Annotated in this window: 188 protein-coding genes, 1 tRNA gene and 3 pseudogenes (2 of these 192 running past the window's edge); 96 read left to right on the top strand and 96 right to left on the bottom strand. The window is 41.8% G+C overall.

Annotated features, from left to right (window positions below; genetic code table 11):
• Together CDC37_RS18810 and CDC37_RS18805 are read right to left on the bottom strand one after the other, a co-directional pair.
• Positions 1–499, bottom strand: partial view of an nSTAND1 domain-containing NTPase gene (locus tag CDC37_RS18810; protein WP_096624055.1) — the start only. 2,159 nt of this gene lie to the left of the window's left edge; the window shows 499 of its 2,658 coding nt (coding positions 1–499); the start codon lies at positions 497–499; the stop codon falls past the left edge of the window.
• The gene (locus CDC37_RS18805) at positions 496–1,851 is read right to left on the bottom strand and encodes an AAA family ATPase (RefSeq protein WP_096624053.1); all 1,356 of its coding nucleotides are present in this window, start codon (positions 1,849–1,851) and stop codon (positions 496–498) included. Before CDC37_RS18805 ends, CDC37_RS18810 begins: the two co-directional genes overlap by 4 nt.
• Positions 1,852–2,654: 803 nt before the next feature.
• Here CDC37_RS18805 and CDC37_RS18795 point away from each other — a divergent pair.
• From CDC37_RS18795 to CDC37_RS18780, 4 genes are all read left to right on the top strand, one after another.
• Positions 2,655–3,194: a CAP domain-containing protein gene (locus tag CDC37_RS18795; protein WP_096624049.1), complete on the top strand. Its 540-nt coding sequence runs from the start codon at positions 2,655–2,657 to the stop codon at positions 3,192–3,194.
• A 320-nt stretch (positions 3,195–3,514) separates the two neighbouring features.
• Positions 3,515–4,144, top strand: a complete 630-nt coding sequence (locus CDC37_RS18790; RefSeq protein WP_096624047.1) for a ribonuclease H-like domain-containing protein — start codon at positions 3,515–3,517, stop codon at positions 4,142–4,144.
• A gap of 396 nt (positions 4,145–4,540) precedes the next feature.
• Complete coding sequence (locus CDC37_RS18785; protein WP_096624045.1) at positions 4,541–4,795, top strand: UPF0175 family protein; 255 nt, start codon at positions 4,541–4,543, stop codon at positions 4,793–4,795.
• 202 nt (positions 4,796–4,997) lie between these two features.
• A complete protein-coding gene (locus tag CDC37_RS18780; RefSeq protein WP_096624043.1) occupies positions 4,998–5,489 on the top strand; it encodes a hypothetical protein in 492 nt (163 codons plus the stop codon).
• A gap of 18 nt (positions 5,490–5,507) precedes the next feature.
• Here CDC37_RS18780 and CDC37_RS18775 read toward each other — a convergent pair whose 3' ends face one another.
• From CDC37_RS18775 to CDC37_RS18765, 3 genes are all read right to left on the bottom strand, one after another.
• Entirely contained in the window at positions 5,508–6,218 is a 711-nt protein-coding gene (locus CDC37_RS18775) for a phosphoribosyltransferase (RefSeq protein ID WP_096624041.1), read from the bottom strand.
• Between the two features lie 587 nt (positions 6,219–6,805).
• Positions 6,806–7,423: an NUDIX hydrolase gene (locus CDC37_RS18770; RefSeq protein WP_096624039.1), complete on the bottom strand. Its 618-nt coding sequence runs from the start codon at positions 7,421–7,423 to the stop codon at positions 6,806–6,808.
• Between the two features lie 108 nt (positions 7,424–7,531).
• A complete protein-coding gene (locus tag CDC37_RS18765) occupies positions 7,532–8,737 on the bottom strand; it encodes a phosphoglycerate kinase (RefSeq protein ID WP_096624037.1) in 1,206 nt (401 codons plus the stop codon).
• 86 nt (positions 8,738–8,823) lie between these two features.
• On the opposite strand from CDC37_RS18765, the gene CDC37_RS18760 reads away from it, so the two are divergent.
• A complete protein-coding gene (locus CDC37_RS18760; RefSeq protein WP_096624035.1) occupies positions 8,824–9,237 on the top strand; it encodes a universal stress protein in 414 nt (137 codons plus the stop codon).
• 188 nt (positions 9,238–9,425) lie between these two features.
• Positions 9,426–9,974: a YcxB family protein gene (locus CDC37_RS18755; protein ID WP_231943111.1), complete on the top strand. Its 549-nt coding sequence runs from the start codon at positions 9,426–9,428 to the stop codon at positions 9,972–9,974.
• Between the two features lie 596 nt (positions 9,975–10,570).
• Here the strand turns inward: CDC37_RS18755 and ruvB are convergent.
• From ruvB to CDC37_RS18735, 3 genes are all read right to left on the bottom strand, one after another.
• Positions 10,571–11,719, bottom strand: coding sequence for a Holliday junction branch migration DNA helicase RuvB (gene ruvB / locus CDC37_RS18745; protein ID WP_096624031.1), 1,149 nt, complete (start codon positions 11,717–11,719; stop codon positions 10,571–10,573).
• A gap of 327 nt (positions 11,720–12,046) precedes the next feature.
• Positions 12,047–13,405 carry an IS4 family transposase gene (locus CDC37_RS18740; protein WP_096620005.1) on the bottom strand — a complete coding sequence of 453 codons (1,359 nt, stop codon included), beginning with the start codon at positions 13,403–13,405 and terminating at the stop codon, positions 12,047–12,049.
• Between the two features lie 327 nt (positions 13,406–13,732).
• The gene (locus CDC37_RS18735; protein WP_172892800.1) at positions 13,733–15,379 is read right to left on the bottom strand and encodes a SpoIID/LytB domain-containing protein; all 1,647 of its coding nucleotides are present in this window, start codon (positions 15,377–15,379) and stop codon (positions 13,733–13,735) included.
• A gap of 1,028 nt (positions 15,380–16,407) precedes the next feature.
• Here CDC37_RS18735 and recN point away from each other — a divergent pair.
• Positions 16,408–18,168, top strand: coding sequence for a DNA repair protein RecN (recN, locus tag CDC37_RS18730; RefSeq protein ID WP_096624029.1), 1,761 nt, complete (start codon positions 16,408–16,410; stop codon positions 18,166–18,168).
• Between the two features lie 336 nt (positions 18,169–18,504).
• Here recN and CDC37_RS18725 read toward each other — a convergent pair whose 3' ends face one another.
• Positions 18,505–19,290 carry an SPOR domain-containing protein gene (locus CDC37_RS18725; protein WP_096624027.1) on the bottom strand — a complete coding sequence of 262 codons (786 nt, stop codon included), beginning with the start codon at positions 19,288–19,290 and terminating at the stop codon, positions 18,505–18,507.
• 107 nt (positions 19,291–19,397) lie between these two features.
• Here CDC37_RS18725 and mnmA point away from each other — a divergent pair, with 107 nt between their 5' ends.
• Positions 19,398–20,447, top strand: a complete 1,050-nt coding sequence (gene mnmA / locus CDC37_RS18720; RefSeq protein ID WP_096624025.1) for a tRNA 2-thiouridine(34) synthase MnmA — start codon at positions 19,398–19,400, stop codon at positions 20,445–20,447.
• A 260-nt stretch (positions 20,448–20,707) separates the two neighbouring features.
• Complete coding sequence (locus CDC37_RS18715; RefSeq protein ID WP_096626398.1) at positions 20,708–21,313, top strand: exopolysaccharide biosynthesis protein; 606 nt, start codon at positions 20,708–20,710, stop codon at positions 21,311–21,313.
• A gap of 248 nt (positions 21,314–21,561) precedes the next feature.
• Here the strand turns inward: CDC37_RS18715 and CDC37_RS18710 are convergent, their stop codons facing one another.
• Positions 21,562–22,980, bottom strand: coding sequence for a sensor histidine kinase (locus CDC37_RS18710; protein WP_096624023.1), 1,419 nt, complete (start codon positions 22,978–22,980; stop codon positions 21,562–21,564).
• Between the two features lie 1,096 nt (positions 22,981–24,076).
• Between CDC37_RS18710 and CDC37_RS18700 the strand changes: the two genes are divergently transcribed.
• From CDC37_RS18700 to ppk1, 5 genes are all read left to right on the top strand, one after another.
• Positions 24,077–24,685, top strand: coding sequence for a hypothetical protein (locus CDC37_RS18700; protein ID WP_096624019.1), 609 nt, complete (start codon positions 24,077–24,079; stop codon positions 24,683–24,685).
• 565 nt (positions 24,686–25,250) lie between these two features.
• The gene (locus CDC37_RS18695) at positions 25,251–25,817 is read left to right on the top strand and encodes a hypothetical protein (RefSeq protein WP_096624017.1); all 567 of its coding nucleotides are present in this window, start codon (positions 25,251–25,253) and stop codon (positions 25,815–25,817) included.
• Between the two features lie 213 nt (positions 25,818–26,030).
• Positions 26,031–26,930: a fimbrial biogenesis chaperone gene (locus CDC37_RS18690; RefSeq protein WP_096624015.1), complete on the top strand. Its 900-nt coding sequence runs from the start codon at positions 26,031–26,033 to the stop codon at positions 26,928–26,930.
• 46 nt (positions 26,931–26,976) lie between these two features.
• The gene (locus tag CDC37_RS18685; protein WP_096624013.1) at positions 26,977–30,573 is read left to right on the top strand and encodes a carboxypeptidase regulatory-like domain-containing protein; all 3,597 of its coding nucleotides are present in this window, start codon (positions 26,977–26,979) and stop codon (positions 30,571–30,573) included.
• A 432-nt stretch (positions 30,574–31,005) separates the two neighbouring features.
• Positions 31,006–33,210: a polyphosphate kinase 1 gene (ppk1, locus tag CDC37_RS18680; protein WP_096624011.1), complete on the top strand. Its 2,205-nt coding sequence runs from the start codon at positions 31,006–31,008 to the stop codon at positions 33,208–33,210.
• A gap of 404 nt (positions 33,211–33,614) precedes the next feature.
• On the opposite strand, the gene CDC37_RS18675 is transcribed toward ppk1, so the two are convergent.
• Positions 33,615–34,292: a response regulator transcription factor gene (locus CDC37_RS18675; protein WP_096624009.1), complete on the bottom strand. Its 678-nt coding sequence runs from the start codon at positions 34,290–34,292 to the stop codon at positions 33,615–33,617.
• Between the two features lie 392 nt (positions 34,293–34,684).
• The gene (locus tag CDC37_RS18670) at positions 34,685–35,110 is read right to left on the bottom strand and encodes a hypothetical protein (protein ID WP_096624007.1); all 426 of its coding nucleotides are present in this window, start codon (positions 35,108–35,110) and stop codon (positions 34,685–34,687) included.
• Between the two features lie 279 nt (positions 35,111–35,389).
• Between CDC37_RS18670 and groES the strand changes: the two genes are divergently transcribed.
• The 3 genes and pseudogenes from groES (at position 35,390) to CDC37_RS18655 (ending at position 38,519) form a co-directional block, all read left to right on the top strand.
• The gene (groES, locus tag CDC37_RS18665; RefSeq protein ID WP_096624005.1) at positions 35,390–35,701 is read left to right on the top strand and encodes a co-chaperone GroES; all 312 of its coding nucleotides are present in this window, start codon (positions 35,390–35,392) and stop codon (positions 35,699–35,701) included.
• Between the two features lie 162 nt (positions 35,702–35,863).
• Complete coding sequence (groL, locus tag CDC37_RS18660; RefSeq protein WP_096624003.1) at positions 35,864–37,501, top strand: chaperonin GroEL; 1,638 nt, start codon at positions 35,864–35,866, stop codon at positions 37,499–37,501.
• Positions 37,502–37,694: 193 nt separating this feature from the next.
• Positions 37,695–38,519, top strand: a pseudogene (locus tag CDC37_RS18655) (Rpn family recombination-promoting nuclease/putative transposase).
• A 183-nt stretch (positions 38,520–38,702) separates the two neighbouring features.
• Here the strand turns inward: CDC37_RS18655 and CDC37_RS18650 are convergent.
• Positions 38,703–39,881 (bottom strand): RuBisCO large subunit C-terminal-like domain-containing protein, encoded by a 1,179-nt coding sequence (locus CDC37_RS18650; RefSeq protein ID WP_096624001.1) that lies wholly within the window; start codon positions 39,879–39,881, stop codon positions 38,703–38,705.
• 173 nt (positions 39,882–40,054) lie between these two features.
• On the opposite strand from CDC37_RS18650, the gene CDC37_RS24495 reads away from it, so the two are divergent.
• Complete coding sequence (locus CDC37_RS24495; RefSeq protein WP_157780783.1) at positions 40,055–40,198, top strand: hypothetical protein; 144 nt, start codon at positions 40,055–40,057, stop codon at positions 40,196–40,198.
• Position 40,199: 1 nt separating this feature from the next.
• Here CDC37_RS24495 and CDC37_RS18645 read toward each other — a convergent pair whose 3' ends face one another.
• The 6 genes from CDC37_RS18645 to CDC37_RS18615 all read right to left on the bottom strand — a co-directional run bounded on the left by CDC37_RS18645 (position 40,200) and on the right by CDC37_RS18615 (position 47,316).
• On the bottom strand, positions 40,200–42,305 hold the full coding sequence (locus tag CDC37_RS18645) for a M3 family metallopeptidase (protein ID WP_096623999.1): 2,106 nt from the start codon (positions 42,303–42,305) through the stop codon (positions 40,200–40,202).
• 199 nt (positions 42,306–42,504) lie between these two features.
• Positions 42,505–43,098, bottom strand: a complete 594-nt coding sequence (locus tag CDC37_RS18640; RefSeq protein WP_096623997.1) for a Maf family protein — start codon at positions 43,096–43,098, stop codon at positions 42,505–42,507.
• 350 nt (positions 43,099–43,448) lie between these two features.
• Complete coding sequence (gene psbP, locus CDC37_RS18630) at positions 43,449–43,994, bottom strand: photosystem II reaction center PsbP (RefSeq protein ID WP_096623993.1); 546 nt, start codon at positions 43,992–43,994, stop codon at positions 43,449–43,451.
• Between the two features lie 134 nt (positions 43,995–44,128).
• Positions 44,129–44,575 (bottom strand): YlqD family protein, encoded by a 447-nt coding sequence (locus CDC37_RS18625; protein WP_096623991.1) that lies wholly within the window; start codon positions 44,573–44,575, stop codon positions 44,129–44,131.
• A gap of 199 nt (positions 44,576–44,774) precedes the next feature.
• Complete coding sequence (locus CDC37_RS18620; protein ID WP_442861046.1) at positions 44,775–46,754, bottom strand: AMP-dependent synthetase/ligase; 1,980 nt, start codon at positions 46,752–46,754, stop codon at positions 44,775–44,777.
• 313 nt (positions 46,755–47,067) lie between these two features.
• Positions 47,068–47,316: a hypothetical protein gene (locus CDC37_RS18615; RefSeq protein ID WP_096623987.1), complete on the bottom strand. Its 249-nt coding sequence runs from the start codon at positions 47,314–47,316 to the stop codon at positions 47,068–47,070.
• 544 nt (positions 47,317–47,860) lie between these two features.
• Between CDC37_RS18615 and CDC37_RS18610 the strand changes: the two genes are divergently transcribed.
• The 3 genes from CDC37_RS18610 to CDC37_RS18600 all read left to right on the top strand — a co-directional run bounded on the left by CDC37_RS18610 (position 47,861) and on the right by CDC37_RS18600 (position 50,900).
• Positions 47,861–48,121 (top strand): hypothetical protein, encoded by a 261-nt coding sequence (locus CDC37_RS18610; protein ID WP_096623985.1) that lies wholly within the window; start codon positions 47,861–47,863, stop codon positions 48,119–48,121.
• Between the two features lie 135 nt (positions 48,122–48,256).
• The gene (locus CDC37_RS18605) at positions 48,257–49,390 is read left to right on the top strand and encodes a glycosyltransferase family 4 protein (protein WP_096623983.1); all 1,134 of its coding nucleotides are present in this window, start codon (positions 48,257–48,259) and stop codon (positions 49,388–49,390) included.
• Between the two features lie 631 nt (positions 49,391–50,021).
• Positions 50,022–50,900: a class I SAM-dependent methyltransferase gene (locus CDC37_RS18600; RefSeq protein WP_096623981.1), complete on the top strand. Its 879-nt coding sequence runs from the start codon at positions 50,022–50,024 to the stop codon at positions 50,898–50,900.
• A gap of 402 nt (positions 50,901–51,302) precedes the next feature.
• Here CDC37_RS18600 and CDC37_RS18595 read toward each other — a convergent pair whose 3' ends face one another.
• Positions 51,303–51,860 (bottom strand): glutathione S-transferase family protein, encoded by a 558-nt coding sequence (locus CDC37_RS18595; protein WP_096623979.1) that lies wholly within the window; start codon positions 51,858–51,860, stop codon positions 51,303–51,305.
• Between the two features lie 179 nt (positions 51,861–52,039).
• Between CDC37_RS18595 and CDC37_RS18590 the strand changes: the two genes are divergently transcribed.
• Positions 52,040–52,960, top strand: coding sequence for a carbohydrate ABC transporter permease (locus tag CDC37_RS18590; RefSeq protein WP_096623977.1), 921 nt, complete (start codon positions 52,040–52,042; stop codon positions 52,958–52,960).
• Between the two features lie 418 nt (positions 52,961–53,378).
• Here the strand turns inward: CDC37_RS18590 and CDC37_RS18585 are convergent, their stop codons facing one another.
• Together CDC37_RS18585 and uvrB are read right to left on the bottom strand one after the other, a co-directional pair.
• A complete protein-coding gene (locus tag CDC37_RS18585; RefSeq protein WP_096623975.1) occupies positions 53,379–53,726 on the bottom strand; it encodes a DUF1815 family protein in 348 nt (115 codons plus the stop codon).
• Between the two features lie 1,088 nt (positions 53,727–54,814).
• Entirely contained in the window at positions 54,815–56,815 is a 2,001-nt protein-coding gene (gene uvrB, locus CDC37_RS18580) for an excinuclease ABC subunit UvrB (RefSeq protein ID WP_096623973.1), read from the bottom strand.
• Between the two features lie 412 nt (positions 56,816–57,227).
• Here uvrB and CDC37_RS18575 point away from each other — a divergent pair, with 412 nt between their 5' ends.
• The 5 genes from CDC37_RS18575 (at position 57,228) to hpsJ-A (ending at position 62,898) form a co-directional block, all read left to right on the top strand.
• A complete protein-coding gene (locus CDC37_RS18575; protein WP_096623972.1) occupies positions 57,228–57,893 on the top strand; it encodes a hypothetical protein in 666 nt (221 codons plus the stop codon).
• Between the two features lie 1,150 nt (positions 57,894–59,043).
• On the top strand, positions 59,044–59,784 hold the full coding sequence (locus CDC37_RS25005) for a PEP-CTERM sorting domain-containing protein (RefSeq protein WP_096623970.1): 741 nt from the start codon (positions 59,044–59,046) through the stop codon (positions 59,782–59,784).
• 90 nt (positions 59,785–59,874) lie between these two features.
• Positions 59,875–60,669, top strand: coding sequence for a cyanoexosortase A (crtA, locus tag CDC37_RS18565; RefSeq protein ID WP_231943110.1), 795 nt, complete (start codon positions 59,875–59,877; stop codon positions 60,667–60,669).
• Between the two features lie 336 nt (positions 60,670–61,005).
• Entirely contained in the window at positions 61,006–61,683 is a 678-nt protein-coding gene (locus CDC37_RS18560) for a cyanoexosortase A system-associated protein (RefSeq protein ID WP_096623968.1), read from the top strand.
• 501 nt (positions 61,684–62,184) lie between these two features.
• A complete protein-coding gene (gene hpsJ-A / locus CDC37_RS18555; RefSeq protein WP_096623966.1) occupies positions 62,185–62,898 on the top strand; it encodes an HpsJ-like protein, cyanoexosortase A-associated in 714 nt (237 codons plus the stop codon).
• Between the two features lie 19 nt (positions 62,899–62,917).
• Here hpsJ-A and CDC37_RS18550 read toward each other — a convergent pair whose 3' ends face one another.
• From CDC37_RS18550 to CDC37_RS18520, 8 genes and pseudogenes are all read right to left on the bottom strand, one after another.
• On the bottom strand, positions 62,918–63,970 hold the full coding sequence (locus CDC37_RS18550; RefSeq protein ID WP_096623964.1) for an anthranilate phosphoribosyltransferase family protein: 1,053 nt from the start codon (positions 63,968–63,970) through the stop codon (positions 62,918–62,920).
• Between the two features lie 80 nt (positions 63,971–64,050).
• Positions 64,051–65,028, bottom strand: coding sequence for a LysR family transcriptional regulator (locus tag CDC37_RS18545; RefSeq protein WP_096623962.1), 978 nt, complete (start codon positions 65,026–65,028; stop codon positions 64,051–64,053).
• A 355-nt stretch (positions 65,029–65,383) separates the two neighbouring features.
• On the bottom strand, positions 65,384–68,590 hold the full coding sequence (locus tag CDC37_RS18540) for a glycoside hydrolase family 15 protein (protein WP_096623960.1): 3,207 nt from the start codon (positions 68,588–68,590) through the stop codon (positions 65,384–65,386).
• 344 nt (positions 68,591–68,934) lie between these two features.
• On the bottom strand, positions 68,935–70,044 hold the full coding sequence (locus CDC37_RS18535) for a HigA family addiction module antitoxin (RefSeq protein ID WP_096623958.1): 1,110 nt from the start codon (positions 70,042–70,044) through the stop codon (positions 68,935–68,937).
• On the bottom strand, positions 70,037–70,264 hold the full coding sequence (locus tag CDC37_RS18530; RefSeq protein ID WP_096623956.1) for a killer suppression protein: 228 nt from the start codon (positions 70,262–70,264) through the stop codon (positions 70,037–70,039). Before CDC37_RS18530 ends, CDC37_RS18535 begins: the two co-directional genes overlap by 8 nt.
• A gap of 244 nt (positions 70,265–70,508) precedes the next feature.
• Positions 70,509–70,613 (bottom strand): annotated as a pseudogene (locus tag CDC37_RS25310) (Uma2 family endonuclease); the annotation flags it as partial.
• A 519-nt stretch (positions 70,614–71,132) separates the two neighbouring features.
• Positions 71,133–72,485 carry a UDP-N-acetylmuramoyl-tripeptide--D-alanyl-D-alanine ligase gene (locus tag CDC37_RS18525; protein WP_096623954.1) on the bottom strand — a complete coding sequence of 451 codons (1,353 nt, stop codon included), beginning with the start codon at positions 72,483–72,485 and terminating at the stop codon, positions 71,133–71,135.
• 271 nt (positions 72,486–72,756) lie between these two features.
• Positions 72,757–73,323 (bottom strand): arsinothricin resistance N-acetyltransferase ArsN1 family B, encoded by a 567-nt coding sequence (locus CDC37_RS18520; RefSeq protein ID WP_096623952.1) that lies wholly within the window; start codon positions 73,321–73,323, stop codon positions 72,757–72,759.
• A 294-nt stretch (positions 73,324–73,617) separates the two neighbouring features.
• Between CDC37_RS18520 and CDC37_RS18515 the strand changes: the two genes are divergently transcribed.
• Positions 73,618–74,883, top strand: coding sequence for an FAD-dependent hydroxylase (locus CDC37_RS18515; protein WP_096623950.1), 1,266 nt, complete (start codon positions 73,618–73,620; stop codon positions 74,881–74,883).
• An 820-nt stretch (positions 74,884–75,703) separates the two neighbouring features.
• On the opposite strand, the gene CDC37_RS18505 is transcribed toward CDC37_RS18515, so the two are convergent.
• Entirely contained in the window at positions 75,704–77,062 is a 1,359-nt protein-coding gene (locus tag CDC37_RS18505) for an IS4 family transposase (protein WP_096620005.1), read from the bottom strand.
• Positions 77,063–77,452: 390 nt separating this feature from the next.
• Here CDC37_RS18505 and CDC37_RS18500 point away from each other — a divergent pair, with 390 nt between their 5' ends.
• From CDC37_RS18500 to CDC37_RS18485, 4 genes are all read left to right on the top strand, one after another.
• Positions 77,453–77,887 (top strand): hypothetical protein, encoded by a 435-nt coding sequence (locus CDC37_RS18500; RefSeq protein ID WP_231943109.1) that lies wholly within the window; start codon positions 77,453–77,455, stop codon positions 77,885–77,887.
• Between the two features lie 47 nt (positions 77,888–77,934).
• Positions 77,935–78,372, top strand: coding sequence for an NUDIX hydrolase (locus CDC37_RS18495; protein ID WP_096623946.1), 438 nt, complete (start codon positions 77,935–77,937; stop codon positions 78,370–78,372).
• A gap of 196 nt (positions 78,373–78,568) precedes the next feature.
• The gene (locus tag CDC37_RS18490) at positions 78,569–79,732 is read left to right on the top strand and encodes an AI-2E family transporter (protein WP_096623944.1); all 1,164 of its coding nucleotides are present in this window, start codon (positions 78,569–78,571) and stop codon (positions 79,730–79,732) included.
• A 131-nt stretch (positions 79,733–79,863) separates the two neighbouring features.
• Positions 79,864–81,120 carry an AAA family ATPase gene (locus tag CDC37_RS18485; protein WP_096623942.1) on the top strand — a complete coding sequence of 419 codons (1,257 nt, stop codon included), beginning with the start codon at positions 79,864–79,866 and terminating at the stop codon, positions 81,118–81,120.
• 141 nt (positions 81,121–81,261) lie between these two features.
• On the opposite strand, the gene dnaB is transcribed toward CDC37_RS18485, so the two are convergent.
• Entirely contained in the window at positions 81,262–82,620 is a 1,359-nt protein-coding gene (gene dnaB, locus CDC37_RS18480) for a replicative DNA helicase (RefSeq protein ID WP_096623940.1), read from the bottom strand.
• A gap of 934 nt (positions 82,621–83,554) precedes the next feature.
• Between dnaB and CDC37_RS18475 the strand changes: the two genes are divergently transcribed.
• From CDC37_RS18475 to CDC37_RS18460, 5 genes are all read left to right on the top strand, one after another.
• Positions 83,555–84,202: a response regulator gene (locus CDC37_RS18475; protein ID WP_096623938.1), complete on the top strand. Its 648-nt coding sequence runs from the start codon at positions 83,555–83,557 to the stop codon at positions 84,200–84,202.
• Between the two features lie 564 nt (positions 84,203–84,766).
• A complete protein-coding gene (locus CDC37_RS18470; protein ID WP_096623936.1) occupies positions 84,767–87,094 on the top strand; it encodes a S8 family serine peptidase in 2,328 nt (775 codons plus the stop codon).
• Between the two features lie 63 nt (positions 87,095–87,157).
• Positions 87,158–87,436 carry a hypothetical protein gene (locus tag CDC37_RS18465; protein ID WP_096623934.1) on the top strand — a complete coding sequence of 93 codons (279 nt, stop codon included), beginning with the start codon at positions 87,158–87,160 and terminating at the stop codon, positions 87,434–87,436.
• A 38-nt stretch (positions 87,437–87,474) separates the two neighbouring features.
• The gene (locus tag CDC37_RS24485) at positions 87,475–87,639 is read left to right on the top strand and encodes a hypothetical protein (protein ID WP_157780782.1); all 165 of its coding nucleotides are present in this window, start codon (positions 87,475–87,477) and stop codon (positions 87,637–87,639) included.
• Positions 87,640–87,902: 263 nt separating this feature from the next.
• On the top strand, positions 87,903–89,138 hold the full coding sequence (locus CDC37_RS18460; RefSeq protein ID WP_096623932.1) for an LL-diaminopimelate aminotransferase: 1,236 nt from the start codon (positions 87,903–87,905) through the stop codon (positions 89,136–89,138).
• A 552-nt stretch (positions 89,139–89,690) separates the two neighbouring features.
• Here CDC37_RS18460 and CDC37_RS18455 read toward each other — a convergent pair.
• Positions 89,691–90,449 carry a lipoate--protein ligase family protein gene (locus CDC37_RS18455; protein ID WP_096623930.1) on the bottom strand — a complete coding sequence of 253 codons (759 nt, stop codon included), beginning with the start codon at positions 90,447–90,449 and terminating at the stop codon, positions 89,691–89,693.
• An 81-nt stretch (positions 90,450–90,530) separates the two neighbouring features.
• A complete protein-coding gene (locus CDC37_RS18450; protein ID WP_096623928.1) occupies positions 90,531–91,400 on the bottom strand; it encodes a prephenate/arogenate dehydrogenase in 870 nt (289 codons plus the stop codon).
• Between the two features lie 246 nt (positions 91,401–91,646).
• Here CDC37_RS18450 and CDC37_RS18445 point away from each other — a divergent pair, with 246 nt between their 5' ends.
• From CDC37_RS18445 to CDC37_RS18435, 3 genes are all read left to right on the top strand, one after another.
• Positions 91,647–93,209, top strand: coding sequence for a pentapeptide repeat-containing protein (locus CDC37_RS18445; protein ID WP_096623926.1), 1,563 nt, complete (start codon positions 91,647–91,649; stop codon positions 93,207–93,209).
• 267 nt (positions 93,210–93,476) lie between these two features.
• Positions 93,477–94,433, top strand: a complete 957-nt coding sequence (gene era, locus CDC37_RS18440; protein ID WP_096623924.1) for a GTPase Era — start codon at positions 93,477–93,479, stop codon at positions 94,431–94,433.
• A 374-nt stretch (positions 94,434–94,807) separates the two neighbouring features.
• Positions 94,808–96,367: a CAP domain-containing protein gene (locus CDC37_RS18435; RefSeq protein WP_096623922.1), complete on the top strand. Its 1,560-nt coding sequence runs from the start codon at positions 94,808–94,810 to the stop codon at positions 96,365–96,367.
• Positions 96,368–96,994: 627 nt separating this feature from the next.
• On the opposite strand, the gene CDC37_RS25305 is transcribed toward CDC37_RS18435, so the two are convergent.
• The 3 genes from CDC37_RS25305 to sufR all read right to left on the bottom strand — a co-directional run bounded on the left by CDC37_RS25305 (position 96,995) and on the right by sufR (position 98,965).
• Positions 96,995–97,267 (bottom strand): PIN domain-containing protein, encoded by a 273-nt coding sequence (locus tag CDC37_RS25305; RefSeq protein WP_231943108.1) that lies wholly within the window; start codon positions 97,265–97,267, stop codon positions 96,995–96,997.
• A gap of 92 nt (positions 97,268–97,359) precedes the next feature.
• On the bottom strand, positions 97,360–98,085 hold the full coding sequence (locus CDC37_RS18420) for a Uma2 family endonuclease (protein ID WP_096623920.1): 726 nt from the start codon (positions 98,083–98,085) through the stop codon (positions 97,360–97,362).
• A 223-nt stretch (positions 98,086–98,308) separates the two neighbouring features.
• Positions 98,309–98,965: an iron-sulfur cluster biosynthesis transcriptional regulator SufR gene (sufR, locus tag CDC37_RS18415; RefSeq protein ID WP_096623918.1), complete on the bottom strand. Its 657-nt coding sequence runs from the start codon at positions 98,963–98,965 to the stop codon at positions 98,309–98,311.
• Positions 98,966–99,185: 220 nt separating this feature from the next.
• Here sufR and sufB point away from each other — a divergent pair, with 220 nt between their 5' ends.
• The 4 genes from sufB to CDC37_RS18395 all read left to right on the top strand — a co-directional run bounded on the left by sufB (position 99,186) and on the right by CDC37_RS18395 (position 104,904).
• Positions 99,186–100,625: a Fe-S cluster assembly protein SufB gene (gene sufB, locus CDC37_RS18410; RefSeq protein WP_096623916.1), complete on the top strand. Its 1,440-nt coding sequence runs from the start codon at positions 99,186–99,188 to the stop codon at positions 100,623–100,625.
• 616 nt (positions 100,626–101,241) lie between these two features.
• Positions 101,242–102,030, top strand: coding sequence for a Fe-S cluster assembly ATPase SufC (sufC, locus tag CDC37_RS18405; RefSeq protein ID WP_096623914.1), 789 nt, complete (start codon positions 101,242–101,244; stop codon positions 102,028–102,030).
• A gap of 1 nt (position 102,031) precedes the next feature.
• Entirely contained in the window at positions 102,032–103,387 is a 1,356-nt protein-coding gene (gene sufD / locus CDC37_RS18400; protein WP_096623912.1) for a Fe-S cluster assembly protein SufD, read from the top strand.
• Positions 103,388–103,662: 275 nt separating this feature from the next.
• The gene (locus CDC37_RS18395) at positions 103,663–104,904 is read left to right on the top strand and encodes a cysteine desulfurase (RefSeq protein WP_096623910.1); all 1,242 of its coding nucleotides are present in this window, start codon (positions 103,663–103,665) and stop codon (positions 104,902–104,904) included.
• 15 nt (positions 104,905–104,919) lie between these two features.
• On the opposite strand, the gene CDC37_RS18390 is transcribed toward CDC37_RS18395, so the two are convergent.
• The gene (locus tag CDC37_RS18390; RefSeq protein ID WP_096623908.1) at positions 104,920–105,948 is read right to left on the bottom strand and encodes an endonuclease/exonuclease/phosphatase family protein; all 1,029 of its coding nucleotides are present in this window, start codon (positions 105,946–105,948) and stop codon (positions 104,920–104,922) included.
• Positions 105,949–106,062: 114 nt separating this feature from the next.
• Here CDC37_RS18390 and CDC37_RS18385 point away from each other — a divergent pair, with 114 nt between their 5' ends.
• The 3 genes from CDC37_RS18385 to CDC37_RS18375 all read left to right on the top strand — a co-directional run bounded on the left by CDC37_RS18385 (position 106,063) and on the right by CDC37_RS18375 (position 109,198).
• Positions 106,063–106,668: a class I SAM-dependent methyltransferase gene (locus CDC37_RS18385; RefSeq protein ID WP_096623906.1), complete on the top strand. Its 606-nt coding sequence runs from the start codon at positions 106,063–106,065 to the stop codon at positions 106,666–106,668.
• A 621-nt stretch (positions 106,669–107,289) separates the two neighbouring features.
• Positions 107,290–107,904 carry a CBS domain-containing protein gene (locus tag CDC37_RS18380; RefSeq protein WP_096623904.1) on the top strand — a complete coding sequence of 205 codons (615 nt, stop codon included), beginning with the start codon at positions 107,290–107,292 and terminating at the stop codon, positions 107,902–107,904.
• Positions 107,905–108,832: 928 nt separating this feature from the next.
• Positions 108,833–109,198, top strand: coding sequence for a hypothetical protein (locus CDC37_RS18375; protein ID WP_096623903.1), 366 nt, complete (start codon positions 108,833–108,835; stop codon positions 109,196–109,198).
• A gap of 43 nt (positions 109,199–109,241) precedes the next feature.
• On the opposite strand, the gene CDC37_RS18370 is transcribed toward CDC37_RS18375, so the two are convergent.
• The 6 genes from CDC37_RS18370 to CDC37_RS18345 all read right to left on the bottom strand — a co-directional run bounded on the left by CDC37_RS18370 (position 109,242) and on the right by CDC37_RS18345 (position 114,954).
• Positions 109,242–109,715 carry a hydrogenase maturation protease gene (locus CDC37_RS18370; RefSeq protein WP_096623901.1) on the bottom strand — a complete coding sequence of 158 codons (474 nt, stop codon included), beginning with the start codon at positions 109,713–109,715 and terminating at the stop codon, positions 109,242–109,244.
• Between the two features lie 444 nt (positions 109,716–110,159).
• On the bottom strand, positions 110,160–110,822 hold the full coding sequence (locus CDC37_RS18365) for a histidine phosphatase family protein (protein ID WP_096623899.1): 663 nt from the start codon (positions 110,820–110,822) through the stop codon (positions 110,160–110,162).
• A gap of 180 nt (positions 110,823–111,002) precedes the next feature.
• Complete coding sequence (locus CDC37_RS18360; protein WP_096623897.1) at positions 111,003–111,437, bottom strand: hypothetical protein; 435 nt, start codon at positions 111,435–111,437, stop codon at positions 111,003–111,005.
• Between the two features lie 232 nt (positions 111,438–111,669).
• Entirely contained in the window at positions 111,670–111,996 is a 327-nt protein-coding gene (locus CDC37_RS18355) for a hypothetical protein (RefSeq protein ID WP_096623895.1), read from the bottom strand.
• A gap of 243 nt (positions 111,997–112,239) precedes the next feature.
• The gene (locus CDC37_RS18350) at positions 112,240–113,835 is read right to left on the bottom strand and encodes a nickel-dependent hydrogenase large subunit (RefSeq protein ID WP_096623892.1); all 1,596 of its coding nucleotides are present in this window, start codon (positions 113,833–113,835) and stop codon (positions 112,240–112,242) included.
• Between the two features lie 156 nt (positions 113,836–113,991).
• Entirely contained in the window at positions 113,992–114,954 is a 963-nt protein-coding gene (locus CDC37_RS18345) for a hydrogenase small subunit (RefSeq protein WP_096623890.1), read from the bottom strand.
• An 843-nt stretch (positions 114,955–115,797) separates the two neighbouring features.
• On the opposite strand from CDC37_RS18345, the gene CDC37_RS18340 reads away from it, so the two are divergent.
• From CDC37_RS18340 to CDC37_RS18330, 3 genes are all read left to right on the top strand, one after another.
• Positions 115,798–116,382, top strand: coding sequence for a thioredoxin family protein (locus tag CDC37_RS18340; protein ID WP_096623888.1), 585 nt, complete (start codon positions 115,798–115,800; stop codon positions 116,380–116,382).
• 839 nt (positions 116,383–117,221) lie between these two features.
• Positions 117,222–118,205, top strand: coding sequence for a J domain-containing protein (locus CDC37_RS18335; RefSeq protein WP_096623886.1), 984 nt, complete (start codon positions 117,222–117,224; stop codon positions 118,203–118,205).
• Entirely contained in the window at positions 118,205–119,416 is a 1,212-nt protein-coding gene (locus CDC37_RS18330) for an ATP phosphoribosyltransferase regulatory subunit (protein WP_096623884.1), read from the top strand. The genes CDC37_RS18335 and CDC37_RS18330 overlap by 1 nt, the downstream gene beginning before the upstream one ends.
• Positions 119,417–119,785: 369 nt before the next feature.
• Here the strand turns inward: CDC37_RS18330 and CDC37_RS18325 are convergent, their stop codons facing one another.
• Positions 119,786–120,406 (bottom strand): hypothetical protein, encoded by a 621-nt coding sequence (locus CDC37_RS18325; RefSeq protein WP_096623882.1) that lies wholly within the window; start codon positions 120,404–120,406, stop codon positions 119,786–119,788.
• Between the two features lie 259 nt (positions 120,407–120,665).
• On the opposite strand from CDC37_RS18325, the gene CDC37_RS18320 reads away from it, so the two are divergent.
• From CDC37_RS18320 to CDC37_RS24480, 5 genes are all read left to right on the top strand, one after another.
• Positions 120,666–121,622 (top strand): ABC transporter ATP-binding protein, encoded by a 957-nt coding sequence (locus CDC37_RS18320; protein ID WP_096623880.1) that lies wholly within the window; start codon positions 120,666–120,668, stop codon positions 121,620–121,622.
• Between the two features lie 294 nt (positions 121,623–121,916).
• Positions 121,917–123,812 carry an ABC transporter permease gene (locus CDC37_RS18315; protein WP_096623878.1) on the top strand — a complete coding sequence of 632 codons (1,896 nt, stop codon included), beginning with the start codon at positions 121,917–121,919 and terminating at the stop codon, positions 123,810–123,812.
• 720 nt (positions 123,813–124,532) lie between these two features.
• Positions 124,533–125,447: a response regulator gene (locus tag CDC37_RS18310; RefSeq protein WP_096623876.1), complete on the top strand. Its 915-nt coding sequence runs from the start codon at positions 124,533–124,535 to the stop codon at positions 125,445–125,447.
• 364 nt (positions 125,448–125,811) lie between these two features.
• On the top strand, positions 125,812–126,297 hold the full coding sequence (locus CDC37_RS18305; RefSeq protein ID WP_096626391.1) for an allophycocyanin subunit alpha-B: 486 nt from the start codon (positions 125,812–125,814) through the stop codon (positions 126,295–126,297).
• A 467-nt stretch (positions 126,298–126,764) separates the two neighbouring features.
• Positions 126,765–126,968 (top strand): hypothetical protein, encoded by a 204-nt coding sequence (locus CDC37_RS24480; RefSeq protein WP_157780781.1) that lies wholly within the window; start codon positions 126,765–126,767, stop codon positions 126,966–126,968.
• Here CDC37_RS24480 and gltX read toward each other — a convergent pair.
• The 4 genes from gltX to rpsD all read right to left on the bottom strand — a co-directional run bounded on the left by gltX (position 126,938) and on the right by rpsD (position 131,127).
• Positions 126,938–128,374, bottom strand: a complete 1,437-nt coding sequence (gene gltX, locus CDC37_RS18300; RefSeq protein ID WP_096623874.1) for a glutamate--tRNA ligase — start codon at positions 128,372–128,374, stop codon at positions 126,938–126,940. The genes CDC37_RS24480 and gltX overlap by 31 nt on opposite strands.
• Positions 128,375–128,582: 208 nt before the next feature.
• Positions 128,583–128,656, bottom strand: a tRNA-Asp gene (locus tag CDC37_RS18295).
• Between the two features lie 311 nt (positions 128,657–128,967).
• Entirely contained in the window at positions 128,968–130,110 is a 1,143-nt protein-coding gene (locus tag CDC37_RS18290; RefSeq protein WP_096626389.1) for a pyridoxal phosphate-dependent aminotransferase, read from the bottom strand.
• A 408-nt stretch (positions 130,111–130,518) separates the two neighbouring features.
• On the bottom strand, positions 130,519–131,127 hold the full coding sequence (rpsD, locus tag CDC37_RS18285; RefSeq protein WP_096623872.1) for a 30S ribosomal protein S4: 609 nt from the start codon (positions 131,125–131,127) through the stop codon (positions 130,519–130,521).
• Between the two features lie 126 nt (positions 131,128–131,253).
• Between rpsD and CDC37_RS24755 the strand changes: the two genes are divergently transcribed.
• Positions 131,254–131,406, top strand: a complete 153-nt coding sequence (locus CDC37_RS24755; RefSeq protein WP_172892799.1) for a hypothetical protein — start codon at positions 131,254–131,256, stop codon at positions 131,404–131,406.
• 49 nt (positions 131,407–131,455) lie between these two features.
• Entirely contained in the window at positions 131,456–132,067 is a 612-nt protein-coding gene (locus tag CDC37_RS18280; RefSeq protein ID WP_231943107.1) for a hypothetical protein, read from the top strand.
• A gap of 139 nt (positions 132,068–132,206) precedes the next feature.
• On the opposite strand, the gene hetR is transcribed toward CDC37_RS18280, so the two are convergent.
• The 7 genes from hetR to CDC37_RS18250 all read right to left on the bottom strand — a co-directional run bounded on the left by hetR (position 132,207) and on the right by CDC37_RS18250 (position 139,483).
• On the bottom strand, positions 132,207–133,106 hold the full coding sequence (gene hetR / locus CDC37_RS18275; RefSeq protein WP_096623870.1) for a heterocyst differentiation master regulator HetR: 900 nt from the start codon (positions 133,104–133,106) through the stop codon (positions 132,207–132,209).
• A gap of 158 nt (positions 133,107–133,264) precedes the next feature.
• The gene (locus tag CDC37_RS24475; protein ID WP_157780780.1) at positions 133,265–133,489 is read right to left on the bottom strand and encodes a hypothetical protein; all 225 of its coding nucleotides are present in this window, start codon (positions 133,487–133,489) and stop codon (positions 133,265–133,267) included.
• 442 nt (positions 133,490–133,931) lie between these two features.
• The gene (locus CDC37_RS18270) at positions 133,932–135,857 is read right to left on the bottom strand and encodes an EamA family transporter (RefSeq protein WP_096623868.1); all 1,926 of its coding nucleotides are present in this window, start codon (positions 135,855–135,857) and stop codon (positions 133,932–133,934) included.
• 192 nt (positions 135,858–136,049) lie between these two features.
• Complete coding sequence (locus tag CDC37_RS18265) at positions 136,050–136,943, bottom strand: phosphate ABC transporter substrate-binding protein (protein ID WP_096623866.1); 894 nt, start codon at positions 136,941–136,943, stop codon at positions 136,050–136,052.
• A 36-nt stretch (positions 136,944–136,979) separates the two neighbouring features.
• Entirely contained in the window at positions 136,980–137,693 is a 714-nt protein-coding gene (locus CDC37_RS18260; protein ID WP_096623864.1) for a PspA/IM30 family protein, read from the bottom strand.
• 745 nt (positions 137,694–138,438) lie between these two features.
• Positions 138,439–138,843 (bottom strand): ExbD/TolR family protein, encoded by a 405-nt coding sequence (locus tag CDC37_RS18255; protein WP_096623862.1) that lies wholly within the window; start codon positions 138,841–138,843, stop codon positions 138,439–138,441.
• On the bottom strand, positions 138,827–139,483 hold the full coding sequence (locus CDC37_RS18250) for a MotA/TolQ/ExbB proton channel family protein (protein WP_096623860.1): 657 nt from the start codon (positions 139,481–139,483) through the stop codon (positions 138,827–138,829). The genes CDC37_RS18255 and CDC37_RS18250 overlap by 17 nt, the downstream gene beginning before the upstream one ends.
• A 471-nt stretch (positions 139,484–139,954) precedes the next feature.
• Between CDC37_RS18250 and CDC37_RS18245 the strand changes: the two genes are divergently transcribed.
• The 3 genes from CDC37_RS18245 to CDC37_RS18235 all read left to right on the top strand — a co-directional run bounded on the left by CDC37_RS18245 (position 139,955) and on the right by CDC37_RS18235 (position 143,453).
• The gene (locus CDC37_RS18245) at positions 139,955–141,736 is read left to right on the top strand and encodes an energy transducer TonB (protein ID WP_096623858.1); all 1,782 of its coding nucleotides are present in this window, start codon (positions 139,955–139,957) and stop codon (positions 141,734–141,736) included.
• A gap of 105 nt (positions 141,737–141,841) precedes the next feature.
• Positions 141,842–142,960, top strand: coding sequence for a magnesium chelatase ATPase subunit I (bchI, locus tag CDC37_RS18240; RefSeq protein ID WP_096623856.1), 1,119 nt, complete (start codon positions 141,842–141,844; stop codon positions 142,958–142,960).
• Positions 142,961–143,153: 193 nt separating this feature from the next.
• The gene (locus CDC37_RS18235) at positions 143,154–143,453 is read left to right on the top strand and encodes a hypothetical protein (protein ID WP_096626385.1); all 300 of its coding nucleotides are present in this window, start codon (positions 143,154–143,156) and stop codon (positions 143,451–143,453) included.
• 72 nt (positions 143,454–143,525) lie between these two features.
• Here the strand turns inward: CDC37_RS18235 and CDC37_RS18230 are convergent, their stop codons facing one another.
• Positions 143,526–144,614, bottom strand: a complete 1,089-nt coding sequence (locus CDC37_RS18230; protein WP_096623854.1) for a nucleotidyltransferase domain-containing protein — start codon at positions 144,612–144,614, stop codon at positions 143,526–143,528.
• Positions 144,615–145,159: 545 nt separating this feature from the next.
• Between CDC37_RS18230 and CDC37_RS18225 the strand changes: the two genes are divergently transcribed.
• Positions 145,160–145,951, top strand: coding sequence for a class I SAM-dependent methyltransferase (locus tag CDC37_RS18225; RefSeq protein ID WP_096623852.1), 792 nt, complete (start codon positions 145,160–145,162; stop codon positions 145,949–145,951).
• Positions 145,948–146,943 carry a thiamine-phosphate kinase gene (gene thiL / locus CDC37_RS18220; RefSeq protein ID WP_096623850.1) on the top strand — a complete coding sequence of 332 codons (996 nt, stop codon included), beginning with the start codon at positions 145,948–145,950 and terminating at the stop codon, positions 146,941–146,943. Before CDC37_RS18225 ends, thiL begins: the two co-directional genes overlap by 4 nt.
• 84 nt (positions 146,944–147,027) lie before the next feature.
• Here the strand turns inward: thiL and CDC37_RS18215 are convergent, their stop codons facing one another.
• Complete coding sequence (locus CDC37_RS18215) at positions 147,028–148,041, bottom strand: type I glyceraldehyde-3-phosphate dehydrogenase (RefSeq protein ID WP_096623848.1); 1,014 nt, start codon at positions 148,039–148,041, stop codon at positions 147,028–147,030.
• 630 nt (positions 148,042–148,671) lie between these two features.
• Here CDC37_RS18215 and CDC37_RS18210 point away from each other — a divergent pair.
• The 3 genes from CDC37_RS18210 (at position 148,672) to murB (ending at position 151,820) form a co-directional block, all read left to right on the top strand.
• Positions 148,672–148,914, top strand: coding sequence for a hypothetical protein (locus CDC37_RS18210; RefSeq protein ID WP_157780779.1), 243 nt, complete (start codon positions 148,672–148,674; stop codon positions 148,912–148,914).
• A gap of 331 nt (positions 148,915–149,245) precedes the next feature.
• Positions 149,246–150,691, top strand: a complete 1,446-nt coding sequence (murC, locus tag CDC37_RS18205; RefSeq protein WP_096623844.1) for a UDP-N-acetylmuramate--L-alanine ligase — start codon at positions 149,246–149,248, stop codon at positions 150,689–150,691.
• A gap of 130 nt (positions 150,692–150,821) precedes the next feature.
• Positions 150,822–151,820 (top strand): UDP-N-acetylmuramate dehydrogenase, encoded by a 999-nt coding sequence (gene murB, locus CDC37_RS18200; protein ID WP_096623842.1) that lies wholly within the window; start codon positions 150,822–150,824, stop codon positions 151,818–151,820.
• Positions 151,821–152,242: 422 nt separating this feature from the next.
• Here murB and CDC37_RS25590 read toward each other — a convergent pair whose 3' ends face one another.
• The 9 genes from CDC37_RS25590 to CDC37_RS18155 form a co-directional block, all read right to left on the bottom strand.
• A complete protein-coding gene (locus CDC37_RS25590) occupies positions 152,243–152,428 on the bottom strand; it encodes a helix-turn-helix domain-containing protein (RefSeq protein WP_096623840.1) in 186 nt (61 codons plus the stop codon).
• A gap of 359 nt (positions 152,429–152,787) precedes the next feature.
• The gene (locus tag CDC37_RS18190; RefSeq protein WP_231943106.1) at positions 152,788–153,084 is read right to left on the bottom strand and encodes a hypothetical protein; all 297 of its coding nucleotides are present in this window, start codon (positions 153,082–153,084) and stop codon (positions 152,788–152,790) included.
• Between the two features lie 140 nt (positions 153,085–153,224).
• Complete coding sequence (gene folP / locus CDC37_RS18185) at positions 153,225–154,079, bottom strand: dihydropteroate synthase (RefSeq protein ID WP_096623838.1); 855 nt, start codon at positions 154,077–154,079, stop codon at positions 153,225–153,227.
• Positions 154,080–154,225: 146 nt separating this feature from the next.
• A complete protein-coding gene (locus CDC37_RS18180) occupies positions 154,226–154,954 on the bottom strand; it encodes a TerC family protein (RefSeq protein WP_096623836.1) in 729 nt (242 codons plus the stop codon).
• A gap of 295 nt (positions 154,955–155,249) precedes the next feature.
• Positions 155,250–156,269 carry a glycosyltransferase gene (locus CDC37_RS18175; protein ID WP_096623834.1) on the bottom strand — a complete coding sequence of 340 codons (1,020 nt, stop codon included), beginning with the start codon at positions 156,267–156,269 and terminating at the stop codon, positions 155,250–155,252.
• A 27-nt stretch (positions 156,270–156,296) separates the two neighbouring features.
• Positions 156,297–157,604 (bottom strand): ABC transporter ATP-binding protein, encoded by a 1,308-nt coding sequence (locus CDC37_RS18170; protein WP_096623832.1) that lies wholly within the window; start codon positions 157,602–157,604, stop codon positions 156,297–156,299.
• Entirely contained in the window at positions 157,604–158,473 is an 870-nt protein-coding gene (locus CDC37_RS18165) for an ABC transporter permease (protein WP_442861045.1), read from the bottom strand. Before CDC37_RS18165 ends, CDC37_RS18170 begins: the two co-directional genes overlap by 1 nt.
• Before the next feature lie 273 nt (positions 158,474–158,746).
• Positions 158,747–159,793, bottom strand: a complete 1,047-nt coding sequence (locus tag CDC37_RS18160; protein ID WP_096623830.1) for a glycosyltransferase family 2 protein — start codon at positions 159,791–159,793, stop codon at positions 158,747–158,749.
• 179 nt (positions 159,794–159,972) lie between these two features.
• A complete protein-coding gene (locus CDC37_RS18155) occupies positions 159,973–161,274 on the bottom strand; it encodes a glycosyltransferase (protein ID WP_096623828.1) in 1,302 nt (433 codons plus the stop codon).
• An 896-nt stretch (positions 161,275–162,170) separates the two neighbouring features.
• Here CDC37_RS18155 and CDC37_RS18150 point away from each other — a divergent pair.
• The 3 genes from CDC37_RS18150 to CDC37_RS18140 all read left to right on the top strand — a co-directional run bounded on the left by CDC37_RS18150 (position 162,171) and on the right by CDC37_RS18140 (position 165,224).
• Positions 162,171–162,455: an HU family DNA-binding protein gene (locus tag CDC37_RS18150; RefSeq protein ID WP_096626379.1), complete on the top strand. Its 285-nt coding sequence runs from the start codon at positions 162,171–162,173 to the stop codon at positions 162,453–162,455.
• A 25-nt stretch (positions 162,456–162,480) separates the two neighbouring features.
• On the top strand, positions 162,481–163,635 hold the full coding sequence (gene cobD, locus CDC37_RS18145; RefSeq protein WP_096623826.1) for a threonine-phosphate decarboxylase CobD: 1,155 nt from the start codon (positions 162,481–162,483) through the stop codon (positions 163,633–163,635).
• Positions 163,636–163,769: 134 nt separating this feature from the next.
• Positions 163,770–165,224, top strand: coding sequence for a dihydrolipoyl dehydrogenase family protein (locus tag CDC37_RS18140; RefSeq protein WP_096623824.1), 1,455 nt, complete (start codon positions 163,770–163,772; stop codon positions 165,222–165,224).
• Between the two features lie 119 nt (positions 165,225–165,343).
• On the opposite strand, the gene CDC37_RS18135 is transcribed toward CDC37_RS18140, so the two are convergent.
• The 3 genes from CDC37_RS18135 to CDC37_RS18125 all read right to left on the bottom strand — a co-directional run bounded on the left by CDC37_RS18135 (position 165,344) and on the right by CDC37_RS18125 (position 167,800).
• The gene (locus CDC37_RS18135; RefSeq protein ID WP_172892798.1) at positions 165,344–165,850 is read right to left on the bottom strand and encodes a gluconokinase; all 507 of its coding nucleotides are present in this window, start codon (positions 165,848–165,850) and stop codon (positions 165,344–165,346) included.
• Between the two features lie 93 nt (positions 165,851–165,943).
• Positions 165,944–167,347: an asparagine--tRNA ligase gene (asnS, locus tag CDC37_RS18130; protein ID WP_096623822.1), complete on the bottom strand. Its 1,404-nt coding sequence runs from the start codon at positions 167,345–167,347 to the stop codon at positions 165,944–165,946.
• A 90-nt stretch (positions 167,348–167,437) separates the two neighbouring features.
• Positions 167,438–167,800 (bottom strand): hypothetical protein, encoded by a 363-nt coding sequence (locus CDC37_RS18125; RefSeq protein ID WP_096623820.1) that lies wholly within the window; start codon positions 167,798–167,800, stop codon positions 167,438–167,440.
• 110 nt (positions 167,801–167,910) lie between these two features.
• Between CDC37_RS18125 and CDC37_RS18120 the strand changes: the two genes are divergently transcribed.
• The 3 genes from CDC37_RS18120 to CDC37_RS18110 all read left to right on the top strand — a co-directional run bounded on the left by CDC37_RS18120 (position 167,911) and on the right by CDC37_RS18110 (position 170,470).
• Positions 167,911–168,204 (top strand): DUF6439 family protein, encoded by a 294-nt coding sequence (locus CDC37_RS18120; protein WP_096623818.1) that lies wholly within the window; start codon positions 167,911–167,913, stop codon positions 168,202–168,204.
• Between the two features lie 106 nt (positions 168,205–168,310).
• Positions 168,311–168,949, top strand: coding sequence for a peroxiredoxin (locus CDC37_RS18115; protein ID WP_096623816.1), 639 nt, complete (start codon positions 168,311–168,313; stop codon positions 168,947–168,949).
• A gap of 561 nt (positions 168,950–169,510) precedes the next feature.
• Entirely contained in the window at positions 169,511–170,470 is a 960-nt protein-coding gene (locus CDC37_RS18110) for a hypothetical protein (RefSeq protein WP_096623814.1), read from the top strand.
• Between the two features lie 37 nt (positions 170,471–170,507).
• Here CDC37_RS18110 and mazE read toward each other — a convergent pair whose 3' ends face one another.
• Together mazE and lepA are read right to left on the bottom strand one after the other, a co-directional pair.
• A complete protein-coding gene (gene mazE / locus CDC37_RS18105; RefSeq protein WP_096623812.1) occupies positions 170,508–170,735 on the bottom strand; it encodes a type II toxin-antitoxin system MazE family antitoxin in 228 nt (75 codons plus the stop codon).
• A gap of 395 nt (positions 170,736–171,130) precedes the next feature.
• The gene (gene lepA / locus CDC37_RS18100; RefSeq protein WP_096623810.1) at positions 171,131–172,939 is read right to left on the bottom strand and encodes a translation elongation factor 4; all 1,809 of its coding nucleotides are present in this window, start codon (positions 172,937–172,939) and stop codon (positions 171,131–171,133) included.
• 957 nt (positions 172,940–173,896) lie between these two features.
• Between lepA and CDC37_RS18095 the strand changes: the two genes are divergently transcribed.
• Positions 173,897–175,051 (top strand): Re/Si-specific NAD(P)(+) transhydrogenase subunit alpha, encoded by a 1,155-nt coding sequence (locus tag CDC37_RS18095; RefSeq protein WP_096623808.1) that lies wholly within the window; start codon positions 173,897–173,899, stop codon positions 175,049–175,051.
• 370 nt (positions 175,052–175,421) lie between these two features.
• The gene (locus CDC37_RS18090) at positions 175,422–175,709 is read left to right on the top strand and encodes an NAD(P) transhydrogenase subunit alpha (RefSeq protein ID WP_096623806.1); all 288 of its coding nucleotides are present in this window, start codon (positions 175,422–175,424) and stop codon (positions 175,707–175,709) included.
• 83 nt (positions 175,710–175,792) lie between these two features.
• Here CDC37_RS18090 and CDC37_RS25585 read toward each other — a convergent pair whose 3' ends face one another.
• Complete coding sequence (locus CDC37_RS25585; protein ID WP_255408834.1) at positions 175,793–175,924, bottom strand: hypothetical protein; 132 nt, start codon at positions 175,922–175,924, stop codon at positions 175,793–175,795.
• A 94-nt stretch (positions 175,925–176,018) separates the two neighbouring features.
• Here CDC37_RS25585 and CDC37_RS18085 point away from each other — a divergent pair, with 94 nt between their 5' ends.
• Positions 176,019–177,425, top strand: a complete 1,407-nt coding sequence (locus CDC37_RS18085; RefSeq protein WP_096623804.1) for an NAD(P)(+) transhydrogenase (Re/Si-specific) subunit beta — start codon at positions 176,019–176,021, stop codon at positions 177,423–177,425.
• Between the two features lie 73 nt (positions 177,426–177,498).
• Here CDC37_RS18085 and CDC37_RS18080 read toward each other — a convergent pair whose 3' ends face one another.
• Positions 177,499–177,903 (bottom strand): NIL domain-containing protein, encoded by a 405-nt coding sequence (locus CDC37_RS18080; protein WP_096623802.1) that lies wholly within the window; start codon positions 177,901–177,903, stop codon positions 177,499–177,501.
• Positions 177,904–178,127: 224 nt separating this feature from the next.
• On the opposite strand from CDC37_RS18080, the gene holA reads away from it, so the two are divergent.
• Together holA and CDC37_RS18070 are read left to right on the top strand one after the other, a co-directional pair.
• Positions 178,128–179,120 (top strand): DNA polymerase III subunit delta, encoded by a 993-nt coding sequence (holA, locus tag CDC37_RS18075; protein ID WP_096623800.1) that lies wholly within the window; start codon positions 178,128–178,130, stop codon positions 179,118–179,120.
• Between the two features lie 162 nt (positions 179,121–179,282).
• A complete protein-coding gene (locus tag CDC37_RS18070; RefSeq protein WP_096623798.1) occupies positions 179,283–179,723 on the top strand; it encodes a DUF4168 domain-containing protein in 441 nt (146 codons plus the stop codon).
• 134 nt (positions 179,724–179,857) lie between these two features.
• Here CDC37_RS18070 and CDC37_RS18065 read toward each other — a convergent pair whose 3' ends face one another.
• The 4 genes from CDC37_RS18065 to CDC37_RS18050 all read right to left on the bottom strand — a co-directional run bounded on the left by CDC37_RS18065 (position 179,858) and on the right by CDC37_RS18050 (position 182,759).
• The gene (locus CDC37_RS18065; RefSeq protein ID WP_096623796.1) at positions 179,858–180,112 is read right to left on the bottom strand and encodes a TIGR03643 family protein; all 255 of its coding nucleotides are present in this window, start codon (positions 180,110–180,112) and stop codon (positions 179,858–179,860) included.
• Positions 180,113–180,163: 51 nt separating this feature from the next.
• The gene (locus CDC37_RS18060) at positions 180,164–180,814 is read right to left on the bottom strand and encodes a helix-turn-helix transcriptional regulator (protein ID WP_096623794.1); all 651 of its coding nucleotides are present in this window, start codon (positions 180,812–180,814) and stop codon (positions 180,164–180,166) included.
• A gap of 421 nt (positions 180,815–181,235) precedes the next feature.
• On the bottom strand, positions 181,236–181,844 hold the full coding sequence (locus CDC37_RS18055; protein WP_096623792.1) for a hypothetical protein: 609 nt from the start codon (positions 181,842–181,844) through the stop codon (positions 181,236–181,238).
• Positions 181,845–182,159: 315 nt separating this feature from the next.
• The gene (locus tag CDC37_RS18050) at positions 182,160–182,759 is read right to left on the bottom strand and encodes a thylakoid membrane photosystem I accumulation factor (protein WP_172892797.1); all 600 of its coding nucleotides are present in this window, start codon (positions 182,757–182,759) and stop codon (positions 182,160–182,162) included.
• 518 nt (positions 182,760–183,277) lie between these two features.
• On the opposite strand from CDC37_RS18050, the gene petB reads away from it, so the two are divergent.
• From petB to CDC37_RS18025, 5 genes are all read left to right on the top strand, one after another.
• A complete protein-coding gene (gene petB / locus CDC37_RS18045; protein ID WP_096623790.1) occupies positions 183,278–183,925 on the top strand; it encodes a cytochrome b6 in 648 nt (215 codons plus the stop codon).
• 302 nt (positions 183,926–184,227) lie between these two features.
• A complete protein-coding gene (gene petD, locus CDC37_RS18040) occupies positions 184,228–184,710 on the top strand; it encodes a cytochrome b6-f complex subunit IV (protein WP_096623788.1) in 483 nt (160 codons plus the stop codon).
• Positions 184,711–185,303: 593 nt separating this feature from the next.
• Positions 185,304–185,783, top strand: coding sequence for an ATP-binding protein (locus tag CDC37_RS18035; RefSeq protein WP_096623786.1), 480 nt, complete (start codon positions 185,304–185,306; stop codon positions 185,781–185,783).
• A gap of 802 nt (positions 185,784–186,585) precedes the next feature.
• Positions 186,586–187,584, top strand: coding sequence for a GDP-mannose 4,6-dehydratase (locus CDC37_RS18030; RefSeq protein ID WP_096623784.1), 999 nt, complete (start codon positions 186,586–186,588; stop codon positions 187,582–187,584).
• 242 nt (positions 187,585–187,826) lie between these two features.
• Positions 187,827–188,990, top strand: a complete 1,164-nt coding sequence (locus CDC37_RS18025; RefSeq protein ID WP_096623782.1) for a glycosyltransferase — start codon at positions 187,827–187,829, stop codon at positions 188,988–188,990.
• Between the two features lie 656 nt (positions 188,991–189,646).
• On the opposite strand, the gene CDC37_RS18020 is transcribed toward CDC37_RS18025, so the two are convergent.
• Entirely contained in the window at positions 189,647–190,600 is a 954-nt protein-coding gene (locus CDC37_RS18020; protein WP_096623780.1) for a glycosyltransferase family 9 protein, read from the bottom strand.
• Positions 190,601–191,067: 467 nt separating this feature from the next.
• Here CDC37_RS18020 and ispD point away from each other — a divergent pair, with 467 nt between their 5' ends.
• The 3 genes from ispD (at position 191,068) to CDC37_RS18005 (ending at position 193,221) form a co-directional block, all read left to right on the top strand.
• Positions 191,068–191,775, top strand: coding sequence for a 2-C-methyl-D-erythritol 4-phosphate cytidylyltransferase (gene ispD, locus CDC37_RS18015; protein ID WP_096623778.1), 708 nt, complete (start codon positions 191,068–191,070; stop codon positions 191,773–191,775).
• Positions 191,776–192,186: 411 nt separating this feature from the next.
• Positions 192,187–192,729, top strand: a complete 543-nt coding sequence (gene scpB / locus CDC37_RS18010) for an SMC-Scp complex subunit ScpB (protein ID WP_096623776.1) — start codon at positions 192,187–192,189, stop codon at positions 192,727–192,729.
• A gap of 144 nt (positions 192,730–192,873) precedes the next feature.
• Positions 192,874–193,221, top strand: a complete 348-nt coding sequence (locus CDC37_RS18005) for a DUF760 domain-containing protein (RefSeq protein ID WP_096623774.1) — start codon at positions 192,874–192,876, stop codon at positions 193,219–193,221.
• An 86-nt stretch (positions 193,222–193,307) separates the two neighbouring features.
• On the opposite strand, the gene CDC37_RS18000 is transcribed toward CDC37_RS18005, so the two are convergent.
• On the bottom strand, positions 193,308–194,525 hold the full coding sequence (locus CDC37_RS18000) for an HhoA/HhoB/HtrA family serine endopeptidase (protein ID WP_096626373.1): 1,218 nt from the start codon (positions 194,523–194,525) through the stop codon (positions 193,308–193,310).
• 1,049 nt (positions 194,526–195,574) lie between these two features.
• Here CDC37_RS18000 and CDC37_RS17995 point away from each other — a divergent pair.
• The gene (locus tag CDC37_RS17995; RefSeq protein ID WP_096623772.1) at positions 195,575–196,453 is read left to right on the top strand and encodes a M23 family metallopeptidase; all 879 of its coding nucleotides are present in this window, start codon (positions 195,575–195,577) and stop codon (positions 196,451–196,453) included.
• 117 nt (positions 196,454–196,570) lie between these two features.
• A complete protein-coding gene (bioF, locus tag CDC37_RS17990) occupies positions 196,571–197,734 on the top strand; it encodes an 8-amino-7-oxononanoate synthase (RefSeq protein WP_096623770.1) in 1,164 nt (387 codons plus the stop codon).
• Between the two features lie 343 nt (positions 197,735–198,077).
• Here the strand turns inward: bioF and CDC37_RS17985 are convergent, their stop codons facing one another.
• The 8 genes from CDC37_RS17985 to CDC37_RS17945 form a co-directional block, all read right to left on the bottom strand.
• A complete protein-coding gene (locus CDC37_RS17985; RefSeq protein WP_096623768.1) occupies positions 198,078–198,608 on the bottom strand; it encodes a DUF937 domain-containing protein in 531 nt (176 codons plus the stop codon).
• Positions 198,609–198,781: 173 nt separating this feature from the next.
• Positions 198,782–201,637, bottom strand: a complete 2,856-nt coding sequence (locus CDC37_RS17980; RefSeq protein WP_096623766.1) for a DUF4912 domain-containing protein — start codon at positions 201,635–201,637, stop codon at positions 198,782–198,784.
• A gap of 690 nt (positions 201,638–202,327) precedes the next feature.
• On the bottom strand, positions 202,328–202,489 hold the full coding sequence (locus CDC37_RS25295; protein WP_096626371.1) for a type II toxin-antitoxin system PemK/MazF family toxin: 162 nt from the start codon (positions 202,487–202,489) through the stop codon (positions 202,328–202,330).
• 185 nt (positions 202,490–202,674) lie between these two features.
• On the bottom strand, positions 202,675–203,166 hold the full coding sequence (locus CDC37_RS17970) for a plastocyanin/azurin family copper-binding protein (RefSeq protein ID WP_096623764.1): 492 nt from the start codon (positions 203,164–203,166) through the stop codon (positions 202,675–202,677).
• A 347-nt stretch (positions 203,167–203,513) separates the two neighbouring features.
• Positions 203,514–204,179 (bottom strand): hypothetical protein, encoded by a 666-nt coding sequence (locus tag CDC37_RS17965; protein ID WP_096623762.1) that lies wholly within the window; start codon positions 204,177–204,179, stop codon positions 203,514–203,516.
• A gap of 169 nt (positions 204,180–204,348) precedes the next feature.
• A complete protein-coding gene (locus CDC37_RS17960; RefSeq protein WP_096623760.1) occupies positions 204,349–204,678 on the bottom strand; it encodes an MgPME-cyclase complex family protein in 330 nt (109 codons plus the stop codon).
• Positions 204,679–205,183: 505 nt separating this feature from the next.
• The gene (locus tag CDC37_RS17950; protein WP_096623758.1) at positions 205,184–207,274 is read right to left on the bottom strand and encodes an NAD(P)H-quinone oxidoreductase subunit 5; all 2,091 of its coding nucleotides are present in this window, start codon (positions 207,272–207,274) and stop codon (positions 205,184–205,186) included.
• Positions 207,275–207,622: 348 nt separating this feature from the next.
• Positions 207,623–208,012, bottom strand: a complete 390-nt coding sequence (locus CDC37_RS17945) for a thioredoxin family protein (RefSeq protein WP_096623756.1) — start codon at positions 208,010–208,012, stop codon at positions 207,623–207,625.
• Between the two features lie 1,546 nt (positions 208,013–209,558).
• Between CDC37_RS17945 and CDC37_RS17940 the strand changes: the two genes are divergently transcribed.
• Together CDC37_RS17940 and CDC37_RS17935 are read left to right on the top strand one after the other, a co-directional pair.
• Positions 209,559–210,596: a LysR family transcriptional regulator gene (locus CDC37_RS17940; RefSeq protein ID WP_096623754.1), complete on the top strand. Its 1,038-nt coding sequence runs from the start codon at positions 209,559–209,561 to the stop codon at positions 210,594–210,596.
• Positions 210,597–211,129: 533 nt separating this feature from the next.
• The gene (locus tag CDC37_RS17935) at positions 211,130–212,563 is read left to right on the top strand and encodes a serine/threonine-protein kinase (RefSeq protein ID WP_096623752.1); all 1,434 of its coding nucleotides are present in this window, start codon (positions 211,130–211,132) and stop codon (positions 212,561–212,563) included.
• Between the two features lie 49 nt (positions 212,564–212,612).
• On the opposite strand, the pseudogene CDC37_RS17930 reads toward CDC37_RS17935, so the two are convergent.
• A pseudogene (locus CDC37_RS17930) lies at positions 212,613–212,750 on the bottom strand (DNA cytosine methyltransferase); the annotation flags it as partial.
• Between the two features lie 103 nt (positions 212,751–212,853).
• Here CDC37_RS17930 and CDC37_RS17925 point away from each other — a divergent pair.
• From CDC37_RS17925 to CDC37_RS17910, 4 genes are all read left to right on the top strand, one after another.
• Positions 212,854–213,570 (top strand): Uma2 family endonuclease, encoded by a 717-nt coding sequence (locus CDC37_RS17925; RefSeq protein ID WP_442861098.1) that lies wholly within the window; start codon positions 212,854–212,856, stop codon positions 213,568–213,570.
• Positions 213,571–214,231: 661 nt separating this feature from the next.
• Positions 214,232–214,963: a RadC family protein gene (gene radC / locus CDC37_RS17920; protein WP_096623750.1), complete on the top strand. Its 732-nt coding sequence runs from the start codon at positions 214,232–214,234 to the stop codon at positions 214,961–214,963.
• A gap of 354 nt (positions 214,964–215,317) precedes the next feature.
• Positions 215,318–216,256: a phosphoribulokinase gene (locus CDC37_RS17915; protein WP_096623748.1), complete on the top strand. Its 939-nt coding sequence runs from the start codon at positions 215,318–215,320 to the stop codon at positions 216,254–216,256.
• Between the two features lie 491 nt (positions 216,257–216,747).
• Positions 216,748–217,548 (top strand): ABC transporter permease, encoded by an 801-nt coding sequence (locus tag CDC37_RS17910; protein WP_442861044.1) that lies wholly within the window; start codon positions 216,748–216,750, stop codon positions 217,546–217,548.
• A gap of 556 nt (positions 217,549–218,104) precedes the next feature.
• Here the strand turns inward: CDC37_RS17910 and argH are convergent.
• From argH to CDC37_RS17880, 6 genes are all read right to left on the bottom strand, one after another.
• Positions 218,105–219,496 (bottom strand): argininosuccinate lyase, encoded by a 1,392-nt coding sequence (gene argH, locus CDC37_RS17905; protein ID WP_096623744.1) that lies wholly within the window; start codon positions 219,494–219,496, stop codon positions 218,105–218,107.
• Between the two features lie 167 nt (positions 219,497–219,663).
• Positions 219,664–219,870: a hypothetical protein gene (locus CDC37_RS17900; protein WP_096623742.1), complete on the bottom strand. Its 207-nt coding sequence runs from the start codon at positions 219,868–219,870 to the stop codon at positions 219,664–219,666.
• A 539-nt stretch (positions 219,871–220,409) separates the two neighbouring features.
• Entirely contained in the window at positions 220,410–220,634 is a 225-nt protein-coding gene (locus CDC37_RS17895) for a hypothetical protein (RefSeq protein ID WP_096623740.1), read from the bottom strand.
• Between the two features lie 168 nt (positions 220,635–220,802).
• A complete protein-coding gene (locus CDC37_RS17890; RefSeq protein ID WP_096623738.1) occupies positions 220,803–221,066 on the bottom strand; it encodes a hypothetical protein in 264 nt (87 codons plus the stop codon).
• 41 nt (positions 221,067–221,107) lie between these two features.
• Entirely contained in the window at positions 221,108–222,061 is a 954-nt protein-coding gene (locus CDC37_RS17885; protein WP_096623736.1) for a hypothetical protein, read from the bottom strand.
• 393 nt (positions 222,062–222,454) lie between these two features.
• A complete protein-coding gene (locus CDC37_RS17880; protein ID WP_096623734.1) occupies positions 222,455–223,891 on the bottom strand; it encodes an FAD-binding domain-containing protein in 1,437 nt (478 codons plus the stop codon).
• Between the two features lie 783 nt (positions 223,892–224,674).
• Here CDC37_RS17880 and CDC37_RS17875 point away from each other — a divergent pair.
• A complete protein-coding gene (locus tag CDC37_RS17875) occupies positions 224,675–225,181 on the top strand; it encodes a GNAT family N-acetyltransferase (protein ID WP_096623732.1) in 507 nt (168 codons plus the stop codon).
• An 89-nt stretch (positions 225,182–225,270) separates the two neighbouring features.
• On the opposite strand, the gene CDC37_RS17870 is transcribed toward CDC37_RS17875, so the two are convergent.
• Complete coding sequence (locus tag CDC37_RS17870) at positions 225,271–227,943, bottom strand: tetratricopeptide repeat protein (protein ID WP_172892796.1); 2,673 nt, start codon at positions 227,941–227,943, stop codon at positions 225,271–225,273.
• A 695-nt stretch (positions 227,944–228,638) separates the two neighbouring features.
• Between CDC37_RS17870 and CDC37_RS17865 the strand changes: the two genes are divergently transcribed.
• From CDC37_RS17865 to plsY, 3 genes are all read left to right on the top strand, one after another.
• Complete coding sequence (locus tag CDC37_RS17865; RefSeq protein ID WP_231943105.1) at positions 228,639–229,028, top strand: DUF3119 family protein; 390 nt, start codon at positions 228,639–228,641, stop codon at positions 229,026–229,028.
• Positions 229,029–229,183: 155 nt separating this feature from the next.
• Positions 229,184–230,326: a DUF3086 domain-containing protein gene (locus CDC37_RS17860; protein WP_096623727.1), complete on the top strand. Its 1,143-nt coding sequence runs from the start codon at positions 229,184–229,186 to the stop codon at positions 230,324–230,326.
• A gap of 119 nt (positions 230,327–230,445) precedes the next feature.
• Positions 230,446–230,686, top strand: partial view of a glycerol-3-phosphate 1-O-acyltransferase PlsY gene (gene plsY, locus CDC37_RS17855; RefSeq protein WP_096623725.1) — the beginning only. It continues 443 nt past the right edge of the window; the window shows 241 of its 684 coding nt (coding positions 1–241); the start codon lies at positions 230,446–230,448; its stop codon lies beyond the right edge, outside the window.

Genomic DNA, 230,686 nt, shown 5'->3' with positions numbered 1-230,686 from the left:
AAAATAATGCATCGGTATTACGTTGCAAGAGGGAAATTAATTCAGAAACCGGAGGAGCAAATTCCAAGGTTGTCCCCCAGCTTTCCAAATCGCTAGCAACCCGCAATAATTGCTGCAACACCCCATCTGTCACCCACAGTACCACCGGGAAGGAAAATTGTTTGCGAAACTCCTCCCTAACTTGATTTGCAGCACTTAACATCATCTGCAAATCCCGTACCGACTCCAAATGCAACACCATCACCGCATCCGGTTGCTGTTGATCAACCTGTTCTCGAATCCGTTCATACAAAGTTCGATCCTGGGGTTGGAGTTGAACAACCTGGATATGCAAATTCGTCGTTTTTTGTAATCGTTTGAGAATACGCGATCGCAACCGTAGATAGTTACAACGTACCAACAGTAAGCGAAATTCTCCCTGACCTGCATTCAGTGTCCAGACTAATTCAGCTAAAGCTTCACTATAAACGGATAAATCGAATCGACGGGAACGACTCAAGTTGTTAACTCCTTTGCATCATTCAAGATGGGGTTCAAATCAAACCAAGATTCACCAAATTGATTGCGGTATTCAAATACCAAACGACTATGGATCAATGCTTGATATTCCCAATCACCCCGAACTGTTTTGCGTTGTTTCACCTGACGTAACAATTCCCATTCATCATCGGATATCTGCAAGGTCATCTCATTCCGACGAATCCTAATCAATGCTTCCAGGGTTTCTCCCCGTAACGGTAACTTTCTGTCCCGTTGAATCCAATTGTTCAACAACCGTAACAAATCCCGTACATGACCACCACTAATACAACACAAACGATCTAAGCTGTCTGTAGTATCAAATAATTCAGTGATTCTCCGTAATCTTTGCCAAGGAGATAAATCGGGAAAAGCTCGCGCTAGCACCATCTGACGCAATAGTTCAATCCCCGGTTCAAAACGCTGACCATCCCGCGTCATCACCGGAACCATCGGTAAAACCTTCGGGTCTTCCGGGAACCTTTGGGTCAAATTATTATAATCATTCGAGAACTTCAAAGCCAAGGGCATTGTGTAAACTAAATGACAATTTAACTGAGTTAAATACTCACTCTGGTCAATGTACAAATATTCTTGTTGCGGACGACCCCAGGGTTTCGGACGACTGTCAACCCGGTCTAAATTATCCACAATCACTACTAAACCTCGCTTCCCAGAATGTTTTAACTGGGCGATCGCGGGTTCAATTAATTCCTGATTAATGGCTGCGAGTAATTTGGTTTTTTGCGGACCCAGGTATTGATTTAAACGTTCCCGCAAAGTCGCATCACTCTTGGTTTTGGCGGTAATTTCCCCAATACCAAAAGAAAGGGAAAATCCTTCATCATCCGTACTTACCCCCAGCTCTGGCATCCCTGGCAACTTAAATTTAACATCACTTATCTCCGTATTTAAGACCGCGATCGCACCTCTTAACAAAGCCTTCAAGGTCTTCGGTTCCGCTAAGACCACCGTATCCAGACTTTGACTTACCCGTCGCGCGATCGCTAACAGGAAATCCCCCACATCCACATCGGCCATTTCTAAGTCCTGACTGGATTCAAAATAGACAACATGGAAACCAGCTTGAATTAAATCGGATTTTAAGTGTAATAATTCCGTCGATTTTCCACAACCAATATGACCGGTAAATAAACTACAGGTAGGAATATCAGGAGAGAAAAAAACAATATTTTCTTTGATTTCCTCAATAATTTTTCCTCCACGAACGGAAGAAAAATCTATATAGTATTTTTGGTCTTGTTCATTCTCAATCGACAGAGTTCGACTCGGATTAGTCGCTTGAAAGAAATCGCGAATATCGATAGTCATTCGATTTTGGATTTTAGATTTTGGATGACCGTAGAGACGACCCGTCGGGTCATCTCTACTATGGATTTTGGATTTTCGATTCAACCTACGGACAAATCCGAAAACTGTGAATATTCCGGATTATCTCAACAAACACAACTTCCGATAATTGGAATTACCTACCGAATGCAAGGAATTATCAATCCCGTAATTTACACCATCAAAAAAATATTAGTCAGTGCAAATACTCGTTTTTACCTAATGTTTACCTTCTCGATATCATCCTATATTTTTGATCCTCTAACTGTGTAGCAACAATAAATACATCTATCTAAAAATAAAAAATCCCCCTTCATTCTGCTTGAATAAAGAAGGATTTTATATAGCAATAGGACTTACGCACTCGTTATGCAAAATGTAATTTAAAATACTGTTTACTAAACTACGCTCTAGCCTGCTAAATGATTAGAAATTTTCTTCTAAATAGCTCATAGCTACTACTGTCACATACACCCCTATGACCCATAGGGGATCGAGGGAATCCGGTGTACACAGTACATATAGACGTACAGACGCGACACATCGCGTCTCTCCCTCTGCATCAAACAGTGTAAATACGGAACTTTATTTTTCCTTTGTGAAAATTTAATCATATATTATGGAATTCTTTACTGTCATCGGATTGTATTTCCTGAATGTTGACGGGAAAATCGTGATCTGAAAAGATTTTTTCATTCCGGAATACTGATACGCCTACGCGTATTTGCAATACAGATAGCCTGGGTTGTTTCGCGATAAATATAAACCTGACTAAACATAATCCTATGATTCGACAAACTGCTTATGGCATAGCCTTTGCTTCACTTGTACTTGCAAGCGGATTAGCATCTGCTCCGATTGCGGGTTACGAGAGTGCACACGACTCAACTCCGGTGGAACCTGTATTAATTGCAAAAGCGCAGCAAATGACAGCATCATTAAATCCCAATGAGTTAGAAAAATCCGTATTTAACAGAATTAACCAGTATCGAGAGAGTAAGGGATTAAGCAAACTCAGATTAGATAGCAGAATTTCCCAGCAAGCGAGAATTCATAGTCAGAATATGGCAAACCGTCGAGTTCCCTTTAGCCATAATGGATTTGAAGGTCGGGTTAAAGCCTTACCCATCAAATTTCGGAGTGCTGCGGAAAATGTGGCATTTAATCAAGGGTATGATGACCCCGTAGGAGAAGCTGTTCGGGGATGGATAAATAGCCATGAACACCACGTGAACATTAAGGGAAAATATAACTTAACTGGGGTTGGGGTAGCAATTAACCGCGATGGAGAGGTATATTTGACGCAGATATTTATTTATCAATAATTAGGTAGGATACACGTTGGACGTTGATATATTTCCCTGTTGTTTGACAGTTGACAGGTGACGGTTGACTTTTAAGTATTAACCATCTAAGAGGATGTTGGTCAAGTGTCAATAAATACTTTATCAAGCACTTCCAACGGTATATTTGTCGTTATCAACTACTCCCGATTCCCTTCTACCTACTCCCAAACAACGAGCTGATTAAGTATTAAAATCGACTTTATAAAACATATTTTAAAACATCCTCTAAAGGACAAGCTCAGTTGGTGAAGGTGGGAAGTATAATAGGGCTGAATATTCGGATACAGAAAAGAGGATAAATGACATCAGGGACTTTTCAGGTATGCGATCGCGATTTGAGTGATGAAATCTTATCCACCTACCTGAGTAAAGATGCGATCGCAGTGGATACGGAGACGATGGGGTTAGTACATGGACGGGATCGACTGTGTTTAGTGCAATTATGCGATCGCGACGGGAATGTGACCGTGGTGAGAATTATCCGTGGTCAAAATCAAGCAGCAAATTTACAAAAGCTATTGGAAGCGAGGGATATTACTAAAGTCTTCCACTATGCTAGATTTGATTTAGCGGCATTAAGAGCAAATTTACAAATTCAAGTACAGCCAGTATTTTGTACCAAGATAGCAAGTAAATTAGCACGTACCTACACCTCCAGTCACGGACTTAAAGCCCTCATCCAGGAATTAGAGCAGGTGGAGTTAGATAAAAGCGCTCAAAGTTCCGATTGGGGAAATGTCATGAACCTCACCCCAGAACAGTTAAATTATGCTGCTAACGATGTTAGATATCTATTAAGTGCCCGTGATAAATTAATTGAGATGTTAAAACGGGAAGAAAGATGGGAAATTGCTATTGAATGTTTTCGTTGTTTACCAACAATTGTGTCCCTGGATTTAATGCAGTTTTCTGGTATCTTTGAACATTAGTGAGTTCAATTCCTCTTTTTTGTCTGTAAATACCACAGTCCTAAATAATTTGTGAAATCTTATACGTAGGTATGTAGGGTTGTTAACGGTTAACAGTCACCAGTCATCAGCCAACAGCACGCTATTGTTCACTACTTAAATCGGATTGCTAGAGGTAAATAATCCGATTCATCCCGGATTAATCACGAATCCCGAAATAATTGCAATTTTCAAAATAGCAGCATGTGATGAAATTATACTCGCGATCGCAAAATATCAACACCACCTACTCCCACGGACTATTCCCTGGGAGTGTTTTTGTGAGAAATTCGGTAAAAATAGTTCCCAGATAAAATAGCTAATAGCCAACTGCTCGCAGTATATTCAATTTAAAGTGTTCTCAACTGGAGAAAAACGATGTCCTTACAACTAACGATAAACTACCCCGAAACATTACCTGATGCTGTTGGCAAAACCAGAGAACAATTTGAACAAGAATCAAAATGGGCAATGGCTGTTAAACTCTATGAAATGAAGCGTCTTTCCTCTGGGATGGCTGCTGCATTATTAGAAGTAGATCGAGTCACCTTTATTCTCAAACTAGGTGAGTATGGGGTTCCTTTGATTGACCTGAGTGAAGAGGAATTATTATCAGACATAGAAAATGCCTAATACCAGTCAAATTATTATTAACACTTCTTCCTGAATTACGTATATAAAACTTCAAAACCTTACATTTGTAATTTTTTGGGTCTTGTGAAAAGTGGAAAGGGAAAGCTTAAAACTATTCCCTACTGCCTACTCCCTATTCCCTATCCTTACTAAAAAGACTTTTTCCGCAGACCCGAATTAGTCAAAAATGGAGCTTTGATATATGAAATTAGCAGAATTACCAAAGCAAGTGATTGATGACCTTTCTCAAAAAGATAAGTGGCGTTTAGATATTGACCCTGGCTTTGATGCCAAACATGAATTTTGGATGAATTGGGGGCATTTTATTACTTTACCAGAAGAATCCTTTGCATATTATGAAAAAACCGAAGATGATTTGGCTGAGTTTATTAATTTTCATGGCTTAGACATACTGTTACCAGTCAGTCGTTCCCATCATCCCGATATTGAATTAATTCGTCTAATCCCTAGTGCTGACGGAAACACAGTTACGCTATATTTACATGATTCTTTCTATAAAGATTGGTTTACAACTGAGCAGGATGCACGGTATGGTTTTCTGGCTGTTGCTGACCGCTACAAGAAGTTTGGCTGTAATTTTTATTTAGCTAGTTACTATCATTTTTGCTATTTGATTAATGAAGATTATGAAGTTGCCAAACAAATCATGCGACGGAAATTAGCAAATCAGTAAAATTACCATTTTACCTATTTACCAATTCCCCACTCCCTGACTTTGTAAACAAGCTAAAGCTTCATCCGTTTCCACCTGGGGAAACTGCACATAAAAATTACTCACACTCATAAACCGATCCGGAGTTGCTAAAACAACCACACGATATTCAATTCCCCTTTTTGTCGCTTCCGGACAAGCAGAATTTAACCACGACATTAATTGTAAAGGTGCAACCGGTGCGCAAATCCAGATTTGAGCAGGTGCAAACCTTGCTAAAGCATTAGCTGCGGTGACAATCGTCATCCCCGTCGCAATTCCATCATCAACCAATAAAATGGTTGCACCTTGAGGGTTGACCTGGGGACAAAATGGACGAAAACGAGCTTCGATTTGTTGTGCTTTTACTAATGCTTGGTTAACAGCAATTTCTTGCCATTGGGAACGAGACATCGATGGCCAAAAACCATTTCGCATCCACTGCACATAACCTGATGCAGTTACAGCACCCACAGCCAATTCTGGATTGTCAGGATGGCTAATTTTCTTAGCTGCAATAATACTTAACGGACAATTTAACTTTTTGGCAACGGGTACAGCAACGGGTAAACCCCCCCGTGGTAAAGCGTAGACGATAGGTTTAGCTAAAACCCCGGTTTGTTGAGATTGCTGGTTTAATTGCTGATAAATCGCTTCAGCTAATTTTTCCCCAGCTTGGGTACGATTGATAAATAATGGGGTATTTAACATAATCTCCCCCTCTAGGACTATAGCCCTGAATATAGGGTGAATAGATTAATTATTTCAACGATAATCGATTAAGCTTTATTTTTATAGTGACTGAATTTTCCTGCAAATGGACTGGTTGGACACAATTTGCAATCATTTTCCACTACGAGTTTGCTCAAAAATACCCCACCCGTAATTTTGGGGTTCGTAGTAGTGGCTTTAGCGGTGAAAAAGTGTTAATATAATAGTGCTAAACTCGGATTTCTCACAAACTCCTAAAGCTTTCAGTGAGTAGGGAGTAGTAGGAAAATTAACCCATTACTCAAGGCTTATCACTCCCTTGTGAGAAATGTAGGTAAAGTGCTACTACGTGCCTTTTTCACTCATCAAAATTAATCTGGTCGAATATTACAGCAATCCTAATTTAAGTCGTGAAAAATAGCGTGCTGTTAACTGGTGACTGTTAACCGTTAACAACCCTAAATTTAAGATTTCACAAATCCCGCTCGGACTGCTGTCTTATTTCAAAATCCAAAATCCATAGACCCACGTAGTGCGGCTTCTCGCAGAGTAATCCAAAATCCAAAATCGAAAACGTTTCTTCCTTCCTAATCAAAATCAGTTGGTAAGTCGGGATGACGATAGTGGGTAAATAATCGTTTAATTTGCTGAGGTAAAACTCGATCGAAGGATAGCTCGGGGATTTCGTCTTCGGCAAAAAACTCTACTGCGTCTGTTTCTAGACTTGTTGTAGGAGTGCCTCCAGTAATTTCACAGAGGAAAAATAGTTTGTAAAGATGGTAGGGGAAGGGTGGATGTCCTTGCTTGATGCGGTCGTAGACAGCGAGGAGTTTTACCGCACGGGTTTTATAACCGGATTCTTCAAATACTTCTTTGGTGACAGCTTCACTTGGTGATTCGCCAATATCAGCCCAACCTCCAGGTAATGTCCACAGTCCATCGAATTTTTCTTGGACTAGGAGAATTTTATTATCACGGAAGACAGCTCCGCGGACATCGATTTTGGGGGTCGCATAGCCAACATCACCAGCAAATAAATCGCTGATAAAGCTTGGTTCCGTATCGGTATGGGTGGCGATAATTTCGGCGGCGATTTGGCTGATTTTTTCAAATCGTTCGACATCAAAGGGATTTTCGGTAAAAGCGAGACCATTTTGCGCGATCGCTTGCAGTTTTTGTGCCCAGTCTAGCCATTTTGGTTGCACGGTGTTTTCTTGGAAATAGATAAATAGGGACAGGTGTAGAAACGTAGCGATGCTACGTTTCTACATTATGGGAATTTGGAATTAGGTATCAGGCAATTCAATATGTGATTATGCGTCGTTTAAGGCCGCAATTCCAGGTAAAATTTTACCTTCTAGTAATTCTAGGCTAGCACCGCCACCTGTGGAAATATGACTCATTTGGTCGGCTAAACCAACTTTTTCAACGGCTGCAACGGAGTCTCCACCACCAATAATGGTAATTGCACCTTTTTTGCTGATATCAGCCAAAGTCCGAGCGATCGCTTCTGTCCCGACGGCGAATTTGTCGAATTCAAATACACCCATTGGTCCATTCCAAATTACCGTTTTACAATCGGCTAATGCTTCTTGGAAAACTTTGACTGAATCAGGACCAATATCCAATCCCATCCAACCATCGGGAATATTTTCGATGCTCACGGTTTGGGAATTAGCATCGGGTGCAAAGTTATCAGCCACAACCACATCCGTCGGAAGCAGGAATTCCACACCTTTTTCTTTAGCTTTTGCTTCTAGGGAGCGAGCTAAGTCCAACTTATCCTCTTCCACCAGGGATTTACCCACATTTAAACCCCTCGCTTTGTAGAAGGTGAAAATCATCCCACCACCGATAATCAGTTTGTCGCATTTTTCCAGTAAAGTTTCGATGACACCGATTTTACTAGAAACTTTAGAACCACCAACAATCGCTGCTAAAGGACGCTGGGGATTTGCGATCGCATTTTCCAAATACTGCAATTCCTTTTCAATCAAGTATCCAGCAACGGCAGGACTTAAATACTTGGTGACACCTTCGGTAGAAGCATGAGCGCGGTGGGCAGTACCAAAAGCATCATTGACATACAAATCAGCGTTTGCAGCCAATTTTTGGGCAAATTCCGGGTCATTTTTTTCCTCTTCAGCATAGAAGCGGACGTTTTCTAACATCGCCACTTGACCGTTAGCCAAACTATTGATTTTGGCAGCAACACTCTCACCAATACAATCGTCACACATCACGACTTCCTGACCCAATAATTCCGAAAGCCGTTTTGCCGCAGGAGTTAAGCGCATTTTTTCATTCACTTGACCCTTGGGACGACCAAAGTGACTAGCTAAAATAACTTTTGCACCCTTTTGCATTAAATCTTGAATCGTCGGTAGTGCCGCACGGATGCGAGTATCATCCGTAATATTTCCTGCATCATCCAAGGGTACATTAAAATCCACCCGAACAAAAGCCCGCTTTCCAGATAGCTCAGATGCAGATAAATTTGCTAAAGTTTTCTTTGACACGGCACGATCCTCCTGATTGCCTTTTTGCTATGTTTCTAAAGTAGATCCATCCAGATTGTACCGAGTCAGGGGGACGGAGGTGAATAATGTTTAAAACTGTTTTATTTCCCATCGACCAAAGTCGCGCTACTCTTGAAGCAGCCGAATTGGTCATCAATCTCGTTAAAACCCATCAAAGTCAACTCACTTTACTCTCGGTGGTCGAATCTGCCACTGACCAAGCAAATACATCTGCTTCTGACCCTATGCAGTCAGAGGTTGCAGTCGCTCAACTACTAGAAAAAGTCAAATCCCTATTCGCAGTTCAGGGTATCGCCACCCAAACTATCGAACGTGACGGTAAACCTGCTTTTATTATTTGTGATGTTGCCGATGAAATCAATGCTGATCTCATCGTCATGGGATGTCGTGGTCTCGGATTAACCGAAGAAGGAGCAAACGATAGCGTCACCAACCGCGTTATTAATTTGTCTCCCTGTCCAGTTTTAGTTGTTCCGTAGTTGGAAAGGGAGCAGCAGGTGCAAGGGAGTGATGGTGATTTATGTCTCTCTCATCTCTCCTTTTTCCCTCTGTTCCTGTTGCCATTGTTTTGTAGGTTTTGTATTGCGATCGCTTGGGATGTTAGGATGTATACTCTAAATATTTTTCACCAGGACAGAAATTACGCAACTTACACAAACGGTGAGCAGTGCGTAAACCTGTTACCAGACAATTTAAATCAAACCAAGTTCACATGAGATTTATATATCGTCTGAATGTCAACGACTTAAAAGAGGCAAACCAAGCCCATTCTCAGCAAACATGGTTAATATACTACATATTTATCGTTGTAATTATTGTACTTACATCTGTAATTCCATTGTTGGTACAGGGCGATGTCAGTGTGAATGAGCTTTTGTTATCGGCGATAGTCCCGACCTTATTGTTCTTGGCTTTGCTGTATTCAGTTTTTTATATTGTTCAAAATTTGGCTATTAAGCGTGCTTGGAAGAGTCAGCCGGGAGTACAATCCGAAATCAGTGTGGAAACTACCGCAGAAGGCTTGCAGATTAATACAGAATTCGCCGAGTCAAAACATAAATGGCCACTTTATACACACTGGAAAGAAACTGCAAATTTATTTATAGTTTACCAATCTAATCAAGTTTTTAATTTATTTCCGAAACGGGCTTTTAATTGTGAAGCTGAGGTGGATGAATTTCGAGAATTATTACGTGTCAATTTACCAAAGAAGTAGATTAATTGCGTTGATTAGTTCTTGTTCTGCCAACTGGATAATTTTTCTTGGATTACCGTCCCAATAATAAACCAGAGATCCAGTTAATATCAATTAGAATTTTCATTATTTGCTAATCTATTTCTTACTTCCTTAACCATTGCTGTAATCTCCTCAATTGGAGGTTTTTCGGAGTCCGCACCCAATTCATCCAATTTTTCCCATAAATTCAGATAAACCCTTGGATTTTTGGATTTTTTTCAACACAATCATGTCATCTTCTTCCCACAAGCAGTATTTATCACCTGGTTGCAGTTTCAATCATAATTCTGGCGGAATTTCTAACTGGCCATCTGCTGTGACTTGCACTACCAAAGTCCTCGCCATTTTTCTATCCTCCGTCATCTGGATTTATCATAAAGCTAAAGTATTTCTCAGAGGTTGTTTAAAAAAAAGTAGTTTTTAATACTTGAATTATCGTTTTTTGGGAGTAGTCTAGAACGACAAATATACTTACTGTTTGAGCTTTTTGAATCCCTATTTGAGGCTGGAGCCTCACGATTCCCGTCCCCACGCAGAGCATAGGGACGAGCTTAATTGGTCGCAGGTAATTACCCCTAAAGTAAGGATAGTTGCTCATTGGGTGGCTTAAATCCCAGATGCTTATAGGCTGCGGGGGTTGCGGTTCGTCCCCTGGGGGTACGACTCAAATAACCAATCTGCATTAAATAGGGTTCGTAAACCTCTTCGATGGTTTGGGTATCTTCTCCCGTTGCTGCGGCAATTGTTTCTAAACCGACTGGTCCACCGTTAAAATTCTCGATAATTGTGCTTAACATGCGTCGGTCTGTCCAATCTAAACCACAGGGGTCAACTTGAAATAGTTGTAAAGCTTCGGCAGCAATGGGTTGGGTAATTTCTGCAACTTTTTTCACCTCCGCATAATCCCGGACACGTTTGAGGAGGCGATTGGCTATCCGTGGTGTTCCCCGTGACCTCCGAGCTACCTCGACAGCTCCATCGGCAGTAATCTTGGTATTTAATAACTGGGCGCTACGCAGGACTATTTGACTAAGTTCGTCCACCTCATAAAAGCGGAGTTTTTGCACTAAACCAAAGCGATCGCGCAGGGGGGAACTTAAGGCACCAACCCTAGTGGTTGCCCCCACCAGTGTAAATTTTGCGAGTGGTATACTTCTAGTGCGAGCGCTAGTTCCTTTGCCCACAGTTAGGTCAAGACGAAAATCCTCCATTGCCGGGTATAAAATTTCCTCCGCCATCCGGGAAAGACGATGGATTTCATCGATAAACAACACATCTCCCGGTTTCAAATTCACTAACAACCCAGCAATATCACGGGGACGTTCCAGGGCTGGGGCACTAGTAATTTTATAACCGACTCCCATTTCCGCCGCTAAAATCATCGCCATTGTGGTTTTTCCCAAACCCGGTGGTCCATACAATAGCAAATGATCAACGACCTCACCGCGTGATTTAGCCGCTTTTATGGCAATATCTAATACATCTTTTAAATCTTTTTGACCAATATAATCGGCAAACCGATGGGGACGGATAGTTTCTTCCTGTTTTCCCTGTTCGTCAATTTGGGCTTGGGGTTGGAGAATTTGCTCCTCTGGATGGGTTTGAAGGTGAGATGTTTTTGGCAATTGTCCAGACTCATGGGCAGCCTTTTTTGAGGCTTTCAAGTGGCGTTGTGGTTCGCCATGCGGCTCTGGGGGCTGTTTTTTGGAGGAAATAATCGCCATAATCCGGTTTTATTGGTGACTTGGGATGGGAAATTGTCTCGATGGAGTTGCACCTTGATGCGCCTCCTCTATCCCCAATCACTATTTTCCCCTAATCTCGGTATATTCCCACTAGGAGTAATAAATTTCTTTAAATTAATTTTTTGCCAAATCAGGGAACAGAGAACAAAAGTTAGGGGAGAGAATGGTTTTCCCTCTTTCCTCCCTCCCTGGATGCAGCTATCCATTAGTCACATCTTTCTTAACAAAGTCTGAAAAGCGATTATAGAAATGATTTCAGTAGAGGGATTAAGCATTAAGATTAGACAAAACTCAGAAAGTATGCATTTAGATTTGATGGGCTAGCTTCCAAGTTACGGCGATATCGTGCAATCGTCGTAACCCTCTCCAAATCGTCTTGACTCCAGGTTCCCCATCACCTTTACGACCCAGAAAACCACCTAGTCGAGCAATCATTCGTACAGCTTCTCTTAATGTTGGTGGCTGATCTGGTGGAATTGGGTTTTTGTTCACACTTACACATAAAGATTGCCATTCAACTGTAGTTAAAACCGTTTCACAACTTTGTTCTGGATTATCCCTTGCTTGGTAAGTTAACCATAATAATCGCCATGCCACAATCGAATATGTCGCTAATGCCATTGATAGGCGTTTTCCTGTCTCCAGTTGTAATTCCTCGATTCGACAACCGCTTTTCAATGTATAGTGATAACGCTCGATTAACCAACGATATGTATACCATTCAACACATTTTACCGCATCTTCAAGGCTATTAATTTCCAATGTCGTTAACAATAACCAACTGATTGGTTTTATCTCCGATGGTGGACTCTTTTCTTCTGCTAATATCACCTGTAGTTTTACTGGTTTACAAAGCGAACGCCCGAGCTTATTTTTTGGTACTTCTATTTCAACTGTTTCGTATCTAATTGTTAGTTTTGCTATCCTTTCTGGTCTTTCTGGATTTCTTCTTACCTTGACTTCTACTTCTCCCTGAGTTGGACTTGACCTGATCGCCTCATGTAGATAATTCGCTGTATGGCTAACTTTTCTATTATGAGTTCCTCTGATTAGTAAGTGGCTATTTTCTGGTCTTTCCTGATTAAATAAATCAAATATATCTGCTTCTGAGTCTGCTACTGTTATGATTTTTATCTTTTCTGGTAGTAATTTATTTGTTCTCTCTAGCCCTTCCAACCATCTTTGGCTTTCTTTTTCTTCTGTTTGTCTTTTTCTACGTGTTTTTGCTATTCCTAAATCTTCGATATTTCTTGACCATACTTGTTGGTCTATTACTCCCAGTGGAACTCCTTTTATGCTTGATAATAACGTTGAATGTACTTTTAATCCTAAACTTTTTCTCTGGTCTAGATATCCAATTCCTTCTGTTGCTGGATGACTTGTTACATCCATATTTGTTGTGTCTTGTATTGCTAATACTATCTCGTGTTCTTTTGCCCTTTCGATTGTACTTTTGATATGTCCATTGCTTATATCTGATGGTTTTATATACGGCGAACTCCACAAATCATATGCTGCTGTTGTCGCTGCTACGCTCCCACATGCTTGAGGTACACTCGATGTTGGTTGTGCTGCTAAATCTTCTACCATCTTTATCAAACGCTTGTTTCGCCGTTTATCTCCCAAATCCAAGTGCTTCAATTCCCTTGCTGCCCATTTTTCCATTTTTTACACCCTATCTTTCCTCTCTCAAAACTATACCTATCAAGCCTTTCGTCTTCTTTTAAGTATTTTTACTTTTTGTTAAGAAAGATCCGGGTAATGGATAGCCGTAATCGGGGAGGGGACTAGATTTCTCCCTCTCCGTAGGTGAAGGAGTGGGTTCAAATTACGTACAACTTTACATTAAATTGGTATAAGTTGTAAGCCCTGAGTAAAGAATTGATTTTGCTTCTACGGACTATCCCTACTCCCTGTACAGAAGACCCGTCGGGTCGTCTCTACTCCCTACTCCCTGTACAGACGACCCGTCGGGTCGTCTGTACTCCCTTTTTATTCAAACTTAATGGAATTATTTAAAAGCTGTACCTGGGTTCCCGGATAATAAAACTGAAGAATGCGCTCACTACTCCAACCTTGTTTGGCCAGATTTTGCGCACCGATTTGACTTAAACCGACACCGTGTCCCATTCCTCCCCCCACAAATGCATATCCCCATAAACCAGGTGTGCCCTTATTCAGGGGTTGCAGGTAATAAAAAGCACTAATGGGAGCTAAAAATGCGCTACGTACTTCATCTTTTTTGAGGGAAAATTTACCAATGTCGGTATCAATATCCATTTTCAGGATACGTCCACTGGGTGCGCGTTCTACCACTTCCATTGATTTGACGGTTTTAAATTTGGCATAGGGGCTATTTTTGACCCGGAGGAACCTTTGTAAACCTTTGGTGATATCTTCAATATTGGTTTCCCGTCGCCAACGAAATAGACTTGAGGATGATTCGTTAAATCCGGTTTTTTGGGTGATAAATTTTTGGAAATTTTCCTCCAGGGTCAGGGGTTGACTTGTGAGGTTCCAAACATTACTGGGAGCATCGAGAACTGGACGTAAATAGGGACGGTCTTCCCCATTCCAAACATCAGAAAAAGCCGCAGTTACACCACCAGTACTAGCTGAATAGAGAGCATCCACGAGTTCATTTTGATAGGTTAATACCATTCCCCGGGTGCGGGCGATCGCGGCATCAGTACTTTTGGCAACACCCTGTAAACCAAAGTACACCTGACAGTGGGTATCAGCACAAAGTTGATAATCATCAATGGCGAAGCGACGGAGATTACGCAGGGCATAGGTACGGGCTATAATTGCTTGAGCTTCTAAGGCTGCATCGGGGGAGGATGTACCAATTTCGTAGGGTACAACACCCCGGAGGTATGTTTCTAAAGGTACATGATTGACGAGGGTATAACTACCGTAGGCGTTGGGCTGGATTTGTAATTTGCCGGGGAATAGTTTGGCTTTTTCTGGTTTGAGAAGGTTAGGAATTTCTGTATTTTCTAGGGGGGTATCATCTTTTTTGACACCTTGATTCACGCGAATCAGGTTTTTACCACTTTCAATAGTCAGGTTCTTAAAGCCATAACGTTGATTATTGTAAACCCAGCTAGCAACGGGTGTCGCTTTTACCATTGCGGTTTTGATGTAGGCAGTTTTATTCCCGTTGGCTTTGGCGCTATCTAATAAAAATCTTCGTAATAGGGGAGTATGATAAATATCACGTTTTGCCCAGACTTCCCAGCGTTCCGGTTGGGCTATTTCCACCTCAATACCCTTTTTTTGCCAAGCTTTGGCGCTATGTTCGGCGGTTTCAAAGGTACGATAGGTTCCCAATACCACCCTTTCTTCTAGTCGTGGTTCCGGAATCGGTTGCATGGCAATTTCTAACCGTACCGGGTTCGCTGTTTCTAGGGTTTTATTACCATTTGCAACCGGGAAAGTCAAACGCAAACGGTCATCTTTAGTGGGTGCAAGTTCGAGTATTTCCTTGGTATCATCGCCAAAACGTTGGACAATACCAATTTTTAGCTCCATATCCTGGTTTGCATCTGCCCTTTTGATAATGGGTTCAGATGCAGCAGTTAACATTAGTGTAGAAATTCCCGTCAGGATTACCTGACCATTACGTATAAGTTTCATCTGGTGGATTTTAGATTTTAGATTTTGGATTTTGGATTACTCTTCGGTCGATCCGCGCTACGCGCGTCTATGGATTTTGGAAGTAGCCATCATGAATTGCGTACACCAGAACGGATGAAAGTGGTTTTTCCCCTACTCCCTACTCGTTTTCAAGTCAGGCTACATGTATTGTTTTTCCTGCTTACTACTCAATACGGTTCGGTTAATGATTTTTTGTGGTGATTTCGGGAGACGCGATATAGCCTCTTTCAGAGGAGCTGAACGCTAACGCGTCTCTACAATAATTATTTTGGGTTTACGACTTTTCTGTTCCTAGCCGTATTGCCTTACTACTCCCTACTCCCTACTTACTTGTCAGATATATCCGTAATTTCGTTATATTTTACTTCCACATAGAGGTATGCACGTAAATTTTCAGTTCATGTCGGTCTGGGAAAAAAAGTCCCAGTCTCAAAGCACAAGTCCATTAAAATTGACCCAAGGCGGGTTGTCAAAAAATATTCAAAATCCGTAGGGGTATCAAAAATCCCAACTTGTTTGCTTCCCGGTCGTCCGAGGTCGCGTCTGTACTCTCGAAGGAAAAATTAGCTTTATAACCCCATGTCCAGAGTCAGGACACTAGTCAAAATAGTGATAATTAATACTTCACAAACAACCTCTTACCTATTGTCTTCTTGCTGCATTTTGAGCAAGGGAGTAATCAGCCTTAGGTAATGGGTTGATTTTCCAACTACTCCCTAATCCCTACTCTCCACTCCCTAATAACTGAAAGTGTTCGGAAGTTTGTGAGGAATCCGAGTTCTTGTGTACCCTGTTTTCTTCAAGCAACTTTTTTGTCACAATTAGTTTCATAGGCATTCAAACTGGACAAGTTTTGCTAAACTGCGAGTTGTATGTTGGTTTTTGATCTTAGTTTTTCACAAGAGATAACACAATTAGCACGCAAATTCAGATTTGAAACTCTACCTTGAGTTGATCTTGCTGTTTTGTTTTTGACTGCCATATCCCCTGACGGAGAATCGAATTCAATGTTGCGATCGCTGCGAATCGAAAATTTTGCTTTGGTTGATGAGTTGGAATTGGAGTTTGGTGTTGGCTTAAATGTGTTGACGGGTGAAACTGGTGCGGGTAAGTCGATTATTCTCGATGCGATTGATGCGGTGTTAGGGGGTAAGGTGTCGAGTCGGGTGATTCGCACAGGAACTAGTCGGACGGTGGTGGAGGGTACTTTTTGTGTGAATCCGAGTTTAGCTGCTTGGTTAGGGGAGCAGGAAATTGATTTGATTGATGAGAATTTATTGATTATCAGTCGCGAAATTAGTACCAGTGGGAATAATGTTCGCAGTCGTTCTCGGATCAATGGGGTGTTGGTAAATCGTCAGGTGATGCATGATTTACGGGGGAGGGTGGTGGAAATCACTGCTCAAGGGCAAAATGTGCTGGTGGGACAATCTGCTCAGGTACGGGATTGGTTGGATAGTTATGGTGGGGAGAAAATTTTAGCTGCTCGTAATCAGGTAGCGAGTGCGTTTGCAGCTTATCAACAGGTTCATACGGCTTTGGAAGCACGACGAACTTCGGAACGGGAGCGGTTGCAGCAATTGGACTTGTTGACCTATCAAGTTAAGGAATTAGGAGATGCAAATTTAGGGGACGCAGACGAGTTAGAACAACTGCAACAGGAACGCGATCGCCTCACCCATGTGGTAGATTTACAACAGATGAGTTACCAGGTCTACCAAGCTTTGTATCAAAGTGATGGGGATACACCCACTGTGACGGATTTATTGGGTGATAGTGAAAATACCCTCACGGATATGGTGGAATATGATAGCCATCTGACACCCCTATTGGATTTAATTCGGGATGCTCAAACGGCTGTTGTGGAAGTTGCTCGCCAAATTAATGCCTACGGGGAAGCTCTGGAAGCTGACCCCCAACGCTTAGAAGAGGTGGAAGAGAGAATTCGGGAACTCAAATTAATTATCCGCAAATACGGTCCCACCCTAGCAGATGCGATCGCCCATTATCATCGCATTTCGGCGGAATTAGCAGCCCTGACTGATAGCGAACAATCGGTGGAAGCTCTGGAAAAGCAGGAAAAACAAGCTTTCGACACCCTAAATGATGCTTGTTTGGAGTTAACTAAATTGCGACAAGCTGCTGCAAGGGATTTTGAATCGAGTTTAGTACGGGAATTGAAACCCCTGGCAATGGATAAGGTTCAATTCCAAGTTGCCATTGAACCTGTTGCACCTACCCCCACGGGAGCCGACAAAATTACTTTTATGTTTAGTCCGAATCCGGGGGAACCCCTACAACCCCTATCGGAAACCGCATCGGGAGGAGAAATGAGTCGGTTTTTACTTGCTCTCAAAGCCTGTTTTTCCCAAGTTGATACCCCCGCAACAATGGTATTCGATGAAATCGATGTCGGTGTTTCCGGACGGGTCGCTCAAGCGATCGCCGATAAACTTTATCAGTTAGGACAAACTCGCCAAGTATTATGTGTGACACACCAACCCCTAGTGGCAGCAATGGCTGACAAGCATTTTAATGTGATGAAACAGGTAGTTAACCCCAGCCAAAGTCAAAAAAATCACAATCATGGTGATGAGCGCACAGTCGTCCGGGTGACAGCCTTAGAGCAACTAGAACAACGTCGTCAGGAACTAGCTCAACTTGCAGGAGGAAAATCAGCCCAAGATGCGATCGCCTTTGCAGATTCCCTGCTCAATCAAGCTCAAAGTCAGCGTAACGGTAAAAAGCCACAAAAAAGCCGTAAGTAATACGATTTTGGATTGAGAACCCTTTTTGATAAGTAGTTATGTCGTTTTACTTTGTTGATTAATTTCCGATTTATTGTTGTTGAAGGGTTTATAGCCTTTCCCAAGCAACTGAGGTACATCTAAAATTCTTTAGCTTTGCTCAAAATACAAGCAGAATTAAACTCGTACCTCACCAGACCGGGAACCGATATACTTGTGTTTCATATCAATCCCCATGTCGTTTACATTTAACTGCAATCAGCTGTAAAATATCTGATGATTATATAATGGGGGCTTTCCTTGGCTTTGATGGTGCATAGACGTAATTTAAGTCTAAATGCACCAAAGTTCCAGCAATTACCGACCGTAATAAACCCTAGCATTACCGAAACCCAGATTTTTGAGATTGCGATGCCATTGTTCAGCTTCATAGCGATCGCGAAATGGTCCCACTGCTACATGCCATCCCCGTGGTTGATGGCGACGCATAATGTTTAAATTTTGACCTATATTCTGGCGAATTTTATTTTCAATCCCCGGTAATTCCTCCCTCCCCCCAGGAATGACGACAAAATAGGCTTGACTAGGTTGGGGTTGGGGTCTAGGTGGGTTGGGATTGCCAGGATTATAGCTAATAATTTGCCCTGTTTGACTATTAATTACCTGTACTGCGGGAATTCCCATGAATACTAGTTGTCGCGCTCTGGTATCGGCATTTACGGAGGTACTAAACACACCTGCTTGGATGATGGTTCGACCCTGGATAGAACGAAAATAGGCTGTGGGTTCAATTTGTTTGGTCGCCATCAGTAACTGGGGTTCGGAACTATTGACAATCACCCAATATTGGGGTTGTCTTGATACCCCCGTTGGGGTTTGGTTAATCGTTTGGTTATAATTTGTTTGGGGGGTGACAAACTCAACCGCATTCTGTGGTAGTTCTGGTAATCGCTCTCCGCTTGCTGGTAACATCGGTACTGGGGAGGAAAAATTATCCATTACACCCGGTGATTGGGCCTTACTTGGCAACACAACCAAAAAAGTTGCGATCGCTAACAACCAAAAAAATGCGACTCGCATCCTTGTTGATGAACGCAAGCGGGTAAATCTAATCAATTGATGGAAAAATGCACTCCAGTTCATAAGCTGTTAATTCCAATTTTGACAATTAAGGTCATTTCCAGGTTAACTATTGTAATAACTACATAGTGTTAGCTTATAAATCCACAGCCTAGCAACATTTATACATCATGAACAAAGTCGTTGTTGGACTTTCAGGCGGTGTTGACAGTTCTACCGCCGCAGCTATCCTCCACCACCAAGGCTACGATGTCGTCGGACTCACCCTTTGGCTCATGAAGGGCAAAGGACAATGCTGTTCCGAGGGCATGGTGGATGCTGCGTATATTTGCGAGCAGCTAGGAATTCCTCACTACATTGAGGATATGCGTGATGTGTTCGCCACCAACATCGTCGATTATCTAGTTTCTGGTTACAGCCAAGGGATTACCCCCTTACCCTGTTCCCAATGCAATAAAACTGTCAAGTTTGGTCCAATGGTGAAATATGCTCAGGAAAAGCTCAACAGCGACAAAATCGCCACTGGACACTACGCACGGATTAATTACAATTCTCAAACAGGACGTTACGAATTATTACGGGCCCGCGATCGCCATAAAGACCAATCCTATTTTTTATACGATTTATCCCAGGATTTATTAGCGGCGACATTGTTTCCGTTGGGAGAGTTAGAAAAAAGCCAAACCCGGCAAATTGCTCGGAAATACGGCTTAAAAACCGCCGATAAACCGGAAAGCCAAGATTTATGTTTAGTCGAAAGTAATGGTTCCATGCGGGCTTTTCTGGATAAATATTTGGCTCCGAAACCCGGTGATATCGTTGATCTGGCAGGAAATGTTTTAGGACAACATGACGGCATTCAATACTACACCATTGGTCAGCGCAAAGGTTTGGGAATCGCTGCGGCTGAACCATTGTATGTAATTGCCATTGATGCAGCCAATAATCGTGTGGTTGTCGGCGATCGCACTAAAGCCACCCAACCAGAATGTCACGTCGGTCGGGTCAACTGGGTCTCGATTGCTGCACCCCAAACCCCAATTTCCGCCGCAGTTCAAGTGCGTTACCGTTCTACACCAGTTCCAGTGACGGTCATTCCCCTGGAAAATCACCGAGTACGGATTGTGTTTGCGGAACCTCAGTTTAGTATTACCCCCGGACAAGCCGCAGTTTGGTACGACGGGGAAAAGGTGTTAGGTGGGGGAATTATTGAAGGGTAGACCATTGTGTCCACAGAAATCCGACAGATGAATTGTGTTGGTTCTGTAGAGACGCGATATATCGCGTCTCTACATGTGTCACCAAAATTTTGGGAATCAGCATAAGAAATACAAACAATCGTGTTAAAATTCAGTTAATAATTTAAAATTTTGTTTGAACCTAAAATACAACTAACTGTACATATAAATATATAATCATTTAGCAAAAGCCAAATAGCGATCGCGTGTGCAAACCCAAAAAATCTTCCTCACCGAACTCCATTCATCTGCGATTTTCTCAGGATATCAAGTTATTATTACAACAACTTTCCCAGCAACCCTTAACCATTGGAAACGTTTTAAATATTACTTCTGAACGGGGATTTAGTTTGGTGATGGTGTTACTGGTGTTACCATTTCTCTTTCCCATGCCTCCGGGATTAACAGGGCCATTCGGTGGAGCCTGTTTTTTATTATCAGTACAGATGGCTTTAGGAAGGAAAACACCGTGGTTACCGCGTCAAATTGCCAACTATAAATTCCCCCGTAATTTTGCCCAAGTCTTATTAAAAAACCTGCACCGTGTCACCCGTATTGTCGAAAAAATTACCCGTCCCCGTTGGCAAAAATTAGCCCAAAATTCCTTTACCTGGCGACTGAATGGTTTATGTATTGCCTGGTTATGTATACTGTTAATTTCACCCGTACCTCTGACCAATCCATTTCCCACAATTGCGATTTTGATACTTGCTATTTCTACCTTAGAATCCGATGGTTTATTAATGGGGATTGGTTATTTTTTGACGATTTTAGTCACCTTATTATTTGTATTTATTGGCTATGGATTGTGGGTTGCTCCCAGTATATTACCAAATATTTTTAAGTAGCCTAGAGACGAGATATATCGCGTCTGTACGGTAGGTAAAGCTTTGAGGCGAATGATCGGTTACAACATTGTGGTTTTATGTTTAATTGTAACCTAACTACATATCGATTCTCTTTTACTTTGAAATAAATGAAACTAGAGTAATCAACGGTTATAGCTCCTGATATGTAGCAACCATTAGCGTAAACGATATTACAGGATATAGAGACGCGATATATCGCGTCTTTACTATTCCCAACTCCCTATTTTTCAATTTACAGGTAGCAAAACAGTAAAAGTTGTTCCTTGGTCAAGTTTGCTGTCAACACCGATTTGTCCCCCATGATTTTCCACAATGGCAGAAGCGATCGCTAATCCTAATCCCGTACCCTTGACATTCTGATTCTTTCCTTGGTGGGTACGAGCGGGGTCAACACGGTAAAATCTGTCAAAAATGCGTGGTATGGCTTCCGGGGGAATACCGATACCAGTATCACTGATTTGAATTTTGAGATAGGCGGAAGAGCGCAAAGCAGAACGCCTTTGGTGGTTTTCGATGCGGGAGAGAGTGACGGTGACACTTCCTAAAGGTTGGGTATAACGTAATGCATTACCAATTAAATTAGTGAATAATCGTCCTAGCTGTTCCCAATTTCCCTGGACTGAAAACCAATCATCAGCCTGTTCCGAGGATGGATTTTCCGTCTCCGCTAACTTTAAACTTAAACTAATTTGCCGTTCCTGGGCGATCAGTTGCTGTTCCTCCACCACTTCCATTAACAGTGCATCTAAGGGACAGGGTGTAAAATCATCGTTCTCAATCCCGCTATCTTTGCGAGCAAGAAATAACAAATCATTAACGAGTTTTCCCAATCTTTGGGTTAATCTTTCAATCACCTGGAGTTGGTGACGGTAATGGGTGATAGTATAACCGTTAGGTTGATAAATGGGATCTAAACTATCCAATTCCGCGATCGCTACTTGCACATTGGTTTGAATCAAAGCAATAGGACTGCGCAATTCGTGGGATGCATCGGCGGTAAATTGCTTGAGACGTTGGTAGGATTCCCCCACCGGTTCCATCGCTTTCCCCGACAAAAACCATCCACTAGCAGCGACGGAAACAATCATCAAAACAATTCCTAAACCCAAATCCACAATCAACTGACGACTGGGTTTTGTCACCTCAAACCAGGGATGGCTGACCCGCAAATAACCCAATACTTGCCGTCCATACTCCACCCGTTGAGTAACTTGTCGCAGAACCAAAGTGAAATCATCCGGGTTTTCACTGTCATGCCATGCATCTAAATTATCCGGTTGACGTTGGATACGCACAGTCTCACCGATGTGATTACCACGTATGGGAATATCCAAAGGTTGGGAAAAAGTAGACCAGAGCAACTCCCCCGTTGGACTAAACCACTCAATATCAATGTGGTCATCCTCCACACTATCAGCATTATCCCGGAAACTGGCCTCGATATTAATATGGTAAGTATCCAAACTGGTTCGTTCAATCGCCAGCGATCGCTCCACTACCTCCACCACATGATTGAGGGTATCATCAATCCGTTCCACCAGAGTTTCCCGGACATATAGGTAAACCCCACAGGCAAACACCAATAGTAAAACTGCTGTAATTGCTGTGTACCAAATTGCCAAACGGCGACGTGTAGCCTGAAACATTTTTAGCTAAAACTCACATAAATCACATAACTACTTGATTTGCTATTGACGGCTAACAGTTGACATTTATCAAGTTAACAGTCATCCATCAAAAGTAGTTAATATGCAACTTAAATGCGCAACAGCTTACCCACCAATCATCTGCTGTATTATAACTAATTTTGCCTCAACAGGATCTGCAAAACTTAATCTGGTCATTACAAATCCTGCCGCAGAATCATTTGATTTTGTCCAGGGTTGAGATTTAGCTAGTATCAGCACTTAAGTGATAACACTGATAAAAAAAATTTTTGCCAGCATTATATTTCCATGTTATTACTGAAGTTAGATTTTGGGCAAAAAGGTTACATTCTTGATGTGAACAAATCAGGAAAGTATTAATAGAAATATGTTTTTCTTAATTAATTGGAGCTTTTAATAATTTCGCGATCGCCAAAAAATGAGCAAAGTATATTTCCTGGGAAACAATTATTAATCGCCCACTATCAGGACTTACTGGACTAACATATTATTTGAAATTTGAAGTTCGTAGTGAGGACTTTAGTCCTTATTGCCTCAGCACAAAAGCTCTAATTACAAACAAAAGTGCAGAATTTGTGGGAAACATGGGTAAGTCCTAATTATACCAAAACCTATAATTACTAGTTATACCATTTCCCTCACAGCCAAAAAACACATCCAAGTTATAAAATCCTTGTCGAACCTGGATTAATTAACTGTGAATTGTGAATTGGCATTATTTGGTAATTACGTGAAATGAAAATTATCCCGTCCAGCGTAATGTAAATGATTCAAATCGCTTCATCACCAAATCATGAAAATACATACGCATGAACCAAAACAGATTTTTGAGTTATATACACAGGGGGTGATACCTAAGTCGAAAAATTGTAATCCTACATAGTGATAAAAATGGTTTTCCCAAAGGCAGATTTCTCATTTAGAGAAAAACTAGGGCTAACTGGGGAGTATCTGCAACTATCAATAGTAAAACCCATTTATCTGCACCTGCGAAAGCCAAAAATTGCACAAATTGAACGAATTCAAACTATTTACAAAATTAGCGAATTACGAAGACTGAGGAGACAGTTTTTAAATGAATAAGAAAGTATTAGGATTAATTGCAGCAAGTATCACCCTATTTGGTACAACTATCAGTGCTACACCTGCTCGTGCGAATGCTCAAAGAGATGTTGATGTTGAAGTTAACGTTGCACCTGCATTATTTCTGCGGACATTTGACCGAGTAGTTATTAACGTTACCGCAAACGGTACAGAAGCAAGCACTGATACAGTTCCTGGTGGTGATGTTGATACCTTGACAGCACAACAGTTAACTCAAAGTGGTCCAGGTTCTTTAAGTTCAGTACAACAAATCACCAAGGAAATTCCCAATTTATTTGCAGTTTGGGGTAACGAAGGTACGGTGGAAGTGACCGTTAATCCTACTCCTGGCAGCAATATTTTAGCATTACAGGGTACAGCACCGACTGGACTTGCAAACCGTGCTCGTATTAATAATGCTTCAGCAACTTTTGCGAGTACAAATAAAAACCTCGATCCAGAAGAAGCTGTTGTCGGTGGTGCAACAGTAAATATTGAATTCCTCCGTGCTACTGCTGGAGGTGTTTTAAATCCAGCAAACGCTTCTGCGGGTAAATATATTGGTGGTAAGTTAACAGTACGCGCTGTACAAGCACCATAGTCTATGTAGACATTAATCTGGTGCAGGAATTTCACCTGCATCCAGGTTTTTTATCAGCAGTAGCACAGATGATTGATTTGCAAAAATTCATCATACTCCTACGTGGGAGTAAGCTACATAATAACCTACAGCAAGGCTGTAACGACGTAATTCAAAAGGGTTTAATTAACCTACCTCTAAATTCTAAGTATTTACATTCGAGGTGAAGTTCAACTAATTCACAATTACGAATTATGAATTATGAATTACAAATTACGAATTACAAATAAGGGTTTAATTACCCCTAAGTTCTAAGTATTTACATTCGAGGTGAAGTTCAACTAATTCATAGTTACGTACGCAAAGCATTGCCACAGGCTATTACGAATGACAAATTATGAATTAACTTAAATCGAGTCTATGTTGAAATCTGAAGTTGCAGTCAAAACTCCTCTTTTCAAGATAGACAAGGTTTAATTAATTGAATCCAATTGACTTCTTTAAGAGAAGCTGCACCACACACGTTTACATCATGCATTCATGAACCAATGAGTCAGAAAAGTCAAATCAAGTTCAAGGGTGAAAGATGAAAAATCGAAATCAATTCTGGTTTTGGCTCCAGCTAAGTTATCTATTAACTACCTTATTTACACTATTTTTCCCCCTCACCCATGTAGGAGCAGAAGAATCAATTCCCATCGAAGTATTAGATGTCACCGGAAATAATTTTCCCCAAACACAAACCCTTGACCCCATTAAACCAGAGGAGATTTTACCAGTGAATCAGGGAGTTGCAACTTCCCTACCCGAACTTCTTGCACCCGCACCATTTCAAAATAGTATAATTCGGAATTTTGTATGGACAAGACGAGTTCCCCTAGACCAATTATCCCAACCGATTAGAGTCACCTATTCCCTCAAAGGTTATAACAACCAGGAAAATTTATTTAGTAGTCAATCCAATCCTCGTTCTACGGTGAATGTGGTACTTAAAGATGAAAAATCGGAATTACTATTTCGGGATAATGAGCGCAATATTGCAGTGATTCAAGGTAGTGTACAATTTGTCCTCGACCCGTCACGAGCAAGAGCGGGAAAACACGGTGGAAAGTTATCGGTGTGTATATTGAGTCGAAGTGGAGGATGTTTATAATTGTTTGAGAATAGGGGAGACGGAATACAGGAGAATAATTTTTTCAGTAGGTTATATGCGAAATTTTAATATAATTTTCTGGTGTGAGAAATACTAATTCTCAACACTGGGGTGTTCAGATATTTTTGTAGTTGACGAATTTCAATAATTTAAACATTATTCAAAATTAAGTATTTTTCAGTGATTTAGGTGGGTGAGATGGTGAGAATTGAGATGTTAAAAAAATCAATTGGTATTGCCTTAAGTATGCTGAGTATGGTGGGATTGAGTGTACCATCCGTTGAAGCGATGGAAATTAGCGTTAGTCCACCTCGATTTGAATTAGATATTAACAATAAAACGCGATCACAATCGATTAGAATCACGAATTTAGCTAACGAACCGGTGGAAATGGAAGCTTTTGTCCGGACATGGACAACTGACCCCAAAACCAATGAGGTACAAGATATTCCCTCCACAGAAAATTCCTTTGACCGTTGGATTGTGTTTACACCTTCACGCTTTACCATTCCCCCAAGACAAACCCAAACGGTTCGATTTGTAGTGCGTCCAAAAACCCAATTAGCAGCAGGGGAACATCGAGCTGTAATTTATTTTCAGGAAATCAAAAATTCACCTACCAATCGGGAAGCGGTTCAAGCGATTGGTTTAGTGGGAGTCATTGTCTACGGATATGCAGGGGAAATTAAGCGGATCGGAACTGTGAATTCAGTGAATATTACCACTAATCCCCGTGGTACAAGTGCAGTGTTTGATATTTCCAGTAATGGTAATGCTCATGTCCGAATGAGAGGACAGTATGCAATTTACCCAGCTAGTCAATATCCCGGTGCAGAGAAAACTCAAAAAATCAATGATGTTGGTACAAGGGGAGCAAAACTACCAGCAAATGTTGTTCATGCTGGTGTAATTCAACTTTCTGGAGTCATACCCGGAACTCGTCGTCAACTCAGATTACCCTTTAATAAGCAATTACCTCCGGGAAATTATGTGCTTGATATTAAAGCTGATTTAAGTGGAATTCCCATTAATAAAGGTGTTCCTTTTACAATTCCCGCGACAAATCCCAATACCCAACCGGAAAAACAACCAGCTACAAATTCCCAGCAATAGACCAAAATCGACAATCCAACATCGAAAGTTCAAAATAGATGAAGATATGCTCTACCCAGCTTTACCACCAGCACCACCCCCAGTCATAATTACTCTTACACCTCAAACAATTGCAAGTACATCTCCAATGGGGAGAATTGCTTTAACTCAAGGGGTGGTTTCTTCTCGTCTTACTTCCAAAACAACCGATGCTGTATCTGGGGTAGGGAAGACGGGAACTGAAGATATTCTCCATAGTCCTGAATCGGGGGTATCAACAACTTGTGATACCCATCCTTCCCATTCCACCAAAACCAATTTGGTGAATCATCTTTTAACAAAATTTTTAGTTAATTCTGAAGTTGAACCAGAAAAAAAAGAATGTTTCAGAAGTTCGCAACCAGAGCGTCAATTGATTGCTTCTACAAATTTAGAACAATCTTCTCTCTCTGGGGGTGATAATCAGGATAAAAATATTGATAATACAGTCAATAATTATCAAACTAATAATTCCCAGATTAATCAGCAAGAAATTACCTCAAAGACAGTTGCAGCTAATTCTGCTAGCAATCCAGATGGAAATCCCCTGGGGAAAATTTTGGCAACGGTGCAGGAATTAGTTGCTGTTTCTTTGTATGCTTCTCTAAATCCGGCTTTAAATAGTAATTTTGAGGTTGCGACCAAACCGGGAGAAACTGCTAGTAAACATTCTGAGAATAATTCTGAAAATAACTCTGAGAATCAATTAGAAAATAATTCCCATTTACAAAACAGTCATCTTATTACTCGTTTAAATTCTCAAAATAATCAGAAATCACCAAATAATCAAAATTCTTCTTTAGCTAGTAATCCCAATTTAGACTCATCGCGTCTTATTGCCATTGTCCAAGGATTAATTAATGCTTCTATTTCGGCTTCCATAAATAAAAATATTGCATATCAAGTTACCCCAAATACAGATAAATCTCATCTAGTCGCTACGACAAATAATTCCAATTTATCCGATAATTCCTCCCCTACTGATGCCAAGGTTGAAACAATTGAAACAGAAGATAATCCACAAAAAGTAGCAGCAGTTAGTAATTCCTTAACAGAAAAACTCAAAAATTCTGCTGCTAACCTGAATAATCCCAATCCTTTCCCCAGCAACACCATTCAGTTAGCGAGAATTCCCGGTGAACCCTTCCTAGTTGCAGTTACAATTAACGGACGAGAAGTTGGCACACTAGATATTATTCAAGAAGGGAAATTATTATTAATTCCCATTGAAGCCTTTGCTGAAGTGACTGGATTTAGCGCCGAAAAATCTGGTTCTATTTATACTGTAATCACCCCCCTAGGAGAAGTGAAATTAGACCCCCAATCCCTACGGGAAATTAATGGAGTCACCTATATTAGCAATACGGAATTAGCCAACAAACTACGAATTTCCCTAGATTTAAATACTGCTGATTTAACCCTAGCAGCCGATTTACCTTGGCGTAGTACAAATCAACAGGGAAGAAAAGTTGAACTTCAACCAGAATTTTTAGCTCCTAATAATGGAATTTCTAGCCTTCGTCAAGAATTAAATATTACCCGTGTTTATGGTAATACTAGATTGAGGAGTTCGACTCAACTAGGAGGGAGAATTGCTGGCGGTTCTTGGCGAATGCGATTGAATAATAACTTTGTCAATCAACCGGATATTTCTGAATACTTTTTCTACAAACGTAGCGGTCAATTTCGTTATCAACTTGGTCGTCAACAGGTGGGTTTACACCCATTAATTAACTCCATTGATTTAACAGGTTTGCAGCTTGGTTTTACAAACTTACCTGCTGAAAGCTTCCGGGGAAGTTATGGTGCTAGCGAATTATTACCACGACGTTCTCGACCCATGCAAACATTTACCGGGGAAGCACCTCCCGCTAGTATAGCCCAATTACGGGTAGCAGGAATTGCTGTTGCTCAACAGGTAGTTGGTTTTGATGGTAAATACGAATTTGTGGATGTCAATCTACCCATTGGTCGTAATAATGAGGTGGAAGTGGCGATTTTTGATCGGAGTAATTTAAATGTACCGATTACCGTGCGTTCTGTGAGAATCAATGCTTCCGATTTGTTATTACCAGCAGGTGGTAATGTCCAACTTGGGGGTTTCGGATTTAGCGGAAATTTGGTGCAAAGTGCTTTTTTTGATGATTTGACTGCTGATTATAGTGGTAAATTTGTTGGTTTTTATCAACTACGTCAAGGTTTATCAAATAATTTAACCTTTGAAGGTTCCCTCCAAGCTGCACCGGATGCATTTCAATCTCAAGCGGGTTTAATTTGGCGTTTAGCTAATCCTGTGGTGTTATCTGCAAGTGTGGGAACTTCCGATGGAAAAATGGGATATGCGGCAGAATTAGATGTACAATTAGACCAGTTGGAAATTAGTGCGAATTCCCAATCCTTACCGGAAGGATTTAGTCGGACAAGGGGACGGGGAGAAAAATTTAATCATAGTTTAGAAGTAGCCTATCGTCCCAGTAATAATTTAAATATTGGGTTTATTGCGCGTAGATTTAAAGACGAAATTACAGATTCAAATTATATTTTACCAACATTCACAATTCGTCCTTTTTCTAGCCTATCCCTGAATGGTAGACCAGATATTGAAGGACGCTATTTACTCAACGCTTTTTATCAACCAAATTGGCGAACTCGCTTAGGATTTAGTTCCTTTGGAGGAGTGTATAATTCCAATTTGACCTATCGCTTTGCTAGGGATTATGAACTATCCTTGGGTAATGAATTTGGAGAAAATATCCCTGGACGATATGCTTTAACCGTAGGACGCAACCCCAGTGACTTCCGTAGTTTATCGTGGAGTTTAGGATTAGCGCTACGGGATGGGGAGGTTGCACCCCTTGCAAGTGCAGGAATGCAAGTATTACCAGGACTACTCGCTAGGGTCGAATACCAGGGTATTCCTTCGCGATCGCGTGGTTTATTTGGTGGTTTTGGCGATGATCGATTCACCCTATCTTTAGTATCCGATTTATCCTTTGCTAGAGGACGCGTTACCCCCGCAACCTATAGCGGAATCAGTAAGGAACGCGGTGCGATCGCAGGACGTTTACAGCTTGCTGATTCCCCCAACAAAATCGATTTGTCTGGTTCCCGTGTACGTGTGATTAATAATCGGAATCGGGTTGTCGGTAACGCAATCACCGATAGAAGCGGTAATTTCTTTGTTGGTGGTCTATCGGAGGGAATATACACCGTTGAATTAGAACCCGATGAGTTACCCGTGGAAGTCAGCACACCCAAAACCAGCTTTGTGGTGGAAGTTGCTAATTCTGCGGTGACTAAACTGGATTTTCCCCTGCGAGTTGAATTCGGTTTAGCTGGACGAATTACAGATGTTACAGGACAACCCGTCGGTCAAATTCGAGTCGAATTAGTTAATGCAAGTGGTGTACGGGTTCTTTCCGGTGTCACCGATGAATATGGTTTATATCGTTTAGATGGAGTCCCAGTTGGTAAATACATCCTGAGAATCCCTCCCCAAGAAAATTTAGATATCAGTGACGCATTACCCAAGCGTCCTGTGGAAATTAGTCGGGAATTTATTTATAATCAAAACCTTAAGCTACCTGTGTCTGCTGCGGTTTTAAAGCAAAAACAAGCACGGTAAGCATAGGTGGAAAAAATTGTAATTGTGAGTAGAGACGACCCGACGGGTCGTCTCCATTGCTATGGAGGATTTCCCCTCGATTCAGGAATCAAGCGTATCATCGAATTTTGTCAATCCTCTATAGATGCATAGTAGTGGATTGATTTTTCATTTACTATAGATTATTGCCAGGCTGTTGTTGCAGCTTAATAATTAACTATCAATAACCATGCGGAAATTTATTTCAGTATTTATACGGTGAATTATTTGTAAGAGTAAATTTAGTCACCTAAAACCCCATGAAACATATACATATAAAACTAGACCGTGAGCAAGATGGCGATAAACCAGGACTTTACTCTAGGTGTATCTAACCCAATTACAGACAACCACAACGGTCATATCTCTATAAATAATCTATTTCTGCTCCCTATCCAGTCCCCATAATCTGTCATGGCAAAAACAAAAAAAGGCACTAATTCCGTGAATTTATCAGATGCACAGTATTACTTTAATCGTGAGTTAAGTTGGTTAGAGTTTAATAACCGGGTGTTGAGTGAAGCGATGGATCAACGCACACCCTTACTGGAAAGACTAAAATTCCTAGCAATATTCAGTTCCAATTTAGATGAGTTTTTTATGGTTCGGGTTGCTGCACTCAAACAGCAAGTTGAAGCCAAGGTAAGTAAATTAACCTTTGATGGTCGTACTCCCCAACAACAGCTAGATGATATTTCTGCCGCTTTACGACCGATGGCTGCGCAACAACACCAGCACTTTGAAAAGGTTCTGCGACCCCTACTGACCAAAAATGATATCCATATCCTCGATTATATAGATTTAAATCCAGCCCAACGGGAATACTTAGATCAGTATTTCCACGAACAAATTTTCCCCGTCATTACACCCCTAGCCGTTGACCCTAGCCATCCCTTCCCCTACATTTCCAATTTGAGCTTGAACTTAGCCGTTGTCATCAAAAACCCAGAAACCGATGAGGAATTTTTTGCACGGGTGAAGGTTCCCAAGGTTCTACCCCGCTTTTTACCCCTACCGAGGGATTTAAGTATCCAAAATAACGGTAAACCTTCCCTGTGGACAGGAGTTCCCCTCGAACAAGCGATCGCCCACAATTTAGAAGCCCTGTTCCCAGGGATGACTATCCTCGAATATTATATCTTCCGGATTACCCGTGATGCCGATTTAGCCCTGGAAGAAGATGAAGCCGATGATTTACTCTTAGCGATTGAACAGGAATTACGCAAAAGGCGGGTTGGAGGTACACCTGTTCGGATCGAAATTCAATCCCAGACACCAGAGGATATCCGCTCCAGATTATTACAAGACCTGGATTTATCCGAAAATGACGTTTACGAAGTCGATGGGTTGCTGGGACTGCGGGATATGATGTATTTTATGTCACTTCCTGCCCCCGAATTAAAGGATGTACCTTGGCAAGCAGTCGTTCCCAATCGTTTACAAAGACTACGAGACCCCCTAACAGCAGGTCTTCCCAGTGAGTTGGAGGATGGTAAGGACTTTTTTGCCGTAATTCGCGATCGCGATTTAATGGTACATCACCCCTATTACTCATTTTCCGCATCCGTAGTTAAATTTATTACCCAAGCGGCCCATGACCCGGATGTGTTGGCAATCAAAATGACCCTCTATCGGACTTCCGGGGATTCACCGATTGTGAATGCATTAATTGCGGCGGCTGAAAATGGGAAACAGGTTTCCGTATTAGTGGAACTCAAGGCCAGATTCGACGAAGAAAATAATATTTACTGGGCTAGAAGATTAGAAAGTGTCGGTGTCCACGTCGTCTACGGTCTAGTGGGGCTCAAGACCCATTGTAAAACCATTATGGTTGTCCGTCGAGAAAAAGACCGGATTCGGCGTTACGTCCACATTGGTACAGGAAACTACAACCCAAAAACAGCCAGACTGTACACAGATTTAGGCTTATTTAGCTGTCGGGAAGAACTCGGTGCAGATTTAACCGACCTCTTCAATTATTTAACCGGATATTCTCGCCAAAAGACCTACCGCCAACTCCTCGTTGCACCGGTGAATATGCGCGATCGCTTTTTAGAATTAATCCAACGGGAAATCGAAAATGTTGAAAACGGTGCATCCGGTAGAATCGTTGCCAAGATGAACTCCCTTGTCGATCCGCAAATGATTGCAGCGTTGTACGATGCTTCCCGTGCAGGAGTGCAAATCGACTTAATTATTCGGGGAATTTGCTGTCTACGACCAGGATTAAAAGGTATTAGCGAAAACATCCGCGTTATCAGTATTGTCGGTCGCTTCCTAGAACATTCCCGTATTTTCTACTTTTACAATCAAGGTAACGAAGAAATCTTCATCGGTAGCGCCGATTGGATGCCTCGCAATTTAGACCGTCGCGTTGAAGCTATTACCCCCATCCAAGACCCAGATATCATCAAAGACCTACAGGAAATCCTGGGAATTATGTTAGCAGACAACCGCAATGCTTGGGAATTACAACCGGATGGCAAATATATACAACGCCGTCCCAGCGCTGATTCCCCAGAATCAAGTTCTCAAAACATTTTAATGCAAATGGCAATGGGTGTAGTTACAGATTTACCCCATCCCATAGAAGTCAAACAACCCCTACCAAGTACATAACCTGCATTCCCCACAAAACCCTAAAACTCATAGGGAATGAACTATTTTGATTTTTAGTTGCGTACAATAGCTTAGGACTTACGCAAAAGTAACGCCACTGCGTTATGACTAGCTTGCTTCCGGAAACTGCGTTTCGGTCGCTGCGGACAAATCTTCTTTGCGTAAGTCCTGTAGTTCTCTACAAGAAGACTACACCTACTGTAATTTTTTGGGTCTTGTGAAAAGTGGAATAGTTGGCTTAAATATTCCCTGTACAGACGCGACATGTCGCGTCTCTCCCTACTAAAAGACTTTTTCCGCAGACCCTAATTATTTAAAATTTACAAAAAAACAGCTAGTTTAACGAATATCAAAATTCCCAAACTAGCTGTTAATTCTCAAGTAACTATATATGCCTGTAGAACTTAAGCCATTTGATTCTCAATTGCCCATCTAGCTAGCTCAGTTCGATTGTGGAGATTAGTCTTACCCAACATATTAGAAACGTGACTTTCTACAGTACGTTGACTAACATTTAATTCTTCCGCAATTTCCCGGTTCGCTAGACCTCTGGCAACGAATTGTACAACTTTCAACTCTGTTGGGGTCAACTGAACATCAAAAGGTACTTGAATCCGGGAACCATTTTCCCCACCCTTGGCTTGATGCTCCTTCCAGCGAATAGTTTGCTTCAGGGAAGATTCTACTTGCGCAACCAGTTCCTCCGGTTCAAAGGGTTTAACCATATAAACGTCAGCACCCTTATTTAAACCTTTAACTCGGTCAGCACTTTGACCTTTGGCGGAAAGGAAAAGAACAGGTATCCAACTTGTGCGCTCCGTTTGCCGCACTTGTTCGACAAAGGTGTATCCGTCCATTTCTGGCATCATCACATCACAAATGATCATATCTGGAATATCCTGCTCCAAAATATCTAGAGCTTCGCGACCATTTTCGGCAGTGATGACTTCGTATCCTCGGAATTCCAAGTAATCCTTCACCAGCAATATCAGGTTGGGGTCGTCATCGATTAAGAGAAGTCGTTTGTGATCTTTCATGCTGGGTTCTTTCATAGCAGTGGCACTTGTCGCACTTCGGTCCATCGGGTCTTAATTTGTTGTCCTAGGATAGTGGATGATTATAGGGGTTTGTTTTTCCTACTAAACTCGCTTTGATTCCTGTTAAAAAAGTTACTAAAACTTAATTTAACAATCCGCTCACAACAGTTTAGTAAGGATACGTAGAGCAGCAGTATTGATAATGCGCTATTATATATCGCTTTGTGGGTGCGGGAGAAAAACATTGATTAAATAATAATAATTATTATTCAATTTCCACTAGTTAACCACTTGGTTCCGGATATTCCCAGGTGAAACTAGCCCGCATTGAATTCACATTGCTGCTACATTATATCCATATACTTCCTTGATGTTGGGTCTGAGGTCGAGAATTTTCGCGCATTAGTAGGAGGATTTTGTGGTAACGGAGCTTCAATTCAAGCATACTCTTCTACCGCTTTATTGCCTCTCCTAGATGCTCTTGAATTATCCGCTCGATTACCACTGGAACTGCTTGGTCGTAGCATACACCGTTTGGGTAGATCACCATTATCGGCCCATCTACACAAACAGGCAAGTCCGACCACTGGAGTTGGGAAAATGTTTTCCCTAATCAGGTTAGACAGCAAAATCTCATCCGGAAAATAACCCGATTTTAGTGGTTGAAAACGGGATGGGAAAGAATCCCAAAATTTATCACCGATTCCTCCTGCATCACATTTGGCAAATGTGCTGTCAGCACACATCAAAATGTGGCATGGGAAAATGCTTAAACCTAAATTTTCTAAATCTTTATTTAGGATTTCACAGTCAAATTTCGGTTTAGTTTGGGGAAATTTGAGATTTACTGGTTTCACCTTCATACTACTCCCGATTGCAACTCCTGATTACTGTTCTATTACAATTTCTACGGATTGCAAATACATTACAATCTCAATTTTGTGGGGAAATTCCAGGTTAACACTACACTTACGTGTATTTTGAAACGCATTTTATACTTAGACAACAGTGTTTTTGCGCATAGTACGGTCTACACATTTTTGGGTTCGGGAACCCGTACATAGGAATTTATTGCCAGCAAAGCCCACCCTTCGATAAATTAGCACTCAGGAGTCGAGAGTGCTAAACAGGCAATAGAAGTTATGGCTGCTGTATCTCTAAGCGTATCTACAGTTAAACCTTTAGGCGATCGCGTTTTCGTGAAAGTAAGCGCGTCGGAAGAAAAAACCGCAGGTGGTTTGTACTTACCTGACACCGCCAAAGAAAAACCCCAAGTTGGTGAAGTTGTTGCAGTTGGCGAGGGCAAAATCAAAGATGATGGTGCCCGGATGCCAATGGATGTCAAAGTAGGAGATAAAGTTTTGTACTCGAAGTATGCAGGAACCGACATCAAATTGGGAACTGACGAGTACGTACTTCTCTCTGAAAAAGACATTTTAGCAGTAGTTAGCTAATCGTTAGTAGTTAGTGGTGAGCAAAAACACGATATTATTTCTGCCCTATGCACGCTTATTTTATCAGCGTGCAGCTACACCCACTAACTAGGCTCAAAAAAACTAACGCAAAACTAGCAATTAAAAACATTACTAGCAGCAAGAGAGCAACAATTAAGAATTATGGCAAAGCGGATTATTTACAACGAAAACGCTCGTCGTGCTTTAGAGCGTGGCATGGATATTTTGGCTGAGGCTGTAGCTGTCACCCTTGGTCCTAAAGGACGCAATGTTGTCCTAGAAAAGAAATTTGGCGCACCTCAGATTATTAACGATGGTGTCACCATTGCCAAGGAAATTGAATTGGAAGACCATGTGGAAAACACCGGTGTTTCCTTGATTCGTCAAGCTGCTTCTAAAACCAACGACGCAGCTGGTGATGGGACTACCACAGCGACCGTATTAGCCCACGCAATGGTTAAAGAAGGTTTACGCAACGTCGCTGCTGGTGCAAATGCGATTCTTCTCAAGCGTGGTATTGACAAAGCGACTGGTTTCTTAGTCGAGCAAATCAAAGCCCATGCTCGTCCGGTGGAAGATTCCAAAGCGATCGCCCAAGTTGGTGCCATCTCTGCTGGTAACGACGATGAAGTCGGTAACATGATTGCCCAAGCGATGGATAAGGTGGGTAAGGAAGGGGTGATTTCCTTAGAAGAAGGAAAATCCATGACCACCGAGTTGGAAATCACCGAGGGGATGCGTTTTGACAAGGGTTATATTTCCCCCTACTTCGCAACCGATACCGAGCGGATGGAAGCTGTTTTTGACGAGCCATTCTTGTTGATTACCGACAAGAAAATCACCCTAGTGCAAGATTTAGTTCCCATTCTCGAACAGGTAGCTCGCGCTGGTCGTCCCTTAGTGATCATTGCGGAGGACATCGAGAAGGAAGCTTTGGCGACTTTGGTTGTAAACCGTCTACGCGGTGTCTTGAATGTAGCTGCGGTCAAAGCTCCTGGATTCGGCGATCGCCGTAAAGCAATGTTGGAAGATATTGCCATCCTCACCGGTGGTCAAGTGATTACCGAAGATGCTGGTTTGAAATTGGATGCAACCAAAATCGACAGCTTAGGTAAAGCACGTCGTGTCACCATTACCAAAGACAACACCACCATTGTTGCTGAAGGTAACGAAACCGCAGTTAAAGCACGTTGCGAACAAATCCGTCGTCAGATGGAAGAAACCGAGTCTTCCTACGACAAAGAAAAATTGCAAGAGCGTCTAGCTAAACTTTCCGGTGGTGTGGCTGTTGTGAAAGTTGGTGCAGCAACCGAAACCGAAATGAAAGACAAGAAATTGCGTTTAGAAGACGCAATCAACGCTACCAAAGCTGCGGTCGAAGAAGGTATTGTTCCTGGTGGTGGTACAACCCTAGCTCACCTAGCTCCCCAGTTGGAAACTTGGGCTAACGACAACCTCAAGGATGAGGAATTGATTGGAGCTATGATTGTCGCTCGTGCTTTGTCTGCTCCCCTCAAACGGATTGCAGAAAATGCTGGACAAAATGGCGCTGTCATTGCTGAACGGGTAAAAGAGAAAGAATTCAATGTTGGTTTCAACGCTGCTACCAACGAATACGTTGACATGTTCGCAGCTGGTATCGTTGACCCTGCGAAAGTGACCCGTTCCGCACTGCAAAACGCAGCATCCATCGCCGGAATGGTTCTGACCACCGAATGTATCGTTGTTGACAAACCCGAACCTAAAGATAATGCTCCTGCTGGTGCTGGCGCTGGTATGGGTGGCGACTTCGATTACTAAGGTTGGTTGCCTCGGTAACTCCTCATGTAAAATTTTTGACTGATTGGAATTAGTTAATACTGACAGCCATTTCCTTGAGAAATGGCTGTTTTTTTTGGGAAATGCTTGCTACATATCAGGGGCTGTAACCGTTGATTACTCTAGTTTCATTTATTGCAAAGTACAAGATAATCGATATAATTAGGGTGATATTTTGAGTTTTGATAATATTTGTAAAGTGCTGGCAGAGAAATATCCAGCCGATTTTATTCGATGGTTAATTGGGGAAGAATCTACCAATATTGAGGTTTTGAAAACATAGTTAAGTTTAGAACCAGTTCGTGCCGATTCGGTTATTTTTATACGTACTGGTAATCGTATTTTGCATATAGAGTTTCAAACCAAAACCCAGTCGAATCCAGGTATTCCTTTCCGAATGTTGGATTACTATGTCAGGTTAAAACGTTTATACAAGTGTTCCATCATACAAGTTGTCATTTTTCTCCAGGAAACTGATGATGAGATTGCCTTTACCGAAGAATATCAAGAAGATTTAACTATTCACAGGTATCGTGCAGTAAGGATGTGGGAGCAAAAAGCAAGTTTGTTTTTAGGGAATTCGGCTTTATTGCCGTTAGCACCGTTGTGTCGAACCGATTCCCCACGGGAATTATTATCCCAGGTTGCCCAGGAAGTGGCTACAATTGCAGATAGGGAGACAAGACAAAATACGGCAGCATACACTGAGATTTTAGCTGGTTTGCGGTTTGAGAAAGAGTTGATTCGTCAGTTGTTAAGCGAGGATACGATGCAGGAATCGGTTATTTATCAAGATATTTTGCAGAAGGGTAAGCAACTTGAAGCTTGCTCATTGTGCATATCCCTATTATCAGAACGTTTTGGAGAGGTAGATGAATCTATTTTGCAAAAGGTTCAAGCCTTAAATACTGATAAATTAGAGGCTCTATGTCGGGAACTCTTCAAAATGTCTGGGATAAATGATTTGGTTACCTGGTTTGAGCAAAATGCAAGCAGTTAACTAACATTATGCGATCGCTACATTAGTAAAGGTGCATAGTGATCGCATTGAGACTTACCTCATAATAAGGCGATCACCAACATAATATCTTTCCTGTACAGCGATCGCGCACATCATAACTCGGACACCCAAAACCGTAGATGCGCGTAGCGCAGCTTCTCGAAGAGATGAAAGTGGTTTTCCCTACTCCCGATTCTGATAAATACCCCATTTTGCGATCGCGCTTTTTAATGCTCCTGAAGGCAGCATATCTAAGTTAAATTCGCGACCATTTTTCACAAAACTTAATGCCTCAAAAAAAGCCTTTACCCCCGCAGCAGCACCATCAGGATGATCCATAATTCCCGTCCCAGCATTGAGAATCACATCATCCCCGTAATCCTGTAAAGCCTTCGGAACCACACCGGGATGAATTCCCGCAGAGGGAACCGGAAACACCCCCCGTTGTCGCAAGTTATCACGAATTTTCGCCTCCTCTGTCGCCGTAAAGGGGAGATTACCGTAATGTGCCGGATATAACACCGCATCCGCCCCCGCGTGAGCCATCAACGTCCCTAAAATGACACTGTAGGCAAAACCATATTCCGGCGCACCCGCCAAAGCCCCAGCCCCGGCTGGATGGACAAAAATCGGTACATTCACCTGGGGGTCAGCTGCTAAGGCTTCTAAAATGGAAACTCCGTAGGAAAACACATTTAACAGTAAAGCATTAGCTCCAGCCCTGACCAAATTACGGGCCCGCTCCAACAACCGTGCCCCATTTCCAGTCACGTTCACTGCGTATAAAATAGTACGCTTTTGTTTCCGTTCAATTTCATCGATCACCTCTCGACAAGCCCGTAATCTTTCCAGGGTGGGTGCGGACTGTAAATCCCCCATAATTTCGTCATCTTTAATCACATCCAATCCTGCTTGGGCAACTTGACGAAAAATTTCTCCGTGGTCACTCGCTGACAAACCCAAAGCTGGTTTAAAAATCGCCATCACCAAGGGTCGTTTGTGTACACCTAAAATATCCCGAATTCTCTTGATACCAAACTTCGGCATTAACCCGTAATTCTCCGGAAGCCGCACAGCAACAACTTTAGCAGCACCAGCCATCGAATACTTACCAAAAATCATCGTCAGTAAACTGGCAATATCCCCTTCCACATTATCTTCCGGAAAAGCTACCGTGGCAATATGATAACCATCCTCATCAGTTTTGACCGAGAGAACCTGAGCGAGATGTTGCTTTAAGGAAACTTCCCGATGGCTAAATCTTGCATCCCAAGTCCCCACAGTTTGTCCGACAGCAATCACCTGTGCTTGTTTCCTTGCATCCACCTGCGGTGGAAATCGATAATCTACCTCAATTGCCATACTTCACCCTTCCTGGATTCGGGAATATAGAATACAGGATACAGAATATAGGATGCCGTCGTAAAATAGTTTGGGAAACTTTGAGTTTGACATCAGCAACCCCTAAATCCTAGATTTTTCACGAGTTATCAGCCTTGAATAACTTGCTTAATAATCAGCCTTAAAAAATTACTGTGATCAAACAACCGTACCCCTACTTTACCCAGAAGCGATCGCAAAAGGTAAAGTTGTGTATCCTCCACCCCATCCTCGTAAAGCGATCGCGATCGCAATCAGCTATTTCTCAATTCCCTTTGACTTTTGAGGGGATAAATTAAATCAATTCGCCAACCCGTTATGAACTAATAGTGGTTTTGTACTGGGTTCCCGTCCTCGAAAACTGGCAAATATTTCCATTGGATGCTGACTACCACCAAGAGCAAGAATGGTATCAAGGTAACGTTTTCCAGTGGTTTGGACGGCTGCTTCGTTCTCTAAACCTGCTTCCTCAAAGGCTGCAAAAGCGTCTGCACTCAAGACTTCAGCCCACTTATAACTGTAATACCCAGCTGCATAACCCCCGGCAAAAATATGTCCGAAAGCACATAAAAAGGCATCTTCTGGGAGAGGAGGGAGAACAGTGGTAGTTTGGGCAATTCGCGATCGCAGTTCTTGGGGTGTTTCTTGACCACCAGTTCGATAGTTGGCGTGTAATTCCATATCCACCAAGCTAAAGTGGATTTGTCGTAACATGCTGCTACCACTCATGTAATTTTTAGCAGCAAGGAGTTTTTGATAGTAATGTTCCGGTAGGGGTTCACCGGTTTCGTAGTGTCTAGCCATTCCCATTAAAGTTTGGCGTTCGTAACACCAGTTTTCCATAAATTGACTCGGTAATTCCACGGCATCCCATTCAACGTTATTAATACCAGCCGCACTGGGGTAATCCACTTTGGTCAGCATATGATGTAAGCCGTGGCCAAATTCGTGGAATAGGGTTTCGACTTCGTAGAAAGTCATTAAGCTGGGTTTACCGTCTACGGGAGGGGTTTGGTTACATACCAGATAAGCAACAGGTAAACGGGTGATGACAGTGCCATTTTCCCTGATTAATCCCCGATTAATGCAGGTATCCATCCAAGCTCCACCCCGTTTTTCGGCTGGACGACTGTAGGGGTCGAGGTAAAAGTAGGCAATGGGATGACCTGTTTCATCGGCGATTTGGAAATAACGCACATCTTCATGCCAAACTGGTGCTTGACCGTCTGCGGGGGTGACAGTAACACCAAATAGACGTTTAACGAGGGTAAATAATCCCTCTAAAACTTGGGGAAGGGGGAAATAGGGACGTAATTCCTCGTCGGTAAAGGCAAATTTAGCTTCCCGTTGTCGTTCAGCCCAGTAACTAATATCCCAATGTTTTAAATCATCTGCTTCCGCTGCACCTTGAGTTTTAGCAAAGGCTGTTAATTCAGCTAATTCTGCCTTCGCTGCATCGTAACTATATTGGCGTAATTCTTCTAGTAACTGTTCCACTGCTTGGGTATTGGCTGCCATTTTACTAGCTAAACTGACTTCAGCATAGTTTTTGTAACCTAGTAATTCAGCTAATTCTTGCCGCAATTCCAAAGTTCTAATAATAATCGGATTATTATCTAATTCCCCTTCCGATGCACGGGAAATATAAGCTTTGTAAACCTGTTCCCGTAAATCTCGCCGTTGGGAATGCTGCATAAATGGTCCGTAACTGGGTGCATCCAGAGTAATTACCCAAGGACCTGTTTCTGGGGTAGCATGTTCTTCTCCGGCAGCACGGGCTGCTTGGGCTGCTAAACTGAGTAAACTAGGGGGAAGTCCGGCTATGTCTTCGGGTGTGGTTAATTTGAGTTGGAAGGCTTTAGTTGCATCTAACACGTTGTTGGAGAATTTGGTAGCAAGTTCAGCCAACTCCATTTGAATGGCGTTAAAACGTTCTCTAGCAGCACCTTCTAAACCGACACCACTTAATTCAGCATCGCGAATCGCCGACTCCACAATCCGTTTTTGAGCAGGTTCTAACTGGGCATAATTATCGCTATCCCGCAAAGCTTTAAATCCCTTGTAGATGGCTTGGCTTTGGTTGAGACGGTTGGAAAACTGAACTACCAGAGGTTGTACCGCTTCGTAGGCTGTGCGCAGTTCTGGGCTATTTTTCACCCCCATTAAATGGTTGACTACACCCCAAGTCCAGTACAAACGCTCGGTGATTTTTTCCAAGGGTTCCACCAATCCCGACCAAGTTGGTTGGACATTGGCTTCTAATTGACTTAGTTCTGCTTCTAATTGGGGAATTAATTCCTTGAGAGCAGGTTCTACCATTTCTGGTTGAATATCGGCAAAGGGCGGTAATCCTGTACCTTGTAAAAGTGGGTTGTTAGCGGTTGATGCTGTGAGGGTGGTGGTCATATCAAATTTGAGATTTAGGATTTTCGTGTTTTGGAGTAGAGACGACCCAACGGTTCGTCTGTGGGGGTTTTGTTAATAAATTTTCCTATTTCCTAATGTAGCGAAATTTTTCCCAATCTCATTTTCACAGAAACCGAACTTATTTTATGGTTTAGACTTCCCACCTTCATAACCTGATACCGTCATTTTTCCTGTTTATCTACCTCCAAAAATCCATCACCGTATAACCCAAATCCCCTAACATCTGTCGTAATAGGGGTAAACTCAAACCGATGACGTTGCTGTGACAACCTTCGATTTTCTCCACAAATACACTACCCTTCCCTTCCAAGGCAAACGCACCGGCACATTTTAACGGTTCTCCAGTGGCAACATAATCTACGATTTCGCGATCGCTCGCGTGGGCGAAGTAAACTTTTGTTGTTTGACACTTGACAATTTTCCGATTTTGCAGATTATCCACTAAAACATGACCTGTGAGTAAATTACCGGTTTTCCCCCGCATATTTTGCCATCGCGCGATCGCCTCATCTGAACTTGCGGGTTTTCCATGAATTTCCCCTTCGATTGCGAGTACAGAATCACACCCTAATACTAGAGCTTCTGGATATTTCGGTGCTACCTTTTCCGCTTTGCGCTGGGCTAATATCTGTACTAATAAAATCGGATCGCGGGAATTTACCTGGGATTCGTCAAAATCACTCGCGCAAACAATCGGTTCAATCCCTATTGTTTGTAATAATCGCCGACGCGCTGGAGATGCTGATGCTAATACAAATTGTGGAACACCCATAATTTGATATGGAGGAGATAAAATACAGGATACACAAAGGTGGGGAGTTGATGTCGTTATCAACTGTACAGACTGTACAGACGCGACATGTGGCGTCTCTAACGATTCCCTTCTACCTGTACAGTACAGACGCGATATGTCGCGTCTCTTTTAAAACATCCTCTAATCTCGACTTGATCCATTTTTAAAAAACCTAAAACCCGACGCTGAAACCATTGCAAGATAGTTGTTTTAGTTTTTGTATTTGGGTGCAAATCTGTGACAAGGAAAAAGTCTTTGGCAAAAATCCTGGTTTTTTGCCGCATAAGAAAAGCCAAGTTCTTAATTTTGGATCAAGTCGAGCTAATCCTCTAATAGACTTGAAAGGAATTCACTGCTTCTTCGATCAAACCTTTGACTCGTGGCCAACGTCTTTCGGATACGGAGGCATTTAGTGTAAATAGTTTACCGTGACTGACGGCAACACTGGCAAGGTTATGGCGTTTAGTGTTATTGGGTAACTTAATTATATATTCTAACTTGTAATATTTAATACCTTCCACTTCCCTTTCGGCAGCATCCACAAGTTCGGCAACTCTTCCGGAACCTTCGGGAGCAAGGGCGTTTTTACCAAGTTTGTAGCCGATTTCCGTGGGACTACCGAGTTCTGATAATGGTTTGTTACCGGGGACGGGACTAACGACGACGGAAATATTTTCGCTGGGTTCGATGATGTCGTGAAAGATGACATCGAGGGGTTTAGTGGCTTTTACTTGTACCCAACCGTTGGGGTAGGAGAATTGATAACCATCGGTGGTATCGACATAATCATTGAGAGCAGCTGCCAGGACACCTTGGGGACGCGCTACACTAATACTTAAAATTAACAGTAAAATTAATCCAATTCGTTTCCACATTTGCTTTGTCCTTGGGGCTAGAAGCACGACGCTCTCGATATTTTATACTTTTTTGGGCGTTTATCTGTAAAAAAATCTGCCCATGAATTAAAGACGTAGCGGTGCTACGTCTCTACAAATTGGGGATAATTTTTTTAGATATCGCCGCGAATTTCTTCGACAACACCGTCGCGAATTACTACTTCTACCTGCATTTTACTTGCGAGGTTATCACCTAGTTCAATCCGGAAAAAGCCTTCTAACTGTCCTTGATTTACTTCTTGGTCAAGTTCCAACATTTGCACTTGTTGGAGGCTTTGGAGACACTGGTTTTTTTGTTCTAGTAATTCGCTTTTACGCTGGTTGACTTGGTATTGGATATTTTCGATTTGTTGTTGGACTTGGGGTCCGGGGGGTTGGAGGGATTGTTTTTGTATTTCAGCGATCGCACGTTGTCCTTGACCGTCGATTTGTTCGAGTTGTTGGTCAATTTGAATGATTTGGGATTGCAGTTGCTGTTGTGCTTCTTGTTTCCACAGTGGTGTGACGACTGCGGTGACGTTGACGGGTCGTTTTAGTAGTAATTGTTTCGAGACATCCATAATTTACGTTTCCGTTCACTCTAAAGATTGTAACTAAGGGCAGAACCGATCCAGGGGGAAATAACTGAAGTTTTTAATAACTCCGGTATTCTCGCTGGAATGGGAGTAGGGAATGGTGAATAGGGAGTAGGAAGAGTAAAGAGATCATGAATAAGTAATAAATAATCACTTATCTCCTGTCACCTGTCTCCTGCATTATTCAAACAAACATTTCCCGAATTAAATCGCCATATCTGTCCATAACAATATGACGACGCAGTTTCAATGTTTGCGTCATCAAACCATTTTCAATGGAAAACGGTTCCGTCACGAGTCTAAATGGGATGATACGGTCGTCTGGTCGATATCCAGGACGATTTTGTACTTCTCGATTTAGCTCTTGTCGAAATAGATCCTGAATGATTTTACTTTCCAGGTCGATTACTTGACTGCCCGACAGTGTAGCATTGTTATTGCTGTCACCATTGTCATCTCCTATTCTTATCTGGAGATTTTGCTGTTTTGCCCAATTTTCTAAGGCTTCCAGATTGGGAACGATTAATGCACCTAAATAACGTTGGTCTTGTCCGACTAACATGATTTGGTCGATGTAGGGCGATCGCAAACAAGCGTCTTCGATGGGTTGGGGTTCGATGTTTTCCCCGTTACTTAATACGATGGTATCTTTTGCTCGTCCGGTGAGGATTAAATCGTTTTCTGGTGTCACCCATCCTAAATCTCCACTGTCAAACCATCCTTCTGGATTAATGGCTTTGGCTGTGGCTTCGGGATTTTGGTAATATCCCTGCATTACCTGGGGACCGCGTAATAAAACTAACCCTGTTTTACCAATGGGGAGGGGTTGACGTGTTTCTGGATCAACGATTTGGACTTCGGTTCCGGGTACTGGTAAACCTGCGGAATTGCGCATATTTCGCCAAATTCGTCGAGCATGGGTGACTGGGGAGGTTTCGGTTAATCCATAGCCGACAAGCACTTCGACACCGATAATTTCAAAGAATAAATCGATGTGTCTGGCTAAAGCTCCCCCTCCGCTAATCATTTGTTTGATTTTGCCTCCGGTGGCTTCCCGAACTTTACTGTAAACTAGTTTGTCGCCTAATTTATGCAGGGGAAATAAAAATATACTCTGGATATTAGCTAGTAATTTTTCCAGGGTGGAGGGTTGTAAATTTTCTGTATCTAATCCGTTGGCAATTCTTCGAGCGCGGATGTATTTTTCACTACATCCTAAAAGGGTGTAAACCAGGCGTTGTTTGGAGGGAGGTTGTTCGCGAAATTGCTTTTGTACCCCTTCATAAATAGATTCGATTAGTCGCGGTACACAAACTATGTAACTGGGTTTAAATTCTTTTAAATCCCGTTTGATTGCCCGTAAATTCGTATAAACTTGTGTACAGCCTAAACTTAACAAAAAGTATTCGGCACTACGTTCATAACTGTGCCAGGTGGGTAAAATACTCAAAACAATATCACCAACTCCTGGTTGTACCAGTGACCGCAAGTTTTTCACCTGGTGCATCAAGTTATTATGGGATAACATCACACCCTTGGGTTTTCCCGTGGTTCCTGAAGTATAAATTAATGTCGCTAAATCCTCTCCCCGACGTTTGACTGGTTGCAATTCCTGACTTTTTCCCAATTCCATAATTTGGTCAAAATTCAGAATTCTTAACCCATCGTCACTAGGAACATTTTCTGAGGACAGTAATACTACAAATTCAATCGGTAAATCCCTAATCCCTTCACGCAACTTCGTCAAAGTTTGCAAGTTCTCCAGGATTAATCCCGTACTCCCACTATTACGAATGATAAATAATAACTCTTCCCGTTCTGCTTGAGAACTACGCACTGCATCTACCGCACCCGCTAACATGGCTCCTTGGTCAGCGATAAACCAGCGAGGTGAATTGTCAGATATTAGGGAAACCCTTGCTCCCACTTCCAATCCCAGGACTTGTAAACCAGTGGCAAACAATTTTATTTGTCCATACAACTGCTCATAGGTCAACATCACCTCCGGTTGACTATGGGGGTCACATAACGCGACCGTATCTTTGTATAAATTGGCTGCGATCGCCCAGATTTCCGGTAAGGTTTCGATATCTCGATAATTGGCAAATTCATCAATAAAAGCGCGATCGCGTTTTTCTAATTCCCTCGCAAATGCAGTATTCATTCTCTTTGACATTATTCATACCCCTTTTGTCTAAACTCTCTTCAATTAGATGGTTGTATGTATAACCATTAACTATTCCCTGTTGCTAAAACTCAAGTTATAACACTTGCAGTTATTTTCATCTATTACAAAAAATCTATGATAAAATAAAAATACATAGATATTAAATGATGTTAACTTCTGTAATTCTGGAAGTTAATGGGTGTGTTCAAGACGTTCATAGTTACTTGCTTGATCCAGAGGGAGTGGGGAATAGGAATGAGCTATTTTCCGGTTTGGTTGTGGGTTTTTCCCATGAGGAAGCAACTTGCAATTACGTAGCTTGCTTCTCCACAGGGGTATTACGAATTCGCAAAGCATCTACCAGAAAGTGAAGCAGATGGAAAAGTTGAAAATTCAGTTTGTGGAGGTGATGTTTCATGGGTTGGCTAGATATTTTAATTGTCACCCTGATTAATGCCATTGCATGTGTTTGTTTGCCGCGATTATTAGCGCTAGTGCAAATGCGTTGTTCCCCCAAAAATTCCCAATCTTCCTCAGCCTCATTAGTATTATCGGCCACGGATCATCAAATAACTCGGTTTCCCTATTGTACAAGCCACATCGTCACAGGGAAGCAATCTTGTCGCTTTGCTCCCCAGTTCTGTGCTACTTGTTCATCTGTCCACTAAATTTTGCATCAACAAAAAATTAACAAGTAGTCATCATGAACTGCGTACACCAGGATATATGAAAGTGATTTTTCCCCCACTCCGTACTCACTTTCAAGTCAGTTGAGCAAAATTATGTTTACTCATCGAGACAGAGAAGAGCTTACATGTACTACTGACACCAAAATATCTGATATGGTTTGACTTTAGAGTTGATACTTGACGGGGAGCTTTCGGATGCTTGCGGGAGCAGGGGAAGAAAATGTATCAAAATTTGAGTGAAATGGTACGAAAGCTGTTTTTTCCCATTTCCTGCTCCCTATGAAAGTGAATAATTTTGGTGTTACTGAATACAAATATAAATTGAAAATTTTACACCAGAGACGTAGTATTGCTACGTCTCTTGAAAGTATCAGTAAAATTGAACCTATCGAGTTTTCGGTAGGGTAGAACTGAATGTTGAAAAAACTCCAAATAACAGTTCTGGGATTAGCTACTGGTGCGATCGCATTTATGCCAACTTTGCCAGTGAATGCAGGGATAATCACCGATTTACAGGGGAATGTTCCCTTGCTGGCACAAACCTATCGGGTGCGTCGGGTGTATCGTCGTCCCCGAAGAGTGAGAATAGTGCGTTACGGTCGATGTTATTACCGTTATCGTTACTATCGAGGTTATCGTTACCGCTACCGTGTTTGTCCTGTGTATCGTCGGTAAATTGCTAGTCAAATTTTGGATGCTTTTTTGGTCAAAATAGCGGTATCCTCAACAATGGAGACGAATAGCGATAGATTAAAACCAATATCGCTGTCAACTGGTGGCAAATAACCGACATTCAAATTTGATGCACTTATGAGAATCGCCCTTTTTACTGAAACATTTTTACCCAAGGTCGATGGTATTGTTACGCGCTTACGTCACACTGTTGACCACCTGCAACGAAATGGTGACGAGGTTCTGGTTGTTTGTCCTGAAGGTGGATTAACTGAGTATAAGGGAGCAAAAATACACGGTGTATCCGGGTTCCCTTTACCGTTATATCCAGAGTTAAAGATGGCTTTACCCCGTCCATCGATTGGGGAGGCTGTAGATAGGTTTGCCCCAGATATTATCCATGTTGTCAATCCGGCAATTTTAGGGTTATCGGGTATTTTCCACAGTAAATCCCGAAATATTCCCCTCATTGCCTCCTATCATACCCATTTACCCCAATACCTCCAACATTACGGTTTAGGGATGTTGGAGGGTTTTTTATGGGAGTTGTTAAAAGCAGCCCACAACCAGGCAGAATTAAATTTATGTACTTCCACTGCTATGTGTGAAGAATTAAGCAGCCACGGCATTGAACGGGTGGATCTATGGCAACGTGGTGTGGATACGGAAACCTTTCATCCGGGTTTAGCTAGTCCGCAAATGCGATCGCGTTTATCCCAAAATCATCCAGATGCACCCATTTTGCTGTATGTGGGGAGATTATCTGCGGAAAAGGAAATTGAACGAATTAAACCTGTTTTAGAAGCCATACCCAACGCCAGATTAGCATTGGTGGGAGATGGTCCCCACCGTCAAACTCTGGAAAAACATTTTGAAGGTACAAATACCCATTTTGTCGGTTATCTCCAAGGTTTAGAATTGGGTGCAGCCTTTGCCAGTGCTGATGCCTTTATTTTCCCATCCCGTACGGAAACTTTGGGGTTAGTTCTATTAGAAGCAATGGCTGCGGGATGTCCAGTGGTTGCAGCACGTTCTGGGGGTATTCCCGATATCGTTACCGATGGGGTAAATGGTTATTTGTTTGACCCAGAAACCGGTGATACGGGTGCGATCGCTGCTACCCGCCAACTATTAGAATCAAGTCAACAACGGGAGACAATTCGACAAAATGCCCGTGCCGAGGCGGAACGCTGGGGATGGAGTGCTGCAACTAAGCAGCTACAATCGTTCTATCGTCAAGTCGTTTATTCCCAAACTTCCCAAGCAGCATAGGTTATTTACTTATTTACCTTCATCGATGGGTCTAAAGCGAGGTTCTCTGAGGACGGCTTTGATACAATTTCGAGACTAAATCTTGAAATTTCAAAGGTTTTAGCCAATGTATAATCAACGCTACGCTGCGCGAACGAGATGGAAAACGGGAATTTTCAAGTCTATCTGAGCGAAATCGTCGCTTGCGAATCGCGTAGCGACTCCCCTAGAGTCTCGCCATCAAATCCGGTGCGAAGGCTTCTCCCTCCAACATTCACCAAAAAATGTTCATTGCTTGTGCTTGAAATACCACTCAAGACTGGGTGTTACCTCTAGTCCTTTGCTCCTCAAAGGCTTACGCAGAGCGAGTTGCAATCCTACGAGTGATTATCATTATCATTGTTAATGTATATTAATCACTTGGAGCCTTATTCCTATACTAACAGAAACCCCTATGATTAATCAACCCTTTTCCTAAATTTTTTGATTGAATTTTAAGACTGGGATAAATCAAGTTTGCTCTGGATTGTTTGGGGTGGTAAATATAAAGTTGGTCAAGTCCGACACAATACTTAGGAAAAAGTATCAGATGTAGATAGAAATTTGGGGAAAGGATGTGTGATAGTATTTACCTAATTCACCTGGAATCTCCATGCAAAGCCCCAAGTCAATTCAAATTCCCAAGGCGACTCGCTACCAAAATGCCGCGATCGACTACTATACCGGATTGACGAATTCTGATTTTCTGCATTACGGATATTGGGAAGAACTACCTGCTCCAGGAGAGGAATTGACTATTACTCGCTTACGAGTAGCTCAGGAAGCTTATTCGATGAAGCTAATGAGTTTTATCCCAACAGGAGTAACATCTGTACTAGATGTGGGTTGTGGTATCGGGGGAAATACGAAATATTTGTGCGATCGCATTTCTAGTTCTCGTCCTGATGAGGATTTTATTGTGGAGGGGTTAGCACCAGACCCGCTTCAAGGAGCCAAGTTTATTGAGAAGACCCAAGGTAAGATACCTTTTCATTTGAGTCGCTTTGAAGATTTTACCGCCACTAAATCCTACGGTTTAATCCTATTTAGCGAAAGTAGTCAGTATGTTGCTGTCAATGATTTAGTCCAGGGTACATCTTGTCTATTAGCTCATAACGGCTATCTATTACTAGCGGATATGATGCGAAAAGACAAGGAATATCAAAAGGGTATTTTCTCTAATTGTCACCTCAAACAAGAGCTACAAAAAGCCCTAGAAACAGCCGGTTTTACCCTAGTAAAATCAGAAGATATTTCCCAAAACATTGCACCAACAATTGATTTATGTGTCGATAACTTTCAGAGGTTCGGACTAACTACAGGAAAGTATATCGCGGATGTGTTAAAAATCGCTGTCCCACCCCTATATACCCTTGCAAATTGGGCATACAAACGTTGGTTGGAGCAACCAATTACGGAAGGATTAGCTGCACGGAAAATTTTTGATCGTCATTTATGTTATGAAATTCAACTGTGGCAATTATCAAGATAAATTCACTGAATTGAGCAAGAGAAAGTGGAGACGCAATATATAGCGTCTCCACGTCTCTGACCGCAACGCAAACAGTTTAAATAATGATGCTGGGGCAACCTATGTTAAAGATACACCATCCATTTTCCTAGTGGTCTGTGTCATTAGTAGTTCTGATGGGTTCGTAGTAGTGGCTCTAGTATAGAAAAAGTGTTAAGGTAAGGGCGCTATACCCGCAGGGTTGTCGTAGACTAGCGCTACTACGAACCTTTCCTAACCCATCAAAATTAATGACATGGAGTACTAAGAGGTTTTTAAAAACTTCTATTTTCCACAAATATTGCTGGACAATAGTTTCTGTTTTGATAACTCATCTAACTCACTTTAACCCATCAAAATTAATATGATGAATCTGGTGGAGTACTACCCGCGATTTGCAAAAGCTTTCTGAAATGCAGGACGTGCGGCAATTGTTTTCATGTAATTTTCCACTGCTGGATATCCACTCAAATCCAGTTGTAACATGAGGGGAATATAGCTTAAATAGGAGCCAACAGCCACATCCGCAACGGTAAACTCCTCGCCAGTTAAATAGGGTTGCTGACTCAAAATCCCATTTAAAGCACCCATCAATTTTGGCATTTCCCGTTCCCGATTGGCTTCGATAAAAATTCCTGGTCCGAGTGTTGCATTTGCAAATAAAACCCATTGCGCTGCGATCGCTCTTTCTGCGGGTGTTTGTTGCGGCTGACCATATTTATCAGCAAGGTACAACAAAATCGCTCCCGATTCCCATAGTTTCAACTCACCATCCACAATGGCTGGAACTTTACCCATCGGATTAATTTCCAAGTATGCTGGTTGGCGATGTTCTCCTGCTTGCATGTCTAGGTTAATTTCTTCATACTCCAGATTAAGCTCTTCTAGATACCAACGGACAATAGTTGCTCGACTGCGAGCTGCTCCATATAGTTTAATCATAAAGCTGTAATTTCCGATCCTCGTTGAATACAGAGTAAGTAAGGAGTGAGTTCCGATGGGCAAAGAAGGTTTTTTCGATTGTAATTGTGTCCAACAGACAGGTAAGACTAAATTAAAAAGAGTATAAGTAATATAAAATGCTGCTGTGATATTTTTTTGTTTTGCGGTCTTCCCTACCCATGCATACTCACCTACCCAAATGGCTCAATCCCCAATCTCCTATTTTATCCCGTTTAACCCCCTATTTATTCCTATTCCCAGCCCTATTTATCCTCACATTCGCGGTATTTATTCCCGCCCTCCAGGCATTTTACCTCACATTCGTCCGCATTGATGACATTAGGTCTCCCCAATCTGCCCAATGGATTGGACTGAATAATTTTATCCGTCTGTGGAATGATCAGGTATTCTGGCAAACTTTGGGTAATACGGTGTTATTTCTAGTGGTTGTTGTTCCAATTCTCGTCATTGTCCCTTTAGGATTAGCGATTCTTCTTAATCAACGACTACGTGGTATTTCTTGGTATCGCGCGGCAATTTACACCCCTGTCATTATTTCGATGGTTGTGGCTGGAATTACCTGGAACTGGCTATACGCAGAGAATGGATTACTGAATCAGCTTCTCAAATACTTTGGTTTCATTCGGGAACCTATCCCTTGGTTAACTGACCCCAATCTAGCCATTTTTAGCGTCATGGCAGTCACTATCTGGAAAGGATTAGGATATTACATGGTCATCTATTTAGCTGGTTTACAAGCCATTCCTGGCGATATCTACGAAGCTGCTGCCATTGACGGTTCAGATGGTGTACGCAAACACTGGGATATTACTTTACCGTTGATGAGACCCTATTTAGCCCTAGTTGCTGTGATTTCTGCGATTTCCGCAAGCAAGGTATTTGAAGAGGTGTACATCATGACCCAGGGTGGTCCCCTCAATAGTTCAAAAACTATAGTTTATTATCTCTATGAACAGGCTTTTAGCAATCTGGAAATTAGCTATGGCTGTACAATTGGACTGGTACTTTTTCTAATTATTCTGGGTTTATCAACGCTGCGATTAATGATTGACTCAACAGGCAAATCGATTTCGCTTTGAAATTAATAAATAATACAAAATTAGATTGCAAGCAGTGAGCTATACTTCACGTACTGATATGTTTCTGCTGTGGCTGGTTGACTGTTGACCTGAAACATGAACCATCCACACTAAAAGCTTGGTTTATCCAACAACTGATAGGCTAACTGATTCCGGTGCGTGCAAAATGAAAAGTAGAAAAAATTCTCAATTAAGATAGTAAAAATTTTTGGATACATCTAGCTATAACTGGTTGCACAATGCCAGAAACGTAAAAATCCAGAGATTCAAAAATACACTTTTTCAGTCGTTCCGGGGTGATAACTAAAGGCCAATTGCTTCAGGTAAAACCATTCCACAACTAGCAATTAGTATTCCCCTATCTGAACCTGATACAAATATATCATGGACTTTGGCGTTCCTCAGCACATGCAAACCCCTATACCCGTTTGGCTAATAGGACTTTATTGGTCGAATTTGCCTGCATTGAATGCTTGGCAATATTAGCTAACTCCTGTAACTGATTAACTGCTTCCGCACCCTCCAGTTTCATGAGTTCCCGGTCATCACGCATCTCTGTCCAGGTGATTCCGTAGTCAGAGACTAAAAAGCGAATCAAATGATTCTCTCCTAGACTCACCATGAAAGATGCGCTATTCATCTGGTCTCCGCAGGTATAGCAAGAAGCCAAATAGCCGCGTCTTTCCAGTACGATTGCCAAGGCTTGGAGGTTCATAACCAAATCCTGGACGAATTGTCGATGTTGTTGTGCTAATCGTAAAAACACTTGTGTCCTCCTAACACCAATGTGAAGGTATGTGCTTTTATATTTTCTTTAGATTCTCTCACGAACTGGTATTGTAAACTATATATTACAAATTCCAGTTAATGATTTTGCCCTCTAGAAGACTACCTAGTCTAAGGTATGCCATTTGCAAAGTTACTGTCGTATCAAAACATTCACTTTGAGCATCAGGAATATCCGACATGGCCAGGAAACTTTTAGGAAACTTTAATTTTTCCATTGGTTGTCTTGACCCTTTTGGGCATTGGTTTGGATTCTGTATCACTTTTCTATCTGCCAAAAGATAGATCCTCTATAAGACTAAATTAATTTGGATAGAAGTCAAGTGCAGAAAAGTTACATATATCATAAAATATGATTTTTTTTCGTTAAAATCTCTACCCATCCATCTGTATTTGCACTGTGAGCAAGGATTTGCATCCTAGTTGGGAATGGGGAGGTTGCACCTCACTTGTCGAGAATCTTGCTATAGTTCCAATACTGGTTAACAGGAAATGTTGTAACAGTGAATCCATCCGGGACTGGTGGACTGTTTTTACAGTAGCATTAATTTTGCAAAACTAAACCATAGAATTGGTACTATATATCAAGATTGGTAGTTCTGATTGTTTGGAAATGTGGTACTAGTTGCAGGCAGATAACAGATGAATGGGCAGGTAGACGACCCAGACTCAAGAAATGGAGTTGACGATTCAAAGGTTACAGGCATTCAATCCCAGGATAGTGGGTAATGAATGAATTGTGAATTAGTAATTACCAACTCAAACCAGAAATCCTGCAACTTCCCAATGAAGATAACGAAGGCTGACGGGAAAATGTTGCCATTTCGGCAAGTTTTTTTTTAATTAACGTGCGTGGCTGATTTGATGTATGAAAACAATGGCGTTGCTGTATTTGGATAGGAATTACAATTGTTTACATTTTGTATTGAAACCCAAATCACCGTAGAGACGTAGCATCGCTACGTCTCTACATAACGTCAAAATTTCAATTCATATTTGTATTCAGCAATGCTCCTAATTTAAATGCGTCAGACTACTAGTTTTGATTCTGCATTCTCTACCTTGTATTTATTTCCCCACTAATTTATCTCGCAGTTGCTTAATTTGGTCTCGGAATTTTGCTGCTGCTTCAAATTCTAAGTTCTTGGCGGCTGTTTTCATTTGTGTTTCTAATTGTTGAATTAAATCGGGAATATTTTCTAGGGGAACTGCGTCAAGATGTTCTTCCACTACTTGCAGTTCTTGAGCGTTTAAACGCCGTGATACTTCTAGGAAAGATAAAATGGCGTTCGTGGATTTTTTCTTGGTAATGGGTTGGGGTGTAATTCCGTGTTTTTGGTTATAGGCAATTTGAATGTTGCGCCGACGTTCGGTTTCCTCAATTGCTTTTAACATGCTATCGGTGAGGTTATCAGCGTACATAATTGCCTGTCCACGAACGTGACGTGCTGCACGACCGATGGTTTGGATCAGCGACCTTTCTGCGCGTAAAAAGCCTTCCTTATCTGCATCTAAAATTGCCACTAGGGAAACTTCCGGTAAATCTAAACCTTCCCGCAATAAATTTACACCAACCAAGACATCAAAATTACCATCCCGTAAATCTTGAATAATCTCAATTCGTTGAATCGAGTTAATTTCTGAGTGTAAATAACGGACACGAATACTATGCTCCTGTAAATACTCAGTTAAATCCTCCGCCATTCTTTTGGTTAAAGTTGTAATTAGTACGCGCTCTTCCCGCTTTACCCGGTCTTGAATTTCTGCTAATAAATCATCCACCTGTCCTTCCGTGGGACGAACAATAATTTCTGGGTCAACTACTCCCGTGGGACGAATGATTTGCTCGGCGATATTAGCACCAGACACTTCCAACTCCCATGTTCCCGGTGTGGCAGAAACAAAGATACATTGATTTACCTTTTGCCAAAATTCCTCTGCTTTCAGGGGACGGTTATCGGCTGCACTGGGTAATCGAAAGCCATGCTCAATCAAGACTTTTTTTCTGGCTTGATCACCGTTATACATCCCCCGAATTTGGGGTACGGTGACATGGGATTCATCAATTACCAGTAACCAGTCATCGGGAAAATAATCAATTAAACATTCTGGGGGTTCTCCCGCTTGTCTACCAGCAAGATGGCGGGAATAATTCTCGACTCCGTTACAGTAACCTACTTCCCGTAGCATTTCCAAATCGTAGCGGGTGCGTTGATCAATGCGTTGGGCTTCCAATAGCTTGTTAGCTTGTTCCAATTCTAGTTTATGCTGTTTTAATTCGGTGGCAATATCCTCACAAGCAGCTTCTAACCGCTCCTCTGGGGTGACAAAATGGCGAGCTGGATATAAATTCAAGGCGGATAAACTTTGTAATATTTCCCCCGTTACAGGGTCAATGTAGCGAATTGCGTCGATTTCGTCTCCAAAAAATTCCACCCGAATAATTCGATCTTCGTAGGCTGGACCAATTTCTAACACATCTCCCCGTACCCGAAACCGTCCCCGTCCCATTTCCACATCGTTACGGCTATATTGAACCGCAACCAGACTTTTGATTACTTCCCGTGGGTCTACCTCCATCCCCACTTGTAGCGGAATGGCTGCTTTGAGGTATTCAGATGGCATTCCCAAACCGTAAATACAACTAATGGAAGCAACCACAATTACATCCCGACGTTCAAACAGCGATCGCGTTGCTGAATGTCGTAACATATCTATTTCGTCGTTAATGGAGGCAGTTTTTTCAATATAGGTGTCACTGACGGGTATATAGGCTTCCGGTTGATAATAATCGTAGTAACTAACAAAATATTCCACCGCATTGTGGGGAAAAAACTCCCGCAGTTCATTACACAACTGGGCGGCAAGGGTTTTATTATGGGCTAATACTAAAGTCGGTCTTCCTAGCTGTTCAATCACAGAGGCAATTGTAAAGGTTTTACCTGTACCCGTTGCACCTAACAGCGTCTGATAACGATGGTTGGCACGAACTGATTTTACCAATTGGGCGATCGCACTCGGTTGATCTCCTGTCGGTGCAAATGGCGCGTGCAGTGAAAATTTATTCATACATCAGTACTATGATTCCCTGTTAGATCCTACCGAATTCGGGCAGATTTTGCTACGGGGAAGGGACTTGTGATGTAATTTAACAAAATATCCAAATTTCGACACAGACCGAAGATGAATCCAAAATCGCCGTGTAGTTCTTGTATTTCTCACCAGGAAGTGATCAGCAGGGAGTAATGGGTTGATTTTTCTTCTGCTCCCATCACGGACTCTTCCCTACTCACTAAAAGTTTGAGCAGTTTGTGAGGAATCCGGGAGTTAAGGTTTACTTATGTGACAAATACAAAGATAATTATACCTATGCGAGCTTTTTTAAAGTTAAACTTTGATATACAGCAAAAATATTTGTTTTTCAAAATACCTTTTAATAATCCGTTAATCTTGTTAATAATTTGAAGAGGGATATACAAACATGAGCACGAGCAGCACAGGGAAAACCACCAGTCCACGGCAGCAACGTGCCAAACCCAAAGAGGAAGGAACAGTGGAATCAGGAAATAGCACCCCTAAGACCCAAAACTCTGGTGTGAAGACAAAATCACCAGAGTCCCAACCAACTTTAACCAACGACAGCTCAAACAAAGGAACCGATATGCCAGCGTCCGATAAAGATAACAATGCATCTAGTCCAGAGAAGAGCAAAAACGGTAGCTCTACCAATGTACCAGTCAAAGCCGAAACTGCGAATAACGGGAGTTTAGAAGTCAAAGACACTCTCAATGTTTCTGGGTTGCGTCCCATCGCCAAGAGCGAAATTCAAGTTGCAGAAACAGTTTCTATTTCTGGAATTAGACCGATTGCAGTCAGCGACTTACAGGTATCAGAAACCTATAACGTTATGGGTAATCGTCCCGTTAGCGTAAGTCATCTGCAAGTTGTGGACACCATGAATGTGATGGGAATACGGCCAATTGCAGCCAATGAGATTGAGGTGGTCGATACGATTAACCTATCGGGGATTCGACCAATTGCTGCAAGTTCCATTGCCGTTTCTGAGACCTATTCAATTATGGGTAATCGTCCAGTTGCTTCTAACGAAATTGATGATTATGAGTATTTAATGGGTTTTATTGATTAATAGTTTTGATCCCCGACTTAATTGAAGATTTGGTTTTAGCCTTGGAACTGTGTTAGCCGGTTTGACTTCCTCAACCGGTTTTTTTATTGTAGACTCTGAATTTTAAAGGGAGTAGGGAGTGGGGGAGTGAGAGAAATAATACCGTTTTACTATTCGTGACAAGTTAAGACAAAAGTTTTTTTGCCAACAGTAATAGTAATAAGATATCAATTGGCGAAGAGATATAGTATCAAATTTAGCCAAGTACTAATTTTTGAGGACAATATTAAACGATGCTTCTTCAGATGACGCGATCGCAAACTCAAAAATAGTGTTTTTAAAGCTGATTTTGACCAATATTGTAAGCATTATTGCTTGAGCATCTTAACTTGTTATATCGATTATCTTGTACTTTGAAATAAATGAAACTAGAATAATCAACGGTTACAGCCCCTGATGTGTAGCAAGCATTAGCGTAAACGATATTACCAATGGAGCAGGGGGAGAAAATGTATCGAAATTTGAGTGAAATGGTATAAGTCCTACACTTTTAAGTACCCACTGACAGCTAGCGCTACTTGAACAGCAGACCCGACAGAGAGGTTGTGCTGTTGATAATTATTTCATCTAAACTTTAAAAATAATTTATGTATAATTTCTGCTGACAACACCCGTGATTCCCGACTTTTCCCTGATAAATACCAACCTAGAGCTAATGGAGCAAATTTAAAACTTATTTAAAGGTGGCGGTGGGTAATTGATTTTTTTGACATGACTAGTAACACTTGTGGCAGTATGGTGGATAGGTGTAGTTTGTGTCGGGTTTAAAGTCTTAACATATTTTGGGAATAGCTTCCGTATAAACCCTGGGTATTACCATTGAAACTTAACTTGCTGGTGAAGTTTTGGTAATGCCGTTGAGATTACTGCGATCGCATTGGGAGCAAATTTAGTAAAATTAAGATAAAGTGCGCGAATTATACGAAAATGTACGAGATTCGCCAGTGTGTTCTCAAGGAAACTCGGAATTTCAGCTAGTAGGCGTGAAGTTTAAATTCTACGAGTACTTAATGATGGAAGCAACCAATTTGACGGAACAAATGGAAACGGATCTCACTCAAAGGGTTAAGTCTACCATTACCCCTTATTGCCTTGGGAGAGTGGGCTAAATATGAGCAAATGTAGGATCAGAAAATCGCCACTTTATTGGTTAAGTGCGGGAATCATTACCCTGACAGTCCTGGGTACTAGTGCGGCAAAAGCTGTACAAATTGTCTTTGATGGTGGTTCTCCTGACTTGAGGAGCGCAAACGAAGCTAGTGCTTGGACACAAGCTAATAACTTTTGGCTAGCAGCAGCACAGACGATTACGGGAGTGAACTTTTGGAGTATCGAAACTCCCCAGGGATGGGGTGGAAATCCAAATTACGGTTGGGATGGGAACATACGTTATTACATTTTTGAAGATGCAGGGGGAAGACCGAGTACAAATCCCTATATTCAAGGTAATGCCACGAATATTGTCAGAAATGCAACTGGTCGTTCCTACGTCGGTTCATCTTTGCAGTTAGATGAATATGCCTATTCCTTTGATTTTAATTCCCCGATACAAATTGCTGGGAATACCACCTATTGGTTAGGGTTACATTTAGCATCTGATTATAATTCTGGTTATGTGGCAGACCGGAATAATGTTTATTGGGTGACGACTGGTAATAATTGGGGTGGGAATGGGATGGAATCCTATAATGGGACGTTTAATAACTGGACGGATACGGGAACTCGCCATGCCTTCCAGTTAACCAGCAGAAGTGAAAGTGTACCAGAACCGCTCACGATTTTAGGTACAATTGCAGCAGTAGGTTTCGGAGTTGCGTTGCGTCGCAAATATCAAAATCATCCCAGTAATTAGTTTTGAGTTTTGTTAACAACAGAAATTTTGTATTGTGCAATGATATTTAAACAATTCACACACTTAAAAAATCTGTACAATCCGATATTTTTGTTGTTAGTATTGAGTGCAGCTTTAATTTCGATTCAATTACATTTAGCTTGGAAGTACGAAAACCAAAGTTTATTTGGTACTAGTAGTTTATTTTGGGGTGTACTTAGTTTTCGGTTGTGGGAAAGGCGGCAGCAGCTACATTTCCACAGTGATTTTGTTTCGACAATTTGTGGTGTAATTATCATTTTATTTACACTGATGAAAGTAGACTCAATGCATGGTTTTGGTGGGGTTTACTTTATTTATTTGTTGCCGGTTGTATTTGGTTTTGCTATTGCCCTATTGGCATCAGGAGCTAAATTTCTCAAACATTATCAATGGGAATTACTAACCCTATTTTTCATCGCTGTACCGGAAATTTTACCGCCTTCCTTGGTGGACATTTCACCCTTAACAGCCAAGTTTTCTGCTTTGCTCCTGTGGTATTTGGGATTTGATGTAGTGCGTAGCGGTGTTAATTTATTTTTACCCGGTGGTAGTATTGAGGTTTATTCCGGTTGTTCGGGATTAGAGTTAATCTTCCAATTGTTGGGGTTAGCAGTGGTTTTTTTATTGATGTTTCCCCATCCGCGATCGCAGAAGCTTATTTTGCCAATGGTGGCGATAATAATTGGGTTTGTAGTCAACGGGTTTCGCGTAGCGTTGATGTTATTTTTGGTCGCAAATCAGGATAAAAATGCTTTTGAATATTGGCATATCGGCACTGGTTCATTGGCATTTTCTTTATTAGCGGTGATAATTTTTGCCTGTTGGTGTTGGCGGATTGTCGGACAGCAAAAAAATTTGAATTAGAGACGAACCGTCGGGTCGTCCTACAGGGAATAGGGAGTAGTTGATAACGACAAATATATCGTTTGAGCCTATTTTCTGCCTTCAAGAAGTGGTTAATAAAGTATTTATTAATACTTGAAAAGCATCCTCTGAAGTGCTATTTGTATTTTCTCTCCCTTGAAAATAGGCCGCCATGTTACACCAGAATGTATAAAAATGATTTTATCTGACTTCCTACTCATTAATCACTATTCCCGTACAGACGGGACATGTCGTGTCTTTACCGGTACTTTTTTGCCAACTGCATAAAAATCTGAGAGCAAACATAATTAGACATGATAGGGATGTTGAGTGGGGATGGGATGGAAAATGAGGAAAAATGGCAAACAGATACGGATTGGTTTACTGACCTTAACCTGTGTGAGTGCGATCGCAGTTTTAGTGCGAGTTAGTTTACGACCAAAAAATACCCCTCTGAGTCTAACTCCCTTCAATTTTCCAGAAAGTGTACCCCTCCCTAATTGGCAATTTCAACAAAGTTCCGTTCCCCCCATCCCCCCTAAAGTATTCCTCAAACCCCTAGCACAAAAAAAATATCAGTATGTACGTAATCAGCTACAACTAAATGTGGAAATGCGATATTTTAGTTTAGAGAATGCATCCATGACCTTGTATATCAAGGATTATACGGAGATTAAATCCGTACCCGAAATTCGTTATCATCCAGAGGTTGGATTTTATGGAATTGGTGTGGAGGGAAATCTTGCTTATTTAAGTGCTTGTATTAATCCTAGGGGAAAAGCGACTTTCACTGATGCACAGTTCAAACAAAATCGCTATAAATTTGATTTTCAACCTCAACGCTTGTTAAGTTGGTTAATTCACGATGAACCCCTTTTAGACCGACGCTGTTTATGGACACATTTTTCCCTTCCCATCAGCAATCCCTCTCAATCTCAACAAAAAATCAATTATCTAGAAACAGCATGGTTTGATTGGTATGCATGGTGGAAAACCAGATTTCCCCCACTTTGAATAGATATACTGTAAGCGGTTCGCAATTAGCTACATAGTCCAATTCAAACTGTTAATTGATTGTTGTTTGTAGTATATAGCAGTAAATAAGTGGGTGAAAAAATTATAACTGTGATAGTGGAGACAATTCAACGGATTGTCTGTAGAATAATGGTTTTGCAGCAAATTCTAACCATATCTAGGTTGTATCTTTGGTTGCTCCGTACTGTGACTGTTTCAAAAAAATGTTGGCAACCCATTCTGAATCCCAGACGTAATCTATGTAACCCATTCTGAATCCCAGTAATCTATGCAACCCATTCTGAATCCCAGACGCAATATATTGCGTCTCTACAAACACAATTCTGACAAAAATTGTTAGGATATATTTTGATTACCCGTTCCCTATTCCCCTAATCAAAAAATTGCGATATCTTAACCAAGATTTTCCTATCTATATCCATGAAATTAAATAAATATTTAGAAAACAAAGATTAATATTCCATTTTAAATTATAGACCCATGACTAAATCTGAGATTAATAGTGACAGAAAACCGGATTTTTCTCACTTGGATACTAGCGAAATCGCCGCTTTAGGAATTGTGCGTGCAGTTGGTTACGGTTTAATAATTTTAACCATTTTAGATTGGGTTAGTATACTTACCCCTTTGAATGTGATGAATCCAGTTTGGGAATTTCAAACCTTTGGTCAAATAGTAGAAAGAGTTCCCGTTCCATTAATTGGTTTAGCAATGGCTTTTTGGGGTGGCTTTATCAATCGTCGTCGTGGGGAAATTGGTTTTTTAAAACTTTTGTCTCTCTTGACTTTATTTTTAGCATTAGTATTTTATCTCTTGATACCATTAACGATTACGAATACGATGCGGTTGGATAAACAAAATACAACCCAAATTGATAATGCTCTCAAACAACAAATAGCCCAAGCAGAAAACTTTGAACAAAAAATCGACCAAGCCAATAGCGAACAAATTAATCAATTATTACGCGCTCAAGGTATCAACCCTGGTGATAAGAGCTTACCTCAAATCAAAGATGAATTGCGATCGCGTGTTTTCCAATCAAAAGAACAAATCAAAAATCAAGCCCAATTTACCCGCAATTCTCGCCGTATGAACTTGTTAAAATCTTCGATTAAATGGAATGTTGGCGCTGTGGTGGCAGGAACTCTATTTATGTACCTGTGGAGAGCAACTGCTTGGGTACGGGAAGGGTGATGCAATTGTGGATTTTCGATTACGAATTATTTGGTAAACAGTGATTGCGCAAGTTAATTAACGTATTACTCACAGCACCACTACTGAATAATAATTCGGCTTTTTGAATCCCTGTTGTGATGTCTTCACAAATTCCACAACGCCAAAGATAAAAACCTCCGTTCCAAATAGCACTTTCGGTCAATATATTATTTCTCCCATCCAGAAGTTCTAGGATATTGTGGATGAATTCGCTTGTGGTGGTCAAGGCTACATTTTGATGCTTAAATCCATGTTGACTTGCGGATAAATGTAACCTGGTAATTTCACCATTGCCATTCCCTAAACCAATAATCGCTGTGCGATCGCAGGGTAAATCCACGCTTCCTTCCAATCCTTTAATTGTGGTAAATTGCTGAACACCCCGTAATTTCCAGGCTTCAAGAAACATTCCTTCTGTGGGTGGATGGACAAAACCAGAAATTTGATGAGCATTTCCAGCGTAGGGACACCAAATTAATTCCATCGTCGCTAGGGGTGGACGTTTTCCCAATTGGTCGCGGTATTCCCAAAGATGGTTGGTTAGGGGAAAATGCAGGGGTGTATAAATAAAGCCAATACCAACTTTTTCTAGTATATTTTGATTTTGGGTTAGGGATAAACGCGTCCAATCAACCCCCAAACCTTGCCAAATCTCAATTAATGGTAAGCCGTATTTTGTGGGTAATCGTCCTCCCCCATGCATAATCACCGGTTGTTCCACACTGGCTAATAGTAAAGCCGTGATGGGACTGATGGGTGCGGTACGACTGCGACCATCATAGGGAATTCCGAATACGATTACGGGACGTTGACTGGAAACAGGTTGAAACTTAGGACCAAAACCCTCGAAGGTATCCAACATCCCTGCCAATTCCTCACCCGTCGGTCGTTTGATGCGATGGGCAATTAAAAAAGCACCAATTTGAGCCGGGGTCGCCTCCGCCAATAACATCATTTTAGCAGCGATCGCGGCTTCAGTGCGGCTTAAGGATTGGGATGTGTGGTTTCCGCTACCCACTTTGCGTAATAAATCTCGAAAAACAGCACTCATGTTTTTAGGTGAGAATACAGGAGATAGAACCTGGATATATTTCTGAGGTATTTTAGTATTATTAGCATTTCCCCTGCGAACTAACTTGCTCGACGCAGCACCGCATCCGACTGGGGAGGGATATTTTCACAGACTAATTGCCAAAATTTTTGAATCGGGGGTATTTTTAACCGGTCTTCGGTTGTCACCATGACAACTTGACGGGTTAGGGTTGGGTGTTCCAGTTTGTTGGTAATAACGGGGTTAATATTTCCACTTTCGAGGATAGAATTAGAGATAGGACGAATTGCCAGGGTGGGGTCATTACGGGCTTCAACGAGGGCTGAATGGGGCAGAAGGGCGATAAATTCTCCTTGTCGCACGACACCGCGAAAGGCATCTAAGGTATTGACTTCCAGGGCTGCTTGCAATCGGGCTTCCAGGCTGTCAAATTTGTCTTGAATTAGGCGTTGCATTCCGTAACCATCCTTAAAAACAACCTGGGGATAGCGAATTAATTCTGACCAGGGAATCGATTCGTAGGCGGCTAGGGGATGGGTGATGGCCGTCAAAACCTCTATCGGTTCATCATACAATACTTGTATAACCATTTCTTTACCAGTGGTGAGAAAACGGTTATTCATGACTATCGCTAAATCTACTAAACCGTCCTTAAGAACTTTGAGAGCGCGATCGCTTCCTAGTGATGTCACTCGCAGTTGCACTTCCGGGAAGTCATGACAAAATTGTTGCAAAACTGGCGGTAGGTAATAGGCACAGAGGGAATGAATCGCTGCAACACATAATTCTGGTTGTTTACCTTCCTTTAATTCGGTTAATTCTTGGGTAGCATTTTGCCACTCCTGACAAATTTTTTTCACCCTTGGTAACAACCTTTCCCCTGCTAATGTTAATTTTGCCTGACTGCTACGGTGAAACAATTCTATCCCTAAATCTGCTTCTAGGGATTGGATTTGCCGACTGACCGTTGATTGGGTAATACCACATTGGCGTGCTGCCGATTGAAAACTACCTGTTTCCACAATCGCCAGAAATGCCTGCAACTGTTCTAACCGCATGTCTAAATGTAGCCCGAATTACATTGGAGGATGAAATAACGTTAATGGATCTTGCTGCTTTTTTTGGTAGATTTCGCTACACCCAGGGGGATTGGGTAAGGCTAGCATTGTTTAACACTTGACAGTCGAACTTCAAGGGTTAAGTAGGGCTGACGGAAAAATAGTATATAGTATAACTCTGATAATGCAGGAGTTAGAGGGTATTTTAGCCGCAAAAATTGCTAAAAAATAGGTATAAGGCTTCAAAACCCAGCATTTGTAATTTTTTGGGTCTCGTGAAAAGTGGAATCGGAATGCTTCCAACCCATACAGAGGCGACATATCGCCTCTGTACTCCCTATTCCCTATTTTCCAGCTAATTGGCAAATTCCGTGAGTAAGCGTACAGCTTTGACCACATAACTGGCACAATCACTGGGGGAAGCGTCGTAAAATGAGTCCCAGGCTTGGGATTTTTGTTCGTCGTATTTGTCGCTAGCGTCGGGATGTTTTTCTAACCATGCAACGCGGACTGCATAACCGATAAGAACGTCGAGGACTAGGTATTCTTCAATTTGGAGGTCGGGGTTTTGAGCTGCGATCGCTGCGAGTTCCATTAGGGTTTCAATGCAAACTTGACGATATTCGGGGGATTCGATTTTGTTGAGCAGATGTTCGACGCGAAGGGCAAAGTTTTTCTCCCCGGGGGTCATTTCCGCTAAAATCGATTCGCTGTCTAAACGGTTACGACGTTCCAGTTTATCACCGATGACTAAACCTTTGCAGTGTTGCATCACTAGCCAGACGTTTTTGTAGAAGTCCTTGGGAACCCTTCCGGTTGCACCTTCGGCTTGACGAAAGCGTCTCCAACCAATTTGGGGGACTTCACTGGTGTCTTTACTCAAGGTCGGTTGGACAACCCATTGGATGTCGCTTTCTTTTTGACGGATGTGTAGGGATTCCTGTTGACGTAATAATTTACTCATGCCGGAATATTCCGATAAAACCTGTCGCAAACGGGTTTTGACTTCAAAGGGCGATAGTTGCATGAGGGTTTCGTAGGCTTCGTCCTGGGTAACTTGTAGTTCGCTTGCGAGTTCGCTGGTAATCAGCAAAATTAGGTATCCCACTCGTAATGTCAGCAAACCTTTAAATAAGTCTGGTTCACTGCGGTTGATGGAACCGAGATAAATGAGAATTTCCTGGGTCAAAACGCGATCGCGAATGTCTTCTCGACAAAAGGCGTTGATTTTATCGGTAATTTCTTGAATGGGTATGGGTGTGGAAATTACGGAGGCGGCACTGTAGGCACGACCGACGGTGATTTGTTTACCCCGGACGAGGATGGATGTCACCACGTCTGATAAGCCCACGTAGACCATTTGCCGTAATCCAGCAGCTTTACGTACTACCGCCCACAATCCCAGTTCTCCGGCTTTGGTATAAACTTCATCTAGGAGTTGGGCAACGGTGACGGGGTAGTTGGGGGAACCGCTAAACCCGGTGTCGAAGTCCATCCCTTTTAACCGGACTAGGGTTTGCAATAGTTCGATTTGTTCGTAGAGGTTTTCCGATTCCCGTAGGTGGTTAAGTAGGAGTTCCAGGTTGGTCTCACACTCCATTTGGAATTCCTGGGTATGTTCCAAGGGCCAACTTTTTTCCGGCTGGAATCTGAGGTAGGAACGTTTCCAGGGGGTGACTTTGGTTTCGTTTTGGTTGAGTGGGAAACTATGGATAAAATCAATGCGTTCGGTGTTGGCGGTGAGGATTAATTGATTTAAGTGTCCTAATTTGACCCGAACACCGCCGCAAATACCATCCCGTAATTCCTGCATCAATTCTAACAGGGCACTTTGTCCGGTTTCTAACATGGTACGGGTCAACATCAATGTAAACATCGGCCGACCCAGGTCTGTCCAATGGTCGTGAATGTAAGCGAGTTCGCTGCGAATTTGGTCAACGAAGAAGTGATAATCCAGGGTTAAATAAAATTGCTGGGCATCTAAAAAGGAGGGAAGGAAGACAACCGTATGTTCACCGATGCGGAACAAACGGGATGTGGTCAAACTCCGTAAGCGTCGAAAGGGTCGTCCGGTAATTCCCAATTTGTCATTACGTCCCAATTGCCGATAAATAATAGATAATTCCTTGGCATTGCGAATTTGGATCGGTGCAACCTGCTTGGGGGTTTGGGTTTCAATCCCGTATAGCTGTAGTTGATTTTGCAGTCCTTCATCTTCGGCAATCAAAGCCACCTGAATTACCACTTCTCGGTGTTTTCCAACCCGTAAATGTCGTCCTAGGGGGTCAATATCACCGATGGCGATTAATCCATCCTTGAGCAAACAACCCAGGTAATATAAACTTTGGGCCCACACAAGGGGAATATTATCATTGGGAACACGGGGTTGACTGTGGGGATTTTCCCGTTCTGCTTCGATATGCTCCTGCTGGACGTAATATAATTCCGGCAGTAAATCCATCCCATCCCGTTCGACCAACAGAGCTTCCAAGCGCCGATAGTATTTTTTTACCCGTTCATAATCCCCGGCGAACAAAGCATCCAAAAGCAAATAGGTGAAAAATAACGGCCATTCACACTCAATATGCTCAAATTGCTTCAACTCCCAAGGTTCGTAGTGTAGACGTTGGGTATCTTCAATCACCGTTTGATGACCATCCCGCAAAAACCGTTTACACCCATAGCGACCTTCCAACTTCGTGACAATCTCATTTAACGTGCGATCGCGTAATTCCTGGTCTTCAATGGCAAAAGCTGGATAGCTGATAATACTTAAGGTGGCAGCATCAATTTCCTTGGAGGCTGATTCCCTGGGTAGTAAGGATTCTAGGGTAATTCTGGCTCTAGCAATTTCGTCGGGGAGAACATGGACAACCGATGCATGGCTACCCCTAACACCAAATAAATCCAAACCATTCATGGCTTCCAAAGCAGCTTTGGCCATCCCCACCGAACTCGCATTTAATTCCGGATTGCCATGATTAATTTTATTACCCCGTTCCCAAATCCCGTAATCAGGGGTACGATAGGCTCGACCGATGTAGTAAACCAAGTTTTGGACAAAATCCACCTCATCTAGGGTATAAATAATTTGCAACCCAGATTCGGTCATTTGGGCTAACATCAACAAAAACAACGAAGTGGCATCAATTTGCAAATGTCCCCATTCATGGTCTCCCACAACCACATCCCCCGTTGCAGTATCGTATTTGGCATGGAGAGCATCTAGGGGTGATTGGGTTTGTTTAAATTTTTCCACCTTGTGAGCTTGTCGCATCATTGCAAACAACAAACCCCGCATCAACTTAATCACACTATGTTCCAGTTCGTAACCCCTGCCTTTATCATCATCGATTTTGCGATAGGCTAAGGCTAACCCCCACACCGCTAAAATACTGTAGACATTATCCCGTACCCATGCGTCAGTATAGTTCCCGTGTTCATTAATAGCTGTACTAGCTGGAAGTAAACCAGTAATCGGATTTTGACGTGCCAGAATAATTTTTTTTACCTGGTCGTAGTAGTAATCAAGGCGGTTCAGGAACGGTGTTAATGCTTTCATAGTGTGACGTTAACAGCAAAAATGCAGTTGCAGATAGACTTCGTGCAATACAGATACCCAATTATAAACCGGAGATTGCAATGATTCAGAATATCGATTGTTTCCTGTTCCCTATTTATTTACAAGCGAGAAATTCGGGTGACAAGTAATTTTAGCTACAATACTTTTCTAGAGACTTTAGTATGCGACAGCTATATTTTCCACGTTCATCCGTGAGGATGGTTAATGCTTGAAGAGGTACAGTATTGCTTCTCTACTGTCAACTGTCAACACAACAAAAAATAAATATATCAGTGCAAAGTATAATTACCCAGAAATATCCCTCTTATTTGCTAGTTCCACAATTATTCCTCATTTTTAGCCCATTCCAAGCGAACTTTTAAATCATTACAATGACTTTTGGGCAAGATATTATCGTGCTGAAGTCTGCCAACGACAATACCCGGTGCAATACCTATTTCTGAGGCAAATTTTTCTATAGCTACTTTGCTAAGGCATTGACATGAATTTATAAAATTTTCTAATTTAGCGCGTGGAATTAGGATGTCTTCCGCAAATTGATTTGCTTCTGCTTCCTTTTGTTCATTTTCTGGTACTTGGATACCTTTACCTTCCAAAAAAAAGTCCCGTTTTCCATGTAGTAAAATATGACCTGCTTCATGGAAAAAAGCAAACCATAAATGGTCATTTGTCTTATAACGCAGGCTAAGTTGGATTAATGCCTTTTCCGGATTCAACCAACGAGTCGCTCCACAAGTTCTTGTTTTTGGCAATTGAGGTACAAAAACCACTGCCACACCAACTTCTGCACATAAGCGTATTACTTCTGGTTGAAAAGTTTCTGGTGGTTCTAGCGTTAACTTCCGAATAGTTTCCAAGTTTTTCCGAAATTTATTGGCATTATAAGTCATGCAAGGTATATTAGCCGCTTCTATTTCTCCTTGACGCAACCAAGCAGCCAAATGACCAAAATCACTTTCAAATGCCTGAGATTTCCGAAAATACACGCTACTTTCTTCCCATATATCTTCCCACTGCTGTGGAGATACAACGGAAAAAAAATTTAAGACTTCTCGCAATTGTTCAACCTTATCTTGAAATTGTTGAATCCACCCAGCCTTAATCATTGCTTTTACTGGAATTTTATCAAGCCAAGCAACCTGTTGTTGCAAATTTTCACTTTCTTGTTGCCAAGCCAAAGCTTCTCTATATTCTCTTTCACGATTATTCCAAAAACTTGCCGATACACCCAAAACTCTCTCTAACTGCAATGCTGTTTCTGGGGTAATAGCTGCTTTCCCGTTGATAATTTCGCTAATAGTTTTTTTGGGTCTACCCGTTCTTTCTGCTAATTCAGCCTGAGACATACCGCGCTCTTCAAGAATTTCTTGAAGAGTCTCACCAGGAGGAGAAACGTAATCCGGGACGTATTGATTTTGGAGTTTGTTACTCATGGGTATCCTCCACATCTAAGGATAGCTGACCTGAGCGATTATGCAAGAGTTCGTGGCAACGTCCTGGAAGATTTCGCATTTCGTCCAGAGAGTTGGCTGCACGTAAATCATCAAGTCGTTGTCGAATTTTTTTCGCTCTGATTTTTCCCTGATTTTTCTCCAAAAGCCTCTGGTTGTTGCACTCTTTCTCAAATTTTTCATTTTGAAACACAATATCCATTGTACATGTTTTTAGCAGTATTGTTAACCCTTAAGGTTATCAGCATTTCCAGTGAGTTTATATAAGTGAGTCGGAAATCCTTACCAAAAATGAAAAATTTGCACTATTATGGTATATTTATACTACAAAGCCTTTACAGAGTTTAATTTCTTGAAATTGTTGAATCCGTTTTGCGATTCCTTTCAGGATAGCTTCGCTTACCACCAACTTCTACTAACTATGAAATGTGCGTTTAACTACCAAATCAACTCCCAGTGTCGAAAATTTGCTGTGCGGTGATATTTAATTCGGGAAACACAGAAGAAATAATGCGATCGCTCCCCCGAAATAGAGAAACTTGGTACTCTTCATACAAATACTACAATATAGCTACACCCTGCGATCGCAGTACCCTTTTACCAGACTTGGACCCGATTTGATTATCTAGCTCGATCGCCAAAACAAATCAAACCCCAGCAGTTAAAAATTACCGTCAAGCATTACAACAGGAATAAAATATCAATAATACTAAGCTAGTGTGCAGCGTTCATTTCTGTAAAACAAAAATCACCAGTCTTTGTGGTACGGGTCGAAAAGCCTGTATCTATATATATTACGAGGGATATAAATTATTGGATATCAATGATTTGTATAGTATAGCTCTAATGAAAAATCATCGTTACGGTTGATGAATTTTGGCGACCCATTATTTGCAGAAATACTGCATATTGCGACAATATAACACTGGTGGTTTTGGGAGACGCGATATAGCCTCTTTCAAAGGAGCTGAGTCGCTTTCGCAACACGCTACGCGTTTACGTAGTATGGCGAAGCTAACGCTAACGCGTCTCTACAAACAATTATTTGGGGTTGACGAATTTTCCCATCCTCAAACCAACTCAGCGCGTAGTTGATTTACAACTCGATCTAAACCAACTGAATGAGCGGCTTTAAACATCAATCTATCCCCGGATTGGACATAGTTTTTCAACCGTTCCACCAAATCTGCATGGCTAGTAAAACATTCTGATGTAATCCCTTTCGCATGATTCAGGATTTCCTTGGCATCTCTGCCATCCACTAACACCAGCAAAGCATCCAAATTTAGTTTACTCGCAGTTTCCCCAATATGGGCATGTAATTGTAAAGAGTGATCGCCTAATTCCTTCATTGCTCCTAAAACGGCGATGCGACGTTTACCGGGGGTTTCTGCTAACATATCCAAGGCAGCCAACATGGCTTCGGGAGCAGCATTGTAGGTTTCATCGAGGATAATCACATCGTTGGGTAACTGATAACGTTGCGATCGCCCGGATGGCATTTCCACTGTCACTCCATCAGCAAGGGTATCCCAATCAATATTTAACACCTGAGCGACAGCAAGGGCTGCTAAATAGTTAGTGGCATTATGCTTACCTGGTAAAGGCAATTTAAACGACTTACCAGCAACTTGAATCTGCTCACCACCAATTAAACTACCACAAATATCCCCCTGATTTAAACCATAACTCACCACCCTTCCATTCCAAACCCGTTGGGATGTTTCCACTAACAACGGTTGGTCATAATTGAGAATTGCCACACTATCAGTAGCCATGTGTCCTAATAACTCACACTTAGCCTCGGCGATCGCTGCTTCGGAACCCAGTAATTCGATATGGGCAGTACCCACGTTCGTAATTACCCCAATCGTCGGTCGCGCAATTTCCGTTAACTCGGCAATTTGTCCCCGACCACGCATAGCCATTTCAATCACCGCAAAATCATGTTCCTCCCCCAACTCCAGCAAAGTCTTCGGTACACCAATTTCATTGTTAAAATTGGCATAGGTTTTATGTACCCGACCTTGAGTTGCCAAAACTGCTGCAATTAACTCCTTCGTCGTCGTTTTCCCCACCGAACCGGTCACACCAATAACCGGAATATCAAAGCGATCGCGCCACCATCGACCCAATTGTTGATAAGCTGTTAATGTATCCCCAACCCGTAACATCGGGAATTCACAAGCGGGAAAATCGTGATCCACAATCACCGCAACAGCACCCCGTTCTATTGCCATTTCCACAAAATCATGGCCATCAAACCGTTCCCCCCGCAATGCGACAAATATTTCCCCGGTTTTGAGGATGCGTGTATCCGTTTGAATTCCTGTACAGACTTGACCTAGTAACTCACCGCTAATATTGACTGCAACCGCAGCAATAGCATCAACAACCTGAGCAATCGTGGCAGAAAATGACATAAAATGACTTTCGCAAAGATATAAGAATTTACAATTGCTATTTTCAAACCCTGACAATTCGCCAAGGATAAAAGCGATTACATCCTAAAGTTTTTTTTCTTCATCCGGAAGGGTGGAAGTTAACATTTTTACCAGAATTATTGTGATTAGGTGTGATTAGGCGTAATACCATTTCCAGAAAATGTATCAACTCCAGAGTAAAACGGTGTCAGTCCCCCATGTCGCTTGGACATAAACAGGAAAATAGTTCATACCCATTCCCTATTACCTTTCAATTCGGTAATAACCGTTCCCAAATATTATCCCCTCCCATCTGATTCATCCTGATTGGTGGATGGGGATTGGGAGAGGGGGGTTGCAATTTTAACTCTAACCAGATGACATCATGCCATTGACCGCATTTGTAGCCAACCTGACGGTAAATCCCCACTGGTTGAAAACCCATTTTATTGTGTAAACCCATACTCGCTGGATTCGGTAGGGTAATTCCGGCATAGGCGTTGTAGTAGCCCTGGTGGCGTAAAATTGCAAACAGGGAAGTATATAATTTCTGTCCAATTCCCCTACGTCTGGCATTGTTGTGGATATAAACACTCACATTTACCGACCACTGGTAAGCAGCACGTTCGTTATGGGTTGTGGCATAAACGTAACCGAGGATTTGGGATTGCTGTTGATATACTAACCAGGGATATCGCTGGGTGACAGTGTGAATTCTTTGCTCCATTGATTCTACGGAAGGAGCTTCGGTTTCAAAGGTGATACTACTATCGGTACAAAAGGGAGCGTAGATTGCTTGGATTTGGGTTGCATCGGCAATTGTAGCTAGTCGGATCATGATGGGAAAGTAAATAATTTTAGATTTTGGATTTTGGATTACCGTAGAGACGACCCGTCAGGTCGTCTCTACTATGGATTTTGGATTACTACATTCATTTTGATCGGTGGGTAAAGGTTCTTTGTAGCGCTAGTCTACGAAAACCCTGCGGGTATAGCACTTGATGTTAAAGCTTTTTCGAGGCTAAATCCCTCACTACGAATGAATCCTTGATACCGATTGCGAAATTGGGGGCGATCGCGTCAAAATAAGATTAAAAGTCTGTAATTTGTCTTAATATAAGTTTTTATCGTGATGGCGCAAGCACAGCTTTCAGCAACTTGGCAACCGACTAGGTTGGTTTCTGACTCCTCTGGATATGATTATGATTTAGTGATTGTTGGGGGGGGTATTGTCGGTTTAACCCTAGCAGGTGCGTTGAAGGATTCGGGTTTGAGTATACTCCTCATTGAAGCACGATTAGATTCTCCGGCGGTGATGAAGGGACAAGCCTATGCTGTACACATGCTGTCGGCGCAAATTTTTCGGGGTATTGGGGTCTGGAAAAGCATATTACCCCACATTGCTACCTATCGTCGGGTGAAACTTTCGGATGCGGGTTTTTCCCAAGTTGTGGAGTTTAATACGCAGGATATCGGTACTGATGACTTGGGTTACGTGGCGGAACACCAGGCATTGTTATATCCGTTACGGGAATTTGTCCGTGAATGTCCCCAAGTGAAGGTAGCTTGTCCGGCGGAAGTTGTGGGTGTGAAATATTTGAATGATGCGGTGGAGGTAGAAATTAAGTCCGGTGAGGAAGTTCAGACTATCCGGAGTAAACTAATTGTGGGTGCGGATGGATCGCGATCGCAAATTCGAGGGAGTGCGGGAATTAAAACCCGTGGTTGGAAATATTGGCAGTCCTGTATTGTGGCGTTTGTCCGTCCAGAAAAGTCCCATCTAGACACTGCCTATGAAAAGTTCCAACCTAGTGGACCATTCGCCATATTACCATTACCAGAAAACCGTTGCCGCATTGTTTGGACTGCTCCCCACGCGGAAGCCAAGGCTTTGTGTGAACTGGATGATAGTCAGTTTTTGGCAGAATTAAGTCAACGTTTTGGCGACCAGATGGGTAAATTGGAGTTGTTAGGGGAAAGGTTTATTTTTCCTGTACAATTAATGCAAAGCGATCGCTATGTGTCACCCCGGTTAGCTTTGATTGGTGATGCAGCCCACAATTGTCATCCCGTTGGTGGTCAGGGGTTAAATTTGGGTATTCGCGATGTGGCTGCGTTAGCGGAGGTAATTCAAACAGCCCACGCAGCAGGTAAGGATATTGGCGATATCAAGGTTCTGAAGCAATACGAACGTTGGCGTCAGCGAGAAAATTTAGTGGTGTTAGGGTTTACCGATTTATTGGATCGATTATTTTCTAATAGTTTTCTCCCCATAGTTATAGTCCGTCGTTGCGGTTTATGGGTCATGGCTCATTTACCTTTTCTTAAGGTATTTATGCTCAAGTTGATGATTGGGTTGTTGGGAAGAAAACCGAGTTTGGCCAAAAAAGTTTCCTAGCTCGACTTTATCCATTTTTAAAAAACCTAAAACCCGACGCTGAAACCATTGCAAGATAGTTATTTTAACGTGAATTCGACAGATACAAAGAATCCCTCTCCAAAGCTCTCTTTCTTGGGAACAGAGGTTTTGAAAGAATATTCTTGATTGAAAACCACGGATTTTCTGCCCCTCTGGGAAGTCACAGAGGGGTTGGGGTGAGGTTCATCGAACTCATGTTTTTTTCTTTTCCCATACTGTTCTTTTCCCATACTGTGTGTCTTGGCTTTGCTTTCTCATATTCTCGGAAATGGATAAAGTCGAGCTAAGATAGGGTATTTTGTATAAGTGCGGAAAAAGCTGACCGTATGTTTGGTGCAGAAGTAGCCCGTACCCCTGTACTATTTTCCGCTTGCTACACCAATAATGCGAGGGGGTCAGAGAATCGCTGAAATACCATTTTTTTCGTTGACCCCCTCGCCGCCTTGCTGTGTAAGGGTTTGAAGGATTTTTCTCATGGATTTTTACTGCTTCGACGACAAATTTTTAGACCCCCTCGCAATCCGCCTCTGGACACCTTGCTGTATCTGGGTTTAAAATGAAGGGGTCTCCTCTTATGAGGGGAAATAATTGATTGGAAACCTCATAAGAGGAGACTAGAATTAAAAAAGCCCCCGATTGGGTCTCCTCTTATGAGGGGAAATAATTGATTGGAAACTTCCCCCCGGAGTTGCTATCCATTAGTCACATCTTTCTTAACAAAGTCTGAAAAGCGATTATAGAAATGATTTCAGTAGAGGGATTAAGCATTAAGATTAGACAAAACTCAGAAAGTATGCATTTAGATTTGATGGGCTAGCTTCCAAGTTACGGCGATATCGTGCAATCGTCGTAACCCTCTCCAAATCGTCTTGACTCCAGGTTCCCCATCACCTTTACGACCCAGAAAACCACCTAGTCGAGCAATCATTCGTACAGCTTCTCTTAATGTTGGTGGCTGATCTGGTGGAATTGGGTTTTTGTTCACACTTACACATAAAGATTGCCATTCAACTGTAGTTAAAACCGTTTCACAACTTTGTTCTGGATTATCCCTTGCTTGGTAAGTTAACCATAATAATCGCCATGCCACAATCGAATATGTCGCTAATGCCATTGATAGGCGTTTTCCTGTCTCCAGTTGTAATTCCTCGATTCGACAACCGCTTTTCAATGTATAGTGATAACGCTCGATTAACCAACGATATGTATACCATTCAACACATTTTACCGCATCTTCAAGGCTATTAATTTCCAATGTCGTTAACAATAACCAACTGATTGGTTTTATCTCCGATGGTGGACTCTTTTCTTCTGCTAATATCACCTGTAGTTTTACTGGTTTACAAAGCGAACGCCCGAGCTTATTTTTTGGTACTTCTATTTCAACTGTTTCGTATCTAATTGTTAGTTTTGCTATCCTTTCTGGTCTTTCTGGATTTCTTCTTACCTTGACTTCTACTTCTCCCTGAGTTGGACTTGACCTGATCGCCTCATGTAGATAATTCGCTGTATGGCTAACTTTTCTATTATGAGTTCCTCTGATTAGTAAGTGGCTATTTTCTGGTCTTTCCTGATTAAATAAATCAAATATATCTGCTTCTGAGTCTGCTACTGTTATGATTTTTATCTTTTCTGGTAGTAATTTATTTGTTCTCTCTAGCCCTTCCAACCATCTTTGGCTTTCTTTTTCTTCTGTTTGTCTTTTTCTACGTGTTTTTGCTATTCCTAAATCTTCGATATTTCTTGACCATACTTGTTGGTCTATTACTCCCAGTGGAACTCCTTTTATGCTTGATAATAACGTTGAATGTACTTTTAATCCTAAACTTTTTCTCTGGTCTAGATATCCAATTCCTTCTGTTGCTGGATGACTTGTTACATCCATATTTGTTGTGTCTTGTATTGCTAATACTATCTCGTGTTCTTTTGCCCTTTCGATTGTACTTTTGATATGTCCATTGCTTATATCTGATGGTTTTATATACGGCGAACTCCACAAATCATATGCTGCTGTTGTCGCTGCTACGCTCCCACATGCTTGAGGTACACTCGATGTTGGTTGTGCTGCTAAATCTTCTACCATCTTTATCAAACGCTTGTTTCGCCGTTTATCTCCCAAATCCAAGTGCTTCAATTCCCTTGCTGCCCATTTTTCCATTTTTTACACCCTATCTTTCCTCTCTCAAAACTATACCTATCAAGCCTTTCGTCTTCTTTTAAGTATTTTTACTTTTTGTTAAGAAAGATCCGGGTAATGGATAGCCTTGTAAACGGGGGGTGAGACCTGTATTTCTCAAAAGGGAGTGATAAGCCTTGAGTAGTGGGTTTATTTTCCTGCTACTCCCTACTCCCCACTCCCCACTCCCTACTCACTGAAAGTTTGAGAAGTTTGTGAGAAATCCGGGGAGAGTAGTCTAGACACGTAGCGTGTCTATTATTACTTGGTAATCACCATCCTTCCTCTTCACAGACACTGACGCAAACACTATTCCCAACTCCCAACTTAGTGGAGACTTAACCACCAAAATTGAATAGACAATATATACTGATGCAGAAAAGCAAAAATTATCCCATGACCGGGTTTATGCAGTTAGGAAGTATTTTTTACTCATATACAAAAACAATCTGTTGGGGGTTTATCGTTTTGACCTCAACAGTGATGTTAGGTGCTTGTGGTAGTATCACTGGTTCGGGGATAAATATGATTGGTGCAAATGTCACACCAATTCGTGATTTATCTTCTGACTTGATTCCAAATCAGGAGCAGACTACGGTTTATGTCCAAGGTAAAGTCATTCAACGTGTACCTCTAGTCAAAAAATATGCCTACCAAATTGATGACAACACCGGCAAGATTTGGGTGCTAACGGAGCAAAATAATTTAAAAGTCAATTCTCAAGTGGTGATAAAAGGTCAACTACGTTACCAAAGTATTTCTTTTGAAGGGCAGAATTTTGGGGAAATATACTTAGAAGAAAAGTAATTTTTAGTGAAATATATAGCATTAAGAAATCCCACACGGCAAAACCCATGAATCAACAACCCACTGAAGTCGCGATCGCCATTCTCCAGCAGGACGATAAATTTTTGATGCAATTGCGCGATAATATTCCCAATATTGCCAATCCAGGTATTTGGGGGTTTTTTGGGGGACATCTAGAACCGGGAGAAACACCTGAACAAGCTGTAAAACGGGAAGTGTTAGAGGAGGTTGGTTATGTTTTACCTCCCACACTGCGTCAATTTGGTATCTACGCGGACGAAAAGGTGATTCGTTATGTGTTTTATGCACCTTTAGAAGTCAGTATGGAAGAATTAGTATTACATGAGGGATGGGACATGGGTTTAATTTCAATTCCAGAAATTCAGCAGGGAAAAGCTTTTTCTCGAGTTGCAGGGGAAGAACGTCCCCTGGGGGTTTTACATCGGCAAATTTTACTGGAGTTTATTAGTAATTGGTATGATTAATCAAGTTCGCAAATCCCTAAGAGGGTGTTTTAAAAGTCGATTTTAATACTTAACAAGCTCGTTTTTGGGAGTCGGGAGAAGGGAGAGACGCTACATGTTGCGTCTGTATCAGGAGAGACGCGACATGTCGCGTCTGTACAGTACAGTTGATAACGACAAATATACCGTTTTAAATTCATTTTAAATAGCAAATCAAATGAATAATCTACCTGCACCTCACGAGTCATCATCAAAAATCTCAGCAAATCAGTTACCACGTTGGTTAATTTGGGGAATCACCTTTCCTTTGATAGTTTTGAATGGCTGGGTATTATTGATTGTTTTAAAGTATTTTCAACCGTTAGTAAGCATATTTATTTCTGCTGCCTTATTAGCATTTGTGTTAGATTATCCGATTAATTTTTTTCAGCGTCGGGGACTAAACCGGATAATTGCGATCGCATTTGTTTTACTCTTAACAATTGTTATCGTTGTAGCAGTTGGTTTTACTCTGGTTCCGGTGATTTTTGAGCAGTTGTATGAATTAACTCAAGTTTTGCCAAGTTGGATTGATTCAGGAACGGAAAAAATTGAAGCTTTCCAAGGTTGGATTCTCCAACAAGAGGAATTTCCGATTAATGTTGGGGGGTTAATTACCCAAGCTCTTGACCGTTTATCCACCCAATTCCAATCCTTTACAGGTAAAATTTTGGGTTTTGCTGTGGATACAATTAGCACGATTGTGAATGTATTGCTGACGATTGTATTAACAATTTACATGGTTTTGAATGGAGAAAAACTTTGGGATGGAATTTTTCAATGGTTTAACCCGAAAATTGGCACTCCCATTCGCCAATTAATTCGTGAGGATTTTCAAAATTATTTTATTGGTCAAGCTACTATTGGAGCGATTTTATCTGTTTTATTAACCCTATCTTTTTGGGTGTTAAAGGTTCCTTTAGGCTTATTATTTGGCATCACCATCGGATTTTTCTCCCTCTTTCCCTTTGGTACAGGTATCGGTATTTCCTTGGTGGTATTGTTAGTCGGCTTACAAAATTTCTGGCTAGGATTGGAGGTTTTAATCGTTGCGATCGCCACCGACCAAATTAACTCCAATGTAATTGCACCTCGTCTCCTCAGTAATTTAACTGGTCTCAATCCTATCTGGGTAGTAATTTCTCTACTATTAGGAGCTAAATTTGCTGGTATACTTGGTTTATTAGTTGCCATACCCATTGCCAGTTTTATCAAAGATGTTGCGGATATTTGGCGCTCCGGGGAATTCAATTTATCAACCCATGTTCAGCCGGAGACTAACCCCAATATCACTACAAATATAACTGGGGAAATCTCAGATGTAGAAATCAAAAAATCATAGGATAATTATTCAACAAAGTACAGGAAACAAAATACAGGATGCATAATCTTAATCATCTTATTTAGTTAATGATTGACCTTTTCTGTTAACTGCTAACTGTTAACTGTTAACCCTAATTATCCTAGTAGTTCATGCTCAAGCAACTAATTTTAGAAAACTGGAAAAGTTTTGCCTATGCCGAACTACCACTTTCACCATTTACGGTAATTGTCGGTACAAATGCCAGTGGTAAATCTAATCTAGTGGAAGCATTTATATTGTTAAAACGTCTTGTAAGTGGGAATACAATAGATGCTTCTCTTGCTGGAGATAAAACTTTAACTCCAATTCGTGGAGGAATTGATTGGGCTGCATTAAAACCAGAGCGCGAATTTACTTTAAAAGTGCTGGTGGATGGGGAAGGTAATCAAGTAGATTATTTATATAGTGTGAATGTTGATACTAAGCCCGATGCAGAAATTTTAGCAGAAAAAATCATTTATCGTGAGTATCAGCGAGATAAAACTAAAGTTGTATTTGAACGCGATATTATTTCTGGGTATATTGACTCCCATGATTATAAAGATATCATTTTAAAAATTTCTACCCTGTACAAAAATGCCCGATGGACATTACCTAATCACCATAAATCTATTCTCAACTACTTTAAAAATACCTACATTCTCGATAACATTACCGAAGTAAATCTGATTATTAGCAGTTTAGAAAAAATCTTTGTTTTAAATCCTGTTCCCGAACGAATGCGGGGTTACTCACCTATCTCGAAAACCCTCGATAGTGATGGGTCAAATATTGCAGGTGTAATTGCTGGTTTGTCAACCCGTGTACGGGACGAAGTTGAAGAGACTTTGTGTGAATATGCTCAGGGTTTACCCGCAGGAAATATCGTCAAAGTTTGGGCTGAACGTATTGGTAGACTTGGTGGAGATGCCATGCTTTACTGTGAAGAAGAGTGGACTCACGGACAGATTCAAGAAATTGACGCTCGCAGTATGTCCGATGGAACCTTGAGATTTTTGGCAATTATGACGGCTTTATTAACAATTCCCCGTCATAGTCGTTTAATTATTGAAGATGTGGATAGTGGGTTACATCCTTCTCGTGCCGAATTACTTGCGAGGATGCTGCTAGAATTGGGTAGACAGCGTGAAATAAATATCCTCGTCACCACCCATAACCCTGCATTGCTGGATGCATTTGGAATGGAGATTGTCCCTTCGGTGGTGGTGGTTCACCGTGATGTGAATACGGGGGAAAGTAAATTAACGCGTCTCAAAGATATTGAAAATTTACCCAAGCTGATGGTTTCTGGAGCTTTAGGACAGCTAACCACCGAAGGAGCGATTGAGGATAGTTTAGCTGCGAATAGGATTCAAGATAGTCGTTGATTTCTCCTGTCGTTTGATATTTTGTACTCTATTTTCCAAGTCATTACTGTCAAATTACGCGCGATCGCCAAAATATCACTTTTAACTCATATTACTGACGCAGGGCTGAATAAATCAATCTTGTATAGAGATGGCGATGCTCTAATATCCTCCCTGACGGGCTAAATTTTTGAATTTGGTAAATTGGGGGTCAAATAGTAATTTCACTGTTCCTGTGGGTCCATGACGGTGTTTTGCAATAATTACTTCCGCAATTCCTCGGTCGGGGGTATCCGGGTTGTAGTAATCATCCCGGTATAACATCATGACTAAATCCGCATCCTGTTCAATGGAACCCGATTCCCGTAAATCGGACAGCATTGGACGTTTATTTGTTCTTGCTTCCACACCTCTACTTAACTGGGATAGGGCAATCACGGGTACATTTAATTCCCTAGCTAATCCTTTGAGATTACGGGTAATTTTGGATAATTCCTGCACCCGGTTATCCCCTGCACCTTCCATTAATTGCAAATAATCAATTAAAATCAAACCTAAATCCATACCCTGTTCAGCTTGCAATCTTCGGGCTTGCGATCGCATTTCATTAATGGTAATATTAGGGGTATCGTCGATATAAATGGGCATTTCCGACAGTAAACCAATCGCCCTAGTTAAAGACTCCCACTGGTTCTGACTAATCCTACCACTTTTTAAATAACTACTTTCAATCCCCGCTTCCGACGAAAGCATCCGTAATGCTAACTGTTCCTTCGACATTTCCAAACTAAAAATCGCCACGGGTAAGCGCACATGTCCAGAAATATAATGGGCTATATTCATCGAGAAACTGGTTTTCCCCATCGCTGGTCTACCCGCAACAATAATTAGATCCGACCGTTGAAAACCACCATTAATCATCGCATCCAAATCATAGAAACCACAGGTAATCCCCGGTAAGGCAACCCCCTGATTTCGCTCCTCAATATCCTGAAAATTCGCAATTAAGGTTTCCGCAATATGCACCAAACCCGATTGACTACGTTCCTGAGTCACCCCAAAAATCTTCTGTTCAGCCTGATCTAAAACCCTTGGTAACTCCGTTTCCGTCTCATACCCTAATTGCACCACCTCATTCCCCGCCTTAATCAACTGCCGACGGGTATATTTATCCATCACCAATTGCGCTAGTACATCCACATTAACTGCCGAAACAGTTTGATCCAGCAGAGAAATTAACTTACTGCGTCCACCAATTTTAGTTAATAAATCATGGTCAGTTAACCATGCAATCATCGTCAGCAAATCCGTCGGTTTCCCCTGAGCATGTAGACGTAACGCAGCTTGGTATATTTCCTGATGAGCGCTTAAATAAAAAGCATCCGCAACCAAGCGATCGCTAACTCGACTAATTGCCTCCGGATCAAGTAAAATTCCTCCTAAAATCGCCTCCTCCGCTTCAATATTCTGTGGTGGTAAGCGGTCTATCCCTGAACCTTGAAACTTTAACTCGTCGGACATAAACAATCTGGAAAGAATACAGGATACAGGATACAGGAGATAGGAGACAGAATCCCCATTTCTCACGAGTCAGAGCGATCGCCCATATGGTAATCTTTATTCAGAAGGTATTTCAACCCTTTTTAACTGGTCATAACTTTGTCGCAGTGCAAAACCCATGAATCTAAGTTTGATCAGATTTTGAGAAATGTGGAGAGAAGTCGCGGAGAATTCAAATTAGCAGCCATGTTTAGGTGTGGAATATTTCCCTAACAGTACCTTTTTCCTGAATACTTCACAAGTGTCCCACATTATTACACCACTCACAACTCCCTACTCCCCACTCCCTCCACATCAAATAGGAAAATCAACCCATTACTCAAGGCTTATCACTCCCTTGAGAGAAATATAGGATTTATCCACACTCCATATCTAACCGAAACAGCCATCATCGGACATTGGTTTTAAATTAACTTTACAATTAGCCCTCAAAACTCCGCTATATTGAGAATATCTGTCACCATCCCCATGCCCGGATTTTTCATCAACAGGACTCAATACAGTTCAGTTAATGATTCTTCTTTGTGGTTTCGGGAGATGCGATATATCTAGTCTCTACAATTATTTGGGGTTTATGAATTTTCTTATCCGAACCCTATTGAAATAGGACTTATATAGTTTACGCTAATGCTTGCTACATATCAGGGGCTGTAACCGTTGATTATTCTAGTTTCATTTATTGCCAAGTACAAGATAATCGATATTACGCAAAAGTAACCACACTGCGTCATTACCTAGCTTCCTTCCCGCGTAGCTATACAAATTAAGTACGCGAACCCTTACCGCAGGCTATTACAAATTACCAATTACGTACGCGAAGCGTTGCCGTAGGCTATTACAAACTACGTAGCTTGCTTCCCGCGTAGCGGGTATTACAAATTACAAATTACGAATTATGAAGATTCGGCTGTTACTTGTAGATGATCAAGAAATTTTTCGCCAAGGATTAGCATCCCTATTATCCCTAGAAGACGACCTAGAAGTAGTCGGAGAAGCAGCAAACGGAAAACAAGCGATCGCATTAAGTCACGAATTACAGCCGGATGTGATTTTAATGGATATCAGAATGCCAATTTGCGACGGAGTTGTCGCTACCCAGGAAATTCACCAACGCTTTCCCTGGATGAAAATCCTAGTTCTCACCACCTTTGACGAAGACGAGTATATTTGGAAATCTCTCCAAGCTGGTGCATCCGGATATTTACTGAAAAGCACACCTGCAATCCAACTTGCAACCGCCATCCGCACCCTCCATCAAGGTCACTGTCAACTCGGTCCTACTATCGCTCCCAAATTATTCGCTCAACTGCGATATCCCCAGGAAGAACCCTGCAAACCTTCCCCATCCCAGCAATTAGCAAACCTCAGCGAGCGAGAACAGCAAGTATTAAGCCTAATTGCTCAAGGAAAAAGTAACCGGGAAATCGCCCAAATCCTCTTTCTCAGCGAAGGAACCGTCAAAAACTACGTCACCCAAATCCTTAACCACCTCGAATTACGCGATCGCACTCAAGCTGCTCTCTGGGCTAGGGAAAATTTGTAAGTACGGGAGTGGGGAGTAGGGACGTGGGTCATCTTCAGGGAATGACAGAATTGATTTGGTAGTATAAAATCGTGATTAAATTCAAGTAAATTTATATCAAATATTTCTCAATTTGCAAGCAAATATTTGCAAATTTTATGGGTATTTTAACTGAAAAGTAATGTATTGATAAATAGATATTTTTCAGTATATTCCCATCTTGCACCTTGAGCAAATTCAAAATAAATTTGACTGGTGTACGTTTTAATTATTCAACTACGCTCCCGTCCGCTAGAGATTGTAAATCCTTGGCTAAAAGTGTAAGTCCATTACAATCGACTACAAATAAAACATCAATCATGAGAGTAATTAATTACTCTAAATATATTTACTTGCGTTTTAATTCGTAAGGTGCAAGATTTAAGTATATTTATTGTTAAAAAACTCTAATTCTTCCTGTCCCTTTTGCGTAATCTGCCGTATTAGTCCTGTATTGAAATGTGCAGGTCTTTGGTGCTTTTGTTTCCGGTATTGATATCTCGTAGACCATAAAAATACGTACTCTACACAAAAGTAATTATACATATGGCAGTCCAACAAAACTCCACCGTTACCGAGTCTCAGCTTACCACAAAACCTCTAGTTCAGCAGTCCGTAAATAATCTCACCAGCAATAATTTTAACGTAGATATACTCTGGCGCAATTCTTCTACAGGTAGTAATGCCGCTTGGTTAATGAACGGAACAACCCATGAAGCGGGGTTAATGATGGTTAGTCATGACCCATCATGGAAAATAGCTGCGATCGCAGATTTTAATAATAATGGACAAGATGATATTCTGTGGCGCAATTCACTTACAGGACAAAATGCCATTTGGGTGATGAGGGATAGTTCTACCATTGAGGAAGGAGTTTGGTTAATTCAGGTTCACGACACCAACTGGCAAATTGAAGCGGTGACAGACTTTAATCGGGATGGTCGAGTAGATATACTTTGGCGCAATTACCGAACCGGTCAAAACGCCATCTGGGAAATGAATGGTACTAATCTTTCCCGTGGTGTATTCATTACCCAAGTTCACGACACCAACTGGAAAATAGAATCCACCGCCGATTTTAACCGTGACGGTCAAGTAGATATACTTTGGCGCAATTACCAAACCGGTCAAAACGCCATCTGGGAAATGAACGGTACCAATCTTTCCCGTGGTGTATTTATCACCCAAGTTCACGACACCAACTGGAAAATAGAATCAACCACCGATTTTAACCGTGACGGTCAAGTAGATATACTCTGGCGAAATCATCAAACCGGTCAAAACGCCATCTGGGAAATGAATGGATCGACTCTCAAAAATGGTATTTGGTTAGAATCCCGGAGTAGCAACTGGCAAATCGAAGCCACCGCCGACTTTAATGGAGATGGTCAGGTAGATATACTTTGGCGCAATTATCAAACAGGTCAAAACTCCGTTTGGCAAATGAACGGTACTAACTTGAGAGAAAATGTCGTCCTCACCACCATTGGTGAGATGGATTGGCAAATCGCAGGGGTGATCAAGCGTAATACCATTGAAAATAATAATACTTTAAGCACCGCATCCAACTTGGGTGTAATTAACGGTTTAACAACGATTACTAACTACGTTGGTAATAATGATGTAGATGATTATTTTCGCTTTACCGTAAATTCACCCAGCAGATTCAGCCTGGATTTATTCGGTTTGAATGCAGATGTGGATGTTGCCTTATTTGATGCTAGCGGTAGAAGAATTACCTCATCGGAAAGAGGTGCTACCTCGAATGAATCAATTCGACGGGAATTAGCTGCGGGAAACTATTACGTTAGAGTTTACAGATATGGTAGTGCTAACAGTAGCTATACCCTCAATTTATCCTTGCTAAGTGGCTTTAACAGCACCTATGGATATGGTTTAGTCAATGCAGATGATGCAGTTAGTAGGGCTTTAGGACAAAACCTTAACGGAAACAACACCATCAACACCAGTAACTGGTCAAGAAGAACCGGTGGAAACTGGGGTAATGATGCCATTAACGCACCCAATGCGTGGTCACGGGGATATACAGGAAAAGACATCACTGTCGCGGTGATTGACGACGGAGTATTTATTAGCCACCCCGATTTAAGTAGAAATATTTGGCGTAATCCAGGGGAAATTCGCAACGGTATAGACAGCGATCGCAATGGCTATGTGGATGACATCAATGGCTGGAATTTTAGTACTGGTATCAACGGCAATAATAGCGATGTCAACCCTGTCAGAGATTCACAGGGTGAGTGGAACAGTCACGGAACCCACATTGCTGGGACAATTGCTGCTGCGAATAACGGTGAGGGGATAACAGGAGTTGCCTATGATTCCCAGATTATGGGATTGAGAATAGGTAGAACAGAAGAAGGATACTTTCTCAATACAGGAAATTTGGCAACAGCAATCCGTTACGCAGTCGATAACGGTGCGCGGGTGATTAATATGAGTTTAGGTTTGCTCTTTGTTAGTGATGAATTAGAACGAGCATTTGCCTACGCAGCTAGTCGCAATGTGATGATTGTAGTTGCAGCAGGAAATGATGCTGGTAGCTTCCCCTATGCCCCCGCATATTTAGCAACAAACTACGGTATTTCCGTCGGTGCAATTAATATTAATGGCAACATCACATCCTTCTCTAACCGCGCTGGTTCCAACCCCGATATGCTCCATGTCGTCGCTCCAGGACAAGATATTAGATCCACCGTTGCTGGTAGCAGTTCCTACGCAAATTATCGAGGTACATCAATGGCTGCACCCCACGTAGTTGGAACCGTCGCATTAATATTAGATGCCAACCCCCACCTGAGCCATGCTCAAATTCGACAAATTATCGCCGAAACCGCAACCAGAATCAATTAAATAGCAAAATATACCTGGAAAACTCCGTTTATCGGGAACTACCGGTCTGTCCCATTAATTTTGATGAGTAATGAAAGACACGTAGTAGCGCTAGTCTACGACAACCCTGCGGCTATAGCGCCTGAGAAAAAGTACATAGTCGCAGCCAAAAATATGACGATAGTTGGTACAGAAGAAACCTGCACCACCTATTTGCCATTGTCAGCGATCGCAATCAATCTTGCAATAAAAATCACATTCACAGCAAAAACTTTCCCCGGGCACCTCCAAAAAGAATATTTTCAAAAATACAAAAAAATAGGTAATTTCACCATAGCTTTGAGCAAGGCAGAGAACATTTAGGATTCTCATGCCGCTCTGGGCTGCTGTTCTATCAACTTATGACAGACACCCTCGAACAGAAAGAAAAACAAAATATACAACCCGCTTCCATTGTGCGTTGTCGCGATCATCCAGAACAGAGAAAAAAAGATAAAATCGAGCGAGATAACCTCAAATACAACAAAAATTATCAAGTTTTAGTTTTGAAACATGATGAAGATTAGGCAAGAAAATTAAGCATTTTGCCTAACTAGTAGGACAGATGAAATTTTTGGCGTTGCTGAATACAAATATGAATCGTGAATCGAAAATTTGACGTTGTGTAGAGATATCGCATTGCTACGTCTCTACTCATTGATCGTGTAAAGTATATAAAAGTATATAAATGTGAAAAGCTGACACAGCAATCAGTTGACTGATTCCCCATCAACAACGCATTATTAACAGACGTGTAATTACTTCCGATTAAACCTATCCGCAAGCAGTTATGGCAAAAATTAACGATAATTACCTCAAACTCAAAGCAGGCTACCTATTCCCGGAAATTGCTCGTCGAGTCAATGCCTTTGCCCAAGCAAACCCCGATGCCGCAATTATTCGCCTTGGTATCGGTGATGTCACTGAACCCCTCCCGGAAGCCTGTCGCCTAGCAATGGTGCAAGCGGTAGCCGAGATGGGGAACCGGGAAACCTTTAAAGGATATGGTCCAGAACAGGGGTATGAATGGTTACGGGAAAAAATCGCTCAACACGATTTCCAAGCCCGTGGTTGTGATATCGACGCATCGGAAATTTTTATCTCCGATGGCTCTAAATGTGATTGTGGTAATATTCTCGATATCTTTGGTAAAGATAATACCATTGCCGTCACTGACCCCGTGTATCCTGTGTATGTAGACACAAATGTCATGGCGGGAAATACTGGCGAAGTGAACGAAAAGGGTGAATATGCGGGTTTAGTCTATTTACCAATTTCCGCCGAAAATAACTTTACTGCCGAAATTCCCAACCAAAGAGTTGATTTAATTTATCTCTGTTTCCCCAACAACCCCACAGGTGCAACGGCTACCAAGGAACACCTACAAGCCTGGGTTGATTACGCCCGCGCTCATAACTCAATCATATTCTTTGACGCAGCCTACGAAGCCTTTATTAGCGATTCCAACCTTCCCCATTCTATCTACGAAATTCCCGGAGCAAGGGAATGTGCCATCGAATTCCGTTCATTTTCCAAAAATGCCGGGTTTACCGGAACCCGTTGTGCGCTAACCGTTGTTCCCAAAACCCTCACAGCCAAAGCCAGCGACGGTAGCGATGTAGAACTATGGAAACTGTGGAACCGTCGTCAATCCACCAAATTTAACGGTGTATCCTACATCGTCCAACGAGGTGCAGAAGCAGTTTACTCCGATGCAGGTCAAGCACAGGTTAAAGCTTTAATTAATTTCTACATGGAAAATGCCAAAATTATCCGGGAACAATTAACCGCAGCAGGTTTACAGGTTTACGGTGGAGTGAATGCACCCTACGTCTGGGTGAAAACCCCTAACGGTTTATCCAGTTGGGATTTCTTTGATAAGCTCCTACATACTTGCAATGTAGTCGGAACTCCTGGTTCCGGTTTCGGTGCTGCGGGTGAAGGCTATTTCCGAATTTCTGCCTTTAACAGTCGCCAAAATGTCGAAACCGCAATGGCCAGAATTATCGATAAATTTAAAGCTTGAGATACTAGTGGTTTGTCAACGCAGAAACAATGGATAGATTTTTTATCTAGTGACCATGCTCCGCGTGGTCGCTTAGTGAGTTGAAGGCTCTGCCTCCATTCACGAAGCAGGAGCCTCGCAGATTCTGCTCCCACGCGGAGCATGGGAGCGAGGGGAAAGCTAGGTGTATTTACGCCGCGCGGTACTAGTGGTTTGTCAACACAGAAACGATGGATACATTTATTTATAACTCAAATGCGAGCAGGATGTCTGCACCACCACCATCCATCAAAATAAAGTTGACAGACCACTAGTCTCCAACAACACTGCGCTTACCCGAAAAGTGAATTCGACGGATTATAAACGCTACAATCCCTGTGAATCCATGATTTTGAAAGTTAAGGTTTAAAGTAACCTCATCCATTAGTTGAGAACAAACTCAATAACTGACTGATTTCCGGTTTAATGATTTTATTCTCAACATCATACTCGGAGGTTTTTAGAAACTTCTATTTTCTACGAATGCTACTGGGCAAGAGTTTCAGGCTTTATAACTCATCGAACTCACGCATATCAAAGTACAAGAGAATCGATATTAAAACCCGATATTTTCATGATTTCTTGCCATTCTTGGGGTGTGAAGGGTTGAATTTCTAACTTAATTTGAAAATATTCTGCGGCTGTGGTTTGGAGGGTATCAATAATAGTTGGTAAATCTTGATCAATTGACACGGGATTGATGGAATGATTAATGATTAATTCCCGTGCTTGGGGATGAAAAACTTGTTGATATAATTCAAAACTTTGATTGATGCGCATGGAACCGTGTTGCAGAATGTTTTGACCTTGGCGTAATTGGGCACTACCAATAAATTTATAACCATTTTCTGTAACTAAATCAGCACCTGTAGCTGTACCGAAACAATTGGGATTATGGATATAGCCCCTTCCAGCTTGACCGTAATGTAATTTAATCCCGAATTTTTGCCAACCAAGGATTAAAAATTTACAGATTTGTTGATAAGCTTCTATACGTTTTGAACTTAATCCAGAGGTGATAACTGCATAGGTTAAATCACCTTGGTGTAAAACTGCTCTTCCCCCCGTCGGACGACGAACTAAATTAATTTTTTGTCCTTGCCATTGCAGGTTTTCCCATTGCGGAGGATAGGTTTTTTGGTGATATCCGAGGGAAATTGTCGGTGATGACCAGGTGTAAAATCGTAGGGTGGGAGGATGATTTCCGGCAATATGTTGTTGGAATAACCAGGTATCAATTGCCATTTGTAATTCTCCATTGAGTTGTAGGGGAGGGATGAGTCGCCAATACATTTTGGATTTTAGATTTTGGATTTTGGATTTTGGATTACCGTAGAGACGACCCGACGGGTCGTCTCTACTATGGATTGTGGATTATTCGATACCTCCCCTCCTCCTGTATTTTTCCTTGACAAAATGGGAACGTTCCTGTTGGGTGGATTGGAGTTTTTGCTGTAATTTTTGCCAGTTTTTGGTTTCGATTAAATTAATTAACTCATCTAAATGGTGACGGTATTGATGTAGGGAATTTAACAGGGCTTCCTGGTTGTGTTCTGCCATCATTCGACCTAATTCGGGATTTCCACCACCGACGCGACTGGTGTCACGGAAACCTGTGCTGGCTAGATTTTGGGCTAAATTGAGGATGTGGCGATCGCGTTCTTGGCTGCAAGCTGAGATGAGAGCTGCACTCACCATGACGGGTAGGTGGGAAATCCAACTCACGGCTTGGTCGTGTTCTTGGGGTTGGCAGTAATAAATTTGACTTTTTAATTGTTGAATTATACCTGCAATGGTGGCAGTAGCTGATTCTGGAGTGGTGGAGGTAGGAGTAAGTACGTAGGGACGATTGACAAATAAAGCGGGGATAGCTGCGTCGATTCCGGTTTCTGCGGTTCCGGCCATGGGATGACCACCGATGAAGTTTTGCCAATGGGGGGTGATGGCTTGGACTATTGGTGTTTTGACGGAGCCAACATCGGTAATTACCGTAGTTTTTGGTAAAAACGTGATCAATTCTGTGACGGTGGGAATAATAAGCCCAAGAGGGGTGCAAACAAATACAACCTCGACTGTGGTCAGGGAGGATAGATGGGTTGATGCGCAATCAACACAACCCCTTGTCATGGCTGTTTCACAGGTGGATTGACGACGACTGACTCCGATGACGTGATGTCCGTGCGATCGCAAATCTAGTCCCAGGGAACCGCCGATTAATCCTAGTCCGATAATGCCTATGTTCATGATATGGGAATCTATTTTGGTTTTTAAATCTATCTGTTAGGGTCAGGGAGGGGTGAGTAGAAACTTGACTGTAGAAGCGTAGCGACAAGATGGGATGAGAGGATGTTTTGTTCAATCTTAAAATCAGACTCCTATATGGTGCTGGTTGTGGTGATATCAATTTGGGAATCGGGATGACAAATACAAGATGGTGCAAATGAACCTGGATTTGAGTTTATCAGTGTTGCCTACCGAGGGGAAGCAGAAATGACTGTTGAGGAATTTCTCGAAAAATATACTGTTGGTATCCGCGATTTTAGTGGGGTGGATTTGGCGGAGGCAAATTTAAATGGTGCTAAATTAAGTGAGGTTATTCTCACCCATGCTAATCTCAATGTGGTGAATTTGAGTGGGGCTATCCTCAATGGTGCTAATTTAAGATATGCGAAGCTGAATGTGGCCCGTTTAAGTGGCGCTCATTTAAGTAATGCTGACTTGAAGGGAGCAAGTTTAAATGTGGCTAATTTAATCCGTGCGGATTTAAGTCGTGCGCAAATGCGTAAGACCTCCCTAATTCGAGCAGAATTAATTCGTGCCAATTTGAGTCGTGCTGATTTACACAAGGCAAATTTGCGGAATGCGGATTTACGGGAAGCTTCTTTACGTCAAGCTAATTTACGGGAAGCGAATCTGAGTCTAGCTTGTTTGAAGGGGGGTTTTTTAACAGGGGCAAATCTGGAAAATGCGAATTTGGCCAATGTGGATTTGACTAAAAGTGATTTGAGTGGTGCGAATTTGCGAGATGCGGAATTACGACAAGCAAATTTGACACGGGCAAACCTCAGTGGTGCGAATCTCAGTGGTGCAAATTTACGCTGGGCAGATTTAAGTGGTGCGAATCTCAGTTGGGCAGATTTAAGTGGGGCAAAGCTGAGTGGAGCCAATCTGAGTTATGCTAATCTCAGTCACGCTAACCTAACCAATACCAGTTTAGTTCATGCTAATTTACACCAAGCGAAACTAATTCAAGCCGATTGGGTCGGTGCAGATTTAAGTGGTGCAACCCTGACCGCAGCCAAATTATTCGCCACATCCCGATTTGGCTTAAAAACCGAGGGAATTATCTGTGAATGGGTGGATTTAAGTCCTACGGGTGATGGTTCCCTGATTAAGTATTTTCACATCGATGAAGCCCGTGATTTCTTTAATGCCCATCCTCCCCTAATTCGGATTATAGTTGATCGACCCCTCGACCACGAAGCCCATTTTGCGATCGCTGGGGCATATTATCAAATTTCCCAAAAATATCCCGAACTCAAACATCCCCCAACTTTAGATATCGACCGACGACGTACAGTGTTTTCCTTCCGGGTTGACAACGATGAAGCTCTTTTCCCTACCGCTTGTATTGCTACCCTCCCCTGGAAAGATGCAGCGATCGCCCATCAAAATTCCCTGCGTCTGTTGGAACTACTCAAAAGTGAAGATACAGCCAATGATGGTTGTATCCCTTTCTATCGTATCCAAAGAATTACCCAAGCTATTGAAAATGCCCTCACCAATGCCGATAATATTAAACAGATGCAGAATATTTTGACCCTAGTTACAAAAATTCCCTTTTTTCATGCACCTACCCAAATTATCCTCAGTAACTCCAGCGCTCAAACCATTATCCTTCACGAACACCCCAATTTCGGCCAGCGTTTAGCCAACCGTTCCGATATTAATGAATCTGTATTTGCTGATACCTACCATGAAGCGGTCAAGTTAACACCCTTCTGTGTTGGTACGGTCGTCGCCTTTATGAAAGGTTTTAATTATAGTAGTTAGTCAAAAAAGGGAGATGGTGCGAAGGGAATTTATGAGGAAACAGAATACAGAATGCAGGAGACAGTAGGGAAGAAGGAGCGGAGGAGCAATTTGCAATAATATACATCCCCTATCTTTGCTACCCCTTCTCCCTCTTGGTACAGACGACCCATCGGGTCGTCTCCACCCACCCACTATACTTCTCCTACAGACACCCGATGGATCGTCTCACCTACCCGCTATACTTCTCGTCCAGACACCCGATGGGTCGTCTCCACCCCACCTACTATGCTAGAACACCCACCTAACCCTGAACTCTCAACCACATCGCTGATTCCGCCAACTCCTGCTGGTTTTAAATCCGGATTTATCGGTATCATTGGTCGTCCCAATGTCGGTAAATCTACCTTAATGAATCAGTTGGTTGGGCAAAAAATCGCCATCACATCACCCACAGCCCAAACCACCCGCAATCGTCTGCGGGGCATTGTGACTACGGATACAGCCCAATTAATTTTTGTGGACACACCCGGTATCCATAAACCCCATCACCAATTGGGGGAAGTACTGGTGCAAAATGCCAAAATCGCCATTGAATCGGTGGATGTGGTGCTATTTGTGGTGGATGGGTCTGTAGCATGTGGTAAGGGCGATCGCTATGTGGCAGAATTATTAGCCCACAGTCAAACCCCTGTGATTTTGGGTCTAAACAAGATTGATCTACAAGCTCCTCACACCGCATCTGTCCTTGATGCTAGCTATCAACAACTCGCTGGGGAATACAATTGGCAATTGGTGAAATTCTCCGCCAAAGTTGGTACTGAGTTATCAAACTTACAAAATATTCTGATTGAAAATTTAGCTCTGGGTCCCTATTATTACCCTCCAGATTTAGTCACCGACCAACCGGAACGGTTTATTATGGGTGAACTGATTCGAGAACAGGTATTACTACATACCCGTGAAGAAGTACCCCATTCAGTTGCGATCGCCATTGATTTAGTGGAAGAAACGGAGAAAATTACCCGTGTGCTGGCAACGATTCATGTGGAACGGGATTCCCAGAAAGGGATTCTGATTGGGAAAAAAGGGTTAATGTTGAAAAATATCGGTAGTGCCGCACGTCAACAAATTCAGAAACTAATTGCTGGGAAGGTTTATTTAGAATTATTTGTCAAGGTGCAACCGAAATGGCGACAATCCCGCATTCGGTTGGCAGAGTTGGGATATCGAGTGGAAGAATAATCTTTTAAATTTTATCGCCTAATGTATAATTATGACTTATACTTAATGATTTTGTTCTGTCCAGAGAATATTAATTCATAAAAATTAACATTTCCAGGATAAAATCGGTCTTCGATGGGTAAAACTGTTTCTGAATCTAGATTACAGTCATTTCATTTTGTGTACGGAGATTAATAATTGAGGCATTAAGTGAATATATCTAATCATGGTTACACACTTATGTATATTTATTTTGATACAATATGCTGCGTGTGTTCCCTCTTTAGAATTAATTAATAATTGGCTGCAAGATAGATATTTTGAGCCGAATTGCCCATTGGCATAGGGGAATACCAACATTAAACCTTGTATCCAGTTCACCTGAAGATACACCTATGCCTGTAAATTTATTTGATGCGAGTTATTATCGCAGTGCTAATTCCGACCTACAGGGATTAAATGACCAAGAAGTCCAATCCCACTTTCAGAGCGAAGGTTTAAATGCTGGACGTTTATTTTCTCCCTATGTAAATTTATCTTTTTATCGTGCTGCAAACCCTGACTTAGGGGAATTTTCCAATTCCCAGTTATACGACCATTTATCTAGTACGGGGATTGCTGAAGGTAGGCGATTTTCACCTGTGATCGACTTAAATTTTTATCGCAGCGCGAATGCAGACTTGACTAATTTGAGTAACGAAGAGTTATTTACCCATCTAGTCACCAGTGGAGTCAGTGAAGGTCGGCTATTTTCAACTGTATTTGATGTTAATTACTATCTTGCAGTCAATCCGGACGTAAATCATTTCTATAGTGGAAATCGAGTCGAAGGACTAAAACACTATACAATCTACGGGTTAGAGGAAGGACGTAGCGCTACGATTAGTTTTGATGTCAATTCCTACCGTAACAGCAATAGGGATTTAAGAAGACTGAGTAATCGCGATTTACTGAACCATTTTCAGATATCTGGTTTAGACGAGGGAAGGGTAGCCACTGATAAATTTAATGTGAGATATTACCTAGAGAATAATCCCGATCTCCGGAATATTGGCTTTAACTACCGTCAAGCTTACGAACATTTCATCCAGTACGGACTGAAGGAAGGAAAAAATGCAAGTCATCTCATCACCAGTGACTTCGCTGGAAATAGCTTAGAAACCGCTCGTGAAATTGCGATTAGTTCTAATTGGACAACAATTCGGGATGCTGTCGGTGGAGGGGATACAGGGGATATCTATCGCTTGAGTATTGGTCAAGAGGGAACCAATCTGCGAGTGGAACTGAACGGGTTAGGTGCAAACATAGACCTGCAATTATTGGGAAGCGACGGAACGGTCTTAGCGACATCCTTGAATCCAGCAAATGGTAGTGAAGTAATTGACATTCAAGCATTAGGAACAGGTACTTACTACCTTCAGATTTATCCCGGTAATTCAGAAGCTGTTAGTAACTACAACCTGAGTTTTTTCACCACTCTAGTTGCAGCTACTTCCCCATCCAACCAAACAACATCAATCACCACCGAATCCCCATCTTCATCGAGTCAACTTCATTCTTTCATTAGACGGGTTTTAGACTTAACCAACGCAGAACGAACCAAAGCAGGATTATCCCCCCTCAAATTAAACTCCCAATTAACCAAAGCAGCTCAACTACACAGTGAAGACATGGCTAACTCAGATTACTTTAGCCATCGAGGGTATAATGGTTCTAGTGTCGGCGATCGCATTTACGCTAGTGGTTATAAATACACCTATGCTGCGGAAAATATTGCTGCGGGTCAAACTACACCGGAAGAAGTTGTCCAAGCTTGGATGGAGAGTCCTGGTCACCGCAAGAACATTCTGAACTCCAAATACAAAGAAATTGGTATTGGCTATTACTATCTTGCCCACGACACCGGAGAAGTTAACTATAACCACTACTGGACACAAAATTTTGGTGCTGCTTAATGTTCTGTGTTGGAAACGTTTTTGCGCACAAGGGTATACGTTTGTATGCCCTTTTTGCTTATAGAATTCTGTACAAGTTGACAAGTTGAGCGATCGCAACGCTCAATCCCTCCATGTTTATGGTTTATGTTTCTTGTACAGATGTTTCCTTAGTTTTGAGAAAAAGTTAAAAGTTCAAGGTTTCTGCCAGAATTTTATCTGGACTGGATTCTATTTCTTTCGGACTTACCCACTCGTTACGAGACATCAAATGTTTAGGATTGCTTACTCACGTCGCAATGACGGTGTTTACGTTGTCCTTGCGTAAGCCCTGTTCTTGAAGGAGTTGTTCTTTGATGCTCATGATAGTTGACTTTGTGAGAATTTAAGTGTGTTAATAAAAAATTAGTAATTATTACAGTTTATCGTACTCTTCTGGCTCTATATCGGGTACTTTATTGAGAACATTTTGAAATTTCTGCCAACTACCAAGCTTGGCTTTCTCTTCTAAATAATCTTTAGTAGTCCGTGCTGCAACTTGTGCTGATAATGCAACTGCAACAAGTTGTTCAATTGGGATATTTTCTTTCGCGGCTAAATCTTCAATTTGTTTATATAGGGAATCAGGAATTTGTACATTTCAATTAGTCATTGAATCTCTCCCATCGCTTGTAAAAACTGCTTTGGTGTGACAACTTTAATCCCAAATATTTCAGATGGCTGTAAATCTTTCTGATTATAGGTGATGATATAATCTGCCTGAGATTCTACAGCTAAATCTAGCAAAAAATCGTCATCTGGGTCTTTTAATAAAGGTCGCCGATGTCCCGGATCGATGATACAATTACCATTATTTTCCACAAATATACCCATTCCCCTACATACGTGTAAATACTTGATGAAAGGGTGTAAAGCAAACATCAAAAATTGTTTCTTGATAAAATAGTATTCATTTACTGTAAATCATCTGAAATTCTATTAATATTTCCGGAAACAAGAATAAAATTGAAAAATTATTCCAGTTCATCTGGTTCTATATCTAATTCCCGTAGTTTAGCAGCTAACTTTTCCAGCTTTTGTTGAGCTATTTCCTTCTGCTGACGCTCTATTTCCTTCTGTTGAGCTTCCTGGATTGCAGTTTCTTCTGGAGTGGGAACCAATTCCCCATCTGCCGTAAAAAATCTTAATAATCCCTGATGGATACCCAAATACAAACCTAACTGCTGACTCCATAACTGACCTTGAGGATTTGCTTGTAGAGGTTGATATTTTCCATCTACCAAATGAAATCCGGTAAATTCTAATGTGTAAGGGTCAAACCAAAAGTAATCTGGTGTGCGAAATATATCCTGATAGAGTTTTTTCTTTTCTCCCCGGTCGGTTTCTGCTGTCGAATCTGAAAGTATTTCCACTATCACATGGGGATATTTACCATCTTCTTGCCAAACTGTCCAACTTTTACGTAGCTTGCGTTCTGTATCTAAGACAACAAAAAAATCTGGTCCACGAAAGTCGCGATTTTTGATTTTCTTGGGACTATAGTAAATGCTCAGATTCCCCGCAGCATAAAAATCACTTCTATCTCGCCATAACCATTCTAAACATTTGAGCAACAGGATAATTTGTCGCAGATGCAGTTCCGTTTCCAAGGGTGGTTCATCACTCAATAAATCACTTGGGGGTAGGATAACATCTTCGTTTGCTTGTTGAATAGCTTCTAATTCTGGAGCAATGGTCATGGTTTGAATAGGTGGAGATATAGCTGCGATAGGTTTATTGTAGTGCTATAACCACTGGGAGAAATCTATAATTACTAAATTACTATATTTATTTAGTAAACCGATTCTGTTTGACACAGTTCTTAGTCAAGAAGATGAGATTGCTTCCCTTTGGTCGAAATGACGAAAACTCCAGTTTTGATTTATAAATGAGGTTTATATACGGTAACTTCAAGGTTATTCCCTACTGCAACTTCACTAAATAACCACAACGATGCTCCCCATTAATAATCCAATGGGTACGCTCCACAGTACAATCTGGTAAAATCGCTGCAAACATTTCCAATTCGTGACCACAAACACTGGGAAAAGACTCCGCCACATTGGATATAGCACAATTATGCTCAGTTAAAATAAAACCTTCCCCTCCTTCCAACTCCACCGGGTGACACTCAGCCATAAATCCTTCTGCTTTGCGCAACTCCACCAGGGTTTCCACCCGTTCTTGTAACGAACCATTACCAACCTTTTGCCGATATTCTAATGCCTTCCTTTCCCATTGTTTGCGCAAAATGGAACTAACTTGCTCATGCCCTACCGTTTCCGCTAAAGTATCCAATAGGGAAACCGCAAACTCTCCGTAGCTATCTGCCACATCCCGTCGTAGGCGATCGCGTCCTTTTTGACTTAATCTGTATATATGTTGAGGACGACCCATCCCCGTTTGCGATGTGCTAGCGTATACAACTAAATCATCCGCCTCTAAATCCTTCAAGTGACGACGAACCGCCTGGGGACTAATTTCCAGAGCTTCCGCCAGTTCCAGTGCCGTTGTCTGTGATTGTTTCGCCAGATACTTGAGAATATCTTGTTTGGTTGAAGCCTGCTGCGAAGTTGCCATGTTCGCCACAAAAAAATTATCAGGAAATTTGACTTTAACAACATTATTGTTGTTAATTTAGCGTACAATGAAGATACATTAAACAACAAACCTGTTGTTTTAGTGTATATATACATAATAGCAGCCGTATGACAACTCGGTAAAAAAAGTGAGAAGTGCTGAATACACCTATCTCCGTTCCGATTAAAGAGAGTCCCAACCAGAATACGAGAGAGATCCAATGAGTGCCACTGTCAAAACCTTGGTAAATCAACCATACAAGTACGGTTTTGTCACCGACATAGAGACGGATACGATTCCCCGTGGATTGAGCGAGGATGTAATTCGTTTAATTTCCGCCAAGAAAAATGAACCAGAGTTCATGTTGGAGTTCCGTTTGCGTGCTTACCGTCAATGGTTGAAGATGACCGAACCGACATGGCCGAGCGTACACTATCCACCGATTAATTATCAAGATATTATTTATTATTCTGCTCCCAAGCAAGCGAAAAAGAAACTAAATAGTCTCGATGAGGTTGATCCGACTTTATTGGAAACCTTTGAGAAACTGGGAATTCCCTTGAGTGAGCAAAAACGCTTGGCAAATGTAGCGGTGGATGCGATTTTCGATAGCGTATCTATTGCGACGACCTTCAAGGAAAAATTAGCGGAAGATGGGGTGATTTTCTGCTCGATCTCCGAAGCTTTGCAGGAACATCCCGAATTGGTGAAAAAATATTTAGGGAGCGTGGTGCCAATCGCCGATAATTATTTTGCGGCCTTGAATTCGGCGGTATTTAGCGACGGGTCATTTGTGTATATTCCCAAGGGTGTGAAGTGTCCGATGGAACTGTCTACCTATTTCCGGATTAATAGTGGGGATACGGGGCAATTTGAGCGGACATTGATTATTGCGGAGGATGACAGTTACGTTTCCTATTTAGAAGGTTGTACTGCACCGATGTATGATAGTAACCAATTACACGCTGCGGTGGTGGAATTGGTAGCGTTGGAAAATGCCGAAATCAAGTACTCGACCGTGCAAAACTGGTATGCAGGGGATGAGAACGGTAAAGGGGGAATTTACAACTTTGTCACCAAACGGGGATTGTGTCAGGGGAAAAACTCGAAAATTTCCTGGACGCAGGTGGAAACCGGTTCTGCGATTACTTGGAAATATCCTAGTTGTGTATTGGTGGGGGATAATTCCGTAGGTGAGTTTTACTCGGTCGCGTTGACTAATAATAAGCAACAAGCTGATACGGGGACCAAGATGATTCACATCGGGAAAAACACCCGTAGTACAATTATTTCCAAGGGGATTTCTGCTGGAGAGTCAAGTAACAGCTACCGGGGATTGGTGAAAGTTGGACCAAATGCAGAAGGAGCGCGGAATTATTCCCAATGTGACTCGATGTTAATCGGCGATCGCGCCCATGCTAACACGTTTCCCTACATTCAGGTACAAAACAACACTGGAAAAGTGGAACACGAAGCATCCACATCCAAAATCGGTGAAGACCAGTTATTTTACTTTAGTCAACGGGGAATCTCCGCAGAAGACGCAGTATCCATGATGATTAGCGGTTTCTGTAAGGATGTGTTCAATCAGTTACCGATGGAGTTTGCAGTGGAAGCGGATAAGTTATTGAGTTTGAAGTTAGAAGGTAGTGTGGGTTGATTGGGATAGTAGTAGAGACGACCCGATGGGTCGTCTCCACCCCGATAGGTCGTCCGTACTAGGTAATAGGGAAGAAATTATATCGTGATGTAATTTTCTCCCCCTTCCCATCCAGGTGTCATACATGAAGCGGTTTTCAAATCTTTGTAGGGTAATTAAGTTGGATTTTGATCAAGACGACCTGTAATTACAACAGAACCGATAAACTCGAAATCAACATCAAGTCTTTGCGAGCGATCGCTCCCCTACTAGATTAATGGGTGAGGAAAGGTACATAGTTGCGCTAGTCAACGACAACCTTGCGAGTATAGCGCCTTTATATTAAAGCTTTTTCGGCCACAACTTACGAACCCCTGAGAAATTGTGCGGTGGACTACTAGTAGGTCAAGATAATAAACGATGGATAAGCTGTTGTGCATTTTTATTTGACATCTCCCGTCTTTTCCTGGATTTCTCACGAGTAAGTTGTAAGCCTTGAGTGACGGACTAATTTCCCCTATACTCCCGTCACGGACTATTCCCTATGAGTTTTAGGGTTTTGTGAGAAATGCGGGTTTTGTATCCTGTATTCTTTCCCCAATCCAAAATCTAAAATCCAAAATCCAAAATCAGACTGATGATTATCGAAAATAGTGAAATTATCCTGTCGGTACGCGATTTGACCGCAGAAGTAGAAGGAAACCAAATCCTCAAAGGTGTAAACTTAGAAGTACGAGCTGGGGAAATCCATGCCATCATGGGTCCCAACGGTTCCGGTAAAAGTACATTTTCCAAGGTTTTAGCTGGACACCCTGCTTATGAAGTAACTGGTGGGGAAGTAATATTTAAAGGACAAAACCTCTTGGAAATGGAACCGGAAGAAAGAGCGCGTAGTGGTGTATTTCTCGCGTTCCAATATCCCTTGGAAATTCCCGGTGTCACCAATTTGGATTTTCTGCGGGTGGCATATAATTCTAAACGTAAAGCCAATGGTTTAGAAGAATTGGAACCCTTTGACTTTGAAGATTTGGTTTATGAACGGTTGGATGTGGTGAAAATGGATCCATCCTTTTTAAACCGGAGCGTAAATGAAGGGTTTTCTGGAGGGGAGAAAAAACGCAACGAAATCCTACAAATGGCTTTACTGGAACCAACCTTGGCTATTTTGGATGAAACCGATTCCGGATTGGATATCGACGCATTAAAAATTGTTGCGAACGGAGTCAATCAATTAACCCGTCCCGATAATGCAGTGGTGATGATTACCCACTACCAACGTTTGTTGAATTATATTATCCCCGATTACGTCCATGTGATGGCACGGGGTAAGATTTTAACTAGTGGTGGTAAGGAATTAGCCCTAGAATTAGAATCCCGTGGTTATGACTGGATTTTAGACCAATATGCAGAAACCGTGGGGGTGTAACATGACTACTAGTACCGTTAATAGTCTGGTTTCACCCAGCGCGATCGCTAATTCAGAAGTAGCAAGTTTAACTAAAACCCTGTTGGATCGGGATGTGTATCTGGGTCAATTATTGACAACGGTACACACTGGTTCTAACATCGACTGGTTGGGAGAAATTCAAACCCAAGCTGCAAATTGGGTGCGTCACTCCACCTTACCGACCACCCGTGACGAGGAATGGCGGTTTACGGATTTATCTGGTTTGCAGCAGGTAAAGTTTACCGCAGCAGAGGATGTCAAACTAAACCAGGTAGAAGCACAAATTGGGACACCGGAAACAGCAAACAGTCGTCTGGTGTTCGTCAATGGTCGGTTTGCTCCCCAATTATCCTGTGTGCAGAATTTACCACCAGGGGTATTGGTAACTAGCTTAACCAACTTGCCCAGTGAATATACAGGCAAAATCTCAGCTTGTTTTGCCCAAGCGGAAGGGGCTTTAGAGGTATTTACAGCCTTAAACACGGCTGGGGTGAAGGACGGAGCAGTCATCTACATCCCCAAAAACGTCATTGTGGACACCCCTATCCACCTGGTATATATCGCCACTGGTCAACCCCGAACCATAAATTTACCCCGTACCCTAATTATTGCCGAAACCGGGGCAGAAATGACCTTGGTAGAGGAATTTATCCCCATCGACACCGACACCTACTTTACCAATAGTGTCAGTGAAATTTGGCTAGCAGACAACGCTAGTATTAACCATACCCGTATCCAAACAGAAGCAGCAACAGCCTTTCACATCGGCAAAACAGCTGTCACCCAATCCCGTTACAGTCGCTATACCTGCAACGCGATTAACATCGGTGGACAACTATCCCGTCATCACCTGGAAATCCTGCAAACCGGGGAACAAACCGAAACCTATCTCAATGGGTTGAGCATTGCCAAAGACAAACAAGTCAACGATACCCATAGTGCGATCGCCCTCAACTATCCCTATGGTGTCAGCAAGCAAATCCAGAAAAACATTATAGCTGATAGGGCCCATGCTATATTTAATGGTAAGATACTGGTTCCCAGACCAGCCCAACTTACCGACGCATCCCAATTAAACCGGAATTTACTCTTGTCTACAAAAGCCCGTGTTGACACCAAACCCCAACTAGAAATTACCGCCGATAATGTCAAATGTGCCCACGGAGCAACCGTTAGTCAACTGGAAGACGACGAGATATTTTATCTCCAAAGTCGAGGGATTAATCAAGATGGTTCCCGTAGGTTGCTCATCAATGCTTTTGCGGCTGAAGTTATCCAGCAAATTCCCGTAAAATCATTGTCTGAGAAGTTACTTATACAAGCCAAACAATTGTAGATGGAAGGGAGTCAGGAATGGGGAATGGGGAGTGGGTGAGAAATCGAATTTTTCAGGTAAATATTTACAATAAAGAAAATTATCATCAAAATCCGACTTCTGGAATGTTGTTTACTTCTGTACAAGGGTATTCAGATTGTTTCACGTTAATGTCATGTGATACCGATTCAGAAAATTTTTCCAACATATCCAGATATACCTAGAGATGCGATATATCGCGTCTCTCCGTAAAAAAAATATTATTACCAAATTACCAATCCAAAATCCAAAATCCCATGACTCTCGCTGAACAAATTCGTGACGATTTCCCGATTTTGCACCAGGAAATCAATGGTAAACCCCTCATTTACCTAGATAGTGCAGCTACATCGCAAAAACCGCGCTTTGTCCTGGATACCCTACGGGACTACTACGAGCGTTATAATGCTAACGTGCATCGCGGTGCCCATACCCTGAGTACAAAGGCTACCGATGCTTACGAAGCAGCTAGGGACAAGGTTGCAGCCTTTATCAATGCTAAATCTCGTAATGAAATAGTTTATACTCGCAATGCCTCCGAAGCGATAAACTTAGTAGCTTACAGCTGGGGAATGAATAACCTCAAACCGGGGGATGAAATCATCCTCTCGGTGATGGAACACCATAGTAATTTAGTTCCTTGGCAATTTGTCGCTCAAAAAACCGGTGCAACCCTGAAATATGTGGGTTTAACAAGCGAACAAACCTTAGATATTCAAGAATTTAAAAATTTACTATCAACTAACACCAAACTCGTAGCCATTGTCCACGTATCCAACACCCTGGGATGTACTAACCCGGTAACGGAAATTTGTCAATTAGCCCATCAATCGGGAGCCAAGGTATTAATTGATGCCTGTCAAAGTGTCCCCCATATGCCCATCAACGTCCAGGAAATAGACTGCGATTGGCTAGTGGCATCAGGACATAAAATGTGTGCCCCGACAGGAATTGGCTTCTTATACGGCAAAGAGGAAATTCTCACAGAAATGCCCCCCTTCCTCGGTGGGGGGGAAATGATAGCCGATGTATACTTAGAACATTCAACCTACGCAGAATTACCCCATAAATTTGAAGCCGGAACCCCAGCAATTGGAGAAGCGATCGCATTAGGTGCGGCTGTGGATTATCTTACCAAAATCGGCATGGATAGAATTCATGCCTACGAAGCGGAATTAACCAGCTATCTCTTCCAGCAACTCGCAAAAATCCCCGATATTCATCTCTATGGACCCCTACCCGACGCAAAAGGAGAAGGACGCGCAGCATTAGCATCATTTAACGTCGGCAAAATCCACGCTAGTGACCTATCAGCTTTACTAGACCAGGAAGGAGTAGCCATCCGTTCCGGACACCACTGCACCCAGCCTTTACACAGATACATTCAAGCATCCGGTTCCGCCCGTGCCAGTTTATCATTCTATAATACCCATAGGGAAATTGACATGTTCATCCATGCCTTGAAGGATACAGTTGACTTTTTTACCAGTATGATGTAAAGGTAAAATCTCAAATCAAAAATTCCCCAGACGGAACCTCATCATGACTGGTAGATGATCAGATGCGGTTTCAGTGGAGGTGATGACCTGTGCATCAATTAGTTGAATGCGATCGCGGTTATAAAATATATAATCGAGGGTATATTTGGGTTGGTTGGATGGATAGGTGGCAAATTTACCGGATTTTAATTGGTCTGGATTAATGGCTGATTGGAATATGGCGGATTTTAAGAGCAGTTGAATCGATGTTTGGCTTTCTTCTTGATGATTGAGGGAACTGTTAAAGTCTCCAATTAGCAATACTGGATATTTTTGCGCATATTCCTCTGCTAATTCTTTAATTTCCTCTGTTTGGTTTGTCCGGGTTGGTTCATCGAATGCTTCTAAATGCACGTTAATAATAATTAAGGGTTGACCTTTGACATCAATTTCGGCAATTTGAGCAATTCGATCCAGATAAAATGCTCTGTAGTAGAAAGGTTGACTTTGGACAGGTTCTAAGACGATTCTTGTACCTTTTGTAATTGGGTAGCGACTGAGGATGGATTGAGCTGCTACTGTACGACCAAAATGGGCATTTAGGGGAAAATAGGGAAAGGGAATGTAATTTTTATCCCAGTTAATTCCAATTAAAGCTGTTGGTAAACCTAAATTTTTTGCTAATTCAGCAACTTGATTCACCTTGTAGGAACGTTTGGACTGAATATCAACTTCCTGTAGACCAATAAAATCAGGATTGAGGGATTTAAAAGCGGTAATTACGGTTTGCAAATTCTGCTCGTAAAATTCTTTGCTCGCTTGAGTTGCATTATTACTAGTAGCGGCATTTTCTAAACCAGATAGATAACCGATATTATAGGAAATAACTGTCAAAATTCCGTCTTCACCTGGTATGCTTTCTGTGTCATATTTGGTGATTTGATTATATTTTTCCTGGGGATAGGAACCAGAACTTCCCCACAAATAAAATAATACCAGTAAAATTATCGGTACGGATATAATCAAACCACCGATTTTTAATATTTTTAATAGTTGTACTCCCATCCTCATCCATCCCCATTTGTATCGAATCTATTTTCCCTGGGCTGATGTCAGTATTATATTTGGAATTTTCAGATTAACAATAAGTGACACCAAAATTTTATCACCTGAATTCCCATGAGTAATTCCACTAATAACAGAGATTGGTCTGCATATTACCATGCGATCGCTGGTAGTCCACCTCGCAAAACCCTACTAACAGCCTTAACAAATTTTGAACAGAAAGCCTGGGGAAAATTAGCAGTAGATTTAGGTTGTGGAAACGGGATTGATACACAAGAATTAATTAAACATGGTTGGTTTGTACTGGCAATTGATGGGGAAGAGTTAGCAATTCAACAATTGCATCAATTAATATCTGGGGATACTAATCGACTACAAACTCAAGTTAGCCAGTTTAATGCTGTGGAATTACCTGAAGATGTTGATTTAATTAATGCTAGTTATTCCTTACCATTTTGTCATCCCGATGACTTTCTCCAACTATGGGAAAAAATAGTCAAAGCATTAAAGCCAGGAGGAAGATTTGCCGGTCAATTATTTGGTATACGAGACTCCTGGAGTTCTTCTCCATCCATGACTTTCCATAGCCGTACCCAAGTTGAAACCCTCCTAGTTCCCTTTGCAATTGAAGTTATTGAGGAACAGGAATACCTCGGTAAAACAGCCCTGGGGGAGGAAAAATACTGGCATATTTTCCATATTGTTGCCTGCAAAAAGTAGAAACTTAGCCTGCTTTTTTGTAGGTCTTGATAACTAAATTAATCTTGAAAATTATCAATTTCATCTGTCATGGTCTTAATTACCTAATTTGTCACTTATTTTCTGAAGTTTTTATTAATTAGTTCAACTATTGATATAACTAAAAATAGTCAAAACACCTTGAACTAAAGATTGATTTAATATTTTAAAAAAGCTGGGAAAATGCAAAGTTTTATAAATGAATTTGCCATTCAAAAAATAAAAGGATAGGATGTAAATAAGCTAAGTTGTTAGCAGTTCTCCAACGCTTAAAAACAAATCAAAGTGTTTTAAGCGCCCGATAAAATCTCATTCCCTTTCATTTGTAATCAGTTTTAAATCCAATAAAACGGGGAATTAACCGGAGATTTAACAATAAAATCCTCTGCCTGCGTAAGTTTTCAGAAAATAGCTCAAATTGACTGAATGAAATTAGCGGAATTAGATTAGATCCAACTTAAATCACTATCAACAAGCATCAGAATCAGCACATTATCTGCAATAAAATGCTCGATTTTGATGAAGACTCATCTAAGTTGGAATTAATTGCTGTAATTTAGACGCAATTTTACATTCAAAGCAGGAATCGAAGGAGTAAGAACCATGCGAGCAAAAGAAATCATGACCCAGGACGTAGTAACCGTCAAAGGTTCCGCAACCGTAGCTGAAGCAGTTCGTTTAATGCGGTTGCGCGGATTGCGATCGCTAATCGTCGAACCTCGTACTCCAGAAGATGCTTACGGAATTGTCACCGAAACCGATATTGCTGCGAAAGTGGTTGCTTACGGTAAAGATCCGCAAGACACCTACATTTACGAAATCATGACCAAACCCTGCATCGTTGTTAACCCGGATTTAGGGATTGAATACGTTGCTCGGTTATTTGCAAATACTGGTATTTGGCGCGCTCCAGTCATTCAAGGTGAACTACTTGGCGTTATATCCGTCACCGATATTATCACTAAAGGTGACTTCACAGAAACACCAAAAATTCACTTCTTGAAAAAAGAACTCCACAAAGCAATTTCCAACGCTCGTTCAATTGCAGCTAGCATGGGAGAGGATTCCCTTGAAGCCATTGAAGCTTGGGAAACCGTTGATGAAATTGAAGCAGAAGCTTGCTTCCACGGTATGCCAAAACTCGATCGCAGTTCCCGCGAACAATTTGCAGACAATGGAGTTGCAAATGAATTAGTGACTGCTGGTTCTCAACAGTAGTCTTGGTTGGCAGTTATATAGGTACACAAAATAATGTTTCCTGTATTCTGTCTTTCCATACTGATTATTTTCAATAATCATAAAAAGGATGAACCGAAATCATGATTTTCGAGTTCTCCTTTTTGTTTTGAAAAATTAGCAAAAGCAGCAACAGCGCATCTATAATTGTAGAATATGTGACACTGTAAATAATCCTGTATTTTTCACGAGTTAAGGGTCAGCGTTGAGTGATGGCTTAGTTTTCTTTTTATTCCCTACTCCCAAAAAAACGAGCTTGTTAAGTATTAAAATCGACTTTTACAACATCCTCTTAGGAGTTTGTAGTGTTAAACACCAAACAATAATTTGGAAAAATTTATACTCATCTTTACCAAGAATTAACCGAAGCATGAGATAGTGAAATCAACTAAAAATCTCATAGTTAATCTCTGCTTCCAGACTGAGGAATTTACAAAATAAAATATTCAAGGTGTGCAGATATCGTATCAAAGACTGCTTTTTTTTATTTGTTTACCCTTATCATAGGTCTAACCAGGGATTATGTGATGAGGATTGCAAACAATAGCAGTGATGAAACAATCGCCGACATGATTGCAAAAAGAGTCAAAATTGATAATTTTGGCTTCGTAAATGTTTTTTAAAATCTGAATAATTAATTATTGCGGCGTGTGCAACCATCGGTATGCGCCTTTAAAAGTGCGTGTATCACCAGTTTATACTTTACACGGTCAAAAAGTGAGCTTGTCCTTACAGATGGTTAATGCTAGAAGAGACGGGGGATTTCCAGGTCTTTACTGTCACCCATCAGCAGTCAACAAACGCCAAGGAAAATCAATCAGCGTGCAAAGTGTAAAACAGTCACGCATATAGCAATCCCAATCCATTTCTCCAATAGATAGACATCCATGAATTACCAAGAGAGGAGGAAATGACAGAGAATTTTTTCACCAACGAAGATTCCCATCCAGTACAGTTAACATCTGCGGATATTATTCTCAGACAGCAACTTGAAGCATCAATTTGCCGTTATTTTTTTGAATCATGCGATCGCATTCTTCAAGAATTACTCTCCCGATGTCGTTGGTATATGACCAGTACAGCAAGCGCAGTCACCCTCGTCATCGAGTGTCCCGACGAAATTAGTAACTGGCAAATATTGCGTAAGCTTCCATCAATGGCTAAACTGCTGCAAGAAATGAGTATCAGTGGCAAAATCCGAATTTATCCCCCCACAGGAGAAGGAATGCCCTTTGAAATGCGGGTTGATGAACTAGGAATCTATCGTCAAGAATAGACTAGAGTTATTATTTCTCCAGGGGTTAATTTTCAAATCGCTTCTAACTGCGATTGTAATTTGCGATTCGAGCTTTCAGCTTCTCCAACACAGACTCTGCGGCAATTTGCACTTCAGCACTTAACTCCCAACCAAAATCCAAATTTTCTGCCTCAATTAAATAGACCAACACATCTTCCGGGAAATCATCGCGAAAAATTTTTTTGCCCACTGCGATCGCATTATCCCAACGAAAATCATGTAAATTATAACTAGGTTCCGGCAGAGCTATCAGTTCATCCCCCGGAACCTCAAATATAGCCCCAGGTGGAGAACCAGTAAAACTTGCATCAACCACAATCAACTGACTACTACCTCGTGCTTGAAACATCACCTCCATTCCCCCCGTACCACATTCCAATACCTGCACATTCCCACAGGGATACTGCTGCAAATAACTTTGTAAGCGTTGAGCAATAATTACCCCCACCCCATCATCGCAACGATTTAAATTACCACAACCAATAATAGTCAACACAGTTAATTTTAGATTTTGGATTTTAGATGTTGGATTTTAGATTCCAGAAAATGAAATTTCTCTCCTATCCCAATACGCTTGGTGTTAAAGATAACTGTAGGTTGGGTTGAGACTTGGCATAGACTGTTGATTTTGTGGAAATTTACCCATAAGTTCACACAGTTTTTGTGACTATCTCGTCCCGATGCTCCGCGTGGGGACGCATACCACGAGGGCTACTGCCTCTCTCTACATTCTTCAACCCAACCTAACCAATAATCAGGCTTTTAAGTCTAACTGAACTGTATTGTCTCCTATCCTAGATTTATTACCCTGGATTTCTCACGAGTAATTCGTAAACCTTGAGCAACGAATTCATTTTCCTTCTATTCACTACTCCCTACTCCCTAATTCCCCGTAACTTTTAGGGTTTTGTGAGAAATGCAAAATCCTCAACCCAATACCCTAATCATCCCAATTACTCTGTAACTTAAACTCCTGTAAATGGGAAATCATGATACTACCAAGCCAAATCTCTTGGGATTGAACTTGTAACGGTAAAATCGCCCCATTAGGAATCGGAAATGAAGTCAGAAAAACCCGAATATTAGACATAGTTTCTGAAGTAATTTCCTGGGGCTTTACTAATAAAAACCAAATAAAAATACGTATAAATAATCCGTGGGTAAACAGTGCAACAAAATCATCCTCCAAACACCGTATTTTTGTCCACAAATCGTGAATCCGTCCCATCATTTCCACAAAAGATTCAGCCCCATCTCCATCCACATAATTCACATCACCTCGTGACCAATATTCCTCAGCCATTGGTTGGCGTTGTTCCAAGGTGGTATTTTTGCGACGAGAATCAGCTAAATAATTAAACTCCTGAATTTGCCACTCGAAACTGGGAACAGACCTAAAACGTTCAATCGTCGGTTGCGCTGTTTCCTTTGTCCGTAGAAAAGGTGAGGTGACAATCAAAGATGGCGCAGTTACAAAAGCATCCGCAATTTCCTGTGCTTGTTTATGTCCCTTAGCAGTTAACTTGATAGTAGCAGGTTCACCAGTTGGCATTCCCGCATTCGCTTCACTTTCACCATGTCGAATTAACCACACCCTAGCCATCCTATTCCCCTTTACTGATTCAATACCAATTTAAACAAGATATGGCAGATAGATACAGTCCTTAATAGACAAGGATGTATTATCCAAAATCTCACATCCATAAAGATATGATTCGTCAGGGAATAGTATCATATTTATCAAGATTTTAAATGCCGCATAGGTTGCATTCTGATAATTTAATCAAAAAACGACATGATATTTTTTTCCTATTTCCGATAATTTATCCCATTGTTGCTGACAAGCTAGTTCATACACCTGATTGGTTGTCTCCTGACTAGGATGCATATTGTTGCGACCCTTTGGAACCAAATATCTCACATAGAGAGAAACAAAATCTACTACGATGGGTATCCCCTGAAGTCCATGATTATCAGCTTGTTTACCTGCTGCTAATGCAGCCATCCCACCCTCAATAGAATTACGAGTCGCCTTAATAAACTGGTCTACCAATTCTTCAATGTAATAATCAGGTGCGAGATTAATCAATTTACTATTATCAGCAGTAAATTCATATCCAGCCTCAACAGCTTGCTCTAGGATACACCATTCAGTAAACTCCTTGAGAGCATCAACTGGTAATTTGGGAAGATGGGGATGTAATGCGATTTCAGACACAATTAACCTTTATTGATGAAATATTGATGAAATTATGATGGTACTTATCAAGATGCAATATGTCGTTTTTGTCTATTTCCTAAATTCTCAAAATTGCAGGGAGTAGGAAGCAAATCAATCCCCAACTCAACCCTTACCATTCACCGATGATAAATAAATTCTAGATGAACGCCTCGGGAAAAGACAAACTAGTAGTAATTTTTCCTGTATTCTGTATTCTTCATTCTTTTACTTAGCTACTAGTATTGAGTAAAATATTTTCCGATTCCGAATTTTTGGTAAGAGTATACAATTCACTCAGCTTTTCTAAGGGGACAATAATAATACCCACCTTCGGCATATTTCGTAAATCTAACAGCAGAAAATATTTACCTTTACCCTGGTATTTTGCCACCAGCTCTGTCAAAATTAATTTAATATAATAATCCTCAGCCTCACTAATGGGATGATAATAAGCAACATTCACTTTATCGTCAAACCAAACTTCTGCTGTATAAATATTCTTTTTAATCTGTACCGTAATATTAACAGGGAAGCTTTCATTGTTAACAAATAGCATAGTTCCAATGCCTCTATTCGGGAGAGAAATAAATACCTGATGGTCAATTAATGGTTCTCAGTAACGCTATACCCTGGATAAGCAAGATTAACCTGGATAATCTTTTTTTTTCGTTAATTTCGCTACGTCTATCAACATTGATATTCTTCCCATTTTGTGAAAAATAGGGTATTTCAGAGGTTTTGATGAAAGGAGAAAGGAATCAGGTGGAAAATTCCCAGACTCCCCTAATCCCACATCGACTCACGCAGTCCGAAATCTAGCTAATTCCTCCCCTGTCTTCGCATCATGAGCATGTACAGTACATACCAAGCAGGAATCAAAAGACCTCGCAATATGTCCAATTTCAATCGGATCCGTCGGGTCAGCAACAGGAGTACCCACCAAAGCTTCTTCAATCGGTCCACGCATCCCCTTCCCATCACGGGGACCAATATTCCAGGTTCCCGGAGTAATAATTTGGTAATTTTTTATCTTACCTCCCTGAATTTCAATCCAGTGGGACAAAGCACCTCGCGCTGCTTCCGTTGCACCCCATCCCCGTCCGTCCTGTTCTTCCGGTTTGATGTACCATTCCTCATTCAAACGGAATTCCCGCAGACAATGTTCTGCTTGACGATACAGTTTCACTAATTCATGGAGTCGTCCTAATTGACGTAAATGGACGCTAGCACCACCCATCGATTTAAATGCATCGAGAATAAATCCATCATAGTGCTGCCAAGGTTCACCGTGTTTTCCTCCAGCAATTAACTGACGCGCAAATGGTCCTGCTTCCAGTCGTCCGAGATTTTGGTGAGATACCGCAGTAGACCAGGAATAGGCTCCTTCAAAGTCTTTTTGATTATTCACCCTTGGTTTTGTAGTGCGGTCAAAGGGATGGATATCACCTTCACTTTCCTCATACCAGGAGTGGCTAGTATTTTCGCGAATAAAGGCTTGATCCATCGCAGTATGGGTATCAGTGAAGCTATCGTACACACCACCCTTCATAATTGTCGCCGCATTTCTTCCCGCAATCGTCGGCTTTTGATATTTCAACTCATGGGGTAAATATCCCCAACTGACATAGCGACCGATACCTGCACCGTATTTATCCAAACCAATATCCAAACCCATCCGCCAATATAAACCCAAATCCGAATTCCAATGTTCTGGTTTTTCGTTTAACCAAGTCATGAAATCATCATAGGTTTTGATTTCCTCATACCGTTCTAGGGAACAACCCAACCAAACTGGTTCCAACCAATTGCGACGGAAATACTCCAAAATCGCCCAAGCGCGGGTGACATCGGTCAAAGTGGGAGCGCACATAACTCCACCAGGAACCATATAACTGCTGTGGGGCCATTGTCCACCAAATAGGGCATATATTTCTACTGGTTTGGCGGAAATTGTCACTCCTTTTTCATAGGATGTACCAGTGAAGGCACTAAACCGTTTACAAGCTTCCAAATAATAGGGACTATGACGATATTTACGGTGGGTTAAATCGATGGCAAATAAGGCGTAAAAATACCGGGGAATACTTTGTAGGGTTTCCACAATTTGTCCCAGGTTACGAGCAAGAATGGCGTTACGGGGAACTTGGGTTTCCCAAACTGTGTCTAGTGCCCAGACTGCACTACTCAGGTGGGAAGCTCCGCAAATTCCACATACCCTGGGTGTGACAATTAATCCCGCTTGGGGGTCTTTTCCTTTAAGTAACAGTTCAAAACCTCGGAACATTTCCGCATGGGTCCAGGCATTAACTACTACTCCGTCTTCGATTTCTACACGTACATCTAAATCGCCTTCAACTCTACCAACGGGCGATATATCTAATGTTTGAACTCCCATTCTCCTCTCCTGATTTGAGATTTTAGATTACTCTTCGGTCGATCCGCACTACGTGCGTCTATAGATTTTGGAATTGAGAGTAAGGAATACATGTTACTCCGAATTGCTAATCCAGGTGTGTTCTCTAATTTGGGTAATAAGATATTAGATAATGAATTAGACAATAAAAAAGTCTTCTTCTGCCCAATCTGGCATAGTATCTTTGGAAACCATTGTCAGGATGGCATAATCTTTTTTATTGACTCCGGGGGGTAAATCTTTCGGTACACCCATAATGGTTTGGGTCTTAAACACTGTTCCTGGTTTGAGGTCGTAGAAGGGAAATTCTGGTTCCGTACAGCCAATACAAGGCATTCCCACACGAGTTTTGGAGGAGACACGGTTCCAGAGAATCCGGTTACAGGATGAACGAGTCATTGGTCCACGACAACCTAAATCGTAAAACAAACATCCCGTGCGTTGTCCAAACTGCGTAGTGGAAGCTTTATAGGCAAAGTGAAGATTGCGGGTACAACCTGTTTGGGTAAAGCTTTTGAAAAAGGTTTGGGGACGCTGCAACTCATCCAGGGTGATATCACCAATTCTACCAGTAGCGATCGCAATTAAAATTTGTGTGATCCAATCCGGGTGTGCAGGACATCCGGGAATATTAATCACGGGTAATCCCGATTTACTGCGAAAATCCTGTCCTAAAAAACCACCATGTTGACGCTTGAGAAATTGCAGTCCTGTGGATTCACTGGGATTGGGAGCCATTGCGGGAATTCCCCCCCAAGTAGCACAGTCTCCAACCGCTACAATGTAGTTGGCAACTTTGGATAGGTCAAGTAACCAATCTTGCATCGGACGATCTGCGAAGCGATTCCATTCTCCTTTGCCATTGGGTGCCCTAATTACCGAACCCTCAAATACGAGTATATCAACAGGTGTGTTACCGAGGACACAGTTCCAAAGCAGGTTTTGTAAATTTTCACCCATTTCTAATCCTAGAGATGGATGCCAAAGTAATTTAATACCAAAGTCGGTCATCAAATCACAAGCGGTGGGTTCTTCGGCGTTCAGGAAGGACATTGTGTTGCCGCTACAAGCACCACCTTGTAACCAGAGTACGTTTGTCATGGGCTGGTTGATGTTAAGTTTTATGTTGGATGGGGGTATGGATTGATTAACGAGTGTATTCTTCTAAAATTATTTGGGAAAAATTAAATTTTTGGTGTTAACAGTTAACTACGAGTATCTATTTAGGTTTTGCTGAAATATGGAGACGCGATATATTGCGTCTCCATATTTCGGGAATTAGAGAACATTTGAGTCGCAAAAAGTGTAAACAAATAAGTATGTAATATAGTTGACTCTAATGGTCGCTACATATCAGGGGCTATAACCTTTGATTATTCTAGTTTCCAAAGTAAAAGAGAATCGGTATAAGGTTTAGGGGTTGTTTCTCAAGTATTGATTATCACTATTTTGACTATCTTCCTGACCCTGGACATGGGGTTATAAAGCTGATTTTTCCTTCGAGAGTACTCCCCATTCCCAAAAACGATAATTCAAGTATGAAAAATGACTTTTTAAACAACCTCTTACCAATGAGAATTTAGGTTTACATTTACTTGCTCAGTATACCTTGATTGATTTTGGTGATATAGGATGGGTATTTACAATTTAAGTAACGTTCGTCTTTTTGTGATGATTAACTAGACTATTTTGCTTTGAATTAAAGTAAAAAAATACCTGCATCAGTAGCATTTGTATTTATTAACTCGCTGCAACACAAATATTAGACAGGTATCTTGCGTTTGTGTTGCGATCGCAAGATATAATTGCAGTACAATGGTATTATTTACATTTCAGACTTTCCAATACTTCGGATTTAGAAGCTTTACTTTGATTTGACCAGCAAGCAGCTATTTCTCTTGTATCCTGTATTTTGTATCCTGTATTCTTCGACTAGGGTGAACTATGGTTTTAACAGCTTCCACCATGTTAGGCTTAGGTACATCAGCACCGGATTTTCAGCTAGCGGATGTCACATCAGGTGAAATTATTTCCCTAGCTAGCTTTGCCGATAAAAAAGCCCTATTGGTAATGTTTATTTGTCGTCATTGTCCATTTGTCAAACATATTCAAACCGAATTAGCAAAGTTAGGCAATGATTATTTCGCAACCGGCTTAGGAATTGTTGCCATTAGTGCCAATGATGCTAGTAAATACCCTGATGATGCACCGGAATCATTAAAGCAAATGGCGGCTGAATTAGGGTTTAAATTTCCCCTTTGCTACGACCAAACCCAAGAAATAGCAAAACTTTATACCGCCGCTTGTACACCAGATTTTTTCCTGTTTGATGCTCAAAGAAAGCTAGTTTATCGCGGACAGTTAGATGGTAGTCGTCCAAGTAACGACATACCCGTCACTGGTGAAGATTTAAGGAAAGCCATTGATGCAACCCTTGCAGATGAAGCAGTTTCCAGTGAACAGAAACCAAGTATTGGTTGCAATATCAAATGGATACCAGGAAACGAACCCAGCTATTTTCATGGTTAATTCATTACCCATGCACAATTAGGGCTTGCTGAAAACTATAGTATGATCAAGACGCGATATATTGGGTCTCATATATTGATATTGAAAGCTTTTGAAGCTGTTTTAGTGGCCAAAAGTGCAAACAACATGAACCTATAAAGCAAAAAAACTTTGCATCTATAAATTTTTTAGAGCCATAGACGCGCTATGCAACAAGCTTGCTGTGTAGGGTGTGCGGAAAAAGTCTTTTCGTGAAGGTAGGGAACAGGGAGTAGGTACAGACGACCCGTCGGGTCGTTTGTACAGGGAGTAGTTTTAACCCCAGGAATTCCAATTTTCACAAGACCAAAAAAACTACAGATGTAAGGTTTTTGAGCTTCTCAGGACTTATCTGAAAACTTTCTAGAGTGATTGGTCAGCAAGGTTGGCGAGAATTTAGGACTTTGTGTGGGAGGATGTTTGAAAAGTCAGCAATTGAGTAAAAAAAGCTATCAGGGCGTAGGCTGTTAATTTAAGTAAAGACAACAACACCACTGAAAGACTATAAGTAAAGTATACTCTACCAAACTGACCCGTGAGTATGTCAACAACCTAAAGGTATGGGGTGTCCAAGCTTCCGCGAGGTTTACATGATTTTTGGTCAAAAACAGACTTATCACCAGTTGACTGGATTTATTGAATCCTTCCCAGCTATTTCCCCTACTTCCTACTCCCTATTCCCTAATCTCAAACAGAAAATACTTCCTCTTCAAAATAGTTTTAAAAAATCAGTAAAAACACGAGTATCAAATTCACAAAGATTCGGGAGATGGGAAGTAAACTAGAAAAACTAAAGAAAATTAATTTTAGATTTGCGCCGTATGTCAATTAAAATAGAACGTGGACTTTTCAAATACGATTTTATAGACCATCACGCAGTGTTGTGCGTTCCAGTGGATGCGGATTTAAAGACAATCCGGAAGCGTTATTTAAAAATTGCCAGAAGGTTGCATCCAGATAGTTGTACGAATGCTAGCGAGAAGGAGAAGAAACTGGCTAGTGCCTTACTATCAAAGTTGGTAAATCCAGCCTATGAAAAACTTTCCCAGGAGCGCTCCTATACGGAGTATATGGTGGTTTTGTCCCAGTTTGGTAAGCGTCTAGTGCAGGATTCAGCTTCCATTGATATTTCTACAGATATGGCTCGTCAACTAGCAGCAGCAGCCAATGTAGACCAATTATATCGAGTTGCGATCGCCAAAATTGCCGAAACCCAGTTTGAGTCCTTGGAAAAAGTTATTCCCATTATTGCCCATATCAGTGAGCTAAATATGGTGTATTTGATGCGGACGGCTGGGAAAAAATTTACAAATAATTCATCTCCTTCTAGTAATACTCTAAATCATACTTCTCCATCTTCTAATGCAAGTGTAAATACGCAAGCTCAACCATCAGAACCAGCCCCAAACAAAGAAGATACAACCGTAATCCAATATTTACGCCGCGCCCAAGAATTAATGACCAAGAATCAATTGGCACAGGCAAGGGTAGAATTACAGGATGCCATTAAATTAGCACCCAATGAAAGTCGGGCCCATAGCTTGATCGGAGTGGTCTATTTGAAGCAAAATCAAATGACAATGGCTAAAGTTCATTTTGAACGTGCCCTCAAGCTCAACCCCCAAGACGAAACAGCCTTGGAATGGATGGGTAAACTGGAAAAGTTATCTGCGGCTAAATCTGGTACAAAAACCGATGTTAAACCAAAACCAACGACGGGAACAGCTGCATCGGCGACCAAAAAGCCTGATAATAAATCCGAGGGGGGCGGTTTATTTGGTTTGTTTGGTGGGAAGAAAAAATAATGGTGTATCAACCAGCTACGGGTGCAAGAGATTTACTGCCGTTAGATGTAGCACAAAAACGTTGGATTGAGGAACGTTTACAATTGGTGTTTCACCGGTGGGGATACCATCGGATTATTACCTCGACCTTGGAACGGATGGATACTTTAATGGCTGGTGGAGCTATCCAGCGTCGGACTGTGATTCAATTACAGAATGGCGAAGATGAGGATTTGGGTTTGCGTCCAGAATTAACAGCCTCAATTGCCAGAACTGCGGTGACACGGATGGGGACAACAAAGTATCCCCAAAGGCTATATTACAATGCCAATGTGTTCCAACGTACCCGCGAATCGCGACACAACCGTCAGCAGGAGTTTTATCAAGCGGGTGTGGAACTGTTGGGGGGAGGGGGATTAATTGCCAATGGGGAAATCCTCACCCTAGTTGCTGATTGTCTCCAGGGATTAGATGTACCTGATTGGAGTCTGGTTTTAGGGGAAGCAGGTATTACCCAATCCCTATTAACAGCTTTTCCCGCACAACTTCAACCGCAAATTCGTCATGCGATCGCCAATTTGGATCGAGTTGCTGTGGAAACTTTACCACTTGGCGATGAATTACGCGATCGCGCTCTGACCATCATCGATTTGCGGGGTCAACCGGAGGATGTCCTCTCGAAGTTACAAACCCTGGTGACAACACCGGAACAGTTAACAGCGATCAATAATTTACAGGCTTTACTCGATTTATTAAATGCCAATCACCAGTTCCCCATTGTCCTGGATTTAAGCTTGATCCAAACCTTTGATTACTATACGGGAATCGTGTTTGAAGTTGTCAGTCAAGCCAACAATCAAGTCCGGGTTATCGGACGGGGTGGACGCTATGACACCCTCCTAAGTCACTACCATCCCCAGGGGGAAAATATTCCGGGGATCGGCTTTGTTTTTCTGATTGATGATTTATACGAGGTATTAACCGCATCCCAGCAGCTACCGCAAACTCTCCCGGTCACAAATTGGTTGGTGGCTCCCCAAACAGCAAATGCCTATGCTGCCGCCTTTAATTATGCCGCTAAATTACGCAATTCTGACCATCTAGTGCGGGTGGAAATTGATTTTGGCGATCGCAACCCCGATGGAGTACGAGAATATGCGCGTAGTCGTCAGATTACTCAAATCGTTTGGATTGAAGATGACGGTAATCCGGTTTTGGAAACCGTAGGTTGAATTTTTGTTAATTGGAGACGACCCGAAATTAAAATCTAGAGACGACCCGAAATTACGAAATTACAATGTAGGAAGAGACGACCCGACGGGTCGTCTCTTCCAGATAATGGGTTTCCCTTGAGTGAAAAAATTTCCCTAAAACAGACCTAACAGAAAAATCACTGTGATGCCACACAAAACTAAAAAGCTGGCAATAATTAAATTCGCAACACTGTGATCATGGGTCGTCATTTTCTGAGTATGTTCTGACATAGTTCATTCTCCCATCGTCTGAACATCATTGTGTACCCACAATTGTATCTAACAGGTATTCACCCAGTCGCTGCGGATATAATTATTCAACTTAGTTCACACTAGTTCACAGCCGATTCACGACGCGTTCCAAGCATGAATAAATGACATCACCGACTGACCACAACTGTCCACTGGTTGACGATGCTGGGGAACTGAAGATGGATGGGGGATCAACTTTGCCATCTTCATTCCGGTTCTTTGATACACCTGGGAAATCAACTTCAGACCAAAACTCCGGTGCATTTCCCAAAAACCCATACCCCGCTTCGCCATTAAGGCTTTTTTAATCGCTGCTTTTTGGGTCTGAGTTCCTAAATAATCTGCCAACTCCGTTATCTCCATTCCCGCAGCCGCAGCAATAATTAAAGGATGCATGAGTGGGGATTTTGTGTCTATTTCATAAATCGTAAATAATGTTGCTGCTAATTTTACCTGCTGATACAAATGGCTGTGCAACTCCTGATCAACTTCTTGATTGGTGAACGAGTCCTGCACATCATCCACCCCCATCATCAGCTTTTGCGAAGAGTGACTCGAACGTTTTGATTCTTTCATCACATAGTCTGCCATTCTCCGTTTATTTTGATGCCATGATGGATCGTTAAGAAAACGCTGTCCCCATTCCCGTCCATCTTCTATGGCTGTAGTAATTGTTTGCCCTGTAATCGGATGTTTTACTAGCGATTCAAAATCCATAAAAAAGTTTATATCGTACCTAGCTAATTCAGACTGAATCGAACTTAAATGTTCCTTAACCTGACCTTAGTATTCCCACGATCTGTGACAAATCTCTCAAATTCAAATACATCAATTTTTTTTGATATATATTGGCGATGAGAATTGTAGTGGAAATATCAAGTTTTAATGAAAACGGTTGCAATTTCCGTAACCTCTATGACAATCGCTGTAGATCAAGGCTAAGTTAGTTGGTATTCCATCCTCCATCGGTACAGCAATGGTGACAGAGTTAGCGATTCGCACTACGGGTTTAACGAAGCAGTTTGAACGTCATATAGCAGTCAATCAGATTGATTTAGAGATTCAAACTGGTGAGGTATACGGTTTGATTGGTCCGAACGGTGCAGGAAAAACAACACTAATTCGGATGCTAGCCACCGCAGAAGAACCGACAATGGGAGAAATTTATATCAACGGCGATCGCTTGTTGCGTGATAAAAGTAACCCCAAGCTGAAACGGCGAATAGGCTATCTTCCTGACGATTATCCCCTCTATGACGAATTAACTGTTTGGGATTATTTGGATTATTTTGCTCGGTTGTACAACCTCAAAGAACCCAAACGAAGCCAAAGATTACACGAGGTGATTGATTTAATCCAACTCGGCAACAAACGTCACAGTTTAATTTCCACCCTATCACGGGGGATGAAGCAGCGATTGAGCCTTGCTCGGACAATCATCCACGAACCGATAGTTCTCCTCCTTGACGAACCAGTTTCTGGACTTGACCCGATTGCGCGGATGCAATTTCGGGAAATAATCAAAGCCTTGCGGGAAGCGGGGATGACTATTGTCATTTCCTCCCATGTTTTGAGTGACTTAGCCGAACTTTGTAGTTCAGTAGGGATTATGGAACTGGGGTATTTAGTCGAAAGTGCATCATTAAACCAACTCTATCAACGATTATCACGTCAGCAAATTGAAATCAGCATTCTGGACTCTAGCCAAATGGATGTATTGATTGGGGAACTGAAAAATAACTCCTTAGTGCATAGCTGGGAGGTTTTACCAACTAAAACCCAAATCCGAGCCGACTTTTCTGGAGACGAAGCAGAAGCAGCCGAACTATTGCGATCGCTAATTGTTGCCGGAGTGTCACTGACAAACTTCCATTGTACAAAAGAAGATTTAGAAAAAATCTTCCTAAAGTTAGGTCATAAGCAAGCATCTTAGATTAAATTACTCTCAATTCATCAATTCCAGGATTGACCCTATTTCCATCACACCTATTTTGAGGGGTTTTACTGATTGGTAAGTTTATTCCTCAAAAATTGCATCTTCACTAATTCTAAAATCTCGAATCAGTGTCACTAGCGATAAATAAACAAAATTTTAATATTGGCAGATATTAGGAAATAACAACTATCATAGATGTAATAAAACAAACTGTAACCACACCTTGCCACCAAGTAAATAAAATCGTCTATCACTCAAATTTCAGTTTGCAAATGTGGGAGAATCACCACCATGAGACTCAATCTAATTGACCGATTGGGAGACTTGAACCCCCAATTATTTCGGGAAATCAAAGGTCGCCTCAAACCGTTTACAATAGCTGTTGCAACTATTACATCCTTGATGGGACAGTTTTTTATTTGTCTATATCAAATCCGGGAATTTCCGGGAGAAGAGTATCCCCTATCACAAAGATATTGCAACTTAGCGGAGTCCGGTCGCAGGAGAGTTGAAGAACTCAGCGCTGCTCTAAATAAACTTGAAGTTCAAAAAAACTTTTATAACAGTAAGCAACATTTTGATGCGGAAAAACTGGCTAATGTGAAGCAGCAAATTGCTGATACTACTGCACTGCTAGATAATCTGAATCAAGCCTACTGGAGTAAGTTTTGTCCCCTGGATCAAATAAATTATGCTGCATGGTGGAGAGACCATTGGGAGTATATTTTCCAAACCCTGAATGTAATTTTTATTTTTGTTCTGTTAGTCGCTGGCAGTTATTTAATTATTAATAACTTGATCCAAGAAGAACGGAAGGGAACATTAAACTTTATTCGCCTCAGTCCCCAATCGGAACGCGGTATTTTTATTGGTAAAATTTTTGGTGTACCAATTCTGGTATATTTATTTGCAGCTTTAGCGGTTCCCCTCCATGTAATTTCCGGACGCAGCGCTGGTATTGCTTGGACCCATATTATTAGTTACTACCTAGTTTTAGCTGCTAGTTGTTGGTTCTGGTTTAGCGCATCCGTTGTCTACGGACTATTTACCAGGTTTTTAGATGGTTTCCAACGCTGGTTAGGTAGCGGTGTGGTGTTAATTTTCCTGTTGATGTCCACCTCAATGGCATGGAGTGGACCCTACATCAACCATGCTACTGCCTGGATCAGGATTTTGAGTCCAATAGACATGACTGGTTATTTATTCCCCAACCTATATAACCGTTATCAGTGGGAAAATTTTCAATCATTGCAATTCTTCCATCTCCCCGTCGGTGCTTCCCTGGTGGGATTGCTGGTTGTTCATGTAGTCAACTACGGTTTTTGGAGTTACTGGTGTTGGCTAGCCTTAGAACGTCGTTTCCGCAACCCCAATGCAGCTATGTTTAGTAAGGGGCAAAGTTATGTCCTTGTTGCTAGCACCCAGGCAATATTATGGGGATTTACCCTCCAAGCCCATAATAATGTTTACGTTAAAAGTGACACTTATATTTACGATGTAGCCCAACAGATTTCTGAAAATTTGCCGTATATGTTCATTGTCAATACGGCTTTGATGTTTGGATTGTGTATCATTTTGACACCAGTTCGTCAAACCGTAATTGATTGGGCTAGATTTCGTCACTACGAACAAGGGAACCGTCATGGTTGGCAACATAACCTGCTGGGTGATTTAACCTGGGGAGAGAAAAGTCCAGCAATTGTGGCGATCGCTATTAACCTGGCGATGATTTGTCTCCCGGTTGCGGTGTGGTTCATTATTATGCCTGGGTTTAATACAGAATACTCCTCTAGTGTGCGCTATTTTATCAACGATGTCGGTCGCTTTAAGGGTTTATTAGGTATTGTTTTACAATTTACCATTGCCATGATACTGGCAAGCATTGGTCAAAAACTGTTACTGATGAAAAGCCCTAAACGTTATTTTTGGGCTGTGGGAATTGTCAGTGCTTTAATTTGCTTCCCACCTCTAATTTATAGCCTCCTGAATATCAACCCTGCTGTGGAAGGTTTACCCTGGTTGACAACGGCTTTACCCTGGATTGGATTAGCAGGTGTGAATAATTTCATGGTAATTATGGCAATTCTTGCAGAAGTATTGGTATTTGCCCTGTTGAATTACACTTTGGTGGAACAAATTAATCAGTTGGGAGCATCAGAAACCCAGCAATTATTGAAAGCAGGATGAAAGGTATCGAGAAACCCGCATTTCTCACAAAACCCTAAAAATCACAGGGAGTAGGGAGTACAGACGACCCGACGGGTCGTCTGTACGGGAGTAGTGAATAGAAGGAAAATGAATTCGTTACTCAAGGCTTACGACTTACTCATGAGAAATCCAGGGAAAGTCTTTCAAAGGTAGGTGCAACACCTATCTTTTTTTTTGCTAACATCCTTCCTTGATGTGATGCAGAGGGATTGGTGAGTAGCTTACATGCAATGCTTACACCATAAACAACCTCCCACACCATTTACTGCAAATTTTCATACAATCACTTCTTTCCGCATTCCCAATACGGTTCGGTTAATGATTTTTCGTTGTGGTTTCGGGAGACGCGATATATGGTTTCGGGAGACGCGATATATCTCGTCTCTACAATTATTTGCGGTTTATGAATTTTCTTATCCGAACCGTATTGCCCGCACTCCGACCTAATTCCCTGTTTCCACTGATGATTAATAAGACACCTGAGAAATATAATTAAGCAATTTCCTATAATCATTTTGCTTAAAAGCTTATATTTTCAGCACATTCACCATGCGACATTATCCGACACTCACGTTATCGTTGGTAATGCATATCACAGTCAAATCCTGATAAAAACTATAGAAAAGAGTATCTATTCTCGATAGTACAAATGGATTTTTCTATTTTCCAGCTTTTTTGATAAGTACCATCTGTGAACCAATGATAACTACCAAATCCAAAAAACTGAAACTGTTAGTTGTTGACGACGAACCCGATAACTTGGATTTACTATATCGGACGTTTCGACGAGATTTCCATGTCCTCAAAGCTGACAGTGGTATCAATGCATTGCAAGTTTTAGCCACGGAGGGGGAAGTTGCGGTTATCATTTCTGACCAGAGAATGCCAGAAATGAAAGGAACAGAATTCCTGAGTAAAACCGTACCCCAGTTTCCCGATACCGTCAGAATTATTTTGACAGGTTTTACCGATATTGAGGATTTAGTTGAGGCAATTAATGCTGGACAAGTTTACAAGTATATTACCAAACCTTGGGACCCAGGGGAACTGAAGGCTGTCGTCCAGCGTGCAGCTGAAACCTATGATTTGCTCAAACAGCGTACCGAAGAACTACGGTTAGCCAATTCCCAAATGTCCCTACTAACCTCCCTAGTCCATGTCACCCAATCAGCTAGCAGTTTAGAAGCGACCCTTGCTCCAATTGCACGCACATTTGGTGAAAGTGTTGGTGCTGATACATGTGTTCTGCAATTAGTGGAAGCCGACCGTTTAATAGCTTGTCAGGGTATCTATCCCGATGGGAATGGACAACAAAATGTACTAGATAATTGGGTAGCGCAAGACCCGATGGTGAAGGAGGTAATTACCAGCAAGCAAATCAAAGCGGTGACAAATATTATCAAGGATGAGAATTTTGCCAATCTTCCTCACTACCTTGACCATAACATCCAAGCCCACATGGCCATACCCGTGATTTACAAAGAGCAACTACTAGCTGTTTTATCACTGCAATGGAAAATACCCTTTGATCTCAACGAAGATCGGCTCAAACTCATTAATTCTTCAGCCCAACTCGCTGCGATCGCAATTGCAGCTGCTCGCTGTTGTGAGTAATCTAGATGATATTCATTATCCTGGGATGTGCAGATGTGATGGAAGATACATCTGCATTTTTGTATTGGTAAGTTGAGATCAGGGATCTGAAACAATTCTTATTACCTAACCTCCAACTCCCAACCAATATGGTTCGGTTCATGATTTTTCGTGGTGATTTCGGGAAGGAGACGCGATATACGCGTCTCTACAATTATTTGGGGTTTACGACTTTCCGATCTGAACTGTATTGACTCCCAACTTTAACCCCAATCCCTAACTCCCAACTCCCAATTCCCAATTCCTGACTCCCAAGTTAGTTTACTTGTGCCCACAAGAATCGCTAAACTAACTAGTATTAATATTCAACGTGATTGCATTAATCATGACTGTAGTAAGCCAAGTTATTCTCAAAGCCGACGATGAACTGCGCTATCCTAGCAGTGGCGAACTCAAAAGCATCCAAGACTTTATGCAAACCGGTGAACAACGGATTCGCATAGCGTCTACAATGGGCGAGAACGAAAAGAAAATTGTCCAAGAAGCAACCAAAAATCTCTGGCAAAAACGCCCTGATTTCATTTCTCCCGGTGGAAATGCCTACGGACAAAGGGAAAGAGCGCAATGTATCCGCGATTTCGGCTGGTATCTGCGTCTTGCTACCTACGGTGTTCTTGCGGGTGAAATTGAAGTCATCGAGAAAATCGGGCTAATTGGAGCGCGGGAAATGTACAATTCCTTGGGTGTTCCTTTACCAGGGATGGTGGAAGCGATCAACTGTCTCAAAAATGCTGCTTTGGAACTTTTGAGTTCTGAAGACGCGGCTGTTGCTGCACCATATTTCGATTATATGGTGCAAGCAATGTCCTAATTGAGCAGTTTGATAATTCTTCCGAATAAAATACCAATAACATACCCCATTTGTTCCCCACGGTATACAGTAAGGTTGGCTATATAATCAATTACTGATTGAGTTATTTGGCTGCTTGACTGGATATTTGTGGGGATACTCGTTGGATTTTGGATTTTGGATTGATATCTTTTATATCGTTTACGCTAATCCTGGATTTCTCACGAGTAAGTCGTAAACCTTGAGTAACGAATTCATTTTCCTTCTATTCACTACTCCCTGTGGGTTATAGGGTTTTGTGAGAAATGCGGATAATGCTTGCTACATATTAGGGTCTGTAACCATTGATTATTCTAGTTTCATTGATTGCAAAGTACAAGAGAATCGATATTACGCCGATCCAACATATAATAATCCTGAATCACAATTAAATTATCCGGAACTAATCCGTATTGGTATAAAAAAGGTAGATGCAATCAGTGTATCCGATGGACACAATTGGGTTGTTTGTTGTGGAATTCACCTCAATTGTGCCTATCGGTCGAGATTATGACCGCAGTAAAGAGAGAGAAGCCGTGTTAAGTTGTACGGGTTTAGCTTCTATATCTCTATTTACTGCTTGGGGAAACGGTGACAGGAAAGGCAACCTTAATTTGATAAATCAAGCGATCGCATTGGCAAATCGTGGTTGATCTTGGCCAATTTGATGCAGTAATAGCCAGGATTGGATTAAATCTGGGCCATGCACTTCTCCGGTGAGTGCAGCGCGAATGGTTTTCATGACTGCACCTTTTTTGAGGTTATGAGCCTTCATGATTTGCTTGATGATGGCGTTGGCTGATTCTGCGGTGAGTGGTTCGCCGTTGGCTAAGGCTTGGGTGACAGCTGTTAGTATGTCTTTGGCTTGGGGATTTTGCAGCTGGGTTTGGGCTTCTTCGCTGTAGGTAATAGTATCACTAAAGAAGGGTTTGGCCATTTCCACTGCTTCCGGTAAGCGTGTTAAACTGGCTCCAATCATGGCAACTAATTGCTCAAACCAAGCTCGGTCGTATTTCCCCTCAATTTTTTGTCCAGATGCTTCCATGTAGGGGAGGAGCATATCCGTTAATTTCTCCACAGGCATTGCGTGGATATACTGACTATTAATCCAATCAAGTTTGTCCCAATCGAATTTTGCTCCGGCTTTATTCACCCGGTCAAAACTGAAAATTTTGGCTGCTTCTTCGAGGCTAAAAATTTCCTGGGTGGTGTCTGGTGGAGACCATCCCAATAACATCATATAGTTAACAATCGCTTCGGCGGTAAAACCTAGTTGCTGAAATTCTGTAACCGATGTTGCACCGTCACGTTTTGATAATTTACTACCGTCTTTGTTGAGAATTAGGGGTGTATGGCCAAATTCTGGTGGTTTTGCACCAAAAGCTTCGTAAAGGAGAATTTGTTTGGCGGTGTTGGCGATATGGTCTTCCCCTCGAATCACATGGGTAATTGCCATATCCATGTCATCCACAACCACGGCAAAATTATACAGAGGTTGACCGATACCCCCTTCGCTAGCACGAGCGATGACCATATCACCCCCTAAATCGCTACCTTTCCAGACCATTTTGCCACGAACTAAATCGTTCCAAATGATTTCTCGCTCATCATCGATTTTGAAGCGAATCACAAAGCTGCGTCCTTCTGCTTGAAAAGCAGTTTCCTGTTCAGGGGTCAGGTCGCGGTGACGGTTATCGTAGCGAGGTGCTTGTTTGCGTGCTTGTTGCGCTTCTCGCATCGCATCAAGTTCCTCGCTTGTGGTATAGCAACGATAGGCTAAACCCTGATCTAACAGCTTTTGTACTGCTTGCTTATATATATCTAAACGTTGGGATTGGAAAAATGGCCCCTCATCCCAATGTAAACCTAACCAGCGCAAGCCGTTTAATATATTTTCTGTAAATTCAGGACGCGATCGCTCTTGGTCTGTGTCTTCGATGCGTAGGATAAATTTGCCGCCATGATGACGCGCAAATAACCAGTTAAAAACCGCAGTGCGAGCGGTACCTATATGTAAATTCCCTGTGGGACTGGGGGCTATACGGACTCTAACAGTCATTCGATTTTGGATTTTGGATTTTAGATTTTGGATTCACTTCTTTTTTATCTTAGTGCTGAGTGTGGAATCATGCTGATGAAAATTCCCCAATCACCACTTATTTTTCCCCATGCTCCACGTGGGGACCCATTGTTCGAGGCTGCACCTCAAACCCCTATGCCTCCACTGCATAAGGTGGGGGCTGAGGAACTTTATGGATAATCTTAAACGGGACTGACGGGGCTCGAACCCGCAACTTCCGCCGTGACAGGGCGGTGCTCTAACCAATTGAACTACAGTCCCTTATGTCTTTTATTTTTGATTGCGTTTTTTGCAACTTCATTATTATCTACATATAACGGGATTTTGTCAAGGATTTTTTGCGGATAAAGCAGAGAAAATTGGTGTCAGCAATACATGTGTACTGTTATGCTATTTCACTCGTATTTTGAGACATTTTCTTCCCCTGCTCCCGAAAGCTCCCCGTCGGGTATCAACTCCAAAGTAAAACGGTAAGTTGGTGGGCGCAATCAAACATAAAACCGCAACGTAACTAGTACAGATGCGATATATCGCGTCTCTCCCTATCTCCTACTTATTACCCCAGACCCTATTTATTTAGCGATATCCCGCAAACCCCGAACTAATCGCGTAATTCCTTCACAGGCGGTTTCGGCTTGAAGTGCGCCATAGGCAACCCGGAGATAGCATCCTTGCTCCATCCCAAAGGTGTTTCCGGGGATGACTGCGACTTGGTATTTTTGAATTAATATTTTCACCAATTCCCATGAATCTATATCCAGATGTATTTTGAGAAAGAAATAAAATGCACCTGGGGCTGGAGCAATCTTACAGATATCGGCTAAAGGCGCAAGTAAATTTAAAACTTCTTTACGGACTTGAGCGATCGCGCCAATATTTGTTTGTAGATAACTAGGTGGAGCGGATAATGCACCGATGGCTGCATATTGGGAAATAACAGGGGGACAAATTAAAATCGTGTCTTGGACTTTTTTGACTGCTAATAGCAAATGGTGGGGGATGACCATATAACCGATGCGCCAACTTGCAAATCCGTAAGCTTTCGAGAGACTATAAAGACAAATTGTCTGGTCGTGGCTATCTGTAAATGCAGCAGGGGAAACATGTTTAGCCCCTTCGTAGGTAAAATATTCGTAGGTTTCATCGCTAATGTGGTAAATCGAGCGATCACGGCAAATTTGATTTATTTCCCTTAAACTTTCTAAGGAGTAAACTGCACCAGTGGGGTTATTGGGGGAAATGGTGACAATAGCCTTGGTTTTGGGTGTGATCGCTTTGCGGATCGCCTCCACATCCAACTGATAATTAGCATCCGTTGCAACAACTACAGGTTGACAACTAGCCATTGTCACCGCCATTTCATGGTTGAAATAATAGGGTGCGTTGAGGATAATTTCATCTCCGGGAGTACTAATTGCTAATAAGGCATTCACAAACCCCATATTACTTCCAGCCGTGACAATGATATGGCGATCGCGACAATCAATCTGGTTAAACCCTGTTAGCTTCTCTCCTATTACCTCAATTAATCGTGGAATACCCTCCACTGGTTGGTACAAATGGTTTTGCGACTGGGCGAAAAACTGGGATAGCATTTCCATCGCTGTTGCGGGGGGAGGGTAGGATACCACACCTTGTCCCAGGGAGATTGTCCCCGGATGGGAACGAATTAGTTCACCCACTACAGGAATAATTGGTGATTGTACTGAGGACATCCGTGATGAGTACATTCCCACAGACTGCACATCAGATTTCTCAAAGGTACTTGCTTCCCGTTCCCCCATTTATTTTTTCCCTAGAAGTAATTCTGAATCCAGAATTATTGTACTAGTAGTTCCCCACATTAGTTGATGAGGAATTTGTAGTTGTGGCTCCAGTCCCAAAAAAGTTTTATTATTTTTATTATAATTGGGTGCTAAAGCGCTACTACGTACCTTTCTTTACCCATCAAAATGAATGGGAAAGACCACTAGTAAAGCGATAAACTAAAATAACGCGATTTAGCAGCAATAACCCTTGCCCTGGTCGCGTTTCGGTAAATTTAAACAAAATACTTAATTTTCGGCGAAAAGTCACTAACAGTTATCAAGCACAGTAACTGATAACTGATAGCTGATGACTGTTTACGCTTGTCGTGAATAATACTCAACAACTAGTAGTTCATTAACTTGCAAAGCGACCCATTCGCGCTCAACAACTCCGTTGACTTTTCCTTCGAGTTTACTTTTATCAAACTCCAAGTGGCTGGGGAGGTTTGCCAATCCTGGATATTGCAAGTTAGCTTCTACAAGCTTTTTAGAACCTTCATTACTGCGTACACCAATCACCTCACCAGGACGAACCTGATAACTGGGGATATTCAACACCTTACCATTTACAGTCACATGACCGTGGCTCACAAGTTGACGTGCAGCAGGAATGGTGGGAGCCATACCCAAGCGGAATACGGTGTTATCTAACCGCATTTCCAATAGTTGTAATAGCACTTGTCCTGTGGAACCAGTCACACGACGAGCGCGACGGACATAGCGTAACAATTGCTTTTCACTTAATCCGTAATTAAACCGGAGTTTTTGCTTTTCCTCTAGACGAATAGCATACTCAGAGCGTTTTTTACGGTTTTGCCCGTGTTGGCCAGGGGGATAGGCTCGACGAGCTTGTTTGCGACTTAAGCCTGGTAATTCTCCCAGACGGCGAGTAATTCTTAAGCGAGGTCCTCTATATCGGGACATGGGTTTCCTTATTCTAATCCTGTTTAAACTTTATCCAGACATACTATTATAAATGTTTGTCGGAAATAGGGAATAGGGAATGGGATAAATGTTTGTTGGAAATGGAAATAGCTGACACCAGAACCCATGAAAGTCGTTTTTCCCCATATCCTCGAATTATGGCACTATTCCCCTACAGAAGCGACATGTCGCTTCTGTACTCCCCACTCCCTATTTTCTAGGGAGGGAATGGGGATATTTTCGCCCTCAGAATTGCTGGAGGAATCATCTATCCCTTGATAATCGAGATGCGGTAGCATGACGGTGGTTATGTTGTTAAAAAAATTGTATGGGTTTACCGAAACTTTTTGCCGATCTATACCGATTATCAAGTAGTGGGAATCTGAATGGGAAACATTTAGGAACTGTTATTGCCGCGATCGCTACATCTAGTTCATTATTCATGGTGATGGCTACACCTAGTTTGGCTGCAAGGGAAACATCACGGGATTATCGAGCTTGTGCAGCTCGTTTATTACAATTGGGGATTTCGGCGGAAAATGCGGCTGGAGCTTGTGCTGCGGCTTTGCGTCCCCGTGATTTGGGTGAGTGTGTGCATCGAATTCACAAACAAACCCAAGTGGCTGCTCAAGATTTTTTTGGTTCCTGTCTACAAGCTCGTCGTCCCCTGGATTTTTCTGCCTGTGTGGTGGGAATTTCTAAACAAGGTCGGGATGCCTTTGACCCGAGTATTCTTAATTACTGTAATCGTAGTTTACTGCCGCGACGGTTTGCTCAGTGTGTGGTCGGTTTGCGCAGCGAAATTGATCTAGGTGTGACGAGGGCAATGGATACCTGTATTGATGCCAGCGATCGCTGGGGTGGAGCCTTGGCTCCGGGTACTTTTCAGTTTCAACCAGTTTTTGAAACTACACCTATCCCCCCTAATCAACCTCGGTAAAAATGAAAACTGAGAGATATGGTCTGGCCACATCTCTCTACTCTCCATTACTCCAAAAACCCGCCGCAGGAGGGATGGTAAATAGATTTAATTGCTACAAAATATTATCCAGCAACATGTTATCAGCAAGACTGGTGCATCAGTCTTCTTTTTTCCCGAAAACAGTTTGTAAAATCATCGGCGTACCACCGTCTTTATGGTAACGGTCTGCCCATTCTCGAATTACTTGGTCTAATTCGTCGATCGCCTGATCGATTTTTTCCGGGGGAATATCCAATTCTTCTAAAATCCGGATTGTTCTGGGTCTTTTTTCTGCCCAATCACGCATCATGCGGAAATAACGGGCTGTATCTTCAACCATGATGTATGTACGTTCTTGCTCATCCGCAGGAGCGTAAAATGGTCGCGTCAAGGCATAAAATGGCATTCCCCAAGGTGAATCAATCCGTGTCACTGTACCAGAGTACAGCAAACGTCGTTTGATATGTTCTGCTAGTGCCTCACTTAACCCCATCCGATGCTCTGGGGGAAGGTCTTCCTGAGAGCGTTTGTGCAGAAATTCGATTAATTCCAAAAATTCAAAGGAACTAACTAATTGGGCATCAGGTAAATTATCGGGTAGTTTCGCTTCGATAAGGCGCTTTTCTTCGCTCGTCAAGCTGGTTCCCGGTATCCTTGACCTTCCTGGCTGCCAAGGATATTTTTCCATCCACACATAAGGTAATTGTATTAAATAACGTGGTTCTTGGGAACCCAACATTTTTAATAATTTACCTTCCGTCACCGCCAAACGCACTTCTTCGACGATGGCTTTAACCCGTTTCGGTTCCAGGTGATGTAAGTGACCAGTCATCCGCAGGTTTTGTCCCTGCTCGAGGTAGGTCATATAAATAGCACACTTGGCAGCAGTTGCAGCCGCGTCTAAAAAAGCCCCGTGTCTGTGACCACTTGTGCGCATGGCACTAAACGCCAGATATAGCATGATCTGATCCATTGCACTGGGGCCAAGTCGTTTGATCAGATCGATGTCGTTTGTCATATTTTACAGACTATTAAATAGCACGTTTACAAATGTTTAATTCTAGGAAATAAGTAGTATACACCTGATGACGGAGATTAGATGTGTACTGCAATTCATCTATTATTGGTCAATCTTACCTAATATTGGTAGCTTTTTTCTACAACTTATCCGTATTCTCAGGTATTCAGGTCAAACTGCAAAGTTAGCTTAAAGCTGATTACCTCCAGCGATCGCTTTCTCTGTAACCCCAATCTGTTCCTGTTTGTCGTGGTTTCCCTAACACATCTGGCTAAGGTTGCCATTGATGCACTCATTTGTACTGCTGTAACTAAAGTTGCCAATACGGGTAAATACATTCGCCAATAGGTTCCTACTGATTCGATGTGAGGCAAATTTGGCACTATCACCGAATCTCTGTTTCGTTTTTGATATCACGATAATACGTCATTGCTGGATATTTGCTTGATATTTTTAGCATAAGATTCCTAAGCAATGTCTATTCAGTTTTTTTGGGCATCCTTGATATCGGGTTATCTTAACATCCATAATCGCAGAGCTTATGTTCAAAATAATACATATTTTTGCGAGTTAGCACCAGATTTAGAACATAAAATTTGTTTTGGGGAATATTCCCATCTTCTGGTGTGAAAATAAAGGGAGTGGGGAAAAAGTATTTTCGCGAGGGTAGGGAATAGGTCGGGTCATCTGTACAGGGAATAGTTTTAACCCTACGGATTCCACTTTTAACAGATGTTCCTCCTCGCTACGGACAACTTGTGGTGTGGAAATTCACAGGAAAACGGTATAAGTCCCACTACTCCCTATTTACAAGGGGGGATCGATTTAATTGATGGCTCGTTGATGACGAAGACGGTGACGGATTTTTTCCAGGCTAAATCCAGCAACACCGAGGGTGACAATGAGTACACCTAGAATTTGCACAAGAGTTAATTGTTCTTGAATCATAATTCCGGCGAAAAATACGGTGAGGACGGGGACGGTTGCACCTGCGATCGCGCCAGATGTGGGGCCTAATTTACGGATACCAAAGTAATTAAAAATATAGCCACAGACGGAGAGAACACCGAGGACGAAGGCACTCAGAACAATTTCCAATAGTTTAGTGCCATTGGATTGAATTCCTCCGGTCAAGGGTAAGGAGACCAGCCAACTAGCTAATGCGAGTAAGAGCATTGTACTGAAGTTAATTAAGGTATAGGAAATAGCATGAACTCTAGTGGCACAAATCCGGGAAAATAAGATATTAATGGCAAAACTGATACCAGCAAACACGGCTGCCAAACCGCCAAGGGTAATATTTCCAGGACTAGCGATTGTATTCAGATTTGTCAGAACCAGTAAATTACCCAAACAAATCGTGGCGATCGCGGTGACACGGAAGCGGCTAAAACGCTCTTGCAGCAACAACCATGATAGCAGTCCGGAGGCAATGGGGTAGGCAAAAAACAGGGCAATGGATACACCGACGGGCATTTGGCTAATGGCAAAGTATATCAGAACTTGGGATACAAATAAAAATCCTCCACTCACAACCGAAAGAATTACAATCCGTTTGTTGACATTGGCTTCGGGGTAACGGCGCTGACTAGGTGACTTAAAACTATCAAATAACACCTGCAAATCGTGCCATACCCGTATATGCATCATGGGTGCTAATACAAGTAACAAAGGAACCACCACCAACATCCGCAAAGTTAGGATCAGCAAACAATTACCCAAAGTCGGTGTCATTAACTGCTCAAGGGTGAATGCACCCAAAATTTGCGATCGCGGATTAAATACTGCTTTAATGGCAACATGGTAGAGTGCGGAAAAAATTGCCGATAAACCCACCAACATCAAACCACTTTGGCTTTTTGGGGGAGGGGTCGGTGGGTGACTTGGTTCCTCTTCCACCCTGGGGAAATACATCGGCGAATTTTGGGAGGGAAGATTGTCTTCGGTTGCGCTGGGGGAAGGACGGGAAAATAATTCCGATGGAGTCAGGGGTGTCACCTCGTTAGCCACGACCTCCCTCTCAGGAGTATACTCCGAGGTTGATGACTCCAATACCTCATCCTCAGACTCAAACAGATTAAATGGGGGAATACCCGTCTCCTCGAATTCCACATGGGGAGCATCATCATCATTTCCCCCGATATCCATCGGATGTATTGGTGGAGATGTTGTTGTCAACTCAGACCGCAGACGGTTGACAAGTTCGCTTAAAATTGCTTTACCCCGCGTTTGTTCATCCTGCATTTGCCCTAGTTGCTGGGAAAAGGCGCTGTGGTAATCATCCAAATCAGCTTGGATTTGGGTCAAAGTAGTAGCGATCGCTTGATGAAAAGATTGTAGAATTGGTTGTAAGGTCTCCTCCACGTCAATTTCTGGAGGGGGAGTCGGGGCTACACTGGGAACCCGTGCATCAATCCGCTCCATTGCCACAGTAAACAAGGTCTCCAGGGAAGACTCCAGCTTGGAAGAAATATGATTTGCTAAAACCTGTCCTAACTGTCGGACTAAAGCATGTTGTTCCCCGATTAAAGCATCCCTTTCCTGACGTAATCTGCGGATATCGTCATGCAGACGAGCTTTTTCTGACTGTAGTTGGGACACATCAGCTTGCAAAGACTCCAGTAAATTCCGTTGCAGGTTTTGCAATTCACTGGTCAACACCCGTAGCGCATTCTCGGTTTCGGTCGAGGAGTCACCGGAAATATTAGAATTAGGCTGTGATTCAAATTCCCCCATTTCCCACCTTTCCATTTTTGAGACTACCTATATCCTGAAGGTAATAACCATATATCTATCGCTTGTGTCTATTGTCTCAGATTCATCCCCGTTTACAGGTACTAAATTGGCAGAGCTAACTACATCAGCATGAAAAAATAACCGCAGTCGCGATGGGACCACGGTTGTGAGACGCATATGATTCGATTTTTTTACAGAAAAATACTTTTATCGAGCTAAAGCTTGCTGTCCTGCCGGTGAGGTGACATAATTCATAAACTGCTGAACTTCTGTTCTGGCAGGATTTTTGTAAGCGTAGTATAGTTGTCTAGTGTAGGGATAGGCAGGGGAATCAGGATTTAATCCATCAATGGGAATAACCCGAACAGTAGATTGGCCTCTAGCTTGAGCATAGGTAGCATAACCAATCCCATCATTTCCCAAAGCTTGAAATAAAATTGTGGAACCATCTGTTGGCAAGGAAGTAATATTTGCACCTGTACCAAAGTTACCTCCATTGAGAACTAATTCCTGAAAGGTTTTATAGGTTCCGCTAATGGAGGGACGATTAATGACTTTGATTGTACCACCACTTCCGTTAACGGCTGACCATGTATTGATTTTTCCTTGGAAAATATCGCTGACTTGTTGTCTAGTCAAATTACCATTAAAAGGGTTATTCCTACCGACTACAATTGCAATGGCATCGATGGCAATCGGTGTTTCAACTAGTCCTTGAGCTTTTTCTGTCGGTGTTAACGGACGGGATATAGCTGCAATGTCAATTTGACCAGATAATAAGGCTTGAATTCCTGCATCGGTTCCTCTTGCTGCGGTATTCACATTCACACCCGGATATTGACTGCTAAATCCAGCTTTAATGTTTTCATTAATTGTCACCATACTGGTAGAACCATCAATCCGAATATTAGTACCAGCAGGGATAGAATTGGGAGCAGGTGCAGTATTGATATTACCAGCGGGGATAGAATTGGGAGCAGGTGCAGTAGTTACTGGAAGTGACCCAGTATCTCGCTTGGAGAAAAACCACCAACCACCCCCTAACAATGCCAACAAGATGAGAATAAATACGATTGGAGGAGGACCACTAGATTTAGACATAATTAATTTCCAAGAAATATTTTGCTATAGTTCAATTTATTCAGGTAGTTCTTTTGTTTGAGAATCATCAAACATTTGCAAGCGACGATTAATCTCATCATCAATTTGGGATTGTTCTATTTCCGCTTGCATTCTTTCTACCGGATTTTCAGATAATTCGGCTAAAGCATTTTGACGCAGGTTTTTATTTTGAAGAGCATTCTTAGCTTCCTCAAATTGCGATCGCGCAGAACCAATATCAAACTCGTTATTCACTTTGGCGATAGTCGATAAAGCTTCATTGATTTCAGCCAAGTCTTTCATGTTTTCCATTTCCGTCTTGTACTGTTCCAATTTAATTCGTTCTCGATTTAATTTTTCTTTAGAAGCATTAACGTACTGTTCTGCTTGCCTAACCTGTGCTTCTAGTTGCGGCAACAGATTTTCCAGTTGAATTATTTTACTCATCGAAACTCTGGCTGCATCATTGTTACCTAGTTTTTTAGCAGTCGCAACAGTTTCTTCGAGTCGTTTGATTTCTGCAACTTTTTCCTCATATTTGTTCTTGGCTTTTTCATAGGAAGCCATTTGCATAGCCACGGCCGAAGCAAGTTTCTGTACAGATTCTTGCATTTCTTTGAGAGATTCTTCGGCAATAGAAACTGTTAGTTTACCACCCTGTTCTATCGGTTTTCCCCAGAGCCAATTCCATGTACCAACAATTGTTCTCCCGGCTTTATCACCCATCAACCAGTAAATAAAATTTTTCATAGTTAGAAAGTCGTCTTGATATGGTTGTATGTACTCATTCCCATTTGCTGCACAATATATACTTCAATTTATCAACAGTTTGATATGTTTTAATTCCGGAAGCAAGCATTTTTTAATCATCTCAAAAAAATCCCGAACAATTGCTTTGTCACGAGAAAATCAATGTATATTTTGAGAATCAAATAATAGTATCAAAATGAAGTTAGATGCAGTACTAGAAATTCAGTTTGATTCGGAGAAAAATCCAAGTAACCGTAGCCTTTCCAAATCTAGATTTGATGGGCATTTGCAGTTCTAAGTGTTTTTCATAAACCAAATATTTAGTACTAACCGAATTTGCTAGTTAATACCTCTCAATAGTTTTATTACGTTACAAAACACTCAAGATTTTCATGTGCTGTTAGACAAGAATTTTGCCGATTTTGTAATTGAAAATCGACCCTTTTTGAGAACTAGCAATTAGGGTTACTATAATGTTCTCCCTGTTATCTACTGGCACACTTAATATATGAGAATAAAGTCAAATGTAAATGCTGATATGTATACATTTAACAATAATTTAATCTTTTTGCTCCTGTTCATTTTTGTCTGGAAATTTAGCTCGATTGAGAGAAAAATCATTCCAGTATTTATCCAGCTATCCCCAGGAAAGCCACTGCACTGACGCAAGTTCAAAAAAAGTTTACCGGAGAGTTTTGAATCAGGAGACGACCTATCGAGTCGTCATCACTGAAATTATTCTTACTCAAGGCTTTTGAGTCGCGATCGCAAGTTTTGCTCCGGGAACTTGACGCACCTGATCCATGACTGCGACAACCTTACCGTGGTTTACACCCTCATCGGCATTAATTATTACCACTGTTTCCGAATCGCTTCCCTTTAAAGTCCGAATTTCCTGACTTAAAGCTTCTACGGTTGTGGCTTTTTTATTCACACTTACCTGACCATCAGTATCAACGGTGACAGTAATTCTTTTAGGGATTTGGGACTGCTGGGATGTCTTTGCTTGGGGTAAATTGACGGGTAAGCCTTCTTGACGGGTCAAAAACAAAGTTGACATGATGAAAAACGTCAAAATGGCGAAAATCACGTCGATCATCGGTACAATGTTAATCTGTGCTGGAATATCTGGTTCATCTTGTAGACGCATAGTTTCTTTCTCCTCCCCGTTCGTAGCGACGACGATAAAGTAATTCTAACTGACCACCATATTCCTGAATTAAAGCCATTTGCCGTTGGTATAAGCCACGAAACATGTTCGCAAACAACAGCGTGAATATAGCGACAATCAGACCCGTCGCAGTGGATACTAAGGCTTCACTAATCCCAGAGGTGACACCAATTGTTTGAGTTCCTCCCACATTTCCTAAATTCAAAGATGCAAAGGATGTAATTAAACCCAACACTGTCCCTAATAATCCCAGTAAGGGAGAAAGGCTGATAATCGTGTCAAAAATGGTATTAAAGCGCTTGAGTTGGGGAATTTCGGCTTGAGCTTCACTTTCTAAGGCTAGTCGGAATTCTTCCGGTGTCGGTTCTTCCAATTCCAATGCCGAGAGGAATATCCTGGCAATCGGAAGGTCTACATTTTTCCGTAACTTATCCAATGTACCCACCACATTATCAGCCCGGTACAGATTTAAAACATCGCGGACAACTCGATTTTGACGCTGATTGATACGCAACCAAAAACGCGATCGCTCAATAATCAAAGCCAAAGCCAACACAGAAAAACCCAACAGGGGCCACATCACCAAACCCCCATCTGCAAATAACTTACCTATACCCATCTATTTTCCCTTATTTTAAGTAAATATCCGTAACGAAACCTTGGTTACAAATGCTCACAAAGCGATGCACTAGTTTTATCGAAAATATTGCAATCTATTTGCAATAAAGATTACGATGCTCGAACTTACTCTGTCAAGAATATATGATTAACTAATCACATCTACTCTAGTTGAATCTATCTAGTTACAAGTTGTATATAACTTATTTATCACACCTGCCAATACGACATTTTGTCATATTTGATGAGTGTGATTTCCCTGACAATAATCGCTGAAATATTTGCTATAAAGGATTTGTGGTCGCTTCCCCTAGATATAAGTCTCATCCAGAATTTTTTTGATAGCAAGCGGGAAAATTCACCCTCTCATCTCCGGTACAATTCCGATAACTTAAGTGATTGAGAGTGATTTACTTTCTCAAATATCTGTGGGATACTGAGAAGTATTAGTAAAAAATTACCAGCAAGAACTATGACCTTTTCCAGCACCACAATTGAGCAACGAGAAAAGGAAGTCAAGGCGCTCAAAACCTTCCTAGCTTTTAGCGTCACTGGCTCATTGGTTGTGCATGTTGCCCTTCTTGCAGTCGGGATTGGAGATTGGCTCGCAAGAAAGCCGCAACCGGAAGAAAACCCGATAGAATTAACTTTCATCGAACCAGAAAAAAAAGCACCGGAAGTTAAGGAACCCCCCCCAGAACCAGTCAAAAAACCAGAGTTGGCAAAGGTTTTGACCCCACCTCCCACCAATCCGGCTCCTGTTTCGCCTCCATCACCAGTAATTACCCGTACACAACCAGTTTCAAAAATTACTAATACCACCAGAAAAGTGGAACCAGTGGAGCCTGTGAAACAAGCAGTTAAACCGGAACCACCTTCCCCTTCTCAGCCAGTCAACAAGGTACAACCGACTAAACCTGTTACACCAGTAGCTCCAGTTCAGACAACCCCAGTTCAAAAGCCTGTTAACCAACAGCCAGTAGCCAGAAGCACAACTACCACCACAGCCCCTGTTCAACCCCCCAGCGAAAATAGGAATACCGATACCAGTTCCCAGCTAAGAAGCACCCTAGCGCAAATTCGTGATAGTCGGACTAGTCAAACTACCACTTCAACAGGTTCCTCTGAGGAAAAAACCTCTGGAGAACAAACTAGTTCCCAAACCGATTCTGCACCGACTACCACAACAGGAAATAATAACACCAGCATTGGTCTAGTTCCCCCCAAAAGCAGTGGAAATACGGCTAATACTACTGCTAATACAGTCAATCTACCCCGTCGTCGTCGCGAAATAACCGCCGCACCAACCGAACCCAAAATTACCGCCCCAACTGCCCCGGAAAAGCCGAAAAATTCAGGTGCAGAGGGGGGTTCCGGGGATGGTCGAGCCGCCTGTCAAGAATGTAGCGTTAGATACTCAGAACGGGCAAGACGCAGAGGTGCGGAAGGTCGGGTGGAAGTAGCAGTAGATACGGATGCCCAGGGTAATGTCACCAATGTGCGTCTGACTCGTTCCAGTGGAGATGCGGAATTAGATCAAGAGCATATTAGACAAGCCCAGAGATGGAGGCTTAAACCCTCCGAGTCGGGAAGGCAAGGTGTAACAATTGGTACGGAGTATGCTATTGAAGGTTCCCGTCGCCATAGTCAGGTGAGGGAGCGACAACGGCAGCGAGAACAGCAGGAGCGGCAAAGACAGGCAGAAGCAGCAGCCAGTTCCACGAATAACACTAATAGCAGTAATAACAGTAACAACGGTGTCAGCGAAACATCCCCAAGACGTAGACGCAGAATCGAAGCAACCACCACCAATCAGGTGACAGATGTACCCACCTCAAACAGACAGGGTGAATCGGAAGCAAGCAGCAGCTTAAACCAAAGATTGCGACGCAGAAGACAACCAGTCACATCCACGACCCAAGAAACACCCCAGCAAACCACAGCCAGACAAAATTCTGAAGAAAGTTCCGTCCGTCAGCGTTTACGTCAGCAACCCGCAGTCGAAAATAATACTGTGACAACATCAACACCGACACGTAGACGCAGGGAAGTTACTTCCGATGAGAGAACGTCGGGAACCCCAGCAACACCAACTAGACGCAGGAGAAGACAATTAAACCAATCCACCCCAGAAAGCGACAGTGGTACTCGCTTGCGGAATGCATTAAGACGCAGTAGGGAATCCCAACCAGCAACACCCCCAGAATCGAGTACATCCGCAGAATCGAGCGAAACAAGCGGCAATGGAGAATAATTCCAGCAATTAACCAGATTAACTATACCGTAATGATTTTCCATAGCCTGAGCTATGGCACAATAAAATACGGTAATAAGAAAAATATGGTTAAAAGGTAATTTAGTGACTTCTACAGCCCCTGTTACAGCAACTACGCGTCGTGTCGTGTTTCCCTTTACAGCAATTGTCGGTCAAGAAGAGATGAAACTGGCATTGCTGTTAAATGTGATTGACCCCAAAATTGGTGGTGTGATGATTATGGGCGATCGCGGTACGGGAAAATCGACGACAATCCGCGCATTAGCTGATTTACTACCATCCATCCCCGTTGTGGAAAACGACCCCTTTAACAGTCACCCCAGTGACCCGGAATTGATGAGTGATCAAGTGCGATCGCTGGTGGAACAGGGTGTAAATCTACCTGTGGTGCAACGTAAGGTGCAAATGGTTGATTTACCTTTAGGTGCAACGGAAGACCGGGTATGTGGCACAATCGATATCGAGAAAGCTTTATCGGAAGGGGTCAAAGCTTTTGAACCCGGTTTGCTAGCCAAGGCTAATCGTGGTATTTTGTATGTGGACGAGGTGAACTTGCTCGATGACCACCTGGTGGATGTTTTACTGGATTCGGCTGCTAGCGGTTGGAATACGGTGGAACGGGAGGGCATTTCCATTCGTCACCCAGCCAGATTTGTCCTAGTTGGTTCTGGAAACCCGGAAGAGGGAGAATTGCGTCCCCAATTGCTGGATAGATTTGGGATGCACGCCGAAATTCATACAGTCAAGGAACCTAGTTTAAGGGTACAAATCGTTGAACAACGCTCCGAATTTGACCAAAATCCCCTGCCATTTTTGGCCAAATACCAAGCAGAACAGGACAAACTCCAGCAAAAAATTATTAATGCTCAAAATCTTCTGCCACAAGTTAATCTAGATTATGAACTGCGGGTAAAAATCTCAGAGGTCTGTGCCGAACTAGATGTGGATGGTTTACGGGGTGATATTGTCACCAATCGTGCAGCCAAAGCCTTAGCAGCCTTTGAAGGACGCACCGAAGTCACCGTTGATGACATTCGTCGGGTAATTACCCTGTGTTTGCGTCACCGTCTTCGCAAAGACCCCCTCGAATCCATTGATTCCGGTTATAAAGTCGAAAAAGTATTCGGTCGTGTTTTTGGGGTGGAAGTAGTAGATGATACTGCTAGTACCAACGGCACGGGTGTCAAGACTGGAGTGAGATAGGTTGGAAATAGAGGGAGTAGGGAATTGGGAGTCGGGAGTTGGTAAAAATTATTTCTCTTCCATTTACGTGTAAATGGAAATTATTCTTGTTGACGGTTGAGATTTAACAAGAATGAAATTTTCACCCTCTCCTGTATTCTGTCTCCTGTCACCTGTATTCTTATTTTGTTCCCCATTTATCGTGAAGTTGATGATGCGAAGTTGGCAATTTTGGATTCGTGGGATTATTTTATCGAGTCAGTCCAACCCCCCTCGATTTATCGAACTGTTGATGTTGGGAATCGCGATCGCCATGTTGGTTTTATCGACTATTTTTCCCCAGGAACATGCTTATATGGTACTGGGATTAAGTCTAGTCGTTGGAGCGTCCCTATCTATTTTAGTGAGGGAAGCGATCGCACCTTCCCACCAATCCCGTGTAACAAAAATTACCGCATTACTGTTACTGGTGATTAGTTTTTACGGTTACTTGGATTTAATTCATCATATTTAGTTTTAGAGACGCGATATGTCGCGTCTCTACACAATTCATCCGTCGTATTCTGGTTTCAAAATCGGATAAAATCTAAAATCCATAATCTTCTACTAATTGCACACATAATTGATTAATTGCTTCCATATCAGGACGATGGGGAAGGGGAGAATTTTGATAAGCAATATCCATTTCTTGCATTAAATTATCGGCGGTTTGCATTAATTTCTCGTAACTGTATTCCCCTGCTAAAATCGCCTTTAAATCATCTCCATCTCCAGCATCATATCGATTGACAAAGACCTGACCGTGACGCAATATTTCCACCCCACTGCGCAGTAAACGGATACAATGCATCCCATGTTTTAAATCATAACCCGATTTACGTTCCGTCTCTGCCCTTGCTGGGTTACGATTTTTTTGCCAATCTTGATAGGCTTTCCATTCCCGTAATGCACCCTGATAGGCTTGACTACGTTGGAGCAAACGAATAAAATCCTTGCGACTATGGGTTAAATTTTGGGTGTATTCTAAGGCTTCCTCTGGTAATGTATACTGTTTGAGAATTCCTTTAAAATCAATATCTCCTGTGAGTAATTGATATAATTGCTCTGCTTCTGCTAAAAATTCAATTTTGCCGCGAATTAATAAATATAAATACTCCAAAAATGCATTTAATTCCTCCTTACTTAATACCTCCGTATCCGTAATGCCATAATCTGCAGGATTGGGTTTAGTTTGGGGAGGATTTAATAACCATTTACGGTGACTTTCAATTTTTTTGATTTGTGCGTATGCATATCCCGCATAGGTATGCTTAACCTTCTTGGTTAAAAATAACTGACGGTGATTAATTAAAGTTTCTCCTACAGGAGTAATCAAAGGGTATTCCTTTAACCATAATAGTTCGATAATATTGGGATTCGCACCTGCTAATAAGCTAATATATTTTCGTAGCTCATAAATAACCGTATCTTTATTCCCATCTAAAAAAGCTAGAATACCTGGTTCATCCCAACCGCTATCTTTTTGCTCCACCCGTTCAAAACCCAAATAATAAGGTTTAGGAGCAATAAACACACCTCGATAATCAAAATCCGAATCAGGACGATTTAATCCATAACCATGACTACCTACTAACCCAATTAAAATAGCTCGATTTTCGACATCAATTCTTTTCATACATTATGTTTTTTTCGATTTTGATATTTTCCTAATTTTGAAAATGTCACATCCAGGAGCAAGTAGAAATACAAAATATAAAGTAAAGAGAATTTTCTTGATTTTCAGTTTTTTTTATGGTAGCTTATCGTGGCGATATCTATCTGAAGATATTAATACGATTACTATATAGGATTCATCTTTGATTTCTGTTAGCCTAGCTTGCGCTTAAAAACTCCGTAAACTGAAAAAGTGTTTTTCCTAATTTCTACTACCTGTTCCCTACTCCCTACTCACACAGATAATTTGAAAAATCAAACCAAATTCCTATATTTAGTTAATTTTTGTGATTTGTGATGTATTATTTGAGTGTTTACCCGTTAAATCACATAGGTATCAGCAAAAGTAAAGAAATTGTCACAATCCCGTATTTCTCACGACTTCACGATAAACATTGAGTAATGGCTTATTTTTCCTTCTGTTCCCTACCCCCTAAAATTATTCTGGATATCTATTTGCATAAGTCATTATAAATTAACATGTAATTCAAATTTGGCAAAGTAAAGATGGAAAAGCTGACAGGAATATCGGAAACATTATTGGTAACTCTATACTTTCGCTGCTTGGAAACGTTACGTAGCGATCGCCTGATTCAAGATATGCAATCTGTAGATATTGTCCAGCAGATTCAGGATGTAGACTGGTCTAAATTTAGTCGCGATCAAATTAGTCAACTGATGGTCGCTATTAGAACCAAAATTATCGACGATGCAACCAGAAATTTTTTAAAAACCCATCCTTCCGCCAATATTATTAATCTTGCTGCGGGACTATGTACCCGATTCTTTCGTGTTGATAATGGCGATTTACGATGGTATAATATCGATTTAGAACCAGTGCAACAGGTTTGGATGCAATTGATTGGTGAAAGCGATCGCCACAGGTTTATTGTTGGTTCAGCCCTCAATTTTGAGTGGAGCAGCTGCTTACCAAATCATCAATCACAAAAGTATTTAATCATCATGGAAGGATTATCCATGTATTTAAATACGGAGATGATGCACCAATTAATTGCCGATATTCAAACCCATTTTCCCCAAAGTGAATTCATCCTGGATGTTATTAGCGAATCGGCTTTAAACTTTGATAATCCTAATTGTGCCGTCGCCCAAACAAGTGCTAAATTTAGTTGGGGAATTAATAATTTACAAGATATAGAAACATGGGGAGCAAATATCCACCTTGTTCAAGAATGGGATTACACAGATTATTATCCACAAAGATGGCACGAAATTAATATCCAAGACCTGTCCCCATACAAAAATATCAGTAAAGTTGGGCATTTTCTCATTCCATGAAACTCAGCGAAATTGGCGAACAAGGATTACTGCAAATACTCCAATCCTTCTGTCCCTCAGAAATTATTGGCGATGATGCAGCAGTTTTCACAACCCAACCCCATCAATCCCTAGTTGTCACCACCGATGTCTTAGTTGATAATGTTCATTTCAGTGAAAATACTACCTCTGCCTTTGATACAGGTTGGCGTTCCGTTGCAGCCAATCTTTCTGACCTAGCTGCAATGGGAGCAACACCCCTAGCAATCACCGTTGGTTTAGGTCTACCAGGAGATACGGAGGTAAACTGGGTCGAAAACCTATACCAAGGAATGAGTAGTTGCCTACAACCATACCAAACCCCCATTGTCGGTGGAGATGTAGTGCGATCGCCGACTAAAACCATTGCCATCACAGCCTTGGGTCAAGTTCATCCCCAACAAACAATTTACCGTCACACAGCCCAAGTTGATGATGCCATCGTTGTCACCGGGGTACATGGTGCTTCCCGCGCAGGATTAGAATTACTATTACATCCAGAACAAGGTCTAAACCTAACCGCTAGCAGTCAACAAAAATTAAAATTAGCCCATCAACGTCCCCAACCCCGGTTAGATGTAATACCCATCCTCAAGGATATATTTAAACTCAATGATTCCCCCTTTCGAGTCGCAGGAATGGACTCCAGTGACGGTTTAGCAGACGCAGTATTGCAAATTTGTCGTGCAAGCGGTGTCGGTGCTATCATCCATTCAACCCAAATACCCATTCCCGATGTCTTCCCAACTTGGTTATCACCTACTAAAGCCCTAGAATATGCCCTTTATGGGGGAGAAGATTTTGAATTGGTGTTATGCCTACCCCTACCCATCGCAACTCAACTTACAGCCCAAATAAACCACGCTGCAATTATTGGTTGCATCCAAGTCGAACCCCAAGTTCACTTGATAAGTGACAACAAAGAAATCCCTAGCCAAACTTTAACACTTAACCAAGGATTTCAGCATTTTTAATTTCTTTATTTTCAGCTTTATCTGGAAAACTTCTAGGACGAACATTTGTTCGCCCTGAATTTTCCCAAATAACCCAAAAAACGATTACTGCCACTTGGTAGCGACTAATTCAGCCAGGTCGAGTACGCGCTGGCTGTAACCCCACTCGTTATCATACCAAGCCATAACTTTAACCATATCGCTACCCATTACCATTGTCAGGCTAGAGTCAACAATTGAAGACTCATCGGTTCCTTGGTAATCGGAGGAGACCAAAGGTAGTTCACTATAACCGAGAATTCCCTTGAGTTCGTTTTCTGAAGCTTGTTTTAAGGCTTCATTAACCTCTTCGGCAATTGTCCGTTTTTCAACTTGGACCACAAAATCCACCATTGAGACATTAGGGGTTGGTACACGTAATGCCACACCATTAAGTTTACCCTTCAAATCAGGTAATACCAAAGCTACCGCCTTCGCTGCACCGGTAGAAGTGGGAACGATATTCATCGCTGCTGCTCGAGCTCGACGGGGGTCGCGGTGAGATGCATCCAGCAAACGTTGATCTCCAGTGTAGCTATGGGTAGTGGTCATTGTCCCTTTGATGATGTGGAACTTCTCGTTCAACACCTTGGCTACGGGTGCAAGACAGTTAGTAGTACAGCTGGCATTACTGATAATGTGGTGCTGGTTGTGGTCGTATTCATGGTGGTTCACACCCATTACAAACGTCCCATCCTCATTTTTCCCAGGAGCCGTAATCAAAACCTTTTTCGCACCAGCATTAATATGCTTCATTGCGCCTTCTCTGGCGGTGAATACGCCTGTTGCTTCGATTACAAGATCGATTTCCCATTCCTTCCAGGGCAAGTTTTCTGGGTTCCGATCCGATACACATTTTACCATTTTGCCATTGATGGTAATTGAATTATCATCGGCGCTAATGTCAGCATTTCTTAATTTGCCCAGCATCGTATCGTACTTGAGTAGATGCGCGTTGGTTCTGGGGTCAGAAGTGTCGTTAATAGCAACTAATTCGATATTGCTGTGTTCACGACCAATCCAGCAACGTGCGAAGTTACGTCCGATGCGACCGAAACCATTGATTGCAACTCTAATCACTGCGTCTTGCCCTCTGTTTATGCCTAAATGCTACTTATGACCCCAATCATATCGCAAAGAGGGAGTATTTATAACTATAGAGTGTTAGATTCTTAAAAAAATCTAATATTGTAGTCTGATCCCATAGCAGGATTTTTATTTTTGGATTAGTTGGTTTTTGGGCGATAGGGCTTGAGGTAATTTTTCCTGGAGCAGAAGAGATTAGATGTTCGGTCATCTGTATTTTCGGTCAAATTCCCATACTTTAAGTATTCTTCTTATCCTAAGTATTTCCCCGGAGGTATGTCATAATTTTCTATGTGTGCTATGGAGATCGTTGGTTAATTGTAATACTGCGTGCTTGCATTAATTTATAAGGTTGAGTTATATTCGCACCACTTGGGTTGAAATCGATACTGCTGAGGAAACTAAATCAAAGCGATGTGCGATTGACCCACTGCTTCTACCCTGTGCCTAACTGTTTGCCAGTGCATCGCCAAAACCAAATGATCCAAATCGGCTTGATTGTGAATTTGCGGAATAACTTGCCCATAATACCAATATGCTACTTGATAGCAAAGAAGATTACGTATAGAGCAAGAGTTTTTTTTACTAGTTTCAGAAATGATTCCTGATACGGTTCCCCCTGAGATGGAATCATCAATGTTTGCATCCTTCCTGTATGGTTCCAACATCGGCTACATGTCTACCTTGCTTGGAGTTGGAGACAAAGCACAAAGCCAATATTTTCCTGTGACGGCTGGAAATTGCCAACAATCCTGGAAATACCTCAAATTAATATGGATAAGGCTATTGGAATTGGGGGATAGGTTTTTGGAGATGGCAGTCGTGTACGCTCAAGACCGTATTTACTACCATCGACATTCACCCTAATCACGTGCTTGAATCTGGAAGGTAGTTTGACAAACTGCTGGTAACTGTAAATATTTGCTCCTGATTTGGAAAAATTGTATTTCCGAATACAATTGTTAATTTCCCGATGCAGATGAAATACTGCGAATAAACATATTATTAATTATCACGAGGTAAATTGGTCAGGGGGAGTTACAATCAATGGCAATCAATTTTACTCTTAGGAGAATAAAGAATGCCAAAAATGGGAAAACAGGCTTGACAACAGTATCGATAAAAATAGAATACCTGTTATGATACGCGTGTCATTGTCCGAATCCGGTGTGGTGTGGTGTTAGAGGAGTAATCTCAAATGGAAAGAAAAATAGAGTTTAGTGGCAAGCCATTTCATTTTATCGGTATTGGTGGAATCGGTATGTCAGCACTGGCTTATGTGCTTGCAAAACGCCAATTACCAGTGTCCGGTTCGGATGTTAGACCCAATCAAATAACTCGCCGACTCGAATCGATTGGGGCTACGATTTTTAATCGTCAAGAAGCCAGTAATCTGGAAATATTTCGTTCCCTTGACCAGAAAGAAAAAGGCAGTGATGGTGCTGAACAAACAGCAAATCTGCCCCAAGTAATATGTTCTACTGCTATTAATAAAAATAATCCTGAATATAAGGCAGCAATCGAATTAGGTTGTCCCATTTTTCATCGTTCAGATGTACTGGCGGCATTAATTGCTGAACATTACAGTATTGCGGTTGGTGGAACCCACGGCAAAACAACCACCAGCAGTATGATTGGTTATATGCTGTTGGAGGCAGGACTTGACCCAACTATTATAGTTGGTGGGGAAGTTAATGCCTGGGAAGGAAATGCGCGTGTTGGTCAAAGTCAGTATTTGGTGGCAGAAGCAGATGAATCGGATGGTTCCCTAGTTAAACACGCACCTACCATCGGTATTATTACCAATATTGAACTAGACCATCCCGACCATTACGACAGTTTGGATGAGGTGGTTGATATTTTCCAAAAATTCGCCAATTCCTGTGAAGTTGTCGTTGGTAGCATTGATTGTGAAACTGTGCGATCGCAAATTCAGCCCACTATTTCCTACAGTCTCCATCCTGATACCAATGCTGATTATTATGTTACAGACATTGATTATCGTGCTGACGGGACAAGGGCTTTAGTTTGGGAACAGGGTAAACCTTTAGGTGTACTAAACCTCCAGCTTTTGAGTCGCCACAATTTAAGTAATGCTTTAGCCGCAGTTGCAGTTGGTCGTCACCTCGGTTTGGAATTTGGAGAAATCGCCAAGGGTCTAGCCACCTTTGAAGGAGCAAGACGTAGATTTGAATTTCGCGGCGAGGTTGATGGTATCACCTTCATTGATGACTATGCCCACCACCCCAGCGAAATTCGCGCTACCCTCGCTGCTGCTAGGCTACAGGCAGTCCCTGGAAGCAGAGTGGTAGCCATCTTCCAGCCCCACCGTTACAGCCGGACGCTGACCTTTTTAGATGAGTTTGCGACAAGTTTTGGCCATGCAGACTTGGTGGTGTTAACTGATATTTACAGTGCGGGAGAAACCAATCCCGGTTCCGTTAGTGGTCAAACTTTAGCCGACCGGGTTGTACAACACCACGACCATGTTTACTACCAGCCCTCTGTCGAGGATATGTGTGAATTCCTCACCAATATTCTCATCCCTGGTGATTTAGTTCTGTTCTTGGGTGCTGGTAACTTAAACCAGGTTATTCCCACCTTGATTGCTGCACTTCGTCAACCAGCACAAGCAACTTCATAGTTGAATTCACTGAAGCTAGCAAAGGAAACATCAGGTGAACCATCGGCCAGATGTTTCTGACTACTTTGGCTGATTTTTTTTCAGCGTTCATACGGTTATTAAATGTATCAATAATTTAGATTCAAAGAAAATGACAATATCTCGGGCAATGGCGGATGTCTGCAATCCTTCTGATTTAGGTATAGATCCTCAAGTTATTCAGCAATCTCCTGGGAAAAATATGATTATTCTGCCAGGTGCGGACTGTGCGATTAAACAATATGTTTCGCTATCAAAATATACATCTTACCGGGTGGGTGGTCCGGCGGAGTGGTATGCAGCACCGAAAGATTTAAATGCAATGAGGGCATGTATTGCCTACGCTCAAACAGAAGGATTAGATATTACCATTTTAGGAGCTGGTTCTAATTTATTAGTGAGCGATCGCGGACTACCCGGTTTAGTAATTAGTACCCGTCACCTACGTCAAACCATATTCGATGAAACCAACGGTCAAATTACCGTATCCGCAGGAGAACCAATTCCCGGTTTAGCCTGGAGTGCAGCCGAACGGGGTTGGCAAGGTCTAGAATGGGCAGTGGGAATTCCTGGAACCGTCGGTGGTGCGGTGGTGATGAATGCTGGCGCTCACAACTCTTGTATCGCCGACATTTTCGTCAGCGCCGAAGTGTTAACTCCCGAAGGCAACATTAAAATTATGACCCCTGATGAGTTAGGGTATGCTTACCGCACATCCAATTTACAGGGTAGTCAGTATGTTGTCACCCAAGCAACATTCCAACTATCCCCCGGTGCAGATCCAGCCCTGGTTACTGCCACCACCAAGCAACACAAAGAACACCGTCTCAACACCCAACCCTATGATAAACCCAGTTGCGGTAGTGTATTTCGCAATCCAAAACCCTATGCTGCGGGTTGGCTAATTGAACAAGCTGGATTGAAGGGTTATCAAATCGGTCAAGCTCAAGTAGCACCCCGTCACGCCAATTTTATTATTAATTGTGGTGGCGCAACTGCTAGTGATATTTTTAACCTAATTCGTCATATTCAAAGTAGTGTACAAGAACATTGGTCAATCCTGCTAGAGCCAGAAGTAAAAATGATGGGGGATTTTCAAACTGCTTTTTAAAGCATGAATCTTCAGAAATCGGGCTTTGAGGATTAGGTAATCGCGACAGGTAGATCAGTGGCTTCGGATATCAGTCTCCAGGTACCAGGATTAAATTAGTTGCGTTACATACGTCTTTATTAATTAATTTTGAAGGGTTGCAGGAGTATCTCTAGTCCTTGATTTTAGGGATAAATCCCTCACTACAAAGCCTTCATAGCTTATGGGACAGACCACTTGTCTGGAAAAAGATATAGGTAGGACTTACGCACTCGTTACCAGAAATCAAATGTTTGGGATTACTTCCTTACATCGCAATAATGGTGTTGTGTTTAGGTTGTCCTAGCGTAAGTCCTATATAATAAAAAAAAGGAGTGCAAATATACACTCCTTTTTTTATTTTTAGTTGTTTTTGGCGTTGATTAGTTAAGTCCTGCAAAAGACTACCACTGTTCCAAAGTATTTCTTTTTCGGGCACAATAATCCATTAACGCTCCCCGACTAATCACCCTGAACCCATTTATCCTTTGTGACGGAAGTTGTCCGCGCTGCATCAAAGTATACAAACTGCTTTGGCTAATATGTAAGTATCGTGCAGCTTCCGTCGGCGAAATACCTCGTTGCGTCATCCATAACCTTCTAGGTGTTTTTTTCCACAAATTGTTCCGTCTCATGTCTTTCAACCTACTGCAAACGTATACTCAATCAATTTCTTTGTCAAAGGTACAGTCCTGATCAAAATAACCTTTTCCCATCAGTAGTAAAAGTGTCAAAAGCAACAATTATCACCCAAGTCTACTTACATTCAGGCGAGGGTATTTCGATTAATATCTAAACTCATCCTAGCAGATTCTAAAGAAAATCTGTAGAATACTCTAAACTGGGTTTGGTGATTGTATGTGTTTGCTTTGGTTGTGTGTATATAGGGACTTGAAGCTATTTCTTGAGACCCGGAATACAAAACTCGAAAAAATAAACGTATAAACGTCTAGGCTGGTTGGGTTCTAGCGTGAGCAAAATCGCGAATTAACAGCAAGCGTGAGTGAAGATAGGCACGAACCAATTTTGTTTCTGAGGTATTAATTAAATCTTTAGCTTCCATTTGACCAATCAGTTCTTGCACCAACTCAGAATCACTAAAGTTTAACAGAGTGCTACTTTGAGTTTCTTCAATTAAACCCCAAAGTCGGCGCAGCTTTGCAGGAGTCAGGGGACATGTCCGTTTCCCGTTGACTTCTGCCCCATTCTCCCGATTTTGCATCGGACTTTGTTTTATCTCTAGCATAGTACTGCTCACAATAATCTAAAAAGAATATTAAATTATCTTGGAGCTAGGGGCTTGTACTTTTAATATTTCTTGAGAATTTCGATGTAAATCAAAATATTATCTTGATAAATCTTTGCATACTGAAAAGAAAATAGGATTTACAAGCTTTGTCTGTGACGATATATGGCATCAGCGACAGCACAAACATCGTGCATTTGGGGGACATCGTGAACCCGGAGGATGTCCGCACCGGTGGAAATGGCTGCACAACAAGCCGCAGCAGTTCCCCAAATTCTGGCTTTGGGGTCGCTTTGGCGGAGGATTTTACCAATAAAGCTTTTGCGGGATACACCGATGAGGAGGGGACAATTCCAGCGCTGGAATTGTGCTAGCTTTCTTAATATTTCTAAGTTCTGCTCAGGGGTTTTGGCAAAACCAATTCCAGGGTCAATGACAATGTGGTGATGGTTGATACCAGCATCTGTGGCGAGTTGGATTTGTTGGTCTAAAAAGTTACAAATTTCCCCAATCAAGTCATCGTAATTTGTTAAGGATTGCATCGTTTCGGGTGTACCTCGAATATGCATGAGGATAATTGGCACACCTAGAGCTGCAACAGTGGTAAACATGTCCGGATCAAAAGTACCACCAGAAATATCGTTAATTATATCTGCTCCCGCAGCAACAGCAGCTTTGGCTACTTTTGCACGGGTGGTATCAACGGAAAGGGGAATTTGAAATTGTTTCCGAATAGCGGTGATGGTAGGAATAACTCGCTCGAGTTCTTCTTCTACAGATATCTGTACTGCACCGGGACGGGTGGATTGTCCACCGATATCAATTATATCTGCTCCAGCATCAATCATCTGCTGGGTTTGCTGAATAGCGCTGGTGAGTGTATTAAATTCTCCACCATCACTGAAACTATCGGGTGTGACGTTAAGGATACCCATCAAATATGTGCGCGTACCCCAGTTGAAAGTGCGATCGCGAATTAACCAATTTTTCTTCATACTTTGGGAGGGGGAAATTGGGAATGGGGAAAAACAGGAGATGGGGAGGTAAAACAAAAGATTAAGCTAATGTAGGGTGGGAATTATCTTTGTCTGTGTTTTTTTGTTTAGATGATAACGCTCCACAACTTGTCTTTTTCTGTCTCCTATTCCACAACTTCTTTCTGTTCAAGTGTTGGCTCTATTTCCACATTCTCTGCTACGGTACGTCGAGAAAACCCCCAAGCGAGAACAAAACCGATAAGGGTAATCATTAACCATTGAGGTGGTACAAACGCTTCATTCACAATTCTCAATAATAGGCGTATACCCACGAAAGCGACGGTAATATATCCAGCATCTTCGAGATGAACATACTCATCCAACCAACGAATGAATAGACCTGCCATAAATCTTAATGTCACGACACCAATAGTTGTTCCTGTCAATACTAACCAGGTTTCTTGGGAAACAGCGATCGCGGTGGTGACGCTATCGAGGGAAAAAGCTAAATCAGTCAGGGCAATTACGGGGATAACCTGTAGCAAAGAAGTAAATCTGGGTCCGTGGTGATGATGTTCTGCATCTTCTTCGCTAGTGAAGTGTTGAAAGACCAACCAGAGTAAATAGGCGGCTCCTAAAAGTTCAAACTGCCAGTATTTTTGTACCCAAGTGGCAGTTAACAGTAATGTAACACGTAATACATAGGCAATCACCAACCCGAAATTCAAAGCGCGGTTTTCCAGTTCCTTGTCTTCCAGACCTTGAGCGATCGCGGCTAATGCGATCGCATTATCAGCAGATAATATTGCTTCCAGGAGAATTAAGATCAGGAGAACGATGGGTGCTTCAACAGTAAAATTAAAATGCAGGTATTCAAAAATCTTATCTAACATTCGTTGTTCTCAGATGCAGCAACTATAGAAACTCCAGTATAAGTGAAGCATTTGATTTGCCAGTATGCAATAAAATGCTACATCTATCTAGCTTAACCTGTAGAGGCTGATTTCTGAATCCTTACCAATCTGGAATTCGTGCGGTTTACCCTACTGATAATCCAAATTCATCTCCAGTCAGAGTTATATAAGTTCTGGTTTGGTTTGTTGACAGTTGACCGATGACAGAAGAGACCCAGTATTGTGAATCCTTTTCAAATATTAACTAGATTACCATAAATACCACTTTGGGTATTTATCCCTTGAAGTTTTGCAGCGATAAAAGTCTAATTTGTAGCCCTAGCTGCACCGAGTTCAGATTTTTTTCTCGCCAAGCTTTTTTCAGTAATAAATAACGACTAGTAAGTACTTCTGTCAGTCTAAATCCCAAAATCCCAGTCAAAAAACGATAAATTAATCTGCGACTATTTCCTCTAAATTGCGGAAAAATTTCTACAGCTTGTCCAATTAAGTTGCGATATGAGGAATAATTGATAAATAAAGATTCCCTCGCTAAGTCAAAATAGCACTTAGCTATTGCATGACGATAATTTGATGTAAGTTGATTTACTTGCAATAACTTCGTCTTCATTTTCTCCAAAACCCGACAATGGCATTCGACCCATAAAGGTTTGGAAAAAGTAGATACTGTGCAGTTACCATACCTGCGATAAATAGCATAACATCCTGGTTGATATGCGACTTTTGCTCCATTCATCACTGCTGACAGAAAAAAATCCCGGTCTTGAGCAACGGGTAAGGTTTCATCCCAACCATCGCTATTTTCAACTGCTTTGCGAGTATAAAATAGGGCTGCAACTGCAACCCACCAATTTGCTAATAATGATTCTAAAATATCTTCCTGTTCACCAGGATATTCGATTTTATCTAAATAACTACTGCCATCTGGTAAGTGGTGCTGATATCGCCAATCACAATACACAATATCGGCTTGATGATGCTCTAAAAAATCCACTTGTCGAGCAATTTTTTCCGGCAAAATATAATCATCCGCATCTAAAAACTGAATATACTCACCTTGAGATATAGCAAAGCCTTGATTGCGAGCATGATTACCACCACTTCGTGGTTGAGTCAGCCAAGTAATTTTATCTCCATAGCTTTTAATAATTTCGAGAGAATTATCTGTGGAGCCATCATCAATCACTAGAATTTCTAAATTTGGGTAGGTTTGTTGTAGACAACTATCAATGGCTTCAGCTATCCATCGTTCAGCATTAAAACAGGGGATGATAACTGATACTAGTTTCGACATAATTTTCCTAAATAATCGAACAGCAAATTACTGATTAACCACCTTCCAAGTACGAGGTTGAAAAAATAAAGATTGACTAATTACACGGTTTGTTTTGACTAAAAAGCGAAAAGATTGGACAATATCAAAGGAACAAACTCCTTCTTTGATATAAATTTTGGCACTATATAAACCAGGTAAAAGACAGCAATAGGGCATCTGCATTTGAATCGTTACTTTTCCTGGAAATATTTGCAAAGCTTCGTTATCACTAGCTGATGTTATATACAAAACCCGTTCATTCTGTCCTGACAAAGCTGTGATTAACACCCCAACATTAGCATTATCAATTTGCAGATTGGATTTACATTCTATCAATAAATAGGCAGGTTCCCCAGCCATCAAACTACTTAAGGTTTCTCCATTTTCATCTTGAAAACGAAGGGAAACTATATCTAATCCCAAGCTTTCATCCGGGGACTTTTCCGGCAAATACATAATTTCTAAAGGTGCATGATTGCCTCCACCTAAACTCAAATCCTCTTCATACTGGCGAATCACCGCTTCTGTGGCACCAGATGCAATTAAATTACCTTTTTGTAAATAAATTGAAGATTCACACACATTTAAAACCACATGGGGATTATGGGCAACTAAAATAAAAGCAGTTCCTTTTTCCCGCAGTTGGGCGAGCTTTTGATAGCATTTCATTCTAAATTGAATATCACCCACCGCCAGCACTTCATCTATTAACAAAATATCCGGTTCTATATGTACGGCACAGGCAAAACCTAACCGTGCAGCCATTCCCGAACTATAGGTTTGAACAGGTGCATCAATCGCATCACCAATTCCCGCAAAATCAACCACATCCTGAAATCTGGCGTTGATTTCTGCTGTCGTTAAACCCAAAATTGACATATTCGCATAAATATTTTCTCGACCTGTCAAAATAGGATTAAATCCTGCACCTAATGCAATCAAAGGAGCAACTCTTCCCTTAACTCTCACACAACCAGTATCTGGTTTAATTAAACCACTAATAATGCGTAAAAGTGTACTTTTTCCGGCTCCATTAGAACCAACTAAACCAACTGCTTCACCTCGTCTTAATTGAAAGCTGACATCTTTTAGTGCCCAGAATTCCTGATGACGTAAAGTCTGACTATTTCTGTTAGCTCCTACTAGTTCAGTAAAGATATCTTGCACACCATAAAATAGGGATTTTTTTAAATCACGGCAAAATTTCTTGGAGACATTTTCCACTGATACCAAAATTGAAGCATCATCTGCTGTCAGATGGGTATTTTGATGAATATTTTGGTCAATATCTGTTGTTTCTACTTGTTTAATCATTAGGAACTTACTCTTTCAACCACAAATGGCATTGCTAAACGAAAGGCAATCCATGTCACCAATAATCCTACTAGGGTAATGACACTAACTATCCAAAATCTCACCGGGTCAGAAATCATTCCTGTAGTTGCTAATTCTCTCGCAGTGACTAGGATGGGGGTGACGGGATTAAGGTTAACTAGAAATCCAAAAATTCCCTCTCTGGGAACTGGATATACTACTGGGGTGAGGAATAGCCAAAATCCGGTAAATAGAGTTAAGCCCCTGGATATATCTTGATATAAAATTCCTAGGGGAGCTAAGAAAATGCCAATAAATGTACCTAATAAAACCAGATGAATAATTGGTACTGGTGTAAGAATCACTGACCAAGTGATGGGGATACGGAAGTGGATAAATAGGGCAATAATTAAAATTAATTTAATGGCAAAATTAAAAAATACTTCCCCTAATTTGGCTAAAATCAAAGCTTCTCTGGGAAAGTTAACCCTTGCTAACATTGGTTTAGCGACTGTCACCGCTTGGACTGGACCGTTGAGTGCTTCCACAAATGTTTGCCAAAGGGATGTACTAAACATGACGTAGGCTGGATAGGGTATATCGGTTTTGCCAACGTTAATTACATTCGCGTTGCTAGCTAGAGTAAACCCGGTTGCCATGATAATTGGTGGTAAAAATGCCCAAATAACTCCGAGGAATGATTGACGATATTGGGCACTTATGTCTCGTACCATTAACCGCCATGCGAGTTCCCGGGATGCTATCAGGTCTCGCCACATTTGTTGCCATAGTTGACCAGGTTTTCTGAGGGTGTTTTCTGGAGTGTAGATGATTTCTGGTGGTTGGGATTTCACATTCAGTTGTTTCACGTTTCCCCGAAGAGATTATTTAGAACTTGATATGGTGTCTGTTTAGATAGTTGGGGTCTGCTGTAAAAGTCTTTTTATGAGGGTAGGGAGTAGGGAGTAGTTTTAACCCAATAATTCCACTTTTGCTTGGCTTCAAAAAACTACATACACAAGCTTGTTGAGCTTCTATGCGCTTCTTCGGAAAGCAGTTTCTGGAACTCAAATACTCTTCAAATATTACAAGATAATAGTTTTCGCATTTTTCCGTAATTCCTATTGAGATGTTGTTGCTAATTATGGTGATGATTGTGATTTTATCGCTGGATTTTTATGTTTATTTAGGTATTTTTGGGCGTAGCGATGGGTGAGGAAGTTATTTAAATTTTTGTCGGCGATATGGAGAATTTTACCTGTGATTTTAGAACCTAATTTTCCGAGGGGAACTTTCCGGGTGAGGGGACTAATAATTGTCATTTCTCGTCGCCATCCGAGACGTTTATATTTGTTTTTGAAATACTCATCTTCGGTCAGGTTCCATTTATCCCGTAGACGTTGCAAACTTGCCAATTCCCAAGCATTACTCCAACGCAACATGTAGTAGTGTAGGTCGGATTTCTCTAGGGGTGGTCCGGGGACATAGGTGACTAGAGAATCGGGTTCTAGGTAAATTGTGCCACCTGCTTCTGTGACTAACATGCATAGGTCTACATGTTCTTTTGTGTTCAAGAGTTCTTCGTCTAATAAGCCGATTTTGTCGAAGATTTCTTGACGTACCATCATGCAGTGGAATTCGGCTAATCCTGTTTGTTGTCGCTGGAGTTGGGGACGGACTTCAGCAACTTTACGTCCTTGTTTGTATATCTTTTCAATGATTCGTCGTCTGGTTGTGTCTCCTTTGGTTTCGATTTTGATTCCTGTTTCTCCTCCAGCGCAGTGGACTTCTGTGTGCAAGGGGAGATATTGACACACAAGGGGACTGACGATGGTTGCGTTGGTTGCTTCTGCGCAGTCAACCATTGCGTTTAACCAGTTGGGGGTGACAACAACGTCGTTGTCGATGAAGACTATATATTTGCTGTTTGCTTGACGTAAACCAATGTTTCGCGCGTGGTTGGGGGAAAGGTAATGGTCTGTGCGAATTAGTTGAAATTGCTTTTCTGTGGCTTGATTTGCTATATATGTTTGGATATGACGGGGTGAACCACCATCTACATAGATGAGTTGGAAGGGGTATTGGGTGTGTTCGTAGATACTTTCGAGGGATTCACGGGTGTAGCTGAAACGTTCTCTGGGTGAGACTATGATGGTGACTTTTGGGAGTGGGTTTGTGGTTGAATTCATGGGAAATAATTTTTGTTTGGTTTGATGATGAAAATGAATTTTTGAGTTAGGTATGAGGTTTATAGAATTTATCAGGTGTGGATTATTTTTATGTAAAGCTGTCAGGATGTAAAGATGATGTCAAACAGGTTTATGGTGAAGATATTTATGTGAAGTAAGTACTAATTGTATGGGAATTTTTAACTGATGTAGGTGACTGGGGATGATGGTAGGGGTGGGTGGTTTGAATCTAATGTTTGTGATGATAGTTTTTGATAAATTTTGATTAGTTCTTCGTTTAGTTGGTTGGTGTCATAGTGTGTTTCTACACGTTTCCGTCCGGCTTCTCCCATTGTTGACCAGACCTGGGGATTTTCAATGAGGTAATTTAATTTGTCTGCGATCGCATTGGCATCTCTTTCGGGAACGAGAAAGCCGGAAATTCCCTCTTCCACTAGTTCGGGAATACCTCCGTGGGTAGTCCCAATTACTGGTAAACCCATTGTCATTGCTTCTTTGAGGGTGTTGACGGGTGCGTCTTGGTTGCCGTCTTTGGCTGTAACACTGGGGGCGATGAAAATATGGGATTGGTTGATAATATTAATTATTTCTGGCTGATTTTTCCACCCGACTAATTGAATTTTTTCACCCATATTAAGTTCGTCAATTAGTTGCTGTAAAATGGCTTTGAGTTCTCCATCACCAATAATTTTATATTCTAGGTTAGGATAAGTTTTTGCTACTTGAGCAACGGCTCGAATGGCATATTCAATCCCTTTTTTTTCTACTAATCTACCAGTGGTGACAATCCCAATTTTGCCGTCTTTGGGTGCATGGCGTGGTCTAAATTCAAATTTACTGCAATCTATACCGGAACCGTGGACAATGATTTTTGCGGGATTACATCCTAAAGAAATCGCCCGTTGACGGAAAAATTCACAATTGGCTAGAAATAGGTCTCCTTTGACGAATAACTGATTATATACATTTTCCCCGTACTGTTTGACATACCAGCTAATATCAAAGCCACGAAAAGATGTGATGATTTTACCCCGAATCGCGCCTATTTCTCGTAATTTCATCCCAGCAATACCGTGCATTCCAAATTGACAGTGGATAACATCGTATTCTGGTGTTCCTAAAAAAGGAATGGATAGGTATAGTAACCTCATTGATACTGCATCTTTCCCGAATTTGCAAAAATTGAGCGATCGCAATATTGGTAAGGGCGCTTTGGTGAAATTAGTAAGTATCAATAATAACCCTTGCCATAGCCGCCACAGATAATTTTGGGGAATTTGCAGGGGATAATGGGTTCGCTTCAGTAGCTTATATTTCTCTACATCAGGATGAACTACGGATGTACTTGCAGAGTTATCACCATAAATTTGTAAAGCGTAAATATCTACTTCATGTCCGCGACTAATTAAACCAACTATCTGGTTGAGAATAAATGTTTCTGAAACGACAGGAAAGTTCTCGACTAGAAAGGCTATTTTCATGGTAAACGTCTAAATTTGGTCGCAGCTAGATAACCCGTATGTAAGTCCTGGATGTTTTTCTTTGAAGATAGGATTAATGCTAACTACTTTTATCCATGTCATTAGCAATCTCAGCATATCTTTATCATTACTTTAAGTATTTTCTTCACCACATGCCAGTATTAATACTGACCTTACTAGTATCCGATAAATACTTAATGTAAGTCCTAAACCCTTTATTTCCAAGACTTGAGGAAATTATACGTGTTTTTCCTGGTTTTACTTCAAACGTTCCTAGTCCCCTTAGACAAAGCAGGCAAGTAGATTTGAACAAATTTATCATCAAGATTCTTGTCTTGACTCTTGACAAGAATCCTAAAATGTGAGTTGTAAGCATATTTTGCAATTTTCGGAAATAGTTTCACCCTTTTTGGGCAAGCATAGATTTAAATCAATCCAAAACTTAACAACATTCAATAAAAACAATTATTTATAATCCGAAGCAACTGGCGTTTGGAACTGATTTTTCGGTTTTCAGGGTAAAGAATTGCGTTTTAATCTGAATAATCGTAATACTTGTTTACATATTATTTAAGAATTTCTTTCTGTTTTGGAGGGAACAAGGGTATTTACTAAGTATTTATTCCTAATTTTGGGGTGATTTTGGGTATAGTCACCCCCTGTTTTTGACAAAAATCCTGAAATCTATATAAATTAATGGTTTCATCTGTTCACTTCGGGCGTATAAACCTTAGAATGATTCATTGAAAAGTGTATCTGACAGGAGTTGCAGCGATTCGCGAGCAAAAGTACTCCCCGAAGATGACTTGGTAAATCTCCCAACAGAGATTTATTGCGTATGTTGTGTCCTTGGCACTCCTATGCAATCCTCAGTAAACCTGAAAATGGAGTTTGATATGAACAAAGGCGAATTAGTTGATGCAGTTGCAGAAAAAGCCAGCGTCACCAAAAAACAAGCGGATGCGGTTTTAAGTGCGGCTTTAGAAACCATCATTGAGGCGGTTTCCTCTGGTGATAAAGTCACATTAGTTGGCTTTGGTTCCTTTGAACCTCGCCAACGCAAAGCCAGGGAAGGTCGTAACCCCAAAACTAACGAGAAGATGGAAATTCCGGAAACTACAGTCCCAGCGTTTTCTGCGGGGAAACTGTTTAGAGAGCGGGTTGCTCCACCAAAGTCCTAGGTCAGTAAACAACAACTATTCACGGATGCGGCGACCTGTTCATGGGGGTAATTTAGTTTGGGCAGCTAGTATCGCTGGATGTCCAATTGAAGATATTCTGGATTTTTCGGCCAGTATTAATCCATTGGGTCCACCTGAATCGGTATTGCGGGGGATTCAAGGGGCTATGGCGAACATACAACACTATCCAGACCCCAGTAACAGCGAATTGAAGGGTGCGCTAAGTCGTTTGCATGATCTGCCTCCAGATTGGATTTTGCCGGGGAATGGTTCGGCGGAATTATTGACCTTGGTGGGTCGCGATTTAGCTGGGTTAACTGCAACGGTTGTGGTGACTCCAGCTTTTGCTGATTACTATCGGGCGCTGAGGGGGTATGATGCAAAGGTTGTAGATTCACCTTGGCAATTATTCCTAGAGGAACCCGGTGGTGTGGCTACTTCCAGAGGAATTAGTTCCGAGTTAGGTGTGCGCTCAGAAATTCTCAACACCGATATTTGTTCCCGACTCGGAAATGGGAGAAATTTCGTTAATTCCCGTGAGTGTGGGTTGATTGTGAACAATCCACACAATCCCACGGGAATCCTGTTCAAACGGGAAGCAATAGTGTCCCTGTTGGCGAAATTTCGGATGGTGGTAGTAGATGAGGCATTTATGGATTTTCTACCACCTGCTCAGGCAGAGAGTTTAGTCGAGATGGTGAGTGATTATCCTAATTTGGTAATTTTGCGATCGCTCACCAAATTTTATAGTGTGCCGGGATTGCGGATTGGTTATGCAATAGCCCAACCTCCCATCCTCCAACGGTGGCAATCTTGGCGTGACCCTTGGTCTGTGAATGTGTTGGCAACAGCTGCGGCTGTTGCCGCCCTTAATGATAGGGCTTTTCAAAAGCAAACCTGGGAATGGTTGCCATTGGCACGCCAACAATTGCAGCAAGGGTTACAATCAATACCAGGATTGCAGCCACTTACAGGTGCAGCTAATTTCTTACTGGTGCGAACCAATTATCCCGCAACTCAACTCCAACAACTGTTACTCAAACGCGATCGCATTTTGATTCGTGATTGTTTAAGTTTTCCAGAATTGGGTGAGGCTTTCTTCCGGGTCGCTGTCCGCACAGAAGCGGAAAATCAACGTTTAATTAATGGTTTAAAGGCGCTGATCCAGGAAATATACTGAACCCACATTTTTCATAAACCCCCAGAACTTTCAGGGAGTAGAGAGTAGTAGGTGAATCAACCCGTAACTCAACACTTACCGCTTAATTGCTCAAAATCTGAAACATCACGAAGGTATCCCAAATTTAAACTCCAATGGCTGTTGATTACGATTTAGTCATAATTGGTGGTAGTTTAGTAGCACGTGAGGCAGCTTTAATGGCGGTGCGATCGCGTGCAAATGTGGCTTTGGTGGAACCTGATGGTTTGCATTCCTTAGCTGGTGTGGATGAATTAAGTTTAGTCGGGGTGCAATGTCATCCTAGTCTTCTATCTCGTTGGGACAAAGCCAAACAACTACAACCCCCAACTCCCCTGTACAGACAACCCGACGGGTCGTCCCTACTCCCAATTTCCCATTTTGGTGATGCGATCGCAAAGCGTATCCAGCAACAGCTAGATTTAGCTTATTTAGCTGGACAGGGTATTGATGTGATTACAGGTGATGGTGAATTTAGGGGTGGTAAGCAATTAGGGTTTGCGGTGAATCAGCGTCTGTTAACAGCGCGTCGGTATATTTTGGCTAGTGGTTCTCGTCCGTGGATACCCCAGATTGAGGGATTAAATGGAACAGGCTATGTCACCCTAGATAATTTGCTGACGGTGTTGAAGCGGGAAACACCACCCCGTAGCTGGGTAATTTTGGGGGGAATGCCATCGGGGTTGGAAGTAGCCCAGGTACTGGTACGATTAGGATGTCAGGTGACATTGATTACAACTCGTTCCCAGATATGGGAAAATGCCAGTCCAGCCACAATTCAATTATTGCAAGCCCAATTAGAAGCCGATGGGGTAGAAATTATCTGTGACACCAAGGTGGTACAAACACGGGTAATTGATGGCAAAAAATGGTTACAAGTCGGTGATCGAGCCATTGAAAGCGATGAAATATTAATAGCGATCGCTCAACAACCAAATATTGACGGATTAAATTTAGCCGCAGTGGATGTCAAATGGCGACCCTATCGTCTAATTGTAAATAATTTCCTGCAAACTACCAATCCCCAAATTTACGCTTGTGGGGATGTAATTGGAGGATATCCGTTTCCCAGTTTGGCTAATTATGAAGCACCAATTGCGATTCACAACAGCTTATTTTTCCGCCAAAAAACTGTTAATTATCAGCAAGTACCTTACGTTATCAATACCCGACCATCCCTCGCTCATATCGGTTTAACATTAACCCAAGCCAAAAGTCAGTATCAACGGCAAGTAATTGAAGTCAAGGAGTATTTCAAAGATTTACCTCTTTCACAAATGACCGGAAAGTTAACCGGATTATGTTCCCTGGTAGTGGGAATTGACGGTCAGATTTTAGGTGCGTCCGTATTTGGAGATGGTGCAGGAGAATTAATAAATTTAATTGCTTTGGCAATGCAACAGAATCTGCATATCAAACACTTAGCAAATTTAGCTGTTACATCCCCAAGTTATAGTCAAATATTCGTGCGTACAGCCCAACAATGGCGAGAATATAAGTTCAAACAAAATATTTTTTATCAAGAATTTTTAGACGACTTTTTCCAAATTCGTCGCCATTTTAATTGGTGAATAGGAGTAGTCTAAATTGACTGCTAATACCGGAATCAATAGATGTGCGTGGTTTGGTTTGTATTTAAAGATAAAAGTGTTTTTCCCCACACCCCAATCACTTGCAAGCCAGAAAATAATTAACTCACAGCAAGATTTAAATCATGTCTAATCTTGTCAACAATTTCTGTAGGAGTAGAACTAATATCTATATAAATAGTAGAATAAACTGCATTACTAGGTTCCTCTAAAGCCGCAAATTGACTTTCTAAAAGTTCCACACCCAGATAATGATTTTGTCGATTTTGTAATCGCTGTTTAATCAATTCATAGGAACCCCGGAGATAAATCAAACGCACGCGATCGCTCTCAACTACAAGATAATCTCGATAGCTATTTTTTAAGGCGGAACAAGCTAAAATCATGTTTTTATTTGCTTGTAACCACTGTTTAATTGCCGTTTGTAAATCCTCCAACCAGGGAACGCGGTCAGCTTCCGTTAACGGAATCCCCTTTTGCATTTTCTGAATGTTACTAGGGGAATGAAAATCATCCGCATCACTAAATTCCCACCCTAAAGATTCTGCCAATAATTTTCCTATTGTTGTTTTCCCAGAACCAGCAACACCCATGATGATAATAATCATGTATTTAAATAATCAATTCAATCATCAAAAATATCACAAAAATACCACGTAGAGACGACCCGTCGGGTCGTCTCTACAAAAATTATTTCCCCATTAAAACTCTGCACTTTCCGGTGTCCTAGGGAAAGGAATCACATCTCGAATATTACCCATACCCGTCATAAACTGGACAAGACGCTCAAATCCCAAACCAAAACCAGCATGGGGAACCGTTCCAAAACGACGCAGGTCTAAATACCACCATAAATCCTCTTCCTTCATTCCTTGAGCAAGGATTTTTCTTTGCAGTACATCCAGTCTTTCTTCCCTCTGGGAACCACCGATAATTTCACCAATTTTCGGAGCCAAAATATCCATTGCCGAGACAGTTTTTTCATCCTCATCCAACCGCATATAAAAAGCTTTAATCTGGGCAGGATAATTAGTCACAATTGTCGGTTTTTTAAATAATTCCTCACATAAATAACGTTCATGTTCCGACTGTAAATCCGTACCCCAACTCACCGGATATTCAAACTTCACATCACCCTTTTCAATCGCCGTTTCCAACATCTTAATTGCTTCAGTATAGGTAATCCGCTCAAACTGATTATTAATAATATTTTCTGCTGTTTCCAACACCGTTTTATCAATCCGTTCGTTGAAAAATGCCATATCCTCTGGACACTTTTCCATCACATATTTAAAAATATACTTGAGAAAAGCCTCCGCCAAATCCATATCTCCTTTCAAGTCGCAGAAAGCCATTTCCGGTTCCACCATCCAAAATTCCGCGAGGTGACGGGAGGTATTCGAGTTTTCTGCCCGAAATGTCGGGCCAAATGTGTAAACATTACTAAATGCCATAGCCATGATTTCGGCTTCTAGTTGACCACTAACCGTTAAATAGGTGGGTTTGGCGAAGAAATCTTGGCTGTAATCAATATTACCCTCCTTTGTTCGGGGAATTTTGTTGAGGTCGAAACCAGTTACACTAAACATTTCCCCAGCACCTTCGCAGTCACTTGCGGTAATAATCGGTGTGTGAACCCATAAAAAGCCTCGTTGTTGGAAAAACTCATGGATAGCAGTTGCACATGCATTCCGCACCCGAAACACAGCACCAAAGGAATTAGTCCGACCACGCAGATGGGCAATCGTCCGTAAAAACTCGAAGGAGTGGCGTTTTTTTTGTAACGGATAAATTTCCGGGTCAGCCTCCCCATATACCTGGATTGACTTTGCTTTAACTTCGATACGCTGTCCCTTACCTTGGGAAGCAGCAATCACACCATCAACTTCAACCGATGCACCAGTATTAATTTTTTTAATTATCTCACCATAATTTGGCAGATTCTCGTCGATCACAACCTGCAAACTAGCCATCGACGAACCATCATTAACTTCCATAAAAGCAAAACCCTTGAGTTCGCGTTTTGTGCGTACCCAACCTTGGACTATGATGCTTTGATCCGGTTGTCCATCCCGTAAAATTTCCGCAATACGTTTTTCGATCATAATTTTATTTGTAAATAGTTTAGATTGAGAATACAGGAGACAGGATACAGAATACAGATTTGTATTCTGGTTTTCTCAACCTCAAATTCCTTACCCAGCATAGGATTTGAGTATCCAGCCAATGATAACCCCTAATCCACCGAAGCGGACAATTTGCCAGAAAGGCTCTTTGACGCTGTTCCAGGAAAAAAGTTGGCTTTCGAGGTTAATTTCTAAGACTTCCAGTTTAGCTTGAATTTCCTTGAGTTCGAGACGCATTTCAGGTAGCTTGCTATTTTTCAGTTCAGCTACACGTTGTTTGAGTTCAGCCTGTAAATTGCGATCGCGTTCTACTTGTTCAAATCGCGCTTTCAGGGTCATCAGCGCATCTTCAACTTCCAGCAAGGCTTTGGCAAATTCCAGGGATAAATTTTTCTCTGAAGAGGGTTGTGATGGTTGATTCGATGGCTTCATGGAGGCGTTGTAAACTTAAATTATGATTGGAGTTAGCACCAATCCGTTTATATTCCAGACTTGATGTAGTCGCAAATACTTCCTAATCCACATACCCAGTTTTCACAAAAATGTCACAAATCACCCCAGAATCTCCGAGTAAAACCCTGGCAGAAGCTAGCACCCTAGAACTAGCCCAAGCTCTGATGGAACGCTTGAGCATTCAACCTAACGACTGGCATCGCCTCAAATCCAATCGTCAAGTCCGTGCCAAAGAACAAACAGCAGCCGCATTAGTATTTCTACTGAAAGAACAACCCGAAGAAGCTTTACCGAGATTACAACAAGCCACCGGATGGTTAGACCGCTCGATTTCCGCACCCCCCTGTCCGAGTCACGGCGATCGCACCAAAAATCTCCCTTAAATTTTGTTGCAAACTGCCCCTATCCCATCGGAATAGTGGATTTTGTGGGATGATCGAGATAAGTACATTCACTAAGTACAGCGTTTTTAGGTACAGGGAATCTAACATGACTCTCCGTCTAGGTGATACAGTTCCAAATTTTCAACAAGCATCGACCCACGGTGATATCGATTTCTATGAATGGGCTGGGGATAGCTGGGTAATTCTGTTTTCCCACCCTGCTGATTTTACTCCAGTTTGCACCACCGAACTGGGTACAGTTGCCAAATTAAAACCAGAGTTCGATAAACGCAATGTGAAAGTAATCGCTCTGAGTGTGGATGACGTGGAATCCCACAATGGTTGGATTGGGGATATCGAAGAAACTCAAAACACAAAGCTGAATTATCCAATTTTGGCAGACCCCGACCGCAAGGTTTCTTCTTTGTATGATATGATTCATCCGAATGCAGCCGAAACTGTGACTGTACGCTCGGTGTTTATCATTGATCCCAACAAAAAATTACGTTTATCGCTCACCTACCCCCCCAGCACTGGACGCAATTTTGATGAAATTCTCCGGGTGATTGATTCTTTGCAGTTAACCGACAACTACAGCGTTGCAACTCCTGCGGATTGGAAAGATGGTGACGACTGTGTAATCGTTCCTTCTCTCAAAGACCCAGAGGTCCTCAAAGAAAAATTCCCGAAAGGATATCAGGAGATTAAACCTTATTTGCGTATGACTCCTCAACCTAATAAATAAATTTGGTGAAAGGGTTATTTTTATGAACCACTGCATCCCCTGGTTTTCCCGGTTGTCGCAAGTGGAGTGAAACTGTGTCCAAATTGAGGACACTTTTTTTATACCTAAATTTTATACCGATGAAATTTATCTGATTGATAATCTTCCTGTCTCCGACTTCCGGAAGGATTACTTTGCAAAAATTCTTTTCTGAGTTTTTCCGCAAGCTCTATAGATTGCAAAAGAGATACAACAGTCCCAACATCTGGAAAATCAGTATTTGGCAGATTTTTCGCGATTTTGAGCCGATTTTCCGGATAAAGCCCAAAAAACTTGCATGTGTAATTAGTATCTCTGATTGCAAATTAGTCTAATTTGTGCTTGGCAATCCTACTGACATTAAAACCAAAAATCACTGAATCTCTCCTAATACCGATTCAAAACATGTTTGCAACAGAGACGTAGCATTGCTACGTCTACGAAATTCATTTGTTGCATTCTGTTTGCAAATTGGTATAAATCTCAATACAAAATCTACCAAAATCTAGCCATTTGCTGGATACCAAATATACCGAGGGGATAATGGATAAAATTGATGATATTAGCTTGATCCGTAAATTTGTTCAGGGAAAAACACGATTAGCGTTTAATCATAGCCTGAAAATTGAGCCTTTTTCGGACACAGTGCAGTTATTAACAAAAAAAGGCACATTATTGGCAGTTACTAAGCTTGTGCATCATTTTAAGATTTTTTTAGTCCGGGAAGAATCGGTTTATTGGGAACTAATTAATCAAGTGATGTTAGAAAACTGCTTGATGCCAACTGGTCAAAATGAACAAGGTTTACTTCAATATAAATTTACCAGTATTCCCATTGGTCATCAAATTAATTATAACCTGACTAGAATCATGTGGAAAAGTTGGCGATCGCATTTAGTTCATAAGACCAGTGATGGAACACTGCTCAACTTTTTGATTTCCACCCCGAATGGCTGGGAACCAATTCTGGATATGAGCTACAGTCAGGAAAGTGTCTTTATCAAAACCAGCATTGATGAAAAAATGCTGCATATTAGTGATAAAGTTATATGGCTCAGTCCGAAGCTCCAAAATCAAGTAGATAATTTATTTATTGAACCTTTAATTAAAGAAGAAAATTACCATATTTCTGCTAGTGATATTCTTCTTGGTGCTTTGGATGAAGATACACTAATTGAAGATTCCCTATCCCATTCAGCAGATAACTCCCATAATTCTAGTTCTACATCGATTACTTTTGCTCCTGCAAATATATCTGATTATTCTTTAGAAGAATCAACTTCCACCGCAGTTGATACCAAAGTTGAAATCAAAAAAGATAACCCGACTTCAGAGTTGTCCCAACCCAGAACCAGTCCTCAAAATATTTTAAGTATTTACCAAGGCAAATTATATATTCAAACCATTGAAGGGGAAATAGTTGTTGAAGGTTTTAATATGCGGTTTTGGTTTACTCCTCCTGAAGGTAGTAATATGACACCCCAACCTGTGGAAGTAAAGTAAACATGATATCTGTCGCATTTATTCAAATTACTGTAAACTAGTAAGCATTTAAACCATCACCTACTGCTACATCCCAGATAGCAATTTCTGCTTGTAACTCTGGATCATTAGCTTGATCCTTATAAGCATTCTCCAGTTCTCTCATCAAAACCCTTTTTTTCTCTTGTCGGAGAATCTCATTAATAAAGCTACTACGATTACTTGCAAGCTGGTCTACAAACTCTAAAATATCGTCATCTAAGGTGATGCTAACTTTCTTGCTCATGGCCGTAGTGGGAATATTTTAGTAGGATCACATTGTCATACTATTCAATCCTATATTACTTGCTAACAGTGCTAACTCATTTTGAACTAGTACCGCGTGGCGTAAATACACCTACCTTTCCCCTCGCTCCCATGCTCCGCGTGGGAGCAGAATCTGCGAGGTTTCTGCCTTGTGAATGAAGGCAGAGCCTTCAACTCACTAAGCGACCACGCAGAGCATGGTCACTAGATAAAAAGTTAATACTTGGTTTATTTCAGCCAACCTGTACTAGGTTAAAGTCCACTGGCTTTTAGCCGTGGTTAGTTTACATTGATCCTCAATCAGGGAAAGTTTTCTGGAATAAAAAATCTCCCAGCAACTTTCCCTAAACCTACCCGAGAGTAATCAAAAATTCATCAACTTTTGTCGATCCGCAGCACGGCCATAAAAGCTTCTTGGGGAACGTCAACCGTACCCACCGCTTTCATCCTTTGTTTACCTTTTTTCTGTTTTTCTAATAGTTTACGTTTCCGGGATATATCACCACCGTAACATTTTGCGAGTACATCCTTACGCAAAGCGGGAATATGTTCACTGGCAATTACTTTACTCCCAATTGCAGCTTGGATGGGGACTTTAAATTGGTGTCTGGGAATCAATTCCTTGAGTTTTTCTGCCATTGACCGTCCCACATTATAGGCTTTATCCCGGTGAACAATCATCGCTAGGGAATCTACCGGGTCACCATTGATTAAGATATCTAACCGCACTAGGGGATTTTCCCGATAACCAATTAGATGATACTCCATACTCGCATAACCACGCGATCGCGATTTCATCTGGTCAAAAAAGTCGGTGACTACTTCCGCTAAAGGTAGTTCGTAGGTCAATGTAGTGCGTCCCTGGGTCAGGTATTTCATGTCTTTAAATACCCCCCGTCGGTTTTGCGCTAATTCCATCAAAGTACCTACGTAGGTTTCTGGAGTAATCATTTCTACTTGAACGTAGGGTTCTTCAATTTTCTCCCGTTCGTTGGGTGAGGGTAAATGACTCGGATTATCTATGTATATGACTTCGCCTTTGTTGGTTGTCACACGGTAAACTACGGAGGGAGCAGTAATAATTAAATCAAGATTGTATTCCCGTTCTAACCGTTCCTGGACAATTTCCATGTGCAACAGTCCTAGGAACCCGCAGCGAAAACCAAATCCCATCGCACTGGAGGTTTCCGGTTCAAAATGTAAGGCTGCGTCGTTCAGTTTGAGTTTTTCCAAAGCCTCCCGCAAATCCTCAAATTGATCGGCATCGATGGGGAACATCCCGCAAAATACCATCGGATTGGCTTCTTTGTAACCTGGTAAGGGTTCGCTGGCTTTAGCGTTCGCCAGGGTGATGGTATCCCCCACCCGCGCATCAGCAACGGCTTTAATGGAAGCGGAAATATAGCCCACTTCCCCAGCACGCAGTTCATCCACGGGAACCTGTGTCGGTGCAAGTACCCCCAATTCGTCGATGATAAATTCCCGACCGGAAGCCATGAGGTAAATTTTATCACCACGTTTGAGTTTACCATCCATGACTCGGAAGTAAACTATAACACCACGATAGCTGTCGTAATAACTATCAAAAATTAAGGCTCTGGTGGGTTGATCGATGGTATCTTGGGGCGGGGGAATCTGCTGGACGATGGCTTCTAATATCTCATCAATACCAATTCCTTCCTTCGCGGATGCCAAAATCGCTCCACTACAATCTAAACCGATAATTTCTTCAATCTCTCCAGCAACCCGGTCTGGTTCAGCCCCCGGTAAATCGATTTTATTTAAAACAGGAATTATTTCTAAATCATGTTCCAGCGCTAGATAGACATTGGCTAGGGTTTGAGCTTCCACCCCCTGGGAAGCATCCACTACCAGCAACGCACCCTCGCAAGCTGCCAAACTTCGGGATACTTCATAGGAAAAATCCACATGCCCAGGAGTATCAATTAAATTCAGTATGTATTCCTGTCCATCCTTGGCAGTGTAATTCATCCGGGCTGCTTGCAGCTTAATGGTAATGCCGCGCTCCCGTTCCAAATCCATATTATCGAGAAATTGCTCCTTCATTTGCCGTGCTTCCACAGTCCCAGTTGCCTGTAGTAAACGGTCAGCGAGGGTCGATTTCCCGTGGTCGATGTGAGCAATAATGCAGAAATTGCGAATGCGTGCTGCCGGAACAGTCATATACTTTTATCTAACCTTGGGACAACCAAAAATTTTAACGATGAATATACTTTACATATTTTAATGCTTAATGGCGATCGCGTCTGCTTTTAGTAGACACAATCTGGGGATTTTGGATTTATTTCTCTACATATAAGGTTAGTCTACGACAACGCTACCTGTACCCACATGTAAATGCGTAGCGCAGCAACAACATGACTACTCCCGTACAGACGCGATCGTCTCTCCCTACTTCCTGTAAAGACGACCTGACGGGTCGTCTCTACTCCCTCAAAATCTAGATTTTTGTCAGCAATTCCAGTCTCGTTGATAATGAACTTTTATTGCGATTTGCAAAGGTATTCAAGGGAAAGTTAAAAGTTATTGAATCTGGTTGAATTTAGGCGAGGATATGTCAATCTAATTGCTAATGGCTATAGTTTGGGAATAGGATGTAAATTTGCTACTTTTTGTATATTTCCAGTATTGACATTTCATCGAAAGTGTTCGCGATAGCCAAATATTCAGGTTTTTTGTCTCAAGGATAGATTGGGATGGAAATATCTGGGGGAGAAAGATAATTAGACAAGGGATTGCAGATATAAGTAATTATACCTTCTGGGACTGGAGGTCATCCGTAGATAGGGTTTACAGATATTTCTATGTCTCGACAGAAGTTATTAATTGACGGAAAATAGCTGTTGTTCTCGATAATTATTAATTATCTTTACCCTTTTCAGTGTGGATACTGAAGTTAAATATTCAGGTTAGTTTCTGGATATTTGGTGCGGGTTTGTAAAGATTATTTAGTTTTCCTGGATGAATGGTATTTATTGTCTTTATGCTAGTAAAACTTACATCCCCATCGGGAAATTTTCCGGGCGAATTGGGAGAAAAGAAAAAATAGTTTTATTCAGTATAAACACCCAGGAAAAGTACCAGTTAAATTTGTTCATTGGACGATAAGGATAAAAGCGAATGCGGATAGCAATAGCAAAAGAAATTGAAGTTGGTGAACGACGGGTAGCACTTGTTCCCGATACGGTGTCTCGCTTGGTCAAGCAGGGTTTAGAGGTCTGGGTGGAGACCGGTGCAGGGGAAAGAGCCTACTTTGATGATGCAGCCTATGCAGATAGTGGAGCGCAAATTATCAAAAGCAAAGAGCAACTTTGGGGTGAAGCGGACATCGTTTTGAAGGTGAATCCACCGGGTTTAACGGAAGAGGGAAATTCAGAACTAGATTTACTCAAATCAGGGAGTGTATTGATTAGTTTTCTGAATCCCCTTGGAAAACCAGAAATTGCCCTGAAACTAGCAGAACGGGGAGTTACCGGGTTAAGTATGGAGATGATCCCCCGGATTACGCGATCGCAAAGTATGGATGCGTTGTCTTCCCAAGCTTCAATTGCTGGGTATAAAGCGGTGTTAGTAGCTGCGGCCATGTTACCCAAGTATTTCCCGATGTTAACAACGGCTGCGGGAACCGTTCCACCAGCGAAAGTCTTGGTCATCGGTGCAGGAGTTGCTGGATTACAAGCCATAGCCACAGCCAGACGTTTAGGAGCGGTAGTGGAAGCCTTTGACGTGCGTCCGGTGGTTAAGGAACAGGTACAAAGCTTAGGAGCAAAGTTTATCGATATCCAAATTGATGAAAATACCGACGCAGGGGGAGGATATGCCAAACAAGTAGGAGAAACCACCCAAGAAACTATTCGTCAAGCGATCGCACCCCATGTCAAATCTGCGGATGTGGTGATTACCACTGCTCAAATTCCCGGAAAACCAGCCCCACTAATGATTTGTGAACAAACAGTCATGGGGATGAAACCAGGTGCGGTAATTGTGGATTTAGCTGCTGAAAACGGAGGAAATTGCGCTTTAACCGAAAAAGGTCGCGATGTGGTGAAGCATGGAATCACCATCATTGCTCCCACCAATTTACCCGCATCCACACCCATTCACGCTAGTCAACTGTACTCCAAAAATCTTGCTTCCCTCCTACAATTACTCATCAAAGACCAACAATTAAACCTGGATTTTGGCGATGAAATTATTAACGCAATTTGTATTACCCATGCAGGAGAAATTCGCAGCGATCGCATTCGCAATTTATTAACTGTTAAGCAAGTGTAATTAGGGCTAGCTGAAAAGTAGTCAGACTTTTATCTTGTAGGGTGTTGAAGCTATTTGATCTGAAAAAAATTGCAAATACATGGATATATAAAATTTCAAACCTTGCATTTGTAATTTTTTGGGTCTTTTGAAAAGAGAAAGGGAACAGCTTAAAACTATTCCCTGTACAGATGCGACATGTCGCGTCTCTCCCTCTTCCCTACCCTACTAAAAGACTTTTTCCGCAGACCCTAATTAGGAAATTTGTTGACTGTTAACTGTCAAATGATATTTTTGCCGAATTCACACCAGTTGATATTGTTAACTGTCCAATGTTAAAACAAAACCGAAATTTCCCAGATTAATCCAAAATCTAAAATCCAAAATCCCCATGAATGACCCATTAATTGCCGCCCTATTTGTCTTTGTCCTAGCTTCATTTACCGGATTTGAAGTTATTAATAAAGTACCACCAACCCTACATACTCCCCTAATGTCCGGTTCTAATGCCATTTCCGGAATTGCCGTTTTAGGAGCGATTATCGCCGCAGCCGAAGGAGAATCTAATTTTGCCGTCATCCTCGGATTTATTGCTATTATTCTGGCCACAATCAACGTCGTTGCTGGCTTTTTAGTCACCGATAGGATGTTATTAATGTTTAAGAAAAAGGCAAATTAAGATTTAGAATACGGTCGTCAGAATACAGGATACAGGAGAAATTAATTGAATCTAAAATCCTCTCACCTATCCAGAAGGTAATTTCAATTTGACAAATAAATGCGACGGACGGTGTTGGCAGCTAATACTGTATTCAGTAAGTCAGCAAGAAAAAACCATCGATGTGCAGTATCTTCGTATTTAGCTCGTAATTGCGCAACTACAAACAAGTGCATTTTCAAATCCACATAGTAGCAGAACAACTACAGGATAATCCAAAATAAAACTACTCCCAACTCACCACTCCCGACCCCCTAATTAATCACAAATATGGACAACTTATTCACCACAATAATTCAAATTTCCTACTTAATTGCGGCTTCATTTTTTATTATCGGTCTAAAAGAATTAAGTTCTCCTGCAACAGCTCGTCATGGCAATTTCTTAGCAGCAGTAGGAATGCTTTTAGCAATTATTGCCACCCTTCTCCAAACCCATGTTTTAAATATTCAATTAATTTTACTGGGTTTAATTATTGGTTCGATAATCGGCACATTTGCAGCATATAAAGTGGAAATGACCCAAATGCCACAAATGGTCGGTTTATTGAATGGTTTAGGTGGTGCTGCATCTGCATTGGTTGCAGTGGCAGAATTTACCAAAATACTTGCCAATCCCCAAGCTATTTCCGTAGATGCGAACATATCCATCATGTTGGATATATTCATCGGTGGAATTACCTTTACCGGGAGTATGCTCGCATTCGCTAAACTTCAAGGATTAATTCCTGGTACACCGATTCAATTCCGTTTTCAACAGGTTTTTAATGCTTTCTTGTTAATCGGTTTTATTGCTGGTAGCCTATACCTGGTGGCTGTAACTCCATCCCTCACCGTATTTACAACGATTATTGCCATTTCCCTAGTTTTGGGAGTAATGTTTGTCCTTCCCATCGGTGGTGGTGATATGCCAGTGGTGATTTCCTTGCTCAACTCCTTTTCTGGTTTAGCAGCAGCAGCAGCAGGATTTGTGGTGATGAACAACATGCTGATTATTTCCGGTGCATTAGTGGGAGCATCGGGAATCATCCTCACCCAAATCATGTGTAAAGCCATGAATCGCTCATTGGTCAATGTATTATTTGGTGCTTTTGGTAGTGGTGGTAGTACAGTAACAGGTGAAGCGGGAAGTAGTAATAGTAACAAACACGTTCGCACCATCGATCCGGAAGAAGGAGCAATGATGCTAGGATATGCGCGGTCAGTGGTAATTGTACCCGGTTATGGTATGGCTGTAGCCCAAGCTCAACATAGTGTTCGGGAACTAGCAGATCAACTGGAACGGATGGGTGTGGAGATTAAATATGCCATACATCCAGTCGCAGGAAGAATGCCGGGACACATGAACGTGTTGTTAGCCGAGGCGAATGTCCCCTACGAACAACTATACGACATGGAGGATATTAATCCCCAGTTTGAACAAACGGATGTAGCTTTAGTCATTGGTGCAAATGATGTGGTTAATCCCGCAGCGAGAACAAATGAAAGCAGTCCCATTTATGGAATGCCGATTCTGGAAGTAGATAAAGCCAAACAAACCATCGTCATTAAGCGGGGGATGAGTGCGGGATTTGCAGGTGTGGATAATGACTTATTTTACAAAGATAAAACCACAATGCTATTCGGTAGCGCCAAAGAAGTTGTCGCCAAATTAGCTGCAGAAGTCAAACAGTTGTAATAACAGTTTGAAAAAAGAATACCACAGATGAATTATGTAGAGACGTAATATATTACGTCTCTAACAGCAGACCCTAAATATTGGTGGAAATGGCTTGAACAGGACAGGTGGGGATACACTGTTCACAGACAATACAACGCGATCGCACAAAGTTTAACATAAAGGTTTCTGGATGGAGGGTAAGTGCTTCCGTCGGACACACACCCGTACACAATCCGCAGTGAACACAACTTTCTTCGTCAATCACGATTTCTGCTAAAGAGAGGGAAACGTGGATATGCTGTTGACGCATCCATTCAATCGCAGCGTCAATTTGGTCAATATCTCCCAGTAACTCCACCACCAGTTTCCCAATTTGGTTTGGTGCAACCTGGGCACGAATAATATTAGCTGCAACGTTAAAATCTTTAGCAAGGCGGTAAGTAACAGGCATTTGCACAGCCCGTTTTGGAAAAGTCAGCGTAACTCTTTTTTTCATTATATTCCTGTTGCAGGGATGGGGGAGATAATGGTTAATATTTACTACAGCTTACCAATGTCTACTCTGCTGTTGCCCATTTAAGTTGTATATTAACCTCTTAGTTGACGGTCAACTAATAACAGTCAGCAAGTCCCACACTAACATATAGTAATTATACAGCAAATACAGATTCTCTGATTACCCGCGAACAAATCTAATCTCAAATCTCCATCTTTTAAGCTATGTCAATATATCTATACTGGGGTGAAGACGATTATGGGATGGAAATCGCCGTCAAAAAATTACGCGATCGCATTCTCGACCCGATGTGGATCAGTTTCAATTACACCGTCTTCAACCACGATACAGCCGAAGCGCCTATCCTGGCATTAAATCAAGCCATGACTCCCCCCTTTGGTGCGGGGGGAAGGTTAGTTTGGCTGACAAATAGTAATATCTGTCAGCAATCCTCAGACAAACTCCTCGCTGAATTAGAACGCACCCTACCAGTAATTCCCGAAGCATCGATTTTACTTATAACTACAAGTAATAAACCTGATGATCGACTAAAATCCACTAAAATTATCAAAAAGTACGCCGAAGTGCGTGAATTTTCCCTGATTCCCCCCTGGAAAACGGAGCTAATCGTCCAACAAGTCAACCGTGTCGCCTCGGAAATAGGTGTAAAATTAACACCACGGAGTGTGGAAATGATTAGTGAAGCAGTAGGAAATGACACCAGACTTTTGTATAATGAGCTAGAAAAAATACGCCTATACGCTAATGACAGCAACCAACCCCAAGACCTGGAAGTCGTTGCCAAATTAGTGAGAAATACAACTCAAAACAGTTTACAGTTAGCGGGTGCAATTCGGAGTGGGAATACTGCTCAAGCCTTAAGCTTAGTTGCAGACTTAATTGCAGCGGCAGAACCAGGTTTGCGAATAGTTGCCACCCTAATTGGTCAATTTCGGACTTGGCTACTAGTCAAAGTCATGGTGGAAAGCGGTGAAAAAAGCCCCCAGGAAATTGCGAAATTTGCTGAAATCGGCAACCCTAAACGTGTTTACTTCTTGCTAAAAGAAGTGCAAACACTCACCCAAAGCCAACTACTGGCAATGCTACCAATCCTCCTTGACCTAGAAGTCAGTCTCAAGCAAGGAGCTTCAGAACTAACTACTTTGCAGACGAAAGTCATTGAACTATGCCAAGTATGTCAAAGAAAATCAGCCTAAAAACATAAACCAAAATCTAAACTTTTACTGATAGTCATTTTTTTTCTGGAACATCTTCCCCATAAAATAATTCAAAATTAATAACCCACAGATACTGTAGTAATTTTCCCATATAACCCATACAAATAGTGCGACTGTATAGTTTTCATGTAAAGGAAGAAAATGTTGAAAAAACGCGAGCTAATTTCTTGTTTCCAAACTGTGACAACTGCAAGTTTTCTGGTTGGGATGTTTCTATTTAGTGGTCAAGCGCAAGCTCAAACTCCCACCATTAATTCTGCGGACGTGGATCGATATGCACGCTCCATACTAGCGCTAGAACCCGCACGACAACGTGCGTTTAACGAGATCAAAAAAATTGTTGGCAGCAGCGATGTTCCCAAGATTCTCTGCAATGATGCCAACAGTTTTAATGCCCTACCTAGAAACGCTCGCAGAGTAGCTGTTGACTACTGCAATCAATCGCAAAAAATCGTCGAAGGTAACGGTTTAACTATTGACCGTTTCAACCTGATCACGATTGAGTTGCAAAACAATGATAGCTTAAAGGAAAGAATATATAATACCCTACTGCGACTCCAAAAAAACCCCAACTCACGTTAGTTTGCCGTCGTTTGAGTAGTGCTGGGTGTGGCACAAATAAGAGCATATTCAACCAAGATTGGTGGAAATATTTATAATTATTTAATTATTTCCCCTCAGCACTGCATACCCAATCTATTCTTTTTTTCCTAATTTTAGGTTTTTTGATTATCCGACTTAAATCGACCAGAGACAAATTCCCTTTGGCGTAAGTGCTTGGTTTTTCTCCCTGTCACCCGTTTTCGCCACATCCGAAAACTCGATGCTTTCATTTCTCGTCGCATAATTGCAATTGTCTCCGACTCTGACACACCAAACTGTGCTGCGATCGCCTCAAAGGGTGTTCTATCTTCCCAGGCCATTTCCACGATTCTATCGATTACTTCCTGGCTAAGTTCAAGCTTTGGCATAGGTTAAGTAACAGGAGAAAAACATAGAGTCAACTAGACCTAAATTATAAACTATTCCCATGAATACTGACGACTAGTAATAAATGCTTGACGTTTCGCATGGATATTTTTCATATGTTTTTTCACTGTGTTAATTGTGATATAAAGTTGGGAGGCAATATTTTTATAGCTATGATTGGTTCGGTAAAGATGCCAAACTTCCGCTTCACACAGAGTTAACTGATATTGCTGGCTTTCAGTAACAGCTAAGTTGGGAACTGATTCAGAACGGTTTTCAATCGTAATTAAAATAGACGATATGGGATAAATATCTAGTTCTAATAATCGGACTTGAATGCGAAAAATTTCATCCTGATTTAAGGGGATTTCATCTTCGATGATTCCAGCTACATTGGATTTTTGGGGATTTGTATTCAAAATGGACTGATAAAACCGCCAAATAGTTTTTACAAGTTTATTTTCATCGCTATTGAATTTTACACATAGACTCTGAAAATAATTATTCCTATAGATAATCTCACCCTCCATACTCATAATTAAAATTCCATTTTGGAGATTTTCCAGAACTTGCAGGAATAAATTGGATTCCGGCAATATATCGGGAACAGAAATTATTTGACTGTGACTTTCCAGCCATTTTAAACACAATTTTGATGGAGATTTAGGTAAAGCACGGGTTCCAGGAATAAATGTCTTCATCATCTTGTTTTCTGAATAACTAATAATATCAATGGCACAAATCAGCTTCCGACTAATGCAGAGATAAATATGAATACAGTTCAGAGTGGCATTTTATGCAACCGATTCCCTGTTCTATATTCAAATTCAATAATTTATTCATAATTTTCGGAAAAATGCCAGTAAGCTGATTGATATCCTAGACAAACTAGTGGTCTGTCCCATTAATTTTGAGCAATTAGAAAAGGCACGTAGTAGCGCTTTAGTGTTAAAGCCATTACTACACACACCTCAGAACTTAAGTGGTCAATTACTAGCAGAATCAATGCTAATATCTAAACGTCAGCAAAATAATTGATCCAATCTTGATAACATTCCCCATGAAGCGATTTTGATTATTCCTCAGTATCAAGCCAAAACCCCGGTAAAGTTTTTAAAAACTAAATCAGCAAATCGGTTGTTTCCCTGGATTAACGGCATGAATATACTCACTACCTGAAGCGGGAAAACCTCGCTGATAGCAAGCTTCTTCCGGTTTTCCCCAACCTAACTGTAAAATTAGTTCTAAAAATTGAGTGTTTGCATATACACACAAACCAGCCCATTCACTACGCATGAAAATCCGTTCTACATCCTCTGGCTGAATTTGTTGAAATTGCTTACCGTGGTGAAAGCTTAAATACAAATCCATGTCAGTAGTCACACTACGCCAAAATTCTACAATCGAATTTTTCGCTGCATATAATATTAATAAATCACTATTGAGTGCAGCTAATTGGGGGTCAACTTCCGGGTAGCGAAGACATTTACCTTTAACTATAACCTCTTTCCAAATAATTCCGGAAACTTGATGTTGTCGTTGATAATCATGAATGGCTGCCTTAAAATCTTGATAAGCAGTAAACTTTTGTAGACCCTCAGCTTGAATAAATTGATCGAGAATCGGATTTCCCGAAACTGATACATCTAATTTCAGACGTTCTCCCTTCAGACAAGCTTGTCTTTCTGCGGCCAGAATTTGAATTAGTTCCTGGGTAGTGTAAACCTTTGACATCGGAACACTCACTATGGGTCAAGAAGTTTATGCAGCGATGGAAATTTAACAAAGAAAGCTAGTACCGGGATCGGGAATAAATCAGACATGGAGTACAAAATATATCATCACTAGTGACAGCGACTGGAAAATGCAAGCGCAATTGTACTCTATTGATTTACCCTTTTGACCCTGTTTACTAACTTCCGACTGACTCAAATCTGAGTCAATATTATCCCGGTTAAATCGCAGAAATTGCAGTATCTAATATCACGAAAAGCATTTTTTATTCAGTATTTGTGATATTCACTACAAGCGATTGATTTAGAATTTGAATTACTGAGTTAGCTCACTATTAAACTCATTAAAGGAGCGACGCTTTAACTCTTGGGATTCAGAACGAGGTAATAAATCAAACACCTCCCGCAAACGGTCATCAATTTCTTCATAGGGAACTTGTCCAGACTTATTCAAAACTACCTGTCCTTCTTGGTTAAAAACAACAACTTGGGGAACTTTTCCAGAATAAAAATATCCTGGTTCATCCGGTGAGTATTTATCCTTTGGCGCGATCGCATCTACATCCACTGGGATAATTTCTGCCGCTCGTCCGTAAAATGCCTGAACCTGGGAAACTACAAGGGCATATTCTTTACAGTCACTGCTGTCATCTATGTAAAAGGTGAGAAATACAGGCTTATGTTCAGCAAGCGCCTTCGCAAGAGTTTCCCGCGCCGGAACTAGGGAACCATTCCCAGCATAGACGACAAAAATATTTCCATCATAACGGTCATCCTTAATACCTGCATTCGCCGGAGCAACAAAACACAACCAGAGAGAAATTCCCACCAGACAAAAACAAGTAAAAAGCTGACCCCATCTGGCTTTATCGAGGAGGAGGAAGGATTTTAATTTTTCGAGCTTGATCAGTTGCATTTGCCGAAACCTGTTTGACTGATGTGGGTAATTGTTAAATTTTCTTTACGCTGACACTATTGTTTAAGATACACTTTCTCGGTTCGAGGATGCTAAAAGACTGGCAAAAATAATTATTTCATCATCGGGTGTAGTCCACCAAGGCAAACAGTTTTTCCCCTCCTTTTCTGGCGAATCCACCCGATCAAGATGATATTTCCCCCTCGACTATGTTACTTTTTTTATAGAAGCGGTGCATTGTCTGATGGCAGCAAAAATGCTCAATCCATCATGCATCCTCCCAAAAAACGTTAAAATCGTCTTTGGTGTGCGTTTATCTCGATTGCGCCCAAAGCGATCGCAATACATAAACAATAAATAATTGTTGCGAAGTGTTAAATTTATGAACAGATTTAGCGCTTGCACAAGCCAAAAAGTCAAAGCGTCATCGTCGCTTTGCTAAAATCCCAACACCACCTGATTGGGAGACCTCAAAAAACCGCAATCAAATCAATTCATCAATCGGAACTCAAGATTTTATGGCAAACGTTTACGACTGGTTTGAAGAACGCTTGGAAATCCAAGCGATCGCTGACGATGTTACCAGCAAATATGTACCACCCCACGTAAATATCTTCTACTGCTTGGGTGGAATAACTCTGACTTGCTTCCTAATCCAGTTTGCGACTGGATTTGCCATGACCTTCTACTATAAACCAACCGTCACCGAAGCATACTCTTCCGTTCAATACATCATGAACGAAGTTAATTTCGGTTGGTTAATTCGCTCGATCCACCGTTGGTCAGCGAGCATGATGGTATTGATGATGATTCTCCACGTGTTCCGGGTCTATTTAACGGGTGGTTTCAAGAAACCCCGCGAATTAACCTGGGTAAGCGGAGTGATTTTGGCAGTAATTACAGTATCCTTCGGTGTGACCGGCTATTCCTTACCTTGGGACCAGGTTGGTTACTGGGCTGTGAAAATCGTCAGTGGTGTACCAGAAGCGATTCCCGTAGTTGGGACATTAATCGCTGATTTATTACGGGGTGGTGCTAGCGTCGGTCAAGCAACCCTAACCCGTTACTACAGCGCCCATACATTTGTTTTACCCTGGTTAATTGCGGTCTTCATGCTATTGCACTTCCTGATGATTCGCAAACAAGGTATTTCTGGTCCCCTCTAAGGACTATGATGTTGGGTTTTGAGGTTGGAGATTTGTGTTTATCACTCCAACCTGAACGGAAAGACTCAATCAGGGGTTCAGTGTTTACTGATACAAAATCATCAGGAAATTTTCTGTTACTCAGGCTTACAACTTTGAGGATTTTGTTTTAAACTGGTGTCTAGAGACCCATAATAGATACTGAAAACATACTCAACAAAAATTGTATCGCAAAGCATACAGTTGGCGTTCATGTTGTCGCCGATACAGGAAAACCTCACAAAAAGCGTTATCAACTTCAACAGGAGAACACATTAAAAAGTATGTCAACACTCAAAAAACCAGACCTGAGCGACCCTAATTTACGTGCTAAACTCGCTAAAGGCATGGGTCACAATTACTATGGTGAACCAGCATGGCCCAATGACCTGCTTTATGTATTCCCTGTAGTAATTATGGGTTCTTTTGCCTGTATCGTCGCATTAGCGGTACTAGACCCCGCAGTTACAGGTGAACCAGCAAATCCCTTTGCAACTCCATTGGAAATTCTTCCCGAGTGGTATCTGTACCCTGTATTCCAAATTTTGCGTTCGGTTCCCAACAAACTCCTGGGAGTATTGTTGATGGCATCCGTACCATTAGGATTGATTCTCGTTCCCTTTATTGAGAACGTGAATAAATTCCAAAACCCCTTCCGTCGTCCCGTTGCCACTACCGTATTTTTAATTGGTACCTTGGTGACATTATGGTTGGGAATTGGTGCTACTTTCCCGATTGATAAATCCTTTACTTTAGGATTGTTCTAATTTTTAAAAGCGCAAATGTGCGGGAACGCCTGTAAATTTCTCCATAGGTGTAGGAAAATACTTGTGGGAAATTTTTACAGGCGTTAGTCTTAAGTTGAGGAATTTAATCGGTAAGTTTCCGATTCTGATTTAAAATCAAATCAGTTAAGTTGGTTTATTTGGGTTAAATATCAGGGTTTCCGCACTAGTTAAGGAAAAACTTGGATTATGAGATTACTTGATATCGTCATGATAGAGTGAAAAAGTAATCCGTGTAGTCGTGATTGAGAAATAATTTTACTTCTTTGTATTTAGTTGTCAAATCGGGTGTAGCTACTGTCCAACTGGGTGAAAAATCAAATACCACTACCTAGACTGAACGTATGATAGTCAGGAAGTCAAATCAGTTCTTGTTTCCATAGCTCTAGTAATTTTACTATATTGCAGAAAATAAAAAACTTTTGACCTGAATTGCCTGCTATTTTTATACTAAATAGTATATTCCAATTGTTAGGATAGATTCAGGTATATCCTAGAGCGAAAAAAACCCAAGCTAAAAATCTTTGATTTGCGGCAAACACCCCTTATTAACTTAGGATTATAAGTCAAGGTCAATGCTTAGCATATTGCAGCAAGACCATCTGACGGTGAAAAGCGAACTCAAACTTCTAAACCAGGTACAGCATTGGTTTGAGGACTTTTGTTTGCAACATTTGTCAAAATTAGGTTGGTCGGAAACCCAACTTTATCGTTTAAACCTTGCCCTTGCAGAAGGTTTTACCAATGCGGTGCGTCATGCCCATTATGCATTACCACCGGAGACTGCGATTGAAATTGGATTATGGCTGTGGAAGGATCGATTGGAAATCCGTATTTGGGACTGTGGTCAACCATTTAACCCAGATGCGATCGCAGAACCTGAACCTGGTACACTACAAGTTGGAGGTTACGGGTGGTTTTTGCTACGGCGTTTAGCTGACCGGGTTGTTTACGAACGTGATACGGACGGTCGCAATTGTTTACTCATCGTCAAGTATGGTCAAACTCCATCGGGAGAATATTCTAAATCAAAAACTCCAAATCAATCTCAATAGAAGAGAAAAAGAAAAATAGAAATCAATTAGTACCCGTGGGATTCTTCAAGCTTAGTTTCCGACGGGAATTATTTTTTCTAGTACTTGACCACACCAAAACGGACAGGTGGGGGTTAGGGAGTGGAGTGATTAGGGAATAGGAGAAATCACTTTCACTGGTGTAAGCAGTAAGTAGGTGGGTGGTAAAAATTGTCCTTGAGACCAGGGAGTAGAGACGACCGTCGGGTCGTCTCTATGCCGAATAATCGCTTACGTTGCGGTTTTATGTTTAATTGCACCTACCTACTTACATGTAATTTAACTTGAGTTAGATGAACCTCACCCCAACCCCTCTCCGTAGCAAGTTCCCGTAGGGTAATCGGAGAGGGGCTGAAAAATCCGTGGTTTTAAGCAAAAATCAATGTTTCCAAAGTCTGTATCCATTTTGGAGAGGGGTTATTTGAATCCGTCGAATTCACCTTAATTTATCAAGAAAATTGCCTTACCGACGTAATAATACGTAAATAAAGTAATTAATACAACTAGAATTACTGATGTAATTCGTATAAAAAAAAATCAGGAAACCCGTAAACCCAGCATTAGTTTTGTCCATTTCCATTTGTTAGGATTTTGGCTGCAAGGAGGTCTGATGTCGGTAGCAAAGGGCACTTATCTAGTCAACTATGGTGGTTAAGTGTTCTGCCGACTTCACTAACAGTTAATCAGCGACTTGGGATGACTGAAACTGATTTTGCTCCCTTGCGATAGAGGTGTATTCTGTCACTTTGTCTAGCAGCAAGTGTGAAAAGGGAAACAGAAAAAAATGGTGAAAACAGCGCTAATTACTGGTATTACAGGTCAAGATGGTTATTATTTAAGCCATCTTCTGGTAGAAAAGGGCTATCGAGTCGTAGGATTAGTTCCACCTCGTCGGCAACCAAACTTGACGAAACTGGGTTCACTGGTGAATAAGGTGGAAATTTATACGGTTGATTTAACCAGTAGTATGGCGCTGTTGACAGCAATTGAAAATTTACGTCCCGATGAAATTTATAACCTTGCTGCACCAAGCTTTGTTCCAGATTCCTGGCATAATCCTCTGGGAACACTGGATTTGATTACGGGTACTGCAACACGCATGTTAGAGGCAATCCGGAATGTGGGATTGGCAACAAGATTTTATCAGGCTAGTAGTTCAGAAATGTTTGGCGACGTGATTAGTTCTCCTCAAAACGAGGAAACGACATTTCGTCCGAAAAATCCCTATGCTGCGGCGAAATTACATGCTCACTGGACAATGGTACATCACCGTCAGCGCTATGGTTTATTTGCCTGTAGTGGGATTCTTTATAATCACGAATCGCCCTTACGTTCCCCTCAGTTTATGACGCGGAAAGTATCCCTAGCAGCAGCTTCAATTAAGCTAGGGATTACAGACCGTTTAGAAATGGGTAATTTGGATGCGAAGAGAGATTGGGGGTTTGCGGGTGATTATGTTGAGGCAATGTGGCGGATGTTGCAAGTTGAGCAACCGGAAGAGTTTGTAATCGGTACGGGAATATTACATAGTGTGCGTGAAGTGGTGGAAACAGCCTTTGATTGTGTGGGGTTGGATTGGCAAAAGTATATTGTGGTGAATCCAGAGTTTTTGCGTCCTGATGAGCATTTTCAATTAGTGGCTGACCCCAGTAAAGCAAAAGCCAAGTTGGGTTGGCAACCAAAGGTGAAGTTGGCGGAAGTGATTGAAATGATGGTGCAAGCGGATTTGGAAAGATTGCAATGTGGTTCATTAGCACCGACAGCTTTGATTCCCAGGGTTTAGGGAGACAGAAGATAGGAGGGATGATTTATTTGGTTCTCTGCACCTGTATTTCTCACGAGTTAAGTTATATGCCTTGAGTAACTCCTCAATCTTCTTTCTAATCCCTAGTCTGTGAAAATTTTTGGGAGTAGCCTACATGTGCTGCTGACACCAGAATGTATAAGAGTGCTTTTTCCCGACTCACTACTCCCTACTCCCCATTTCCGATTTCATACCCGCATTTATATCTAAAAATATAATTTATGTTAACTACTCAAGAATCTAATTCTAATCATTCCCCAGATAATCAACAGTCCCAATTGGATTGTGTATTTATCTTTTTAGAGATTTTTGCCCGTGAAGGTGGAATTCAGTCCTACGTCCAAGATATTTTTCGTGGTTATTTGGGAATGGATAGAGGGATGAATGGGGAAGTGTTTTTGTTGCGGGATAGTCGCAACGCGGAAAATCCCTTTGCCAGGGATAATTTTAAGTTTCATTATTTTCAGCATAAATCGCCTCAAGTTGGGCGAATGAAGTTAATTGCAGCCTTGTTAAAATGCTTTTTACAGCGTCGTCCGCGCCATGTTTACTGTGGTCATATTAATTTAGCGGTGATGGTACAGACTTTGTGTCAACCCTTGGGAATTCCCTACACGGTATTGACCTATGGGAAGGAGGTCTGGGAACCTTTATCGGCTAACTATGTCAGGGCTTTGCACCATGCGAGAGCAATTTGGACAATTTCTCGTTATAGTCGCGATCGCATGTGTAGTGCGAATCGAATTGACCCAGGGAAGGTGAAAATGTTACCCTGTGCCATTGATGGGGATAAATTTACTCCAGGGGCTAAATGTCCCCAATTGCTGGCTAAGTATGGTTTAAATGGACATCGGGTGTTAATGACTGTGGCGAGATTATGGTCAGGTGATATTTATAAGGGAGTGGATGTTACAATTCGAGCTTTACCCCAGATTGCCCAAGAGTTTGCCGATGTCAAATACTTAGTGATTGGTAGGGGTGATGACCAACCCCGTTTAGCTCAGTTAGCTAAGAATTTAGGTGTTGGCGATCGCGTGGTGTTTGCGGGTTTTGTGCCGACGGAGGATTTAATTAACCATTATCGACTGGCTGATGCCTATATTATGCCCTCCCAGGAGGGTTTTGGGATTGTGTATTTAGAAGCGATGGCTTGCGGAATTCCCGTTCTTTCCGGTGATGCTGATGGTTCTGCGGATCCGCTTCAAGATGGTAAAGTTGGTTGGCGTGTACCCCATCGAGACCCAGATGCTGTTGCAGCTGCTTGTCGGGAAATTTTACGCGGTCAAGACCCCCGTTGTCATGGTGAATGGTTGCGACAGGAGGCGATTTCCCATTTCGGATTTGCATCACTACAAGCAAGATTGGCTGATTATCTGCGGGAATAGTCAAAACGAGCTATCTTGAAAACCCTGCTCCCAAAAGCTTCCCTAAATGCAATACAGTTCAGTTAGACTTAAAAGTCTGATTATTGGGTAGGTTGGTTGAAGAATGTAGAGGCAAAGCCTAGGCTGTGTACTTTGTGCCTTTTTTGGGGTCGCAAATTCATGCACAAACCGTGACAACAAACTTGTTCCAATACTGGGGCTGTTGATACATATAGGGAAGCTCTGCTTCCTGATTTGAGGCAGTAGCCCTCGTGGAATGCGTCCCCAAGCGGAGCATCGGGACGAGATCATCACAAAAACTGTGTGAACTTATGGGTAAATTTCCACAAAATCAACAGTCTACGCAAAGCCTCAACCCAACCTACAGTTATCTTTAACACCAAGCGTATTGCACTATGGGGAAGGAAGTGGAGCGCGTCAATCTTAGCGAATCTTTCATATTCAAGATGATGAGATTGTTTTGTTGTTCCTCCTCGCTTCGGACAACTTGTTATGCGCAACTTCACATGAAAAGGGTATTAGCTATTCGCTTTTAGCTTAAACAAAAAGAAGCCCCACATCTCACCGCGAAGCGAGAGTGTGGGATGAATGGCTATACCGCGTTTTGCCTTCCCTAGACTGATAAATTTGCTTTATTGCTATGTCCAAAAATTAACTTAGCCTCCCCAGATTTTGGCTGAAACCGTTTGGGGAGGGATATCAGCGATTTGATTGCTAGAGGATTCAATGGCCAAGAATTTTTCGCTGCTGGGGATGATTAGTGAGGATCTACCTGCACTGGTGAGGACAATGGTGTAGGTTTGGACTGCGATCGCAATCTGTAAAATAGCGCTTTCGGTACAAAGCAGGAGGTTGGCATTGGCAATCATCGCTGCTAGTTGACCAACATTATCGGTGATGACTATTTTCAGTTGGGGAAAATATTCTTTCATTTCCCGCACCAAAGGGATATCCTCCGGTTCTTGGATGGCAATAATACTCATTTCTGGCTGCTTTTGGGCGAATTCCCGCATGATTTGCACCCAGTTGGCAACTGGATAGATATTATTTGTTGTTTCCGTTGTCGAAGTACTACCAGGATAAATAAGTACGTAGCCGATATCGCTAATTCCAAGCCGTTTTTCCTGAGCTTTCACCCAATCGATATCTGACTTGGGTAAGTTCAGGCTTAATTCAGGTGCAGGTGTACTAATACCAATGAGTTTGAGGACATCGTGGTAGACCTGGGGTGCATATTGGTTAGTATTTCGTTCGATGGTATCTGTGAGGAAAGAACTACCTTTACCTTTATAACCAATCCGTTTGGGGATACCAGCTAGCCATAATAATAGCCCTACAAACCAATTGGAGCAGTAGGAAATAGCGACATCATACTCGCGATCGCGCAACATACCGACGAAGTTACCCCAATCAGCCAAACTATTACGGTCTCGAAAATCAAAGTTAAAAACCTGATCTACAAATTTATTGACTCGATAAGCTCCTTTTGCACGGGGTTCCACAAAAACATCAATCTGTGCTTGGGGATAGTGGTGCTTGAGGGATTCAAGGGTTGGGAAAAACAGAATTTGTTCTCCAATCCCACCAGGAACAAGGGCTACTACTCGCATATTGTATTTTTTTTACGCTTTTTTTAAGCTAACTCGCTCCCTATTTTATAGTTTATTGCATAGGACATATAGCCAAGCCTTTAAAACTGCATTTGCAGGAAATGCCTCAAAACTTCAGGGAGTAGGGAAGTAGTGGCTTTAGCCTGGAAAAAGCTTTACTATAAGGCGGGAAAATCCTAATACGAACCCCTCATACCGCAATCCGATTTAAGTCGTGAAAAATAGCGTGCTGAATGACTAGTGACTGTTAACCGTCAACTGTCAACCTTAACAACCCTACATCTAAGATTTCACAAATCCCCCTCGGACTGCTGTATTAGATGGGAAAGCTCTAATTCTCAAAAGGTTTCATATTTCTATCTGTCGCCTTCTTGTTTCCAATTGGTATTATAATTTCCACACGAGTCGATTAAGTTCTCGTCTATCGGGACTTAGAAACCAAAATTTTCGGTTAAGGGAAATTATTCGTGCATTTACTAATTCCAGCAGCTGGTGTGGGACGGAGGATGGGTAGCGATCGCAATAAGTTACTATTGACTTTGCGCTCCCAACCTCTGCTATGTTGGACTTTACAGGCTGCTCTGATGGCGGAAAAAATCTCTTGGATCGGTGTTATCTACCAACCAATTGATTATGATGATATTCAGGATATTTTACAAAAACTAGAGGTAAATAAGCCCATAGATTTGATTGTTGGCGGACAAACCCGTCAAGAGTCGGTTTATAATGGCTTGCAAAAATTACCGACGGATGCTAAACATGTGCTAATCCATGATGGTGCGCGGTGTTTGGCGACTCCTTCCCTATTTAATCGCTGTGCTGTTGAGATGGCTAGTTGTCAAGGACTGATTGCCGCTATTCCAGTTAAAGATACAATTAAGATTGTGGATGGGGATGGCTTTATCCAAAGCACACCTGAACGTCAATTCCTTTGGGCTGCCCAAACTCCCCAGGGTTTTGATGTCGATCTACTCAAATCTTGCCACCATGAAGGGGTGCGTCAAGGTTGGCAAGTGACCGATGATGCGGCTTTATTTGAACGCTGTGGTTATCAAGTGAAAATTGTCCCTGGAGAAGAAACCAACTTAAAGGTTACTACCCCCCAAGATTTAGCGATCGCTGATTTTATCCTCACTACCCGCAATTTGGATGTGAGATTTGGGATTTTGGATTGATTGGCAAATCTACTGGTTCAGGTATCTTGTCTCAAATAGTGTTCCACAACCCAAATCCGGGATAATTATTAAATTGGGGCTACCGAGAATTTAGTTCATCTTTCGGGCACACCTAGCATCTCAAAAGTAGAACTTCAATTGACAACAGTATTGTGTAGTGATATAATGCGTGCCACCTAATTATTAAACAAATTTAAATAATTGCCGTTCCCAATATCCCCATATTCCCCATACTGACCAATTGTTCCCAGGTGGTACAAAGGAAGTAAACCCATATAATGATGTGTGTTTGACGACCGATTGCCGAAGTTATCAGAAAACCTGAATTCAAACCCATTGAATTAAACTATGGGGTGAATCCCAAATTGAAAACTGTTCGACTTGAACTCAAGACTCATTAACGAATTATCAATGAGTATAGCAGCAACAAAAATCGAAGCGATTTTGTATTTAAAGGCAAAACCCTTGTCCTTAGTTGAAATTGCCGAGTATGCCCAATGCGATCGCGCCACTGCCGAAGAGGGTATTATCGAATTAATAGAAGATTATGCACGTCGCGATAGTGCCCTTGAAGTAGTCGAGACCCCAGACGGGTATAGTTTGCAGCTACGTCCGGATTACCATAATTTAGTGCAAACCCTAATTCCCGTTGAATTAGGATTAGGAGCGTTGAGAACTTTAGCTGCGATCGCTTTACATAATCCCATTTTACAAAGTGATTTAATCAATGTACGCGGTTCTGGTGCATATCAACATGTTCAAGAACTGGTCGAGCAGGGGTTTGTTCGCAAACGGCGTAACAGTGATTCCCGTTCCTATTCTTTACAAATTACACCAAAATTTCACCAGTATTTTCAAATTGACAAATTACCCCAACCCTATGACCAAATTTCCACCAGTACAGAAAAACCAGTCGAACAACTAGAATTAGAACTGCAGCCAGAAGCAAGTTGAACCCAGAAGACATGGGGAATCAAAAGGATATAACTTTCCTTCCTTTTCCCCACCCATTTAACAGCAAATAAACTATAAAAGGATAATGGCCAACCTCACAATCATGGTTTAGAGTAGAATAAGCAACCCAGCTAGAAATTACCAATGGAGTTTAATCCTGAATTTTTGAACAATAACTTTGGGGAAAACCCACAACAGATGTTAAGCGACAATATTGACGAACAAACCAACCAATTACTGAAATATCTGCAACACCAACCACCAGAAGTCCTTGCTCGTGTTGCTCAATCAGCAAGTCCGGAAATCAAACAAATCATTTCCCAAAATGTCCAAGGACTAGTGGGAATGCTACCGGGTGAGAGTTTTAATGTGCAAATTACTACAGACCGTGATAACCTTGCTGGACTGTTAGCATCGGCAATGATGACCGGATATTTTCTGCGACAAATGGAACAACGGATGCATCTGGAAAATATCAACGATAATATGTAGGGCTTGCTGAAAAATAGTCAAGACGCGATATATCGCGTCTATATCGATATATCGCGTCTCTACAGAATCCAAAATCCAAAATTACTTCACCGAGATGGATAGGTTCCCGATTCAATTTTGAGAACTTGAATTTTACCGTTACGGTTAATTTCCACCTCCAAAATATCACCAACCGAATTAGATTCAACGATTTTTTGGACTTGAGCAGCGATTTTCACTGGTTGACGGTTGATTTTTTGAATCAAATCGCCAGGACGTAATCCCCCTTTTTGAGCAGGAGAATTTTCAATCACACTTTTGATCGCAATTCCCGTATCCTGCTGAATATTCAGGTTTTTGTCCCGATTGATTTGCTCTCTTTTGCTTGGTGTCAAATCTACCATTTCAATACCGAGGAAGGGATGTTCTGCTTTTCCTTTAGTAAATAACTCATTGGCAATCCGTGCGGCAGTTTCAATGGGAATTGCGAAACCCAAACCCTGCGCATCAGCACGAATTGCGGTATTGACTCCGATGACCTCACCTTCAGCATTCAACAATGGACCTCCGGAATTACCCGGATTAATAGCTGCATCCGTCTGAATAAAACTTACCCGTTTTTCTGGTACACCGACCTGGGTACTGGTGCGGTCAGTGGCACTAATAATACCGATTGTCACCGTATTATCCAGACCCAAGGGATTACCGATAGCGATCGCCCACTGTCCTGGAATCAAATTTTGCGAGTTACCCATTTTCACCGTCGGTAATTTATCAGCTTGGATCTGCACAGCAGCTATGTCTGTAACCGGGTCTACCCCAACCACTCGCCCTTCATAGGTACGTCCATCTTTGAGGGTGACTTGAACAACATCTGTATCCGCAACAACATGGGCATTCGTCAACACTTGACCATTCTCGCTTAAAATAAACCCGGAACCGGTTCCTCGCTCAATTCTTTCCTGGGGCATTGGTTCCTCATCCTCGCCAAAAAATCGACGTAGCATCGGATTTTTAAATACTTGGGAAATCGGGTTAGCAACCTTACGGGTGGCATTAATTCGTACCACTGCTGGGCCAGTTCGTTGGACTGCCGTTGCCACAAAATTAACGCTATTACCGTCAACTGCGCCTATTTTCCCACGCATCGAATTTACAGGAGTGGATTGATTTTGTGTTGCAACCGTTACATTATTTAGTGGTAAAAATACCCTTCGTTGGGGGATAACAATTTGACTGGCAATTAAAACTGCACCACCACCAAACACACCACCAAGGGTGACTAGGATAAAATATAAAGATAATTGTTTCCAGGATAACTTCATAGCTGCTACATTAATTTCTACTGACTGATGTACCTGCAAGATGATTTCAGGTAATTTCAAATCTCAAATTGAATCGCCGCAATATTAGCACTAACACCTAAATTTCAGTTTAGTCATCAGACATGCTTGTTGGCGAATTATTTTCATTTTTGGCTATCCCCATTACTTACGTATTTGTAAATGGATAAATGTATTGTCAATGACAATTGAGTGATTTTTGGGAATTAATTGGAAATTTCTAGTTTGAGGGAGTAGGGAATAGGGAGAGAGGCGATATATCGCGTCTGTACGGGAGTCGGAATGAGCTATTTTGATTTTGATATTTAATTGTTTACAAACAAGGTGGAAAAATTGCGAGAAAACAGGGAATAGGGAACGGTAATCAGAACTATTTAGGCTCTTTTTTTTCCGGCTAAAAGTTATCTACTTGGCTTCACCAAAGGTCTGCACGGTCATGTCCTACATTTCTCACAAGGGAGTGATAAGCCTTGAGTAATGGGTTAATTTTCCTACTACTCCCGTACAGACGCGATATATCGCGTCTCTCCCCGCTCCCTAATCACTGAAAGCTTTAGGAGTTTGTGAGAAATCCGGGATGTGCAAACAAAATGGAAGGGTAGTAGTCCACCACATAACCTGGATTTCTCACGATTAAGTTGTCAGCCTTGAATAACAAATTGATTTTCCTTCTATTCACTACTTCCTACTCCCTACTCCCTATGAGTTTTAGGGTTTTGTGAGAAATACGGGATAAGTATTGAGGGGTTTGTAGTTGTTGCTCTAGCCCCGAAAAAGCTTTATGATAAAGCGCTATACCCATAGGGTTGTCGTAGGCTAGCGCAACTACGTACTTTTTCTCACCCATCAAAATTCATGGGACGGAGGGCTAGTTTGAATCAGAGGAATTAGTCTACATGTACTGTTTACACTAAAACTAATAAAAGTGGTTTTTCCCTACTCCCCATTCCCTACTCCCTTTTAGCCAAAATATCATCCTCACCGCATTTTCACCGACTGTAATATTACGTATTTGACCTGCTGCTGCCACCATGACTATTTCTCAATTATTACGTAATCTCACCACCATAATTTCCCCCTTCGCCATCCTCATAACCGTAACTGGAGTAGTCCGTAGTCAAACACCCGCAGTCAGTTGTCCCAATTCAGCCTTGACCAGATTTGTTAAGCATACCGCCACAACAGGAGAAACCGTTGCCCAGATAGCCCAGAGATATAAAATATCACCTGCAACGGTGATAGTAATGAATCCGAAGTTACGAAATGGGAAAATTTCCAATGGACAAGAAATACTTATCCCTCCCTACGATGGTATTGTTGTGGAAGTCGGGCGAGGTCAAACTTGGAGAGATATTGCCAAAAAGTATCAAGTTAGGGCAGATGTATTGTTTGAGCTAAATGGATGTCAAGCACCAAGTGATATTGCTTTTATCCCTACTGCCAAAAAATCAACACGCACCCAATCCCATACTCCAGTTGCAGCTGCACCCACCCCAAGTAAGTTTTCCCGCTATCCCCTTGTCACCACCACACCAGCGACAATTGCTTTAGCCTACGGTTGGCAAACCCATCCCCGCACCAGAGAAGTTTTCTTTCACAGTGGCATTGATTTATTAGCTATGGTAGATACACCCGTCCAATCTGTGGCTGATGGGGTTGTCGCTTACGCCGGAGAACAGGGTTCCTACGGCAAACTAGTTATTATTAATCATGGTAATGGTTTACAAACCCGTTATGCTCACTTAGGAAAAATTAAAGTTACTCAGGGACAGCAAATTCAAGCCGGAAGTCAAATTGGTCTGGTGGGTACAAGTGGAGAACCAACTGGGAAGGAACCCCATTTACACTTTGAAGTCCGTGAAAATACGGGGCTAGGCTGGGCAGCAAAAGAACCAAGGGAGTATTTTTGATGGTTGGGAGATGATTAATTCAGGACTTACACCAGGACTAGGTAAACACATATTTTGGGTTTACGAATTTTCTGATCCGAACCGTATTCTCCTAACGACTGTATTCTGTATTCTCACATGCAAAATCCCTACACTTGGTTAGAAGATTCCCTTGCAACTATCCGTCGTGCGAATTGGTATCGTGCAGTAAGAACTGTTGATGGTTTACCGGGTGCGACGATTTGCTTGGATGGACGGGAGATGGTGAATTTTGCTAGTAATGATTATTTGGGTTTAGCTGGGGATGAGCGGCTAATTGCTGCTGCGGTGGAGGCTATTCAAGCTTTGGGAGCGGGTAGTACGGGTTCGCGGTTACTGAGTGGACACCGTAAATTACATCGTGATTTGGAAAATGCGATCGCATATCTCAAGGGGACGGATGATGCGGTTGTATTTAGTTCGGGGTATTTGGCTAATCTCGGTACAATTACGGCGGTGGTGGGTAAACGGGATTTAATTTTGTCTGATGCTTATAACCATTCGAGTTTGAAAAACGGGGCAATTCTCAGTGGTGCGCAGGTGCGGGAATATCCCCATGTAGATATGGATGCTTTGAGGGGTTTATTACAGGAATATCGTAACCATTACCGCAGATGTCTAATTATCACCGATAGCGTTTTTAGTATGGATGGGGATTTATGTCCTTTACCGGAGATTTTAGATTTAGCGGATGAGTTTGGGTGTATGGTATTGGTGGATGAAGCCCACGGGACAGGTGTTTTCGGCGAAAATGGGGCTGGTTGTGTCGAATACTTAGGTTGTCGAGGACGAGAGCTAATCCAGATGGGAACCCTGAGTAAAGCGATCGCCAGTTTAGGTGGTTATGTCGCTGGTAGCAGTGCATTAATCGATTTCCTCCGCAACCGCGCTCCTAGTTGGATCTATACCACAGCCCTTTCTCCTGGTGATACTGCTGCGGCTTTAGCTGCTATTCAGATTATCCAATCGGAACCCCATCGTCGGCAAAAACTTTGGAAAAATATCGACTATTGTCAAGAGTTACTACAAAAAAATTTACATCATCATAATTTATCTGTCCTACCTTCCTCTTCACCAATTATTTGCATTCAACTTCCCCACCCCCAAGCAGCCTTAGAAATGAGCCAATATTTAGCAGATTCAGGCTTTTTCGCACCTGCAATCCGTCCACCCACTGTCCCCACCAGTCGCATCCGTATTTCCCTCATGGCTACCCATAGCCGCGACCAAATTAAAGGTTTTGTTGAATGTTTGGGGAATTGACAGTAGAGACGACCCGACGAGTCAGAGACGACCCGACGAGTCGTCTCTACTTCATATTGCAAAAATTAGAGAGCATTTTAGCTGCAAAAACTGCGAACAAATAGGCGTGTAAGGCTTAAAATACTGGCATTTGTAATTTTTACAGTCCATCAAGAGTGGAATTGTTGGGTTAAAACCATTCCCCATTTCCTAGATTTTTTTCCTTAACCAAACAATAAAGTGTTAGTTTATACGATTTGTAAATTGTATAGCGAATATACTCATTTTAGGTTCTACCTGGGAATTACTGAGAAGTGGCAAAGCCACTTCTCTTTTTGCTGGTTTAGGATTCCACAGCCAAAAACTATGACGCAGGATTTAAGAAGCGATTAGCGAACTTAATCACGTCTCCCAGGTCTGCATCACCATCCCCATCTTGATCTAGGAAGGATGACAGGAGGGGATTAGAACCAGTCCAACCACCGGATTTGGGTGAACCCATATTTAATAGGCTCATGGCAGCAGAGACAATGGTCGGCATGGCTGACTGAATAATATTACTACTTACACCGGTCTTTTGGGCGATTGTTCCAGCCATTTGTTGCATGATTTGGGGGGAGATGATGGATTGTAAAACAGTCGCGCTAGCACCGGAACCAGCAACTTGTCCCAGGAGATTTTGTAAACGACCTTCCCCGATTGTTGCTTGTTGTTGCTTTAAAACAGGACGCAACAGATTTCCCGCTACAGACATGATATTTTCTAGCTGATTCGGTGGAATATTATTTTGATTCGCGAAGGATTGAACCGAACTCATGACTGATGCAAGTTGGGAAACGCTTGCTTGTTGGTTGGGATTGTTAATAGAGCTAAGTAGATCGAAGAATAAACTCATGGTGATTTTGGTTTTTGGATTTTAGATTTTGGATTAGATTGAGTGGTAGTTGGAGCCTCTGCTTTAATTAGTAAACAAAGGCACGTAGTTATGCTTTAGTGCCTTTAGTTGTTTGTTGACAGTCAACAGTCCACCGTCAACCGTCAACAATTGCCATCGAATTTTAAAGTTCTCTAACTAACATGAACATGGAAGGAACGAATTATCCGTATCCAACGATTGTCGTTAGTATAGTAACCAACTTCGGCGATATAATCGCGATCGCTTTGGGGAATGGTTACGTGTCGGTCGCATTCCTGTTCATTGCAGGGATATTCTTGGGTTTGGTGGGGTTGTTGATAGTCGATGTCTAGGTTGGTCGAGTCGTGGACTCGAAGCATGAATCGACTCCCCCCTTGACTACGTGCAGCTTGTTTATGTTCGTCGGAAATTTCCCAGTAGGCATAGGCTTGTTGGGAATTCAAAGGAACAAGGATGATTTGACAGGGGTTTTTACCCTGTCTGGGGGTGGGGTGAATATCTGGTTGTTCGTTGTTTTGCCGGTTCCACAGAGCATTTGCTGCACTCCCAACCCCTGCAACAGCCGCAGTTCCTCCCGCGATCGCATTTCCCATCGATTGGCTAACTCCAGACATCCACCCGGTGGCGGTTTCTCTGGCGGTATCGGCTACATTAGCTACATTCTGGCTCACCGTATTCACTCCGTTATTAGCTGCGGTGGTGACGGCTGCAACGGTGGCTGAAATTGGATTATTGTTGCTTGGAGTCGCTTCTGCGGCTGATTTTTCTGACTCTTGGTCAGTGGGGACAGCTGCTGGTACATGTACCTTTTCCGTTTGTGCCAATTTTACCCACGTTCCATCTGGGTTTTCATAGCCAAGCTCGCCGACATAATCCCGTTCTGATTCCGGAATCCGCACATGTAGGTCATTTTGACCCGTACAGTCGTGGGTGCTAAAGGGTAGGGCGGTACTCATATCAAAATTATCTACACCCGTAGCATCATACAACCGTAACATTAGTTTGTCCTGGGCTTGATGCTCTGGCGGCAGTTCCCAGTAAACATAGGCACTTTCCGGTGTCCGGGGAACCATTATGGCCCGGGGATGACCTTTAGTATCAATTTTGCCAGCTTTGGTAGTGGGGTCCGGTGGTGCAACACGATTCTTGTTTTGGGAAAATAAATTTACCAAGGTTGCACCAGCCCCGGCAGCTGCAACTCCAGCGATTCCGGCTCCTAAATTGGAATCACTTCCGGTATTATTACTACTATCACCCGTGCTTATATTGACACCATTATCCCCCGTTTCATCCACCCTTGGACTATCACCCCAAAGGGAAGCAGCTGCGGCTTGGTCATCCCCACCAGTATCGGTGGATGTCGGGGTCGGAATCGATGTATCCACCCCATTATTCATCCTACTTATCGTACTAGCAGGTGTAGGGGAGGAAAAACCCACGGGTTGCGATCGCGCAATTCGCGACCAGCTACCATTACTTTCCGGATAGCCGATTTCGGCGACATATTCCCGGTTATCCATGGGGATGGGTATGTGTAAATCCTGTTCCCCAGGACGACAATCAAATTCTTGAACGCTGTGGGGTGTTTGCAAATCCATGTCAATATCAGTGACATCATACAAACGTAATTTCATCCCCCGTTTACCTTGACGGCGTAGCTCCTCCTCCACCGTTGGCGGTATTTCCCAATAGGCATAACCATTACGGGCATCCCGTGGTGTCAAAACTATCCGACTCTCGCGGGTTTTTCCAGCTACGGCTCCGGCGGCGGCAGCAGCAGGCGCCACTGCAACTGGACTTGCGCCGTTAAGATTTTTCAACAGCCACCATAACATTCCCCCCAAAACTGGTATTAACAATAACCACCAAGGGAATTTCGTTTGACTTTCCGCCGTTGCTGTCCCCCCAGGAGCATTGGCAACATTACCAGGATTAGCAGGTTGGACAGATGTAACATTATCATCCGTACCCGCACTAGTTGCAGCGTTATCAGTTCCTGTGGCTGGGGGATTGGTGACAGTTGCAGCCGTATCTGGGGTTGTGGCTGGGGTATTAGTAACGGTTGCAGCCGCATCTGGAGTTGTTGCAGGGGGATTGGCAGCAGTGGGACTATCCGCAGATTTAGCCGTTTCTAAACGTGCCTGTTCCACCACCGCTTGAGTTGCGGGTGCAGTGGCTAAACCCAGAAAAGCTTGAGCCGGAAGATTTGGTTTATCCCCCTTATAAGCATACAGCAAAGGTTGGGAAAAAGGATAGCGCGGGTCGGTTGGTAGCACCTTGTGCATCGCTAAAATCCGCACATTCGGATTATTCACCACTTGATCTGCGATCGCATAACCAATTCCATCCTTTCCAAGAGCAGCCACCATCGCATCCGTGCTGTCCTCCGACAATTTCACCGCATTTTTACCAGTTTCAAAAGGTGCAGATTTAAACACCGGATAACTAGCAAAAGCAGTACGAGTATCACTATTCTCCGGACGATCAATCAAACGGATTTTACCAGCCTTTCCCCCCAACTTTGACCAATCAGTCACCTGACCACGAAAAATCTGCGCAAACTGGTTAATCGTTAAACTTTGATTGAAAGGGTTATCCTTCCCCACGAAAACGGCTATCTTATGGCGACTCACCGCAGTCCCATTCAGACCCTTAGCCTTCTCCCCATCGGAAAGCACCCGACCCATTCCAGCCAAATCAGCCTTTCCATCTAAAACCGCTTGCAAACCCGCATCAGTACCATCATAGCTAGTCACCACACTCGTCTGGGGATACTGGGATTGGAACTTCTGCCCAAGCGCCTGATTCATCCTCATCATACTACTTGAACCATTAATCCGCACCTGCGTACCCTTTGGAACATCATTCAACAAAGGAAACTCCGACTGCTCATTACTCGCAGATTGAGCAACAACACCAACCCCACCCCAAACCAAAATCGGTACAGTAGTAGCCGTCGTCGCCAATAAAATAGTTAATCTAGACAAGGAACCAGGTTGATAAAACACCCTTTATCCCCTCCTTTCGTAAGTTTCAAATTTTTAAACCGTTAATTAAACAATTAAACTATCAGCCGAACTAAAACAGGAGAACTTAAAGGAATCTAGTTTGATTTAGAACCAGGGAGTTAAGGTGTAGGGAGTAGTAAATAGTATCCACCACACAAGTTATGAGGAGTTCGTAGTTGGGCTTTAGCGCTTCATTTTCAAGCTGTTTCCAGTCTTGAGCCACAAATACAAGCCTTCAAATTTAAAGACATGGACTACTATTACTCTAGACCTTAATTTAAGGGATAAATCCCTCACTATGAACCCTTATGAACCTCGCAAATAGAAACTATATCACCTCCACTTCACCTGTTTTCCGTATCCTAACTCCTGCATTCTTTCTTCCCACCATTACCACAAACATTCATTCTTAGATATAGTTTGCCTCAGATAAAAATATCACCAGATTCTTTTAATACATGCAGTTAAAAACTTTTTGTAGATTTATTTTTTTTTAAACTGCGCCGCTAAACTTAATGTTTACATACAAAAATTTATAATCATTCATGCAAAATACATCTTCAGACAGATGTGTAAATAAACCCAGAAGAAATCAACAAGCACAACTTCTGACAATATCCAACGCAATGCTCAAGCTGTCACAATAGAAAATATCAAAATCCAAACCGTTGTAACAAAATCGCAATCAAATCATCGTCCCCTCATCAAAATATTTGCCTTTCCGCATAAATACTGATTTGCTGGACGTGTCTTTTTTATTTCTGCTCCAATAGTCGGGTCGAAATTAACTAACCAAATCTCCCCCTGTTTTGTACCTACGGAGAGGGAGAAATCTAGTCCTCTCCCCGTAATCGGGGAGGGTTAGGGTGGGGTTCTTTCTATGCGTCTTCATATTTAAATTGGTATTACATAAATAATAGCCAAATACAGGAAGAGACTGCGCATTTATGGTTGTTTCTCGCCGACTTTCTTAAAAGTCGGGTTCTTATTGTCCTCAATATTGATTTTCAATCACCCGACTTCTTTTTCCGACTCCCCTACTGTACAACGATATCTCCCACCATTCCTGCTTCTGCATGGCCAGGGATTGTACAGCGTAATGAATAGGTTCCCGGTTTCAAAGGAATAAATACCCAGTCAGCTGCTCCACTGGGTTTTAGTTCTAAATCGTGAATTGCACCTTTAATTTCGGCTTTTCCGGCTTCAATTTTTTGTGTCCAAATTGCGTCGGCAAAGTCTTTGCTGGTAAAGTAATGTTTTAGCTGACTGGGATTTTTGAGTTGTAATAGGTAACGTTTTCCGGCTTCAAATTCAAGGTGATTCGGTACAAATTTAAGTTCATTGTCAACGTTTCCTAAGCTGACATCAATTTTGGTCACTGGCTGTTTTACCAGGTTGGTGGTTAATGCATAAACTGGTGCAGGTAAACCGAATAAAGCGATAAAATTTACAATTACACAGATTAATAATCCTGCTATGGGGATTATGTATCTTGGGGGTTGCCAATCTCGAACTTGATCTAGTCCCATTAGTACCGTTTCAAATCACATCAATAATATAGGTGTTTATATGGTCTATTGGTAATTATCCCTCAAGATAAGTATCCCTTCAATTTTAAAGTATTGATACCATTCCATTCAAATTTGTGATACATTTTCTTCCCCCTGCATCCCCTGTTTCCGAAATGAGTCCGACTATGGGTGGCTGCAAGGCTCCCATCAAAAAAGCTGATCCGGTGATGAATCAGCTAGGACATACACATTATTGTATAATCGTCTAATAATGGTGTTGACTGTTGACTGCTAACGGTTATGGGCGCAGTTTTTCTGGAGGGTATTCAACGCCATTAAACATGCAACGCCGAGTAAGTACCTGATTACTCCAAACGCACAACTTGCCGTAGAAGCATCACCCGACGACTATCTACAACCATTGCAAAAAAACCGCGTTCGCTTAGACTTTGGAGGGTGCTGTAAGCATCCCGCGAATTAGTGGTGTAAACAGCTAGTAAATAGGGGCGTTGGGCGTAGGAAACAAAGCCCACATCACCTCCGACAACCTGCTGGACTTGTTTTGCCAGTTCTGGACGATTAAAGTAATCAACTAGGACTGCATAGCCAGAACCAAGGGCTTGGGGGTTAAATTTTGCTTGGGGTGGGGTTGGTTCCGGTGGACGGGTGGTAATAATTGCCGATAAACCTGCTGAATCTCTGATAAATCTGGCCCAGCGATTAGCGTCATCAATTTTCGAGAATCCACCAATTCGAGTCACCGTATCTTTGAGATAGGTACAAACCGTGGTTTTGGTACTATTGGGTAGGACTCGTCGCAACTGATTTTGGTTTTCGGCGGTTGGACTAATTACAAGTAGTAGATACTCCCCCGCAGCTGGAGGTTCACAAGTTTGTGGATTTTGCTGGGCAACTACTGGACGAATGCTACCCATTGTAGTCGCGATCGCAAAGGCAAAAAGCGGGAGACACAATGCTTCACGAATTACACGTGGCACAGTTTTTAATCTCTGCACAACAGTTGGATACATAGATAGGTTTCTCTTCAAAGATTCTATGAACGCAATTTTGTTCCCCTGCTGCGAGGGTCCTATAGCAACCTGTAATCCAGTTGATAACTGTTTGCATACGCATAAATTCCTAGCTGTTGAGCAGCAAAGTTTATGCGCACAAATGGAATTGCTAGTAAAACAGAGTATATCAGGATACGGTCGCCAAAGATGCTAAGGGGTCAGGAATTGTTTCGCTGGGAGCGGTAAATTCTCCTGTCGCCACATATTCCAGACGTAGTTTTAACCAGGTAATAAATTGGGGATTGGTGGAAATCACTGCCGCAGCCGGTTGTGGACATTGCGCTTTCACCTTGACTAACTCAGGTGCTTCTAGAAACGCTGGTTGTTTGACTAACCAAAAATCTATTTCTTTTTCGTTTTCGTGATAATAACGAGTTCTTTCTTTTAATACCTCGTCTAAGGGTTCTTCTTCTGTCAGAAAACGCTGACTTGCCACAACGTAATAATAAGTTGTCATGTTTTGTGTTTCCTTATAAAAATACTTGTTGAAAACCCTTCGCCTTGAGACAAGGGATGAAAACGGTCTCAGTCCTCTAGGACTCTTTGATTGATGTCCACAAATGTAGTTGTGGATGTGAGTTGCAACGAGATGTAAATGCTGCAAAGAATATTCTAAATCTTGCTAGACAAGCTAGGGAAGGGCATTCCCGAAGTAACGCTACAGGAGTCGGAATCTCTACGCTAGTTGGTGAAAACCTGCTAGAGCGCAAATTCTAACGATGAATGTAGAATCCCCTCGGTCTTAGCCAGGAGAGTGTCAACAAGGCTAATTAATATCCATGCTAATCAATAATTTACAGCCTTTTTTGCTCTCTAGGGGAAATGGTTGGGGAAGCAGGGATTGGGGAGAGGAGGGAAGCTTTCGGGAACAGGGGAAGAAAATGTGTCAAAACTTGGAGTGAAAAAGAAAAAGTGGGCATAACACCCACTAAAATTGTGATCAAAAATTCAAACAGGTGGAATTAGGTGACACCAAACACAATCACTAAACCAAGCACCGCACCAAAAACAATCAACGCATAGAATTGAGCGCGACCATTTTCCAGATACTTGAGACCTTCTCCACTAACCAAAGTAAAGAAACCGGTCAAATTTACAACCCCATCCACAACCCGGAAGTCAACTTCCAAGACTTGACGGGCTAAACGACGTAAACCTAATACAAAAACTTTGTAGTAAATATCGTCGAAATACCACTTGTTCAAAGATAACTCGTAAAGCGGTTTAATTTGAGATGCGATCGCGGCTGGATCGATTTTCTTGATTAAATACATCAACACAGCCAAGGTAATCCCAATTAGGGAAATACCGACCGAACTACCTGCCATGATATAAAACTCATTCGGTTCAAACTCCGCCAAATGTTCCATGACTTCAGCCAAGGTTTCATTCGGGGAATAAACAAACTGCTCAAAGTAATTGGCAAAGGGTGTACCCAAAAGTCCGATTAACATCGATGGAAATGCCAACACTACCAACGGTAAGGTCATTGTCCAAGGTGACTCATGGGGAGTATCACTATGGTGTCCATCTCCATGACCATGATCATCATGAGCGTGGCTAGTGGTTGCTGCTAATTCCCCTTGACGCATCGCCCCTGGTCCAAAATTGACCGCCGGTGTTGCGGCAAAAGCAGCTGCATCCTTGAGTTTTTGAATAATTTTTTGATCTGTACCCCGGAATCCACCCTCAAAGGTGGAAAAATACATCCGGAACATGTAAAAGGCCGTAATTCCTGCCGTTACATAACCGACAAACCACAACAATGGGTTAGCAGAAAAAGCCGCACTCAAAATTTCATCCTTTGACCAAAATCCAGCAAAGGGAGGTATACCGGAAATTGCTAAACAACCGATTAAAAATGTAATCGCAGTCACAGGCATGTATTTACGCAATCCCCCCATCACCCGCATATCTTGGGCAAGAACCGGATTGTGTCCTACAACACCTTCCATCCCGTGAATTACCGAACCCGACCCTAGGAATAGCATTGCCTTAAAGTAGGCGTGGGTCATCAAGTGAAATAATCCCGCAGAGTAAGCCCCCACTCCCATTGCCATCACCATGTAACCTAACTGGGAAATGGTTGAGTAGGCTAATCCTTTTTTGATGTCATTTTGGGTAATCGCAATGGTTGCCCCCAAAAATGCTGTAAATGCCCCCGTAAAGGCAATCACACCCATCGCCGCCGGTACATGTTCAAATACCGGATACATTCTGGCTATCAAGAACACTCCAGCAGCCACCATCGTCGCTGCGTGAATCAAGGCACTAATGGGTGTAGGACCCTCCATCGCATCGGGTAGCCACACATGTAGGGGAAACTGGGCTGATTTTGCCACTGGTCCGAGAAATACCAAAATGGCAAATAAACATGCCAAGAAATTGCTCAGGGAACCGTTTTCCACTAGCTCACCTAGTCTTTCCCCCATCACCGCAAAATCAAAGCTACCCGTTGCCCAAAATAGCCCCAGAATACCCAGCAACAAACCAAAGTCACCAACCCGGTTGGTCACAAATGCTTTTTGACAAGCATCCGCAGCTGCTTTGCGGTCGTACCAAAACCCCACCAGCAGGTAGGAACACATCCCCACTAATTCCCAGAAAATATATATCTGAACCAAGTTGGGGCTAACCACCAAACCTAACATTGATGAACCAAATAGGCTCAAATACGCATAAAAACGTACATAGCCTGGGTCGTGGGACATGTACCCATCCGTATAAATCATCACCAGTATTGCAACAGTGGTGACGACTACTAACATCATTGCAGTCAGGTGGTCAATCGTGTACCCCATTGTGAGGTGAAAATTACCTGCTGCTGCCCATTCAAAGATACGCGTATAGGGTGCGTGTCCTTGAATTTGACTCCATAAAATAGCTAACGATAACCCCATCGCTGTGCCCATTAACGAGATAATTAGCACCGCATTGAGTTGCCGCAGGCGATTTGTCACCTGATTTAACGAAATTAATCCTAGACCAACCAGCATTGCTCCTAAAAGCGGGAGAACTGGAATCATCCAGGCATACTGATAGATTATTTCCATCACTAACGCCTACTATGGTATTTTCGATTGAATTGTCCCAACTGTTAATAATTGTGACACACAGTTTTTAGCATAAAATACCCCATCGGATACGGTTTCGATGGGGTGGTTAAGTTTGGTTTTAGATTTTAACCTCTAAATCATGATAGAGCTTAAGGACAAGCAATTGTTAAGAAAAATGTCGATTAGTTAATTGGGGAGGAGACAGGAGACAGAAAATAGAATACAGGAGGCAGAATACAGTATGGTTAATATACAGAAGTGCTTAGTAGATATACTTCCCCAGCATCCCCTGCTCCCGAAAGCCCCCCGCATCCATAAATGTATCAACTTGAAAGTAAAAATATATTACTTCTGGAGGGAACTATACTCCCAGCTACCACTTTGGGGCAAACAGGATTCTGGCTTAATTAAGTATTGCTGACGAACTTCTTCTAGGGCTTGCCATAGGTCATCGCGACTACGAAACCCCTCTACCCGATACAGCACTTTACCATCAGCAATTAGTAACAGAGTCGGTAAGGACTTGAGCCTATACTTGGTGGACAGCTTAAAGTTTTCGTCCGCATTCACTCCTACCAATTTGATTTCTTCTCCCAATTGGGATTTAAATTGCAGCAGTAAGGGATGGATAATTCGACACAAACCACACCAGGGGGCTTCAAAATTCACTAGGACTGGAACTGGCGATTCTAATACTTCTTGATTAAATGTTCTTTCGCTAACCGACAACACCATGATGCCTCTAGAGGTTATTAATAGTTCTTTTTTATTTTGATTTTGCTATTTGCAGTAGTCTAGGTAATTTACAATACCACATATCTCCTGCGTATGAGCAATCAAATATACCTTGACTGACGATTGGTAGTTTTGATGGAGTCAAATTTCCAAGTGGGTAATTGGGTAGGTGTGAATTAGGGGCACTCCAAAACTCTGTTGACATGTGACAGTGGTCAGGATGGAACGCTGTCAATGGTCAAACAATGGTAATCGGTATGTCTACCTAATTCGTAATTACTAATGCGTAATTGCCTACGGCAAGAAACCTGCGCCTAGGTAATTCCAAAGGCTATGATTCCCCTGCTTCTGTAAGCAGTCTTGTTCCCGGTGAGGTAACTGAGCTTGCCAAAGTGGGTTTAGATCATAATTACGAATTATAAATTACGAATTATCAATTATTTAAAATCGACAGCCCCGAATCTTGTTTGCAACTACTCCAATTCATCGTACATCGATTCGGTGATAAATGAAGCTAGCCAATAGGCGTAAAACTGTTCTGGAATGGTGGCTAGGGGATAATTTAGCATTTTTTTAGTGGATTCGGAAAAATAAATTATCTAGTACCGCGCGGCGTAAATACACCTACCTTTCCCCTCGCTCCCATGCTCCGCGTGGGAGCAGAATCTGCGAGGCTCCTGCTTCGTGAATGAAGGCAGAGCCTTCAACCCACTAAGCGACCACGCGGAGCGTGGTCACTAGATAAAAAGTTAATACTCAGTTTATTTCAGCCAACCTGTACTAGTAATTTGGTCATCTCCTCTGATTACAAGGGAGGTGGGGGTTGGTAAATGTGATCGCATTTTCACCATTGTTCCCACAGACGCGACATGTCGCCTTTCTCCCCGCTCCCTCTGCATCCAGTCATCGGCTGGGCAATTAGATTTACGGATGTGATGGGTAAATGTTGTGTCTTAGGCTATGCTGGAGGCAATATACTGGTGCTTGGATGAGATTTTCCTGGCAATGGTAAATCCTGCTGATGGGTTGCACAATGAGATAAACTAACTTGGGGCTTTTGTATTGCGGCAATTTCGAGTAGATTTAATGTGGCGGGATACAAAATCATATCTTATCCGGTCTGGCTCAAAAGTTGGTTTACAAACTATTTGGGATTTTGGACTTGGGATTGCACTGGTAGATAAATCTGAGAGCTTGAATTTAGGGTTTTGAATTGCTGCCACAGATAAATTTAGTTGTTCTATACCATCAATAGATTTGTTCCGAATCATTTGTAGTCCGACATATGCTTGTATAAATGGGGGTTGACTAAGTGGTAAAAATAAATTCCATTGGTAAATAAATTTAAAGAAAACTTAATTTCAGTACAATCCATACCGCAAAGTATTCAAATATGAGACTTTTATCCAGATGTTGTGATACTGTCTTTTTCGAGTTATCTCTCGGAGTTTAAGATGCAATAAAAGTTCTCAAACACCGAATCAAACTGACTCGCTAGTTTATTGCTTAGTGTTGCTCCTTTCAACGTTGTGGGTTGAGCCTTTATATGTCTGACCTTCCTTTTACTTTAGATCAGTTACGCATCCTCAGAGCAATTGCTGCTGAAGGGAGCTTTAAACGCGCTGCTGATAGTTTGTATGTTTCCCAACCAGCTGTAAGTTTACAAGTACAAAACTTAGAGCGACAGTTGGATGTTCCCTTGTTTGACAGAGGTGGAAGACGCGCTCAGTTAACTGAAGCTGGACACCTGTTGTTAAGTTATGGTGAAAAAATCCTCAGTCTGTGTCAGGAAACCTGTCGGGCGATTGAGGATTTACAAAACCTCCAGGGTGGTACCCTGATTATTGGTGCTTCTCAAACCACGGGTACATATCTACTACCTAAGATGATTGGTATGTTTCGGCAAAAATACCCTGATGTTGCTGTCCAGCTACATGTTCATTCGACTCGACGTACTGCTTGGAGTGTTGTCAATGGACAGGTAGACTTGGCCATCATTGGTGGGGAAATCCCTGGGGAATTAGCTGATTCTTTGGAAATATTACCCTATGCGGAGGATGAGCTAGCACTGATTCTACCAGTATCCCATCCTTTTGCTAAACAGGAAACAATTCAAAAAGAAGATTTATATAAACTACAATTCATTGCCCTGGATTCACAATCAACTATTCGCAAGGTCATTGATCAGGTGTTAACCAGGTGCGATTTAGACACCCGCAGGTTTAAGGTGGAAATGGAACTTAATTCCATCGAAGCAATAAAAAATGCTGTCCAGTCGGGTTTAGGTGCGGCATTTGTCTCAACCTCAGCGATCGCAAAAGAGCTACAAATGGGTGTCCTCAATTGCACCACCATTGAAGGTGTGGTCGTCAAAAGAACCCTTTGGCTGATTCTCAACCCTAATCGTTACCGTTCTAAAGCCGCAGAAGCCTTTAGCCAGGAAATTCTCCCCCAGTTCGCCAATCCCGGTTGGAGTCCTCAATTGTTGAAAACACCACACCGCGATTCGATTCGCGATACAGTAGTCGTGAATGGCTTTGATGTTGACGAAACATCACCGGCTACCCTGGATGATGATGTCTAAATCTTGATGGCAAATCTCTGGAGATTGGTAGATTAGAGCCACTACCACTCGACTAACCCGAAAATGTCCCTTGAATTCAGGGATTAGGGAAAGACGTAACATTTTACGTCCGTATGGGAGTAGGAATATTAACCTTACTTTCGTGAACTTACCAGTATAGGAGGATGTTTAAGTGTAGATTTACACAATAGGTATCCTTCGCGATCGCTGACCCTGGCAAACTGTTGTTTCATCACTAAGTCCTCACCCATGAGTTCTCAATTTTTATAGACATCTCCAACAAAGGAACTCAAATGCTTGTTTAGTAAGGGTTAATATTTAATTTCTGGAGATGTCTAATATTGATAGATTTTGCCTATTTCCGTTAACCGACACTAGTTAACTTGCTATTTTTTCATCTCTTGAGTAAAGTTTTTCTGCACACCCCGCCCGTAGTTAAAATTATTTGGTATTGCATAATACTTAAATAAGTTTGATTGACGGACTTACCTCAAATCACCTGGCTCCAGAAAATTTAACCTCGAATCAATTGTATGGAACTTTACTGCACTCGTCCGCACTGCCCTCGTCCACAAAACCATTTTGCGGAACTTGACGACACGACGACATTGCGAACAGTACCGCATAAGTTCTGTACTGCCTGCGGTATGCCTGTGATTTTGGCAGGACGTTATTTGCCTGTAAAATTATTGGGTCGTGGTGGATTTGGTGCAGCTTTTTTAGCTCGCGATCGCTATACTCCGGGAATGCGTTATTGTGTTGTGAAGCAGTTTCAACCGGCGGGAAATCTGAATCCAGAGCAGCTACAATTAGCCCAGCAGCTATTTGAGCGGGAAGCGGTTGTGTTGGAAGATATTGGTCATCAACATGATCAAATACCTAATTTGTATGCCTATTTCCCAATTATTGTCGATAGTTTAACTAGTGGTAAGCAGGATCAATTTTTTTACATTGTTCAAGAATATATAGATGGTCAGAATCTGGAGGAAGAAGTAGTTCGGCAAGGTAGATTTACGGAGACTCAAGCTCTGGAAGTGTTGCGGGAAGTTCTCAGTATTCTCAAGTTTGTTCACAACCAAAATATTATTCATCGCGATATTAAACCTTCCAACATTATGCGTCGTCGCGATGGCAAGTTGTTTTTACTGGATTTCGGCGCAGTTAAACAAGTCACAAATTCTCCATCTCCCTCCAAGGGTTCTACGGGAATCTACTCACCGGGATTTGCGCCCCTAGAACAAACTTCCGGTCAGGATGTTTATCCAGCGACGGATTTATACGCTTTGGCGGTGACGATTTTGGTATTATTAACAGCTAAAGATGCCAGTGAATTATTTGATGCCTATAGTAATCGGTGGCAGTGGGAACAATTCACTTCTATTTCCCCCCAACTGTCGCAAGTTCTGACCAAAATGCTCAAACCAGCAGTCGCAGATAGGTATCAATCGGCACAAGAAGTTTTGAATGATTTATCTGCTGTGGGTACGTTTGTGAATACACCAGTACCAGCGACGGTGATTCCTCCAGCAGTCACACCTGCACCAGTGACATCGCAACCGGTAGTACCTGTAGCAGTCTCACCGCAACCAGTAGCACCTGTACCAGCATCACCTCAACCGCGATTTTCCACCTGGGAAATTCTTCGGGGTGCAGGATTTAGTGGTTTTGAAGGGGGGTTAGTGGCGATCGCGTTATTTAGTTTATTCCAAAGTCCAGGAATTGCGATCGCTGGTGCGGTGCTGATTACTGGTATATTGGTATATGCTCAAAATCGTCGCTGGTTGGAAGGATGGGATTTGGGGATAATTCCGGGGCTAACCTTGGCGGTGATGTTGTTTGTTCCAGCTTTGCAAGCAGGAATGGGTATACCCTCAATGATTTTCTCGGCATTGACCAGCGCTTTAATTGCGATCGCTGTGACATCACTATTTCGTTTAATCTATAGATTGTTATCGTCAATTATTTAGATTTCACTGGGCATAGTACTATTATTTAGCATATTTATCAATAAAACTTACCAATTTGTTTATATTTAGAAGCGACAGAACCGTAGAAAATCCAATCGTCAGGAAAAGTTTGAATCCTGGCAGATTCCCTAACACTCAAAGGACGTAATTCGACAGGATGGCACATATCAGTTGCTTTTTGATGGGGACATTTTCAAGGGGATTATTAACTTAATTATGGGAATGGTTGTTGGTCAATATCCGGAGAAAGTTAGAATAAGACCATCCCCACCTAAATGCAAGGTAGAGCGATCGCTATGGTACTGACACAACAAACCCCAGCCACCATCATCTACCCAGACAGCGATGGACAACCAATGGCTGATAATACCAAACAATTTCAATGGATAGTCACTATTAAAGAAAACCTGGAAATATTGTTTGCATCCCAACCGGATGTGTTTGTAGCTGGAGATTTACTATGGTATCCGGTGGAGGGAGAATTAATCCGTCAAGCTCCTGATGTTTTAGTTGTGTTTGGTAGACCCAAGGGAGACAGGGGTTCTTACAAACAATGGGAAGAGAATAATATCCCCGTCCAAGTAGTGTTTGAAATCCTTTCTCCAGGAAATACCCTCAAGGAAATGGCAAAAAAACAGAAGTTCTACGAACGCTATGGAGTTGAGGAGTATTACATCTATGACCCCGACAAAAACGATTTGAATGGTTGGTTGCGAAGTCAAGAAGGAGAATTAGAAGTAATTGAAGAGATCAATACTTGGGTTAGTCCCCGTTTGGGTATCCGCTTTCATCTCACACCTCAAACCCTGGAAATATACCGTCCCGATGGGGAGAAATTTCTGACATCTGTGGAACTTGCACAACAACGGGAACAGGAGCGTCAGCGTGCAGAAACCGAACGTCAACGTGCAGATAATGCACTTTCCCAACTCGAAGAGGAAAGAAAGCGGTATCAGGATTTATTGCAAAAATTACAGGAAAAAGGTATTGATCCTGAGAGGTTGTAGCTTGTGTGCAGGTCAACCCAAATTTGCTAATCAGGATATCGACCCAGATTTCTCTTAAGAGGATGTTTTAAAAGTCGATTTCAATACTTAACAAGCCCGTTTTTTGGGAGTAAGCAGAATCGGGAGAGACGCAACATGTCGCGTCTGTAAAGTTTGAGCCTATTTACCCTCTTCAATAAGTGGTTGATAAAGTATTTATTGACACTTGACCAGCAACTTCTAAATAATATCGATTCTCTTGTACTTTGCAATACATGAAACTAGAATAATCAACGGTTACAGTCCATGATATGTCGCAAGCATTAGCGTAAACGATATAACTTATACAGCAATCCGATTTAAGTCGTGAAAAATAGCGTGCCGTTGACTGGTGACTGTTAACCTTCAACTGTCAAGCGTTAACAACCCTACATGTAAGATTTTACAAATCCCCCTCGGATTGCTGTAAGTCTTGAGTGACAGATGAATTTTCCTTCTACTCCCTACTTCCTGTAGATTTGAGGGATTTGTGAGAAATACAGGAGCAATTCCACCAAAATATCCAAAATATGAAGATAATGCAAAATCTTAAATATTTAGTCATATTGGCATATATTTGCTACCGGGAAAGGGGATAAATAAAAAATAGAAATATTTACTGCATTTACCCCTGTTTGAAGCTATGACCTACTGTCTGCGTATCGCGGATATGGCGGAAACTGAACGACCACGCGAAAGATTGCTCACCTACGGCGCAAAAACCCTCTCAACGGCTGAACTGATTGCCATTTTATTAGGAACAGGTCAAGGTGCAGGCAAATTATCGGCTGTGGGATTAGGACAATTAATTTTGCAGGAGCTAGGACAACATCAACGGGAACCGTTAGCAGTATTACGGGATGTTAGTGCCGCAGAGTTAATGCAAATTGATGGAATTGGTCCAGCCAAGGCCACAAGTATCCTCGCAGCAGTAGAATTGAGTAAGCGAACATTTCAATCCCGTCCTAATGATAAAACCGTGATTGATAGTCCCGCAGCCGCAGCCGCAGCCTTAAGTCAAGACCTGATGTGGCAAAGTACTGAAAGGTTTGCTGTCGTTTTATTAGATGTCAAAAATCGACTGTTGGGAACCCAAGTGATTACGGTGGGAAGCGCTACAGAGACCCTTGCACCACCGAGAGAAATCTTTCGTGAAGCAATTAAACATAATGCTACTCGTTTAATCATTGCCCACAATCATCCTTCGGGAAATATTGAACCGAGTCAAACAGATATTGAACTGACCCGTCAATTATTGGCTGGAGCGAAACTTTTAAATATTCCTTTGCTCGACCATTTGATTTTGGGGGATGGTAATTTTCAAAGTTTGCGGGAAATTACGACTTTGTGGGATGAATGTCCCCAGGGAGAGTAATCAACCATCATCTGATTTTAGATTACTCTTCGAGAAGCTGCGCTACGCGCGTCTATGGATTTTGGATTCAAACCCTCATTCCCCATCCTAACTGTTACGATGTTGTTTTTACCGTTTTTTGCGGAATGTCAGTTCAAAAAATTCTTTCCTCCCCTACTTCCTCTGCCTACTTTCACCCGTCATTTCTATGTTGACAAACCGCTATCCCTACCCCTAATTGTCAGGGTTTGCTCAATAAATAAATTCCTGAGTTATTGAGTAAAACTCAATTTATTCATAAAATTAGTAAAATAGCATACATTTTGTATTCGCATTTTCTGCTGATTGCGTAATAGACACTTGGAGGGGTTCAGGATGAGTCGCCCAATTATTTTAGGTATTGTTGGTGATAGTGCCGCAGGTAAGACCACATTAACACGGGGGATTGCCCAGATACTTGGTCCAGAAAACGTGACGGTGATTTGTACCGATGATTACCATCGCTATGACCGCAAACAGCGAGCGGAAATAGGTATTACGGCGCTTCATCCTGATTGTAACCATTTGGATATTATGCAGCAGCATTTATCGTTGTTGCGGACTGGACAGCCAATTTTGAAGCCTGTTTATAGCCATAAGACGGGTACTTTTGAAGCACCGATTTACATCAAACCAGGTAAATACGTAATAGTGGAAGGTTTGTTGGGTTATTCGACTCGTGGAGCGCGGGATTGTTATGATGTTAAGGTTTATTTAGCGCCTCCAGAGGATTTGCGATCGCAGTGGAAGGTGAAACGGGATACCCAAAAGCGGGGGTATACACCGGAACAGGTGTTGCAGGAATTGGAAAGGCGGGAACCAGATTCGGAGCAGTTTATTCGTCCCCAGCGTAAATGGTCGGATATTGTCGTCAGTTTTTATCCAGCCCATGACAACACAGAGAATGGCAATGGACATCTCAATGTGCGCTTGGTATTGCGTCCGACAATTCCCCACCCTGATTTTACAGAAATTGTACAGATGGGTAATGGAAATTTCCAATCCGCTATCCGCCTTGGACTAGACCGGGATATGGGTAAACCGGTGGATGTTTTGGAAATTGATGGACATGCAACCCAGGAACAGGTGAATAAACTAGAGCAAATTCTTTGTTGGGATATGCCCTATCTCAAAAATGTTTGCGATCGCGAATCTAACCCTGAATTAGGAAAAGTTACGGGAACAACGGGGGAAACCCTCCAAAGTTATCCTTTGGCTCTGACCCAGTTATTGATCACCTATCACATGCTTAAGGCTACCCAGGGTTTTCAATAAGTTTTGCGAAAGAAAGCTGAAATTAGGGTCTGCGGTCAAAGTCTTTTAGTGAGAATAGGGAACGGGGAGTAGGTAAAGACGCGACATGTCGCGTCTGCACAGGAATGCTTTAACCCAACAATTCCGCTTTTCACAGGCTGCAAAAATTACAAATGCCAGGTTTTTCAGCCTTACATGCATATTGCGACAGCGCCTTTGGCGACTAAAATACCCTCCAAAGCTCACAAAATCAGAGTTTTTATATTTTTCAGCAAGTTCTAAATTCAATCTTGCATCATGTATAAGCTCAAAATAATTTGTCTGAGTAAGTATTTATCAGGAAGGATGGTGCAAGATGTCAGTACCAAGTTTTTTGCAGGATAATCTCAACTTCAAAGTTATTTGACTTTCAACTGCATATATGCTATCAACAGGAGTATAGGTTAGTGCTGATTTCTAAATCAAAAGTTAAAACCGAAAACACTGGTTATCATAAAAAATAATATTAGAACGTGAATACTCTTCCACCATCAAAACCGCGACGGATAACTTGGCAGGGAATTTTCTCAGTATCAATGTTCGCGTTCATGTATCTGCCAATTTTTGTGTTAGCCACCTATAGTTTCAATCGGTCCCCCTACAGTGCTACTTGGCAGGGATTTACTTGGGAATGGTATCAAAAACTATGGAGCGAAGAAAGAATCCTCTTAGCCCTGAAAAATAGCCTAATTGTCGGTGGTTGTGCGGTGGCAGTATCGGCGGTATTTGGAACCTTGATGGCTGTCGGGTTAGCAAAATATCGGTTTCCCGGTAAAGGACTATATCAAGGAATTGCCTACCTACCCCTAATTATCCCAGATATTGCGATCGCAGTTGCAACGTTAGTATTTTTAGCGTCCTTTGCCATTCCCCTCAGTCTGGGGACTATTATTGCAGCCCATACTGTCTTTTGTATCGCCTATGTTGCTCTAGTAGTTAATTCTCGCTTAGAGCATTTAGACCCCCATTTAGAGGAAGCAGCCTTGGATTTAGGAGCAAATCCAATGCAAGCATTCCTACAGGTTATCTTACCCCAACTATTACCAGGTATTATTTCCGGCTGTTTATTAGCCTTTGTACTGAGTCTGGATGATTTTCTCATCGCCAGCTTTACTGCTGGTAGTGGTGCAAATACCTTACCGATGGAAATTTTTGCCCGGATTCGTGCTGGTGTCAAACCAGATATCAATGCCCTTAGTGTAATACTGATTGTCGTTTCCGCAACCCTCGCATTCATTGCTGAATTAATTCGGACTAGAGGAAGTAGGGAATAGCCGTCCTGATAACCCACGGAACTCAGTTGATTAACGTGAATTCGACGGATTGTAAACGCTACAATGCCTGTGAATCAATGATTTTGAAAGTTAAGTTTTAAAGTAACCTCATCCATTAGTTGAGAACAAAGTCAATTACTGACTGATTTCAGGTTTAATGATTTTATTCTCAACATCATACTTGGAGGTTTTTAAAAACTTCTATTTCCTACGAATGATACTGGACAAGAGTTTCAGGCTTTATAACTCATCGAACTCACGTTGATTAATATCCTTTTTACTTTTGTGTTGATAAGTAGGGTCTGAGGAAAAAGTCTTTTTGTGAGGGTAGGGAACAGGGAGCAACGCAACATGTCGCGTCTGTACAGGGAATATTTTTAACCGAAAAATTCCACTCTTCACAAGACGCAAAAAATAAAAAATGCCGGGTCTTTAAGCCTAATAACCTATTTGTTTACAAGTTTACAAGTTTATTTGCTCCCTACTCCCTGTACAGAAGACCCGACGGGTCGTCTGTACTCCCTGAAACTTGCAGGTGTCTGTGAGCAATCTGGGATTAGTCCGCAGTTTGTAAGAAATCTCGTGCCTTTTGCAAAGCTTCCCGAACCTGGTTAAATCCGGTTCCTCCGTAGCTATTACGAGCTGCAACGACTTGACGGGGTGATATAGCTTGGTAAATGTCCTCCTCAAAAGCAGGATGAATATTTTTCCACTCCACAATCGTTAAATCCTTGAGGAGTTTTCCCGCAGCAAGGCTAGTTTGCACCACTTGACCGACTAAATTATAGGCTTCTCGGAAGGGTACACCCTTATTAGCAAGATAATCAGCAACATCAGTAGCATTGGAAAAATCCTCAGCCACTGCTTGTTGTAAACGTTGCGGACAAAATTCAATCCCTTCATGGAAGAGAATTGTCATTGCTTGTAAACAAGCTTGCACCGTCTTCACAGTATCAAATAAACCTTCCTTATCTTCCTGAAGGTCTTTATTGTAAGCTAAGGGCAACCCCTTCATCACCACTAGCATCGCTTGTAGGTGTCCAAACACCCGTCCTGTTTTCCCCCGTACCAATTCAGGTACATCGGGATTTTTCTTTTGGGGCATAATACTAGAACCCGTAGCACAGCTATCCTGGAGACGGACAAAGCGAAATTCCTCCGCAGACCAGAAAATAACTTCCTCCGCCAAACGGCTCAGGTGTACCATAATTAAACTAGCAGCAGCGAGAAACTCAACCACAAAATCGCGATCGCTAACTCCATCCAAACTATTGGCATAGATATCCGCAAATCCCAATAATTCGGCACTATAGTGACGGTCAATGGCAAAAGTTGTCCCCGCTAAAGCACCACAACCTAAAGGGGAAATATTTACCCGTTTCAACACATCACCTAAACGTTCCCAATCCCGTTTCAACATCTGAAAGTAAGCCAAAAGGTGATGGGCTAAACTGATTGGTTGAGCGCGCTGTAGGTGGGTATAACCAGGAATCAAGGTTTCCACATGAACTTCCGCAATTTCCAACAAAACCCCTTGAAAATCTCGAATCAAATTGCGAATTTGCCCAATCTGCTCCCGTAAATATAAACGGGTGTCAGTTCCTACTTGGTCATTACGGGAACGGGCTGTATGTAACTTTTTACCCACATCACCCACAATTTCCGTCAGCCGACGTTCCACTGCAAAATGAACATCTTCCGCATCAATACCGGGTTTAAATGTACCGGAACGGTATTCTTGGCGAATTTGTTCTAAGCCGGAAACTAGCTGTTCTCCCTCATCTGCAGAAATAATACCAGTTTTCGCCAGCATTTTTGCATGGGCTTGGGAACCAGTAATATCATACTCGATTAAGGCAATATCAAAGGAAATACTGGCATTAAAATCGGCTATTTGGGGATGGAGGGGAGAATCAAAGCGTGGACTCCACTTTTTTGCTTGCACCATAATTAATTAAAATCCGTGATTGGAGTCAGGAGATAGGACACAAAAAATAGAATACCTTATAAATAATCACTATCATCAAGTTGGAAAGCTTGCACCCTATCTTACCCAAAAGGGATTTAGAAGTGAAGAGTAGTCGTTTCAGGTGCAAGATATTCAGAACGGTTGATTTAACCGTAACTGGTCAAATTACGAATCATGTAACCAATAAATAAACCGATTAATAAAGCCCAAGCTTGTCCTGTTTGCACAAAATGGGTAAAAGCTTTTTGCATCTGCCCCAAAATATTGGGGTCATTGATGGTTTGCGCTAGTATACTACTATCAAGGGATAAAAAACCCATGATGTTAGTTAGACAGTCGTTAATTATATCCATAATCCCAAAGTATATTGTAATTTTGTCACTCAGCTTAAACTCTTGGAGGAAAATAATCAGCAAACATACATAAATTGCATAATCACTTCACTGATTGTTGACTGTTCACAGTTAACGAAAATCAGCTTTTTGATCCAAGATAGGTGCTGCTGACTGCCAATCTCCATCGAGAAGGGGTATTCCTCCGCAACATTACTTCAGTGACATTACAATGTGATAACCTTTACCTAGTGCAAATGTCTAGGTGGTTAAGCAATTTTAGATTTTCGATTGTGGATTTTGGATTACGGGGGAGTATCGCTCTTATACACTCGTTATATCGTTATATAGGGCTTGCTATAGACAAGATATAGACAAATTGAGGATGATTTATATCTTGCACCTTTACGTATACATACGTTGAGTTTAAAAATATACACGATATATACACGATATAGCTACAGTACTCTTGTTTGCTTTTAACGCGAAAATAATACTTTTAGCTTTATACAGAGTATTTTATTTTCATCAGCTTTTCTTGGTGCAAGATGTGAGATGGCTTATTTCATTTTAAAATCGCGAAAGAGGAAAGGCATCATCATACCAGTAAGTAAACTAACAATAGTCACGCTGATACCTAGAGGTATATCCATTTGGGCTATTGCGAGAAAACAAGTCAGTCCTAAAATCGTTCCAAAAACAATTTGACGAATGAATATAAGTGGGTCTCGTAGTAATTTTCCCCGGAGGAATAATCTTGTGGCAAACCAGGCAATTTCTAACATGATTTTTCGTGATAATTAAAAAACGGATGAAAGAGGTTTTTTCTCCACTCACTATTCCCTATTCCCTACTCACTTTCAAGCTAGGAAATAATTAAAGCTCACAGTTAATATCTTTTCTATGGGTTCTGATACCAACTTTATATGTAGGCTATTCCTATATTCAGTTATTCAATGTAGAATAACACTTAAAATTACTAATCCCAATAGAATACTCGGAATTACTCCTGCTGGTCCGAAAAAGCCTCCTAAGATTGCCGATAATTCATAGCCTAAGTCTTTACCAGCAATCAGAATTCCACCGATTGCACCACCAGCCATTGAGACAATTGTCGCCACAATTAACCAAATTAATCCTGTGATGATGTTAATCTCACTATTGGCTAAACTGGTAATTAATTTATTAATTAATGGGTCTGTCAGAATTTCGTTCATGATGGAATGTGTATAGTTGAGAGTGTCTAATAAATCTCTAATTAAGAAAAAGATTGGAGAGCTTGTTGTACAACTTTTACTTGTTCTAACTGTTGGTGCTTTTGAAAAATATCCAAAGCTTGTAAGTAATAAGTTTGTGCTTGGGATTGGTTTTGGGGATTACCTAAATGGGGATGATTTAAATTATCTGGTAAATTTAAAAGAGCATTAGCTTTATTACAGATGGTTTTAGCATATTCTATTGGAGTATTCTCGTAGGTGCGCACCTTTAACGCTTCATCGTAGGCACTTATTGCACGGAGATTATTTTCGATTGGTTGGGAATTAGGTAAATATTGCAGTGCATTTCCCAAATTATTTTGCAACATGGCATATTCATGGGGATGCTCCTGGCAATTTATATGTTGCAAAGCTAATTCTAAATACTGAATTGCTAAAGCTTCTCGCATTCTTTCCTTGACTGGTGGTAATGGCATCGACAGATAGGCGATCGCAATATTATTATTGAGAACCGCGTACTCATGGGGATGGGTTTGCCATGTAAAGAATTTTAAAGCCGCACGATAGGCTGCGATCGCGTCTGTTATCCTTGCTAGGTTATAGGTTACTAAGGATTGTAGTACCAAACCTAAATTCATTTGTACAGAGGCAACTTCTTCCTCCGTACCCAATTCTTGTAAAATGGGTAATGCATCCTCATAGGCTGTTTTCGCTTGAACTAATAATTCGCTTCCCTCAGAGGAAATTGCTTTCAATGTGTTACCAATACCCACCTGAGTACGAGCTTTGAGTAAGGGATAATCATCCTGACAAAGTTCATAGGCTTGATAGTAAAGCGAAACAGCATGACGCAAATCTCTAGTTGTTTTCGACTTACACTCAAATCCCTGTGCGAGTTCAATCAACATCGCAATTTTTTCTTCAATAGTTGCGGACTCCGACTCAATTGCATTAATGGCAGCTTTCACAGTTGAATCTGAAATACTTAAAGACATAATTGCGGTTATCTCACAATCTGAGTATCAAAAACAAACTCACAACACTTTTCATTAATAAAGGAAGAGGACTAAAATCCTCACTACGAACTTTAATTAATATGCCAGTTACGTAATTCCTGTATTTTCAGTAAGCCCTATTTCAAAAAACAAATACTCCAGATATTTACCTGGACTACTACCCCAATACCAAACCAGATTTCGGAAATAACAAAAAAATTATTTCCACTTCACAAATATTATTCAACTTCCTGTCACAGGCTGTAGTTAATGGTTAACAGTTGGCAGATTTTTAGGAAATAGAGAAATCCGAATTATCTTTCTATTCCCTATTCCCTACTCCCTACGAGTTGTAGGGTTTTGTGAGAAATCCTGGTTTGAAGATTTGGCGATTCAATCGGTTTGTTTCTGCTTTTGATAGCGTTCCTTAAACAGCTTTTGTTGAACTTGGTGGTCTACAATCGGTTGGGGATAGCCAACTGCACGCCTTTCTAAGGGTGTAATCTTACCAGTGACAATATATTCCGTATCTAGGGAACGTAATTCTTCTACCCAGGTGCGAATATACTCCCCATCCGGATCGAATTTTTGCGCTTGACTCGCAGGATTAAATATCCGTAGGGGTTTGGGGTCCATCCCACTAGATGCACTCCACTGCCAACCACCATTATTGGCAGATAAATCACCGTCAATTAAATGTTGCATAAAATATTTTTCTCCCCAACGCCAATCAATCATTAAATCCTTGGTCAGGAAACTGGCGACAATCATCCGACAACGATTATGCATCCATCCTGTCGTGTTTAATTGACGCATAGCCGCATCCACAATCGGGTATCCGGTTTCCCCTGCACACCAAGCTTGAAAATACTTTTCGTTATTATCCCAAGGGAAATCTTTGAAGGGTTGACGATAGGGACCATCAGCTAATTCGGGAAAATGATACATCACATGTTGGTAAAATTCCCGCCAAGCTAATTCCTGTTGATAGGTGCGAATGCTGTTTTGAGCTTCATCACTGCGACTGGCTGACATGGCTGTTTCTGTTGCTTCCCAAACCTGACGGATACCTAGGACACCGAATTTTAAGGGGGCACTTAATTGGGATGTACCGTCTGTATAGGGAAAATTCCGTTCAGGTTCATACTCATAAATTGCTCGTTGACAAAATTCCTCTAAACGTTTTTGGGCAGCATCTTCACCCGGTGCAATCACCAATTCCCCATCCCAGCTAAATCCTAAATCCTCACTGCTAGGTAATGCAATCACGCCATAATCTCTGACTTTTTCCAGTTGGTCAGCACTTAATCCTTTTCCATCCCTAAAGGCAGCAACCACTTTCGCCTTCGGTTTACTACTCCAATTCTTCCAAAATGGACCATAAACTGTGTAGGGAGAAGCAGCACCTGTACAAATTTCATCGGGACTATGTAATAGCTGATCCCAATTCACACCAATAGTTTCAATCCCTTTTTCCTGCAACGCTGCAAGCATGGCGCGATCGCGCTTTTGGGCGTAGGGTTCCACATCCCAGTTCCAATACACTGCTTTGGCTCCCAAACCTGTTGCCAATTCAGGGATTTTGACAACCGGATTTCCATACACAATCAATAATTGACTACCTGCTTGTAAATAGCGATCGCGCAAATCTTGCAAGCAACCAATCAGATACTTGACCCGCACAGCAGCAATATCATCCCCTTTGAGTATCTGCGGATCTAAGCAAAATACCCCCACCACCTGTGGTGTTCTTTGCCGTGCTAAGGCTAACCCTGTATTATCCGTAATCCGCAAATCCCGACGATGCCAAAACAAAATTAAATCCGACATTCCCTAACTACCCAAATACGCAATCTCGTTATTATCTCATATTTTGTTAGTTTACATGTACTAAATGCGATTTTATCGGGTTGCTTGTGTGATTGATTAGTTATTTTTATCGGGAAAAACACAAAATTTGTCATTTCTCCCAGTCTATCGGCTTATTGAGAAAAAAACTGGCTATTTTCTCAATATTAATGATTCTATTATCAATAAGCTGACGTAATAATCATATTTTCGAGACTAATTATTGACATCTTGACAAATCCCAAGTATATTAGGGTATACTACTGCCAAAGCTATGTATATTAAATACCCCTTCATAAAGCTAGTTCGTCCAGACAGTTTAACCTATATCTTGAACCATTTTTGATTTCAAAATAAGTTTACCTGAGTGTATTTAGTGACAAATATCTGCGTTTTACCTCATTTTGTAAGGATCTACCTTCATTCACGAGGCAGGAGCCACGCCGAACATGGGAGCTAGGGAGTTAAGGTAAGTGTTTGTAGGTAATACCAATTTGAACAAAGAATGCGACAGATGAATTTTTACCAGACGTAGCATTGCTATGTGTCATATTGAGTATCTGTCATATCGTTTAGGCTAATGCTTGCTACATATCAGGGGCTGTAACCGTTGATGATTCTAGTTTCATTTATTGCAAAGTACAAGATAATCGATATAACCGTTGATGATTCTAGTTTCATTTATATCAAAGTACGAGAGAATCGATATTACAAACATTTTTTGAATCGGTATAAAGTGTAATGAGCCGATATTTCTAAATTGCGATGAACTTATTATTGGAAACCCAGCGTTTGTTATTAGAGCCTGTTGGTGAAGATGAACTGGATTTGTTGCATAGCATTTTGACGGATGCTTACGTGAGGAGGTATTTGTGTGATGACGAGATTTTAGGGGTAGAGACAGTTCAGGAAATGTTGGATGAAAGCCAGAGGCTATTTGCGACAGAAAAAGTCGGTATTTGGTTAATTAAAAACAAAGAAACACAGGAAACAATCGGATTTACTTGTTTGTGGTATTTTTTTGGCGAAAATCAGCCCCAGCTAGGTTATGCACTACTTCCCAAGGCGACGAAAAAAGGGTTTGGGTCTGAAGCCGCAAGTCGGATTATGGCCTATGCCTTTGAGGAACTTAAATATAAATATTTAATAGCCAGTTGCGATCGCCCGAATATTGAATCACAAAAGTTAGCCGCAAGAATTGGGATGAAAATGGTGGAGGAAAGGCTTATTGATGGAAAGCCAACTGTATTTTTCCGGATTGATCAAAAATAATACCAATTCGCAAACAGAATGGGACAGATAAATTTTGTTAGTCGAAGGGTTTTTTGAATTGGCATGAAGGATAATTCAGCAAGCCCGACTTAATTTACCTTGATGTTATGATTCATATCCAAGTTGAGGATTTGTTGAAATTGGGGATGGCTGCGAAGATGATCAAAATCCCGATTATCTTTGATCCATTGACTGCATTCTTGGGGGTTAAGTTGGACGGCTCTTTGGAGGAGGTCGAGGGCAAGGTTTGTATCACCTAATACGGCGTAGCAGCAACTGAGTCCGTAAAGAGAACTCGCATGGTTGGGGTTAAGGGCGATCGCTTGTTTATATGCGGGGATAGCGGCTGTGTATTTACCGGATTTGGAGAGGATTAAGCCTTGACAGTACCAGGCTAAATCAAAGTTAGGATTGAGGGCGATCGCTTTTTCGTAGGCAATTAATGCTTCCGGGGTACGATGAGCGCGATCGCAACTTAAACCGCGATTAAACCAGATTTTGTCGTCATTGGGGTTGAGTTTCAGGGCTTCGTCGTAGGATAGGATGGCATCTTCAAAGCATTGCATGGCATAGAGGATTAATCCCCGCTCGTACCAAACCCGAACATCGTTATTGTTTAAACTCAGTGCCCGTTCGATACTATTAAAGGCGGCATTGATCTGGCCTAGCTTACGTAGGGTAATGGCTTGAAATAACCAACTAAGATGTAATTCTGGTTTTAATTCCACAAATCGACTATACCCAGTTAAAGCTTGGGTATATGCTGCTGCTAATGACTGTAAATCTGCATATTTACACCAGGCTTGCCAATAATCCGGGTCTACTTCAGTAGCCTTTTCATAGGAGGCGATCGCTTCTGGGTGATTTCCCATTTTTTCCAGGGCTAATCCCCGATTATACCAGGTTGTCTGGTTTTTGGGGTTAATTTCTAGAGCTTGGTCGTAGGCGGCAATAGCTTGAGTAAATTCCCCTAAATCAAACATGACCAGTCCGCGATTATACCAGCTAGTCTCCAGTTGGGGATTGAGTTGAATCGCCCGGTCGATGGCTGCGATCGCTTCACCAAATTGGGCTAAGGCTCGTAATACCAATCCTTTTTCTGACCAAGCGGCGGCATAATCTGGTTGTAGTTGTAATCCTTGGTCAATACTAGCCAGAGCATCAGTGAGTTTACCTAATTCAAATAGTGTAACTCCATGCAATACCCAAACTAGGTAATTCTCCGGTTCCAATTCTAAAATCCGCTCATAATCGGCTAAAGCATCATCATGCAAACCCAAATCAAATAATACATCAGCCCGTCTATGGAGATATTCCACCCGTTGGGGATGGATTTCAATCGCTCGGTTAAAACTAGCTACAGCCCCCTCTAAACGTCCGATGCTAGCTAGGGCGTTTCCCCGTAAATACCACAATGCTCCATCCGGTTCCAAGGCGATCGCCACATCAAAGCAACCAATAGCATCCTCATGACGCTGCAAATCCACCAGGGTTAAACCGTAATAGTACCAGATTTTCGCCACATCCGAGCGATACTTAACAGCCTTGGCAAAACTTTCTAGAGCTTCCTCGTAGCGACCTAAACAACGCAAAGTTAAACCCCGCTCATACCAACCGACATGGTTTTTCGGTTGAATAGCGATCGCCCGCTCAAAATTACCTAAAGCATTTTCATATTCGGATAACTCGTATAAACAAATACCACGATAAAACCAAGCATCGTGTAAATTGGGCTGTAAACTACAGGCTTGGTCAAAATTAGCACTTGCCTCCGCATATTTTTGACAAGCAAACAAAGTCATACCGCGACTATACCAAGCATCACTATCATCAGGATTAATTTGAATTGCTTGATCAAAAGCGGCGATCGCCTGGTCATAGCGAGATAGGGCATTTAAACACAGTCCTCGATACAGCCACCCACTCAAAGAACCCGGATTAATTGCCAAAGAGCGATCAAAACAGTAGAGTGCATCTTCCCACCGAGATAAACGTTGCAAAGCCAGACCCTTCTGTACCCAAGCACCATCATCATCAGCCTTTAATTCGATTACCTTATCAAAACATGCGATCGCCTCCGTATAACGACCCAAAAGCCGTAAACTCCGACCCCGATTAAACCAAGCTTCACCGTAATTCGGATCAATAGCGATCGCCCGTTCAAAACAAGCTAAAGCCTCCCGTTCCCGACGTAAATCCGACAGCACCACACCACGATTATTCCAAGCATGGAGCTTTTGGGGGTTAATATCCAAAGCCCGATCAAAGGAAGCCAAAGCCTCCTCATACCGCTTTAACTCTGCCAACACAATCCCCCGATTAAACCAAGCTGAATCACAACCAGCTTGTAAACTAATTGCCCGATCATAGGCTGCGATCGCTTTTTCTAAGCGACCCGATCGCAATAACCCATTACCCAGGGCATACCAAGACAAATAATCCTCTGGATTAAACTCAATCGCTTGATAAAAAGCCGCGATCGCAGATTCAATCTCATCCAGTTGCAGTAATACATTCCCCTGATTATACCAAGCCTCATAACAATCCGGTTTCAGCTTAGTCGCTTGTCGATAACTAGCCAAAGCAGCCGATACCTGACCCAAATCCTCCAAGGCAATCCCCCGATTATACCAAGCCAAATGGTAACTAGCATTCCCATCCAACGCTTTATCAAAGCAAACAATCGCCGCTTCCAAGCGTCCGCTATCCAGAAGCTCATTCCCCAAACTAAACCAGTCGAGATAATTGTCAGAATTTGGCATAATATCGCAAGACATGAGAAAAGAAAAACCAAGAAATAGGGCACAGAAATTTAGTAGTCAGAATTCACAACCAGGGAAAATAAAACCTTCCCTTACCCTTTTCAAGGATTTCTGACCAAAGCAGCGAATTTTTCACTATCTCTATCGCCACACCATAAAACTTGGTACTAAAGAATATTCTTTTCTTTCTTAACACGGACACGGAGCTTCCTGTCTCCATATATACACTGAAAACTCTGACACTGAGGGGCAAAGAGGAAAGCTCCCAGACAGGGGGGAAATTTAATTCCTATGCAGGATTACTATTTGATTTTTGGGTATGAATTGTAATTATGCAAATTTTTTTCTATTCAAACCCAAATCCTCGTAGAGACGTAGGGGTGCTACGTCTCTACGCCATGCTACGTTCAATACGGTTCGGTTAATGATTTTTCGTGGTGGTTTCAGGAGACGCGATATAGCCTCTTTCAGAGGAATTGAACGCTAGCGCGTCTCTACAATATATTTGGAGTATTTGGGGTATATGAATTTTCTGATCCGAACCCTATTGATGCATTGATGCTACGTCTCCAAGCAACGTCAAATTTGGAATTAATATTTTGTATTCTGCAACACCTTTTTCACCCATCTCCCCAACTTTCCCGACTGGGCATACAATAAACGTAGCTGGTGTTGATATATGAGGATTTGCCATTGTGACTCCATCTACTCAAGCAACGGATGTTTCATCAACAGTCGAACTGCCACCTAGCTACAATATCCCCATCATTTTGCTGTTGGGTGCTTTTGGACTTGTATTTGTCCAGCCGATAGTTGCTGGAGTGGTGGGGTTGCTAGGATTATTTTTGATGTTACAAACTGGTTTGATTCGGCTTCAGTTTACAGATACAGATATGGATGTGTATCGCGGACAAACCCTAATTCGTCGCTTTCCCTATCGGGAATGGGAAAATTGGCGGATATTTTGGCATCCCGTGCCGATTTTGTTTTATTTTAAGGAAGTTAACAGTATTCATTTTTTACCGATTTTATTTAATCCAGGTACACTGAAAGCTTGTTTAGAAAAATATTGTCCGCGAAAATAGGCTGTAATGTGAGAATGCAGGATACAGAATGTAGTTTCGGGTGAAAAATCTGTCGGTAAATCAAATTTTCCGTGACAGAATATATACCTTTGTTAATTCTCAATTCCCAATTCTGTATTCTCGATTGCCAAATAAATCAGTTTCCGCAAAGTTCTATGTACTCAGAAGACTCACCGAACCCAGAACCAAATCAAAATCCCAATCTCGACAAATTGGAGCAAACCGAAAATCAACCAACCGATGTTCTCGATCAATCCCCTCCTGAACCAGAAAATGTAAATAGCCCTGCATCCTTCCCTCCGCAGGAAAATATCCAGCAAAACCCCAACCCCGAATTAATTCGTACCGAAGCCGAACTGAAGCAAAAAATTGCTGACCTGGAAAATACCTATCACCAGTTACAAGCCCAGCTAAATTCGACACACGTGGCAATGGGTCGGCTGGTGGAAGAGTCCTTGAGTGAATTGGAGCAACGCAAACAAGCTTTACAAATTGCCGTCGAACAGCTAGAACGTCGTCAAGAACGAATTCGCAAGGAAATGCGCACCACCTTTTCCGGTGCATCCCAAGATTTAGCGGTCAGGGTACAAGGATTTAAGGATTATTTGACAGGTAGTTTGCAGGATTTAGTAATTGCCGCCGAGCAGTTACAATTAGTACCCGTAGCCAAACCCACACCGGAACCAGAACGGGTTACCCCCAAGGAAGTCCAACCACCCCAACCAGAAACTGGAACCCTGCAATTTGCCCAGCAACAATTCCAGGAAACTAGCCGCAAAATCCGCCGTTTTATCGACCAATACCGCACCAAACCCGATTATTATGGACCACCTTGGCAATTACGACGCACCTTTGAACCAGTCCATGCAGAAAGAGTTTCCACTTGGTTCTTTGAACAGGGTGGACGTGGGGCACTGCGGACAATGGGCAGTAGGTTACAAAATATACTGGTAGCCTCAGCAATAATTTCGATTATGAATGAATTGTACGGCGATCGCTTGCGGGTTTTAGTGTTAGCGAATTCCCCGGAAAGGTTAGGAGAATGGCGACGGGGTTTACAAGATTGTTTGGGAATTGGTCGTCCCGACTTTGGTCCTGACCGAGGAGTGGTTTTGTTTGAAACCGCAGAAGCGATCGCGCAAAAAGCCGAGCGGATTGTCCGAGGGAAGGAAATCCCCCTGATTATCGTTGATGATTCGGAGGAGCAAATTAGTCTAGCGCTATTACAATTCCCCTATTGGTTAGCGTTTGCTCCCGACCCGAAAACGATGCGCAGCAACGGTTTTGATGATTTTTAGTCCCAGGGGATGGGAGGGAAGGAAGGAGGGGTGGGGGAAAGTCATCAATTTCTCTCCTGTATCCCGTCTCCTGTATCCTGTATTCTGTATCCCTAATCTAAAATCTAAAATCCAAAATTATGCTGATTTGGCTATCACTTTGTTTTCTCACCGTTATTGCGGCTTACTTCCTGGGTTCGATTCCTACCGGGTATACGGTGGCAAAAGTTTTGAAAGGAATAGATATTCGCGAATTTGGTTCGGGTTCGACGGGTGCGACAAATGTATTACGTACTTTGGGTAAGGGTCCAGGTGCGTTTGTGTTCATTGTTGATTGTTTCAAGGGTGTTTTGGCAATTTTGCTGGTGAAATGGCTGGGGG

This window comes from Calothrix sp. NIES-3974 (assembly GCF_002368395.1).
Lineage (GTDB): Bacteria > Cyanobacteriota > Cyanobacteriia > Cyanobacteriales > Nostocaceae > NIES-3974.
Note: the sequence above shows the minus strand (reverse complement) of the source record. Positions and strands in the feature narration are given on the sequence as shown.

What these genes read in the sequence shown, in the direction of transcription:
- CDC37_RS18805 (WP_096624053.1), bottom strand. Translation starts at nt 1,851, where the DNA reads ATGACTATCGATATTCGCGATTTCTTTCAAGCGACTAATCCGAGTCGA.
- CDC37_RS18795 (WP_096624049.1), top strand. Translation starts at nt 2,655, where the DNA reads ATGATTCGACAAACTGCTTATGGCATAGCCTTTGCTTCACTTGTACTT.
- CDC37_RS18790 (WP_096624047.1), top strand. Translation starts at nt 3,515, where the DNA reads ATGACATCAGGGACTTTTCAGGTATGCGATCGCGATTTGAGTGATGAA.
- CDC37_RS18785 (WP_096624045.1), top strand. Translation starts at nt 4,541, where the DNA reads ATGTCCTTACAACTAACGATAAACTACCCCGAAACATTACCTGATGCT.
- CDC37_RS18780 (WP_096624043.1), top strand. Translation starts at nt 4,998, where the DNA reads ATGAAATTAGCAGAATTACCAAAGCAAGTGATTGATGACCTTTCTCAA.
- CDC37_RS18775 (WP_096624041.1), bottom strand. Translation starts at nt 6,218, where the DNA reads ATGTTAAATACCCCATTATTTATCAATCGTACCCAAGCTGGGGAAAAA.
- CDC37_RS18760 (WP_096624035.1), top strand. Translation starts at nt 8,824, where the DNA reads ATGTTTAAAACTGTTTTATTTCCCATCGACCAAAGTCGCGCTACTCTT.
- ruvB (WP_096624031.1), bottom strand. Translation starts at nt 11,719, where the DNA reads ATGGCGATTATTTCCTCCAAAAAACAGCCCCCAGAGCCGCATGGCGAA.
- CDC37_RS18740 (WP_096620005.1), bottom strand. Translation starts at nt 13,405, where the DNA reads ATGGAAAAATGGGCAGCAAGGGAATTGAAGCACTTGGATTTGGGAGAT.
- CDC37_RS18735 (WP_172892800.1), bottom strand. Translation starts at nt 15,379, where the DNA reads ATGAAACTTATACGTAATGGTCAGGTAATCCTGACGGGAATTTCTACA.
- recN (WP_096624029.1), top strand. Translation starts at nt 16,408, where the DNA reads ATGTTGCGATCGCTGCGAATCGAAAATTTTGCTTTGGTTGATGAGTTG.
- CDC37_RS18725 (WP_096624027.1), bottom strand. Translation starts at nt 19,290, where the DNA reads ATGAACTGGAGTGCATTTTTCCATCAATTGATTAGATTTACCCGCTTG.
- mnmA (WP_096624025.1), top strand. Translation starts at nt 19,398, where the DNA reads ATGAACAAAGTCGTTGTTGGACTTTCAGGCGGTGTTGACAGTTCTACC.
- CDC37_RS18710 (WP_096624023.1), bottom strand. Translation starts at nt 22,980, where the DNA reads ATGTTTCAGGCTACACGTCGCCGTTTGGCAATTTGGTACACAGCAATT.
- CDC37_RS18700 (WP_096624019.1), top strand. Translation starts at nt 24,077, where the DNA reads ATGAATAAGAAAGTATTAGGATTAATTGCAGCAAGTATCACCCTATTT.
- CDC37_RS18695 (WP_096624017.1), top strand. Translation starts at nt 25,251, where the DNA reads ATGAAAAATCGAAATCAATTCTGGTTTTGGCTCCAGCTAAGTTATCTA.
- CDC37_RS18690 (WP_096624015.1), top strand. Translation starts at nt 26,031, where the DNA reads ATGTTAAAAAAATCAATTGGTATTGCCTTAAGTATGCTGAGTATGGTG.
- CDC37_RS18685 (WP_096624013.1), top strand. Translation starts at nt 26,977, where the DNA reads ATGCTCTACCCAGCTTTACCACCAGCACCACCCCCAGTCATAATTACT.
- ppk1 (WP_096624011.1), top strand. Translation starts at nt 31,006, where the DNA reads ATGGCAAAAACAAAAAAAGGCACTAATTCCGTGAATTTATCAGATGCA.
- CDC37_RS18675 (WP_096624009.1), bottom strand. Translation starts at nt 34,292, where the DNA reads ATGGACCGAAGTGCGACAAGTGCCACTGCTATGAAAGAACCCAGCATG.
- CDC37_RS18670 (WP_096624007.1), bottom strand. Translation starts at nt 35,110, where the DNA reads ATGAAGGTGAAACCAGTAAATCTCAAATTTCCCCAAACTAAACCGAAA.
- groES (WP_096624005.1), top strand. Translation starts at nt 35,390, where the DNA reads ATGGCTGCTGTATCTCTAAGCGTATCTACAGTTAAACCTTTAGGCGAT.
- groL (WP_096624003.1), top strand. Translation starts at nt 35,864, where the DNA reads ATGGCAAAGCGGATTATTTACAACGAAAACGCTCGTCGTGCTTTAGAG.
- CDC37_RS18650 (WP_096624001.1), bottom strand. Translation starts at nt 39,881, where the DNA reads ATGGCAATTGAGGTAGATTATCGATTTCCACCGCAGGTGGATGCAAGG.
- CDC37_RS18645 (WP_096623999.1), bottom strand. Translation starts at nt 42,305, where the DNA reads ATGACCACCACCCTCACAGCATCAACCGCTAACAACCCACTTTTACAA.
- CDC37_RS18640 (WP_096623997.1), bottom strand. Translation starts at nt 43,098, where the DNA reads ATGGGTGTTCCACAATTTGTATTAGCATCAGCATCTCCAGCGCGTCGG.
- psbP (WP_096623993.1), bottom strand. Translation starts at nt 43,994, where the DNA reads ATGTGGAAACGAATTGGATTAATTTTACTGTTAATTTTAAGTATTAGT.
- CDC37_RS18625 (WP_096623991.1), bottom strand. Translation starts at nt 44,575, where the DNA reads ATGGATGTCTCGAAACAATTACTACTAAAACGACCCGTCAACGTCACC.
- CDC37_RS18620 (WP_442861046.1), bottom strand. Translation starts at nt 46,754, where the DNA reads ATGAATACTGCATTTGCGAGGGAATTAGAAAAACGCGATCGCGCTTTT.
- CDC37_RS18610 (WP_096623985.1), top strand. Translation starts at nt 47,861, where the DNA reads ATGTTGAAAAAACTCCAAATAACAGTTCTGGGATTAGCTACTGGTGCG.
- CDC37_RS18605 (WP_096623983.1), top strand. Translation starts at nt 48,257, where the DNA reads ATGAGAATCGCCCTTTTTACTGAAACATTTTTACCCAAGGTCGATGGT.
- CDC37_RS18600 (WP_096623981.1), top strand. Translation starts at nt 50,022, where the DNA reads ATGCAAAGCCCCAAGTCAATTCAAATTCCCAAGGCGACTCGCTACCAA.
- CDC37_RS18595 (WP_096623979.1), bottom strand. Translation starts at nt 51,860, where the DNA reads ATGATTAAACTATATGGAGCAGCTCGCAGTCGAGCAACTATTGTCCGT.
- CDC37_RS18590 (WP_096623977.1), top strand. Translation starts at nt 52,040, where the DNA reads ATGCATACTCACCTACCCAAATGGCTCAATCCCCAATCTCCTATTTTA.
- uvrB (WP_096623973.1), bottom strand. Translation starts at nt 56,815, where the DNA reads ATGAATAAATTTTCACTGCACGCGCCATTTGCACCGACAGGAGATCAA.
- CDC37_RS18575 (WP_096623972.1), top strand. Translation starts at nt 57,228, where the DNA reads ATGAGCACGAGCAGCACAGGGAAAACCACCAGTCCACGGCAGCAACGT.
- CDC37_RS25005 (WP_096623970.1), top strand. Translation starts at nt 59,044, where the DNA reads ATGAGCAAATGTAGGATCAGAAAATCGCCACTTTATTGGTTAAGTGCG.
- CDC37_RS18560 (WP_096623968.1), top strand. Translation starts at nt 61,006, where the DNA reads ATGGGATGGAAAATGAGGAAAAATGGCAAACAGATACGGATTGGTTTA.
- hpsJ-A (WP_096623966.1), top strand. Translation starts at nt 62,185, where the DNA reads ATGACTAAATCTGAGATTAATAGTGACAGAAAACCGGATTTTTCTCAC.
- CDC37_RS18550 (WP_096623964.1), bottom strand. Translation starts at nt 63,970, where the DNA reads ATGAGTGCTGTTTTTCGAGATTTATTACGCAAAGTGGGTAGCGGAAAC.
- CDC37_RS18545 (WP_096623962.1), bottom strand. Translation starts at nt 65,028, where the DNA reads ATGCGGTTAGAACAGTTGCAGGCATTTCTGGCGATTGTGGAAACAGGT.
- CDC37_RS18540 (WP_096623960.1), bottom strand. Translation starts at nt 68,590, where the DNA reads ATGAAAGCATTAACACCGTTCCTGAACCGCCTTGATTACTACTACGAC.
- CDC37_RS18535 (WP_096623958.1), bottom strand. Translation starts at nt 70,044, where the DNA reads ATGAGTAACAAACTCCAAAATCAATACGTCCCGGATTACGTTTCTCCT.
- CDC37_RS18530 (WP_096623956.1), bottom strand. Translation starts at nt 70,264, where the DNA reads ATGGATATTGTGTTTCAAAATGAAAAATTTGAGAAAGAGTGCAACAAC.
- CDC37_RS18525 (WP_096623954.1), bottom strand. Translation starts at nt 72,485, where the DNA reads ATGTCATTTTCTGCCACGATTGCTCAGGTTGTTGATGCTATTGCTGCG.
- CDC37_RS18520 (WP_096623952.1), bottom strand. Translation starts at nt 73,323, where the DNA reads ATGATCCGACTAGCTACAATTGCCGATGCAACCCAAATCCAAGCAATC.
- CDC37_RS18515 (WP_096623950.1), top strand. Translation starts at nt 73,618, where the DNA reads ATGGCGCAAGCACAGCTTTCAGCAACTTGGCAACCGACTAGGTTGGTT.
- CDC37_RS18505 (WP_096620005.1), bottom strand. Translation starts at nt 77,062, where the DNA reads ATGGAAAAATGGGCAGCAAGGGAATTGAAGCACTTGGATTTGGGAGAT.
- CDC37_RS18500 (WP_231943109.1), top strand. Translation starts at nt 77,453, where the DNA reads ATGCAGAAAAGCAAAAATTATCCCATGACCGGGTTTATGCAGTTAGGA.
- CDC37_RS18495 (WP_096623946.1), top strand. Translation starts at nt 77,935, where the DNA reads ATGAATCAACAACCCACTGAAGTCGCGATCGCCATTCTCCAGCAGGAC.
- CDC37_RS18490 (WP_096623944.1), top strand. Translation starts at nt 78,569, where the DNA reads ATGAATAATCTACCTGCACCTCACGAGTCATCATCAAAAATCTCAGCA.
- CDC37_RS18485 (WP_096623942.1), top strand. Translation starts at nt 79,864, where the DNA reads ATGCTCAAGCAACTAATTTTAGAAAACTGGAAAAGTTTTGCCTATGCC.
- dnaB (WP_096623940.1), bottom strand. Translation starts at nt 82,620, where the DNA reads ATGTCCGACGAGTTAAAGTTTCAAGGTTCAGGGATAGACCGCTTACCA.
- CDC37_RS18475 (WP_096623938.1), top strand. Translation starts at nt 83,555, where the DNA reads ATGAAGATTCGGCTGTTACTTGTAGATGATCAAGAAATTTTTCGCCAA.
- CDC37_RS18470 (WP_096623936.1), top strand. Translation starts at nt 84,767, where the DNA reads ATGGCAGTCCAACAAAACTCCACCGTTACCGAGTCTCAGCTTACCACA.
- CDC37_RS18465 (WP_096623934.1), top strand. Translation starts at nt 87,158, where the DNA reads ATGAGTAATGAAAGACACGTAGTAGCGCTAGTCTACGACAACCCTGCG.
- CDC37_RS24485 (WP_157780782.1), top strand. Translation starts at nt 87,475, where the DNA reads ATGACAGACACCCTCGAACAGAAAGAAAAACAAAATATACAACCCGCT.
- CDC37_RS18460 (WP_096623932.1), top strand. Translation starts at nt 87,903, where the DNA reads ATGGCAAAAATTAACGATAATTACCTCAAACTCAAAGCAGGCTACCTA.
- CDC37_RS18455 (WP_096623930.1), bottom strand. Translation starts at nt 90,449, where the DNA reads ATGTATTGGCGACTCATCCCTCCCCTACAACTCAATGGAGAATTACAA.
- CDC37_RS18450 (WP_096623928.1), bottom strand. Translation starts at nt 91,400, where the DNA reads ATGAACATAGGCATTATCGGACTAGGATTAATCGGCGGTTCCCTGGGA.
- CDC37_RS18445 (WP_096623926.1), top strand. Translation starts at nt 91,647, where the DNA reads ATGACTGTTGAGGAATTTCTCGAAAAATATACTGTTGGTATCCGCGAT.
- era (WP_096623924.1), top strand. Translation starts at nt 93,477, where the DNA reads ATGCTAGAACACCCACCTAACCCTGAACTCTCAACCACATCGCTGATT.
- CDC37_RS18435 (WP_096623922.1), top strand. Translation starts at nt 94,808, where the DNA reads ATGCCTGTAAATTTATTTGATGCGAGTTATTATCGCAGTGCTAATTCC.
- CDC37_RS25305 (WP_231943108.1), bottom strand. Translation starts at nt 97,267, where the DNA reads ATGTTTGCTTTACACCCTTTCATCAAGTATTTACACGTATGTAGGGGA.
- CDC37_RS18420 (WP_096623920.1), bottom strand. Translation starts at nt 98,085, where the DNA reads ATGACCATTGCTCCAGAATTAGAAGCTATTCAACAAGCAAACGAAGAT.
- sufR (WP_096623918.1), bottom strand. Translation starts at nt 98,965, where the DNA reads ATGGCAACTTCGCAGCAGGCTTCAACCAAACAAGATATTCTCAAGTAT.
- sufB (WP_096623916.1), top strand. Translation starts at nt 99,186, where the DNA reads ATGAGTGCCACTGTCAAAACCTTGGTAAATCAACCATACAAGTACGGT.
- sufC (WP_096623914.1), top strand. Translation starts at nt 101,242, where the DNA reads ATGATTATCGAAAATAGTGAAATTATCCTGTCGGTACGCGATTTGACC.
- sufD (WP_096623912.1), top strand. Translation starts at nt 102,032, where the DNA reads ATGACTACTAGTACCGTTAATAGTCTGGTTTCACCCAGCGCGATCGCT.
- CDC37_RS18395 (WP_096623910.1), top strand. Translation starts at nt 103,663, where the DNA reads ATGACTCTCGCTGAACAAATTCGTGACGATTTCCCGATTTTGCACCAG.
- CDC37_RS18390 (WP_096623908.1), bottom strand. Translation starts at nt 105,948, where the DNA reads ATGGGAGTACAACTATTAAAAATATTAAAAATCGGTGGTTTGATTATA.
- CDC37_RS18385 (WP_096623906.1), top strand. Translation starts at nt 106,063, where the DNA reads ATGAGTAATTCCACTAATAACAGAGATTGGTCTGCATATTACCATGCG.
- CDC37_RS18380 (WP_096623904.1), top strand. Translation starts at nt 107,290, where the DNA reads ATGCGAGCAAAAGAAATCATGACCCAGGACGTAGTAACCGTCAAAGGT.
- CDC37_RS18375 (WP_096623903.1), top strand. Translation starts at nt 108,833, where the DNA reads ATGACAGAGAATTTTTTCACCAACGAAGATTCCCATCCAGTACAGTTA.
- CDC37_RS18365 (WP_096623899.1), bottom strand. Translation starts at nt 110,822, where the DNA reads ATGGCTAGGGTGTGGTTAATTCGACATGGTGAAAGTGAAGCGAATGCG.
- CDC37_RS18355 (WP_096623895.1), bottom strand. Translation starts at nt 111,996, where the DNA reads ATGCTATTTGTTAACAATGAAAGCTTCCCTGTTAATATTACGGTACAG.
- CDC37_RS18350 (WP_096623892.1), bottom strand. Translation starts at nt 113,835, where the DNA reads ATGGGAGTTCAAACATTAGATATATCGCCCGTTGGTAGAGTTGAAGGC.
- CDC37_RS18345 (WP_096623890.1), bottom strand. Translation starts at nt 114,954, where the DNA reads ATGACAAACGTACTCTGGTTACAAGGTGGTGCTTGTAGCGGCAACACA.
- CDC37_RS18340 (WP_096623888.1), top strand. Translation starts at nt 115,798, where the DNA reads ATGGTTTTAACAGCTTCCACCATGTTAGGCTTAGGTACATCAGCACCG.
- CDC37_RS18335 (WP_096623886.1), top strand. Translation starts at nt 117,222, where the DNA reads ATGTCAATTAAAATAGAACGTGGACTTTTCAAATACGATTTTATAGAC.
- CDC37_RS18330 (WP_096623884.1), top strand. Translation starts at nt 118,205, where the DNA reads ATGGTGTATCAACCAGCTACGGGTGCAAGAGATTTACTGCCGTTAGAT.
- CDC37_RS18325 (WP_096623882.1), bottom strand. Translation starts at nt 120,406, where the DNA reads ATGGATTTTGAATCGCTAGTAAAACATCCGATTACAGGGCAAACAATT.
- CDC37_RS18320 (WP_096623880.1), top strand. Translation starts at nt 120,666, where the DNA reads ATGGTGACAGAGTTAGCGATTCGCACTACGGGTTTAACGAAGCAGTTT.
- CDC37_RS18315 (WP_096623878.1), top strand. Translation starts at nt 121,917, where the DNA reads ATGAGACTCAATCTAATTGACCGATTGGGAGACTTGAACCCCCAATTA.
- CDC37_RS18310 (WP_096623876.1), top strand. Translation starts at nt 124,533, where the DNA reads ATGATAACTACCAAATCCAAAAAACTGAAACTGTTAGTTGTTGACGAC.
- CDC37_RS18305 (WP_096626391.1), top strand. Translation starts at nt 125,812, where the DNA reads ATGACTGTAGTAAGCCAAGTTATTCTCAAAGCCGACGATGAACTGCGC.
- CDC37_RS24480 (WP_157780781.1), top strand. Translation starts at nt 126,765, where the DNA reads ATGGACACAATTGGGTTGTTTGTTGTGGAATTCACCTCAATTGTGCCT.
- gltX (WP_096623874.1), bottom strand. Translation starts at nt 128,374, where the DNA reads ATGACTGTTAGAGTCCGTATAGCCCCCAGTCCCACAGGGAATTTACAT.
- CDC37_RS18290 (WP_096626389.1), bottom strand. Translation starts at nt 130,110, where the DNA reads ATGTCCTCAGTACAATCACCAATTATTCCTGTAGTGGGTGAACTAATT.
- rpsD (WP_096623872.1), bottom strand. Translation starts at nt 131,127, where the DNA reads ATGTCCCGATATAGAGGACCTCGCTTAAGAATTACTCGCCGTCTGGGA.
- CDC37_RS24755 (WP_172892799.1), top strand. Translation starts at nt 131,254, where the DNA reads ATGAAAGTCGTTTTTCCCCATATCCTCGAATTATGGCACTATTCCCCT.
- CDC37_RS18280 (WP_231943107.1), top strand. Translation starts at nt 131,456, where the DNA reads ATGGGTTTACCGAAACTTTTTGCCGATCTATACCGATTATCAAGTAGT.
- hetR (WP_096623870.1), bottom strand. Translation starts at nt 133,106, where the DNA reads ATGACAAACGACATCGATCTGATCAAACGACTTGGCCCCAGTGCAATG.
- CDC37_RS18270 (WP_096623868.1), bottom strand. Translation starts at nt 135,857, where the DNA reads ATGGAAAGGTGGGAAATGGGGGAATTTGAATCACAGCCTAATTCTAAT.
- CDC37_RS18265 (WP_096623866.1), bottom strand. Translation starts at nt 136,943, where the DNA reads ATGTCTAAATCTAGTGGTCCTCCTCCAATCGTATTTATTCTCATCTTG.
- CDC37_RS18260 (WP_096623864.1), bottom strand. Translation starts at nt 137,693, where the DNA reads ATGAAAAATTTTATTTACTGGTTGATGGGTGATAAAGCCGGGAGAACA.
- CDC37_RS18255 (WP_096623862.1), bottom strand. Translation starts at nt 138,843, where the DNA reads ATGCGTCTACAAGATGAACCAGATATTCCAGCACAGATTAACATTGTA.
- CDC37_RS18250 (WP_096623860.1), bottom strand. Translation starts at nt 139,483, where the DNA reads ATGGGTATAGGTAAGTTATTTGCAGATGGGGGTTTGGTGATGTGGCCC.
- CDC37_RS18245 (WP_096623858.1), top strand. Translation starts at nt 139,955, where the DNA reads ATGACCTTTTCCAGCACCACAATTGAGCAACGAGAAAAGGAAGTCAAG.
- CDC37_RS18235 (WP_096626385.1), top strand. Translation starts at nt 143,154, where the DNA reads ATGCGAAGTTGGCAATTTTGGATTCGTGGGATTATTTTATCGAGTCAG.
- CDC37_RS18230 (WP_096623854.1), bottom strand. Translation starts at nt 144,614, where the DNA reads ATGAAAAGAATTGATGTCGAAAATCGAGCTATTTTAATTGGGTTAGTA.
- CDC37_RS18225 (WP_096623852.1), top strand. Translation starts at nt 145,160, where the DNA reads ATGGAAAAGCTGACAGGAATATCGGAAACATTATTGGTAACTCTATAC.
- thiL (WP_096623850.1), top strand. Translation starts at nt 145,948, where the DNA reads ATGAAACTCAGCGAAATTGGCGAACAAGGATTACTGCAAATACTCCAA.
- CDC37_RS18210 (WP_157780779.1), top strand. Translation starts at nt 148,672, where the DNA reads ATGGAATCATCAATGTTTGCATCCTTCCTGTATGGTTCCAACATCGGC.
- murC (WP_096623844.1), top strand. Translation starts at nt 149,246, where the DNA reads ATGGAAAGAAAAATAGAGTTTAGTGGCAAGCCATTTCATTTTATCGGT.
- murB (WP_096623842.1), top strand. Translation starts at nt 150,822, where the DNA reads ATGACAATATCTCGGGCAATGGCGGATGTCTGCAATCCTTCTGATTTA.
- CDC37_RS25590 (WP_096623840.1), bottom strand. Translation starts at nt 152,428, where the DNA reads ATGACGCAACGAGGTATTTCGCCGACGGAAGCTGCACGATACTTACAT.
- CDC37_RS18190 (WP_231943106.1), bottom strand. Translation starts at nt 153,084, where the DNA reads ATGCTAGAGATAAAACAAAGTCCGATGCAAAATCGGGAGAATGGGGCA.
- folP (WP_096623838.1), bottom strand. Translation starts at nt 154,079, where the DNA reads ATGAAGAAAAATTGGTTAATTCGCGATCGCACTTTCAACTGGGGTACG.
- CDC37_RS18180 (WP_096623836.1), bottom strand. Translation starts at nt 154,954, where the DNA reads ATGTTAGATAAGATTTTTGAATACCTGCATTTTAATTTTACTGTTGAA.
- CDC37_RS18175 (WP_096623834.1), bottom strand. Translation starts at nt 156,269, where the DNA reads ATGTCGAAACTAGTATCAGTTATCATCCCCTGTTTTAATGCTGAACGA.
- CDC37_RS18170 (WP_096623832.1), bottom strand. Translation starts at nt 157,604, where the DNA reads ATGATTAAACAAGTAGAAACAACAGATATTGACCAAAATATTCATCAA.
- CDC37_RS18160 (WP_096623830.1), bottom strand. Translation starts at nt 159,793, where the DNA reads ATGAATTCAACCACAAACCCACTCCCAAAAGTCACCATCATAGTCTCA.
- CDC37_RS18155 (WP_096623828.1), bottom strand. Translation starts at nt 161,274, where the DNA reads ATGAAAATAGCCTTTCTAGTCGAGAACTTTCCTGTCGTTTCAGAAACA.
- CDC37_RS18150 (WP_096626379.1), top strand. Translation starts at nt 162,171, where the DNA reads ATGAACAAAGGCGAATTAGTTGATGCAGTTGCAGAAAAAGCCAGCGTC.
- cobD (WP_096623826.1), top strand. Translation starts at nt 162,481, where the DNA reads ATGCGGCGACCTGTTCATGGGGGTAATTTAGTTTGGGCAGCTAGTATC.
- CDC37_RS18140 (WP_096623824.1), top strand. Translation starts at nt 163,770, where the DNA reads ATGGCTGTTGATTACGATTTAGTCATAATTGGTGGTAGTTTAGTAGCA.
- CDC37_RS18135 (WP_172892798.1), bottom strand. Translation starts at nt 165,850, where the DNA reads ATGATTATTATCATCATGGGTGTTGCTGGTTCTGGGAAAACAACAATA.
- asnS (WP_096623822.1), bottom strand. Translation starts at nt 167,347, where the DNA reads ATGATCGAAAAACGTATTGCGGAAATTTTACGGGATGGACAACCGGAT.
- CDC37_RS18125 (WP_096623820.1), bottom strand. Translation starts at nt 167,800, where the DNA reads ATGAAGCCATCGAATCAACCATCACAACCCTCTTCAGAGAAAAATTTA.
- CDC37_RS18120 (WP_096623818.1), top strand. Translation starts at nt 167,911, where the DNA reads ATGTCACAAATCACCCCAGAATCTCCGAGTAAAACCCTGGCAGAAGCT.
- CDC37_RS18115 (WP_096623816.1), top strand. Translation starts at nt 168,311, where the DNA reads ATGACTCTCCGTCTAGGTGATACAGTTCCAAATTTTCAACAAGCATCG.
- CDC37_RS18110 (WP_096623814.1), top strand. Translation starts at nt 169,511, where the DNA reads ATGGATAAAATTGATGATATTAGCTTGATCCGTAAATTTGTTCAGGGA.
- mazE (WP_096623812.1), bottom strand. Translation starts at nt 170,735, where the DNA reads ATGAGCAAGAAAGTTAGCATCACCTTAGATGACGATATTTTAGAGTTT.
- lepA (WP_096623810.1), bottom strand. Translation starts at nt 172,939, where the DNA reads ATGACTGTTCCGGCAGCACGCATTCGCAATTTCTGCATTATTGCTCAC.
- CDC37_RS18095 (WP_096623808.1), top strand. Translation starts at nt 173,897, where the DNA reads ATGCGGATAGCAATAGCAAAAGAAATTGAAGTTGGTGAACGACGGGTA.
- CDC37_RS18090 (WP_096623806.1), top strand. Translation starts at nt 175,422, where the DNA reads ATGAATGACCCATTAATTGCCGCCCTATTTGTCTTTGTCCTAGCTTCA.
- CDC37_RS25585 (WP_255408834.1), bottom strand. Translation starts at nt 175,924, where the DNA reads ATGCACTTGTTTGTAGTTGCGCAATTACGAGCTAAATACGAAGATACT.
- CDC37_RS18085 (WP_096623804.1), top strand. Translation starts at nt 176,019, where the DNA reads ATGGACAACTTATTCACCACAATAATTCAAATTTCCTACTTAATTGCG.
- CDC37_RS18080 (WP_096623802.1), bottom strand. Translation starts at nt 177,903, where the DNA reads ATGAAAAAAAGAGTTACGCTGACTTTTCCAAAACGGGCTGTGCAAATG.
- holA (WP_096623800.1), top strand. Translation starts at nt 178,128, where the DNA reads ATGTCAATATATCTATACTGGGGTGAAGACGATTATGGGATGGAAATC.
- CDC37_RS18070 (WP_096623798.1), top strand. Translation starts at nt 179,283, where the DNA reads ATGTTGAAAAAACGCGAGCTAATTTCTTGTTTCCAAACTGTGACAACT.
- CDC37_RS18065 (WP_096623796.1), bottom strand. Translation starts at nt 180,112, where the DNA reads ATGCCAAAGCTTGAACTTAGCCAGGAAGTAATCGATAGAATCGTGGAA.
- CDC37_RS18060 (WP_096623794.1), bottom strand. Translation starts at nt 180,814, where the DNA reads ATGATGAAGACATTTATTCCTGGAACCCGTGCTTTACCTAAATCTCCA.
- CDC37_RS18055 (WP_096623792.1), bottom strand. Translation starts at nt 181,844, where the DNA reads ATGTCAAAGGTTTACACTACCCAGGAACTAATTCAAATTCTGGCCGCA.
- CDC37_RS18050 (WP_172892797.1), bottom strand. Translation starts at nt 182,759, where the DNA reads ATGCAACTGATCAAGCTCGAAAAATTAAAATCCTTCCTCCTCCTCGAT.
- petB (WP_096623790.1), top strand. Translation starts at nt 183,278, where the DNA reads ATGGCAAACGTTTACGACTGGTTTGAAGAACGCTTGGAAATCCAAGCG.
- petD (WP_096623788.1), top strand. Translation starts at nt 184,228, where the DNA reads ATGTCAACACTCAAAAAACCAGACCTGAGCGACCCTAATTTACGTGCT.
- CDC37_RS18035 (WP_096623786.1), top strand. Translation starts at nt 185,304, where the DNA reads ATGCTTAGCATATTGCAGCAAGACCATCTGACGGTGAAAAGCGAACTC.
- CDC37_RS18030 (WP_096623784.1), top strand. Translation starts at nt 186,586, where the DNA reads ATGGTGAAAACAGCGCTAATTACTGGTATTACAGGTCAAGATGGTTAT.
- CDC37_RS18025 (WP_096623782.1), top strand. Translation starts at nt 187,827, where the DNA reads ATGTTAACTACTCAAGAATCTAATTCTAATCATTCCCCAGATAATCAA.
- CDC37_RS18020 (WP_096623780.1), bottom strand. Translation starts at nt 190,600, where the DNA reads ATGCGAGTAGTAGCCCTTGTTCCTGGTGGGATTGGAGAACAAATTCTG.
- scpB (WP_096623776.1), top strand. Translation starts at nt 192,187, where the DNA reads ATGAGTATAGCAGCAACAAAAATCGAAGCGATTTTGTATTTAAAGGCA.
- CDC37_RS18005 (WP_096623774.1), top strand. Translation starts at nt 192,874, where the DNA reads ATGGAGTTTAATCCTGAATTTTTGAACAATAACTTTGGGGAAAACCCA.
- CDC37_RS18000 (WP_096626373.1), bottom strand. Translation starts at nt 194,525, where the DNA reads ATGAAGTTATCCTGGAAACAATTATCTTTATATTTTATCCTAGTCACC.
- CDC37_RS17995 (WP_096623772.1), top strand. Translation starts at nt 195,575, where the DNA reads ATGACTATTTCTCAATTATTACGTAATCTCACCACCATAATTTCCCCC.
- bioF (WP_096623770.1), top strand. Translation starts at nt 196,571, where the DNA reads ATGCAAAATCCCTACACTTGGTTAGAAGATTCCCTTGCAACTATCCGT.
- CDC37_RS17985 (WP_096623768.1), bottom strand. Translation starts at nt 198,608, where the DNA reads ATGAGTTTATTCTTCGATCTACTTAGCTCTATTAACAATCCCAACCAA.
- CDC37_RS17970 (WP_096623764.1), bottom strand. Translation starts at nt 203,166, where the DNA reads ATGGGACTAGATCAAGTTCGAGATTGGCAACCCCCAAGATACATAATC.
- CDC37_RS17965 (WP_096623762.1), bottom strand. Translation starts at nt 204,179, where the DNA reads ATGTATCCAACTGTTGTGCAGAGATTAAAAACTGTGCCACGTGTAATT.
- CDC37_RS17960 (WP_096623760.1), bottom strand. Translation starts at nt 204,678, where the DNA reads ATGACAACTTATTATTACGTTGTGGCAAGTCAGCGTTTTCTGACAGAA.
- CDC37_RS17950 (WP_096623758.1), bottom strand. Translation starts at nt 207,274, where the DNA reads ATGGAAATAATCTATCAGTATGCCTGGATGATTCCAGTTCTCCCGCTT.
- CDC37_RS17945 (WP_096623756.1), bottom strand. Translation starts at nt 208,012, where the DNA reads ATGGTGTTGTCGGTTAGCGAAAGAACATTTAATCAAGAAGTATTAGAA.
- CDC37_RS17940 (WP_096623754.1), top strand. Translation starts at nt 209,559, where the DNA reads ATGTCTGACCTTCCTTTTACTTTAGATCAGTTACGCATCCTCAGAGCA.
- CDC37_RS17935 (WP_096623752.1), top strand. Translation starts at nt 211,130, where the DNA reads ATGGAACTTTACTGCACTCGTCCGCACTGCCCTCGTCCACAAAACCAT.
- radC (WP_096623750.1), top strand. Translation starts at nt 214,232, where the DNA reads ATGACCTACTGTCTGCGTATCGCGGATATGGCGGAAACTGAACGACCA.
- CDC37_RS17915 (WP_096623748.1), top strand. Translation starts at nt 215,318, where the DNA reads ATGAGTCGCCCAATTATTTTAGGTATTGTTGGTGATAGTGCCGCAGGT.
- argH (WP_096623744.1), bottom strand. Translation starts at nt 219,496, where the DNA reads ATGGTGCAAGCAAAAAAGTGGAGTCCACGCTTTGATTCTCCCCTCCAT.
- CDC37_RS17900 (WP_096623742.1), bottom strand. Translation starts at nt 219,870, where the DNA reads ATGGATATAATTAACGACTGTCTAACTAACATCATGGGTTTTTTATCC.
- CDC37_RS17895 (WP_096623740.1), bottom strand. Translation starts at nt 220,634, where the DNA reads ATGTTAGAAATTGCCTGGTTTGCCACAAGATTATTCCTCCGGGGAAAA.
- CDC37_RS17890 (WP_096623738.1), bottom strand. Translation starts at nt 221,066, where the DNA reads ATGAACGAAATTCTGACAGACCCATTAATTAATAAATTAATTACCAGT.
- CDC37_RS17885 (WP_096623736.1), bottom strand. Translation starts at nt 222,061, where the DNA reads ATGTCTTTAAGTATTTCAGATTCAACTGTGAAAGCTGCCATTAATGCA.
- CDC37_RS17880 (WP_096623734.1), bottom strand. Translation starts at nt 223,891, where the DNA reads ATGTCGGATTTAATTTTGTTTTGGCATCGTCGGGATTTGCGGATTACG.
- CDC37_RS17875 (WP_096623732.1), top strand. Translation starts at nt 224,675, where the DNA reads ATGAACTTATTATTGGAAACCCAGCGTTTGTTATTAGAGCCTGTTGGT.
- CDC37_RS17870 (WP_172892796.1), bottom strand. Translation starts at nt 227,943, where the DNA reads ATGCCAAATTCTGACAATTATCTCGACTGGTTTAGTTTGGGGAATGAG.
- CDC37_RS17860 (WP_096623727.1), top strand. Translation starts at nt 229,184, where the DNA reads ATGTACTCAGAAGACTCACCGAACCCAGAACCAAATCAAAATCCCAAT.